This window comes from Coprococcus ammoniilyticus (assembly GCF_025567345.1).
GTDB classification, from domain to species: Bacteria; Bacillota; Clostridia; order Lachnospirales; family Lachnospiraceae; genus Coprococcus; species Coprococcus ammoniilyticus.
In genome coordinates, this window is the sequence record NZ_JAOQJS010000005.1 from 1 (window position 1) to 230,686 (window position 230,686).

At 41.6% G+C, this 230,686-nt stretch carries 217 protein-coding genes, 1 pseudogene, 1 riboswitch and 1 other annotated feature (1 of these 220 cut by a window edge); of the genes and pseudogenes, 28 read left to right on the plus strand and 190 right to left on the minus strand.

Annotation, left to right across the window (positions count from 1 at the left end):
• From OCV60_RS08325 to OCV60_RS08370, 10 genes are all read right to left on the minus strand, one after another.
• Positions 1–515 (minus strand): ATP-binding protein (locus OCV60_RS08325; RefSeq protein WP_262530021.1); only part of this gene is annotated, 515 nt, incomplete at its 3' end.
• A 482-nt stretch (positions 516–997) separates the two neighbouring features.
• Positions 998–2,509 (minus strand): hypothetical protein, encoded by a 1,512-nt coding sequence (locus OCV60_RS08330; protein WP_262530022.1) that lies wholly within the window; start codon positions 2,507–2,509, stop codon positions 998–1,000.
• Positions 2,506–3,219, minus strand: a complete 714-nt coding sequence (locus tag OCV60_RS08335) for a TetR/AcrR family transcriptional regulator (RefSeq protein WP_117785876.1) — start codon at positions 3,217–3,219, stop codon at positions 2,506–2,508. The genes OCV60_RS08330 and OCV60_RS08335 overlap by 4 nt, the downstream gene beginning before the upstream one ends.
• A 205-nt stretch (positions 3,220–3,424) precedes the next feature.
• Positions 3,425–3,502, minus strand: a complete 78-nt coding sequence (locus OCV60_RS13195) for a TnpV protein (protein ID WP_317258981.1) — start codon at positions 3,500–3,502, stop codon at positions 3,425–3,427.
• Between the two features lie 177 nt (positions 3,503–3,679).
• The gene (locus tag OCV60_RS08345) at positions 3,680–4,228 is read right to left on the minus strand and encodes an AAA family ATPase (protein ID WP_117785875.1); all 549 of its coding nucleotides are present in this window, start codon (positions 4,226–4,228) and stop codon (positions 3,680–3,682) included.
• 84 nt (positions 4,229–4,312) lie between these two features.
• Positions 4,313–4,753, minus strand: a complete 441-nt coding sequence (locus OCV60_RS08350; RefSeq protein WP_015534084.1) for a hypothetical protein — start codon at positions 4,751–4,753, stop codon at positions 4,313–4,315.
• A gap of 257 nt (positions 4,754–5,010) precedes the next feature.
• Entirely contained in the window at positions 5,011–5,415 is a 405-nt protein-coding gene (locus tag OCV60_RS08355) for a hypothetical protein (protein ID WP_015534085.1), read from the minus strand.
• A gap of 203 nt (positions 5,416–5,618) precedes the next feature.
• Complete coding sequence (locus tag OCV60_RS08360; protein WP_055145659.1) at positions 5,619–6,554, minus strand: hypothetical protein; 936 nt, start codon at positions 6,552–6,554, stop codon at positions 5,619–5,621.
• Positions 6,555–6,684: 130 nt separating this feature from the next.
• Complete coding sequence (locus tag OCV60_RS08365; RefSeq protein WP_015534086.1) at positions 6,685–7,248, minus strand: GNAT family N-acetyltransferase; 564 nt, start codon at positions 7,246–7,248, stop codon at positions 6,685–6,687.
• Between the two features lie 45 nt (positions 7,249–7,293).
• On the minus strand, positions 7,294–7,686 hold the full coding sequence (locus tag OCV60_RS08370) for a cytidine deaminase family protein (protein WP_021944626.1): 393 nt from the start codon (positions 7,684–7,686) through the stop codon (positions 7,294–7,296).
• Positions 7,687–8,511: 825 nt separating this feature from the next.
• Between OCV60_RS08370 and OCV60_RS08375 the strand changes: the two genes are divergently transcribed.
• A complete protein-coding gene (locus OCV60_RS08375) occupies positions 8,512–9,399 on the plus strand; it encodes a DegV family protein (RefSeq protein ID WP_021944624.1) in 888 nt (295 codons plus the stop codon).
• A 1-nt stretch (position 9,400) separates the two neighbouring features.
• On the opposite strand, the gene OCV60_RS08380 is transcribed toward OCV60_RS08375, so the two are convergent.
• The 6 genes from OCV60_RS08380 to OCV60_RS08405 form a co-directional block, all read right to left on the minus strand.
• On the minus strand, positions 9,401–9,910 hold the full coding sequence (locus tag OCV60_RS08380) for a flavin reductase family protein (protein ID WP_021944623.1): 510 nt from the start codon (positions 9,908–9,910) through the stop codon (positions 9,401–9,403).
• Between the two features lie 343 nt (positions 9,911–10,253).
• Positions 10,254–11,252 (minus strand): NAD(+) diphosphatase, encoded by a 999-nt coding sequence (gene nudC / locus OCV60_RS08385; RefSeq protein ID WP_262530023.1) that lies wholly within the window; start codon positions 11,250–11,252, stop codon positions 10,254–10,256.
• A gap of 171 nt (positions 11,253–11,423) precedes the next feature.
• Complete coding sequence (locus tag OCV60_RS08390; protein WP_044945721.1) at positions 11,424–14,066, minus strand: valine--tRNA ligase; 2,643 nt, start codon at positions 14,064–14,066, stop codon at positions 11,424–11,426.
• A 101-nt stretch (positions 14,067–14,167) separates the two neighbouring features.
• Positions 14,168–14,372, minus strand: a binding site (T-box leader).
• Between the two features lie 69 nt (positions 14,373–14,441).
• Positions 14,442–16,499: a hypothetical protein gene (locus tag OCV60_RS08395; RefSeq protein WP_117785859.1), complete on the minus strand. Its 2,058-nt coding sequence runs from the start codon at positions 16,497–16,499 to the stop codon at positions 14,442–14,444.
• Between the two features lie 172 nt (positions 16,500–16,671).
• Entirely contained in the window at positions 16,672–18,348 is a 1,677-nt protein-coding gene (locus OCV60_RS08400) for a glycoside hydrolase family 13 protein (protein WP_117785858.1), read from the minus strand.
• 140 nt (positions 18,349–18,488) lie between these two features.
• A complete protein-coding gene (locus tag OCV60_RS08405) occupies positions 18,489–19,460 on the minus strand; it encodes an AraC family transcriptional regulator (RefSeq protein WP_117785857.1) in 972 nt (323 codons plus the stop codon).
• A 62-nt stretch (positions 19,461–19,522) separates the two neighbouring features.
• Here OCV60_RS08405 and OCV60_RS08410 point away from each other — a divergent pair, with 62 nt between their 5' ends.
• Positions 19,523–20,893, plus strand: coding sequence for a zinc ribbon domain-containing protein (locus OCV60_RS08410; protein WP_262530024.1), 1,371 nt, complete (start codon positions 19,523–19,525; stop codon positions 20,891–20,893).
• Positions 20,894–21,370: 477 nt separating this feature from the next.
• On the opposite strand, the gene OCV60_RS08415 is transcribed toward OCV60_RS08410, so the two are convergent.
• Genes OCV60_RS08415 through OCV60_RS08430 form a run of 4 tightly spaced genes read right to left on the minus strand, consistent with a single transcriptional unit; the run spans position 21,371 to position 28,472 of the window.
• Positions 21,371–22,738: an NAD(P)/FAD-dependent oxidoreductase gene (locus OCV60_RS08415; RefSeq protein WP_118675294.1), complete on the minus strand. Its 1,368-nt coding sequence runs from the start codon at positions 22,736–22,738 to the stop codon at positions 21,371–21,373.
• Between the two features lie 22 nt (positions 22,739–22,760).
• The gene (locus OCV60_RS08420) at positions 22,761–23,597 is read right to left on the minus strand and encodes a hypothetical protein (RefSeq protein WP_118675293.1); all 837 of its coding nucleotides are present in this window, start codon (positions 23,595–23,597) and stop codon (positions 22,761–22,763) included.
• Positions 23,585–24,880, minus strand: a complete 1,296-nt coding sequence (locus tag OCV60_RS08425) for a DUF5716 family protein (protein WP_118675292.1) — start codon at positions 24,878–24,880, stop codon at positions 23,585–23,587. The genes OCV60_RS08420 and OCV60_RS08425 overlap by 13 nt, the downstream gene beginning before the upstream one ends.
• A gap of 25 nt (positions 24,881–24,905) precedes the next feature.
• Complete coding sequence (locus OCV60_RS08430; protein ID WP_262530025.1) at positions 24,906–28,472, minus strand: DUF5717 family protein; 3,567 nt, start codon at positions 28,470–28,472, stop codon at positions 24,906–24,908.
• 158 nt (positions 28,473–28,630) lie between these two features.
• On the opposite strand from OCV60_RS08430, the gene OCV60_RS08435 reads away from it, so the two are divergent.
• The 3 genes from OCV60_RS08435 (at position 28,631) to OCV60_RS08445 (ending at position 31,407) form a co-directional block, all read left to right on the plus strand.
• The gene (locus tag OCV60_RS08435; protein ID WP_262530026.1) at positions 28,631–29,701 is read left to right on the plus strand and encodes a pyridoxal phosphate-dependent aminotransferase; all 1,071 of its coding nucleotides are present in this window, start codon (positions 28,631–28,633) and stop codon (positions 29,699–29,701) included.
• Between the two features lie 42 nt (positions 29,702–29,743).
• Entirely contained in the window at positions 29,744–30,385 is a 642-nt protein-coding gene (locus OCV60_RS08440; protein WP_117785850.1) for a phosphoribosyltransferase, read from the plus strand.
• Between the two features lie 98 nt (positions 30,386–30,483).
• Complete coding sequence (locus OCV60_RS08445) at positions 30,484–31,407, plus strand: hypothetical protein (protein ID WP_117822055.1); 924 nt, start codon at positions 30,484–30,486, stop codon at positions 31,405–31,407.
• A 139-nt stretch (positions 31,408–31,546) separates the two neighbouring features.
• Here OCV60_RS08445 and OCV60_RS08450 read toward each other — a convergent pair whose 3' ends face one another.
• From OCV60_RS08450 to OCV60_RS08495, 10 genes are all read right to left on the minus strand, one after another.
• Positions 31,547–31,936: a HEPN domain-containing protein gene (locus tag OCV60_RS08450; protein ID WP_021943435.1), complete on the minus strand. Its 390-nt coding sequence runs from the start codon at positions 31,934–31,936 to the stop codon at positions 31,547–31,549.
• Positions 31,929–32,255 (minus strand): nucleotidyltransferase family protein, encoded by a 327-nt coding sequence (locus OCV60_RS08455; RefSeq protein ID WP_021943436.1) that lies wholly within the window; start codon positions 32,253–32,255, stop codon positions 31,929–31,931. The genes OCV60_RS08450 and OCV60_RS08455 overlap by 8 nt, the downstream gene beginning before the upstream one ends.
• A gap of 224 nt (positions 32,256–32,479) precedes the next feature.
• Complete coding sequence (locus OCV60_RS08460; RefSeq protein ID WP_021943437.1) at positions 32,480–32,674, minus strand: hypothetical protein; 195 nt, start codon at positions 32,672–32,674, stop codon at positions 32,480–32,482.
• A 57-nt stretch (positions 32,675–32,731) separates the two neighbouring features.
• Positions 32,732–34,330: an ABC transporter substrate-binding protein gene (locus tag OCV60_RS08465; RefSeq protein ID WP_173788501.1), complete on the minus strand. Its 1,599-nt coding sequence runs from the start codon at positions 34,328–34,330 to the stop codon at positions 32,732–32,734.
• Complete coding sequence (locus OCV60_RS08470) at positions 34,323–35,135, minus strand: ABC transporter permease (protein ID WP_173788500.1); 813 nt, start codon at positions 35,133–35,135, stop codon at positions 34,323–34,325. The genes OCV60_RS08465 and OCV60_RS08470 overlap by 8 nt, the downstream gene beginning before the upstream one ends.
• A complete protein-coding gene (locus OCV60_RS08475; protein ID WP_118675287.1) occupies positions 35,135–35,932 on the minus strand; it encodes an ABC transporter permease in 798 nt (265 codons plus the stop codon). The genes OCV60_RS08470 and OCV60_RS08475 overlap by 1 nt, the downstream gene beginning before the upstream one ends.
• A gap of 22 nt (positions 35,933–35,954) precedes the next feature.
• Positions 35,955–37,382 (minus strand): polyamine ABC transporter ATP-binding protein, encoded by a 1,428-nt coding sequence (locus OCV60_RS08480; RefSeq protein ID WP_021943441.1) that lies wholly within the window; start codon positions 37,380–37,382, stop codon positions 35,955–35,957.
• Positions 37,383–37,525: 143 nt separating this feature from the next.
• Positions 37,526–38,224 (minus strand): hypothetical protein, encoded by a 699-nt coding sequence (locus OCV60_RS08485; RefSeq protein ID WP_118675286.1) that lies wholly within the window; start codon positions 38,222–38,224, stop codon positions 37,526–37,528.
• 161 nt (positions 38,225–38,385) lie between these two features.
• Positions 38,386–41,664: a leucine-rich repeat protein gene (locus tag OCV60_RS08490; RefSeq protein ID WP_262530027.1), complete on the minus strand. Its 3,279-nt coding sequence runs from the start codon at positions 41,662–41,664 to the stop codon at positions 38,386–38,388.
• 249 nt (positions 41,665–41,913) lie between these two features.
• Complete coding sequence (locus OCV60_RS08495) at positions 41,914–44,886, minus strand: CDP-glycerol glycerophosphotransferase family protein (RefSeq protein WP_117785845.1); 2,973 nt, start codon at positions 44,884–44,886, stop codon at positions 41,914–41,916.
• 198 nt (positions 44,887–45,084) lie between these two features.
• Between OCV60_RS08495 and OCV60_RS08500 the strand changes: the two genes are divergently transcribed.
• Together OCV60_RS08500 and OCV60_RS08505 are read left to right on the plus strand one after the other, a co-directional pair.
• Entirely contained in the window at positions 45,085–45,750 is a 666-nt protein-coding gene (locus tag OCV60_RS08500) for a TetR/AcrR family transcriptional regulator (protein WP_262530028.1), read from the plus strand.
• 104 nt (positions 45,751–45,854) lie between these two features.
• A complete protein-coding gene (locus OCV60_RS08505; protein WP_021943447.1) occupies positions 45,855–46,460 on the plus strand; it encodes an L-2-amino-thiazoline-4-carboxylic acid hydrolase in 606 nt (201 codons plus the stop codon).
• A 152-nt stretch (positions 46,461–46,612) separates the two neighbouring features.
• Here OCV60_RS08505 and OCV60_RS08510 read toward each other — a convergent pair whose 3' ends face one another.
• The 4 genes from OCV60_RS08510 to OCV60_RS08525 all read right to left on the minus strand — a co-directional run bounded on the left by OCV60_RS08510 (position 46,613) and on the right by OCV60_RS08525 (position 49,056).
• Positions 46,613–46,777, minus strand: coding sequence for a hypothetical protein (locus OCV60_RS08510; protein ID WP_243863340.1), 165 nt, complete (start codon positions 46,775–46,777; stop codon positions 46,613–46,615).
• A gap of 195 nt (positions 46,778–46,972) precedes the next feature.
• The gene (locus OCV60_RS08515; RefSeq protein WP_262530029.1) at positions 46,973–48,001 is read right to left on the minus strand and encodes an Rpn family recombination-promoting nuclease/putative transposase; all 1,029 of its coding nucleotides are present in this window, start codon (positions 47,999–48,001) and stop codon (positions 46,973–46,975) included.
• Between the two features lie 125 nt (positions 48,002–48,126).
• The gene (locus OCV60_RS08520; protein ID WP_147341681.1) at positions 48,127–48,309 is read right to left on the minus strand and encodes a hypothetical protein; all 183 of its coding nucleotides are present in this window, start codon (positions 48,307–48,309) and stop codon (positions 48,127–48,129) included.
• A 504-nt stretch (positions 48,310–48,813) separates the two neighbouring features.
• Positions 48,814–49,056: a mS29 family ribosomal protein gene (locus OCV60_RS08525; RefSeq protein ID WP_243000507.1), complete on the minus strand. Its 243-nt coding sequence runs from the start codon at positions 49,054–49,056 to the stop codon at positions 48,814–48,816.
• 354 nt (positions 49,057–49,410) lie between these two features.
• Here OCV60_RS08525 and OCV60_RS08530 point away from each other — a divergent pair, with 354 nt between their 5' ends.
• Both OCV60_RS08530 and OCV60_RS08535 read left to right on the plus strand, forming a co-directional pair.
• Complete coding sequence (locus tag OCV60_RS08530; RefSeq protein WP_262530030.1) at positions 49,411–50,052, plus strand: PD-(D/E)XK nuclease family transposase; 642 nt, start codon at positions 49,411–49,413, stop codon at positions 50,050–50,052.
• 31 nt (positions 50,053–50,083) lie between these two features.
• Positions 50,084–50,344, plus strand: coding sequence for a hypothetical protein (locus tag OCV60_RS08535; RefSeq protein ID WP_262530031.1), 261 nt, complete (start codon positions 50,084–50,086; stop codon positions 50,342–50,344).
• 186 nt (positions 50,345–50,530) lie between these two features.
• On the opposite strand, the gene OCV60_RS08540 is transcribed toward OCV60_RS08535, so the two are convergent.
• From OCV60_RS08540 to OCV60_RS08625, 18 genes are all read right to left on the minus strand, one after another.
• Positions 50,531–51,196, minus strand: a complete 666-nt coding sequence (locus OCV60_RS08540; RefSeq protein ID WP_021944903.1) for a V-type ATP synthase subunit D — start codon at positions 51,194–51,196, stop codon at positions 50,531–50,533.
• Positions 51,197–51,402: 206 nt separating this feature from the next.
• A complete protein-coding gene (locus OCV60_RS08545; RefSeq protein WP_008402614.1) occupies positions 51,403–52,773 on the minus strand; it encodes a V-type ATP synthase subunit B in 1,371 nt (456 codons plus the stop codon).
• Between the two features lie 4 nt (positions 52,774–52,777).
• Complete coding sequence (locus OCV60_RS08550) at positions 52,778–54,541, minus strand: V-type ATP synthase subunit A (RefSeq protein ID WP_021944904.1); 1,764 nt, start codon at positions 54,539–54,541, stop codon at positions 52,778–52,780.
• 21 nt (positions 54,542–54,562) lie between these two features.
• A complete protein-coding gene (locus OCV60_RS08555; RefSeq protein WP_021944905.1) occupies positions 54,563–54,883 on the minus strand; it encodes a V-type ATP synthase subunit F in 321 nt (106 codons plus the stop codon).
• Positions 54,876–55,847, minus strand: coding sequence for a V0D/AC39 family V-type ATPase subunit (locus OCV60_RS08560; RefSeq protein WP_021944906.1), 972 nt, complete (start codon positions 55,845–55,847; stop codon positions 54,876–54,878). Before OCV60_RS08560 ends, OCV60_RS08555 begins: the two co-directional genes overlap by 8 nt.
• Positions 55,848–55,860: 13 nt before the next feature.
• Positions 55,861–56,454, minus strand: coding sequence for a V-type ATP synthase subunit E (locus tag OCV60_RS08565; RefSeq protein ID WP_021944907.1), 594 nt, complete (start codon positions 56,452–56,454; stop codon positions 55,861–55,863).
• 51 nt (positions 56,455–56,505) lie between these two features.
• The gene (locus OCV60_RS08570; RefSeq protein WP_008402619.1) at positions 56,506–56,979 is read right to left on the minus strand and encodes a V-type ATP synthase subunit K; all 474 of its coding nucleotides are present in this window, start codon (positions 56,977–56,979) and stop codon (positions 56,506–56,508) included.
• 5 nt (positions 56,980–56,984) lie between these two features.
• Positions 56,985–59,033, minus strand: a complete 2,049-nt coding sequence (locus OCV60_RS08575; protein WP_262530032.1) for a V-type ATP synthase subunit I — start codon at positions 59,031–59,033, stop codon at positions 56,985–56,987.
• A 38-nt stretch (positions 59,034–59,071) separates the two neighbouring features.
• On the minus strand, positions 59,072–59,380 hold the full coding sequence (locus OCV60_RS08580; RefSeq protein WP_173788489.1) for a hypothetical protein: 309 nt from the start codon (positions 59,378–59,380) through the stop codon (positions 59,072–59,074).
• A gap of 848 nt (positions 59,381–60,228) precedes the next feature.
• Positions 60,229–60,657, minus strand: a complete 429-nt coding sequence (gene rpiB / locus OCV60_RS08585) for a ribose 5-phosphate isomerase B (RefSeq protein ID WP_021944910.1) — start codon at positions 60,655–60,657, stop codon at positions 60,229–60,231.
• A gap of 162 nt (positions 60,658–60,819) precedes the next feature.
• Complete coding sequence (locus OCV60_RS08590; RefSeq protein ID WP_173788488.1) at positions 60,820–61,863, minus strand: L-threonylcarbamoyladenylate synthase; 1,044 nt, start codon at positions 61,861–61,863, stop codon at positions 60,820–60,822.
• 439 nt (positions 61,864–62,302) lie between these two features.
• Complete coding sequence (locus OCV60_RS08595; RefSeq protein WP_021944912.1) at positions 62,303–63,805, minus strand: sodium:solute symporter family transporter; 1,503 nt, start codon at positions 63,803–63,805, stop codon at positions 62,303–62,305.
• 2 nt (positions 63,806–63,807) lie between these two features.
• Positions 63,808–64,152: a YhdT family protein gene (locus tag OCV60_RS08600; RefSeq protein WP_008402630.1), complete on the minus strand. Its 345-nt coding sequence runs from the start codon at positions 64,150–64,152 to the stop codon at positions 63,808–63,810.
• A 111-nt stretch (positions 64,153–64,263) separates the two neighbouring features.
• Positions 64,264–65,592: a lanthionine synthetase LanC family protein gene (locus OCV60_RS08605; protein ID WP_262530033.1), complete on the minus strand. Its 1,329-nt coding sequence runs from the start codon at positions 65,590–65,592 to the stop codon at positions 64,264–64,266.
• Positions 65,593–65,676: 84 nt separating this feature from the next.
• On the minus strand, positions 65,677–66,666 hold the full coding sequence (locus tag OCV60_RS08610; RefSeq protein WP_262530034.1) for a PLP-dependent cysteine synthase family protein: 990 nt from the start codon (positions 66,664–66,666) through the stop codon (positions 65,677–65,679).
• A gap of 365 nt (positions 66,667–67,031) precedes the next feature.
• A complete protein-coding gene (locus tag OCV60_RS08615; protein ID WP_262530035.1) occupies positions 67,032–68,216 on the minus strand; it encodes a MalY/PatB family protein in 1,185 nt (394 codons plus the stop codon).
• 107 nt (positions 68,217–68,323) lie between these two features.
• Positions 68,324–69,478 carry a trans-sulfuration enzyme family protein gene (locus OCV60_RS08620; protein ID WP_262530036.1) on the minus strand — a complete coding sequence of 385 codons (1,155 nt, stop codon included), beginning with the start codon at positions 69,476–69,478 and terminating at the stop codon, positions 68,324–68,326.
• Positions 69,479–69,671: 193 nt separating this feature from the next.
• Positions 69,672–70,598, minus strand: coding sequence for a LysR family transcriptional regulator (locus OCV60_RS08625; protein ID WP_008402635.1), 927 nt, complete (start codon positions 70,596–70,598; stop codon positions 69,672–69,674).
• Between the two features lie 520 nt (positions 70,599–71,118).
• Between OCV60_RS08625 and OCV60_RS08630 the strand changes: the two genes are divergently transcribed.
• A complete protein-coding gene (locus OCV60_RS08630) occupies positions 71,119–73,734 on the plus strand; it encodes a cation-translocating P-type ATPase (protein ID WP_021944917.1) in 2,616 nt (871 codons plus the stop codon).
• Between the two features lie 87 nt (positions 73,735–73,821).
• Here OCV60_RS08630 and OCV60_RS08635 read toward each other — a convergent pair whose 3' ends face one another.
• On the minus strand, positions 73,822–74,283 hold the full coding sequence (locus OCV60_RS08635; protein ID WP_117785708.1) for an NUDIX hydrolase: 462 nt from the start codon (positions 74,281–74,283) through the stop codon (positions 73,822–73,824).
• Positions 74,284–74,533: 250 nt separating this feature from the next.
• Here OCV60_RS08635 and OCV60_RS08640 point away from each other — a divergent pair, with 250 nt between their 5' ends.
• Entirely contained in the window at positions 74,534–74,980 is a 447-nt protein-coding gene (locus OCV60_RS08640; RefSeq protein ID WP_021944919.1) for a GatB/YqeY domain-containing protein, read from the plus strand.
• A gap of 200 nt (positions 74,981–75,180) precedes the next feature.
• Here OCV60_RS08640 and OCV60_RS08645 read toward each other — a convergent pair whose 3' ends face one another.
• The gene (locus tag OCV60_RS08645) at positions 75,181–77,289 is read right to left on the minus strand and encodes a PTS sugar transporter subunit IIC/EAL domain-containing protein (protein ID WP_262530037.1); all 2,109 of its coding nucleotides are present in this window, start codon (positions 77,287–77,289) and stop codon (positions 75,181–75,183) included.
• 51 nt (positions 77,290–77,340) lie between these two features.
• Positions 77,341–78,999, minus strand: a complete 1,659-nt coding sequence (locus tag OCV60_RS08650) for a putative polysaccharide biosynthesis protein (RefSeq protein ID WP_262530038.1) — start codon at positions 78,997–78,999, stop codon at positions 77,341–77,343.
• Between the two features lie 198 nt (positions 79,000–79,197).
• Between OCV60_RS08650 and OCV60_RS08655 the strand changes: the two genes are divergently transcribed.
• Complete coding sequence (locus OCV60_RS08655; protein WP_021944922.1) at positions 79,198–79,383, plus strand: DUF4250 domain-containing protein; 186 nt, start codon at positions 79,198–79,200, stop codon at positions 79,381–79,383.
• A 162-nt stretch (positions 79,384–79,545) separates the two neighbouring features.
• Here the strand turns inward: OCV60_RS08655 and OCV60_RS08660 are convergent, their stop codons facing one another.
• Complete coding sequence (locus OCV60_RS08660; RefSeq protein WP_117785693.1) at positions 79,546–81,033, minus strand: AI-2E family transporter; 1,488 nt, start codon at positions 81,031–81,033, stop codon at positions 79,546–79,548.
• 331 nt (positions 81,034–81,364) lie between these two features.
• Here OCV60_RS08660 and OCV60_RS08665 point away from each other — a divergent pair, with 331 nt between their 5' ends.
• Together OCV60_RS08665 and OCV60_RS08670 are read left to right on the plus strand one after the other, a co-directional pair.
• Positions 81,365–81,814, plus strand: coding sequence for an NfeD family protein (locus OCV60_RS08665; protein ID WP_008402645.1), 450 nt, complete (start codon positions 81,365–81,367; stop codon positions 81,812–81,814).
• Between the two features lie 54 nt (positions 81,815–81,868).
• Positions 81,869–82,804, plus strand: a complete 936-nt coding sequence (locus OCV60_RS08670) for an SPFH domain-containing protein (protein WP_008402646.1) — start codon at positions 81,869–81,871, stop codon at positions 82,802–82,804.
• 110 nt (positions 82,805–82,914) lie between these two features.
• Here the strand turns inward: OCV60_RS08670 and OCV60_RS08675 are convergent, their stop codons facing one another.
• The 3 genes from OCV60_RS08675 to OCV60_RS08685 form a co-directional block, all read right to left on the minus strand.
• Complete coding sequence (locus OCV60_RS08675; protein ID WP_262530039.1) at positions 82,915–83,757, minus strand: deoxyribonuclease IV; 843 nt, start codon at positions 83,755–83,757, stop codon at positions 82,915–82,917.
• Positions 83,758–83,906: 149 nt separating this feature from the next.
• Positions 83,907–86,198: a hydratase gene (locus OCV60_RS08680; protein ID WP_021944926.1), complete on the minus strand. Its 2,292-nt coding sequence runs from the start codon at positions 86,196–86,198 to the stop codon at positions 83,907–83,909.
• A 120-nt stretch (positions 86,199–86,318) separates the two neighbouring features.
• Positions 86,319–87,500, minus strand: coding sequence for a transglutaminase domain-containing protein (locus OCV60_RS08685; RefSeq protein WP_181983869.1), 1,182 nt, complete (start codon positions 87,498–87,500; stop codon positions 86,319–86,321).
• A 292-nt stretch (positions 87,501–87,792) separates the two neighbouring features.
• Between OCV60_RS08685 and OCV60_RS08690 the strand changes: the two genes are divergently transcribed.
• Genes OCV60_RS08690 through OCV60_RS08705 form a run of 4 tightly spaced genes read left to right on the plus strand, consistent with a single transcriptional unit; the run spans position 87,793 to position 90,802 of the window.
• A complete protein-coding gene (locus OCV60_RS08690) occupies positions 87,793–88,368 on the plus strand; it encodes a 2-oxoacid:acceptor oxidoreductase family protein (protein WP_021944928.1) in 576 nt (191 codons plus the stop codon).
• Entirely contained in the window at positions 88,368–88,670 is a 303-nt protein-coding gene (locus OCV60_RS08695; RefSeq protein ID WP_008402652.1) for a 4Fe-4S binding protein, read from the plus strand. Before OCV60_RS08690 ends, OCV60_RS08695 begins: the two co-directional genes overlap by 1 nt.
• Positions 88,671–89,852 (plus strand): pyruvate ferredoxin oxidoreductase, encoded by a 1,182-nt coding sequence (gene porA / locus OCV60_RS08700; RefSeq protein ID WP_117822085.1) that lies wholly within the window; start codon positions 88,671–88,673, stop codon positions 89,850–89,852.
• A 14-nt stretch (positions 89,853–89,866) separates the two neighbouring features.
• On the plus strand, positions 89,867–90,802 hold the full coding sequence (locus OCV60_RS08705; RefSeq protein ID WP_008402654.1) for a thiamine pyrophosphate-dependent enzyme: 936 nt from the start codon (positions 89,867–89,869) through the stop codon (positions 90,800–90,802).
• Positions 90,803–91,073: 271 nt separating this feature from the next.
• Here OCV60_RS08705 and pnuC read toward each other — a convergent pair whose 3' ends face one another.
• The 6 genes from pnuC to OCV60_RS08735 all read right to left on the minus strand — a co-directional run bounded on the left by pnuC (position 91,074) and on the right by OCV60_RS08735 (position 96,804).
• Positions 91,074–91,754: a nicotinamide riboside transporter PnuC gene (gene pnuC / locus OCV60_RS08710; RefSeq protein ID WP_262530040.1), complete on the minus strand. Its 681-nt coding sequence runs from the start codon at positions 91,752–91,754 to the stop codon at positions 91,074–91,076.
• Between the two features lie 142 nt (positions 91,755–91,896).
• A complete protein-coding gene (locus OCV60_RS08715; protein ID WP_008402657.1) occupies positions 91,897–92,097 on the minus strand; it encodes a cold-shock protein in 201 nt (66 codons plus the stop codon).
• Between the two features lie 135 nt (positions 92,098–92,232).
• On the minus strand, positions 92,233–92,781 hold the full coding sequence (locus OCV60_RS08720; RefSeq protein ID WP_117785689.1) for a GNAT family N-acetyltransferase: 549 nt from the start codon (positions 92,779–92,781) through the stop codon (positions 92,233–92,235).
• 60 nt (positions 92,782–92,841) lie between these two features.
• A complete protein-coding gene (gene glgB / locus OCV60_RS08725) occupies positions 92,842–95,313 on the minus strand; it encodes a 1,4-alpha-glucan branching protein GlgB (RefSeq protein ID WP_262530041.1) in 2,472 nt (823 codons plus the stop codon).
• 18 nt (positions 95,314–95,331) lie between these two features.
• Positions 95,332–96,015: a hypothetical protein gene (locus OCV60_RS08730; RefSeq protein ID WP_021944933.1), complete on the minus strand. Its 684-nt coding sequence runs from the start codon at positions 96,013–96,015 to the stop codon at positions 95,332–95,334.
• 285 nt (positions 96,016–96,300) lie between these two features.
• On the minus strand, positions 96,301–96,804 hold the full coding sequence (locus OCV60_RS08735) for a GNAT family N-acetyltransferase (protein WP_262530042.1): 504 nt from the start codon (positions 96,802–96,804) through the stop codon (positions 96,301–96,303).
• 194 nt (positions 96,805–96,998) lie between these two features.
• On the opposite strand from OCV60_RS08735, the gene OCV60_RS08740 reads away from it, so the two are divergent.
• Positions 96,999–97,283 (plus strand): DUF1294 domain-containing protein, encoded by a 285-nt coding sequence (locus OCV60_RS08740; protein ID WP_117785686.1) that lies wholly within the window; start codon positions 96,999–97,001, stop codon positions 97,281–97,283.
• Here OCV60_RS08740 and aguB read toward each other — a convergent pair whose 3' ends face one another.
• The 4 genes from aguB to OCV60_RS08760 form a co-directional block, all read right to left on the minus strand.
• Positions 97,284–98,138, minus strand: a complete 855-nt coding sequence (gene aguB / locus OCV60_RS08745; protein ID WP_161117538.1) for an N-carbamoylputrescine amidase — start codon at positions 98,136–98,138, stop codon at positions 97,284–97,286. It abuts the gene before it with no gap.
• A 148-nt stretch (positions 98,139–98,286) separates the two neighbouring features.
• Positions 98,287–99,936, minus strand: a complete 1,650-nt coding sequence (locus tag OCV60_RS08750) for an amidohydrolase (RefSeq protein WP_262530043.1) — start codon at positions 99,934–99,936, stop codon at positions 98,287–98,289.
• A 20-nt stretch (positions 99,937–99,956) separates the two neighbouring features.
• The gene (locus tag OCV60_RS08755) at positions 99,957–101,312 is read right to left on the minus strand and encodes a Na+/H+ antiporter NhaC family protein (protein ID WP_117785683.1); all 1,356 of its coding nucleotides are present in this window, start codon (positions 101,310–101,312) and stop codon (positions 99,957–99,959) included.
• Positions 101,313–101,495: 183 nt separating this feature from the next.
• Positions 101,496–102,113 (minus strand): cytidylate kinase-like family protein, encoded by a 618-nt coding sequence (locus OCV60_RS08760; RefSeq protein WP_021944939.1) that lies wholly within the window; start codon positions 102,111–102,113, stop codon positions 101,496–101,498.
• A gap of 242 nt (positions 102,114–102,355) precedes the next feature.
• Between OCV60_RS08760 and OCV60_RS08765 the strand changes: the two genes are divergently transcribed.
• Positions 102,356–103,108 carry a helix-turn-helix transcriptional regulator gene (locus tag OCV60_RS08765; protein ID WP_161117541.1) on the plus strand — a complete coding sequence of 251 codons (753 nt, stop codon included), beginning with the start codon at positions 102,356–102,358 and terminating at the stop codon, positions 103,106–103,108.
• Here the strand turns inward: OCV60_RS08765 and OCV60_RS08770 are convergent.
• From OCV60_RS08770 to OCV60_RS09105, 68 genes are all read right to left on the minus strand, one after another.
• Positions 103,091–104,083: a Gfo/Idh/MocA family protein gene (locus OCV60_RS08770; RefSeq protein ID WP_262530044.1), complete on the minus strand. Its 993-nt coding sequence runs from the start codon at positions 104,081–104,083 to the stop codon at positions 103,091–103,093. The genes OCV60_RS08765 and OCV60_RS08770 overlap by 18 nt on opposite strands.
• 62 nt (positions 104,084–104,145) lie before the next feature.
• Positions 104,146–105,435 carry a dihydroorotase gene (locus tag OCV60_RS08775; RefSeq protein WP_262530045.1) on the minus strand — a complete coding sequence of 430 codons (1,290 nt, stop codon included), beginning with the start codon at positions 105,433–105,435 and terminating at the stop codon, positions 104,146–104,148.
• A gap of 423 nt (positions 105,436–105,858) precedes the next feature.
• Entirely contained in the window at positions 105,859–108,369 is a 2,511-nt protein-coding gene (locus tag OCV60_RS08780; RefSeq protein WP_262530046.1) for an ABC transporter permease, read from the minus strand.
• A gap of 1 nt (position 108,370) precedes the next feature.
• Positions 108,371–109,072 (minus strand): ABC transporter ATP-binding protein, encoded by a 702-nt coding sequence (locus OCV60_RS08785; protein WP_008402679.1) that lies wholly within the window; start codon positions 109,070–109,072, stop codon positions 108,371–108,373.
• Positions 109,073–109,171: 99 nt separating this feature from the next.
• Positions 109,172–109,795, minus strand: coding sequence for a TetR/AcrR family transcriptional regulator (locus OCV60_RS08790; protein WP_021944945.1), 624 nt, complete (start codon positions 109,793–109,795; stop codon positions 109,172–109,174).
• A gap of 619 nt (positions 109,796–110,414) precedes the next feature.
• Complete coding sequence (locus tag OCV60_RS08795) at positions 110,415–112,730, minus strand: hypothetical protein (protein ID WP_117807185.1); 2,316 nt, start codon at positions 112,728–112,730, stop codon at positions 110,415–110,417.
• A 20-nt stretch (positions 112,731–112,750) separates the two neighbouring features.
• Positions 112,751–115,033, minus strand: coding sequence for an efflux RND transporter permease subunit (locus tag OCV60_RS08800; protein WP_021944947.1), 2,283 nt, complete (start codon positions 115,031–115,033; stop codon positions 112,751–112,753).
• Between the two features lie 238 nt (positions 115,034–115,271).
• Positions 115,272–115,835, minus strand: coding sequence for a TetR/AcrR family transcriptional regulator C-terminal domain-containing protein (locus OCV60_RS08805; RefSeq protein ID WP_021944948.1), 564 nt, complete (start codon positions 115,833–115,835; stop codon positions 115,272–115,274).
• Positions 115,836–115,932: 97 nt separating this feature from the next.
• Positions 115,933–118,014: a heavy metal translocating P-type ATPase gene (locus OCV60_RS08810; RefSeq protein ID WP_021944949.1), complete on the minus strand. Its 2,082-nt coding sequence runs from the start codon at positions 118,012–118,014 to the stop codon at positions 115,933–115,935.
• 29 nt (positions 118,015–118,043) lie between these two features.
• Complete coding sequence (locus OCV60_RS08815) at positions 118,044–118,367, minus strand: DUF6110 family protein (protein WP_021944950.1); 324 nt, start codon at positions 118,365–118,367, stop codon at positions 118,044–118,046.
• 132 nt (positions 118,368–118,499) lie between these two features.
• Entirely contained in the window at positions 118,500–119,831 is a 1,332-nt protein-coding gene (locus OCV60_RS08820; protein ID WP_262530047.1) for an MATE family efflux transporter, read from the minus strand.
• Positions 119,815–120,285, minus strand: coding sequence for a MarR family winged helix-turn-helix transcriptional regulator (locus OCV60_RS08825; RefSeq protein ID WP_021944952.1), 471 nt, complete (start codon positions 120,283–120,285; stop codon positions 119,815–119,817). Before OCV60_RS08825 ends, OCV60_RS08820 begins: the two co-directional genes overlap by 17 nt.
• 243 nt (positions 120,286–120,528) lie before the next feature.
• Positions 120,529–121,668, minus strand: a complete 1,140-nt coding sequence (locus OCV60_RS08830; RefSeq protein WP_262530048.1) for a cation diffusion facilitator family transporter — start codon at positions 121,666–121,668, stop codon at positions 120,529–120,531.
• A gap of 128 nt (positions 121,669–121,796) precedes the next feature.
• A riboswitch (NiCo riboswitch) is annotated at positions 121,797–121,891 on the minus strand.
• A 138-nt stretch (positions 121,892–122,029) separates the two neighbouring features.
• Positions 122,030–123,805, minus strand: a complete 1,776-nt coding sequence (gene thrS / locus OCV60_RS08835; RefSeq protein WP_021944954.1) for a threonine--tRNA ligase — start codon at positions 123,803–123,805, stop codon at positions 122,030–122,032.
• Positions 123,806–124,253: 448 nt separating this feature from the next.
• The gene (locus OCV60_RS08840; protein WP_008402696.1) at positions 124,254–125,054 is read right to left on the minus strand and encodes an SDR family NAD(P)-dependent oxidoreductase; all 801 of its coding nucleotides are present in this window, start codon (positions 125,052–125,054) and stop codon (positions 124,254–124,256) included.
• 107 nt (positions 125,055–125,161) lie between these two features.
• Entirely contained in the window at positions 125,162–126,343 is a 1,182-nt protein-coding gene (locus OCV60_RS08845) for a GGDEF domain-containing phosphodiesterase (RefSeq protein ID WP_262530128.1), read from the minus strand.
• 64 nt (positions 126,344–126,407) lie between these two features.
• Complete coding sequence (locus OCV60_RS08850) at positions 126,408–126,728, minus strand: hypothetical protein (RefSeq protein ID WP_262530049.1); 321 nt, start codon at positions 126,726–126,728, stop codon at positions 126,408–126,410.
• A 193-nt stretch (positions 126,729–126,921) separates the two neighbouring features.
• Complete coding sequence (locus OCV60_RS08855; protein ID WP_262530050.1) at positions 126,922–128,010, minus strand: MFS transporter; 1,089 nt, start codon at positions 128,008–128,010, stop codon at positions 126,922–126,924.
• A 257-nt stretch (positions 128,011–128,267) separates the two neighbouring features.
• A complete protein-coding gene (locus tag OCV60_RS08860; protein ID WP_008402701.1) occupies positions 128,268–129,170 on the minus strand; it encodes a sensor histidine kinase in 903 nt (300 codons plus the stop codon).
• A gap of 220 nt (positions 129,171–129,390) precedes the next feature.
• Positions 129,391–130,218, minus strand: coding sequence for a metallophosphoesterase (locus OCV60_RS08865; RefSeq protein ID WP_262530051.1), 828 nt, complete (start codon positions 130,216–130,218; stop codon positions 129,391–129,393).
• Between the two features lie 162 nt (positions 130,219–130,380).
• Positions 130,381–131,160: an amino acid ABC transporter ATP-binding protein gene (locus OCV60_RS08870; protein WP_008402704.1), complete on the minus strand. Its 780-nt coding sequence runs from the start codon at positions 131,158–131,160 to the stop codon at positions 130,381–130,383.
• Positions 131,161–131,172: 12 nt separating this feature from the next.
• Entirely contained in the window at positions 131,173–131,859 is a 687-nt protein-coding gene (locus OCV60_RS08875) for an amino acid ABC transporter permease (RefSeq protein ID WP_008402705.1), read from the minus strand.
• A gap of 52 nt (positions 131,860–131,911) precedes the next feature.
• Positions 131,912–132,703: a transporter substrate-binding domain-containing protein gene (locus OCV60_RS08880; protein WP_262530052.1), complete on the minus strand. Its 792-nt coding sequence runs from the start codon at positions 132,701–132,703 to the stop codon at positions 131,912–131,914.
• A 113-nt stretch (positions 132,704–132,816) separates the two neighbouring features.
• Positions 132,817–134,784, minus strand: coding sequence for a hypothetical protein (locus tag OCV60_RS08885; protein WP_262530053.1), 1,968 nt, complete (start codon positions 134,782–134,784; stop codon positions 132,817–132,819).
• 96 nt (positions 134,785–134,880) lie between these two features.
• Positions 134,881–135,228: a hypothetical protein gene (locus tag OCV60_RS08890; RefSeq protein WP_117785668.1), complete on the minus strand. Its 348-nt coding sequence runs from the start codon at positions 135,226–135,228 to the stop codon at positions 134,881–134,883.
• A gap of 248 nt (positions 135,229–135,476) precedes the next feature.
• Complete coding sequence (locus tag OCV60_RS08895; protein WP_262530054.1) at positions 135,477–137,114, minus strand: PspC-like choline-binding domain-containing protein; 1,638 nt, start codon at positions 137,112–137,114, stop codon at positions 135,477–135,479.
• Between the two features lie 27 nt (positions 137,115–137,141).
• Positions 137,142–137,504, minus strand: a complete 363-nt coding sequence (locus OCV60_RS08900; protein WP_117822099.1) for a hypothetical protein — start codon at positions 137,502–137,504, stop codon at positions 137,142–137,144.
• 6 nt (positions 137,505–137,510) lie between these two features.
• Positions 137,511–137,825 carry a hypothetical protein gene (locus OCV60_RS08905; protein WP_117822100.1) on the minus strand — a complete coding sequence of 105 codons (315 nt, stop codon included), beginning with the start codon at positions 137,823–137,825 and terminating at the stop codon, positions 137,511–137,513.
• A 72-nt stretch (positions 137,826–137,897) separates the two neighbouring features.
• On the minus strand, positions 137,898–138,305 hold the full coding sequence (locus OCV60_RS08910) for a hypothetical protein (protein WP_147340233.1): 408 nt from the start codon (positions 138,303–138,305) through the stop codon (positions 137,898–137,900).
• A 458-nt stretch (positions 138,306–138,763) separates the two neighbouring features.
• Positions 138,764–139,162 carry a 30S ribosomal protein S9 gene (rpsI, locus tag OCV60_RS08915; RefSeq protein WP_008402708.1) on the minus strand — a complete coding sequence of 133 codons (399 nt, stop codon included), beginning with the start codon at positions 139,160–139,162 and terminating at the stop codon, positions 138,764–138,766.
• 17 nt (positions 139,163–139,179) lie between these two features.
• Positions 139,180–139,614, minus strand: coding sequence for a 50S ribosomal protein L13 (gene rplM / locus OCV60_RS08920; protein ID WP_008402709.1), 435 nt, complete (start codon positions 139,612–139,614; stop codon positions 139,180–139,182).
• Between the two features lie 212 nt (positions 139,615–139,826).
• Positions 139,827–140,972, minus strand: coding sequence for a glycoside hydrolase family 3 N-terminal domain-containing protein (locus tag OCV60_RS08925; RefSeq protein ID WP_173783783.1), 1,146 nt, complete (start codon positions 140,970–140,972; stop codon positions 139,827–139,829).
• Complete coding sequence (gene truA / locus OCV60_RS08930) at positions 140,965–141,702, minus strand: tRNA pseudouridine(38-40) synthase TruA (protein WP_118616357.1); 738 nt, start codon at positions 141,700–141,702, stop codon at positions 140,965–140,967. The genes OCV60_RS08925 and truA overlap by 8 nt, the downstream gene beginning before the upstream one ends.
• A gap of 15 nt (positions 141,703–141,717) precedes the next feature.
• The gene (locus OCV60_RS08935; RefSeq protein ID WP_118616355.1) at positions 141,718–142,518 is read right to left on the minus strand and encodes an energy-coupling factor transporter transmembrane component T family protein; all 801 of its coding nucleotides are present in this window, start codon (positions 142,516–142,518) and stop codon (positions 141,718–141,720) included.
• A gap of 107 nt (positions 142,519–142,625) precedes the next feature.
• Positions 142,626–144,554 carry an ABC transporter ATP-binding protein gene (locus OCV60_RS08940; RefSeq protein ID WP_262530055.1) on the minus strand — a complete coding sequence of 643 codons (1,929 nt, stop codon included), beginning with the start codon at positions 144,552–144,554 and terminating at the stop codon, positions 142,626–142,628.
• 70 nt (positions 144,555–144,624) lie between these two features.
• Entirely contained in the window at positions 144,625–145,161 is a 537-nt protein-coding gene (locus OCV60_RS08945) for a bL17 family ribosomal protein (RefSeq protein ID WP_008402714.1), read from the minus strand.
• 72 nt (positions 145,162–145,233) lie between these two features.
• Positions 145,234–146,190 (minus strand): DNA-directed RNA polymerase subunit alpha, encoded by a 957-nt coding sequence (locus OCV60_RS08950; protein ID WP_008402715.1) that lies wholly within the window; start codon positions 146,188–146,190, stop codon positions 145,234–145,236.
• A 129-nt stretch (positions 146,191–146,319) separates the two neighbouring features.
• A complete protein-coding gene (rpsD, locus tag OCV60_RS08955; protein WP_008402717.1) occupies positions 146,320–146,913 on the minus strand; it encodes a 30S ribosomal protein S4 in 594 nt (197 codons plus the stop codon).
• A 19-nt stretch (positions 146,914–146,932) separates the two neighbouring features.
• Positions 146,933–147,328, minus strand: coding sequence for a 30S ribosomal protein S11 (rpsK, locus tag OCV60_RS08960; RefSeq protein ID WP_008402719.1), 396 nt, complete (start codon positions 147,326–147,328; stop codon positions 146,933–146,935).
• A gap of 112 nt (positions 147,329–147,440) precedes the next feature.
• On the minus strand, positions 147,441–147,809 hold the full coding sequence (rpsM, locus tag OCV60_RS08965; RefSeq protein ID WP_021944966.1) for a 30S ribosomal protein S13: 369 nt from the start codon (positions 147,807–147,809) through the stop codon (positions 147,441–147,443).
• A 245-nt stretch (positions 147,810–148,054) separates the two neighbouring features.
• Positions 148,055–148,168, minus strand: coding sequence for a 50S ribosomal protein L36 (gene rpmJ, locus OCV60_RS08970; protein WP_015533797.1), 114 nt, complete (start codon positions 148,166–148,168; stop codon positions 148,055–148,057).
• A 179-nt stretch (positions 148,169–148,347) separates the two neighbouring features.
• Entirely contained in the window at positions 148,348–148,566 is a 219-nt protein-coding gene (gene infA / locus OCV60_RS08975) for a translation initiation factor IF-1 (RefSeq protein ID WP_008402721.1), read from the minus strand.
• A gap of 49 nt (positions 148,567–148,615) precedes the next feature.
• Positions 148,616–149,383, minus strand: a complete 768-nt coding sequence (gene map / locus OCV60_RS08980; RefSeq protein WP_021944967.1) for a type I methionyl aminopeptidase — start codon at positions 149,381–149,383, stop codon at positions 148,616–148,618.
• A gap of 1 nt (position 149,384) precedes the next feature.
• Positions 149,385–150,029 (minus strand): adenylate kinase, encoded by a 645-nt coding sequence (locus tag OCV60_RS08985; RefSeq protein ID WP_118674722.1) that lies wholly within the window; start codon positions 150,027–150,029, stop codon positions 149,385–149,387.
• A gap of 170 nt (positions 150,030–150,199) precedes the next feature.
• Positions 150,200–151,513, minus strand: coding sequence for a preprotein translocase subunit SecY (gene secY, locus OCV60_RS08990; protein WP_173788463.1), 1,314 nt, complete (start codon positions 151,511–151,513; stop codon positions 150,200–150,202).
• A gap of 2 nt (positions 151,514–151,515) precedes the next feature.
• Positions 151,516–151,956 carry a 50S ribosomal protein L15 gene (rplO, locus tag OCV60_RS08995; RefSeq protein ID WP_021944970.1) on the minus strand — a complete coding sequence of 147 codons (441 nt, stop codon included), beginning with the start codon at positions 151,954–151,956 and terminating at the stop codon, positions 151,516–151,518.
• Between the two features lie 24 nt (positions 151,957–151,980).
• Entirely contained in the window at positions 151,981–152,163 is a 183-nt protein-coding gene (gene rpmD / locus OCV60_RS09000) for a 50S ribosomal protein L30 (protein ID WP_008402727.1), read from the minus strand.
• A gap of 14 nt (positions 152,164–152,177) precedes the next feature.
• Positions 152,178–152,687: a 30S ribosomal protein S5 gene (gene rpsE, locus OCV60_RS09005; RefSeq protein ID WP_008402728.1), complete on the minus strand. Its 510-nt coding sequence runs from the start codon at positions 152,685–152,687 to the stop codon at positions 152,178–152,180.
• A 19-nt stretch (positions 152,688–152,706) separates the two neighbouring features.
• Positions 152,707–153,075, minus strand: coding sequence for a 50S ribosomal protein L18 (gene rplR / locus OCV60_RS09010; RefSeq protein ID WP_008402729.1), 369 nt, complete (start codon positions 153,073–153,075; stop codon positions 152,707–152,709).
• Between the two features lie 17 nt (positions 153,076–153,092).
• Complete coding sequence (rplF, locus tag OCV60_RS09015; RefSeq protein ID WP_021944971.1) at positions 153,093–153,632, minus strand: 50S ribosomal protein L6; 540 nt, start codon at positions 153,630–153,632, stop codon at positions 153,093–153,095.
• A 173-nt stretch (positions 153,633–153,805) separates the two neighbouring features.
• Positions 153,806–154,207, minus strand: coding sequence for a 30S ribosomal protein S8 (gene rpsH / locus OCV60_RS09020; RefSeq protein ID WP_262530056.1), 402 nt, complete (start codon positions 154,205–154,207; stop codon positions 153,806–153,808).
• 24 nt (positions 154,208–154,231) lie between these two features.
• Positions 154,232–154,417: a type Z 30S ribosomal protein S14 gene (locus OCV60_RS09025; RefSeq protein ID WP_008402734.1), complete on the minus strand. Its 186-nt coding sequence runs from the start codon at positions 154,415–154,417 to the stop codon at positions 154,232–154,234.
• 20 nt (positions 154,418–154,437) lie between these two features.
• Entirely contained in the window at positions 154,438–154,977 is a 540-nt protein-coding gene (gene rplE, locus OCV60_RS09030) for a 50S ribosomal protein L5 (protein WP_008402736.1), read from the minus strand.
• A gap of 20 nt (positions 154,978–154,997) precedes the next feature.
• Positions 154,998–155,315, minus strand: coding sequence for a 50S ribosomal protein L24 (gene rplX, locus OCV60_RS09035; RefSeq protein WP_021944973.1), 318 nt, complete (start codon positions 155,313–155,315; stop codon positions 154,998–155,000).
• Positions 155,316–155,328: 13 nt separating this feature from the next.
• Complete coding sequence (gene rplN / locus OCV60_RS09040) at positions 155,329–155,697, minus strand: 50S ribosomal protein L14 (protein ID WP_021944974.1); 369 nt, start codon at positions 155,695–155,697, stop codon at positions 155,329–155,331.
• A gap of 13 nt (positions 155,698–155,710) precedes the next feature.
• The gene (rpsQ, locus tag OCV60_RS09045; RefSeq protein ID WP_173783815.1) at positions 155,711–155,968 is read right to left on the minus strand and encodes a 30S ribosomal protein S17; all 258 of its coding nucleotides are present in this window, start codon (positions 155,966–155,968) and stop codon (positions 155,711–155,713) included.
• Positions 155,969–155,989: 21 nt separating this feature from the next.
• The gene (rpmC, locus tag OCV60_RS09050) at positions 155,990–156,175 is read right to left on the minus strand and encodes a 50S ribosomal protein L29 (protein ID WP_173783816.1); all 186 of its coding nucleotides are present in this window, start codon (positions 156,173–156,175) and stop codon (positions 155,990–155,992) included.
• Between the two features lie 7 nt (positions 156,176–156,182).
• Positions 156,183–156,620 (minus strand): 50S ribosomal protein L16, encoded by a 438-nt coding sequence (rplP, locus tag OCV60_RS09055; RefSeq protein ID WP_008402742.1) that lies wholly within the window; start codon positions 156,618–156,620, stop codon positions 156,183–156,185.
• Positions 156,620–157,285, minus strand: a complete 666-nt coding sequence (gene rpsC / locus OCV60_RS09060) for a 30S ribosomal protein S3 (protein ID WP_021944975.1) — start codon at positions 157,283–157,285, stop codon at positions 156,620–156,622. Before rpsC ends, rplP begins: the two co-directional genes overlap by 1 nt.
• 10 nt (positions 157,286–157,295) lie before the next feature.
• The gene (gene rplV, locus OCV60_RS09065; protein WP_021944976.1) at positions 157,296–157,682 is read right to left on the minus strand and encodes a 50S ribosomal protein L22; all 387 of its coding nucleotides are present in this window, start codon (positions 157,680–157,682) and stop codon (positions 157,296–157,298) included.
• Between the two features lie 31 nt (positions 157,683–157,713).
• Positions 157,714–157,992, minus strand: coding sequence for a 30S ribosomal protein S19 (rpsS, locus tag OCV60_RS09070; protein WP_021944977.1), 279 nt, complete (start codon positions 157,990–157,992; stop codon positions 157,714–157,716).
• Between the two features lie 19 nt (positions 157,993–158,011).
• Positions 158,012–158,857, minus strand: coding sequence for a 50S ribosomal protein L2 (rplB, locus tag OCV60_RS09075; protein WP_021944978.1), 846 nt, complete (start codon positions 158,855–158,857; stop codon positions 158,012–158,014).
• Positions 158,858–158,921: 64 nt separating this feature from the next.
• Entirely contained in the window at positions 158,922–159,221 is a 300-nt protein-coding gene (gene rplW / locus OCV60_RS09080; protein WP_021944979.1) for a 50S ribosomal protein L23, read from the minus strand.
• A complete protein-coding gene (gene rplD / locus OCV60_RS09085) occupies positions 159,221–159,841 on the minus strand; it encodes a 50S ribosomal protein L4 (protein ID WP_021944980.1) in 621 nt (206 codons plus the stop codon). The genes rplW and rplD overlap by 1 nt, the downstream gene beginning before the upstream one ends.
• Positions 159,842–159,863: 22 nt before the next feature.
• Entirely contained in the window at positions 159,864–160,547 is a 684-nt protein-coding gene (gene rplC, locus OCV60_RS09090) for a 50S ribosomal protein L3 (RefSeq protein ID WP_008402751.1), read from the minus strand.
• A 156-nt stretch (positions 160,548–160,703) separates the two neighbouring features.
• Positions 160,704–161,015, minus strand: coding sequence for a 30S ribosomal protein S10 (gene rpsJ / locus OCV60_RS09095; protein WP_021944981.1), 312 nt, complete (start codon positions 161,013–161,015; stop codon positions 160,704–160,706).
• Positions 161,016–161,403: 388 nt separating this feature from the next.
• A complete protein-coding gene (locus tag OCV60_RS09100; protein ID WP_117785657.1) occupies positions 161,404–162,279 on the minus strand; it encodes an OST-HTH/LOTUS domain-containing protein in 876 nt (291 codons plus the stop codon).
• A complete protein-coding gene (locus OCV60_RS09105) occupies positions 162,276–163,424 on the minus strand; it encodes a class I SAM-dependent methyltransferase (RefSeq protein ID WP_262530057.1) in 1,149 nt (382 codons plus the stop codon). Before OCV60_RS09105 ends, OCV60_RS09100 begins: the two co-directional genes overlap by 4 nt.
• Before the next feature lie 321 nt (positions 163,425–163,745).
• Here OCV60_RS09105 and OCV60_RS09110 point away from each other — a divergent pair, with 321 nt between their 5' ends.
• Entirely contained in the window at positions 163,746–164,609 is an 864-nt protein-coding gene (locus OCV60_RS09110) for a class I SAM-dependent methyltransferase (protein WP_118484434.1), read from the plus strand.
• Positions 164,610–164,679: 70 nt separating this feature from the next.
• Here OCV60_RS09110 and OCV60_RS09115 read toward each other — a convergent pair whose 3' ends face one another.
• The 12 genes from OCV60_RS09115 to OCV60_RS09170 all read right to left on the minus strand — a co-directional run bounded on the left by OCV60_RS09115 (position 164,680) and on the right by OCV60_RS09170 (position 177,670).
• A complete protein-coding gene (locus OCV60_RS09115; RefSeq protein ID WP_117785654.1) occupies positions 164,680–166,038 on the minus strand; it encodes a citrate/2-methylcitrate synthase in 1,359 nt (452 codons plus the stop codon).
• 72 nt (positions 166,039–166,110) lie between these two features.
• On the minus strand, positions 166,111–166,734 hold the full coding sequence (locus OCV60_RS09120; protein ID WP_044946130.1) for a metallophosphoesterase family protein: 624 nt from the start codon (positions 166,732–166,734) through the stop codon (positions 166,111–166,113).
• Positions 166,735–166,849: 115 nt separating this feature from the next.
• Positions 166,850–168,796 carry a BMP family ABC transporter substrate-binding protein gene (locus tag OCV60_RS09125; RefSeq protein WP_117785653.1) on the minus strand — a complete coding sequence of 649 codons (1,947 nt, stop codon included), beginning with the start codon at positions 168,794–168,796 and terminating at the stop codon, positions 166,850–166,852.
• 350 nt (positions 168,797–169,146) lie between these two features.
• Positions 169,147–170,529, minus strand: coding sequence for a sensor histidine kinase (locus OCV60_RS09130; RefSeq protein ID WP_118484433.1), 1,383 nt, complete (start codon positions 170,527–170,529; stop codon positions 169,147–169,149).
• Between the two features lie 57 nt (positions 170,530–170,586).
• Positions 170,587–171,261: a response regulator transcription factor gene (locus tag OCV60_RS09135; protein WP_021944989.1), complete on the minus strand. Its 675-nt coding sequence runs from the start codon at positions 171,259–171,261 to the stop codon at positions 170,587–170,589.
• Between the two features lie 96 nt (positions 171,262–171,357).
• The gene (locus OCV60_RS09140) at positions 171,358–173,124 is read right to left on the minus strand and encodes a Na/Pi cotransporter family protein (RefSeq protein WP_262530058.1); all 1,767 of its coding nucleotides are present in this window, start codon (positions 173,122–173,124) and stop codon (positions 171,358–171,360) included.
• A 143-nt stretch (positions 173,125–173,267) separates the two neighbouring features.
• A complete protein-coding gene (locus tag OCV60_RS09145; protein WP_021944991.1) occupies positions 173,268–173,558 on the minus strand; it encodes a hypothetical protein in 291 nt (96 codons plus the stop codon).
• 36 nt (positions 173,559–173,594) lie between these two features.
• Positions 173,595–174,245: a phosphate signaling complex protein PhoU gene (gene phoU, locus OCV60_RS09150; RefSeq protein WP_021944992.1), complete on the minus strand. Its 651-nt coding sequence runs from the start codon at positions 174,243–174,245 to the stop codon at positions 173,595–173,597.
• A gap of 14 nt (positions 174,246–174,259) precedes the next feature.
• A complete protein-coding gene (pstB, locus tag OCV60_RS09155) occupies positions 174,260–175,015 on the minus strand; it encodes a phosphate ABC transporter ATP-binding protein PstB (RefSeq protein WP_117785649.1) in 756 nt (251 codons plus the stop codon).
• Between the two features lie 27 nt (positions 175,016–175,042).
• Entirely contained in the window at positions 175,043–175,906 is an 864-nt protein-coding gene (gene pstA, locus OCV60_RS09160; protein WP_008402765.1) for a phosphate ABC transporter permease PstA, read from the minus strand.
• Complete coding sequence (pstC, locus tag OCV60_RS09165) at positions 175,907–176,758, minus strand: phosphate ABC transporter permease subunit PstC (RefSeq protein ID WP_021944993.1); 852 nt, start codon at positions 176,756–176,758, stop codon at positions 175,907–175,909. It lies immediately after the preceding gene.
• A 15-nt stretch (positions 176,759–176,773) separates the two neighbouring features.
• Positions 176,774–177,670, minus strand: coding sequence for a substrate-binding domain-containing protein (locus OCV60_RS09170; RefSeq protein ID WP_021944994.1), 897 nt, complete (start codon positions 177,668–177,670; stop codon positions 176,774–176,776).
• Positions 177,671–177,976: 306 nt separating this feature from the next.
• On the opposite strand from OCV60_RS09170, the gene tsaA reads away from it, so the two are divergent.
• Complete coding sequence (gene tsaA, locus OCV60_RS09175; RefSeq protein WP_243863339.1) at positions 177,977–178,648, plus strand: tRNA (N6-threonylcarbamoyladenosine(37)-N6)-methyltransferase TrmO; 672 nt, start codon at positions 177,977–177,979, stop codon at positions 178,646–178,648.
• 225 nt (positions 178,649–178,873) lie between these two features.
• On the opposite strand, the gene OCV60_RS09180 is transcribed toward tsaA, so the two are convergent.
• The 6 genes from OCV60_RS09180 to OCV60_RS09205 all read right to left on the minus strand — a co-directional run bounded on the left by OCV60_RS09180 (position 178,874) and on the right by OCV60_RS09205 (position 185,256).
• Positions 178,874–179,209, minus strand: a complete 336-nt coding sequence (locus OCV60_RS09180) for a cupin domain-containing protein (RefSeq protein ID WP_021944996.1) — start codon at positions 179,207–179,209, stop codon at positions 178,874–178,876.
• A gap of 46 nt (positions 179,210–179,255) precedes the next feature.
• Complete coding sequence (gene pdxR / locus OCV60_RS09185; RefSeq protein WP_008402771.1) at positions 179,256–180,656, minus strand: MocR-like pyridoxine biosynthesis transcription factor PdxR; 1,401 nt, start codon at positions 180,654–180,656, stop codon at positions 179,256–179,258.
• Between the two features lie 430 nt (positions 180,657–181,086).
• Positions 181,087–181,650: a pyridoxal 5'-phosphate synthase glutaminase subunit PdxT gene (pdxT, locus tag OCV60_RS09190; protein WP_117785645.1), complete on the minus strand. Its 564-nt coding sequence runs from the start codon at positions 181,648–181,650 to the stop codon at positions 181,087–181,089.
• Positions 181,651–181,725: 75 nt separating this feature from the next.
• Positions 181,726–182,601 carry a pyridoxal 5'-phosphate synthase lyase subunit PdxS gene (gene pdxS, locus OCV60_RS09195; protein ID WP_021944999.1) on the minus strand — a complete coding sequence of 292 codons (876 nt, stop codon included), beginning with the start codon at positions 182,599–182,601 and terminating at the stop codon, positions 181,726–181,728.
• Between the two features lie 440 nt (positions 182,602–183,041).
• Positions 183,042–183,956 (minus strand): quinolinate synthase NadA, encoded by a 915-nt coding sequence (nadA, locus tag OCV60_RS09200; RefSeq protein WP_021945000.1) that lies wholly within the window; start codon positions 183,954–183,956, stop codon positions 183,042–183,044.
• A 94-nt stretch (positions 183,957–184,050) separates the two neighbouring features.
• Positions 184,051–185,256 (minus strand): 2-hydroxyacyl-CoA dehydratase, encoded by a 1,206-nt coding sequence (locus OCV60_RS09205; RefSeq protein WP_262530059.1) that lies wholly within the window; start codon positions 185,254–185,256, stop codon positions 184,051–184,053.
• 230 nt (positions 185,257–185,486) lie between these two features.
• Between OCV60_RS09205 and OCV60_RS09210 the strand changes: the two genes are divergently transcribed.
• Positions 185,487–186,239, plus strand: coding sequence for a putative ABC transporter permease (locus OCV60_RS09210; RefSeq protein WP_021945002.1), 753 nt, complete (start codon positions 185,487–185,489; stop codon positions 186,237–186,239).
• Positions 186,240–186,441: 202 nt separating this feature from the next.
• Here OCV60_RS09210 and OCV60_RS09215 read toward each other — a convergent pair whose 3' ends face one another.
• From OCV60_RS09215 to malQ, 23 genes and pseudogenes are all read right to left on the minus strand, one after another.
• On the minus strand, positions 186,442–187,377 hold the full coding sequence (locus tag OCV60_RS09215) for a DMT family transporter (RefSeq protein ID WP_262530060.1): 936 nt from the start codon (positions 187,375–187,377) through the stop codon (positions 186,442–186,444).
• Between the two features lie 43 nt (positions 187,378–187,420).
• Positions 187,421–188,578, minus strand: coding sequence for a PP-loop family protein (locus OCV60_RS09220; RefSeq protein WP_118616369.1), 1,158 nt, complete (start codon positions 188,576–188,578; stop codon positions 187,421–187,423).
• 83 nt (positions 188,579–188,661) lie between these two features.
• Positions 188,662–190,065 carry a hypothetical protein gene (locus OCV60_RS09225; RefSeq protein ID WP_118674738.1) on the minus strand — a complete coding sequence of 468 codons (1,404 nt, stop codon included), beginning with the start codon at positions 190,063–190,065 and terminating at the stop codon, positions 188,662–188,664.
• A complete protein-coding gene (locus tag OCV60_RS09230) occupies positions 190,062–190,727 on the minus strand; it encodes an ABC transporter ATP-binding protein (protein ID WP_182428073.1) in 666 nt (221 codons plus the stop codon). Before OCV60_RS09230 ends, OCV60_RS09225 begins: the two co-directional genes overlap by 4 nt.
• 2 nt (positions 190,728–190,729) lie before the next feature.
• Entirely contained in the window at positions 190,730–192,007 is a 1,278-nt protein-coding gene (locus OCV60_RS09235) for an ABC transporter permease (protein ID WP_262530061.1), read from the minus strand.
• Between the two features lie 2 nt (positions 192,008–192,009).
• Entirely contained in the window at positions 192,010–193,191 is a 1,182-nt protein-coding gene (locus OCV60_RS09240; protein ID WP_147353881.1) for an FtsX-like permease family protein, read from the minus strand.
• A 37-nt stretch (positions 193,192–193,228) separates the two neighbouring features.
• Positions 193,229–193,408 (minus strand): prevent-host-death family protein, encoded by a 180-nt coding sequence (locus tag OCV60_RS09245; protein WP_021945009.1) that lies wholly within the window; start codon positions 193,406–193,408, stop codon positions 193,229–193,231.
• Positions 193,371–194,177: a tRNA threonylcarbamoyladenosine dehydratase gene (locus OCV60_RS09250; protein ID WP_021945010.1), complete on the minus strand. Its 807-nt coding sequence runs from the start codon at positions 194,175–194,177 to the stop codon at positions 193,371–193,373. Before OCV60_RS09250 ends, OCV60_RS09245 begins: the two co-directional genes overlap by 38 nt.
• A gap of 146 nt (positions 194,178–194,323) precedes the next feature.
• A complete protein-coding gene (locus tag OCV60_RS09255) occupies positions 194,324–195,565 on the minus strand; it encodes a leucine-rich repeat domain-containing protein (protein WP_021945011.1) in 1,242 nt (413 codons plus the stop codon).
• Positions 195,566–195,851: 286 nt separating this feature from the next.
• Positions 195,852–196,832: an Rpn family recombination-promoting nuclease/putative transposase gene (locus tag OCV60_RS09260; protein WP_262530062.1), complete on the minus strand. Its 981-nt coding sequence runs from the start codon at positions 196,830–196,832 to the stop codon at positions 195,852–195,854.
• A gap of 209 nt (positions 196,833–197,041) precedes the next feature.
• Positions 197,042–197,455 carry an EamA family transporter gene (locus OCV60_RS09265; protein ID WP_262530063.1) on the minus strand — a complete coding sequence of 138 codons (414 nt, stop codon included), beginning with the start codon at positions 197,453–197,455 and terminating at the stop codon, positions 197,042–197,044.
• 62 nt (positions 197,456–197,517) lie between these two features.
• The gene (locus OCV60_RS09270; protein WP_262530064.1) at positions 197,518–198,852 is read right to left on the minus strand and encodes an MATE family efflux transporter; all 1,335 of its coding nucleotides are present in this window, start codon (positions 198,850–198,852) and stop codon (positions 197,518–197,520) included.
• A 156-nt stretch (positions 198,853–199,008) separates the two neighbouring features.
• On the minus strand, positions 199,009–199,536 hold the full coding sequence (locus tag OCV60_RS09275; RefSeq protein WP_021943348.1) for a nitroreductase: 528 nt from the start codon (positions 199,534–199,536) through the stop codon (positions 199,009–199,011).
• A gap of 205 nt (positions 199,537–199,741) precedes the next feature.
• Positions 199,742–200,722: a diaminopimelate dehydrogenase gene (locus OCV60_RS09280; protein WP_173788895.1), complete on the minus strand. Its 981-nt coding sequence runs from the start codon at positions 200,720–200,722 to the stop codon at positions 199,742–199,744.
• A gap of 109 nt (positions 200,723–200,831) precedes the next feature.
• Positions 200,832–201,428, minus strand: coding sequence for a sugar O-acetyltransferase (locus OCV60_RS09285; RefSeq protein ID WP_008399796.1), 597 nt, complete (start codon positions 201,426–201,428; stop codon positions 200,832–200,834).
• A 36-nt stretch (positions 201,429–201,464) separates the two neighbouring features.
• Positions 201,465–203,165 (minus strand): type 2 periplasmic-binding domain-containing protein, encoded by a 1,701-nt coding sequence (locus OCV60_RS09290; protein ID WP_243863388.1) that lies wholly within the window; start codon positions 203,163–203,165, stop codon positions 201,465–201,467.
• Between the two features lie 50 nt (positions 203,166–203,215).
• Positions 203,216–204,091, minus strand: coding sequence for a sugar ABC transporter permease (locus OCV60_RS09295; protein WP_021943344.1), 876 nt, complete (start codon positions 204,089–204,091; stop codon positions 203,216–203,218).
• The gene (locus OCV60_RS09300; protein ID WP_021943343.1) at positions 204,091–205,476 is read right to left on the minus strand and encodes a carbohydrate ABC transporter permease; all 1,386 of its coding nucleotides are present in this window, start codon (positions 205,474–205,476) and stop codon (positions 204,091–204,093) included. Before OCV60_RS09300 ends, OCV60_RS09295 begins: the two co-directional genes overlap by 1 nt.
• Before the next feature lie 112 nt (positions 205,477–205,588).
• Positions 205,589–206,896: an extracellular solute-binding protein gene (locus OCV60_RS09305; protein ID WP_021943342.1), complete on the minus strand. Its 1,308-nt coding sequence runs from the start codon at positions 206,894–206,896 to the stop codon at positions 205,589–205,591.
• 136 nt (positions 206,897–207,032) lie between these two features.
• Positions 207,033–208,775: a sensor histidine kinase gene (locus OCV60_RS09310; RefSeq protein ID WP_262530065.1), complete on the minus strand. Its 1,743-nt coding sequence runs from the start codon at positions 208,773–208,775 to the stop codon at positions 207,033–207,035.
• On the minus strand, positions 208,768–210,285 hold the full coding sequence (locus tag OCV60_RS09315; RefSeq protein WP_118674758.1) for a response regulator: 1,518 nt from the start codon (positions 210,283–210,285) through the stop codon (positions 208,768–208,770). The genes OCV60_RS09310 and OCV60_RS09315 overlap by 8 nt, the downstream gene beginning before the upstream one ends.
• A gap of 51 nt (positions 210,286–210,336) precedes the next feature.
• The gene (locus OCV60_RS13055; RefSeq protein WP_334307888.1) at positions 210,337–212,589 is read right to left on the minus strand and encodes a glycogen/starch/alpha-glucan phosphorylase; all 2,253 of its coding nucleotides are present in this window, start codon (positions 212,587–212,589) and stop codon (positions 210,337–210,339) included.
• Positions 212,590–212,682: 93 nt separating this feature from the next.
• Positions 212,683–214,104 (minus strand): annotated as a pseudogene (gene malQ, locus OCV60_RS13060) (4-alpha-glucanotransferase); the annotation flags it as partial.
• Between the two features lie 238 nt (positions 214,105–214,342).
• Between malQ and OCV60_RS09330 the strand changes: the two are divergent.
• Positions 214,343–215,224, plus strand: a complete 882-nt coding sequence (locus OCV60_RS09330; protein ID WP_262530066.1) for an AraC family transcriptional regulator — start codon at positions 214,343–214,345, stop codon at positions 215,222–215,224.
• Positions 215,225–215,237: 13 nt separating this feature from the next.
• Here the strand turns inward: OCV60_RS09330 and OCV60_RS09335 are convergent, their stop codons facing one another.
• Genes OCV60_RS09335 through OCV60_RS09355 form a run of 5 tightly spaced genes read right to left on the minus strand, consistent with a single transcriptional unit; the run spans position 215,238 to position 218,962 of the window.
• The gene (locus OCV60_RS09335) at positions 215,238–216,071 is read right to left on the minus strand and encodes a hypothetical protein (RefSeq protein WP_262530067.1); all 834 of its coding nucleotides are present in this window, start codon (positions 216,069–216,071) and stop codon (positions 215,238–215,240) included.
• The gene (locus tag OCV60_RS09340) at positions 216,061–216,708 is read right to left on the minus strand and encodes an ATP-binding cassette domain-containing protein (protein WP_118674766.1); all 648 of its coding nucleotides are present in this window, start codon (positions 216,706–216,708) and stop codon (positions 216,061–216,063) included. Before OCV60_RS09340 ends, OCV60_RS09335 begins: the two co-directional genes overlap by 11 nt.
• Positions 216,705–217,586: a hypothetical protein gene (locus OCV60_RS09345; RefSeq protein WP_118674768.1), complete on the minus strand. Its 882-nt coding sequence runs from the start codon at positions 217,584–217,586 to the stop codon at positions 216,705–216,707. Before OCV60_RS09345 ends, OCV60_RS09340 begins: the two co-directional genes overlap by 4 nt.
• A complete protein-coding gene (locus tag OCV60_RS09350; protein ID WP_262530068.1) occupies positions 217,583–218,158 on the minus strand; it encodes a hypothetical protein in 576 nt (191 codons plus the stop codon). The genes OCV60_RS09345 and OCV60_RS09350 overlap by 4 nt, the downstream gene beginning before the upstream one ends.
• A 24-nt stretch (positions 218,159–218,182) precedes the next feature.
• A complete protein-coding gene (locus OCV60_RS09355; protein ID WP_118674772.1) occupies positions 218,183–218,962 on the minus strand; it encodes a hypothetical protein in 780 nt (259 codons plus the stop codon).
• 150 nt (positions 218,963–219,112) lie between these two features.
• Here OCV60_RS09355 and OCV60_RS09360 point away from each other — a divergent pair, with 150 nt between their 5' ends.
• Together OCV60_RS09360 and OCV60_RS09365 are read left to right on the plus strand one after the other, a co-directional pair.
• Positions 219,113–219,484, plus strand: coding sequence for a PadR family transcriptional regulator (locus tag OCV60_RS09360; protein ID WP_117785606.1), 372 nt, complete (start codon positions 219,113–219,115; stop codon positions 219,482–219,484).
• Positions 219,456–219,923, plus strand: a complete 468-nt coding sequence (locus OCV60_RS09365; RefSeq protein WP_262530069.1) for a DUF6120 family protein — start codon at positions 219,456–219,458, stop codon at positions 219,921–219,923. Before OCV60_RS09360 ends, OCV60_RS09365 begins: the two co-directional genes overlap by 29 nt.
• 114 nt (positions 219,924–220,037) lie before the next feature.
• Here the strand turns inward: OCV60_RS09365 and OCV60_RS09370 are convergent, their stop codons facing one another.
• The 4 genes from OCV60_RS09370 to OCV60_RS09385 form a co-directional block, all read right to left on the minus strand.
• The gene (locus tag OCV60_RS09370; protein ID WP_262530070.1) at positions 220,038–221,069 is read right to left on the minus strand and encodes a sensor histidine kinase; all 1,032 of its coding nucleotides are present in this window, start codon (positions 221,067–221,069) and stop codon (positions 220,038–220,040) included.
• A gap of 2 nt (positions 221,070–221,071) precedes the next feature.
• On the minus strand, positions 221,072–221,752 hold the full coding sequence (locus tag OCV60_RS09375) for a response regulator transcription factor (RefSeq protein ID WP_262530071.1): 681 nt from the start codon (positions 221,750–221,752) through the stop codon (positions 221,072–221,074).
• A 64-nt stretch (positions 221,753–221,816) separates the two neighbouring features.
• Positions 221,817–223,904, minus strand: a complete 2,088-nt coding sequence (locus OCV60_RS09380) for an ABC transporter permease (protein WP_262530072.1) — start codon at positions 223,902–223,904, stop codon at positions 221,817–221,819.
• Positions 223,894–224,667: an ABC transporter ATP-binding protein gene (locus OCV60_RS09385; protein ID WP_021943327.1), complete on the minus strand. Its 774-nt coding sequence runs from the start codon at positions 224,665–224,667 to the stop codon at positions 223,894–223,896. The genes OCV60_RS09380 and OCV60_RS09385 overlap by 11 nt, the downstream gene beginning before the upstream one ends.
• A gap of 371 nt (positions 224,668–225,038) precedes the next feature.
• Here OCV60_RS09385 and hcp point away from each other — a divergent pair, with 371 nt between their 5' ends.
• On the plus strand, positions 225,039–226,793 hold the full coding sequence (hcp, locus tag OCV60_RS09390; RefSeq protein WP_416810456.1) for a hydroxylamine reductase: 1,755 nt from the start codon (positions 225,039–225,041) through the stop codon (positions 226,791–226,793).
• A 69-nt stretch (positions 226,794–226,862) separates the two neighbouring features.
• Here hcp and OCV60_RS09395 read toward each other — a convergent pair whose 3' ends face one another.
• Positions 226,863–227,462 carry a zinc-ribbon domain-containing protein gene (locus tag OCV60_RS09395; protein ID WP_021943325.1) on the minus strand — a complete coding sequence of 200 codons (600 nt, stop codon included), beginning with the start codon at positions 227,460–227,462 and terminating at the stop codon, positions 226,863–226,865.
• 404 nt (positions 227,463–227,866) lie between these two features.
• On the opposite strand from OCV60_RS09395, the gene OCV60_RS09400 reads away from it, so the two are divergent.
• A complete protein-coding gene (locus OCV60_RS09400) occupies positions 227,867–228,325 on the plus strand; it encodes a DUF2798 domain-containing protein (RefSeq protein WP_021943324.1) in 459 nt (152 codons plus the stop codon).
• A 369-nt stretch (positions 228,326–228,694) separates the two neighbouring features.
• Here OCV60_RS09400 and gtfA read toward each other — a convergent pair whose 3' ends face one another.
• Positions 228,695–230,332: a sucrose phosphorylase gene (gene gtfA, locus OCV60_RS09405; protein WP_262530074.1), complete on the minus strand. Its 1,638-nt coding sequence runs from the start codon at positions 230,330–230,332 to the stop codon at positions 228,695–228,697.
• A 24-nt stretch (positions 230,333–230,356) separates the two neighbouring features.
• Positions 230,357–230,686: the final stretch of a zeta toxin family protein gene (locus tag OCV60_RS09410; RefSeq protein WP_021943322.1), read on the minus strand. The gene runs 498 nt beyond the window's last position; the window shows 330 of its 828 coding nt (coding positions 499–828); its start codon lies off the right edge, out of view; its stop codon occupies positions 230,357–230,359.

Here is a 230,686-nt window from a genome sequence, read left to right on the forward strand (position 1 = left end):
CCGCCATAAGTAATATATTCGTTCCATCCATCATATTTATTTCCATCATAGCAACTCATAAATTCCGAAAAGCTCAAAGGGTACATATGAACCTCATCCCCTCTGCCGCCAAATTCAGTAGCTATATCTCTGGATAAAAACTTTGCATTACTTCCCGTTACAAACACATCGCAATTCTTCTTATCCGCTAAACCGTTAAGCACACTCACAAACTCATCCAGCAACTGCACTTCATCTAAAAGAAAGTAGTATTTTTCAGTATCTTGAAGTTGTTCCTTTGCCCAAGGGTAAAAGATTTTCGGATCTCGATATTCTATATTATCGAATAAATCAAACGCCATTTCAATGATGTGTTTTTCATCCACTCCATTTTCAAGCAAATGATTTTTAAACAGCGTTCGCAATAAATATGATTTTCCACATCTTCTTATTCCTGTTACAATTTTAATCAGACCATTTCCTTCACGATTTATAAGTTGTTCTAAATAGTAATCTCTTTTAATTTCTTTTACCATAGCATTCCCCTTAAAAGATATTTTGGTTATTATATCCCTAAATATCTTTTATTATACCCAACGACTTGATACCATGCAATAGTTTATAAGATATTTTGGTTAATAAATACCTAAATATCTTACAGACATTTTAGCATTTTCATATCATATAAACATAAAAAGGCAGGCAGTCTGTTATATTACCACCTGCTTGTTACCTGCTCTAATATTATTTTTTTATATCATTAGTCCGACAAACAGGAATCTATGAATGAACGTTCTCTCGTTTTTTCTGAATCCAAATGCTAATTATCGTTGAGATTGCTGTCATTACAGCCAGTAATACATAATACAACGGATCTTGATTGATATCTACCACTCCCATCAATGTGTTTGTCCATCCATGTAGGATCATGCAGAACATGACAGCTCTGGTGAAAAGCGCCGTATTGCTACGACGCTTTTGTCTTGCTCGGAAGATGGAGCAAGGGAACGCTATTCAATTATCTGTTGTACTTTTTCTTTCTGCTTACTGCCGTTGTTCCAATTGCTACACAGCCGCTGACAAACAGCAAGGCAAGCCACAAAGCAAGATTGCTTGTGTCACCGGTCTGCGGAGATTTGGAATCGTCCTTCAGCTTCGCCGTTACAGTGTCGGCTTTTTTGATTTCCTTTGTACCGCCCTTGTCGCTGAAATACTTGCCACAGCCTTCGCAGTACCAGTACTCGATATTGCCCTCGGTGGTCTTGGTCGCCGCCTTTGCCGGGAAGTGCTTTAAGTTAGTGTGGTTCTTCGGATCAAGCTCACCGTATTCCGCACCGCAGATCTCGCACTTTGCCTTGTCCTTGCAGGTCGCTTTCCCACCAGTATGCTCAATCAGCTTCTTGCCACAATAATCACACTTGTGATCTTTGTTATCGTCTGCACACTCGCTGATTATATAATCGCAGATATCACATTTGTGGTCTTTGTTTGCATCGATGCAATTCTCCGTTTGCGTGCCTGCAGAGCATCCGTCAACGGTGCAGGTGCGGGTATGGGTGCCGTCTTCGTTGGACGTCCAATCGCCCCAGTTATGGTTCAGCGCATTGCCGGAGAAGAAGGTCGCCTCATCCGCCGTGCCTTCGGAGCTCAGACCGCAGACTGCGCAGGACTTGTAATAGATCGCCTTTCCCGTGCAGGTGGCGGCGGATTTCAGGTACTTTGCATCCACGGTCTCCGCCGTTAAGTCGTGGGGCAGCTTTTCGCCATACTCAGACTTGCATACCTCGCAGACGGCTTTTGCGGTGCAGGTCGCCGTGCCGCCGGTGCAGTTATTAGTCTCGGTGTGCGAGGCATCGCGCTTACAGATTCGGGTGTGGGTCTCTTCATCGCTGTTCTGCGTCCAATCGCCCCAGTTGTGGTCCAGTGCATTGCCGGAGAGGAAGGTCGCCTCATCCGCCGTGCCCTCGGAACTCAGACCGCAGACTGCGCAGGACTTGTAATAGACCGCCTTTTCGGTACAGGTTGCAGCAGACTTCAAATACTGCGCCTCTGCTTTTTCGGCAGTGAAGCTGTGTGCCGCCATCTCGCCGTATTCGCCGCCGCAGACCGTGCAGACAGCCTTGGCGGTGCAGGTCGCCGTGCCGCCGGTGCAGTTATTAGTCTCGGTGTGCGAGGCATCGCGCTTACAGATTCGGGTGTGGGTCTTTTCATCGCTGTTCTGCGTCCAAGTGCTCCAGTCGTGCCCAAGCGGTTCGGAAGATCCGCCGCAAACCGTGCATGTCTTTCCGCTTGTGCAAGTCGCCGTTCCGCTCCATGTGTGTGCCTGCCAGTAATTCCATGTATTATCACACACCGTGCATGTAAGATCGCATCGGTGCCATTTATCATTTGCGTATTGACAAGTCATCCTTACCGTTTGTGCCTGGTCGCATTTAGGACAAAACGCTCTAACCGCCGCATATGCCGTCATAGGCATAACAGCCAGCATCACGCACAGTATGAGCACAACGCTCAAAATTTTCTTATTCATATAGTTTCCTCTCCTTTGTTGTCCATTGACAGCTTAAAGTCATATTTCATTTCCAACATGGCGAACAGCTTATACATTACCTCGGTGGCAATTGCCTTGATATCCAGTGATTGAATAAAGGCAAGCACCTTTGCCTGCTCTGCTTCCGGTACACGATATACTCTCATTGATGCCGTCAAAAAGCGGTTGAGCTTGCGTTCCAATGGAAAATGAATATCACATTTTCTCGCCATATAGCTACGCATCAATCCTGCTGTGCCAATTTCCATCTCGTAAAAGTCGCTCTCGGTATCATCGGGGAAATATTCACCAAAAATCTGCTTCAGCTCTGCTGTGGTATGCAGGTAAATATATTCCGACGTGTCGGGCAGGGAATAGGCTTCAATGTAGATTTCCCGCAGGTTCTCGTTCTGCTCGGTCAGGGTCAGTTGGATCGCCGTTTCCACCGCATAGGCGTAAACCGGTGGCAGCTTGCTGTCTGCAATGCTTCTTGCCACGCCGAACTGTCCGCCGAACATTGTTTCGGTCAATTCCAGCAAAATTCTGTCCTTGGTAGGAAACAGATTCAAATAGCTTCCCCTTGCCACGCCCGCTTCGTCCACAATCTGACCGACAGAGGTGTTTTTATACCCCTGCTCCAAAAAGAGACGCACGCATACGGTCAGTATTTTCCTCTTTGTTTCACTGCTGTTTCTTCGCAAATATATCATCTCTCTTCAAGTGTTTTGGTACGCATACCAATAATATCACAGAAAGTACAAAAAGGCAAGTGGTATTTGAAACTTTACTTCCGTAAATTGTGACATTTCCGCAAACGCTGGCTTCTTCCATTACTCACGGAACTTTATGACTTCTTGAATACTACCCGCAAAGGAAAAGCCGCCGTCTGTTGACAGCGACTTTTCTTACTTAGTATTAACAGTATATAAGCTCACTCGAAACGATTTCCATAGCAGCGCTGCGGATGTTGTTCATTCTTTGTACCCACAGCATTTGATTTTCCGCTTTGAGGCTTCCGTTACACCCTCTTTTTCGGAAAGCTGCTTTACCAGCCGAGAAAACATTGCTTCTGCCCGCTCATTGAGTTCTGCAAGGTAATCTCCGATTGAACAAAATCGCTGCGCGATGGCCTGCCAAGGCTGTGGCGCAGCGATTTTGTTCAACTGGAAGTTATCTCGCTATCCCCTTCCAATTGTTTACAATAATATCTGCGTTCTTTTCAAGATCCGCAGCTCCATCCAATTCAATTTTTACACACGACATATTTTTCATCCATTCTTTCTGTTCTCTCATATTCGGAGAACCATCTCCTTCATAACTTCGATTATCATTCAAAAATCTCATATGGGCTTCATACATATCTCCACCTTCAAGCACTCTTTCACCAAATCGCTCTATTGCTCTTTTATGGACTCTTTCTATTCGAATATCCGGTGAAACATAAAGAAGTACCATCATTTCAAACATCTCATCAAATGCGTAATGGAACGAACTCATCGAACCAGCCATAACAAAATGTTCATATGGAGCAATATCATTGCTCAGTCTGCTAATCTTTTCATCTCGTGTATACATCTGTGTATATGGACTATCTGTATTCTGTTTCCATATATAATCGTCCACATCAAAATATGGATATCCCAATTTCTGTGCAACAATTTTTCCAAGTGTTGTCTTTCCACTTCCGGATGGACCAATTATCATAATTCCGGTTGGCATATTTATACCTCTTTAGTTAGCAATAAATTCAAAGTTTCTGTTCCTCCACAACTTCCGATTTCTCAGTTTCAAAAACTGGAATTTTCACACTTCGTCAACTAATGTTTTTTCTTCTCTATAAAGCAAGGTCACAACAAATGCAATAATTATCAAAATATGTAATACAATATGATATACATCAGGAACATATCTTCCATCCACATTTATTAATTGAATGCATTCTGAAAAATAGGCAATCTTCTTGTCCATTTCTCCCATAAATCCTCTTCCAAATAAAGTATACCATTCATGACTTAAGAACTGAGTGACAAACCACCCTGCCAACCATATCAAATGTATATTCCTTCCAACATTTTTTGTAACTAACATTAAAACGAATGTAATTGTCGGAATAAGCATAAATAGCCATTCTTCCTCAAATGCACCTGTTACCAAGTATTTGTCTCCAATCTTCAATCCTATCATTGAAAGAAAATACCACAGTAAAAGAATTATATTTACAATTATTAAATGTGTTTTTTTCATAAATCATATCTCCTAGACAATTCTTAAACTTCCGATTTATCAACGTGTAACATAATTAAATCATATTAGAAATGGGATAAACTATGTACTTTTCTTCAAAATAATATAGTTATTTTTCCGTATGATACTTATATCCCCTCAATTTCTTTTTTACTCCAATTAATATAAGATAGTCACGATAACAATCACGACAATCCATCCTACCTTTTCCATTTTATGTGAACAAAACAATCTCCACACCATCGGTCTTCTAATGCTCATTTTATCATATACTGTTCAAGCATAGTCGGTGCGATATCCATGGCTACAAAAAACTCTTCTGGCAACGTGCAAAGCTCTTGGCTTATAAAATCTTCCGCATCAATATACTTATGATCATTTTCCGGATCATAACATTTCTCATGATTTGCAAAAATAACTATTCCCTCAAAACTCTTCTCAATCTCATAAACAGCATCTCCCGGTACATCATAATTTAGGATAGTGACATGTAATCTATCCTTTGCATCAAGACTGTCGGCAATATAAAATTCATCACAAAATGGCAACTTATTCTCGACAGCAAAATCAATTGTATGCTGGAGATATTCCCTTAAAATCTCTCTGTCCAGCTTATACTTAAAGCCCGAAAAAAAATTTTTCATTTTATTAAATAAACCCATATATCAAATCTGTCCCTTCATATAATTTGCTCATAATACTGGTTATACACTTAAATAATCTTTATATTCTTTATCTAAAAGTTTCTTAAATTCTTTATAATCATCCCATTTAAATGTAAAGCCACATCTTCTTCACTCAAATCTGTACCTTTTTTATTATATTGTATGCAATATCCCAATTCCATCCTTTGAATATTTCCGTTTCAAAACTCTTCGTCTTCATCGATTTCTTCATCTGGTTGAATCTCACAAACAAATTCAATATTTCTTTTACCGAATACATCTGTCAGATAAGTAATCTCTTCTTCATTCATTGTAAAAAATGACCATTCATTCTCGCTGACAGTTATTTTCTCCTGTTCTGTTGTCGTTACCTCCAAAGTGATAACGTTCATGCTTCCCTTCACTGTTTCAAACAGTCTTGTCAATCGTACCTTTGCCAGATCCAGTGCAGTCAGCTTTCCACCATATACAGATACAAGAAAGTTCTTTGTCAAATATATCCTAAAATCATTAAACCAGAGAGCTTCCGGCTGATTACATTCTTCGTCAATCTGCTCTGCCAATGGATGTCTGTATTTTTTAATCGCACGCACCTGGGTTAATACCATCGAAATTCCAATCAATATTAAGATGCCTCCGATATCCAGATTCACAAAATATCCTTCCTTGAGTATTTTTCCATAGGTAAGCTTCGTCATACATATATAAATAAATTTGTAATTGATATACTCACTTATTATTTTTTTTACGTTCTCGTCAGTCACAACTTTCGTCATGCCTTCCACTCTTGCCGTACCATTCTCTTCAACTCTCTGCTTCAAATCTGCAAACTGTTCCGGTTGCATCCCTACAATATAGCTTTCCTCTGCCGTTGTTACAAGGTAATATCCTTCATATTTATTTTCTGCCAGTTTCTCCGGTACCTGGATAATATCAATATATGCTGTCTGATTCGCAGGATTGGCTTCTTCCTGTAATACCTGTTCAAATGGTCGAACACAATCCATCTTTCTCTTTGTCTGAATCAATCCAAATGCCACCAAAAATATTCCTATCAATAAGAGAATCATTCCGATCGTCCGCCACATTTGATTGAATTTGTATTCTTCTTTTATATGCTTATTCGTATATTTCATGTCATGTATTCTCCTACACTTGATTTTTCTCTCACACATAAATGCTCTAACGCTGTTTTATTATAAAATTGTCTGATTTGTTCCCTACAAACTGAAATTTTCGAGTGTGTCGCTAAATTAGATTTTTTCATCAATTATCATTACTAAAATACTCATTTCTAAGTATGGAATAATAAACTTCATCCACAATACCTTGATTACAGGTTCCCGACTGCCTAATTATTCCTTCTTTTTTCATTCCCATTTTCTGCATTACACTTCCTGAGTTTGGATTACCTGCAGCATGCTTTGCATATACACGTTTGACTTTTACTTCTTCAAAAAAGAATTTTACCAATGCCCTTCCTGCTTCTGCAGTTATACCTTTTCCCCACCATCTGCTTCCAATACCATACCCGAGCTCCACACTTTCTGTTGCCTCATCGAGACTTACTACTGATATATCTCCAACCAGTTCATGCGAATCTTTTAACTCAATTGTCCAAAAATAGAAATCCTGCTTATCATACGATTCTATCCAATCAATTAGTAATTGCTTTGTCTCGTCGACATTTTTATGCGGTTGCCAACTTAAAAACTTTGTTACATCTTTTTCTGTTACCCAGTTTTTAAACATGATTTCTGCATCATCTAATACATGTCGTTTAAGAACTAATCTATCTGTTTCTATTCTAATTGTGCCCTTATGTTCCATACGCATCCTCCATCATCAAGAAAATTCCGATTTGATAAAATGAGATTATATCCACCATTCTGGTGTTAAATCGCCAAGCGTTACTATTCGCTCATTTTCATAATCCATCATTATCTCAATTTTTCGATATTCTTCTGGCATTAGCTGTGTCATAAATTCCCTGCAAGCTCCGCAAGGTGGAATGGCTTTTCCATCTCCATCAATAGCAATTACTCGTTTAATAGCATCCTCACCATTTGTAATCATATTGAAGATAGCATTTCTTTCGGCACATACGCCCAAAGTACACGCTGTATCTACGCACACCCCAACATAAATTTTACCCGATATAGATTCTACCGCAGCAGCAACTCCTCCTGCTTCAATAATTTTCGAAACATCTCGTGGTTTTAATACCTGTTTTGCTGCATCGTATAACTCTTCCCATTTATTATCCATAAATTTCAGTTCTCCTTTATAACTTTCGATTTATCTTTCTACTCAACTACACGCCAACTTCTTTAAAAGATTAACATAATATTTAAGCTCATTCAAGGAACTCAAATAAACACACAAGTGGAATACCTCAAATTAAGTTTGTTTATTTGAAATTGCAATATAACTGCATATAGAAATCAGGAAACTTATACAGTACAAAACAACCGCTCCAAAACTAAACAATACTTCTCCCAAATAAGTTAGTCCTGGCATAAATCCATATCCAGGAAGATTATTATAGTAAATCATCAGTCCTATGGATATAAGCAGCGGAATCAGTTCTGCCGAAAACAATATCCGCCAAAGTTTTTTTGTTTTCTTGCGAATGGTTATCACAAATAATATTATTTGAAATATTAAAATTACTATATATGTAATCAGCAGGAACAGTGCCATTACTATTTTCCTCCGTAAGTTCCGAGTTATATGATAATCCAAGTGAACATTAAATACAAATAAGGCAATAATGCCATAATCTCATTGAATACGAACAGCTTGCTTCCAATTTGAATCTTATACTTTGTTCTCGCTTTCTTATAGAAAAACACGCAGCAAATCGTTGTTGCAATAATATGTATTATTCCAATTATCAAAATCAGCCAATGCAATCTTATATTTTGGAACTTATTATCATATCCAGTCAGATCAAACCATATTACAATGAACCATGCAAGTAAGTCATTTACTAAATACGCAATAATAACAATTTTTTCAAAGAGTATTTTCATCAACACCGGTAATACTAATACAGGAAATATATCGGAAATTGTATTGGAGGTTTTTATCATGAGAAATTTTATCTTATCGTGTGAATCGACAACGGATCTGTCATATTCTTATCTGAATGAACGGGAAATTGCAGTCATTCCTTATACTTACATCATTCATGAACATGTATACGAGGATAACATGGAACGAAATCCGGATCTGATGCCGAAGTATTATAAGATGTTGGAAAAAGGGCTGTTGCCTACAACCTCCCAGATCAACGAAGCTTCCTATTATGATTTCTTTGAAGGACTGATACAGAATGGTGATGTGCTTCATATCACCTTCAGCTCCGCCTTAAGCGGATCGGCAAATAATGCCTATCGTGCGGCGGCAGCAATAAAAAAGAACTATCCGGGAAAGCAGCTGCAGGTCATTGATTCTCTCTGCGGTGCAGGAGGGTATGGATTGTTAACGGACTACGTTGCTGATATGCGGGATGAAGGTCTTTCATTGGCAGCAGCTGCTGACTGGATCATGAAGCATCGTACCTGTATCCATCACCAGTTTTTTACAACCGATCTCACCTTTCTACACCATAGCGGACGGATCAGCGGCGCTGCTTCCCATATCGCATCGATCCTGAACATTCATCCTCTGATCCGGCTGGATCAGAACGGAATGGCAGATGCCTATACAAAAGTCCGTGGCAAGAAGCGCGCCGTAAGAGAGGTGATCTCTGAGATGGAATACTACGCAGAAAACGGGACAGACTACAATGGAAAATGCTTCATCTCCCATGCTGCCTGCCCCGAGCTTGCCTATCTGTTAAAGAACTCCGTCCTACAGACATTTCCGAATGTCACTCATCCGGTACGCATCTTAAATGCCGGTACAATTACCGCATCTCACTGCGGTCCCGGCGCTGCCGGACTGTTCTTTCTCGGACGCGAACGCCCGTATTAATTTAATATTCATCCGGTACAAGTACCTTTTCAATCTCTGCGATATAGTATCTGTGATAATCCTTATCCGGATATACCTTTGCTCCTTCCTCAGGATCAGCAAAGGTAGCAGGATCAATATCTCCTTCGCACATTTTTCTGCAAATGAGTGTAATGCCTGCCTCTTTGATAACCGGAACATCACCACAGAAATCAAGAGTGATCCCTGCTCCTGCAAATTTATCCGCTACATCCTTACCGGATGTTCTTCCGCAATAAGTCAGTGCCTTTCTGTACTCTTCCGGAAGCACACAAACGGAAAATTCCTTCTGTTCATCGATAAACTGCTTTGTATATCTCTGTGGGCGGATATAAATCGTGATAACAGGCTTTGACCAGAACTCACCAAAGGAACCCCAGCTTACTGTCATCGTATTTGCCTTCTCATGATCTCCTGCAGTTACAAGTGCCCACTTTTTGTTGATCATTTCGATCAGATTTCCTTTTAATTCCTCTGCATTGATTTCTTTCATCTTGATAATACCTCACTTTTCTGATTACTCAGTTCCTGAAGTGTTTACTGTAACAGAAATACATCCTGATACAATAATGAGGCACTGATCATTCTCAATGCCTCATTGCAAAATCGTATGGTACACTGGTATTACCAGCTGGTTTTTGGCTCATTATACCATCCGCTTTTGTTTTGTCAACCAACAGCTTTTCAGAAACAAATCGTTTTTTATTACTTTTAAACACAGGTTTTATAATATATGAAATTATTTTCAACCTTATGCTTTTCTTTTTTTATTTTATTTTATTCAGATATCAAATACGATAACTTTATTTTTATTTTTTTATAGTGATCGGTCTGTTTTAATCCTGTGATCGGTCTGTTTTCAGATCAAACACACCCTGTCCATATCGTTTAAACTGCATCATCATCTCATGTGTCAGACTCAGATGTTCTCCATAGTCCGGGATCTGCTCGCGCTCTACCCATTCGCCGCTTGCAAGTTCTTCATGATCGATGGTCAGTTCCGGTTCATGCTCATCTGACTTTTTTCTGTCTGCCTGACAGAAGAATCCCATCAGCAGATTGCTGTCAAATCCCCACGGCTGTGATTTGTAATACCGGATATTCTTAACCGGTATTCCGACTTCCTCCATCACCTCACGCCGAACCGTTTCCTCTACCGTCTCACCTATTTCCGTAAAGCCGGCGATCAGGGCGTATCGTTTATACTCTCTTGCAGCGTAAGTTGTAAGAATGATACGATTGCCATCTGTCACTCCGACAATTACTGCCGGTGCGATCGTTGGGAAGATCAGATGTCCGCAGGACGGACAACGGAGCATCCGTTCTTTCTCATCCGGGAGCACAGGCGTTCCGCAGGCTCCACAATAGCGGTTCATCGAATACCACAGATGCAGATGCCATCCGGTTGCCGCCGCAAGCACTTCTTCCTTTGGCTTGCAGCTTCTGGTCTTATACATGCTCCGGTATTCATAACCCGGAATCTCCAGACGCTCTCCCCAATTTACATCAGTTGCTCCATTCGCTGATCTTTCAACATAATAAGGCTCTGTTGTCCGGACAAGATCCTGCGGCCGATACAGAAAATACTGTCTGTCATCGATCACAAACAGGTATGTCAGATTATCCTGCCATGATGCATCCTGCGTGACCGTATCATTTATTCCTATATAGCTTTTATATTCCGAGACAGTGAGCCAGACCAGCTCATGCTCATCCTCCACCTTTTTGGCAAGGATCAGTTTCTCGGAAAATGCAAGGATCACATCATCATTCTTCGGCGGTTTTCGATATGCATATTCATTATGAAACCGTTTTGGTTCTATATCCTGTATCATCTTCCTATACCAGACAGGCTGTCTGATACGATATGAAAACATCTGTATTATCAGTGCTTTTATATGCGGATCAGCCAGCCTGTTTCTTTCTTTTTGAATTTATACCATGAATCATTTCTGTCGACACTGTCGTTTCGATTCATATATGGACACAGCCTTGCGTCTCTGTTATTACTTCTTTAACTGAGCCAGACGTTCTTCAACCTGGGCTTTCATTTCTGTATATTTTGCAAGCTTGGCTTTTTCTTCTTCTACCTTGGCAGCCGGTGCTTTATCTACAAATTTAGGATTTGCAAGCATACCGGATGCACGCTTGATCTCGCCGGCCAGACGACCGGATTCTTTCTCCAGACGCTCGATCTCTTTGTCGATATCAACCAGCTCTGCAAGCGGAATATAGAGTGCGGCATCATGTATCAGGGTAGATACTGCATTCTCATCAATACCATTCTTGCTATCCTGAATGAATACCTCACTTGCATATCCAAGTGTTGCAAAGAAATTCTTTGATGCTTCAAATATATCACGGATCTCACTCTTAGCAGATACAACATATACAGTTGCTTTCTTGCTTGGCGGTACATTCATACCGGTACGCAGATTACGAATCGCACGAACCGCAGCCTTGATCGTATCAACTGCATTTTCATCCTGCTTGAAGCTCCACTCCTCTTTATATACAGGCCAGTCAGAGATCATGATAGATTCTTCCTCATCCTGAATATTACAGAAAATCTCCTCCGTGATAAACGGCATATATGGATGTAATAATTTCAATGCCCGGATCAGAACTGTCTTTAATGTCCAGAGGGCTGCTGCCTTTGTCTCGTCTGCATCATTGTAAAGTCTTGGCTTAACCATCTCGATATACCAGTCACAGAATTCTTCCCAGATGAAATCGTATACCTTGGAAACTGCGATACCCAACTCGTATTTCTCCATGTTATCTGTCATCTCAACTGCCAGATCATTGACCTTGGATAAGATCCAACGGTCAGCGATCGTAAGATCAGATAATTTTACATTTGAGAAATCAGCCTTTTCCATATTCATCATAATGAATCTGGATGCATTCCAGATCTTATTTGCAAAGTTTCTGGAATTCTCTACACGCTCCCAATAGAAACGCATATCATTTCCCGGTGCATTACCTGTGATCAGTGTCAGACGAAGGGCATCTGCACCATATTTATCAATAACCTCAAGCGGATCGATACCGTTTCCAAGAGACTTACTCATCTTCCGGCCCTGATCGTCACGAACCAGTCCGTGGATCAGAACATGCTTAAATGGGCTCTTTCCTGTCTGCTCCAGTGCGGAGAATACCATACGGATAACCCAGAAGAAGATGATATCGTATCCGGTTACAAGTACGTCAGTCGGATAGAAATATTCATATTCCGGTGTCTTCTTTGGCCAGCCAAGTGTTGAGAATGGCCAGAGTGCGGATGAGAACCATGTATCCAGTGTATCTTCATCCTGTGTCAGATGTGTGCATCCACACTTCGGACATACCGTCGGAACTTCTCTGGAAACGATCGTCTCATGACACTCATCACAGTAATAAGCCGGGATTCTGTGTCCCCACCAAAGCTGACGGGAGATACACCAGTCGCGGATATTTTCAAGCCAGTGGATGTATGTCTTATCAAACTGCTCCGGTACAAATTCCAGCTCATCTGTCTTGATCAGATCAAGAGCTGCCTGGCCCATTTCCTTCATACGGACAAACCACTGTGGCTTGATCATTGGCTCTACCGTTGTCTTACATCTGTCATGTGTTCCTACGTTATGTGTGTGTGGTACAACCTTTACAAGAAGACCTTCTTTTTCCAGATCTGCTACCATTGCTTTTCTTGCTTCATAACGATCCATGCCTGCGTATTTGCCGCCCTTCTCGTTGATCGTAGCATCATCGTTTAAAATATTGATTTCTTCCAGATTGTGTCTCTTACCTACTTCGAAGTCGTTCGGATCATGTGCCGGTGTAATCTTTACACAACCTGTTCCGAATTCCATATCTACATATTCATCTGCGATAACAGGGATCTCTCTGTCTGTTAAAGGGAGCTTCAGCATCTTACCGATGATATCCTTATAACGCTCATCCTTTGGATTTACAGCAACCGCCGTATCACCAAGCAGGGTTTCCGGTCTGGTCGTTGCGATCTCTACATATCTTCCTTCTTCTCCAACAATCGGATAATTGATATGCCAGAAATGTCCTTCCTGCTCTACATGCTCTACCTCTGCGTCCGAAATGGATGTCTTACATACAGGACACCAGTTGATGATCCTGGAACCTTTGTAGATATATCCCTTTTCATAGAGATTGACAAATACTTCCTTAACTGCTTCTGAACATCCCTCGTCCATTGTAAAACGCTCTCTGTCCCAGTCAGCAGATGAACCCAGCTTCTTTAACTGGTTTACGATTCTTCCGCCGTATTCTTCTTTCCATTTCCAGGCATGCTGTAAGAAAGCCTCTCTGCCGATCTCCTTCTTATCAATACCTTCTGCCTTTAATTTCTCTGTTACCTTTACCTCTGTAGCGATCGCTGCATGGTCTGTACCCGGCTGCCATAATGCACTGTAGCCCTGCATTCTCTTGAAACGAATGAGGATATCCTGCATCGTATTGTCCAGGGCATGACCCATATGAAGCTGTCCGGTTACATTTGGAGGCGGCATAACGATCGTAAATGGTTTCTTACTGCGATCTACCTCTGCATGAAAATATTTCTTATCTTCCCATTTTCTGTACAGCCTGTCTTCTATATCGGCCGGATTGTATGTCTTTTCCAGTTCTTTCATCTGTTCCATCCTTTCTGTTTTTATAGCATCTTTAGTGGAGCGTTTTTCCTTTACAGAATCAATCTTCTTACATAGAAAAAGCCCTTTGAAACATCTCTGTTCCAAAGGGCGTATCTTACGCGTTACCACCTTAATTTATCACTCATCTTATTCTGTAACGGGAACGACCCGGCGCATCCTACTGAACATTTCGGATGTGCTGCTCCAAAGCTACCTTCCCACAAATTTCCTCGAAAGACCTTTCAGCCTGTGGATCTTCCTCTCTGGCAGTTCTTTTATGGTACTCCTCTTTTTCCTTGCATTTATGCTGTTAAACTAAATCTCATAGTACAACAGAAGTCTTTCCAGTGTCAAGCGGTTTTAAACGTAATCTTGCTATTTTTCATACATCAATACTCTTTCCCACGGCATAAGTGTCGCTCCATCATCCTCTGGGAAACATGCACTCATCTGATCCGATATCACCTTTAACTTTTTCCGTATTCTTTCATAGCTAAAGAATCCATTATCATTCTGCTGATCCGTCATGGCATATTCAAATACTCTCGCACGGTCTTCATTTGGAAAGCTTTTTGAGTAGGTGTCAATAAATGCAATCTCTGACGCATCACCGGATGAAAATGCAACATAGGTATTGTCATAGCTATTTTCATTTGCAATATAATCGTAATCATAATCGAATCCATCCGGGTTGCACTCCGACCAAATTCCTTCATCAAACCAACAGCCGGTGTAATTCATATGGTTCTCGATCGCATGGAAGATCTCGTGGTGGATCGTGCTGATATAGGAGGACTGATCATTGATATCAATAACCAGAAATGTGTCATTCTCCAGAGTATTCTGAACTCCGGCAGCTGTTGTAAGTGCTGTTTCATCTGTTCCTATGATCGCACCTGCCAGATAGATCTTTAATATGCTTCCATATCCATCATCCAGATTTTTCAACATCCGATCCGGATATTTCTTCAACTCATTCTTCAGGACTTCCAGTGACTGCGCGGTCAGAAGTGCATTGTCTGATGCCTCATACCGGTAGATATCCTTGCTGCACTCCGTCACTTCATCAAATATATGTACCTCTACACCATTTTGATCTCCGATATCCTTTGCCTGCTGCCGCAGCTCCTGCTTCAACTCATCGGACGGATGATCCAGATAACTCCATGGATAACGGTAGACTCTGGAATCACCGGAAATGCTGCGCGCATCGTTCAGATCCCATATGTATACTTCCGGTGTGAGTCCGCTCGTTGAAAATGCAAAGAAGTTGTATGTATCTATATAAGTACCTTGATCGATATAAATATAATTTGTTTCATCAAACGGAAATGTTACTGCAAGTCTGCTTTCACATTTACCGGTATCCACATTATAGATCCGGAACTGCAGCTTCTGTGTATTCGTCTCCTGCGACTGGCTGGCACTGCCATACATAGCCAGACCATGTTCTACATCGCAGCCAACCTGAAAATCACCTGTATTATCCGGGAACAAAATTCCCGGTTCTTCCCCGGAAGTTTCTCCATACACCTGATAGACCTGACCATCCGCATATACCGATGCGTAGTACTTATCCCCACTTCCTTCAAATTGCACGATATCATAATCACCGGTTTCTTTTATATCTTCACCGGTCACACTATAACATCTGACGTCCACACGTTCTGCCGTATTATCATATGCCGACACCACCAGATACTCCGGTTCTTCCGCATATCCTAGCAGCGTTATATCTTTTCCTTCTCCTGAATATGCCGGACACACCTCTGACTCTTCCCCCGACCGCAGATCATATTCATAGATCTGTCCATCCTCTGCATTTGTATAGAAGAAACCGGTAAGATCCTTTGACATCAGATAACTGTCCGGTGTCCCCTTTTCGATCGGCATAACAGTCTCCTGATCCAACAATGCTCCATACCGGATCAGCTCTTTATTGCCTTTATCATAGAGAACCACCTCATCGGTTCCATTTGAAAATACATCTGACGCATATGTATTCTTCGGGCAGCTTACAACCACTTTCTGCCTGAGTTCCGCCAGATCATATAGTGCCAGATAACCATCTTCTCCTACGCCATACTGGATTCCAAGTGCATCCCCAAAAGCAAACATCTTATTGATGTAAATATTATCTTCCTCTACTTTCATATCCAGTTGATACAGATTCGTATATCCGGATACCTTTGCCTGCTTGTAGCATTCCCCCGAGACGATCGATTTCCACTCTTCCTCTCTGGTCGGTTCTTCGGTTGTCGTCTGTGAGCCATCTGCCCTGTCAGTATTTTCTTCTGTCAGATACCCGGAGGTTGTTCCCCCATTCTTATCCCCACCTGCCACCTGACAGCCTGTTATCTGTCCAAGTGCCATGCTGATAACCAGCACTCCTGCCAGCCATCTGCCGATACCTTTCCTGTAATTCTTTCTCATATATGCACCCCATTTCTATGCCATTATAATACCCCTAATTTATTTCCACTTTTTAACAGAATATCATATATTAATTTCCTTGTAACTAATAAAAACCATCAAAATGATGGTTTTTAAGCACTGTTTCGCCATCATTTTAATGGTTTTATATGTTGATCAATTATTCAAAGCATTATCCCAGGATCACTGCCTGCCCGGAGCTTAACCGTATACGGTTGCCATTTAAGCATACGTCATTCTTATTATCTAACAAAACATGAAGCTTCGGCTGCTCATTTGTAGTCAGCAGATCAACCGTGATATCTTCTCTACTGTAATTCGTTATAATGTAAACGGTCTGGTCTTCCGTCTTTCTTGCATATGCAAATATTCCATCCTTCTCCACAAACATTGGAACGACCTTGCCATAGGTAAATACTTCTTTGTAGTCCTCGGACTTACGAAGTGCGATCAGCTTCTGGTAATAGTACCATACTGAATCTTCCCTGCCAAGCTGTTCTTTTACATTGATCTCTTTATAATTTGGATTTACAAAGAGCCATGGTGTTCCGGTTGTAAATCCTGCCTGTGCAGAATCATCCCACTGCATTGGTGTTCTGGCATTATCCCTGCTGTTCTCATAGCAGGCTTCCATCGCTTCTTCTACCGTGCAGCCAGCATCGATTGCAACTGCATATTCATTCTTTGTACTAATATCATTGTAATCATCGATCGAAGCCATATGACAGTTACGCATACCAATCTCCTGTCCCTGATAAATAAACGGAATACCACGCAGCATAACACTGATCGTTCCCAGTAATTTGATTCCGTCTTCATTCTGAAGGTAATCCGGCAGATAACGGCTCGCACCTCTCGGCTCGTCGTGATTCTCTATAATATTTGCAAGGAAGCCAACATCTTCACATTCCTTCTGTGCATGGAAGATCACCTTTTTCAGATCATCAAATCCGACCTTCTTCGCATCGTACCAGCCATGATCGCCAAAGGTCATCTCATGCGCTGAGAAATCAAACATCGTTGAAAAATGTCCGTCGTCACCGATAAATTCTTCCAACTCATCCTTCTTCATATTGAATACTTCAGCAACTGTAAACGCATCGTACTTTTCAAATGTATGCTTCTTCAAATCCTCTAACAGTTCACCAACGCCATCGACGCCCTCAACCATACGGAAGATTCCTGTCATGCCATCCGGTCCGTCCGGCTCATAATCCGGAAAACTCAGATCTTTCTTGATATTGATGATCGCATCGATACGGAAGCCTGCAACGCCCTTATCCAGCCACCAGTTGATCATGGTATATAATTCATTTAATACCTCTGGATTGTTCCAGTTCAGATCCGGCTGTTCCTTTGCAAACATATGAAGATAATAATAGTCCGTTCCTTCTACTTTCTCCCATGCGCTTCCACCAAAATAAGACCGGTAATTGCTTGGCGGATTGCCGTCTTTTCCCTTACGGAAATAAAAATAATCGCCATATTTACCCTCCGGATCTTTTAATGCTTTCTGGAACCATTCATGCTGGTCAGAACAGTGATTAATAACAAGATCCATAATGATATACATATCCCGCTTCTTCGCTTCTGCTAACAGCTCATCGAATTCTTCCATCGTTCCAAAGATCTCATCGATCTTATAATAATCTGAAATATCATAACCCTGATCGACAAATGGAGACTGATAGATCGGAGATAACCAGATAATATCGATTCCCAGACTTTTCAGATAATCTAAATGATCGATCACGCCACGAAGATCACCGATTCCATCTCCATTTGTATCCTGAAAGCTCTTTGGATATATCTGATATGCTACTTTACCATGCCACCATTTTCTTTTCATTATAAAAACCTCCTGTGTTCCTTTTATACTGTCTGTATCTGTTCCACCATCGGATACAGATACTCGTTCTTTTTACACTTTAATTACAGTATACGGAATACATAGAGGTTTTCTATCTTTAAATTGACTATTTTATTGTACTATTTTGACTTTTTGCGATATTCAGAAGGTGTCATGTCCTTCTCCTTTTTAAAGCGTCTGATAAAATATCCGATATTGTCAAATCCACAGGCAGATGCAATATCTATGATCTTATCCTCTGTCTCTGCAAGTGCCGTTGCCGCTTTCTCCACACGGATCATATTGATATATTCTGTGATCGTCTTCCCGATATTCTTCTTAAAATATCGGCAAAAATACTGTTCATTCATATTGACCAGCTCCGCCAGTTCGGACAAGCGGATCGGTGAACCGTAATGCTCCCCGATATACTGCAGCACCTTCTTCAGATTCTCTACCGTTCCGGATTCTTCCCTGTCTTCCCTGACCTGTCTTGTAAACAGGTCATACTTATATGCAACTGCGATCAATTCTAACATCTTTGCCTTGATATTCAAATAGAGCATATTTTTCTGTAGATTCTGTTTCGGTTCTCCTGCCACGTTCTCACGCGTTATTGAAGAATCCAGATGCTGCACTTTCTTCGTATCATGTTCTTTCATCTGCCTAAGCACCTGTTCAATCTCTTTATAACAGGCACTCAATTCCTCAAATGCCGCATCCCCGCTCTGGCACAGAACCGGCATCCGAAGCTTTCCTTCTGCAAGTGGGCCAAGCACCTTCGCCTCCGCCGCATCATACCGTTCAAAGCACAGGATATCAAGAGGGAACACAACCGCACTTTCTATACCATCCTTTTCCAGGATCAGTGCATGCAGTTCTTCCGGATGGATGCACATAAATGCCGGTGCATGAACCTGATACTCTTTTGTATTTATCCATACCGGGAAATCACCTTTTTGAAAATAGATCCATTCCATTTCCTCATGCCAATGCGGAACCACATGCCACTCATTTTCTCCGTTCCATTCGTACAAAGCAACCGGATACTGCACCGTTCCATGTGTTCTATTCTCTTTTAACGATGTATTTGCCATTTCCTGCTTTTTCATGCTTTGGTCCTTTCTTATTTTATGCTAGACATCTTCTATATTCCATTATACACTTCTCCTATATGGGGACAAATGGTTTTATATCGTACATTGCATTTATTTTCCTTGGAATCGGTATCGTACTGATCATAATTGCCGTTATATTACTGATACGCTATATAAAACAGGTGACCGCATTTAAGAAATACAAACCTGCATGGGAAAAACACAAAAGCATTTATGATGATTTTGCCATAGAACTGAATCACTGGTATGATTCCGGACTTCTGCCAAAGAGCTGTGACGGCGATACCTCCTACGCCCTCCGTCTGCAAAGAGAACGACTGGGTCGCAAAGGAATCCGCATGATCCACTACACGGCACCTGCCAAAGAGACTCCCGGAACCACATATTTTTCAAGAAACACCGCATGGTATACCGTTGACCTGATGAATGAACATATCATCAGACGACTGCGGTTTGAGAATTCATCCGGCATCATATATGACCGGGATTCCGATGATACGATGTATGAATCTGTTGTCCACACACCAAATGAAGCCGAGCTTCATCATATGACAATGACCTGCCCGAACTGCGGTGCCGTAAATCCGGTTTCCGCTCTGACACAGGGCTGCCCTTATTGCAATACCGTATTTCAGGTCAAGGATCTGTTTCCACGTATCACGAATACCTATTTTATCCGAAATAATGCTTCCATGAAAAATGTAAACAAACGAGGCTCCACCATATGGATTACTATGCTGGTTGTATTTCTATTTACTTTTATTTCCTTTCTTTCAGACCGGGAGAATCCGATTCCTGCCAGCCTGATCATGTCCTATTTTGTCACACTGATCTTCGGCGGCATCACCGGACTTATGCTTTCATCCGTTCTTTTGATCATTAAGCAGTTCAATCGTGACGGTCGAAAACGTATTCCATTCTGGTCTTATGTGACAGCAAAGGGAAAGATCTCACGAGCATTTGCGCCTTATGATCCTGTTTTTTCTTTTGAGAAATTTGAAGGCCAGATCATCGCCCTGATCCGCATGACCGTTCTGGCAGATCACCCGGAAAACCTTGCTTTCTATCGTGGTTCTTCTTTTGATCCATATTTTCAGGATATCATCGAGATGACCTACATGCAGGCTTTAACTGTCAATAATATCCACATGGAGGGAAGTGAGCTGTGCCTGAATCTTCGTACCTGGTGGATAAATTACAGTGAACATGATGGCGCCATAAACCGTCGGGGCGACTGTATCGACATCACCCTCCGGAGAAATACCGCCTACATAGAACCGCCCGGTTTCTCCATTACTTCCGTCCACTGCCCTGCCTGTGGCGCAAGCTTCGATACTGTACGCCAGCGCAACTGCCCTTACTGTGGCAACGAATATCATATGGAGAATGCAGGATTTATTATTGAAAAGCTGGCGCTTGTTCCATGATAGAGCCTGCCACATAATACACATTTGCATGTAAAGACTCATGATATTTTCTGCCCACCGCATATTGCCCGATCCGTAAATGCGGGTGCCTATCTGAGTCCGAAGGACGAGTTGGCACAGGAGCATTTACGAATCAGGCATGTGCAGAGAATAGACAATCTGGCACGTCATTATAGGGGGATTCATATTATATATGAAGAATGCGTCATACTGTGAAAAAAAGCTGGAGATTTTCTTAAGAACATCGGCTGTTATATAATTCAATCCCCTTGATAAAGACATTCATGATTTTTCGTTGCGAACTGCACATTGCCAGTAAATGCGGGTGCCTGTCTGAGCCCGAAGGGCGAGTTGGCACAGGAGCATTTACGGATCAGGCATATGCAGTGAGCAGAAAATATCATGAGCCTTTACAAGGGGATTCGTATTATATAGCAGCCGATGTCTGAAAATCTTCGGCTTTTTATCATTATGCCATTACTCGCCAAGGATGTGACGGGCTACATAGATACCACTGGCGGAGGCATGGGACAACGAATGCGTTACGCCACTGCCATCTCCGATCACATATAAGCCCTTGTGGCAGCTTTCCAGATTCTCATCCAACTCCACTTCCATGTTGTAGAACTTAACCTCCACACCATATAACAGAGTATCATCATTTGCTGTTCCCGGTGCTACCTTATCCAGTGCATAGATCATTTCCATGATTCCATCTAAGATACGCTTTGGAAGGACAAGACTCAGATCACCCGGTGTTGCCGTTAAGGTCGGTGTTACCAGCCCTTCTTCAATACGCTTCACGGTACTTCTTCTGCCTCGGACTAGGTCGCCAAACCGCTGTACAATGACACCACCGCCTAGCATGTTTGATAATCTTGCGATACTTTCACCATATCCGTTACTGTCCTTAAATGGCTCTGAGAAATGCTTGGAAACCAGAAGTGCAAAGTTTGTATTCTCTGTCTTCTTCTCATCACCCTCATAGCTGTGTCCGTTTACAGTGATGATACCATTCGTATTCTCATTTACCACAATTCCATTTGGATTCATACAGAAGGTTCTGACATTATCTTCGAATTTCTCTGTACGATATACAATCTTGCTTTCATATAATTCATCCGTCAGATGTGAGAAGATAACTGCCGGAAGCTCCACACGGACTCCGATATCGACACGGTTGGATTTTGTAGGAATCTCAAGCTCCTTACATACCTTTTCCATCCATTTGCTTCCGCTTCGTCCAACGGATACGATACATTTCTCACAGTCGAATTCACCCTTATCACAGATGATACGATAACCACCATCAATGACCTGTACTGTATCAACCGGTGTATCAAAATAAAAGTCCATATGATCCTTCATCTGATCATACAGATTCTGAAGAACAACATAGTTGATATCAGTTCCCAGATGGCGAACCGACGCATCTAAAAGCTTCAGCTTGTTCTGAAGACATAGCTTCTTGAACTTCGTTCCGGCGGTTGAATAAAGCTTTGTTCCATCGCCGCCATTTTCCATATTAATCTCATCTACATACTTCATCAGGTCAACAGCTTTCTGCTTACCGATATATTCATACAGTGTTCCACCAAAATCATTTGTGATATTGTATTTTCCATCTGAGAATGCACCTGCTCCGCCAAATCCACACATGATCGAGCAATGCTTACAGTTAATACAATTCTTGATCTTATCGCCATCAATCGGACATTTTCTCTTTTTTAAAGTATATCCTTCTTCGAATACAGCGATCTTACACTCCGGTTTCTTCTTCATCAGTTCATATGCCGCAAAGATTCCTCCCGGTCCTGCACCGATAATAATCACATCATACTTCATACACAACTTTACCTTTCATTTATCAGACAAGCTGATCCCTGAATTCGTCTTTTAATTCCGACAGAATCGTATCCATACGCCTGTCATAATCTTCAATATGTCCATGAAGTCGGTTATAAACCGCTTTCTGGACTTTATTGTAGATTGGAAGCTCCCGCACATCTTCTTTAGAATCTCCGACTTCACTCATCAGATCCTCTAAAAAGTTCGCAGGAAGTCCTCGTTTCTTAATCTCTTTTTCAAGTGTCGCAGTATCCACTGTAACTGCCAGCACACAGAAATATTCGATCATGGATTCCTCATTCTTATTTAACGAATATGCCTTAATAAAATAGCTCTTTGCTTCATCAAGCTGAAGATTTCCGGCCAGAGCAACTGCTTTATTATGATATACATTTCCGAGGAATTCATCCTCCTGTTTTTCTTTTTCCAGATAGCAGATGACCTCATCATAGATCGCACCCGCTTTTATATAATGCTTATACCGCAGATATCCATCCGCCCGCAGCTTCTCGACTTCGTATGATTTTAACGTACGAAGCTTCTGGCATTCCGCCATAAACTGCCGTACTTCTTCACTGCTGTAATATCCGCCATACACAAGAATCTCCACCATGATATCCTGAACAAATGCATGCTTGTCAAGTAATGTATCGATCTTATCCGCAAGCTCTGTGAGATCAAGTTCTCTTCTGATCCATGCCGACAAGCTCGCCGTCACATCTTCTTCCCCAACCAGCACCATATTATTATACAGATAGTAACACAATTCCTCGTAGGAATATACAGATACCTTGGTATTCAGGAACGTATATGGATTCTGTGCAGTTTTTGTATTACATACAATTATTTTTCCCATTTCAGGTCAAATTCCTTCCTATATATCTTATTTGTGGTCGGGAACATCGTTCCAAATCCTTCATCCCTGATAACAACCGCTCCCTTTTCCGCACTGTAGAATTCCGCTTCCAGTGAGATCTTAGTCGTCTTCGGCGGACGCTTCGGCAGTCCGTGGATCTCGATATGCTCCTTATCATAATCTCCTGTCAATATGTTGCGATAGATCAGCTCCACCTGATTTGATTCGTCCGGAAAGATATATAATTTTCCCTTTGTGTGGAACCATTCCTGTCCTCCTCTGGTGATCGGCACAAATGTCTTGCTGTCATCATTTAAACTGATACCTATATCAAAGCCAACTGTATATTCCGACCGGATCAGATAACGATCAAGTACCTTGCTGTGCCGATCGCCAAATGCCCGGTAGCAGGCTCCCTTTGTATAGATATTCTGACCGACAAATACCCGTCTTCCCTGACAGAGGATCGTCGCCGACTCCTTCAGCCAGTTATCCGCAAAGCCTATTCCGGTCAGGAACACCGAGGACACATAAGTCTCTGCCAGAAGCTCCTGACAGATCACTGCGAACTGCTCATCCAGCTCCTCATCGTCCTTCTTAAACGCTGAAAATGTCAAGCGGTCTTTCAGGTTTTGATGAAATACATCCACAATCTCCGGTGATTTGTTATGCGTAATATCGAATCTGTAATAATCAAGCCCGCTGCTGTTAAAATCAAACAACACCACACTGTTATTTCTTAACGACTCCGGCTGATTAAAGATGTAATAAATTCCACTATCTATATGGCTTGTGATCTCAAACTGTTCATCACTTAAATGAAGCGCTCTCTGTAACTCCTGCACTGCCTTAATGATATGAATATCGGCATCTGCGATCGTTACTACCAGCCGCCTGATCTCATAGCTTTCAAACTGTTTTGTAAATTCCCGGATATGAAGCAGCAGCATTTTGACCAGAAGGTCTTTTGCTTTATAACTTGTTCCATAGATCTCCGTGTCCTCGTTGATGATCGTCTTCTGGTAAATACGATCAACCACCACGCCATCTTCCTTGAACCGTTTCCCTGCAGCCACCGCTCCGACACTCCAACCGGATTCATCCTTTGCTCCGGTTCCGTCTTTATATTTATCTGTATAAAACATAATATTTGGAAGCAGATATGTATCTTTGGAATCACTGTGACAGATTGATTCCGGTACTCCTTCATCCAGCTTATAATAACTTAACTGTGTATACTCCGGACTCAGATCCAATCCCAGATATAATGGATGTTCCGTCATGTTATCTCCTCCTGTTTCTGCTGTCTTATAATAATATCAGATTCTCCTCAAAGAAATGTGTGTTATTCAGATAGGTATCCATCGCCTGGATCAGCTCCTGATCATTTCTTGTCTCCTGACTGATCAGCATACTGTTGATCAGCTCAAATCGATTACTGTTCTTCTTATGACATGTTGTATTCTTTAAAATATCACTCTCAACGATGGATGAATTACCGCTCTCCGCACCATCAATGGAATATAACAGCGTCTCTCCGTGGAACACAACAAATTCCTTGATATAAATTCCCGGTATGATCTCATTCATTCGCTCCGATTTGTAATGTGCCATACTGTTGCTTTCCTGTCCGAAGCTGTAGCTTACCCAGATCTGTCTGCCGCTCTCACCCTTAAAGATCAGATAGGTCTTAAACTTCATATCATCCGGCAACGTTACAAAGGATGCAAATTCTTTAAAGAGCGGCAGGATCTTACTGCTGTCTATAAAATGACGAACTGTATTCCGGATCCATTCCTTCTGTTCTGCCGAGAACCGTCCACCGCAGCCTGCAAAATAAGAGAGCAGCGCCATCTCTGAAATCTCATCTGTAATGTTCTTCTTCGCCACCTCTTTATACAGACATTCCATGATATCCGCAGGAATCTTCAGATCCTTGATAATATACTGGTATGCACAGAACCGTAAAAATGCCTTGACTACCATGCCCCTGCTTCTGCCTGCGTAATAAAGCGCAAAGATATCAAAGATTGCCTCTGTATAAGCATCCGCAAACATCATCTGTGCCAAGATATTCTCTGCAAGCATATCAATATCACGATAATTTGTGTTAACTGCCTTAAACAGCTCTGCCATTTCCTCTAACGAGCCATTATAGTTATTGATCAGGAATGCCAGAACCTTCTGTGTCGCATATCCTCTCCGATACAGATACACACAGATAGATAATAATATCCTGTCATCATCATACCTCTTATCGGATATTCCGAATTCTGCGATCCGTATCAGTTCATCCACATCCACATCTACATATCCAAACCGATGGATTCCATTAAATGCCTGCTCATACATCCGTAAAGAAATGTAATATGTAATGATCCGGGAAGCGTCCTCCACTTCCACATAATCCAGATCAATTCGCGACAGATATTTATATAAAATGTCCGCATCATAATTCTCATGATAATACTCAACCATATGGCGGAGTGCTCTCTGCCGGATCAGATAACTGATATTCGGGCAGTTAGAGATATCACGCGCCAGATTGATCTCGGATGCATCCTTATATGAGAAGCTGTCTATATCGTTATACTCAAATAATAACAGGCGGTAATCCTTCGGATTATACTCTTTACAGATATCCAGATAATTTTCTTCTCCAACAACCGGCTCAAGCCGGTATGGTACCGTATTGATATATCTGCAGCCCCGACTGTCAAGTAATGTAATGATAGCGGATTCTGACACGATCTCTACATAAGCTTCTCCGTCAATCACATCCACCTGTTCACTCTTTTCCAGTTCCTCATGTGTTACAACCACTGATACAATATTCTTATTCCGACATGTCAGCTTCTGCTTGAATATGATATTAATTAACTTTGATGCAAATTCCGGTTTCACACTCTCCGGCTCCAGAAATTCTTCATAGATAACCGTCAGATCATCACTCACTTCTCCGTCAATGATCTTCTTCTCCATGAAGTTCTCGATTGCCGGAATATACTCATGGAACACATTCATATTCTGTGCCTTATTCATTATGACATTTGCATAGAGATATGCCAGCTCTTCATCATCTAACGTATTCTTGTAATTGAAATAACGGAGAATGGATTCCGGTATCGGCTGATACGTCTTCTTATCCATGCTCTTTAAGAAGCCCTCATACAAACCAACATATTTAATTCCTGCATTTGCCGCATCCTGATAATATACATGATACTCTTTATCACATTTTTTAAATCTGAGAAGGATTTCACATATCGTATCCAAGGTCATACGGTCATGTTTTGCTGCATAGATATTCTCCAGCATCTTGAATGCGTGAATATCAAAGAGCTTCATTCTTGCAGCCGTCTTTACGAATTCCATAATGACATCTTCGGATACAAATTCATGCCGCATACCCCATCGGATAGCTGAGATCTCAAGCGGTGCGATCCGTTTCATCATAAGCGGCTGCTTATTGAACATATCACATATTTCAAAGTAAATAACCGGGCTGTTTACACCCTCATTATATAATTTCCGGATATCCTCATAAAGGTTCCATTTATCCTCTGTATAACTGTAATCCACAAATAACAGCAGCCAGAAATAAAACAGCTTGTCCTTCTCCTGTTCCAGTCGTCCGCGGACAAGTCTTGCCGTGCTGTCGATCATGTCCTTATCCTTTGTCAGAAGTGATTTCAGATAACTGTAATAACACTTCTCCATGCTGCCTGCCTCGTTCAGATCGGCATCTGCATCGATACGGACAAATTCCTGTTTTACATATTCTGTCTTGCCCTCTAACAGCTTCATATGAAGCAGTCCCAGCCGATAGATGTTATCCTCCGGTCTGTATTTGACCAGTGTTTCCAGTGCCTCTGTCGAACGTTTCGTGTAATCAGCAAGTGCCATCTTATCCGTACGGAAATCAATGTATGCTTTTGCCAGTGCCTCATGACCTTTCTTGATCATGAAATTCACATGACGATTCTTCGGCTCGGTTCTCTGAACCTCCGGCTTCTTGATGCTGACCTTTACACTGATATTCTGCAGGGTATTATTAAAATGGATATAACCTGCCGATACCCCTTCCGGGATCTTCGTCGGATCGATCAGGAAGTTCAGCTCATAATTATTTCCAGTGAAATCCTGACCTGTGATCCGGGTTGCTTCCGGGATCAGGAAATCGCTGTCTGATGTAATATAGGTATGGGTATAACCCCAGGTGTTCTTATTTACGGAGATCGTTGCACGAACCAGCTCATCCGGCATCTCGATCAACAGCTCACGCTGCTTTGCTGTCAGTGTAAGCACACGTTTCTTATGGGTATATACAAGGAATTCTTCCATTGCCTGATTGATGGATAACGATTTCTTCAGGCTCTCATAGACTCCCTTAATGATCGCGTCATCCCCTAAAAAGGTACGCACGAATTCCGGGCTGTCAAAGATCTGAACTGCTACATCCCAGTGCTCCTCTGCGAAGGTCGCGAACTGGAACAGGTCCTCGATCCGTTTGTCTTCTACCAGAACATAAGGCGGAACAACCTCTACGCTGTACGGGATCTTATATTCTCCACCATCCGTTATGATGTTGATATGTCCTTTAAAGCTCTTGCCTTCTTCGATTCCGCGGGCATCAAAAGAAAAGGCAACCGTATTCCGTCTGCCTACAAATGTATGACTCTTGAAATCGAACAGGTATCTGCTGTCATATACCATCAATTTGATCGGTACATCATTCTTTGACACCACCTTAAAGGTTCCCTGAAATATGGAGCCGGCTTCCACAGCCAGTTCCAGCTTTGCAATGGAAATATCAATATCCGGTCTTTCTACATTGAATTCTCCTCTGGCGTACTGTTCTACGATCCCTTTCATCTGGTTCTCCTTGCTTTCGTAATCATTTTATTAAAACTCATGTATTTTTCTTGTAATTAAATCCCCGAATCGGTATAATTATATAAAAACATATATTTTGATTATAGCAAAATAAATAGTTTTTTGAAACATTATATATGGAAAAAGAGGAATTTTTTATGGGAAAAAGTACGTCACATCTTTCTGGGAGCAATCTGCTCTCCCAGAATGAATCTGTAAGATTTGACCTGAACATGAATCCGCTCGGGGTTCCGGATTCTGTCAAAAATGTCATTCTTAACAGTATCGAAGATCTGAAGCGTTACCCGGATGGCTCATATACAAGATTAAAAGACAGTATTGCAGGCTATTCTGGTGCGGATCCGGACGATATCATTGTCGGAAGCTGCTCATATGAATTTATCAAACTCCTGATCGAATTCAACAGTCCAAAACATGCTGTCCTTCTTTCACCGGGAGCACAAAATTATGAGAAGCTCCTAAAAATGAACGGCTGTGATATCACATATTATCAGTTATCCGAAGAGGAAAATTATGAACTGGATATTGCGGATTTCATCTCTACGTTAAATGAGTCCATTGATATGGCATTTATCTCGAATCCAAATGGAACAACGTCACAGGTTATCGACCGCGAATCTCTGGAATTCATTGCAAAGATCTGCGCAGGAAATGATATTGCACTGGTCGTTGATGAGGAGTATATGGATTTCGTTCAGGATAAGGATGATTGCACCGCTATTCCGCTGGTTAAGGAATATGACAATCTCTACGTTCTCAGAAACACAAGTAAATTCTTTGCAGTACCCGGTCTTCGATTAGCCTATGCGATCACATCTAATCCGGTTTTTAAAAAGACAATGTCAATCGCCGGTTTTCCTTATGCGATCAACGCACTTGCCGAGGCAGCCGGCATTGATATGTTCAAGGATGCTTCCTACATAAGTAAGACCCAGACACTGATGAAGACGGAACGGAATCTCGTCTATTCTGCACTGGCAAGCCGCAAGACGATTAAGCTCTATAAGCCGGATGCAAATTTTATTCTGGTTAAATTATTAAAGACCGATATTACTGCTCAGACAGTTGTGGAACATTGCCAGAGTAAGGGATTGTATATCAGAAGCTGTGCCGACATCACAGGATTGGATAATTCTTATATCCGCTTCTGCTTCATGAATCCGGAACAGAATGATCTGGTCGTTAACACTATTTTAGAGGTTGTATAATAAATTATATATGTTATTTAAATGAAAGGGTGGTACATACATATGAAACATGAACCAATGAAATTAACATCTTCTTACAATAATCAGTTATATATCAAAGTGATGAACGGTCACTTTGCTACAAACCATTCTCATATCAACCAGTATATCGATATGACAACCTTGAAGGTCAGAGGCACTATGGCTGCTGCCGCTGCCAAATCCATGGGAACCGAATATATGGCATCAACCATTGTTGACACGATCGTCTGCATGGACGGAACTGAAGTGATCGGTGCTTATCTGGCAGAAACCTTAAGTCAGAACGGTATCACTTCCATGAACCAGCACAAATCCATCTACGTTGTTACACCTGAGGTTCACAGCTCCGGCCAGTTGATCTTCCGTGACAACCTCCAGCCAATGATCGAAGGCAAGCATGTGCTTCTTCTGATCGCATCTGCTACAACCGGTAAAACGATCAAAAAGAGCCTGGAATGTATCAAATACTATGGAGGTTCTATCGCAGGTATCTCTGCTATCTTCTCTGTTGCAACAGAGGTTGACGGCTATCCGGTACATGCACTGTTTACCGAAAAGGATCTTCCTGATTACAAGACCTATCCTCATGATCAGTGTCCAATGTGTCAGGCCGGAAACCGCATTGAAGCTATTGTAAACAGCTATGGTTATTCTGAATTATAATAGAACTATTCCAAAAAGAAGTCTGGGAGAAATTTCTCCCAGGCTTCTATTTTATACGCATACAAAATAAAAATATTTTCAGAAAGGATAAACTATATATGGCTACCACTTCTCTTAACCCAAATCTAACATTGATAGAATCAGCCCTTTCAAAAGATGATATCATGAAAATTAATTTATATTATAAAGATGGTACTTTTTACAACGAACGAGAAGGTACTCCTTCTGATATAATTAAAGATATAGACATAAATAATTTTTATTTTGTTCCCACAGAATTTGGAAATTATATTCCTACATATGCAACTTTCGAGCATTTTGGACGAAAATTTGGTTCTTATGGTTCACCCAATTTTAATATAAAAGCATATATGTGTTTGCAAATAAGATATTTCCATATTACAAACTATTTAAAAGACAATGAACATTACAATACCTTCAATGGATATCACGCATGGAAAGAATATATTGAATCTTTAATTAATGACAGAAGTCAAAAAGACTTTCCTACATACAATACCGAATTAACGAGAATAACAGAACAATATAATTTTAAAGAAATCTACAATCTCAGTGAATGTCAAAAGAAACTTGGTATTTTTATCCTAGCACTAGATGAACAAAAAGTCATCCAAATAGGTTATGCCGATTCTTACAAATATGATTTATGTAAAACAATTCAAAAAGAAATACGAAAATTTAATATGCGCAGTACCGGTATAGCCTTATATAATGCAAAGGATATAACACGTATATTTATCTTAGATGCACATACATTTTTTAATGAAGATACAATAAAACTCACAAAAACTGAAATGCATTCCGTCAAAAGAGAATTTATACGTATGCAACTTGCAGAAGACGATACCTATGAAGATGATTATTTGGATAATAATGAATTATATCGTTCACTACTAAAAGATGCCTTAATTAACAAAACACATGAGCAACGTACATATTTAATTCGCGAAAAAAAATTCCAAATAATTAGTACTATAAAAGAAGATATTTTACTATCATAATTTTTCATTTTTTACTCATGAAAGTTTGATAAAATAACTATTATAAATGCTCACTCTAACAATTATTTTTTATCTTTCTTATTCGTACTACTATTCAAAATAAAGGGACTGCTGCACAGTCCCTTTTATCCATTATTTATTACTTATCCAAATATTTTTTTACCTCCCCAATAACCAGCTCCGCTGTCTGAAACTGTTCTTCCGCTTTTTCTCGTGACGCAATATAGAAATCATCATAATCACTTTTTTCACGTACTCTTTGTAACGTTCCAAGCTTTCTTCCAATTTCACGCGGAAATATTTCTTTAGCCACATATTCTTTATTAAAGTATCCCATAACATCTTTATGACGCTTAAAATCAACTGTACTCAACGCCAATATAGCTTTTACTGCATAAAATGCAGCATAGTAAGAACGATTAATCGAATCCTTATACAAACCCTCTTTTAAACAATGTGCTGCTACTTTTAAACTATCTTCAGCTTCGGCAATTCGATAATTACTTAAATTCTTTTGTCTCTCATCCAATTACTATCCCCTCCTTCTCTACATTATCAAAGAATGGCAACGCCCCCAACCAATATTTATAATGTTCCTCATTTTCCAGAACTGGATTAATCACAATGCCTGATTCCAGTTCTAATTCAAAAGCAAGATCAAAAATTTTGTTCTCGACTTGTTCTATTTCTTCTTTTGAAAAGGGGGTTAATATCATAACATCAATATCTGAATTTTCCTTATAATCACCACGAGCATAAGAACCATAGACAATAAGCTTAGATAAATTATTTTCCAATATTTTTTTAGCACCCTGTGCAAAGGTCATTAAAACTTCCTGTCTTGTCATAAAATTTTCCTCCTGTTCCTGATTATTTTTATTCATATATTATGTAGTTATAATAACATTTTTTATTTATTAATACCATTTAAATCTATTATAATTTCAAAATCCCTCAAATATCACTGAAAAAATTATTTCATCTTATTATTCATGCTTTGGACGGCTTTCATTCGTCCATTTCTTCGGGTTCGTGTCATCCGGTATCAGTCTGACCGGAATAGCACGTAAAACTAGCAGCCACTGACGGATGATGAAATGGCTTTCTTATCTGCTCTGGACAGAAAGGAACCGCTGATCGGCAAACCGGAAACACCGGAGCTGGTTGAATTTTCATTGACCTGGTAATCCCCACAAAAAAGAGGAACCCTTCTTGTTCCACCTACAAAAGCCAGACATAAAATCTGACGATTGTATGGTTGGAACATAAAGGATTCCTCTTTTTTATTCTATAAACTCCCGGCTGATCGCCGAAATCACATCACTTAGCTGTGGTAATGAGAACGTTTATAATGTACGATCAGCCCTGCTGCCGCAAGGATCAGTATCACCACGATTGCCCACACCTGCGGCGTTACATCCTTAATGTTATAGCAACGGACATTGATCCACATCTGATTGATCTGTTTGCTGGCATCTACATCGAAATACTGCATGATCGCACTTCGCTCGATCGCCGCTTCGTCCGGATACTGGGCATAGAGCTGACGTCTTGTCTGCTCCTCCGGAGCAGTTATGATGTAATCAGGATCCGAATTATCACCACTGAAGAAATAACCAAGCGGATATTCTGCTGTATCTTCTTCTCCATCTTCCGCACCATAATTCCAGTTCAGATAATCAAATACTGTATTATCATCTTCACCTCCTGCAATAACAGAAGTATATCCGATGTAGTACATATTTCTGACTGCATTGTCCGGTCTTGAAAGAAAGTTCACAAAGCTTTCTGCTACCTGTTGTTTTCTGGCATCTTCATCGATACCATCCTTTAACATCACCCAGCCATCAAACCAGAGATTGGTAGATTCCTTCGGCACGGCGAAATCAAGATAAAGATCATCTTCTTCTGCCTGATCCATCGCATAAACCGCATCACCGGACCACTGATAATTTGCAAGCACCTTACCGGATACCATATCTGCCTTACCACTGTCTGTCTCAAAGGAATATACATTGTCCTTCATATCCTGAAGCAGATCCTGCACTTCCTGTATCGTTTCCGGGCTGACATCATTCATTACCCGAAGCAGATCATCATGATAAGTATCTGCATTTATGAATTTCTCTGATGTCAATTCGTCCTGCTTCAAAATGCCAAGTGCCGCAAAATAAGAATCACGCACATTATCCTTGATCGTAACCTGACGTGCAAACTTCGGATTATTCAGGATATTCCATGTACCTGCTTCTTCCTCTGTTATCTTCTCCGGATTATATAAGATACCGGTTACACCCCACATATATCCGGCTGCATATTTGCTCCAGCTCTCACCATTGATCTCATTTTCATCAAAGGTCTGTCTGATATATGGAGATACTCCCTTTGCATAATAATTTTCCTCTATACTCGTGTCATAAAACGAATCCGAAAACGGAACTACTTTTTCTTCTGCCATCAACTTCATGATCATGTAGTCGGATGGACAGACCAGATCGTATTTATCACCAAGGGTAAGCATGTTATAAAGGTCTTCATTTGTTCCAAAGCAGGAATATTCCACCTTTACCTTCTGACCATATGTCTCATAGTACCAGTTCTCAAAATCTGTCACCATGGAATTCTCACCGAAGATCTCGGTTCCATCTTCCAGGTCGATCACTTCGTCCTCATCCCATTCTCCAAGGTCGATATATTCTTCCCAGTTGGATACACGAAGCACGATCGTATCATCCGATTTCTGTACATTAGCAGCATCTGTCTTTGCTGCATCACTCCCTGTATTATCTGATGCTGCAGACGCTTCTGCCTGATCCTGCGTTTTATCATCTGCCTCCGCATGTACCAGATAAGCCGCAGGCGTAAGCATCATAAGTCCGGCACAGAAGCCGGCAAATCCTTTGAATAACTTCTTCTTATTCATATCTGCCACCTGCCTTTCCGGCTCTCGCCTTTGCCTTTGATGTCATATTCATTCCAACAACGATCAGTATAACGATCACGAAGATCACTGTTGATAACGCCCATAAAGCAGTCTTGATCTCTGTCTGAGAACCCTTGGTCGCATTTACGACATAAGTACTGATCGTATCAAATGTAGCCGGCTTTGTATAACTCGCAATGAAATAATCATCTAATGACAAAGTTATTGCCAGTGCAAATCCTGAAATCACACCCGGTAAGATCTGTGGAAGGACTACTTTTATCAGCGCAGTAAATGGTGATGCACCCAGATCCATCGCAGCCTCATACAAGCTTCCATCCATCTGCTTTAGCTTAGGTACAACTGACAGATAAACAAATGGTGCAGACAGCACGACATGTCCGACTACCAGCGGCACATAGGATTCTTTGCTGACACCAAATACCACGATCAGCAGGATACAGATTGAAAAACCGGTTACAACATCTGCATTTACAACCGGAACCTGATTCATCGCAGATACGATCCCCGATGCAAGTTTCTTGGAATAAAATGCACCGACCGCACCCAATGTTCCAAGCAGAGTGGCAATCAACGCAGATCCAACCGCAAGAAGAACCGTACCCCAGATCATATCTGCAAGCTCAGGCTTGGTAAATAATGTAACATAATTCTGAACGGAAAATCCGTGTATTGTTCCGATATTTGCCGAATCCGTAAAACTATAAACTGCAAGGATCAGAATCGGCAGATAGAGGATCACCAACATCAATATAATAAAAGCAACCCGAAATCCTTTTTTCATTATAACAATGCACCTCCTCTGTTCTTGTCTTCTCCCTCATATTTATTTGTAAAGAGAGTAAAGATTAATATGATCAACAGAAGCACCAGTGCGATCATGGATCCATTGTGCCAATCGTATGCAGCAAAATAGCTGCCTATCAGGCTACCCATAACATAAGTGCTGTTATACAACATATCCAATACAACATAGTTCGTCATAGACGGAAGGAATACCATCACGATACCACTGATGATACCCGGAACAGATAATGGAAGCGTCACCTTTAAAAATGTCTGAACAGAACTTGCACCCAGATCATTTGCTGCTTCTAACAGACTATTATCTAACTTCATCAATGTTGTATAGATCGGCAGGATCATAAATGGAAGAAAATCATATACCATACCGATCACGGAATTCAAAAACGGATAATATGCCAGATTATGCTCGATCAACGTCAGGACTTCCTTTAAAGCAGTCAGTCTTAACGTAAAATTGATCCACATCGGAAGAACGAAGATCATAACAATGATCGACTTTTTCTTCCATTCACTTCTGGCAAGTATATAGGCGATCGGGTACGCCAGCAACAAAGCTGCTGCAGTCGATACACAGGCGATCGCAAAGCTGTAGGCAAGGGTTCCGATCGTGTTCGGACTGGTGAAGAATCCTGTCAGGTTCTCCAGCGAAAACTGTCCCTCCCCATTTGTAAATGCATAATATATAATGACTATAAGCGGTGCAACCACAAAGCATATCAGGAACAATGCATATGGCACACACAGTTGTTTTCTGGAAAAACGTAATGTACTCATCTCTGTCTCCTTTTGCTTTCGGTTATTTCTTAAGTTCAAAGTGGATCTTATCCTTTGGAATCACAAGGCTGACAAAGTCATCCATATTCCAGAGATATTCATCGTGAACAATGAAGTCTTCCTCATTCTCCGTACGGACTACATAGCTGTAGTGGTCTCCTTTATAGATCAGGTTAATGATATGACCGGATATGATACCTTCCTCCTGATCATCACTCATCGTAATATCATCCGGCTTGATCGTTAAGATCACCTTGAGCCGCTCATGATCGATGACATCTCCGGACGCATCCATTAATACACCATCCTCATAATGAGACGATGGAACGATCTTACTCAGATCACACTCAAGCTCACCATCTAAGAATTCCAGCTTATAATATTTGTCAACTCCTGTCTCGATGCGGTTCAGTGCTTTCTCCGCAGGCATAACATGAATGCCATCCGGCTCTACGTTAAGTCCAACCATGTCGCCCACCTTTGCAGACTTTGTGGACTGTATCACGATCTCATTTTTACCGGACTGTACTGTGATCTCATAATGAACACCCTTGAATACCACAGAGATAACCGTTCCTTTTACTGCTCCCTGCTCCGGCGACACGATCAGTATATCCTCCGGACGCACTACGACATCCACCTGTGTTCCATGCTCTACATCATCCAGGCATTCGAATTCCGCACCACAAAAACGAACCTTTAATTTGCCTGTCATGATACCATTAAAAATGTTGCTTTCTCCGATAAAGTCCGCAACGAATGCATTCTTCGGCTCATTGTAAATATCCTCCGGCGTACCAATCTGCTGGATACGTCCTTCTGACATTACAACGATCTTATCTGACATTGTAAGCGCTTCTTCCTGATCATGGGTTACATAGATAAAGGTAATTCCAAGTCTCTCGTGCATTTCCTTTAATTCGAGCTGCATCTCTTTTCTCATTTTCAGATCCAGCGCACCGAGCGGCTCATCAAGCAACAGAATCTCCGGCTCATTTACCAGTGAACGTGCAATTGCAATTCTCTGCTGCTGTCCACCGGACAATGTCTGAACGCGTCTATCTTCAAACCCTTCAAGATCTACCATCTCAAGAGCTTTTTTTACTTTCTTTTCAATCTCAGCCTTTGGAAGCTTTTTCAGCTTCAGGCCAAATGCGATATTGTCATAAATATTTAAATGTGGAAACAATGCGTATCTCTGAAATACCGTATTGATCGGGCGCTTATTTGGCGGCAACTTACTGATGTCCTTACCATTTAATAAAATCTCCCCCTCTGTCGGCATCTCAAAACCGGCTATCATTCGAAGTGTGGTCGTCTTACCACAACCGGACGGCCCTAAAAAGGTTACAAACTCTCCACGCTGCACCTCCAGATTAAAGTCATCCACAGCCGTAAAGTTATCATCAAAATTTTTTGTGATATGCTTTAACTCGATAATGTTTTCCAATTATTTATACACTCTCCTTTTCAAGTTATTTATAATTTTTATCATTAGACAAAAATCAACTAATTCTAACATATCCGGGAGAAAATTAATATATATTTCGTGTTATTTTTCTTAGGTTTTGTATAGATTTTTCATACGGATTTTTATTGTGTAAGTACCGAAGCATACAGTCTGACCAGATCTGTCTTATCACCGAATTGAAGATGAACCGAACCGTAACCCGTCTCCTGAATCCGGACATTTTTATTTGCTGCAAGATCGCTCAGATGCACGTTGGAATTCAGCCGTCCATACCAGCCTTCCGGAGTCTGCGTAAGCCCTGTGACTGGAAGCTCAGCCAGCAATTTCTCTAATAATGGGTCCTTCCCTGACGGCTGCAAAGAAATATCAGCTTCAACGCTCACCACCTCATCAATATTCAGATCATCATAGAATGTATGAATCCGGTCAACTGCTTCTATATTATCCGTATGAAAGATCAGATAACTCTGACCGGTATTAGAATCAACAAGGAAAGTGATTCTCCAGAGCTCACTTTCCCCGTTGCTTTGAAATGTTGTTATATACTCATCCTGTCCGGTGACTGTCAGTTCACCGGAAGTTAGGCAAAAATATTCAGCCGTATTTAACAGAAGATTTTTTATTGCTGTCGGCGTCAGATGAGAATGAGCCACCTGGTACACGCCCCATGCACTCACATCCGCATCGATCTGCATCTGTGCATCTGCCTCCTGCACTCCGGCAAATACTTCTTCAATGTCCATTTTCTTATTTATAAAAAATTGCAATGCTGCTGCGATCCAGACAAGCAGCACCATGTAAATCTTCGCCGATCTTTTCATGTACACATCCACCACCCTTTTTCTATATTCTGGACAATATCATATATTTTTATGCTCAGCGAAATATTTTTACATTACAGGTCATTCCTTTCTTATAAAAGAAAATGCTGTCAGACATATAAATGCCTGACAGCTCATCGACTACAGAAATCTCCAGCTCTCTATTTTATCTTCATCTTCTTTGTAATTCCCTTTTTTAACAGGAACTTCTTATATACCATCTTCTTTCCTTTCGGGACCTTGATCGTTGCTTTTGTATAGATCTTTGAAAATGCTTTAGAGCCAACAGTCGATGCTGTTAACTTTGTTGACTTGATCGTAATGGTCTTCAGATTTGTGCATCCATAAAAAGCATAATTTCCAATCTTGGATACATTTGCACCGATCGTTACTTTTTTCAGCTTCTTTCTGTTTACAAAGGCACGGGATGCGATCGCCGTTACCTGATATGTTTTCTTTCCAATCTTCACAGTCTTAGGAATTGAAAGTGATGTGATGGTATTTGAAGTAACTCCGCCAAAGGCAACCGTCTTTGATGATGTGATCTTATAAATCATCTTATCCTTGATATAGATATCACCCTTCCGGTATCCACTCTTCTGTCCATTATCAAATGACTCTGTCTTGTCGGTTTTGAAGGTCTTTACGTTCCTGGCTTTTTTCTGTACCTTGGATAACTGATATGGATTGATCTCGACAAATACCGGTGAATCGTTATTGGTTACATACCATATAACCGTACCGGATTTGGTTACAACCGGCTCACACATCGCAAGTGCCAGTGGAGAAGAACAGATCTCCGAGGTTTTATTTCCACTTTCATCCAGCAGCACCATCTTCGTTGTATAAGTATTCTTCACTGTATTCTTTTCTTCCCATAATAACAGGAACTGTGTTCCCGACAATTTTACAAGCTTTGGATTCATAACCGTGATCTTATCCTTCGCTGTATAGTTCGTGATCCACTTTGCACCTGTCTGCAAATGTGTCTTCGATCCTGCATTCACATAGATATTTCTTACAGAGGTCTTTTCGTTCTTGATGCCTGTTCCGGTCAGAATATAGTTATTGGTTCCAAGCTTCAGATCATTTAATGTATAACCGGTATAGTTATATCCTGTGTCTCCCGGAATCGCAATAACCGTTCCATACATGGACGGATCCTTTACCTGATCTCCGACTTTCGTTGCTGTAAGCGCAATACCCCTTGGATAAGCATCTCCCAGATCTGCACGATAAATGTACTTACCATCTGTTTCAATCTGCTGTGCAAATGAATGGCTGACATAACCCTCTGACAGATTCATAACATCATAATACGAATCTGCCAGCTTCATATTGCTCTCTTTTACTACAAAGGTACAGTTTGCCTGATGATGATATCCGTCGCTGCTGGCAAACATCGTATGACAGGTGTGTATATATAATTTACCTGCTGTTTCTGTCATTGAAAGTCCACCTGCATCAAATGGCATATATGTATTTGCTCCCTTGATCCGGCAGGCTCCGATCCGCTTCCAGTTTTTATCATACTTTACAACACGGATAACTTCCTTTGTCTTGCTCTCCTTTGTATTTGACTGTCCAAATACAAGATAGTTGTATTTCTCTCCATTATAATATCCGCCAAATAACGGGAGTTCGCATTTGATCTTTTTCCGGCTCTTTAACCGATAAGAAGAATCATAAACCTCGCGAACTACCAAACCTCTGATATACTCTACACGCTCAAAGGTTCCATCGGATCTTGCATTCAGATAAGCGGTCTGTACATTTCCATATGTATATCCACTGTTTGTACTCAGATGCATGGTTGCTGATGCTGTACCGACTGCTCCGGTCGATTTATAAGTTTTACTGCTCTTTGATAAAGTCGAATCTGTTACCTTGATCGTGATCGTCTTCTTCACATTGATCGGATCTGCCTTGATCGTGATCGTTGCCGTTCCCTTTTTCCATGCATTTAAATTGCCATTCTTATCGACACTTACGATCTTTGGATCTGAACTTTTATAAGTATAGTCCAGAGCAAAGCCACCATTTGTACTGCAGACGGCTGTTCCCGATGCTCCTACCTTCATACTGGCCGGTGCACTCACACGGAAGGTTGTCGGATATGTCCAGTCAAATGTTTCCAGATAATAATTGTCATTCTTTTTCTCTACTACTACACAGGTGGATTTGTCCATGAAAAATGTATAGACCGGGTACTTTGTCTGTAACCGTATCTTCTCTTTTTGCTTTGCTATGTCGTATTCTGTTAATACCGTCTCATCTGTTTTTACGATCAGAGACTTTGCTGTGCTGTTTAATGCACATCTTGGTCCGATGCTTGTAAGGTCAATATATCCATCGCTGTAATATGAATCAGCTGTGTAAAACGCCATCTTCAATGCTTTTTTATTTGCAATGTTGATTGGTGATACGGATACACTGCTATCAATCAGGTTAATACTTGTAGAGCTCTGGGTTACATCATTTATATCATACTGATTCGAATCTATCAGTACACAGATGTTCCCATTAAATGTAGACAGAGATACCAGATACCTGTCATTTAACATCCGGATCGGAGCCTTATGTGCAAACCATCCATCCTGGTAGAGATACATCATATTCTCTCCCTTGATCGTGATAGAATTATCGCTGTTTACCTTGCCAGCCTTCAGACTTGCCATGCTGTGATCATATCCCCAATATCTCCAGTTCTCTGATCCTCGGTAATAAAAATTACCATTCGTTTTATCAAAGCCTGCAAATTCATATATCTCACTTCCACATTTGGTCGTACTCAATAATTTTCCTTCGGAATTGAACAGATACAATTTATCTTCATTGGTCGCAATATAATATCTTCCATATGAATCGACTCCAAATGTAGATATAGGATTTGCCCAGTTCGCACCAATATCCAATGTTTCAAATGCCTGCTTATTTACTGTTCCTGTCTTAAAATTATAATTTGTGATCTCTAAATCACATGTACAATCATAAGAACCTGTATTTTCGTTATTCGTATATGATACATCCGTTTTCGCAAAATATATGGCATTATCATCCATATAAGACTCTTCAACCCCACGTTCACTTGTATATACCGTCGTATATGTATTCTTGGAAATATCATAGAATACGATCTCGTATGTCCTGTAATTTCCATAAACCTCACCTACTGTATGGACAAAATAAATTCCATTCTTCTCCGGTGAATACATCATATCATTGTAGGAGGTCGTCTCCCCAACCTTATCCGCATTCAGCTTTACCGCCTTTACAGCCGATAGCTCCGCTTCTGTCTGGTCTGATTCAGATACTGTCTGTGTCTGCAATACAGCCTTTGCAGAATCTTCCTTTGCCTGTACCATAGCCGGACTTCCGATCAGTCCAACACAAGCGGCAATTCCAGCTAATGCCACAGTTAATTTCTTCCATTTTTTCATAGTCACTCGCTCCTTTTCATTTATATGATCTGTCTTCCTCTATTCATCTCCGCAGATATTAAACATATTTTATCATGGCATTTACGCTCTGCACAATCACTAATCTACAGATGCTGTAAAATTTTCTCTTCCTTTCCATATCGTGGCAGCAAAAAAACAGGCAACCACCAGATCTTCGCAGATATGCATTCACTCTTTATCATGCATATCCAGACTGATAACCGCCTGTTTTTATTAATTTGTATTTCGTTAATATCTTTCAGGAAGAACATATTTCTCCTGATAGTCGATCATTTCTTTGTAAATTCTCTCGCAGTTATTGTGATCTCTGTAGTAGAAGAAATCATCCGCACGCTTTACATATTCCGGCTTCATCTTGCAGTCATTCTGCATATACTCGATCAAAGTATCGATCAGCTCATCATTATCATGACAGATCTCACCAAATGCCATCGTATCATAATGGAAGGTTCCTTCCTCGTAATGCTGTGGAATATCCTTATGATGCAGATATACCAATGGCTTTCTCATATAAGCAAAATCGAACTGAATACCTGAGAAGTCCGTTACCATCAGGCTGGATTCACAGAACATATCTTCATAGCTCATATCACCAACTGCAGGAACAATATCTACAAAATCATTCTTATCAAAATCTTCCACCTGAGAACTTACGATCGGATGTAAAACATATTTGATCCGATATCCGTATTTCTCTGCTGCTTCGATCAGACGCTTATCATTAATAAGTGCATTGAATACCTTAAAGTATTCGGATTCTTTAAACAGTGGATTGTAATCACGCTGCTCACTCTCACTGGTACGCACCGGCATTGCTGCCTGCATTCTCCAGGTCGGGCTGATCATAATCTGTTTCTTTGCCCGATCCTTCAAGCCATCATAACGTGGTACACCGGTCAGCCTCAATGCATCATAGCCAACATAATCATATACCGGTCGTGACAGGTTCTCGATCTCATACTTGGATGCACAGAAATAAAGTCTGAGATTGTCTCGCAGACGGTTCTGTGCGATCGCGATCTTCTGGATCGACATACCATGCTGAACACAGCAGACATGAAAATGCGGAAGATCACGGATAAATGCGGAATTCTTCAGCTTATATCCGTTAAACGCATACACAGTTGAATTCGATATCACCATCATATCTGCATATAAGAATACCAGTCTGTGCTTTAAGGAATCACGCACCAACGGCTTGTAGCCTTCCTTCTTCAGGCGTTTATAATCGGTACTCTTCTTATCAACCAGATAATAATGCTTAATATCCTTGCTGTTTTGTGCACTGGCATATTTATACAGGTACTCAGATGAATCCCCGCCCTTGTAAATCTTATCAATATACATCCAGATCGGCTTTCTGGTCATAAATGGACGACAGATAAAGTACAGCATTCTGAATATCGCATACTTTCTTGTCCAGTTATCCTTCTTAAACATATCCTTCAGTAACTTAAGCTCTTTTACAAATTTCTGTGACTTGCTAACCTTACGGATCACCATACTTCTCCGCTCAGATGTCATCATATACTCTCTGTTATCTCCAAAGAACCAGTGGCTGTTTGTAAAGGCTCCACATACCCGACTGAAATGGGATGGGAAACGAAGTGTGATTGCCTCGATCTGCGTTCCGAATTTCGCCTCACAGGATATTGCTGTTTCATTTTTCTTTGCGACCGGAATACTCAGATGGAAAGAATGCCTCTTACAGATAGCTGCTCCAAATGCCTTTGTCAGACCATATCGTCCGTTATATTCGATCTTATATTTGACATTGTTATATTTGAAATAAATCTCGTCCGCCATGGAGTACAGGATCGGATGAACCGTTCCATCGATCTCCAGCTTACCATCTCTGTAATTGATGAACAGGATGTTAGTGCTTAAGCTCATAACTGAATTAAACAGGGTATCCCCGATTCCATAATAGATCTTTCCTGCAAGGAAAAATCGCTGAAACCTATAATCCTGTCCATTTCGTAAGATACCATACACCCATTTCATCGTATCACCTGTGATACATGCCGCTATCTTATTCCGGTTCAGCATGATACTCTCTTCAATCAATCCAAGTGCCTTACCTATCAGTTCCAGATATTCCTCGCCATGGCCTTCCTCGATCACATGCTTGTTCCGATTGTCCATGTTGCCTTCAAATCTGGCATGTATGGAATACATGAAATTATACTGGATAAATACCGGTATCCTTCCATATTTTTCTTTCATTTCTGTTAAGAACGGCATCCAGAATTCTGTAATAGAATCAAAATACCACTCCTGCATATACAATCCACGATAAAATGTAATATCATGTTCCTCATATTCGTATGCTGTATATTCCACACCCGGAAGATATACAACCTTCATTTCTTCTGCCATCAAACGAAGGAAGAAATCACGTTCTATTTCCAATCCCAGTGATGTATTGACATTATGTTGTTTTAAAATATCCGTTTTTAAAATTGTTCCTGCAAAAGTAAATGGATAACAGTCGTATTTATTCTTCAGATCGATCACATAAAATGCTTTTAATTCCTTTTTACTGTCTGTAACTTTTAAGAAATTACGAAATGCACCTTTCGTTGCATTTGCAAATGTTTTTGCGATCATATATACATGATATCCCGGGCAGATTGTAATTCCATTTGTAAGGATCTCTGCCAGATTCTCTGAGATCACATCTCCGGCTTCTATAAATACACAGTAATCTCCCTCTGCTTTCTCTGCCATCTGATGATATGCTTCTGCCGGTGCAGTATATGCGGTATCGTCAATTGTTACCGTAAATGCAGGATTACCGATCCTGGTGATCACATTATTATACCAGTCTTTATCTGCTGTTACCTGACTGGTATTCAGCACAAACTGAACCGAATACTCTGCCATCTGCGCATCCGAAACTACAGTCTCTGATTTCTTTTCTTCTTTTTCTTTCTCAGCCTCAGCATGCTTCTTCTTTTCACCCATGCTGATCTTTTCCTGAGAAATATCATCCGCCGACAGATCACTGTCGCCAATATCAGTACTGCTTCCTTCTGCAGATGCCATACTGCCTTCCCCTGCTGCATTTGCAAATTCTTCACCGATCCGGACTTTATTATTCTTACCAAGCCCATATGCCGCCATCTTTTCAAATACTTCAATGGTCGCCTTGTTTAATTCTTCTTCGTCCGTTAAACAACACAAAATGGATAATTTCATCGTCCATCTCCCTCACAACTACTTTACTTTCTTCTATATAGTATCATTCATTTCTAGCATTTTACATACAGAAATTATTTTACCTAACTTTCTTCTATAACGCAAGTAATTGTTTTAATCTTATATTCATTATTTTCTTGATTTCATTTATGATCTGTGCTATAAAGTAAACAGTGTTTACCATTTGAACAAAAAGGAGTGAGAACAATCCGAGAAAGTACAAAAGCAACCAGAACGGCAATCCTTACGAGTGCCAAAGATATCTTTCTGACATATGGATATCAGGAAGCTTCCATGCGCAGGATCGCAGCCAAAGCCGGAATCACCCCCGGAGCGATCTATAAACACTTTTCCGGCAAAGAAGATATGTTTGAAGAAATCTTTGCGGAAAGCGAAAATAAGCTTATGCTGCTTTCCGAATCTATGTTGCATGCAGATTTTACTTCCATGACAGATGATCAGTTACTTCAGGTCTTATATTCCGGGATATCCATCCGCACCTTTGAGTTGTTAGAGGATGACATGCAGTTATTTCACATGCTCTTAAAAAATGACTCCGGTACATACCTGAGCCGTTTTCGTAAAATCTACATTGAACAATGCACCGGATTTGCAATGCAGTATTATTCCGAATTATACAAACGAGGACTTGCATCAAATCAATTATCAGAAAAAACAGTCTATATTCTCTCATCCTCTGAGTTCTCGATGGTCTGTGAAATAATCGCAGATGATTCCTGCAAAAACGGGATCACACCTGAGTGCAAACAGGCATTTTTAGAAGCAATGAACATTCTGCTTCATGGACTGGAAGCAGCACTTGGAATAAAAAAACAGGAGGAACCAAAACATGGAAAAAATTAAGATTGAAAAAGGAACCGTACAGGAAACATTATTAATTCCTCTATATGGAAGAAAAAGTGCCAGATCATCGAATTGGAATTTGATTAATATGGAGGCAGCTTAAAATGGAATATGGATTTACGCAGAAATTATTTGGATATTTTTATCACAGCTCCTGTATGAAGCAGGCAGCAAAACAGAAATTGAATATTAATAAAAAAGCAATAAAGCAGGAATATGTATCGATTATGAAAAATGCGAAGGACATTGGCAAATCCAGACTTATGAGTTCCTATTGCATGGGAGCATATTTTATCGCCTTAAACCGTAAAACCCCACTGTCACCGGAAGCCTGCTATGAACTGTACAAGGACGGCTTATCTTCCAACAAGCTGTTTCATATAGCGGTCGGAAATGCCAACAGCTATCTTGATAAAAAGAAGATGCCGGACAGACTGAAATGGTCAGCAGATTCCCATTTACACAGATATGAAAACGACTGGGTTGTTGATATTATCGAAGGAACTCCACAGGATGATTTTGAACTTGGTTATGATTATCATACCTGTGGTATCTGTAATCTGTGCCGGGATGAAGACTGCTTTGAACTGGCAAAATATCTGTGCCGCATGGACTATGTTCTTGCAGACATGATGCAGATGAAGCTCATCCGGACAAAGACGATCGCCGAAGGTGCAGATTCTTGCGATTTCCGATATGGACGAAAATGATCTCATACGACCGGCAACATTCAAATACAAAAAATTAATACACTCCGGAAGAACACAAAACTGCCGCCAGTTAAATGACTGGCGGCAGTTTTTACACTTCCTTCTACTTGCACTCTACTTTTTTCTGTGAGCGCTACACATCTAATTCCAGATTATTTAATCTTGACTGCTTTTACAGCACTCCATTTTCCATACACCCGGTTTCCGGTAGAATCCTTCTTAAATGCACGAACCTTAACGTAGTATTTCTTTTTAGATTTTAATCCGGTTAATGTCTTGGATAATTTCTTTGTTACTTTTTTCTTTGCTCCACTCATATTTTTCTTAGTAGAATAACAAATCTGATATCCATATGCATCTTGACTCCAATAGTGTACAAATTCTTTTTAACTTTTTAGATAAATTGTCTAATTTCCTGATACCTGTAATAAAGCATAAAAGTCCAGATACAGCATTTCTGACATATCTGGACTTCTACTAAAATATACATGTTACCTGTCCTGCTTGTGTCTTTAGTCTATAATTGCCTTAATTTCCGATTCGCTCATATCGGTTACATCCATGATCTGTTCTAAGGTGTAGCCTTTCTTATGCATTTTCAGGATAATATCAACTCTTTCTTCCGATCTTCCTTCAGACCTTCCAATGACCTTACCTCGTGCTTCGCCTATTTTTTCGCCTTCTGCCCTGCCAGCAGCTTTGCCAGCGACTTCGCCCTTCGCATATCCCATTTCTTCTACACCTTCACTTAGATTACACATGATCTTCACCTCGTCTCTGATACCGTGTCTGTCTACTGGTATGTCATACTCTTGTTTCATCAGCTTCAATTTTTGTTCTGCCGTCATTGTCTGCGACAATAGCGTTCCAAGTAAGCGATGCAGTTCATATCTTTCTTCCTTAGGCGGTATCTCCTTTGCCAATCCGATCATCACGATGTTAGGAATATCCAGATTGCCTTTCCAGTCCTGTTCGCCAAGTAAATCATCTTTTACCATATGAATATGACTCAGACTGTTCTCTTTCATATTCATACAGATCCAGATGGAATACATCTGTTTGATCTCGTTATAGTCAGAACCTGTAAATTCCCGCTCTTTCTGGGATGACACCAGTCTTGCCGTATAGAAGATTGCCCGATTTAAGATAAAATACTTTGTCGGTTCATTCTTCTGGGCTTCCAGATTAATGATCATTTTCGCCAGTCCATCTCGCATCCGCACATAGAAGATAATATCAAAATATATCTTTCCCTCATCAATTTCGGAACTTTCTGTATTCAGTCCGACAATCCGTTCACCGGTTCTGGCATCCACCGTTTCTTTGTTCGTTAATCCCAGTTCAACCGGAACCTGGCTGATATATGGTTCACCTTCAATCAAAGAAGCGACCGTATCTGCATCCATACCTTTAAATTCTTCTACTACCCTGATCAGTATATGCGCCAGTATGATCTTCTGTCCAAGCAGGCGCTTGGCACTGGCATCATACTGTGCTTTCTGATCAGTTGCCTTGGAGGAATATACAATTTCGTTATCCATGTTCTATCTCCTTTCTTAATACTGATAGAACAGAATAACATGCATATTTTAGCTTTGTATATTGCCTCCGTCTCTCCAAGTTTGATTGTAACGGATATTGGAAAGGAAAACAAGTTTATAATTATTTACCGTAAAATCTTACAAATGATCAGACCGATACCACATACGGTTATTCCAACTGCGATCACTACATCTTTGTTATCTCCAACAATGTTCACATACTTTGCTTTGCCCGGACGATAAATGATCTCCACCGGATCATTCCGGTTTAACTTTTTGTTTCCGCCATTTGCAGCTCGTAATTTCATATCCTGTCCATTATACTGAAACTGCACAACCGGAAAATCAACACCATTTTCATTGACAAAGTCAGTAATCGTTCCCGGAAGCTTTTTCCCCTGCCGGTCAACGATGACCTTGATCAGACACAGGATACCTCCAATAAATTCTCTGTTACACGCAAAGAATTCATTTCTTTCATATTATCGTGCGAACAAAAGAGGTACAAGTTGAAAATGTTTATTTCTTTATAGAAGTTATATCAATCTATCTAATATTACAAATGCGTTAATACATATTCCCCAAATTCAGGTAATGAAAAGAAAACATACCCATGTTCCTCGCAATCAATAATGCCCCTTTTCTTTAACCTGTCTCGATAAGGATTAAACTCATTTGTTTTTAATGAAAGCTTATCTCGTATCTCCTTTATTTTACCGGATTCTGTTTTTGCAATACCATAACAGATCTTCCTGTCTTTGTTCGATAACTCCGACCAGATCTTGTCATACACATATTCACTCAGATACTGTCTATATCAAAAAAGGATTTGCTTTTTCTATTGATATACCGATTCCAAGTACAGATAAATCAATCTTGGCTTTTATAAATAAATCTTTTAATTCCTTTTGATCATATAGTTTTGCAGCAAAACTATACAGCAGATCACGTTCCGGATTCATCTCAATAACGATCCATTCTTTTTCTTTTCGGAAATGCTTTGAAATATCCGTCAGCATAACTTTCTTTCCACTGCCTCGTCCCCCTGTAATCATATAAATCTGCTGAAAACAGTTCTATAATTTCATTTGTCTGTACTAATCTGGACACTGATTCTAAAGGACTTCTTCCGAAAACTAATAAAAACGGATTTTGCATGTTGCACCTCCTTTTTTTACTGTTCTTTACTCTTTTTTACTGTTTTGTCAAGTTAAACGCAACAAAAAACTGTCTGTTATAGATTCATATGTTTCTATCTATAACAGGCAGGGGATTTAAAAATTTATCTTCTTATTATTTTATCTTCCACGTCTTTATATATCCGATGGATTTCTTTTTCAACTGTTTCTTTAAAGCTGTCTTTATGTTGTCGACAAAACAGGCGCCGGATATTACGAGGAATTAAATTTATGTACAATGAAAATGAAAAAAGAAACATTGCTGTCTCACAGAAAGGCAATGCTATACAGCCTGCCGCATTAAACATCCATCAGCTTTTCCCATCCCGAACCAAAGAGGAATGTCTGGTAGAATTGAAAAAGAATCCACCCCTTTACCGGACATATCTGAACTGGCCTGACAAATGGAAATCAAACTTTCTGGAATTTATGGAAGGTAAGAAAAGCCTGCCATTGACCTATGATCCATTTTTCAAAAAGCTGTTCAACCCAGATATATACCCGGAACGGTTATCACGACTGATTAGCAGTATCATCGGCACAAAAGTAACCGTAAAATGTATCCTGTCAAATGAGGACAGCATGCTGCCATCAACTTCTCTCCTGCTTCTGGATATCATTGTTCAGTTAGAAGATGGTTCGATCGCAAATGTGGAGATCCAGAAGATTCCATACACCTTTCCCGGTGAGCGGATGTCCTGCTACTCTGCTGATCTATTGCTCCGCCAGTACACCAGAGTAAAAGGGGAAAAGGGAAGTACATTCACCTATCAGGATCTGAAAACCGTTTATACAATCGTGATGTTTGAAAACAGTCCAAAAGAATGTAAAGATCCCGAATTATCCGATATCTATCTGCATGGATATGTCTGAGTATCTGTATCACCCGGAGGAGGTTGTTACCATGTTTTCTGAAGCATTACGAAAATTGGATGAGAATACAGTCAACTACATGATCGATGAATTGAAAAAAGAACGAGATGAAGCGATTGCTGCTTTATCTGAGAAAGATGTTGCTCTGTCTGAAAAGGATGTTGCTCCGTCTGAAAAGGACGCTGCTCTGTCTGAAAAGGATGCTGCCCTAGCCGAAAGAGATGCCACAGTATGTGAAATGAGTGCAGAAATCGCGATTTTAAAGGCTCAACTTGCTGAACGAAACAAATAAAATCTTATTTATATATAACAACAAGCAGAAAACTCCTGATATTATACTTGTTATGTAGCAAACCTATCCGAGTGCCGGTTCTTAGGCAGCGTCCCTTGCTGCCTTACGTACCGTTGCACCGAGGATAGAGCGCAAGCGTTTTGCGTAATAACAATGTATAATATCAGGAGTTTTCGTCCGTCTGCATCACTCAAATTGATGCTCTTTATAGTGATGGGCTTCCTCCAGCATCATATCCTTGACCTTCATGAGTCGCACCTGCGTGCTTCGCTCATTCTCATCAAGCTTCATACTGATATATCGGATGCCCTCCTTTGTCTCAGGAATAATAACATGCTCCAGTGCATTTACACGCCGTCTGGTCTTCTCAATCTCCGATGCCAGAAGCTGACAGGATTTTTCGATTTCTGCCAGTTTCAGCATATCCGGGAGGATGTCAGCAAGTGATTTTACTGCATCATCCAGATCACCGGAAGTAAATGCAAAACCGTAAGAATAGATATCATTCTCATCTGCACTTTTTGTTGTATATTCAAATACCGGAATATCTACACTCATAACATTTCGATCCTTGCAGGTAAGCTGGACTTCCTGTTTCGGTGCCATCAGTGCCGTATGAAGGATCTGTTCAGACATGCCGGCTTTTGCTATGACAAAATTCGTATTGGCGGCTTTGATACCGGCCTCAACCTTCTCACGAAGTGCCATATTCTCTCTTGCCATATCAAGGAACTGCCGCATCAGCTCATCTCGTTTATCTTTTAACAGCTTATGGCCTCTGGTTGCCGTAACAAGCTTCTTCTTTAAACGGGTCAGTTCCATTCTGGTAGGATTTACCTGTGTAGCTGCCATTTTTGCCTCCTTATAAAGGGTTTATAGACTGTGAAGCGCTCCACCTCGCCTGTCGGCTCGTAGCGCTCTTCCGTTTATTAACTCGAAGCGCTCCACCTCGCCTGTCGGCTCGGTGGGTTCTGTCGAACCATGCTCGCATCCTTGCAAATCGTCTGTTATGAGCAAGCTCAAGCATCCCATTTGCAAGTCTACTCACGCGCTTCTCGTTACTTTCCATAATACATATCTAACCACTTGTCATCGATACGTTTCAGTTCTGCACGAGGCAGGATCGATAACAGCTTCCAGCCGATGTTTAATGTTTCTTCGATACTTCTGTCTGTCTCATAACCCTGAGATACATATTCCTTTTCAAATGCTTCTGCAAACTTTGCATATAAAATATCGATATCCGACAATGCAGATTCACCAAGGATCGTCATAAGTTCCTTTGCATCCTTACCACGGGAATATGCAGCAAATAACTGGTTCATGGTGCTGGAATGATCTCCTCTTGTCTTTCCTTCACCGGTACCCTTATCCTTCAGACGTGACAGAGATGGAAGTACATCGATTGGTGGTGTTACACCCTTTCTGTAAAGCTCACGGCTTAAGATGATCTGTCCCTCTGTGATATATCCTGTTAAGTCAGGGATTGGATGTGTCTTATCATCCTCAGGCATGGTAAGGATTGGGATCATTGTGATACTACCATTCTTGCCACGCTGTCTTCCTGCTCTTTCATATAATGTTGCAAGGTCTGTATACATGTATCCGGGATATCCACGACGACCCGGAACCTCTTTTCGGGCTGCGGATACTTCTCGTAATGCATCTGCATAGTTTGTGATATCCGTCAGGATAACCAGTACATGCATGTTCTTTTCAAATGCAAGATATTCCGCAGCGGTCAGTGCCATACGAGGTGTAGCGATACGCTCAACCGCAGGGTCATTTGCAAGGTTGATAAACAGTACGGTTCTGTCGATCGCGCCTGTCTCCTTGAAGCTCTCCGTGAAGAAGTTTGCTTCTTCGAAGGTGATACCCATAGCAGCAAATACTACGGCGAATGGTTCATCTGTTCCACGCACCTTAGCCTGTCTTGCGATCTGGGCTGCTAACTTCGAATGTGGAAGTCCCGATGCTGAGAAGATCGGCAGCTTCTGTCCTCTTACCAGTGTATTTAATCCATCAATAGCAGAGATACCTGTCTGGATAAATTCCGACGGATAATTTCTTGCTGCCGGATTCATTGGCAGACCGTTGATATCTCTTCTCTCCTCCGGAAGGATATCCGGTCCTTTATCGATTGGTCTTCCCAGTCCGTCAAATACACGGCCAAGCATATCTTCTGATACGCCAAGTTCCATACTTCGTCCAAGGAATCTTACTTTGCTGTTTGAAAGGTTGATACCTGTTGAATTCTCAAATAACTGTACCAGTGCATCTTCACCATTGATCTCAAGAACCTTGCATCTTCTGACTTCGCCACTTGCAAGCTCGATTTCACCAAGTTCATCATAGGTAACATTTTCTACACCATGTACCAACATCAGAGGTCCTGCAACTTCCTGTATGGTTCTATATTCTTTTGGCATATGCTTAGTCCTCCTTTGCTATGGCTGCTTCCAGTTCCTGATGAAGTGCCTTTATGATCTTGTCATATTCTGCTTCCACATCTTCCGGATGTGTATATTTGAAACGTCCGATCTTCTCACGAACCTCCATATTCAGAATATTCTTTATAGTTGCACCACGCTTCAAGGCTTCTGATGATTCCTCATAGAATGCCAGCACAAGTTCCATCATGCGGAACTGCTTATCCAGTGGTGTGTAAGTGTCGATCTCATGAAATGAGTTCTGATGCAGGAAGTCCTCACGGATGGATCTGGCTGCTTCCATCTTCAGACGGTCGCCTGCAGATAAGGCATCCATACCAACCATCTTAACGATCTCATCCAGCTCTGCTTCTTCCTGTAATAATGTCATAAGCTTCTGACGGTCTTCCATCCAATGCTCGTTGACATTTTCCTCAAACCATTTTCCCATGTTATCTACATACAGCGAATAACTGGTCAGCCAGTTGATCGCCGGGAAATGTCTCTTATAAGCCAGTGCAGAATCCAGTCCCCAGAATACCTTAACGATACGGAGGGTTGCCTGCGATACCGGCTCTGAAATATCACCACCGGGAGGTGATACGGCTCCGATTACGGATAAGGCTCCGGTTCTTCCTTCCGAACCAAGTGTCTTAACCATACCGGCACGCTCATAGAACTGTGCCAGACGGCTTCCTAGATATGCAGGATAACCTTCCTCACCGGGCATCTCCTGTAAACGTCCTGACATTTCTCGAAGTGCTTCTGCCCATCTGGAAGTAGAGTCAGCCATCAGCGCAACGGAATATCCCATATCACGGAAATATTCTGCGATCGTAATACCGGTGTAAATAGAAGCCTCTCTGGCTGCAACCGGCATATCCGATGTATTTGCGATCAGAACGGTTCTCTCCATCAGGGAGTATCCTGTCTTCGGATCCTTCAGTTCCGGAAACTCGTTTAATACGTCTGTCATCTCGTTTCCACGTTCACCACATCCGATGTATACAACGATATCGGCTTCTGCCCATTTTGCAAGCTGATGCTGGATAACGGTCTTTCCACTACCGAATGGTCCGGGAACTGCTGCTACACCACCCTTTGCGATCGGGAAGAATGCATCGACAACTCGCTGTCCTGTGATAAGCGGCATAACCGGCGGAATCTTCTCTGCATAAGGACGACCCTTACGAACCGGCCATTTCTGCATCAGTGTCAGTTCCTTATCACCCTTTGCTGTCTCGATCACACATACAGTTTCTTCTACTGTGAAATCTCCGCTCTTGATCTCTTTTACAGTTCCTTCTATACCATATGGAACCATGATCTTCTGAGTTACGACAACTGTCTCCTGTACGGTTCCGATCACATCTCCGGTCTCTACCTTGTCCCCTGCCTTAACGCATGGAACAAATGGCCATTTGATATCTCTCTTTAATGATGGAACTTCAACGCCTCGCTGCAAATTATTTCCACAGATTTTCATGATATCATCCAGAGGTCTCTGGATACCATCATAGATACTGCTGATCAGTCCGGGTCCAAGTTCTACGGACAGCGGCATTCCGGTTGACTCTACCGGTGCACCCGGTCCAAGTCCTGATGTCTCTTCGTAAACCTGAACAGATGCCTGATCTCCATGCATCTCTATGATCTCGCCGATCAGTCGGCTCTCACTTACTCTGACAACGTCATACATATTCGCGTCACGCATTCCCTCTGCGATAACAAGAGGTCCTGCAACTTTTTTTATCTTACCTGTTGCCACGTTTTCTGGTCACGCTCCTTCCTAGTTTCCACTGAACAGAATGTCCGAACCGACTGCCTGTTCTACGGATTTCTTTACTCCATTTATACCTGCAGATGTATTACCGGAAACTCCTGGGATCAGGATGATCGCCGGAAGCATCTGCGTCTTATATCTCTCTATCTCTTTCTTGATCTGCTCTGCCATGCTCTCTGTTACATAGATAACGGCATATCCACTTTCTGCCAGTCTTCTGAGCTGTGTACTGCCCTGTTCTGCATCGGATACCGGGAAGGTCTCAAGTCCCAGAGTCGCAAAGCCATAGATGCTGTCATATTCACCTAATACTGCAATTCTATACATACATTTCCCTTACCCTTTCCCTGATTGCATCATCCGGCAGATGATTTAACTTTCCGGTCAGGATGATCCTGACTGTCTTGATCTCATTCTGCCTTGCAAGTACATAAGCAACAAGTGGTCCGATCGTAAATGAATTATATTTCTGCGGCCGGATCGCCTCTATGATCCGGTTATCGCACCAGCGTTCAAATGCGGATGAACTGTCTGATAATGCCGCAGCTCCACCGGAATACGGTGTTTCTTCCAGATATTTGATCACATCCGGCATACCGGAAAGTGCTGCCCGCATCAGCCGTTCCACATTGAGCGTCTGACATTCCTCCATCGCACGTCTCATAAAATCCAGTCCTTTTTCTGTCTTTACAGAACGGACTGCGATCTTGATATTTGCAACTGCCACAACTGTCTCTGCATATTCTTTTAATAATGCATCTCCATTCTTCTCCGCTGCCGCAAGCATTGCCCGCATGGCTGCCCGGTCAATGATAACATCACACATCTGACCATCTCCGGTATGCACCAGACACTCATATGCCTCTAATGCGCATTCCCGCATAGATTCCGGCAATGACCGGAAATCTTTATCTTTAATGATCTCGACTAATGCTTCACCCGAAACAGATGCATTGTCATAAAATATATTTGCCTGAACTTCTCCGTCTACAACGGTTTTGATCGCTGCCTTCAAATTATGGAAACTATCCTGGATCAACAATACGTCAAATACTGTCTGATCGGATACCATCTCCTTGACCAGTGTCCATGTTTTTTCCAGTTCCCTGTTCAAAATGGTCTCTGCATCCTGCACTCCGGCTTCTGTATCACCCCAGCCTTTTTCACCTAAGAACTGAAGGCAGTCCGCATATGTTTTCTGGGCAATCAACTGCTCAATCACAGCCTGTGAAAACAGGGACATCTCAAGTGCCCGGATCCTGGCAACAGCATATATATATTTGTCTGCCATTTTTCTACCTCCCTTATGTGAATAACAGGGAATTTAATTTGTCTGCCATTTCTTCTTTCTGCGCATGGAACATGGCAGCTAATGAACAATTCTCCTCGATACCGCCATAGATCAGGATAAATCCTCCGTCTATATCACTGGCTTTATCTGCGAGCGTCAAATCTCCTCCATGTGCTTTTGCTATCTCTGATACCCGTTTTGCAAATCCTGCCGGAAGCCGCTCCATATCTTTGGCTGAGAAGCTGATCTGTCCACTCTTCGGCTGTACTGCATTTCCGATCATACGCTCCATCATATGGAAATATCTGTCAACTTCCATATCGATCATTCCGTTATAGGCTTTACCTATCACTTCATTGATGATCTCCTGCTTTGCCTTTAAGACTGTCTGGCGTTTCTTCAGGTCAGCAGAGGATTTTGCCCTTGCCATTCCGTCCGCTTTTACATGGCTGACCTTTTCAGCCGAACCCGCCTTGATCTTATCTGCTTCCACCTTTGCATCTTCTATAATCTGATCTGCCTTTTTCTGTGCATCTTCAAGGATCATATCGGATTGAGTGTTTGCTTCTTCCAGAATCTGTTCAACGATCTTCTCTAATCCTGTCATACAAATCCTCCTGTACTACTTGTTCAATCATGTTTCAAATCTGTGCCTGTTTTATACCGGTACACCGTTAATTGCAAGAATTGATACGAGCAGAGCAAGGATCGCATATGTCTCTACCATTGCAGGGAAAAGCATTGCTTTACCGAACTGATCCGGCTTCTTTGCTACGATACCAACTGCTGATACAGCGGTTTTGCCCTGATGCATAGCGGATACAAGGCCAACTAATGCGATTGGAAGACATGCTGCAAGGATCAGTAATCCGGTCGCTGTTGAAAGTTCTGCAGGAGCACCATTTAAAATACCGATCTTTGATAAAGCGATGAATCCTACCAGCAGTCCATAGATACCCTGTGTACCGGGAAGAAGCTGGATGATAAGAACCTTCGCGAATTTGCTTGGATCTTCACTTACTACACCTGATGCAGCCTGACCTGCGATACCTACACCGTAAGCAGATCCCATACCTGCCAAAATAACTGCTAATGCAGCTCCTGTTAAAGCTAAAACTGTACCCATTGTCATATTGATTATTCCTCCTTAATTTCCGGTTTACAGGTTTTCATGCCTGCATTCCCTATATCTACATATTTTGTATTTTCTTTAAATGGATGGAACGCTTCTCCGCCACCCTCATAAAACTTACCAAAGAATTCTACATACTGAAGTCGGCATGTATGGACATAAGCACCTAACATATTGATCGCAAGGTTAAATGTATGTCCGATGATGAATACCAGAATGAATACGATCGCGCCCAATATTCCATCTCCTACCATACTTCCCATCTGATTGATAACCTGTGCGATAACACCGGTTGCAAGTCCCAGTGCAAGCAGTCTGGAATAAGATAACAGATCAGACAGCCAGCCTGTGATATTGTAAATATCATACAAACCAAGTGCCAGTCGGAGCACCGGATTCTTATGACTTCTGCCGGACATCACAACGATGATCGCTGCACCTAAGATCGTAATGACATAGCTGAAGGTCTTAAGTCCATCTGAAAAATGGAAGCTTACCTGTGCGATCGATGCAAATAAACTGGTTGGCATCAGCATCAGTACCAGACCGATGATGAGCAGATACCAGGATATAACATCTGAGAAGAAGCCTACAAAATCTTTCTTCTTTAAACACATATAACCTTTTAACGCCAGACCGCCGAACAGATGGATCAATCCAAATAACAGGGAGAAGATCAGCATCTTCATCGGATTGTCAAGCGGTGCAAACCATACCGGTGCGATCGTGATCTCATGATGGAAGAAGGTTCGTGATACGACTGCTACCACATCTCCAAAATATCCTCCAAACAAGATACCCCATATCAATGTCGATATACCGCAATATTCAAATAATGTCAGTGACTTCTTCATGCCATCTCCCATCTTCGGGAACTTCCGAAGCAGGATAAAACATGCAAGGAATATAATAAGTCCATATGCCGCATCCGATAACATCAATCCGAAAAAGAATACATAGAATAAACTCATCGGTGTCGTCGGATCCATCTCGCCTCTGGCAGGAAGTCCATAGGATTCCAGGATTCCTTCTGCCGATGCAAATGGCATCTTATTACTTAACTGTACCGGTGCCGGTTCATCCTCAGGTATCTCGCCGGTCTCCACCATCAGCACGAAATTCTGATTCAGTTCTTCTTTTACCTTTTCCTCATCCCGTTCCAGCACATAACCGGTTATGATAAATGTACTGTTCGACTGAAGCAAGGTTCCAAGCACCTGATATTTCTCAGTTCTGATCTTGTAATAATCGGATAAGGTCTTAAGTGCCTGCCTGTTTTCTGCAAATCCGGCAATCTGTTTTTTCAGATCCTCGATCTCATCCTCATACCCCTCTATCGTGAGTCGGTATTTCTTGATCTTATTCTCCGGTGTCCGTTTTGAAAAATACGACATCCGGGTAAATCCTTCTGCCCTTAAGGCTTCCTCCAGTCTTTCCGTCTCTGTTTTCAAACATACCACAAATATACATGTCTGATCTTTATCAGAAGATATCACCGTGATCTCATGAGCTGATAACTCCGGCTGCCTTTTTGCAACCAGGTCTTCTATCATATTCTCTGTAAGACCAGGTCCTAAGCTTCCCATGATCACATCTGTATGTTCGGTTCCGGTCGTATTGATCGGAACATCCATATTGATCCATGGTTTCAGTCCATCGATCGCAAGCTGACATTTTGCAATCTCTGCTTTGCAGTTTCCAATCTTCTTATCCTTTTCCCGGATCTTCTGCACGATCATATTATAATCATGCCGATTCTCAACAATATCTTTATATACAGAATCGTCTACATCAGCTTTGCCTGCAAGTGCCTGCAGCATCGATGTCTTTTCCGGTGCATATCTGCCAAGGATCTCTAAAGCTTCGTCGGTATTCTGGACTCGTTTTTCATATTTGGAACGCTGACTGGTTGTGTTGATCTTCTTAAATACATCCGTCTCATCCCCACCGGCCCGGATCTCCAAAGCTCCCATGGACTGGAGTTTCTCCAATATGGCTTTTCTGTCTTTCTTCATGGCGCATATGTCAATCTTTTTTATAGCCAATACCGCCATAATGATTACCTCCCTTCTGCATCCTGATATTCAAGCATTTACAATAGCTGCTTGATCACAAGCTCTACGGCTTCACCCTCTCGCTCGGATGCACGTTTTTTTAAGGAAGCAATCTCGTCGGATGCTTCTTTCAAAGCTTCTTCTGCAAGATCAGTTTCCAGTTTCTTCTGGTCGACCGCGATAGCCGCCAGATCTGTTTTAGAACCTGCATTTGCATCTACGATCATCGCATTTGCCTTTTCCTTTGCTTCCGCCTGAATTGCTTCTGCTTTTTTACCGGCTTCTTTTACGATCTCGGCTGCCTCTGCTTCTGCATCTTCTAATGTCTTCATGGCTTCCTGTAGCATAATTTCTCCCTCCGTAATTATTAATCTCGGCATGAAATGCCGCTCTGTTAATATTTTATTATGTTAGTGTGCTCTTTTCAAGCAATATTTATTTTCTTTTATAGATTTTTCATCAAAAGGTCATGAAATTTTACCGGTTTTTAAGGCATTTTTGACAAACAATACAAACTGTCAAATTTAGTTTAACCATTTTTCACGTCATTTTGCACAATTTTAAGGTAAAAATACAAAGACCGGATGAGGGCATCTATATCTTTATTTCGCAGAACACTCTTGCTCTGTTTTACACGTAGCGGTTCTAAGCTCACTGCTTACGCAGTTCACTAAGTACCGACGTGTAAAAATGTCTGCTACATAAAATATAGATGCCCTCATCCGGTCTTTTGTATTTTTATTCTACCACATTACCAGTATCAACTCGCCTGTCGGCTCAAACAAGCACTCACATTTGCTGGTATATGCAGTTCATATCGAAATCCTCGATAATGTCTTCTGACTGCGGTCTTATTATATGGTTGTTGTTATTTTACATACATTAAATATCAATGCAAAAAACATCATCTATCAGGGCAGGATATATATACCTTTATTTCGCAGAACACTTTCGTTCTGTTTCACACGTAACGGTTCTAAGCTCACTGCTTACACAGTTCACTAAGTACCGACGTGTGAAAAGGTCTGCTACATAAAGTATATACATTCCACCCTGATAGATGATGTTTTTCTTACTACTTATAATCTTCTATAAATTACATATTCCTTATCCGCAAATGTTCCAGTGCCAACTCGCCTGTCGGCTCAAACAAGCACTCACAATTGCTGGTATATGCAGTTTATAGTATTTTTCTTTACTCTTCAATCATCTTGATTCTTCTGATATGACGTTCGTCATTTGAGAATGGTGTGTCAAGGAAGGTGTCAACGATCTTGAGTGCCAGTCCCGGTCCGGTTACACGGGCACCCATTGCAAGGATATTTGCATCGTTGTGCTCTCTTGTTGCCTGTGCACTGAAGCAATCACCACAGAGTGCTGCACGGATTCCCGGTACTTTATTTGCTGTAATGGAGATTCCAATTCCTGTTCCGCAGATCAGAATTCCTCGCTCACATTCTCCGTCTGCTACTGCATGTGCAACTTTCTTTGCATATACCGGATAATCAACGGATTCCTCGCTGTAGCATCCGTAATTCTTGTATTCCAGTCCTCTTTCTTCCAGATGCTTGATCACATCCTGCATTAATCCGTATCCACCGTGGTCACATCCAAGTGCTATCATATTCTTTGTCCTGCCTTTCTTGTTTTCAAAATCTTTTCGGGTGGTTGTCACCCAACCCGTTTTTTCTATGTTAACTTTTTTCATTATATCGTGAGCATAGCTCACTCAATGCATTCCGCAAAATCAGCATCCTTGCGAGCAAATAATTTTGCGCTCATTACATCACACCGATATGATTCTATGTCCTGCCGCCTTGATCAGCCGGTTCATGATCGCATATCCCATATCACCTTCCCGGAAGGATTCACTGTAAATATAGTCTGCACCGATATCATCACACAGCCGAAGCAGCCGGTACAGGGATGAAGATACTGTAATCTCATTCTTCTTGCTTCCTGCATCAAGGACATTTTCACAGGAATATAAATCCGTATTTTCTGTATCACACAGAACTGCCGTCTTATATCCCTCTGCCTGCTTACAAGCAACCAACTCTGCAATCTTTGCGGCAACCTTTTCCCGCTCACCCTCTACGATCGTGAGTTTTCCCTTCGGTGCATAATGTGTGTATTTCATACCCGGGGCTTTTGGTCTGACCTTCATATCCACGCTTTCCAGTGCCGGATCGATCATGACATCTCCTAAGATATTCTTAATCATATCCGCTGAGATATAACCCGGACGTAAAATTGTCGGACGATCGCCTGTCACATCTACGATCGTGGACTCAATTCCGATTCCAACCGGTCCGCCATCTAAGATCATATCGATCCTGCCGGACAGATCTTCCTCTACATGTGCTGCTGTTGTCGGTGATGGTCTTCCGGACAGATTTGCACTCGGTGCTGCAATATACACGCCTGAATCTTTGATCAGCTTCATAGCTGCCGGATGTGATGGCATACGGATCGCTACCGTTTCCAAACCGCCGGTTGTCTCATGCGGTACAATGTCTTTCTTTTTGAAAATGATCGTCAGCGGCCCCGGCCAGAACGCTTCCATCAGCATCTGTGCCTGTGTGGATACCTCTGCCGCCAACTCCCATACACTTGCCGTATCAGCAATATGTACGATCAACGGATTATCCGATGGTCTTCCCTTGGCACTGTAAATTTTTTCGGATGCCTTTGGATTTAACGCATCTCCACCTAGTCCATATACGGTTTCTGTTGGAAATGCAACCAGTCCACCACTTTTTAATATATCCGAAGCCTTCCGGAATAATTCTTCGTTTTCCAAATCAGCTTTCGCTACTATGGTTTTCATTTTAATTACCAGCCTTACCTGTATAGTCAGGCACATCGCCTGCCAGTCTCATTTTAGCCTTATCCCCTCACAGTGTCAACCTGTGAAAAAGAGCTTCCCGAATCATGGGTATAATCTCTATATTCTCACACTTATACCCTCTATTATATGCTACCATTGGGTATCGCACCTGTTTTTTCGTCTTCATACCAAATTTATTTAGCTTCGTCGGGTATTTTCCCCCAACATTCTTCCTAATACCCGCATCAGACTTGTCCTTGTGGGTATCGTACACTTATTTTCCATTCCATACCCTCATCTAACCAGACACCTCGGGTATCATACTTACTCATCCACTACCATACCCAGAAATCAAGCATCATCAAGCGATAAATCACATATACAAACGCAAATATAGCCTGTCTGGCTGTAGACTAGACAGGCTATATATATCTTAACTTTATTCGGCAACTGAAGCTTCCGCCGGATACTCCTTGCCAAACCATGTGGCGATCACGCGGTATGGGCACTTCGGTGTTGCAAGGCTGACAACCACCATGATGATCGTGGAGATCAGACAGGCAACGATACAGGAATTGAAACCAAGTGAGATTGGCAGAACGCCCATATCGATCAGGAGATATAAGCCAATACCACTGATGATACCTGCGATCGCGCCATACTCATTTGCCCGCTTCCAGAACAGTCCGAGAAGCAAAGTATGAAGAAATGCTACTGTCATACCACCGGTAGCATAAGTAATCAATGAAGCCAGAAGTTCCGGTGGATCACATGCAAATAAGAATACGACAAGAGCAACAACGATAACACTGATAACATTTAACTTCTTTAATGTCTCCTGCTTTGCATCTTTATTGAACAGGTCCTTGTACAGATCACTGACGATCGTTCCTGCAAGAGATACGATCATTCCACCAACAGATGACTGAACCGCACCACATACACCGGCGAGAACCAGACCTGCTGCCCATGCAGGCATTACACTTACTGCAAGTGTCGGAATACCAAGGTCAGGAGTTGCAAGGCTTCCTTCCGGGAACATATATTTGATCGTGAAGCACAGACCATTTAAGCCAATGAGCCAGATTGCAACTACAACCGCACCAACCTTGATCGCACGATGCAGAGTCTGTGTATCCTTATAAGTAAGCGTTGTCATTGTTACATGAGGCATTGTACAGGTTGTGATACCCCATAAGAATGCAAACGAAAGAACCGTCTTTACACTTGCAGGTACGAACCAGTCCGGATTACTCTTAACTAATGACTGGATCGTCTCTGTATAGCTGGGATCTGTTCCGTTGATGCCCATAATAAATAAGATAATAACGGAAACTGTCATGATAATTCCCTGAAAAACGATCGCAGATGCGATACCTTTAATACCACCTGTGATAGCTGCGATGATAACAAGTACAGTGAAAATAGCAAGTCCGATACGATAATCCTGACCGGTTAAGATCTGGAAAATTCTTCCGCCGCCGGTAATTGTGGATACGGCAAATGCTCCAAGGAAGAACAGGATAACCAGTCCGCAGAGCGCACCAACAATCTTGCTGTTGTTATATCTGTGCATCAGAAGTTCAACAAATGTCTTGGAATCCGTTCTTCTGGCTACGATACCGACACGCTTACCGATCAGTCCAAGTACCATGAAGTTCGTGCACATGGACCAGAAACAGCATACCATCCAGGTCGCACCAAATGTATATGTATAACCCGGTACACCCATGAATACTCCGGCACCGGCAACACCGGCAGATACCATCATGGCAGTTACAAGCACACCACCGCTTCTACCGCCGGTATAGAATTTGCTCAGGTAATCACCTTTTCCATTTGCCATTGCTTTTCTGGTAACAAGACTGTATACCAACTGGAAAATCGTATATGCGGCAAATACAGTAATGATTATAATTCTCTGATTTGTAAATAAGTTCATCTCTATTTGCCCTCCTTATGTTTTCTTTCTTTTAATTTTCCGTTTGGAGTAACATCCATGTCACGATATACAAATGTTACAACCAGAATAACCGCTACTACCATTGCGATCAAAATAATGATCTCATTAAAAATCCACTGTGGAAATCCAAGAATGTATTTGTACTTTGATACATCCTTACCGCCCACCAGATACAGGTTGGCGATCATCAGCACCATAAATACCAGATAGGTTCCAAGCGTGATCCAGAATTCCTTTGTTGTCTGGGTGAAACGCTCATCCGGCTCTATTGATTTCAAATCATAATCCCTGCTGTCAGGATCAATGTTGTTATTTATCTGACTCATCTTATGTGTCTCCTCTCAACGTAAGTTTTTGAATAATTATGAAACGAAAAAATCATTCACCGAGTAAAATAATCACTGTTATTTACGCATATAAAATCTTCAATCGTTTTATCATAGTTTGTTCTTCTCCGGAAATGGATCGTCCAGCATTCTTGTCGCATGGAACTGACCCTTTTCTGCAGAAACAAGCTGCATCAATACAGCTCCGATACCTGCTGCACCATCGAATAAACCGATCGGTGTACTTAATACATCCGGTGCGACACGGTCAAGTGCAAATCTCCATGCACACTCTCTTCCTTCCGTACCGTCTGTGATCGTTGCTCCGTCTGTGATGACCTTACCGCACCTCTTTGCCTGTTCCAGATAAGTCTCATCACCAAATGCAGCCCACAGACCCAGATACATATTTAACAGGCCCGCAGTTCCGCAGCAGATATTGTAAGTATTCCAGTATCCTTCCGTCCGAACCTCAGGTGCGCCTGTATCAATTACACCCTGTGTCAGCATATCGATATACCGCTTATACCGGTCTTCTCCTGTCATCTCATATAATTTATAGAAGAAACGATTTGTTCCCGCCGGGCCATGACAATAGCCAAGATAGAACAGATCCTTACGATCCGGCAAACCATGTGGGATCAGGCTTCCTGCCTTCATCTTAACCGCCTGTGCGATCATGAAATCCGCGATTCCCTTTGTCGCATCCAAGAACTTCTGATCACCGGATGCTTCGTACAGATTCAGCAGTACAAATCCGATTCCTCCGGTTCCCATCGGGAAGTTCGGATCGATATAATCTTCTTTTGCTCCGAAGTAGACAGGATCTACACCCGGATACCAACAGGTTCCGTTTCCAGCATCATGACGCTGCCCGAGGAAATTCTCTCCTGCTTTTGCAGCAAATGCTGTCCAGTCCTCTCTGCCAAATGTTTTTGCTGCATATAAGAAGAACAGAACCGTTCCGGCATCTCCTACGATACCCGGAAATGAAGTCCAGCTATAACCTTTGCCGTTTTTTCCGGGCTTTGCATCTGCCTTTGCAGACTCAATAATATCTGCCACAAATGTTTTATATTTCTCATTTCCGGTTGCCTTATAGAGCTGTATCATGGCAAAGCCTGCTCCGCTCCATCCACTGGAAAATGCGTATTTTGAAAAGTTTCTTTTCAGATCCCGGTCATGATCAAAACGATAACGGATATATGTGGCTGCTTCTTCTGCCTCCTGCAGATAGCTCACATCATTCGTCGCCTGATATAATCCAAGAAGAAATACGATGATTCCGGACGCCCCGGCATACATACAGATTTCATCATAATAAATGGATCTTCCTTCTGCCGCATCCTGCAAAGACCAGTAGATACCTTCCGGTCCCTGTTTCTTCCGGCTGTTTATGAAATTCATGGTTTCTTTCGCATATGTAAGATAGTCTGCCATGTTGTCTCCTTCCTGTTCTATGTTTTATATTATGTATATATGTTCTTGACCTTACCAAACAGAGGACGCTCCCGCTCGTTTCTTTTATTCCCCTGCATACATCTTGGTTGACAGATATTTGAATGCGTTGTCAGCCATGATGATTGCAATATTCTTTCCTGATGCTTCCGGGCGCTCAGCTATGATTGTTGCTGCCTTTAAGGCTGCTGCCGCTGACTGTCCGAGGAATACGCCATCACTCTTTACCAGTCTTCTTCCTGTCTCATATGCATCTTCTGCTACAATATCCAGACATTCATCATATGGGATCTGCTCCGGATTGAAGAATACCGGAACACTCTGTGCCGGAACATCGTTAAATGCAAGTACGCCGTCGATCGTATTTGCTTCCGGATGATTGACATTCTTTCTGGACTGTACTGCCGGCTGTGCGCCGATGATCTTGATACCAGGATTTTTCTCTCTGAAATATCTGGACAGACCAGCCAGTGTTCCACCGGTTCCGACCAGTGCTACCACATAATCAACATTTCCGTCTGTATCCTCCCAGATCTCAGGACCCGTTGTACGGTAATGCGCTTCCGGGTTATCAGGATTTGTTCCTTGATCAATATAGAAGTAACCATGCTCATCTGCATATTTGTTCATGATAACTGTAAGCTTTGCCATGCTTAAACCACCGTTCTGCAGCATCTCCATGAAGCCCGGTACATCGGCTGCCTGAAGCAGCTCTACGCCATATGCCTTTAAGATCAATGTACGTTCTACCGATACTCCTGGCTGAATGACTACTACATATTTATACCCTCTGGAATTTGCAAATGCTGCTGTTGCAATTCCTGTATTTCCACTTGTAAAATCAAGGATCGTTCCGCCCGGCTTCAGTTTACCTGATTTCTCTGCCTCTAAGATCATGTTAAGAGCTGCACGGTCCTTTACGCTTCCTGATGGATTGAAATACTCCAGCTTACCAAGGAGGTGGGCGTTCAGCCCTAACTCTTTTTCATAATTTACGAATTCTACCAATGGGGTATGTCCTACAAGTTCTGTAATTGATGAATGAATATTTGCCATTTTTCTATTTCTCCCTTTTCCTATCTGGTTAGTATGTTTTGTTATCGTTATAAAACCCGGAAGCATCAACCTCCGGGTAAATGTCTGTTTGCAAGTCACCATCCAACTCTGGATAAATGATTTTCTCATCCGGCACATCTTATAGCGTTTCTTTATCATAGTATTAAAGTAGGTTTTGTATGTTATGTGCCTATTATAGTGACAGTTCCATAATTTGTCAACCAGTCAAAATATTTTAACTGGTTATAACCACAGCTTATAACCGAACCAATCTGTAACTCTTATAACAGTTACACCGGCTAACGCTATTACATTGCGATTCACACCTTTGATGTTTTCTGCAAAGCCATCATACTTGCCTGTGGTTATGCTGTGATCACTGCTTTCAGACGGTCAAGCGCCTCCTTGATCGTTGCTCTCGGACATGCCACATTGATACGTTCAAATCCTTCGCCTACCTGCCCAAAGATCGCACCGCTGTCAAGCCACAACTTTGCCTGATTAACGATCAGGTTCTCCCGTTCCTTCTCTGTCATTCCGAGTGCCCTGAAATCCAGCCACAGCAGATAAGTTCCTTCCGGCTCGATCAGCTTGATCTGTGGAAGTTCCTTTTTCAGGTAATCACGCACAAATGCGATATTACTCTCTACATATCTCATCATTGCCTGATACCATGTCTCGCCATGAGTATACGCTGCTTCACAGGCGGTAAGTCCCATTGCATTTAACTGGCTGTAGCCCGCCGCATCCACCTGCTTACGAAATGCTGCGCGCAGAGTTCCATTTGGAATAAAAATATTCGACACCTGAAGTCCTGCCAGATTGAAGGTCTTTGCAGGAGAAGTACAGGTAACGGAGTTCTGTTCGAATTCTTTCTTGATCGTCGCAAATACCGTGTGCTGGTGGTCTCCGAAAACAAAATCCTCATGTATCTCATCACTTACAACCGTAACGCCATGCTTGATACAGATATCACCCATCTTCGTAAGCTCCTCTGCCGTCCATACACGACTGACCGGATTATGCGGACTGCACAACAGGAACAGCACAACATGATTGTCAACGATCTGTTTCTCAAAATCATCAAAATCGATGTGATATTTTCCATCATCCCCAAGTACCAGATCATTGCTCACAAGCTTCCGGTTATTGTCACGGATCACTTCTGAAAACGGATAATAGACCGGCTGCTGGATCAGAACGGCATCCCCTGCCTTGGAATATGCTTTGACCGCCATCGCCAGTGCAAATACAACACCCGGTGTCTTTGTCAGCCAGCTTCGTTCCACCTTCCAGTCATGGTGAGCTTCCATCCATTTGCTGACCGCCTCGAAATAACTCTCTCCGCTCTCCGTATAGCCAAAAATTCCATGCTGTACACGCTCTGTCAACGCATCCAGCACCAGACTCGACGTCTTAAAATCCATATCTGCAACCCAGAGAGGAAGTACATCCGCAGGCTTTCCTCTCCGCTCTGCAAAGTCAAATTTCAAACAGTCTGTATTTCTTCTATCTATTACTTCATCAAAATTCAGGTTTTTTTCTTCCATAATTATCCTCCCGTTATGTCTCAGATCCTATGCTGTAAATATATTTCCATATCAAAATATTTTTCAGGCAAATTACTTTTTCATCATTATTCATATATTACACTGTTTTATTCCCCAAAAGAATCAATTGCCTGTTTCAGATCCGCGATCAGATCCTTCTTATCTTCGATTCCTGCCGACAGACGCAGAACACTGTCTGTAATACCGTTCTTTATACGGATTTCCTCCGGTACATCCGCATGAGTCTGTGTCGTCGGATATGTGATCAAGGTCTCTACGCCGCCGAGACTTTCTGCAAATGGGATCAGCTTTAGGGATTCCAGTATATGGAGTGCCAGCGCCTTGCTCTCCACTTCAAATGTCAACATGCTTCCAAATCCACTCGCCTGGCTCTTACAAACCTCATAATTATTTGTTCCCGGTATTCCCGGATAATAGACATTCTTTACTTTCTTCTCCTGCAACAGGAATTCCACGATCGCCTGTGCATTTTCCTGTGCCTTCTCCATACGGATTGGCAGTGTCTTGATGCCACGAAGCACCAGCCAGCTGTCAAATGGCGCAAGTCCCGCACCTGTCGTCTTTATAATATATCGTAATTTCTCCGAAAGCTCCGGTGTATTTACCACGATGAATCCGGCCAGCGTATCGTTATGTCCGCTTAAGAACTTTGTTCCGCTGTGCAGGATGATATCGGCTCCCAGTTCAAATGGCCGCTGGAAATACGGTGACAGAAATGTATTATCCACGATCAGCAGCAGATTATGTTTCTTTGCAAGTTCCGCCGTCTTGCGGATATCAATAACATTCATCATTGGATTAGTCGGTGTCTCGATATAGATTGCTTTTGTATTTTCTTTGATGTAGTTTTCCGGATCTTCCTCTGCAAAATTGATCCGGCTGAACTCAATACCATTTTTCTGATTAATATGATCAAATAAACGGATACTTCCGCCATACAGATCTGCTTCCGAAATGATATGGTCGCCCGGTTTGAAGATCTCCATCAATGTTGTAATAGCTGCCATGCCGGAAGAAAAAGCGAGAGCATCCAGTCCTCCTTCTAATGATGCAACGATCTTCTCCAACTGTTCTCTGGTTGGATTCTGGAGTCTGCTGTAATCATACCCCGTACTCTGTCCAACTGCCGGATGTGCATACGTTGCTGTCTGATAGATAGGAAAGCTGATCGCTCCCGTTCTGTCGCCTTCAAATTTTTCATGATTTCCATATATACATTTTGTAGCAATTCCTGTATCCATAATAACCGTCATCCTTTCCTGCTGTTTTTTATAGAGATTTATACCATAGTATATCAGTAGGAATAAGATTTCGGTAGTATGTATTTCTGTGAGCTGGTTATAAATACAGCTTATAGCCAACTTGTTGCTTAATTATCATCTTAACTCACTCCTTGCAGGCTCAGACTTCATAACAAAGGAAACGGCTGAGCATTTACTCAGCCGTCTTCTTTACATTTTCCTGTGTTCCGTATTGGGTCAGTATCTCGATATAGCGTCTGCCAAGGGTACTCAGCCGCATGCCTTTTCGTTTGATATAGCCGATCGTCATTTTCTCCTCCGTGTCAAGCGGAATTGCGCGGTAAGCACTGCCGTTTAATTCTTCACAGATAATACCGGAGCACAAGGTATATCCGTTCATACCAACCATCAGATTCAGCATTGTTGCACGGTCATCTGCTTTGATGATCTGCTTGTATTCCAGAGTGCTGAATACTTCTTCTGCATAATAGAACGAATTTCGTTCGCCCTGTTCAAAGGAAAGACAAGGATAATCTTTTAATTCTTCAAATGCGATCTTCTCTTTTCCTGCCAGTGGATGCTCGTTGCTCAGATACACGAATACATCACAGTCAAATAATTCCGTAAATTCCAGTCCGTTTTCTGAGAAGATCTTCTGCAAAGCCTTTCGGTTAAACTCATTTAAATATAAGATTCCAAGCTCACTCCGGTAGTCTCTTACAAACTCGATCACTTCATTTGTCCGTGTCTCATGCACAGCCAGTTCGAAATCATCCAGCCTGATCTCCTTTGCAAGCTCGATAAAGGCTTCTACCGCAAATGAATAGTGCTGCATGGATACACTGAATTTATTCTTTTTCTTTTCGTTATTTATGTATCGATCTTCGATCATCTGATTCAGTTCTACCATCTGTCTGGCATAGCTTAAAAATTCGTCTCCCTCCGCCGTGATCACGATACCACGATTGGTTCGGATAAATAATTCGATATTCAATTCTTCTTCCAGATCCCGTATCGTACTGGAAAGTGCCGGCTGGGATACATACAATTCTGCTGCCGCCTTATTCATGGATTTGGTATCTGCTATCTTTACAGCATAGACAAGCTGTTGTAATGTCATATCTGCGCCTCCCGGTTGCTTCCTTATATGTTTTCTTTTTATACAGGTACTTTATGCTTTAATATACTGTAAGACCTGTGTCCAAACAATTACGCTCATTGTACCACACCTCTTTTTTATTTTCGATATTTTCTGATCGTTTTTATAAGATTCTGTCAAAGCATAGTTCTTCAAATCGAATTTTCCGGTAAAAAAATGGTTAAAACTTTCTAAAAACGGTTGACTAAGCTTTTCATACATGATAAAAATATATCATTCAAAAAGGGAGTAGTTTCATGCTGTGCATGTGCCGATTCTCGTCAGTACGCCTTAAAAGGCCGGGGATCGGATAACCGATATATACGTTAAAACGAGACTTTTTGTGCATATTTTTTGTGCACAAAAAGTCTCGTTTTTTATTATCAATTACAAAAAACAGCATGTACCAATCAGAATTTTTCCGAAATACAAGCAGTATGTTTAAAAAACTACTATTCATTATCTGTCTCAGGAAAAAAAGCAAAAGAAAGGACATGGTCTTATGAAAGAAATCTATCAACTGAACAAAGAAGAATTATTCCGAACCTGCGGTAATCCGGAAGGACTTACCACTACAGATGCTAAAGAGCGACTTCAAACCTATGGTGAAAATACTCTGGTCGAGCAAAAGAAACAAAGTGTTGCTTCTGTCTTTTTTCACCAGTTTGCCGATCTGCTCGTTATCATCCTGATCGCTGCCGCGATCGTCTCTATGGCATCCGGCAACATCGAAAGTACGATTGTTATATTTGCGGTTATTATCATGAATGCGATCCTTGGTACGATCCAATATGTAAAGGCAGAAAAATCTCTTGATTCCTTAAAAGAATTATCTGCACCAAAAGCGAAAGTATTACGTGACGGAATCAAACAGGAGATTGCATCAAAAGACATCGTACCGGGAGACATCCTGCTCTTAGAAGCCGGTGATATGATCGTCGCTGATGGCCGTATCATCGAAAATTTCTCTTTACAGGTAAATGAAAGTTCTCTGACCGGAGAGTCTACAAATGTGGATAAAGACGACTCTGATATCACCGAGGATGTTGCTCTCGGTGACCGCATCAATATGGTATTCTCCGGCAGTCTTGTTACCTATGGTCGTGCAAATGTTCTCGTTACAGCAACCGGAATGCATACAGAAATGGGTAAGATAGCCACCCTTATGAATAATACAAAATCCAAAGCGACCCCACTTCAGATCAGTCTTGATAATTTCAGTAAAAAACTGGCAACGATCATTATGGTGATCAGCCTGATCGTATTCGGTCTCCGCCTGATGCAGGGCGAGAAAATACTGGATTCTCTGATGTTCGCAGTTGCCCTTGCTGTCGCTGCCATTCCGGAGGCTCTCGGTTCGATCGTTACGATCGTTCAGGCAATGGGTACCAGAAAGATGGCTGCCGATCAGGCGATCATCAAAGATCTGAAAGCAGTCGAAAGTCTGGGCTGTGTCTCTGTTATCTGTTCGGATAAAACAGGTACACTGACCCAGAACAAAATGACAGTTCAGCAGCTTTATACCTGTGATACTCTGTTAAATGCCGACCAACTGGATCTCCATATTCCGGCACATCGTTATTTTCTGTACAACTGTATCTTAAACAACGACAGCAGTATCCGGGATGGCAAGGATATCGGGGATCCGACTGAAACCTGTCTCCTTACGATGGCAAGGAAAACGAAACTATTTGATGTCGGTGTAACAGAAGAAGTTCTGCGTGATCTGATGCCGCGTCTGGAAGAGATTCCATTTGACTCCGAACGGAAACTGATGAGCAGCAAATACCTGTTGCACGGCGTACCTACGCTTCTGACAAAAGGTGCAGTCGATGTTCTTCTTACCCGTATGGATTCAATCATCACAGAGGATGGTATCCGTCCGATTACAGAGAACGACCGCAACAGAATTCTGGAACAAAACATGCAATTTTCCAGACAAGGTTTACGGGTTCTGGCACTTGCCTATAAAGAATGTTCCGATTCGGAAGTTCTGACCGCAGCCTCCGAATATGGTTATACTTTTATCGGACTTGTATCCATGATTGATCCGCCAAGAGAAGAATCCATGGCTGCAGTTGCGGATGCTATCTCCGCCGGAATCAAACCGATCATGATAACCGGAGATCATAAAGTAACGGCAACCGCTATTGCCAGACAGATCGGTATCTTCCACGATGGTGATATGGCCGTAACCGGTCAGGAAGTCGACCGTATGACCGATGACGAACTTACAGATGTCCTTCCAAAGATCTCCGTCTATGCCAGAGTTTCACCGGAAAACAAGATCCGTATCGTTGATGCATGGCAGAAGAAAGGTCACATTGTCGCCATGACCGGTGACGGTGTAAACGATGCTCCCGCATTGAAAAAAGCAGATATCGGTGTCGCTATGGGAATCACCGGAACCGAGGTATCAAAGGATGCCTCAGCTATGATCCTTGCAGATGATAATTTTGCAACGATCATAAAAGCTGTCCTGACAGGAAGAAATGTTTACCGTAATATCATGAATGCCATCCTGTTCCTTTTGTCCGGAAACCTCGCAGCCATTCTGGTAGTTCTCTACTGCTCCATCATGGCGCTTGATACCCCATTCCAGCCGGTTCATCTGCTCTTTATCAATCTGCTGACCGATTCACTTCCGGCACTTGCCATCGGTATGGAACCATCCGATAAGAAATTACTTCGTAACAAACCGCGAGATCCAAAAGCAGGAATCTTCAATAAATCCTTCTCGCTCCAGCTTATTTGCTACGGTGTTCTGATCGGTATTGTTACAACCGTCGCCTTTTATCTGGGTGATTCCGTAAATGCCCTGACTGCCAGCACAATGGCATTTGCCACACTGACGCTTGCAAGATTGTTCCACGGATTTACATGCCGCAGCGAATCCTCTATTATAAAGATCGGTATCCGCTCCAACCTCTGGAGTGTCGCCGCTTTCTTCGCCGGTGTCCTGCTGCTTGGCTTTGTCCTGCTCGCACCATTTATGCATGGCTTATTCATGATTGCCGACCTGACAGTTAAAAATGTATTGAGCATTTTAGGGCTTGCATTTATCCCAACCTTTATTATCCAGATCACACGAATAATAAAAGAAGCTGTTCGTAAATAACTGCAGCGTCAAGACTTATGAAATGGTTGTGTTGTGCCTGCAAAAGTCATGACTTATACAAAGTCGAATGCCGGCTGGCGGTTTCTTTTAATAAAACTCCAGTCGGTGTTCCACCAGCTCATCTCCTTCATAGACCAGCCGCAGAGTGAAGAAACGTTGTTCATCTTCTAATAAAAGTTTTAAAAATATGGCATCTCCTGTCCAGGTCGGAAGAGATGGCACGATGCTTTTATCTACCCATTTCAGTTCTCCTTCATTGCAGGCGGTTAAGCTTCCGGTAAAGCCATCTGCTGTAAACAGACACATCAGCTCCGGCTCACAGACATCACTGATAAATGTGATCAGGCCACGGAACTGATAAGAGGTCAGTGTCAGTCCTGTTTCTTCTTTTACTTCCCGAAGCAGGCAGTCTTCCGGTCCTTCTGTTCCTTCCGCATGTCCGCCGACTCCGATCCATTTATTCTTATTAATATCTTTCTCCTTCTTTGTACGATGAAGCATCAGATATTTTCCGTCTTTCTCTATATAACATAATGTTGTCATTTTCATAGTAAGTGACATAGTCTTTCATCTCCTGTTATTTGCCATATTTACCCATATGCGCTCATTATACCTTCCCCCCGGACAAATGCAACCGATAATTCAAATACAGTTGCCATATTGAAATTATCGCTTTTCCGGTGCTATAATAAGGAGCGACAGGTTGTAAACCTGTCCGATCACAATATGTGAAGCAATTACAAAACATCGACAGTTTTGCAATTACCTATATATAACTTTATACGGAGGTATGAATATAATGAGTAAAATTGATGAAGTCAGAAGCGAAATGATGGCCGCTATGAAGGCACATGATAAAGAGAGAAAGGACGCATTATCCGCACTCCTTACAGCCCTGAAAAATAAATTTATAGACAAACGTGCTGATCTGACAGAGGAAGAAGAAAACGAAGTTGTATTAAGAGAAATCAAGCTCGCAAAGGAAACAATCGATACAACACCTGCTGATCGTACCGATATCATAGATGAATGCAAGGCAAGAATCACCGTATTCGAAGAATTCGCACCAAAGATGATGGATGAAGCAGAGATCACTGCTACGATCAAAGAAGTTCTTGCAGGTCTTGGTATCGATGCTCCAACAGCCAAAGACAAGGGTAAGATCATGAAAGAGCTGATGCCTAAGGTTAAAGGCAAAGCTGACGGAAAACTGGTCAACCAGATCCTTACATCTATGATGGCATAAGCATATCAGTCTATAAAATACCAGAAAAAACTCCATGCCGGACGTCTATATATCTTTATTCCGCAGAACACTTTCGTTCGATCCGAAACGTAACGGTACTAAACTCATCACCTACTGGTGATTCGTTAAAGACCGACGTTCCGAACAGGTCTGCTTCATAAAATATATAGACGTCCGGCATGGAGTTTTTAGTTTATATCTCAGCTTTCATGTCCTGACCCTTTGATCCACGACATAAGTTCATCAAGTTTAATCGGCTTGCTGTAGAGATAGCCCTGGAATGCATCACAGCCAAGTTTTTTCAGTTCATCTCTCTGAGCTTCATTCTCTACATATTCAGCAATAATCTTGAATTTCAAAGATCTGCCCAGATAGACGATTGATGCAATGATATCACGATTCGTTTCATTATGAATAACGTCTCTCGTCAGAGATCCATCCAGCTTTACAATGTTAAAATACTTCGTCTGCAAATAAACCAGCGACGTATGTCCCATACCAAAATCATCGATCAGGAATCTGTGACCTTTCGCCTTCAATGCTTCAATCTTTTTCGTTATATCAATGGACGAAGAAAGTGCATCCTGCTCCGTGATCTCAAGTCCGAGCTGTACATTTGGAAACTGGTATTTCTTTACAACATTTTCGATACATGCTTCAATGCCATCCCATTCCAGAGATTCATTTGTAAGATTGACCGACATCTTGAAATCATCCGGTACGATATCCCTTACCTGTGCCAGTGCCGCACCTGCCGTATCAAAGATAAATTTCTCTAACGTACTAAGTACCTTCTTTTCCTTGGCAAGCTGTATGATCAACGGAGGATAGATAAATCCAAATTCCGGATGCTCCCAACGGATCAACGCTTCTGCACCAATGCACCTGCCATCACGGTTCACCTGTGGCTGATACACTAAGAACAATTCTTTCCGTCTGATTGCTTCAACAAGTTCATCTGCCAGGATACGGGCCATATGTCCGATCTCATCTTCACGCTTTGTATATGGTGAGATGGAATTGTTCTGCTCCTCGCGCTGCATCTCCTCCACCAGTCTTTTGACATCACGTTTCAGACGCAGTTCCCGCTGTTCTTCATACATACGAATAAATGGTTTATAAATACACACACCAATTGCCAGACACAGGATCTGCAAAACTGCTCCTGCCCAGGAACCGGTAGCCTGATACCCACTCAGAATAACAGGCGTCGTCCAATCAACTTCACGTATCACATGCGGAACAAGTCCAAAGAACATTGCCGCATAAGTGACCAGATAATTCACCATCGGTACAAGCATAAATGGGATCAGTAGAATAGGATTCAAAATCACAGGAACTCCAAATAAGACAATTTCACTGATATTGAAGACCAAACTCGGTGCTGCCATATATGCAAGATTCCGAACACCCTTCTTTTTCGCAAACAACAGGATCGCAATCACCAGACACAAAACGGCTCCCACTCCTCCCAGAAGTACAAATACATCCTGCATTGTCTTGCTGAAAATTCCGGCTGTTATATCAGAAAAATTCTGCTTGATCACTGTGTCTAACATATTGTGTCCATGAATTCCAAAGAACCATAACGCATGTGTCAGAAAAATAATGACCACTCCTGCTCCCAGTCCATTCTGTAATGGCTTTAACAGGTAATCAAAAAAGCGTTCAACCAATTCCTGAAAACCGCTTACTCCAAATAATACCTGTAACAAAATTCGAAAAAACGCAAAAAATCCAATAATGACAACCGCCGGAGCAATTCCCTCGATTGCTTCAATATAGATACCGTCCGTATTCGTACGCTGATTTTTCACCTTGAAGAAACGACTGCTCTTCATTGTGTAATAGATCTTACCGGAAATAAGCGCAACAAACAGTGCCGTAAATGCATGCATATTGCTTAACGAATGAATGGAAAAATCATCGTACTGGATTCCGAAATACCCTACCAGAGCAGCCAGTGTGATAATTACTAAAATGATAATATTTCCTGTACCTTCATAGATTTCCTGCTTTCTCCGTTTCATAATGGCATAACTGACCGTTGTTGTTACTGCCAGAAAAACAGCAAAGAACTCATTAACACTGGCATATACGAAATTCAGAATTTCCAGTACATGTCCACCACACAATTTCGCTATAAACGTCTGATATGCAGGAATCGGTAGATTGATCAACATCGCCGCCAGGTACCCGACTACAAGAAGCGGGATCATCATGATCATACCCTGTCGGATCGCACCCAGCGCGCAGCTGCTGTCAAGCCGGTCTGCCATACGCATGATCATTTTTTTAAATTTGCTCATCTTTTGTTTTAGTGCAATAATCTGGAAGTTAATTATCACACGTTCCTTTCTCTACTCTCTCACCAGATGTAGTTTTTCTGCAAGCTTCAGGATCAGGGTTCCCTTTGGCATAGCAAGGATTTCTTCCTTCGTATATCCTCCGACTGCCAGAATAGCTGCTGCATAGAAAATAACTGCAAGCAGGATTGCCAGAACAACACTGACTGAATTCATATGGATCAGGTGGTAGAAGATCTGATAACTGCCCCAGGCAACGATTCCCATAAATATCGATGCAACGGCAGGAGCAAGATAGATCTTCTTCACATCAAGCTTCGTAGACATATATTTGGATACAGATATATGATTAAAGATACATGCCAGTAATGAATACAGGATCGTAGCCGCTACCAGACCGAACAGCTTCGCATCTGTAAATTTCAAAATAGCAGCAAGGAATACTAAATGGATCAACAATGCAAGTGTCGCATTCTTCACCGGCTCCATAACCTTTCCGATTCCCTGCAAGATACTGTTTGTAAGTGTTGATAATGAATAAAATACCACAGATATGCAGCCGGTAGTCAACGCCTTAAATACCAGCGGATCCGCACCACGGAACAACAGTGTGATGATCGGTTCTGATAGCACACCGATTCCGACTGCACATGGTATCGTCACCATCATCGTGATACTCATGGACTGATTGTATACATGATTCGTTTCCGCTTTATCCCCCTTGGTAAATGCTCCCGAAATATTTGGTATCAGGGTTGTTCCAACCGCAGATGCGATCGATACCGGAAGATTGATCAGCACCATATACTGACCGGAAAAAATACCGTACAAATTTGCAGATTCAACACGATCTACATTTTTACTGTTTAAGACATTGTAGAAAATCTTCATATCTACGGTGGTCGTAATATTATACACAAATGCAGCAATAATGATCGGTGTTACGATCATTACGATCTGCCGGAATAACTTTCCATATGATTCTACATTCGACGAAACATCAGACTCTACTGTCTCCATAATTTCTTTTCTTCTTCCTGCATATGCGATCAGAATATAAATAATTCCACAAAGAACACCTGCCCCTGTTCCCATTGCACTGCCTGCTGCACCATATTTTGCATGTTCAGAGGTTCCCGGTACAAATGGTCTGGACATCAGATAGGCAGCCAGAACACTGACAACTGCATTTGCAATCTGCTCTATAATCTGTGATATGGAGGTTGGAATCATCGTTTTATATGCCTGAAGATAGCCTCTGTAGATAGCAAGAAAGCCCGACAGAAATATTGTCGGTGCGAGGATCTGTAAGCTTAAAATCGCATTTGGCTGTTCCTTCACCAAAGCCGGTGCAAATGCAAATGTCAGGACAGCCGCCACCAATCCGACAGATACTACATAGATAAAAGCACATTTAAATACCCGTCTCGCATTTCTGTATTCTCCCAGGGCCAGCTTCCCTGAAATGATCTTAGAAACCGCTGTTGGAATGCTGTACGTAGCGATCATCAATATCATGGAATATATTGCATACGCTGTACCATAATATCCATTTCCCTCATCTCCGATAATCTGAAATAACGGTGACCGGTATAAGAGACCGATCACTCGGGATAATATACCTGCACCTGCCAGCACTGCCGCCTGAAAAGCAAAATTTGTCCTCATACCGGACGGCTTCTTTATTTTCTTCTTTTCATTATCATTCTGCATGATTGTTTCTCCTGATTATTTTGTAACTGACTACAAGACGATCAGCTACCATTCTATCTGGTTGCACATATTTCCGGCGTCTGCTATACTAACATCGGAAATGACACACGTTTCCAATACCCTATATATATACCAGTTTTTTATACTTATTACAAATAAAATATGTAAAAGATTTTCATAAAAGGAGGTTTTCCACCTATGGCTAATCCAAATATTCCAAAAGATCCTGTTATGCTCCTCAGCTTTATTAATATGAAGCTTCGTGATTTTTATCCGAGTCTGGATGAATTATGTACGGATCTGGATCTGAATGTAAATGATGTTTCCGAAAAACTGGCATCTGCCGGTTTTAACTACGATGGAAAATTAAATCGATTTATCTGATAAAATGCTTCTAATTCAAAGAAAATAACTATTTTATCCTATTGCAAAAGGAACGCCGGCAAATCTCTAACCGGGTATTTACCCCACAGAAATCTGCCGGCTTATTCTATCACATAAAGCTACACTATATGTGCCCTGTCATTTCTGAATATGCTACGTTTCCTACATTTGATCATCTTTGTCGTCATCACTGCTCTGTTTTTCCGCTTCATGCTTCGTTGCTGCCAACTGATCGTCAGCTTTCTCTGCATGCATCACTTTCTCAATCTGCTGATAAAGCTTCTTCGCATGCCTCTTTGCTTCGCGATCTGCCTTTGCGGCTGCTTTTTCCTCCGGAGTTTTTTTATGAAAACGGATATCCTCCTCTTCCTCTGTCAGATAGATTGGCTTTCCGGTTTCTTCATCGATCCGTTTGATCCGCTCAAATTCCGAGGACACCGATACCATATGCTTCTTTTCCAGCTTGTCGGTACATGTCTTATTGATATACATGTAGATACATGCAAATACCGGAACACCCAGTAACATTCCGTAGAATCCGAAGATACCACCGCCTACGATAACCGCGGTCAGAACCCAGAAGCTGGAAAGTCCCGTTACATCACCAAGGATCTTTGGTCCTAAAATATTTCCATCAAACTGCTGAATACACAGGATCATGATAAGCAATATGATACTCTTGATCGGATCTGCGATCAGAACAATAAACACACATGGGATCGCACCGATGATCGGACCAAAAAACGGAATTACATTTGTCACACCAATGATAACACTGATCAGCAATGCATATGGCATATCTACGATCGTTGTCAAAATAAATGTTATAATCCCGATTATGATCGAATCCACGATCTTACCATTGATAAACTGACTGAATATCTTATTTACACTTGCAAGTCCATCCAGAATGATATTCGCGTTTTTCAGTTTAAACAGTGCATAGACGATTTTCTTGCCTCTGGAAGCCAAATATTCCTTATTCGCCATCACATAGATAGATGCTACAATACCGATCAGGAAATTATAAATGAACTTCAATCCGCCCACAACACCGGAGCTGATATTCAATACAATCTTATCCAGATTCGGAACAACATCTGTATTTACCCATTTCTGTAAGCGGTCATATACAGTGTTTACGACATTCATTACCATTTCTTCGGATTCGCCAAGGTTCTTGAATTTATCATAAATGGTATTGATCGCCTTCATGATATTATTATAGTAATTATCCATATTGGATATAAGAAGATTGATACTGTCGATGACCTGTGGCACTACCATCCAGATCAAACCCGTGAGCAGACCAAGGAACAAAATGATCGTTATAATGATCGATATGGCTCTTGATACATGAAACAGTTTTTTCTTGTCTTTGATCACCCGATCCTGTAAGATCGTATGACACAGGCGATCAAAAAAGATAAGCACCGGATTCAACAAAAAAGCGATCACAAAACCAATTATAATCGGTGCTGCCGCCCCGGTTATCGTATCCAGTACCTTCCGAAAGCCTGTCCACTCCTCCAATATCTTATTAAATACAAGCGCTGCTGCAATTACCAGAAATATGATCGTTCCCGCCTTAAACAGCCGTCTTTTTTTTTCATTTCCCAATTTTGTCTGATAACCTTTCCCTTTCCGCATTCAAAACCCAACATCGGATATGTCGTTTCATTCCATTCCTGTAACAACACATCAATGGATTTATTCTTACATATAATTATAAACAACCTGAAAAAATTATATACTGTTTCAAAAAGTCAAGCAATAGCATTTCCTATTTTTAATAGATTTAACCATGACTTTACCAAATCCAAAATCGTTCAAAAAATGAACCTTAAATAACCCTATATTTTTGAAAAAAGCATTGTCGATATCTGGGTTACATAGTAAAATAGTGACATGTTTAAGGGTTCTTAACAAACCACAAAACTTATTTTGCCTAAGACCGGGGAGGCATAAAGGAGGTGTTCTTATGGAAAATGAATTAATCTGTCAATTAATTATCTGGTCCGTTATCTTTATGGTCTGTATAATTATCGAAATCATTACTCTCGGACTTACAACCATCTGGTTCGCGGGAGGAGCTTTGGTATCTGCGATCTCTGTATTCTTTGGTACATCACTGATCATCCAGATATTGATCTTTGCAGTTATTTCATTAGTTCTTCTGTTTACTACAAGGCCTGTGGCTTTAAAACATTTCAAATTATCCGATATGGAAAAAACAAATGTTGAAAGTCTGGTCGGCAAACAGGTGATCGTATCTGAAACCATTGATAATCTAAAGGCTACCGGGCAGGTAAAAGTAAATGGTCTCGAATGGACCGCACGTGCTGCTGATGAAACTGATATTATTCCCCAGGGAACCGAAGTCACGATCAATGAGGTTTCCGGCGTAAAACTTATTGTCAGCAGAATATAATTTATTTAATTTTACAGATACTATATCTGTCGCCACTTAAAGGAGGTACTTATTATGGATTCACCACTCACATGGCTGGTAATTATCTTAGTATTCATTGCTATCATTATTATCTGCAGCACAATCAAGATCGTCCCACAGGCACATGCTTACGTTATCGAACGTCTGGGAACCTACTGCGGTACATGGTCCGTAGGTCTTCATATGAAAATGCCTATTATCGATAAGATCGCACGTCGTGTTACCTTAAAGGAACAGGTTGTAGACTTCGCTCCACAGCCGGTTATCACGAAAGATAACGTTACAATGAGAATCGATACTGTCGTTTTCTTCCAGATCACAGATCCAAAGCTTTTCTGCTATGGTGTTGAAAATCCGATCATGGCAATCGAAAACCTGACAGCCACTACTCTCCGTAACATTATCGGTGATCTCGAACTTGACCAGACACTGACATCCAGAGAGACGATCAACACAAAGATGCGTGCTACCCTGGACGAAGCAACTGATCCTTGGGGCATCAAGGTAAACCGTGTTGAGCTAAAGAATATTATCCCACCTGCAGCGATTCAGGATGCCATGGAAAAACAGATGAAGGCAGAACGTGAAAGACGTGAACAGATCCTGAAAGCAGAAGGTGAAAAGAAATCTGCAATCCTTATTGCAGAAGGTAACAAACAGTCCGTTATCCTGGAAGCAGAAGCCGAGAAGCAGTCACAGATCCTTCGCGCAGAAGCTAAGAAGGAAGCAACGATCCGTGAAGCTGAAGGTCAGGCACAGGCTATCCTCGCTGTACAGCAGGCAAATGCAGACAGTATCCGTCTCTTAAATGAATCTGCTCCATCTAATCAGGTTCTTACGATCAAGAGTCTGGAAGCATTCGCAAAGGCTGCTGACGGCAAGTCAACCAAGATCATTATTCCATCTGATATTCAGGGTGTTGCAGGACTTGCAACTTCATTATCGGAATTAGTAAAAACAGAGAAATAAGATTGAACTGATTCATTGGTAATATTAAAAACTGCCACTGTCAGAATGAAACCGTTATTGGGTAACCATTCTGATAGTGGCCGTTTTTATTTTATCTGTTATCCTTACAATTACTCCATGCTTTCATCCGCCCAGCTCTTTATCATTGCTATCTCTCTTGCATATCCGGCATCATCATTTGGTGTTTCTAAGATAAACGGTCTGCCTGCAAGCAATGGATGCGTTACGATCCGTTTTAATGCTTCTGCTCCGATCTCACCCTCTCCGATCTTCTGATGTCGGTCTTTGTGTGAATCTCTCACATTCATGCTGTCATTTAGATGAACAGCCTTTAAGCGGTCAAGTCCGATGATCTGATCAAACGTGTGAAGTACACCATCCAGATCTTCCACAAGATCATAGCCACCATCCCATGTATGACAGGTATCAAAGCATACCCCGATCTTATCCTTGCAGTCAACAAGCTCTATGATACGTTCCAGTTCTTTAAAATTTCTTCCGACTTCCGAGCCTTTGCCTGCCATTGTTTCAAGTAATACAACTGTACTCTGAGTCGGTTTGATCGCATGATTTAATGCGTCAGCAATTACCGGTATGGCTTCTTCTGCCCCCTGACCAACATGTGCGCCCGGATGGAAATTATAATAATTTCCCGGAAGATACTCCATCCGCTCCATATCATCCTTTAAGATATTCCATGAGAACTCCCGAATATCCGGTTTTGCTGCACAGACATTCATCGTATATGGTGCATGTGCGACCAGTTTTCCAAAATGATGCTCCTCCATCAGGGAACGTAACCGTTCCGCATCTGCCAGATCGATCTCTTTCGCCTTTCCGCCCCGTGGATTTCTTGTAAAAAATGCAAATGTATTTGCACCAAGTTTTAATGCCGCCTTTCCCATCGCCTCAAAGCCTTTGGAGGACGACAGGTGATTTCCTATATATATCATGTTGTTTCTCTCCTTCTTATAATATAAATATGGCTATGTCATAAGACATAGCCATATTTGTGAAACCACCAGCAGCGGTTTCAACGTTTTTACAACTTCCACTTATAGGTAGGACTCACCTTGTAAGGAAATTATTATATTAGAATACCTTAGTTGTTCTTATAGTAGTTGATCAGGCAGCCATCCATGATGATCTGTCTCTCATCATCGGTCAAGCTTCCAAGCTTCAGGTCTAATTCCTTGAAGTCTTTATTTACCACATATGCCTTGATGATCTCATTCTTATTCTGAACAGCCTCACGGATACCCGGAATAAATACATAATCATCATTATCAAATGCGAAATCTTCCTCCATGATGAATGGAAGCATACCCCAGTTGATCAGGTTGGATCTGTAACGCTTTGTTGCATATTCCTTAGCAATATTTGCCCAGCCGCCAAGTACCTTCTGGCAGGAAGCAGCCTGCTCTCTGGCAGAGCCGTCACCCGGCTTTACAGCAAAGATCGTACTGCCGTAACCGGTATTGGAACCTGTGATCTCACGATCTGCAAATTTTGCTTTGATTTCTTTCATCATAGGCTTCATGGATTCATCTGCCTTGCAGAAGCATCCAAGTTCTTCTCTCTTCTTCTCAACTGCCTGAATTGCCTTTGCACGGCCTACATATTCAGGATCTTTTCTGGATAAAGTGAACTCAGCAAGTCCAAGCGGATTTGAACGATAGGAAGATGTCTCACCAGATGGAATAAGTTCATCTGTAGTTGTTACAGGATCGTTAATAACAGATGCAACCTTTAATAACAGGTTATCTGTCAGTGCGATCATCTCCGGCCAGTCTTTGATATTCGGACCAAACTTGATCTCAACAGATGGATCAGCCTTGCCGACACCATTGTAAACTCGTCTGTCATAAATGCTCTTATCGAAGAAATATTTCTGTCCCTTGTATTCAACATCCAGATCTGTAGCTGCTGTAAGGTATCCCTTGTTAGCTGCTGTCGCTGCGATCGATCGTGCATCCATAAGTGCAACGGATGAGATCTGACCATTCTGAATCTTGGAACCTTCACGGTTCGGGAAGTTTCTGGTTGAATGACGGATTGATAATGCATTATTTGCAGGTGTATCTCCGGCACCAAAGCAAGGACCGCAGAATGCTGTCTTAACGATCGTACCTGTCTCGATCAGGTCAGCCAGTACACCGTTCTTTGCAAGCTCCATATAGATAGGAGTTGATGCAGGGTATACAGATAATGTAAATTCATCTGCACCGATGCTTCTTCCACGGATGATATCCGCTGCCTGACAGATGTTCTCGAATCCACCACCGGCACATCCGGCAATGATTCCCTGTTCTACATATAACTTGCCATCACGGACTTTATCCTTTAATGTGAAGTCAACCTTACCGTCCAGACTAACCAGTGCGCGCTTCTCGCAGTCGTCTAAGATGTCCATCAGGTTTGCATTTAATTCTTCAATTGTATATGTATTGCTTGGATGGAATGGCATAGCGATCATTGGTTTTACCTTTGACAGATCCACATATACAACGCCATCATAGTAAGCAACTGGGCCCGGATTCATTTCCTTGTATGCTTCCGGTCTATAGTGTGTATCATACCACTCCTTGATCTTCTCATCTGTCTTCCAGATAGAGGACAGGCAGGTTGTCTCGGTTGTCATTACATCGATACCGATACGGAAATCAGCAGATAATTTATCAACACCAGGTCCTACGAACTCCATTACCTTATTCTTAACATAACCACACTGGAAGGTTGCACCGATGATCGCAAGAGCAACGTCCTGAGGACCTACTCCCTTTGCAACTTCTCCGTCCAGATAGATTGCTACTACACCGGGCTTAGCTACATCGTAAGTTCTGCATAAGAGCTGCTTTGCAAGCTCTCCGCCGCCTTCGCCGATCGCCATTGTACCGAGCGCACCATAACGGGTATGGCTGTCAGAACCAAGGATCATTGCACCACATTCTGCAAGCATTTCTCTTGCGAACTGATGGATAACAGCCTGATGAGGCGGAACATAGACACCACCGAATTTCTTTGCGCAGGAAAGGCCAAACATGTGATCATCCTCATTGATCGTACCACCAACTGCACATAAGGAGTTATGACAGTTTGTAAGGACATAAGGAATCGGGAATTCTTTCAGTCCTGAAGCTCTTGCTGTCTGGATGATACCTACAAATGTTATATCATGAGAGGTCATCTTATCGAATTTAATCTTAAGATTGTCCATATTGTCAGATGTGTTGTGCTTCTCCAGGATACCGTATGCCATAGTATTCTTTGCAGCTTCTTCCTTGGATGGAGCTGTACCTAACTTCTGTGTAAGGATCGCATTTGCATCGGCATTGTCTTCTACAAGCTCTGTGCCATTTAAAAGATAAGCACCATTGTCAAATAATTTAATCATTCTATTTCCTCCTGATTTGTTGGTGATTCTTTTTCTCATTTTGTCAATCGCTGTTTATTTTAACACAAATCGGCATAGTTGTGAACAACTATGCCGATGAAAGTTTTCATTATTATATTTTTAATCATCCTGCTTCAACCGGAACCCCGAATGAGCACCACTGCTTTTATTCTGTGAAGCACTTTCAGAAAGATCCGCAGTCTGAGGTTGTTCATGATTCATGATAGTCTCATCTACGTTCTCTGCCATCTGTGTTGTATATGGTGCTGTCTGATAGTCCGTGACCGCATTTTCATTCGCCGGAACGGTCGCTTCATCTGTAAATGCACCTGTAACCACCTGCATTCTCTTATGGAGTTCTTCCATTCTCTGCGCTTCCTCCTGTGCTTCCAGACGGGCTTTCTCTAACTTCTTCCGTTTCATCTTCCGGTCAAGCAGCCAGATATATAATGCAAACCCTGCTGCGATCACTCCGATGATCGACCAGATCATGATCGCATTATAATTCGGGAACATTCTATAATATTCCGCTGCCGTCTTTCCTGTCACATCCATAGAAACTTCTGCATCGGAACCGCCATGATCATGTCCCTGCCAGTCCGCATCAGATTTAAGGAAATAATCATATCCGACATTCTGTCCACCAAGATCATCCCATGTCAGATCGATATTATACCAGTGTCCATCCACCTGAACCCGATTCCACAGATGCTCGGATTCCAGTCCATAACCGTATTCACAGGTAACAGGGACTCCGGCCTTTTTCATAATGATATAAAATGCCAGCGCATATCCGTTACATGCCGAATCTCCTCTGTACAGAGTATTACATGCACCACCGGATGAGCGGTTATATTCATTATGTAAGATAATATAATCATGTACCGCTTTCACTTTCTCGTAATCTGACAGCCCCTTTATCTTCCCCGAAATCTGACCGGAACGGATAAATACAAGAAAGCTTTTTAACCGGCTCATATGACTGATCCTTACCGCTACCTTTTCTCCACCTGAATCCGGCGTATATACATAAGAAAATGCATAGAATTCTCCACCTGCATACATATTCTTTTCCATCAGCTTGTCAAGGACCGACTGATAATCCATATACGGTTCCCCTGTTGTCTTTAGCGTAACCGTATTCTTATACCTTGAAGCGGCTGTTGCTACTGCATCATTGATCTCTTCGTATGTTGACAGTCTTCCTGTCGATACCGGCAGCATCTTTAAAACGACACAGTAAACAATAAACAACAGAATGATTCCCTCAATTACGATCTTTACTTTTTTCCCCTTTGACATTTTTCTCTCCTCTTTTTTTACATTCTTGGTGCGATTCATTATACCTCATTTTTCATTATGACGAAATTCTGTTATCTGCACTTTTCCGTCTTTTATTCGTTCAAATTTCTTCTCTTATTTACAAAAAAATTTTTATTTACTTCTTATTTATACATGATATAATAAAAAAGTCTACGTTTTATTAAGAATTTTTTTCAATAAACCTTCTATTTGTCTGAAATAATAGGGGAAATCATTTCTATATTCATTCTGACATATCGATGCGTTTATAGTCACAAGGAGAGATTAAAAAGTGAAAGATACGATTGAGATCAGATGGCATGGCCGGGGCGGCCAGGGTGCCAAAACTGCTGCTCTGCTGCTTGCAGACGTAGCTTTTAAAACAGGAAAATACGTTCAGGGTTTTCCGGAATATGGTCCGGAGCGAATGGGTGCGCCGATCACTGCTTATAACAGAATCAGCAGCGATCCGATCCGCGTTCATTCCAATATCTACACCCCACAGTATGTTGTTGTCGTTGACGAGTCCCTCTTGGAATCCGTGGATGTAACCGCCGGATTAAAAGAAGATGGTGCGATCGTCATTAACACCCCAAAGACACCGGATGAGGTTCGTCCTCATTTAAATGGCTACAAAGGAAAAGTTTATACATTAGATGCCCGGGAGATCTCGATGCAGACACTCGGCAAGAACTTCCCGAATTCTCCTATGCTTGCTGCTATCGTTGCAGTCAGCGGTATCATGGAGCAGGATGATTTCCTTGCAGATATGAGACTTTCCTATCAGCACAAATTTGCAAAGAAGCCTGAGGTTATCGATGGAAATATGAAAGCCCTTGAGCTTGCATTTAAGGAGGTAACCAAGTAATGAGAACAGATATCAGCAGAATACATGAAAAAAGTAAATATACAGAAATCACACCCGGTAACCATGTGTACGGCGGTGGTACTTCCAAAGCATTTAACACAGGTGAATGGAGAACTGCTACTCCCGTCATAGATGAGAGCAAATGTGTACACTGTCTGTTATGTGCACCGGTCTGTCCGGACAGCTGCATCCCGGTCGTAGGCGGCAAACGTCTTGACTTCGATCTGAACCACTGCAAGGGCTGCGGTATCTGTGCTTATCAGTGTAAGTTTGGTGCTATTACGATGAAGGAGGGCAAATAAATGGGTATCAGAGAACGTTTATCAGGAAATGAAGCGGTGTCTTATGCGATCAAGCAGATCAACCCGGATGTCATGCCGGCATTCCCGATCACCCCTTCTACAGAGATTCCACAGTTTGTTTCTACATATATTTCAAACGGTGAGATCGATACAGAGTTTATTCCGGTCGAGAGTGAGCACAGTGCTATGAGTGCTGCGATCGGTGCAAGTGCTGCCGGTTGTCGTGTCTTAACAGCAACCTCTTCCTGCGGTATGGCGCTGATGTGGGAGGAGCTCTATGTTGCAGCTTCCAATCGTCTGCCGATTGCACTGGCTCTTGTAAACAGAGCTTTATCCGGCCCGATCAATATCAACTGCGACCACTCAGACAGTATGGGTGCAAGAGATACCGGATGGATCCAGATCTATGCAGAGAATAATCAGGAAGCTTATGATAATTTCGTACAGGCTTACCGGATCGCAGAACACAAGGATGTCCGTCTTCCGATCATGATCTGTCAGGATGGTTTCATCACCAGCCACGCAGTTGAGAATATCGAACTGTTAGAGGATGACAAGGTAAAAGCATTTGTCGGTGAATACAATCCGGAACAGTACCTGTTGAATCCAAAGATGCCTATGGCAGTCGGTCCATATGCAACTTCTCCATTCTATATGGAATCCAAAATGAATCAGAACGAAGGTATGAAGAATGCCAAGCAGGTGATCCTGGATGTTGCGAATGATTTCGCAAAGATCTCCGGCAGACAGTACGGCTTCTTTGAGGAATATAAATTAGAAGATGCTGATTATGCGATCGTTATGATCGGTTCCGCAGCAGGAACGACAAAAGAAGCAATCGATGCATTGCGCGCACAGGGCAAGAAGGTCGGCTTATTAAAGCTCCGTGTCTTCCGTCCATTCCCCGGTGAAGAAATTGCAAAGGCGCTGACTCATACAAAAGCAGTTGCGATCTTAGACCGTTCCGAAGGCTTCCGTGCAGGCGGCGGTCCTTTATCCGCTGAGATCAAGGAGCACCTGTATGATATCGGAGCTTCTACAAAGGCTGTCAGCTATATCTACGGTCTTGGTGGCAGAGATTATACAACAGTGGAAGCAACCGATGTATTTAACCAGTTAGAGGAAATGATCGAGCAGGGCAAGACCATTCCACAGTATCAGTATATTGGACTTAGAAAGTAAGGAGGTAAGACAAAATGGCATATAATTTTAAAGAAGTAATGAACAAGCCTGAGCGTCTTGCTCCGGGTCATAGAATGTGTGCAGGCTGTGGCGGTACGATCGCAGTTCGTAATGTACTCCGTGCCCTTCATGAGGGTGACAAAGCAGTTATCGGTAACGCTACCGGATGTCTGGAGGTTTCCACCTTCATGTATCCATATACTGCTTATGAAGACAGTTACATTCATAATGCATTTGAAAATGCAGGTGCTACCCTTTCCGGTGTAGAGACTGCTTATCATGTATTAAAGAAAAAGGGTAAATTAGATGAAACATATAAATTCATAACATTTGGCGGTGACGGCGGTACTTATGATATCGGTCTTCAGTCTTTATCCGGTGCTATGGAGCGTGGTCATGACATGGTATATGTCTGCTACGATAATGGTGCTTACATGAATACCGGCATCCAGCGTTCTTCCGCTACTCCGATGTATGCAGATACAACAACCACTCCTGTCGGTTCCCAGTCAAACGGTAAGATGCAGAACCGTAAGGATCTGGCACAGGTTATGGCAGCTCATGATATCCCTTATGTCGGTCAGACTACTCTGCTTGGTAATATGCGTGATATCTATGAGAAATCCGAAAAAGCCATCTATACACCGGGTGCTGCTTTCTTAAATGTTATGGCTCCTTGTCCTCGTGGCTGGCGTTATCCTACCGAACAGATCATGGATATCTGTAAGCTGGCGGTTGAGACCTGCTACTGGCCTTTATTTGAAGTCATCGAAGGCAAATGGATCTTAAGCTATTCTCCTAAGAAGAAGCTTCCGATCGAGGACTTCTTACGGACACAGGGACGTTTCAAGCATTTGTTCAAGCCCGAAAATGAGCATTTACTCGTTCAGTATCAGGAGGAAGTGGATCGCCGTTGGGAGGATCTGCTGTTCCGCTGTTCGAAGAACTAATCACACATACGAAAATAAATCAGTCCTTGGGGTTATACTATACCCCAAGGGCTGATTTATTTTCTGCCTGTCTCACTATTCCATACCTATGAAAAGTTCGTCGCATATAGCGACTCACTAAGAACCGACGCTCCCAAAGGCTTGCTTTATGAATAGTAAAACACACCATAGCGGGGATTCTGTTTTTTATTAGTCGATAACTTCTTCAGCTCCACAGCTACAAACTCTCTTGTGTAAAGTAATAGTACCAACAACCCACTTTTTCTGCATTTTACAGCTGTATACGTTCCCGCCTTTTCCAACTGATATAGCCATACATATCATTGATAAAGAAGATACCGAAATTCACAACGACCGGGATATAGGCAGGATTCTTCATGGATGCCAGCACCCATAAAATGATCAGCACGATATCATTTGCCGCATACCATACTGCATAATACGAGGAACGGAGCATCGTAAGTGCCGCTGCCAGAAAACTGGTTATGATCGATATGGTGCTGAATATAATATTCGGGGTATCGAATACAACTAAAATATAATAAAATACTGCCGTTACGATCACGCCGGATATAATAAGCCCTATGATGTGCTTCCGGTTCAGCTTCTGGATCTTTACGACATTTCCGTTTCCGCCGGACGGATTTCTGAGCCATGTGATCATAGACCAGATCGCCATAGGCATTGTCATGCCAAGATATGTAATCATCTCGCCCCAGTAATGGAACCGGTAGGAAATGATCCCATAAAGGATGCTGAATATCACCATCAGGATCTGTGCCCATACATTTCCCTTTGCTGCAAAGATCAGCGAAGTTACACCCACTAATGCAGCTACCAGAGTCAGCAGATCAAAATCTGTTGTCAGCAGGTTCGATATGCATACGATACAAATAGATCCTAACCAGATGATCCACTCCTTCTTTGTTAATTCTTTTATTGGATTGTTCATGTTTTCTTTCTCCTGTGCCGCTATTCTAATATATAATCATGATTTCCGCAAGAAGCCGAAAAAAATACCCCATGGCGATCATCGGTTCTCAAAATTCTGAGTACCGATGATCTGTCATGAGGTATCTTCATTATGTATCAGCTTACAGCTTTGTTACATTTGCAGCCTGAGGTCCTTTTTCTCCCTCAATTACTTCGAACTCAACTTTATCGCCTTCCTCCAATACTTTGAAACCAGACATATTTAAAGCTGAGAAATGTACAAAAATGTCATCACCATTCTCATCGCTGATAAATCCATATCCCTTTTTTGCATTAAACCATTTTACTGTACCTGTTTTCATTTGAATTTCCTCCTAAAACTTAATACCTGGAAAACTAAAGAGGCACAGAGCTTCTCGCTCTGTGCCTCTTTGCACTTCTCCTGTATTATATTGCTTGGATTATCTTTTTGCAAGTGTTTTTTATAAATTTCTTTTTCATTGACCAAATCTTACATCCGGCATATCCTTCTCGTGCTCGCCGATCATCTTCTCCATCCAGATCATATCGTACCATTCACCAAACTTATAGCCGCTGTTATGAAAACGCCCAACCAGCGTAAAGCCCATTTTTTTATGGAATCTGTAACTGTCATCCGTCAGATGTCCGCTCTCTGCTGCCGGACTTGCGATACAGGCATTCATGTTCAGGATTCCCATTTCCTTCAGTAGTTTTTCCAGATTCTCATATAGGGCTTTGCCAAGCCCCAGCTGCCTGCAGTCTTTTCGGATATATATCGTTGTTTCCACTGACCAGTCATATGCCTTTCTGTCTTTGAAACCTGCTGCATATGCATAGCCTGCGATTTTCCCATCCACGACTGCCTTTATGTATGGATACTTTGCTGAGATCTGCTCGATCCTGTTCCTGAATTCATCTACAGACGGTACTTCATATTCAAATGATATTGCTGTTTCTTCTACATAGGGTGCATAGATTGCGAGAAGCTCCTCCGCATCCGCTATACTTACTTTTTCTATCTTCATGTCTTCTCCTTATGCCTACAAAAAATGCTGAACCGCACAAGTACGATCCAGCATTTTTTATTATTTCTTAGTAGTCTTCTTTGAAACTGCCGCTTTTGTCTGTGCAGGCTTTGTCTTACTTACTGTTTCTTTTGTCTTTGTCGCAGCCGTCTTCTTCTCCGGCTCCTTTTTTACAACTTCCGTCGTCTCTACATCCTTCTTTTCCGTTGCAGTTTTCTTCGCAGCCGTTTTCTTCTCAGCCGCGCGTTTTGCTGCTGCCGCTTTCTTTTCTGCCTCTTTCTTCTTCAGAATATCCTCCGGTGTTACATCGGTGTAATCATATTCCAGAACAACAGTAGAAAGTGGCGGTACTGTTACACTGATCGAATAAGGCATGCGTTCTGTCTTCTTATCGATAGCCTTGATCTTACCACTGTTTAATCTTCCTGCTCCGCCAAACTGTACGTCGTCGGAATTCAGGACTTCTTTATATGTTGTGAAGCAAGGTGCTCCAACTTCATAATTATCATATTCAACCGGCACGAAATTGCAGATAAATAACAACTGCTTACTCGGTGTAGAACCTCGACGGATAAATGAAACCACACCCTTATCCGGATGATCACAGTCGATCCACTCAAAGCCCATCACATCGCTGTCATTTGCATATAACGCATCATTCGCATTGTACAGATTATTTAACGCTTTTACCCAACGCTGTACCCCCTGATTCAACGGATTGTCAAGGACAAACCAGTCAAGACTTCTTGCCTCGCTCCACTCGCGCGGCTGTGCAAATTCCTGACCCATGAATAACAGCTTTTTGCCCGGATGGCCATACATATAACCATATGCCAGACGAAGATTTGCAAATTTCTGAGGTTCGCTTCCCGGCATCTTATTGATCATTGAACATTTCAGATGTACGACCTCATCATGTGAAATGACAAGAACATAATTCTCTGCATATGTATAGGATAAGCTGAAGGTCAGCTTGTTATGGTTAAAGCTTCTGAAATATGGATCCATCTTCATATACTCGAGGAAGTCATTCATCCATCCCATATTCCATTTGAACAGGAAGCCAAGTCCGTTCATGGATGCCGGAGCAGTCACACCGGCCCATGCAGTTGATTCCTCTGCGATCAGGAATGCTCCCGGATTCTTTTCTTCCATAACTGCATTAATATTCTGCAGCAGCTTAATTGCATCCAGGTTCTCATTGCCGCCATTTTCATTTGGAAGCCACTGTCCATCCTGCTTACCATAGTCCAAATATAACATGGATGCAACAGCATCTACCCGTAACGCATCGATATGGAACTTCTCTACCCAGAAAAGTGCATTTGCGATCAGGAAGTTTGCAACCTCTGCTCTGCCATAATCAAAAATATAAGTACCCCAATCCGGATGCTCGCCCCTTCTTGGATCCGGATGCTCATAGAGCGGCATACCATCAAATCTGCCAAGTCCGTGTGCATCCTTCGGGAAATGTGCAGGTACCCAGTCTAAGATGATACCGATTCCCTTACTATGTAAATAGTCAATAAAATACATGAAATCTTCCGGCGATCCGTATCTGGATGTCGGTGCATAATAATTCGTTACCTGATAGCCCCAGGAACCATCAAACGGATACTCTGCGATACCCATGATCTCCACATGTGTATAGCCCATATCCTTTACATAATCCGCAACCATCGGAGCTAACTCTCTATAACTGAAGAAGCCGCTGTCATCGTCTTCAACTTTCTTTCTCCATGAACCGAGATGCATCTCATAGATGGTCATCGGCATCTTCATGCGATCTGTTCTGCTGTAGGTTTTTCTCTTATTTACCCATGCAGTATCCTTCCACTTGTAGGTCGTCAGATCTGCAACAACCGAACCATTGTCCGGACGCATCTGTGCCTGATTTCCGTATGGATCACTCTTATATAAGATCTCATCATAACGGGTCAAAATCTGGTATTTGTATACTGCGCCGGAAAGCACATTTGGAATAAACAGCTCATAGATTCCACCGTTTGGTCGAAGCTGCATCGGATGTAAATTACCATCCCACATATTGAAATCACCGACAACGCTGACTCTCCGCGCGTCCGGAGCCCATACTGCAAAATAGGTTCCCTTTACGCCATCGATCGTCATCGGATGTGCCCCAAATTTATTATAGATCTCGTAGTGCTTGCCTTCTGCAAATAAATAAGAATCAAAATCTGAAATCTGGCTGTCAAATGCATATGGATCTGCTGTCGTAACAGTCGTTCCATCCTCATAAGTTGTCACCAGATTGTATTTTGTTCCGCTAAATTCCTTCTTAGGGAAAAAGATCGCATAAAATCCCTCATCCGTTACCTTCTCCATCGTATGAACTTTTTTACCTGTTCTGGATGTAACCTTCACTTCCACCGCATGTGGACGATAGGCTGTGATGATCTGTCCTTCCCCATATTCATGAATACCCAGCAGATGCTTTGGTGCATTCAGTTTACCTGCGATCAGTTCATCATACAGTACCCAGTTGATCCAATCGTTGATTCTCTTGTTCATATAACCCTCCTGAATATATTAGAATTTGTGTGGCTGTGTCTTTCGCCAGCTTATCAGTCGTACTATGATCGTAATAACAAGTCCGGCAAGTATCACTCCTGTATAGATCAGGAACATCCGAAGTCCCAGATTATCCGGGATCAGCGCGATCAGTCTGTCATCCCCTGAGAAAAATACATCATACCTGCCTTTAAATACCATCTCACGAACGCCATAGAAAATGCCGCTTCCGGATACCGCGAGCAGGATCAGTGATACTATTCCGATCACACTTGCTGCAACGCCGCCCCATACGACACACTCATACATTCGTCTTTTCTTTACTGCCAGAAATCCTATGATAAGCAGGATCACCGACAGGAACATCATTCGTTTCGCCTCATCCTTCACCTTCTTCAACTGTCTAAGCTGCGTCAGGTTATAGTCGCAAAGCTTCACATTTCCCTTATCAAAATCAACATTATTTCCGGTTTCCTTCAGTCCATCCGCAATGATGCTGTACTCCAGCCACGCCTCGAACTCCGTCAGAGCAGTTTCCGAACCATCTGCTCCATCTGTCTCAAATGTTCGTCCGGTCATCTCTGATGTGTACTCTGCCTCACTGATATTCACTCCCTGGAATGAGATAAACACCGCAGACGACACGATCAGCATTACAACTGCGATCGCAAGGATCACCTGAAAAAATCTATATTTAAACATGATTATCTATCCTGATTTCTATTCTAAAGTCTTATTTGACACATCAAATAAATTATATCGTTCTTATTACGCATATTAATTATTTTACCATTTTAATTGACTTGTGTAAAGAAAACATACTGCTTTCTTCATTATATATTTCTGCCACATACTGTCTTAGCTCTTAAATTATATTTTGTTAAACATATTACTTTAATCCGTAAAGACTTGGCAGATAAGATAATTGCAGCATGCTAATATTTTAAATGTTCCGATACAAAACATTTAACTGCATGCTGTAATTATCTAATGTAGCGTTCTCAGGTCAAAGTAATATGGGCAGATGTCCTCATAGTGTCCATCCTTCATGCGAAAACCACCCGGAATCGTTCCAAGCTGCGTAAATCCAAGCCTCTCATAGAGGTGTCTTGCATGCACATTTGTAGCCACCACCGCATTAAACTGCAGCACCAGATAATCATACGCCTTTGCCTGTACCAGACAGTCAGACACCAACTTCTCTCCGATATGAAATCCTCTTACATCCGCATCTACCGCATAGCTGGCATTGCAGATATGACCGCAGCGTCCGACATTATTTGGATGCAGGATATAAAGTCCGAGCACCTTTCCTGTGTCTGTATCCTCTGCCACCGCAGTATAGGTCTGGCCTGCAAAGAATCCCCTGCCTGTCTCCTCTGTCAGGTCATCCTCCTGTGGAAAAGCAACTCCATCATCTACCACACGGTTCCAGATGCGGTTCATCTCCTGTATATCTGAATCTTTATATTCTCTGATCTGTATATTCATCTTTCGTCCTTCTTTCTTATTTTATGCATCATTATAAGCCCGTATCAAACAGGCTTCAAGAATATAAATATAGACAATCCACAAAAATCATCTTAAAATGCATATAATGAAAATCTGCTTGACTGGAAACTGCGAAGGAACGAACTTCTTCTCTGTGAAAGCAGTCTGTACGGATGAAAGGAGTACAACCACATATGTTATTTGAACTGATAAAAGATCATTTATTCTTAAGTACATATATCCTGATCAATCTGATCGTATTTTTCCTGTATGGCATCGACAAATGGAAAGCCATCCACCACAAGTGGCGCATCCCGGAAGCCCACCTGATCCTCGCCGGAGTGTTCGGAATCTTTGGTGCGATTCTTGGTATGCTGTTATTCCGACATAAAATCAGGAAGCCCAAATTCTACATTGGGCTTCCTGCAATCTTCATTCTTGAACTTATGTGTGTGATCTTATACTTGAAATATTTTTAATTAATGGTGCATCAAAGTTCCGTACATCTCCGGTCTGCGGTCACGGAACACGCCCCATTCTCTACGCATCTGTGCGATCGCATCCAGATCAAATTCATGGACAAGCACAGATTCTGTCTCACGGTCTGCCTCCTCCACGATCGTTCCGGTCTGATCTGCGATAAAGGAAGAACCGTAAAATGTCATTGAAGATTCATCGTCCGTCTCGGTTCCGATACGGTTCGATGCGATCACCGGCATGATATTGGCTGCTGCATGTCCCTGCATCGCATGCTGCCAGTGTGACTTGGAATCAACATTTAATGTAGGCTCGCTTCCGATCGCAGTCGGATAGAATAACAGCTCTGCGCCAAGAAGTGCCATGCTTCTGGCAGCCTCCGGAAACCACTGATCCCAGCAGATGCCAACGCCGATATCTGCATATTTTGTCTTCCATACCTTAAATCCGGTATCTCCCGGTGTAAAATAAAACTTCTCCGCATATGGAAGTCCATCCGGGATATGGGTCTTACGATATGTTCCAAGGATCGTTCCATCTGCATCAATGATCGCTATTGTATTAAATGCTGTATTTCCCGCCTTTTCATAAAAACTGATCGGCAGAACAACCTGAAGCTCTTTTGCAACCTCGGTAAATCGTTTTACTGCTGCATTTTCTGAAAGTGGCTTTGCCAGATCAAAATATTCAAATTTCTGCTTCTGACAGAAATACGGAGTTTCAAATAATTCCTGTAACAAGATAATATTTGCACCTTCTGCTGCTGCCTTTCGAACCAGCTTCTCTGCCTTGTCTAACACTTCTTCTCTATTCCAGCTACAGCTCATCTGGGTAGCCGCTACCTTTACCTTTCTCATACTCATATCCTCCTGTTATCAAAATATCTATATACTGTTATCAGAACATCTTATTTCTTTATCCTATATTTTCTGCCATTGATTTCCGGCTTACCTTCTACTTACATCTGCCAAATCTATCTTCCGCCGGTTGTCTGTTTGCAACGGCTTATATTCCACTCGCACCTGCCAGATTGTTCAGTCTGTCATATATCGTCTGTCCCTCAAATATATTCCATACCACTTTGGTATCCGGTATCTTCTCAGGATCGATCGTAAACAGATTCTGATCCAGCACGATGAGATTTGCACATTTGCCTTCTTCGATCGAACCGGTTCGGTCTTCTGCCTGATAGACGTAAGCAGCTCCGTAGGTATATCCTTTTAAGACTGTCGCCATATCAATGGCCTCCCACGGATTCTGACCGGATATTCTTCCGTCTGCATCCTTTCTGGTCACTGCCGCATAGATTGTCTGAAATGGATCTAATCCCACAACCGGGTAATCCGTTCCGACTGCAAATGCCGCTCCTGTATTCGTGATACTTTTCATCGGCCATTCATATCTGCACCGCTTCTTTCCAAGCCGCACGATCTTATCATTATTGGACAGGATCAGATGATATGGCTGCATCGATGCTACGACATCCAGTTCCTTGAATCTCCTGATATCATCGGGATGAATATTTTCGATATGCTCGATCGTATTTCTGAGATCCTTTCTTCCGGTTCTTTTTTCCGCTTCCTCGTACATATCAAGCGCCATGCGCACAGAACCATCTGCGATACAATGAAGTCTGACCTGTATGCCTGCCTCATTTGCCGCAGTGATCTCCTCCTGCATCTTTGCTCTCGGCCAGAGCGGAAGTTTCTCCCCACAGGTATCCGGGCGGTCTGTATATGGCTCTAAGAGCAGTCCAGTATAAGTCTCCGTCACCCCATCAATAAACCCCTTTAAACCGGTGATCTGAAAATGTCTGGAATCTAGTTTTTCCTTCATCTCAAAGAACTTTTCAAATGAGGTATAGCCAAATAACTTCGTGTAGACATATACATTTGCATACAGCCCTTCTTCATCATCCAGCTTTTTCAGCAATTCATATTTCTTATAAGTCTCTTCTGTATAATCTTCTGCAAACATCTCACTTAAGCCTGCAACTCCGTTCTCCGCAAGTACCTGTTTGAAATGTCTGTGTATTTCTATCATTTCTTCATCCGTAAAATCCATGAACTTTTCCATGGCGGGCGCATAGGCTTCCGGTTCGATCAACATTCCGGTAAGCTCTCCATCCGGGTAAGTCTCGATCATGCCATTTGCAAGACTCGGATTCGGTCTGATCCCGGCTTCAGCAAGTGCTGCTGAATTCAGCCACATGCTGTGTGCATCCGCACATTCCAGATATACCGGAGTATCCGGGAAATATGCATCCAGACTTCGTTTGTCCGGCATACGATCCTCCGTCCAGTTCCCGATAAACCATCCAGTTCCGCGGATTCGCTTCTGTCCGGGATGCGCCTTTACATATGCCGCCATCTGCTCCACACATTCCTGTTCCGAATGGCAGGCATCCAACGTGTTGCATACATATTCACTTGCGGCTACCGCTCCGGTAAATATATGGGTATGTGCATCGATAAAGGATGGCATGACAAGCTTGTCACCCATATCGTATATCGGAACATCCGCCGGAACGGCATTTGTCTCATCATATGGCAGGAGCTTCTTTATCCTGTCATCTTTGATCCAGACAGCAAGCGGCTTACAGCTATCCGCCCGACCATCAAATACTGCCCGGCTCTTTATAATATATTCTGCCATATCACATGCCCCCTTTTACTCTAAACTATAAATCCACAGATCAGGAAGCCAACGATTGACAACATAGCTGCGATCATAACATATGGGAGCTGGGATACTGCATGTTCCATATTATCAATGCCTGCACTGTTCGATGACAGAAGCGTTGCATCACAGTAGAAGCATGCATGGCTTCCAAATGCACCACCGGAGATAATTGCTGCCATGATCAGAACCGGGTTTGCGGAGATTGCTGCGCCAAGCGGGAATACGATCGGTGCAACGACTGCACTCATGCCCCAGAAGGATCCGGTTGCAAAACAAAGCGCCGCAACAAGGATAAATGTGATCATCGGGAACAGAGAGCCTGTTAATAATGGCTGTGCAAGATCGATTATATAATCTGTCATGTTAAGCTGTTCTGTTACCTTCTGCAATAAGAACGCAAGTACCAGTAAGGTAAGGGTTGGAAGCATATCCGCAAATCCCTTTACGATCACACCAAAGAATTCATTTACAGCTATAACCTTTCTTGGAAGATACATCAGCATACAACATGCGATCGCAAGAACAACTGCCAGAAGAAGATCACCTGTGATAATGGCGATCGCTACAAGGACTGCCATCGGAATAACGAAATCCCAGATATTTCCGTCTTCTTCATAACCTGCACGGTTTTCATGATTGTACTTTCTGCTGGCATCACTGTAGACCTTGCCGGTCTCCTCTACTCGCTTATATGCTTTCTTCATACCACCAAGCTTTGGCATGATTCCCATACAGAATAAAAATACGATCAATAATATAATGATTGGATAAAAACAAAATGGAATGGCACTTAAGTACGCTTTCATACCGGAGGTGAATCCATATGCCTGTACACTCGGCTGATCAATGAACAGACTTGCATAGAAAACTGCCCATGTTGAAAACGGAAGAAGTACACAGACCGGAGCACCTGTGGAATCCAGCATGAACGCCAGTGTCTCTCTCGGTATCTTACGTTTATCGTAAACACCCTTCATACAGGCACCGATCGATAAAACGTTCAGATAATCATCTACAAAGATCAATATACCAAGTATAAATGTGGTAAGTAATGTCTTTCGCTCTGAATTACATAATTTGGAAACCAGCTTAGAAAAACCATAATTTCCCTTTGCTGTCTGAAGTAAGGCGATCAGGCTGCCGAACAATCCGCATACTACAACGATCCAGACATTTTCCGAAATCGTCTCCTGAAGCATCGTACACCATTGTGTCAGAAATGAACCTTTAAATAAAACTGCCGCGCCGACCAGAGAACCCCCGATCATAAATTCTTCGCAGCGATGTGTCAGTATCGAACCGACAATTACGATCAGCACTATTAACAGTGCCACCAAGCCATGTGTCATAACCATTCTTCCTTTCCGTTTTGTATTTTTCCTTATAAAACAACAAAAAGCGCATCCGCAATGCCTTATAGCATTGCAGATACGCCTTCGTATCAACTGCTTTTAGTTTACAATTTCATTTACTTATTTACAATTATTATATATGATAAGTTTCTACTTAATTTTAATTACGTCTAATCCTTATTAATCACTGATAAACTTCTCACGTACCAGTTCTGCCAGATACTTTGCAGTATTTTCTACACCGAGCAGACTGCTGTTGATCAGGATATCACAATGATTGATGTCTCCCGGCTTATATCCGGCATAATTCATGTGATAGGAATCACGCGCCTCATCAACGGCTACGATCATCTTACGAGCTTCATCGATTTCCAGTCCCATCGAATTCACACAATTCTCAACACGATCCGGGTACGGAGCATAGATGAATATATTCATCACATTGTCCATCTCGCTTAAAATAAAGTCAGAGCAGCGTCCAACGATCACGCATGAGCTTTTCTCTGCAAGAAATCGTATGATATTCTGCTGTGCATCGAAAATATCATCCTGGGTACTGTTCGTGCCACCACCAAGCGGAAGTACCATTCTGGAAAAAGGATTCTTGAAGATCTTCTTTGCACTTTCTTCTTCTTCGTCTACAACAGAAGCGGGAAGCTTCAACTGCTTGGCTGCCTGATCCACGATATCTCTGTCGTAATACTCTATTCCCAGTTGTTCTGCCATCAGTTTTGCGATTGGTCTTCCAAGACTTCCGAACTGTCTCGTAATTGTTATAACATATTTTTTATCCTTCATCCGCAACGCTTCCTTTCTCTAATCTCTTTTTCTTTTTATAGCTTATCTCAATTTCCTACTGTTTTTCAATTATTAATTTGAGGTAAATGCTAATCATTTTCGGTAGTATATACTTGAAAACAAGTATTTTGCAATATATAATTGTATTTATAGAACTTTCGACCGGATGGCTTGCTACGCAAATGAAGCAGTCTTGGCATCTGCCTGAAAATCAACATCATTTCACGCGAAGGAGACCCACAATGGAAAAGAACAACTTTCTGATCTATAACGATATCGTATATACACTGTACCAATGTAAATCCTATGAAGCACTGAGAGATGAATTTCTCCCAAGGCTTCGCCTGCTGATCCCATTTACTTATGCGAGCATTATCTCCGTCAATCCGGAAAACCGAACTGAGATCGTACCGACTCCGGTCTGCTTTCCTGATTATTTCTATGAAGCAGAACTGCTCTACATCGATCATATGAGTGAGGATCATCTGCTCTGGATCAACAATGTACGGGAATCCCAGCTTGTAAGAGAAAGCGATCTGGTAAATGATGATGTCCGTCTGAACTCTTCTCTCTATCAGCACTGTTATCAGAAATTCCATGTCTACGATTCCTTACAGTACAGCATGATCTGCAGTGGAGAATTCTCCGGTATCCTGACGCTGTTTCGGACCAAGATCGATGGGGATTTTACAGACGATGATATGTTCTTCTTCCGTTCTCTTGGCAAGCATATCAACGTAACCTATGAACAGATCCTATATCCGGAAAAAGAGAAAGGCCATACCGCTCTTGCAAACCGTATCCCGGCACTTGCAAAAGGCTATGACCTTACTCCACGAGAGACAGAGATCCTGTCTCTGATCTTTTCATTTGCAAATAACGATGAGATTGCAGCCACTCTCGGGATCAGTGAGAACACGATCCAGAAGCACTTACAGAATATCTTCCGAAAGACCGGAACCTCATCAAAATGGGATCTACTCCGTCTTTCCTGATTCTTCCGGATAGACTAAGCCCCAGTTCTTTCGAAGGTCTGTCATGATGTTCATGACATCTCCGGTAAAAGGCATCTGCATCCGGCTTACATCTCCGGACTGTACCGCTTCTTCCATATCCCGCATCTCATATTCAAGCGCACGCTTTGTTTCACCGGCTTCTACCGGTGTAACTGCTCCGCTTGCAGCATCTACGATAATCGCTTTATCAGCTCTTGGATATTCCATGATCTCGATATACCCTTTTTCACAACTGATCATTGCACGCTTTGGCTGCTTTGAATGCATGGACAGCGTAATAGCTGCCATCTGTTGTTCTTTATTCATCAGGATGATGCTTGCCTGCTCATCCGTCCCTGTCGGCGCGAACCGCACCTGACTCATCACCTGATCCGGTGTCTCTGCCATGAAGCTGCGCATCAGACTGAGTGCATATACTCCGATATCAAGCAATGCACCACCGGCAAGATTGATGTTAAAGAAACGATTATTCATATCATATTCTTTATAGCTTCCAAAGTTCAACTGTATCATCTGAACTTTTCCGAGTTCACCGGATGATACGATCTCCCATAATTTCTTATATAATGGCATATGCCAGATCGTCATGGCTTCCGCCAGTATCACATGATGCTTCTCTGCAATCTGCAATGCCTCATTTAATTCATCACTGTTCAACGTGATCGACTTCTCACACAATACATGCTTGCCGTTTGCAAGTGCCTGTCTCAGGAATTCAATGTGGGTATTATGCGGCGTTGTAATATAGATAATGTCGATCTCCGGATCTGTAAACATCTCATGAAAATCATCATATACCTTTGTTACATGATATTTCTCCGCAAATGCAACTGCCTTCTCATGGGTACGGTTTCCTACCGCATATAAGGATTTACCCATCTGTTCCAGTGCCTGTGCCATTTCATTTGCAATTACACCTGTACCAAGTACTGCCCATCTTAATTCTTTTGCCATTTCTTCTTTCTCCTGTACAAAAAAATGTATGATTCCCTGTATGTACCCGTATCCCCTGTGTTCTAGTTCTCTGCTACGATCTTACCGTTGCAGATCGTGTAATGAAGCTTTCCCGGAAGTGTCCAACCAAAAAACGGTGAATTCGAGGCTTTGGAATGAAAATGTTCAACGGTCCATTCTTCATTTTCTCCAAATATCACAATATCAGCCGGCGCTCCCGCCTGGATGCTGCCCGGTGTCATCCGGTAGAACTCCATCGGGTTCTTACTCATCAGCTCCATAAGCTTCATAAGTGTGATGTAGCCCGGCTGTACCAGTGAACGGATTCCCAGTGCCAGTGATGTCTCAAGGCCTGTGATTCCACTCGGTGCCTGTGCCATCGGACGTGCCTTTTCTTCTGCACTGTGCGGTGCATGATCGGTTACGATCATATCGATCGTGCCGTCCTGAATACCTTCAATGATCTTCAACCGGTCCGCTTCTTCTCTGACCGGTGGGTTCATTCTTGCCATTGTTCCATAGGTCAGAACTGCATCCTCTGTCAGTGTAAAATGATGTGGTGTTGCTTCTGCATGAACATCCGCACCAAGCTTCTTTGCCAGCCTTACTAACTCAACGGAATTTCCGGAACTGATATGCTGAATACAGACAGATGCTCCTGTATGAAGGGCAAGGATACAGTCTCTTGCGACCATGACATCCTCTGCTGTTCTGGAAGCCCCACCATAGCCAAGCTGCTCGGATACGGCTCCCATATTCACACCTGCACCTTTTACAAATGCAGGATCTTCTTCATGCAGACTAATCGGCAGATCAAGCGCTTTCGCACGAAACATTGCCTCCGTTAAGACTTCTTCATCCATGATCGGGATACCATCATCTGTAAATCCGGCAGCACCATGTTCTGCCAGCAGTTCCATATCTACAAGTTCTTTTCCCTTCAGATCCTTTGTAACGGTCGCCGTCTGGATCACATGGATCCCGGTCGTTTCCCCTTTTCTCTGAATATACTCAAGTGTCTCTACATTATCAACTGCCGGCTTCGTATTTGCCATACAGATAACCGTCGTAAATCCGCCATAAGCGGCAGCCTCTGCTCCGGTCTCGATGTCCTCTTTATAAGTAAAGCCCGGATCTCTGAAATGTACATGTGTATCGACCAGCCCCGGTGCAACCACCAGACCTTCCGCATCAATCACGCAAACATCATCTGTACCATACTTTTCCCTGCATGCTTCCGGATCTATCTGCTGTTCCACTTCTGTGATCACCTCACCATCAACCAGCACATCCAGCTTCCGATCTGTATTTGTCACAGGATCAACGACCCTGCCGTTCTTTATTAATAACATGCAATATCCTCCTGATATATACTATCCGCAGGCATGTGCCTACGAGGTCAGTTTACCACATCCTGTCTTTTGATGACAACAGGCATTTCCGGTTCTTACCTCGTAACTGGCATTACTTCCACAAAACAAAACCCCTGCATGAGACACTCGCGAAGTTTTTCGTTATGCGAAACACATTGCCAGCGTCTGCGGGTGCTTGTTTGAGCTATAATACTGGGCGAAAAAGAATAATTGCGAACTTCTCAGCTTAAATTATGAATGAGCTCGTTGAATTACCGAGACAGGGGCATTTGAGGTCGCCGGTCCTTAGATGGCGCATATGCGGCATCTTAGTACCGCTGCAGACCGAAACGAGCGAAAGCGTCCCCTGCTTGGTAATATCAAGCGAGCTCATTCACATTAAAACTTATATGTTCGCAATTACTACTCTCTGTTCTTCAGCACTTCAGCAGGCACCATCTTGCGGATTCTGCGGATCAGCAGATGGTTGATGATGAAGTACAGGATCAGGATACCTGCGAAGATGGCAAGGTACATCCAGAATGGGAAGGACTTGTCGATACCGCAGGCAATATTCGGAACAAAGGCAGGCTCATAAGCCACATCCATGATCCATTTGGTCAGTGGAATCGAAATCAATGCTCCTATCGTTATGATATAGAAATTACCATCCAGATACATCTTCTTCACTTCCTTATTCCGGTATCCGAAGATCTTAATCAACGCAATGTTGAAAGAAGACCGATCTATCATAACCTTCATCATCAGATACATAACAACAATGAAGATCAGAACAGATACTCCTCCAATTGTAAGGATCATTCCCTGCATTATATCCGAGAAGATACCGGCAGCCTTCTTCACATCGGTCTTTGTCGTTGTTGCATATAATCTTCCGGTCTCGACATCGAGTGCATGGTCGGAAAATACAACATTGAAATAATCCTCCGGTTCGTCGAATAACTCAAGCGCCTTGTCATATGGCATAAATACCATAAAGGATGGAGCATACTGCGCAACAGATGCGATCTCAAATGCATAGATCTTATCTGCTTCATCATCCTTTAGTGTCAGAGTATCACCAACATCCAGACCGTATTTGTAAGCGATCGAAGAACTGATCGCAACCTTACTGGATGAATCTGACAGATTCACATCAAAGAACGGATTATTCTCTGTCAGTCCCATAACTGTTATGTCAAAGTTGTAACCGTAAATTTTCTTTTTCAGTGTCTTTGCATATGCCTCATATCCACCTTCCGGAACTTCCTCTGTCGGATATTTGTAGGTATACATATACTCATACTTTGTATCATTTACATAATCACGATTTACATTCGCACAGTAAGTATATATCTCCAGTGACATCATCGCCAGCAGAAGACTTACAAACATTCCAAATACTACCGTAAATCCGGTACGGCTCTCACGAAGCATCTGGCGGATCTTGAACAGATTCATGAAGCTCATATTTCCAAGCTTTATATCCTTACCATTACCAACCTTCTGCTCATTCCTGATCATTGTAAGAACCGGCTTCGACAGCCTCTTTCGGATAACCAGTGAATTAACGATTATAGAAATAACCGGTGGAACCACGATTCCATAAATGAACAGATATGGCATATAGATAACATCCAGATCCGGAAGGGAATAATAGTTGTAGCAGTCCTGCATCTGGATTGGCACACCAAGGCTTGAATATCCAAGCAGTGTTCCGATCAGACCTGAAACAAATGTGATCACAGTCGGGAGTGTTACATAATGTGCCATCAGATTCTTTCTCTTTACCCCAAGTGCATATAACGCACCGATAACGGCACTTTCCTGATCGATCGAATGTACAACGAACACTGATAATACATAAGAGATCAGGATCAACAGGATCGCACCTGCGATCGTACCAACGCTCCGGTATAATTCCTGATCACCGGAAGCCGCCTGAATTCTCGCATTATCCCCTGCCTTTACAAAAGTCATAAGGTTCTGTGCATCCTCTGAGAAGATGTCATCGATCATATCATCTGTCTCATCCTTTAACTCCTGAATACCATCCAGCAGTTCATTGGAACCATCTTCAGCTTCTTTTGTTCCGTCTGTATATTCTATAATTCCATCTTCAAATGCCTTAAGCTCCTTTAACTCTTTTGCTCCATCTAACAGCTCCTGAATACCATCTGTCAGATCGTCCTTCTTTCCCATCGTACGATCCCAGTATTCCTGAAAAAACGGATCTTCTACATCTCCGGATGTAAATTCCAGCTTCTCCAGGCGGTCTTTTAATTCATCATCCGTCATAGCACCATTTAACCGGTATGCATAATAATATTCCTCTGACTTTATACTTTTTTCTTCCGCACGAAGTGTATCGTATACATCAGCTGCAACAAATCCTGTACCAAAATGCAGGCAGTCGCATCCGGTATCTCCCAGAGATTTTAATACGTTATCATAATCCGGTGTTGTACCGATTCCGGTAACGGTAAATTCCCGTCCGCCAAATGTAATCACATCACCTGCTGATATATCATTCTTCTCTGCAAACTGGCGTTCTACCACCAGCTCATTTTCCTTTTCTGCAAGTGTACCCTTTACCAGATCGATCTTATTGATCTCATCTCTGTTTGCAAAGATACGGAGCGTATGATCCTCGTCAATCTCATAGTCCATATAGAACTGTGGCTCGATCGCCACACCATCAGCTTCCAGATCTTCCATTTCTTCATTCTTCATCGGTACGAACAGTGAAAAATCTCCATCCTCAACACACTGTCTGCTGTCAGCATTCTTACTTCCGCGAATGATCGTCTCTGCCGCACCGACCAGACTGACTACCAGATACATGGTAAGTATGATCAGAAGGGACAATGCCAGATATCTTGGAAGGTTGCTTTTGAAATCTCTCCAAATCCTTTTTCTCAATACTTTCTGCATCTTATAAATCCTCCAATTCTGCTGCCGGTACCTTTGTCTCATTGTAATAATCTTTCCTGATCTGACCATCCTTTACGATCACGACCTGATCGACCATATTCTTAATGGAATTATTATGCGTTACGATCAGCATTGTCGTTCCATAGGTCGCATTGATCTTCTCCAGAAGGATCAGGATATCCCTTGATGTCTTGGAATCGAGTGCTCCAGTCGGTTCATCACATAAGAGCAGCTTCGGATTTTTGATCAGTGCTCTTGCGATCGCACATCTCTGCTGCTGACCACCTGACAACTGTGCCGGAAACTTATTCTGATGCTCTGTCAGTCCCAGTATCTCAAGCAGCTCATCCATATTAAGCGGCTGATCTGTCAGATATTCACAGACCTGTATATTCTCCCGCACGGTAAGGTTCGGTACCAGATTATAGAACTGGAAGATAAATCCCAGATAATCTCTTCGGTAGTCAGATAATTCATCTGCTTTCATGCCTGCGATCTCGGTTCCGTCTACCTTGATCGAACCGGATTCGATCGTATCCAGTCCACCGATACAGTTCAATAACGTAGACTTACCGGAACCACTGGTTCCCTGAATGACACACATATCGCCCTGCTTTACCTGAAGGGATACTCCCTTTAAAACCTGTATGTAGCTTCCACCTTCTCCATAACTTTTTTTTACATCTGATACCTCTAAATACATACTCGCTTCCTCCTGTTATTTTTTTGCTTACATAACACCGTTATGTTGTTATCATTTTTTTAGCTATGCAAAATAAAATTTCACATAGCTTTTTGTTATCTATTCATCTCTCTGAAACAGTGCATACCATCCGGCAAGCAGATATTTCAATATGTCTCCCAGATGGGCAACTGCTTTTTCTTCATCGGATTCATGTGTCAGCAGATGGACAAATGCATCGATCTGCATATGTGCCATCCAGTGTATCGTATAATCATCCGGTGCAGCAACTCCACACACCTTTGCCTGTGCGTCTGCCAGCATCCGGTAATTCTTCTCTGTAAATGCCACAAATTCATCAATACATCCTGCAAGACTTGATCCCTGACTCTTTGTCAGCAGAAGCTGTACCCGGTCATAATTCTGATACAGTTCATGAATGATCCGCCGGGATGCATAGATGTCATCGCTGAAATCATCCTTCCCCTCCTGAAGCTCGCCTTTTACCTCCTGCAACTCCTGCTGCATATGTGCTTCCATCATCGTACGGATACTTCCAAGCACCGGTGCCACCAGTGAAGCAAATATATCATCTTTATCTTTAAAGAAGAAATATAATGCACCGGTCGTCACACCTGCATTCTTACAGATATTACGGAGGGATGCACCCTGATAGCCCTTCTCCATAAATTCATGCTCTGCACTTGCAAGCAGCTTTTCTTTTGTCTCCCGATCGTCCTTCATCTCATCTCACCACCAATTTAATCCTGCTCTAACATATGAACGCCCATTCACATAACATCGTTATGTTACATCTAAACTGTATATATGTCAACCCCTTTTTTATATAATAGCCTCTGTATTTCCGGCTAAACATTAAATCTGCCTGACGCCTTTCCATGCTGCAACAGGCATTTCCGGTTCATATAACATAATTGCCGTTGCTTCCGTATAATAAAACCTCTACATGACGACATTCACGCAGTTTTTCGTTATGCGAAACACATTGCCAACACCTGCGGGTGCTTGTTTGAGCTCGAAGAGCGAGTTAGCACGGAGCAGGTGTGAATCAGGCATGTGTTTCAAATAGAAAAACAAGTGCGTCTCATGTAGAGATTTTATCAAGAGGAAGTAATCGGCATATTCAGAATATAAAACCGGAAATGCACTTAGTACACATTAAAAGGGCTCCGGCATATATTCAAGGATTGATTCATTGAAAAACATGCGAAACCGGAGCCCCTATGTCAAACTATATTCTTTTTTCCTACTTCGGATGTCCTAACAAGGTATCCTTTTGTCTTAAATCGTAAACAAAATCCAACCAATGCTTTTTATAGGGCAAACGATTTTCATTTATTAATTATTTGCTGATTGAATCGGTCTTGATGATAAACTTAACACTACCCTTCATATCATCTGAGATTCCACCGAAGGATTCATAAGCTTCACCGGCCTTGATGACCTTATCGCACTTTTCTGACAGAGAATCCAGATCCTTTTCTGCGTCATTTACTGCATCAACGATCTTATCTGTACCATCTGATAACTGCTTACTGCCATCCTTTAAGTCACCACTTGCATCTGTCAGCTTTGATGCGCCATCCTTTAATGTGCCTGCGCCTTCTTTCAGAGTATTTGCACCCTTTGTAAGGCTGCCTGCACCACCATTCAACTTAACCATACCATTATACAGATCAGAAGTGCCTGTATATACCTTGCCAAGACCTGTGTTCAGTGCTGATGCACCAGTTGCCAGAGCGTCTACACTCTTCTTCAGAGTTGTGATCTGTCCGGAGAATGAACTCAGCTTGCCAAGTACCAGATTCGCACCATAGGAAAGACCATCCTGATATGCTGTTGCATATCCTGACTTATAACCTTCTACATAAGCTGTACCATATCCTGACTTATAAGCTGTACCATATGCACTGCCATAACCTGCTGTGAAAGCATTGGTATATGCTGTACCGTATGCTGTGCTGTAGCCGGATGTATAAGCTGTGCCATAAGCTGTACCGTAACCGGATTTGTAACCGGAACCATAAGCTGTACCATATCCTGACTTATAAGCTGCTCCATATACATCACCATATGCAGTTGCAAATGCTCCCTGTAATGCAGCAAGTGTTGCATCATCCGGCTGGGAACCTGTCATCTGTGTATAAGCAGATACAAATTCCTGGAAATAAGTTGCAAACTGACCAGATGCTTCGGATGCTACTGTTGATGATGAAGGTGCTGCTGCCTGTGCCTCTGCTGCTACCGTAGAAGCGGAAGGTGCTGCTGCCTGTGCTTCTGCTGCAACTGTATCAGCGGAAGGCGCTGCTGCCTGTGCTTCTTTTACAACGGATTCCTTAGAAGGTGCTGCTGCTTTACCATTCTTCTGTGCCTCTGCTGTTACAGCATCCTTATCAACACCATCTGCGATCTTATCCTTGTTTGCTGTCAGGTTATTTGTAATATTTTCTGTGATCGTGCTCTTGATTGCTTTCTTTTCTTTATCACTTAATTCTGTCTTGGTTGGAAGTTCGATTCCCTTTACAGCTTTGTTTAATGTTGCAAGTCCGTCGCTGATCTGCTTGGAACCGGATAAGATACCATTTTCACCTTCAAATGCTGCTTTTAATGTACCAGCACCTGTTGTTGCAGAATCAACACCCTGTGCCAGAGTTAAGGAACCCTGATATAAGCTGTCTGCGCCATCCTTTACCTGACCAACACCATCGGATACGGAAGATACACCATCTGTATATTCTGTAATTCCTTCAACGAGGGAATTCATACCATCGCTGTATGTGTCGATCAGTTCGTTGATATCAGATTCAGCATCCTTCAGATCCTTGTTATCGCTGTCCTTGGATAAGAATCCGGTAGAAGCAACTGTCATTGTCATGTCCAGAGAGAAATCTGTACAGTCTGCTGTAACCTCGAAGTAATCCGGAATCTCAACATCTAATTTCTGCAGATCCAGGCTGTCCTGAAGACCAGGCATACCCATACCAACAACGATACTGTTGTTTCCATCATTTACAACCTGACCATTCTCAACCTTGATATTTGAGAATTTGTCATTGGATAAGATCATACCGGTTGCCATCAGGAAAGGAGTATATACATCTCCACTCTTTGAATTATTGACATATTCAAATCTCATCTTTACCTTGCCACTCTTGCCTGCCAGCTGATCCGGTGTGATCTCCTGATCATCCAGATAATAAGTAACCTTAACTTCTACAGGAACCTGCTCCTCTGACTTGCCCTGATAATAAATGGAATTGCCATCTGCCTTCCATACAAGTTCTCCATTATTCTCTGTAAATGTCTCATCGCCTTTTACATTCTCGATATCAGTCAGGTTACTGCTATCCTTAATGGTTGCCTCACCATCTGTGTTCTTTAACCACTCACTGACGATAACGTCCTGCTTATTACCTGCTGCATCAGCAATAACGTAAACGGTTTCATCTTTATCACTGTCTGTATTCTCGGAAAGTCCGACAGAATTCTCAAGTACATCTGACAATTCTTCATCGCTCTTACTCATGATCTCCGGATTCTCTAATGTCTGTACATCTCCTGTTGCTGTACTGCCACAGCCTGTAACGGATAACATCATTGCACCACTCAGAGCGATCGCCATAAATCTTTTTCTTGCTTTCATATTTTTATAACTCATACTAATTACCTCCTAATTTACTACTGCCGGTCAGCAGGACCATTGGAATCATTATTTACATCTATATATTTATCATCGTCACTGTAACTGTCATCAAAATCATAGTTATCAAAGTTTCCGGATTTCTTCTTTGCAAATGGTCTGTCTTCATTCAGGAAATCATCATCATCTGCCGTTTTCTGTTCCGAAGCCGGATCAACATTTCCCGCTCCGGCATAAGCTACTTTCTGTTTGCCGGTAATACCCTTGAATCCGATTGTTGTATGGATGATCAGCTTATCGAATAACATCAACGCTGCAGGAAGCAGGAAGATGACGACAAACATACTGATGATAGCTCCTCTTGCCATCAACGTACATAAAGAACTGATCATATCGATCTCTGAGTAACAGCCAACACCGAAGGTTGCGGCAAAGAAGCTTAATGCGCTTACGATAATGGAAATCATAGATGTCTGAAGTGCAACTGTAACTGCTTCTTTCTTAGCAAGGCCATTACTTCTCTCTCTCTTATATCTTGTTGTCATCAGGATCGCATAGTCAACGGTAGAACCAAGCTGGATCGTACCGATAACGATGGATGCGATGAATGGTAATGTTGTATTTGTAAATGCAGGAATACCCATATTGATAAAGATTGCAAATTCGATTACACATACCAGAATGATCGGAAGTGATACGGATTTGAAGACGAATAATATGATCAGCAGGATAACACCGATGGATACGGTACTTACTGTGTTAAAATCCTTATCTGTGATCTCGATCAGATCCTTTGTACAAGGAGCTTCACCGATCAGCATACCCTTACTGTCATATTTGTGAAGAATCGTATTGATCTCATCACACTGTGTATTTACTTCATCACTTGCTACTTTGTATTCTGACATGACTAACATCAGCTTCCATTCGCCATTGTCAAGCTTGGATTTCAAATCCTGTGGAATCATACTCTGTGGAATCATAGGACCAACTACAGATTCCAGACCAAGTACAGTCTTAACACCCTTGACAGTCTTAATTTCTGAAATAACTTTATTAATACTCTTTTCATCCAGATTGCTGTCAAGCAGGATCATATGTGTAGAGTTCATATTGAATTCTTCTTCCAGCTTCTGGTTTGCCTGAATACTTGGAAGATCCTCCGGTAATGAGCTGTCGAGGTTATAGTAAACATCTGTATGTGTATAACCATATAACGCAGGAACCAGAAGGATCAGGAATAAGATATGGAAGATCCAGTACTTATTCACGATAAATTTGCTAAGCTTATCAAACTTAGGAAGTAAAGATCTGTGACAGGTCTTTTCAATCGGCTTATCAAAGATCAGGATCATGGATGGGAGTACGGTTACACAACAGATAACACCGATAACGACACCCTTTGCCATAACGATACCAAGGTCAAGGCCTAAGGTAAAGGTCATGAAGCACAGTGCAACGAAACCTGCTACTGTTGTGATCGAACTACCGATAACAGATGAGAAGGTGGAAGCGATCGCATCTGCCATAGCTTCTTTATTCTCTTTGCCATTTACTTTTTTCTCTTCCTGATAACTGTGCCACAGGAAGATCGAGTAGTCCATCGTTACACCCAACTGCAGGACTGCGGTAAGTGCCTGTGTTATGTAAGAGATCTCTCCTTTAAATACATTTGTTCCCAAGTTATATACAATCGCCATACCGATACTTAATAAGAAAAAGATCGGTACGAGGAAGGAATCCATAGTCAGTGATAATACGATCAGCGATAAGATAACTGCTATGGTTACATAGATTGGAACCTCTTTATCACACAGATCCTTGGTATCCGTAACAACGGCTGACATTCCGCTGATGAAACACTGCTTACTTGCAAGCTTTCTGATCTGAGTGATCGCTTCCATTGTCTCATCGGAAGACATTGTTGTTTTAAAGATAATTGCCATCATCGTACAATCATCATTACGATATGCCTCTCTGATATCTTTCGGTAAAATCTCATCCGGAATAGAAATATCCATAATCGAGTCATACCAGATTACAGAATCAACATTGTCTACCTGTTCCATTTGTTTTTTTAATTTGACGACATCTTTATCGTCCATCCCTTCTACCAGGCACAGGGAGAAAGCACCCGTTCCGAAATCATCCGCCAGAATGTCCTGACCTTTCATGGTTTCGATATCCTTTGGTAAATATGAAAGTACATCATAGTTTACTCTGGTTTTCAAGAAACCAATCGCTGCCGGGATCAAAAGCAGGATACTGATAATTAAGATCGGTACACGAAGCTTTACAATCGCCTTTCCAAATTTGTTCATAGAATCAATCCTTTCGTTAATACAAAAAATGAACGGAAACCTTTTTCTTGTTTCCGTTCATAGAATATGATTATTTTGTTTGTTTGTAATTATACAAGATTTTAGGGTTGACAATTTTTTTGACATTTATCCGGAAATGTCAAAACGAATTCTAAAATAAGTATAAAAAAAGCCTGAATACCTGATAAATTCTATCATTTTCTGTACTGTCTGTACACCAAGGTCTGCCCGGCTTCTGCTACTGTCTGTCATGATCGGATATATAGACTGCCTGCTTACACTTCTCAAGCATCTCCCTCATATAATCAGCCAGCTTCTCCGGTGCCATCTTCATGCCACCCTTTGCCCATTCAACGATAATCCCACAGATCCCATATGCGAAGAACCGGGCAAATATACCACGTTCCTCGTTTTTCAGATGAGATTTCTCGTCTAACTTATCAATTGCCTCTTCAAAGGTCTGTTCTGCAACCTCAAGCATATACTGGATAATATAATCCTCTGCATGTTTGATCGTGTTAATATAGAACTTTTTCTCCTCCTGCATCTGTGTGAGGATCGCGCCTAATTTCTCATCCCAGTTCTCTAAGGATATGTCCTCCATATTAGGAGCAAATAATTCATTAAAATAGATCCAGACCAACAGTTCGTATTTATCTTGAAAATGATAGTAAAATGTCTGTCTCTTGATTCCGCATCGGTCTGCAATATCACTGATCGATATTTTGTCATATGGTTTCTCTTTGGTCAGTTCTTTTGCACTTAATGCAATCGCTTTCTTTGTAAGATTTGATTCCGGCATATTCGTATAACTCTTTCTATATAATAATATCCCCATATGTCTAAAATGCAGATTTTCTTCCGCACCTGAAACACATGGAGATAGTATAGCACATCTATTATAACTCGGGCAACATGTCTTTCATGCTGTTTAATCCGATCATCAAGGTTGATGTATTATGCAGAAGTGCAGATGTTGTCGGTGCGATCACACCCGCAACTCCAAGCACGATCAGCCCGGTATTAAACCCTACGATAAAACGATAATTTCTGTGAATCCGTTTCATAAGAAGATTTGCAAGTATCTTCAATGTCACAATCTCATCCAGACTGTCCGCATCGATCGTAATATCTGCGACCTCTCTGGCAATCTCCGCACCATCACTGATCGCGATGCCTGCATCTGCTGCTGAAAGTGCCGGTGAATCATTGATACCATCACCGATCATGATAACCTTTCTGCCTGCTGCCTTCTCTCGATCTACAAATGCAGCCTTATCCTCCGGCAGTACCTCTGAATAATATTCATCGACACCGACATGCTCTGCGATCGCCTTTGCAGTCCGTTCACAATCACCGGTCATCATAACGACCTTGGAGATTCCAACCGACTTTAACCGTTCTACAATATCTGCAGATTCTTCCCTTAACGGATCCTCAATCAGGATTGCTGCCGCAAGCTCGTTATCGATCGCCAGATAGAGGTGGGAATATTCCGCCGGAAGATTCTCAAATACTTCTTCCATCCCCTCCGGTATCGTACATTTTTCGTCCTCAAATACAAAATGATAACTGCCGATGATCGCCTTGGAATCCCCAATTGTTGTCGAGATTCCATGCGCTACGATATATTTTACTTCTGAATGCATCTCTTCATGATCCAGATTTTTTCGTTTTGCCGCATCCACTACGGCTTTTGCGATTGAATGTGGAAAATGCTCTTCCAGACAGGCAGCGATACGAAGCAATTCGTTTTCACTTGTTCCGTTAAAGGAAACGACTCCCGCAACTGTAGGCTGTGCCTTTGTCAGTGTTCCGGTCTTATCAAATACGATCGTATCCGCTTCTGCTACCGCTTCCAGATACTTTCCGCCTTTGACTGTAATCTTACGGTTTCCTGCCTCACGGATCGCCGATAATACCGATACAGGCATAGCAAGCTTCAATGCACAGGAATAATCAACCATCAGGATCGCAAGGGCTTTTGTTACATTTCTTGTAAGCAGATAGGTAAGTATCGTACCACCTAAGCTGTACGGCACCAAACGGTCTGCCAGATGCTCTGCCTTGCCCTCCAGATTGGATTTCAGTTTCTCAGACTCATCGATCATCTGCGCAATCTTCTCATATCGGCTGGAACCGGATACCTCTTTTACTTCTATTATGAGCGAGCCTTCTTCTACCACTGTTCCGGCATATACGACATTTCCTGCCGTACGTCTGACGGATACGGATTCTCCGGTAAGTGATGCCTGATTCACCATTGCTTCACCATCACAGACAGTTCCGTCAAACGGAATGATCGTTCCGACATTGACAACGACATGATCTCCTTTTGCAATCGTATCAGAATCAACCAATATCTCGTTATTCTCTGTCTTTAACCACACTTTTCCGACATTTAATGACATCGTACGTGCCAGGTCATCGACCGACTTCTTATGTGTCCACTCCTCAAGCAGTTCACCGATTCCGAGCAGGAACATGATCGAACCTGCAGTCTTCATATCCCCTCGTAAGACAGATACTCCAATGGATGTTGCATCCAGCACCGGAACTTCGATCTTGCCCTTTGTCAGAGTCTTAACGCCTTTCCAGATATACTTAACAGACATCAGACCTGTATAAGCTGCTGATATCGGATATGGCAGAAGCCACTTTCTTGCATAATGGAAGATAATCTTATCGATCAGCTTCTCCTGATACATCGCATTCGTCTCTCTGCCGCTTCGTTCCAGATAACCATTTGGGACTTTTACATCTTCATAATGAAATCTGCGAAGTCTGTCGATAATGATATCCGGATTTCCCGTATAACAGATCACTGCATCCGCCGTCCGGTCATACACCTTTGCCGAGCTGACCGGTTCAAAAGACTCCAGATAATATAAAAGAATATCAGCTTCTTCATATGACATATGATTCTGACACATATGCACACGCAGTCTGCCCTTCATCTTATCTTTTATTATGAATTTCAATTCAGCTCATCCTCTTATCTAAATTTTTCTTATGCCTCTACTGCTTCTGTATTTTCTGCTGCAGCTTCACATGCGCACTCAGCAGTTTCTTCTGCTGTCTCTGCAGGAATATCTTCTACAACGACATCTTCTTCTGCTTCACGATCTGCATTGATCTGCTTAGCGCCCTGGTAAATGTCATCTACATTTTCCTGAATGGTTGTAGCTGTGTTCATAACACACTTCTTTGCACGAAGAGCCGCTGCTGTACAGTTTGTGTAAACCTTCTTTGCATCCTTGCTTGATAATACCTTGATACCTGCCGTACCAAACAATAAACCTGCTGCAAATATTCCAACTTTCTTAATATCCATGATAATTTACCTCCTGATTGTATTAATATATTTTGAAGCACATTATAGCATCATTTCTTTTTTTTGCATGTATATTATCATTTTATTCACATATTTTTTACATCTGATCATTCGCAAACATGTACACTTGTTCTACTCGTGAACTATCATCTTATGTTGTCTGTAAAACCTTCGATAAAACATAAATCCTACTATAGTAGTGATTACCTCTGTAATCGGGAAAGTCAGCCAGAAATACACAAATCCGAATCTGGAAAACAGATATCCAAGCGGTACAAATAAGAACACCGTTCTCATAATGGTTAGAAATGAACTCTTAAAGGCTTCGCCGGTTGCCTGCAAAAAGACCGGATAAATCTGCGCACCTACCATCGGTATAAAGCTGATCCCAATAAATCGGAATCCCTGCACTCCGATACGGATAACTTCGCTGTCCTTCGTAAACACAGAAAGCATAGGTTCCGGAATAAATTCAAAGCATAACGTTCCGATGAACATCAATGCAATTCCCCATATAAAGGCAACCGTCATCGTATGTTTACAACGATCAATACTCTTTGCCGCATAGTTATAGCTAATGATGGGTACAATGCAGGTCTGAAGAGCACCCAGTGGTATAAAGAAAAATGTCTGCCATTTGTAATACAATCCAAGTGCTGTCACTGCCTCATCGGAAAATCCTGCAAGGATCATATTTAATCCAAATATGTAAAATGTATACGTTGCCTGCATGATGATATTCGGAATTCCAAGCGCATAGATCCTGCGGATATCCTCTGGATATTTGCAAAGAGACGGCGAACGATGAAATTCCTTCTTCATAACAAGAAGTGCCGCTACAACCTGTCCTGTGATCGTTGCAAATGCAGCTCCTGCTATTCCAAGCTTTGGTATACCAAAAAGCCCAAAGATCAAAATCGGATCTAACACAATATTCGTGATAGCTCCTGTGATCTGTGCGATCATCGGTGTCTTCATATCTCCGTTTGCCTGAAGTACCTTTGTCCATATGCTCTCTGTAAACAATCCAATGCTGCCCACGCACACAATCCTTCCGTAGGTAATTACATCAGCAATTACTGTATCCGAATTTGTCTGCAACCGTGCATATGCAGGCATCAACAGATAACAGCTTACTGCAAATAAGATCCACATAATGATCGCCAGACTAAAGCCGATGCCTGCTACCTCATCCGCCTTCTTATACCTCTTTATTCCCAGAAAATGTGCAATATTTGTATTGATTCCAACACCGGTTCCAACTGCCAGTGCGATCATCAGAAGCTGAACAGGATAAATGATCGATAACGCCGTCAGACCGCTCTCTGAGTATTTCCCGACAAATAAACTGTCTACTATATTATAAAGAGCCTGTATCAACTGTGCCAGCATGACAGGCGGTGCGATTTTAAAAAAGATCTTATTGATCTTTTCTGTGCCGTAAAAACTACTGTTTGTTTCCATCTCTGCTGCCTCCTGCCTCCTGCTCTACACAAGAAGCCAATATTTCCTGGTATTCCTTCATAAGCTCTGTCAGCATCTGCATCTTCTCATAGCCAAATCGTTTTACAGATGCTTCTTCTATAGAAGCTAGCGAACAGAAAAATATCTCTGCATATTTCCTGCCCTTCTCTGTCAATACAAATGCTTTTTCCCGTCCTTCTCCTTTTTCCGGTTCCAGAATCAGATAGCCCTGTTCACGCATCCTTGAAATTACATTATGTATCGTCTGACGCGGAAGCAGATAATTGTCACATACCTGTTTTTGAGTGCAGTATCCGTTCTCGCGTATCGTATAAAGTACCAGCATCTCATTATAATTAATGTTGTGTCTGCGAGACCAGTCTGCATACACTCCACGCAGCTTTATGATACTGTGATTGGATGCATTTATAATCTGCAAAGTCTTTCGATCCATATTATTATCTTCCTCTCTTTCATAATCCCAAATGGGATTATAACAGAAATAAAAGCACTGTCAATCCATATTTTCTGAATCGCGTACAATAATTCTGTACCTTTATTTAAAATCAGATTATGGCATACCAAAACTGCCGGCAGATTTTTATCTGCCGGCAGCCGTCTATTTCAGAAGTTCTCTTAATACCTCTTGTTCCCTGTCTTCCAATATTCCCCCAGTGTAAACTATTCTGTTAATGTACTACGCCCTGTCCTCAAGGTCAAACGTAATTTTTATCAAATATGTCTCTTTGTTTTCTTCTTGCAACCGTTCCGTTAGTTCCCGTACGATATTCTTTTCCTGCCCCTGCCATTCCGATGGAACAACCATATCAAAAACAAGTTCTTTCTTTCCACCATGAGTGTGTACGCGGAAATCATGGATTGTTATTTCTGCATCTATTTGCTGCAGGATAGTAAGTACCTGATGATGCATCTGATCAAGCTCTGCATCGTCCGTAATAACCGGATCATAATGAATGACCATATGCACACCAAATCGGTTCAGACATTCCCGTTCGATGCGGTCAATCTCATCATGACACACCATTGGATCGATCTTCTTATCGATCTCTACATGAATACTTGCATACTGTCTGCCCGGTCCATAATCATGTACCAACAGGTCATGGCAGCCAAGTACCAATGGGCAGCTGCTTATATATCCAATAAGCTGTTCCCGCAAACCGGTATTTGCACCTTCTCCAAGAAGCGGAGAGATTGTATCCTTTGCAAGCGAAATTCCACTTACAATGATAAAAACAGATACCAGCCCACCCATAAGGCCATCTATTTTCCATCCGCTGATATGTTCTACAACTGTTGCGGCAAGAACTGCAGCTGTTGTCAGCACATCATTTCTGCTGTCTGCGGCTGCAGCAAATAAGGTATTTGACTGAATCTTATCTCCCATCTTACGATAAAAGAACATCATCCAGAGTTTTACCAGGATCGAACCGATCAGCACAATGATCATCAGCATGGAAAATTCGATTGATGCCGGATGGAGCAGCTTGAGTACCGATGTCTTTGCCAATTCAAATCCGATCACAAGGATCATAGCAGCCACAACCAGACTTGCCAGATATTCAAATCTCGCATGTCCGTATGGATGTTCTTTGTCTGCCGGCTTCTCTGCCAGCTTAAATCCGAGTAATGTTACAATGGAGCTTGCTGCATCTGACAGATTGTTCAATCCATCTGCAGTAATTGATGTAGATGCGGCCAACTTTCCGATCACAAGCTTGCTGCCTGCCAACAGCAGGTTACACAATACCCCTATGAAACCGGTCATCTTACCGACCGCTGCCCTTTTCTTAGAATCCTGATTTTCTTGTGCCATAATAGTTACCTCCGCATATATAAGATAACTTTATGCAACGCAATTAATAATCTTTCCATCAGATTTATAGAATTATCTCCGACCGGCTGTAGCCGGAATAATAAAAAACCTGCGGAACAAATAGTAACTACTGTCCCGCAGATCATAAATTCATTCTTTATCTGCTGCCACCCTGTGTGGCCCGGCCCTGTGGTCATCCCACCGCCTGCTCAGTTTGTACTGTAGATTGATATGCAGTGCAAAAAGTATTGATACATTATAGCATGCGGTTACCCATACATCAAGTGCCGGTTTCTGATATTTTAAAGGATCTGCCACCGGAAATCTGTTTCCGGCGGCTTATCCTTATTTGTACTCTGTATTACTTGGATGCGGCAGGATTTAACTTCTTGGTCTTGATCTCATCCTGAAGCATTGCAAGGAACTCATCCATAGGAACAGTTGTTGTCTTCTGCTCACCATGAAGTCTGTAGCTGACAGTCTTATCATTTACCTCATTCTTACCAAGGATGATCAGATACGGAACCTTCTCAACCTGGGCAGCTCTTACACGATAGCCAAGCTTCTCTGCACGTTCATCGATCTCAACACGGATGTTGTTGTCATCTAAGAAATCATACAGCTCATGTGCATATGCATTTAATTCCTCATCCTCATTCTTTACAGGAAGGATTCTGGCCTGTACCGGTGCTAACCAAAGTGGCAGATTTCCTTTTGTCTCCTCCAGAATGTATGCCATGAAACGATCTAAGGAACCAAGGATTGCTCTGTGAAGAACGACAGGAGTCTTCTTTGTACCATCCTTATCAATATATGTCAGGTTGAATTTTGCAGGAAGACAGAAGTCAAGCTGGCATGTAGATAATGTATATTCATTTCCGATCGCCGGCTTAACATTTACATCAAGCTTTGGACCATAGAATGCTGCTTCACCGATCTCTTCTGTGTATTCGATACCGATATCATCCAACACTTTACGGAGTGCGTCCTCCGCTGTATTCCACATCTCATCGTCATCATGATATTTCACCTTATCCTCAGGATCTCTTAAGGACAGAACACAACGATAATCTGTGATATTGAAATCCTTATAGGTGTCGAAGATCAAGTCAACAACCTGCTTGAATTCAGATTCAATCTGCTCCGGTGTTACAAACAGATGGGCATCGTTCTGACAGAAATGCCTGCCTCTCTCGATTCCTTTTAAAGTACCACTGGCTTCGAAACGGAAATCATGTGCGATCTCGCCGATACGAATCGGAAGATCTTTATAGGAATGCATTTTGTTTGCATAGATCATCATATGATGCGGGCAGTTCATTGGACGAAGCACGAAAGACTCACCCTCAACTTCCATTGCAGGGAACATATTGTCTTTGTAATGATCCCAGTGACCGGATGTCTTATAAAGATTTACCGTACCAACACAAGGAGTCATAACATGACGGTAGCCAAGCTTTCTTTCCTTGTTCTTGATATAATTTTCAAGCTCCTGCCATACGATATAACCCTTTGGAAGGAACATAGGAAGTCCACGTCCAACCAGATCATCTGACATGAACAGATTCATCTCTTTACCGATCTTTCTGTGGTCACGGTCTTTTGCTTCCTCTAATAACTTCAGATGTTCTTCCAGTTCTTCTGCTGTAGGGAAGCATACACCATAGATTCTCTGCATTACATGGTTCTTGGCATCACCCTTCCAGTATACACCGGAATATTTTACTAACTTGAAGTTCTTACATAATTTTGTGTTATCAACGTGTGGTCCGCGACAGAGATCTGTGAAATCTCCCTGATCGTAAACTGTAATATTTCCATCCTCTAAGCCTTCGATCAGATCCAGCTTGTAGAAATCATCCTTGAACATTTCAAGTGCTTCTGCCTTTGTAACTTCACGTCTGTAAATCTTCTTGCCCTCTTTACAGATCTTCTTCATTTCTTTTTCGATAGCTGCGATCACATCATCGTTTACAACATCATCGCCAAGGTCGATATCATAATAGAAACCTTCTTTTACAACCGGTCCAACCCAGAACTTTGCATGTGGATACAAATGCTTTACGGCCTGTGCCATAACATGGGCGCAGGAATGATTGAGAGTATTTAATCTCTCGTCTGCTTTAAAATCTACCATTTTCTTGTTTCCTTTCTTTTACCTGAACTGACATCCCACCCGATGGTACAATGTCCGATAATTATTTGTACAGGAATCCTTCTGTTTCTTTGTCTATTGCACAAAAAACGCCCCTGTACAGACGTTTTTTCATCTATACAAGGGGCGATTATAATTCTTATATCGCGGTTCCACCCTTTTTATTTCCTGTGGAAATATCTCATTCATGACGATAACGGAATCACCGGACCGGATTAGGGCCGCTCAGAGCTGGTCTTCCTGAATGACTCCTCTAAGATACTTCCACCAAATGTATCTCTCTCTGTAGATTCTTCGTTCAGTACTGTTCTCATCAACACGTTATTCAAAGTATATTTCAACTGTTCCGCACTGTCAAGTAGCTTTTTCCGGTTTTATTATCATTTTTTTCTTATTGAATGATCTAAAGATTTTCCGTTAATACCTAAGACTATGGTCTCTGTCCAAGTCCGCCTTCCAGAGTGATCGTCTCTCCTGTCATATATTTGAAATCAGGGGATGCAAGCTGTACACATACACGTCCGATCTCAAGCTCTGAATCACCGAAATGACCCATCGGAGGTGTATGAACATTCTTGTCAAATGCATCCGGATATGCATTCTTGAACTGCTCTAACTGTGCTGTCCATGCAAGCGGGCAGATGATATTTACATTTACGCCATCCTTTGCCCATTCTGTTGCTGCAACTCTTGTAAGTCCACGAATTCCTTCTTTTGCTGCTGCATACGCACACTGTCCAAAGTTACCGAACAGACCTGCGCCGGATGCGAAGTTGATAACGGATCCCTTGCTCTCTTTCAGATATGGATAGCACGCTTTCATATAATAAAAGGTTGCATACAGTCCGGAATATAATGCCAGATTAAACTGATCTGTTGTATGGTCAGCAAGCGGAACACCGGATGCCGATGCCTGTGCATTATTAACCAATACATCGATACTGCCAAATGTATCGATCGTCTGCTTTACAACATTTGCAACGACTGCCTCATTATCCGCACCGGCAGATACATCTGCTGCAACAGCCAGAACCTTTATACCATATAAGCGTTCCAGTTCTTCCTTTGCATCTTCCAACTTCTTCACATTTCGTCCTGTGATCACGACATTTGCGCCTTCTTTTGCATATGCTGTAGCGATACCGTAACCGATCGAACCACATCTGCCATCACTTAATACGGCACGTCCTCCACCTGTGACAATAACTGTTTTACCTGTTAAAAATCCCATTTTCTGTTTTCTCCTTATATTATTTGAAATCCGATACCTTCAGACTGCTTTCCGGCCTTATACAAATGTCCCAGTCCGTTTGTATCATATATAATGCTCATTATCTTCTATATCTTTCGATCATATCCTCCCACTGACAGCCTGCTTTCAAATGCACTCTGTTCTAATGGTTTATCATACAGATAGCCCTGTGCATGGTTACAGCCAAGTTCCAGAAGAAATCTTGCCTGCTCCTCCGTCTCAACTCCCTCGGTTATGACATTCAGATTCAACTGTCTTGCCATCTGAATGATACTCTTAATAATGATCTGATCCTGTGTTGAAAATGCCTCATGATTGATAAATGACCGATCAATCTTAATCTCGTTTACCGGGAAATCCCGAAGAACACTCAAGGTCGAACAGCCTGTACCAAAGTCGTCAATCGATGTCGCAATGCCTGCTTCTGACATATTTCTGATAAAGTCATACAGATCCTTCTGTTCACTCGCTTCTGTCGTCTCTGTTACTTCTATGATGATATACTTTGGATCAATATCATACTCTTTTATGATCCTTATAATTCGTTCCGCCAACATCCGTGGATCATGCCCAACCCCGGAAATATCATTTCTCGATATATTCACAGATATCGGAACAAGCTTATACCCTTTCTCAATCCATTCATTTATAGCCTCACATACCCGCTTCAGGATATACAGATCCAGATGAATGATAAATCCATTCCTCTCCATGGTCGGAATAAACCGAAATGGTTGTATCACTTCTCCGTTACGAATCCATCTTGCAAGTGCCTCTGTACCTACGATCTGACCTGTCCGGATATCAACCTTCGGCTGATAATACACCTGAAATTCCCGTTTCTCCAACGCCTCAGGAAGCATCTGTTCCATCCGCTGAACATCTACTGTTTCTTCCAGCATCTTGTCCGTTAAAAACGCATACGGGAGCTTGTGCTGTCTGGCATAACTGACGGCAATCGACAAACCATTCATAATATTTCTGGGATCTCTGTCCTTTGCCGTTATCTCATAGGCACCTGCCGCTGCCGCTATATATACCGGAACGACCCGTCCCATATACTTTGCTGTTACCTCAACCTTTTCCAGAAGATGAAGGAACTCTGCCGTTCTGCTTTTCTTGACCAGCGCCATGAAATTATCTCCGCCCAGATGCGCCAGTGTCTCGTCCTCTGCCAGCCATTTTCTGACAGCGACTGCATAACGCTTGATCATCAGATCACCTTCTGCACCACCATACTTATAGCTGAGCAGTCCAAAGCTTTTCAGGTTAAAATAAAAGCCGTTGTAATGACAGAAGGAGCAGAGCTATATCTTCTTTTTCTTCCTCGCTTCATTCTACATTTTCATATGGGAATGCCGTAAGCTCACAATATCCGTTTTCTACCGCTTGAAATGTCTTCTGATATTTGCCTTTCTCGGAATACAAACCATCCCCGGCATAGAATACATCATGACGATCTTCAGCCTGTACAGATTTGATATTTGCCTCAATGTGCAAATGTCCCGCTACCCTGCCGATCTTAAGCCGCTCAGCCAGAGGTTCGATCGCCTTTTTGAATCCATCAAATGAATTCTCAAACTGTAATAATTCCTGTACATACAGTTCTATATCTTTTTTCTTAATTCTCTCTCTGATATCATCCACTGTCACGGGTGATCCTCCCTCTCATCTTTACTACTCTATACTCCGAAAATTATTATTTTACATACAAACAATCATGTGTTTATTATAACATGCTTTTCTCTTTTATGGGAAAAAAGATAGTTTTTTGATAGATTTTGAACAGGTTGGAAATCACATGACAGGCGTTATTTCTTATATGACAAATATACAGGTGTTACAATTACCACCATGAAAATAGAATACCTGTAAGCGGTGACAACACGATCATGATCATGGAAAATGTAAAAGATTCCATAGAGATCAATGTTGCCCTCTGTTCCGAAGGGAACATATTCTGAAGTATCGTATTTGTTCTTACCTGTAATGCATCATCACTAAATGCCGCAATAAATCCACCTAATGTCATAATCACATAATTACCAGAATGTTCCACTGCTATACCAAGAAGAACAAGGAATCCGGTTAATACAAATACTGTTCTGTACCGTAAACGATCACACAACAGAATCACCCTTGCTCCAAGGATTCCTCCAAGTTCCATAATAAAGAGTGCCATTCCAAGCAAGGCATTTGGGATTCCACTCTCCGGCAGCTTAGCCTGTAAGAAAAATAACAGTAAAATATCCCCTGCTCCTACCAGCGAATTTACCAACATCAAAACTATTGCTCTCCTTGCATCCTTTAGAAACTGAATACTTTCCCACCAGCAGTCAACCAATGCACGGACAATTGTATTTGCCTTATGATCCCTGTGTTCTCTATGTTCCCATATTCTATTTAAAACAAATATCTGAATCAGACACATTAAAATATCCGTTCCATATGCGGCTCTATAACCAATGTATAACGCAAATCCTGCACACAAAGTTGATATTCCATTACACAAACGGTATATACTCAACTGATCTGATTCATATTTTGCATAATAGGATTCTTCTCCATAGATTTTTAAAGAATCATATGCTAAAGCATCTCCCGATCCTGATGAAAAATTGTAACTCATCGCATGAAGTGCAATAGACAGACATATCGTAAACAAATTCCCTGATGCGATCATAACAACATTTGCAATCATTCGTAAAATACTGCTCACAATCAACATATTTTTTCTTCCAAATACATCCGCAAATATTCCTGACGGTATCTCAAAAATAATGCTGGTTACATGAAAGACCGTTTCCACAAAACCTATTTCGACCAAACTATATCCTCTGGCAGCCAATATTGCCACCCAAGCCCCTGTTAAAGATAAATTTCCAAGGACGGATGATGTGTATAAATATCCTATTTGTTTTCTAATTGTGTTCATAAAAAAATCTCCTTATCTATTTTTCTTAAATGGATAAGGAGATAGTGTACTTTTTTATTACGTTTTATATCATTGTTCTGATATATGACTTGTTCTAAAAAAAGGCGCACTATCCCCGTAAGGAACACATGTATAACCTTTTTTCAGTTGTAGATTTGTCATTTTCCAGAACATAATCTTAATCCTTTCAATATCAACTCATAGAATTGTACGGTTAGGATAGCATATCCTGCCTTCATTTGCAAGGGTATAAAAACTCACTTTATTCGCAGCATTACCGAAAACTGCTTATCTTTTACCTCTGCTGAAACCACATGCCCCAGCTTATCGGCCAGGCATTTTACAACATATAAACCAAGTCCTGCGCCTTCCTCCCGGCGGGAATTGCCACGGTAGAAGGCGTCAAATACATGGTCGATATCGATCTCATTGTCAGCCTCTATGTCATTCGTGAATGTAATGGATACTCCGTCCGCATCCTGTTGTAAGCAGACGCTGATTCTGGTATCCGCATATTTTCTGGCATTAGAAAAGAAATTTGTAAATATCCGGTTCAGCACTTTCTCGTTGCTCTGAACCCAGACTACACTTTCCGGTATGTCAAATGCTGCCTGAATCCCGGACTCCTGAATCCATTCATACTGCTCCAGCACAAGTGCTGTCAAAGTTCTTGCCACATCTATATTCCTGATGTCAATGGCTTCATCCTTTGCCTCTGCATAAGATACCTCAAAAAATGCATCCGACAACACACGGAGATACTCTGTCTTTGCGATCGCGATATCCAGATATTCCATATCCCGGTCGTCTATGCGTCCACCTTTTTTCATCAACTGCAGATATCCTTTTACTGCTGTAAGGGGTGTTCTGAAATCATGAGAAATGCCTGCGATCACATTTTTCAGTCTGGTTCTGTCCTGCTCCAGCGCACGGTTTCTCTCCTTGATCTGATCCGAATAATCATTTAACGCTTTTGCAAGAGCTACGATGTCACGATCAAAATATTCCACATGGATCTCCTGATCCACTCCTCCATGCAAGCGTTTCTGAAGCTTGGCTGCAAATATCCGCATCTGTCTTTTATATTGTATCAAACGTATAAAAAGGACTGCTGCCAGTAAAAGCAACAGTCCTGAAATTATGATATACCATTTATCCATGTATACAAATTCTCCTCAGGCTATCAAAGATCCAACACCCTAATTGAACCATCTTTTCTTATAGCTATTATATGATAACACATATGATTTCTATGTATTCCCGGTCGTCATATTTCTTTATCTTTGTCCGGTTTCCGCCATATATTCACAGATGAGATGATTGATCTCTCTGTCATCTTCAATCACAAGTAGCTTTGGCATATTGTTTCTCCATAAATCGTTAGTTTTTACATCTAAGCTCTACGCACACAACCTCCGGATAATTGAACAGGCGAACCGGAATTATGCTGTTGCCAAGTCCCCTGCTGACTATCATTTCTGTATCTGCGCGGTTATATTTTCCTGATGTGTATTCCGGTAAAAATCCCTGATCGGGTGCAACGATCCCCCCGACAAATGGAAGTCTGATCTGTCCTCCATGTGCATGTCCGGTCAAGACAAGATCAGCTCCGGCATTTGCATAGTTCTGAAGGTACTGTGGCTCATGCGCAAGTACGATGGATAATTCATTTTTCTGCTCCTGAAGCAGATTCTTTAATGTCTCATCACTCAAATGCTGATCATCTAACCCGATCAACATGAAAGAGGAATCCCCTTTCTCAATGCAGACGGCTTCATCATCCAGATCATATGCTCCGGCAGCAAGGATCCCCTGCATCATCTGTTCATTTTCCGATGGATCAAGCCAATATTCATGGTTGCCGGTCACATAATATACCGGTGCGATCTTCACTGCTTCTTTCACAAATGCTACCGCACGTTCTACATTTGTATGATTGGAGTCCACCAGATCCCCGGTAATAACGATGATATCCGGCGAACAGCTTCGTATGGTTTCTAACAGCTTCTTATTCTCTTTTCCAAATGCAGCATTGTGCAGATCCGATATCTGTACGATCCGGTATCCATCGAGATCCGCACCAAGCTTTTCTGATTCATATGTATATGTAGTGATTACCAGATGCTTATTCTGATACAGACAAAACGGAATCAAAATAATGATTATAAGCATCAGAATCAGGATCTTTTTGTGTGGTATTTTTTTCATTTTCATCTATTCACGGTCACAAATAACCGCTCCCATCTTTTATCTATCGTCTTTACCCTGCGATACTTCCTGCCTGTAATATTTTGATACAAAAAATAACGCACGACAAATCTTATTCCTCTTATAGGATATAAAATCATTTGTCGTGCGTCAAATAAATAATTATGAATATGATGACAAGAACTGCTTCGTACGTTCCTGTTCCGGATTGTCAAATACCTCTTCCGGTCTGCCCTGCTCAAGTATATATCCATCATCCATGAATATAACCTGACTTGCCACGTCTCTTGCAAATGCCATCTCATGAGTGACAATTATCATCGTTGTCTTTTTCTCTGCAAGATTTCTGAGAACCTTCAGCACTTCGCCGGTAAGCTCAGGATCAAGAGCTGATGTCGGCTCATCAAAACACAAGATATCCGGTTGCATAGCAAGTGCTCTTGCGATCGCAACTCGCTGACACTGACCGCCTGATAACTGATGTGGATAATTGTTCATCCGGTCTCCCAGTCCCATCTGACGCAGAAGATCTTCGCCCTGTACTCTTATCTCATCCAGTATGTTCTTTTTATTTGCCTTATAGTCCGGTCTTTCCTTTGCCAGAAGCTCTCTTGCCAGCATAACATTCTGAAGTGCTGTATACTGTGGAAACAGATTAAATGACTGAAACACCAGTCCAAAGTGCAACCGCTTCTTCCGAACCTCTGACTCCTTAAGTGTCTCCGGCTTATCCGTATCGAGAAGGATCTCATTATTTACACGGATAATTCCGTTATCCGGCATTTCAAGGAAATTCAGGCAGCGAAGCAATGTAGTTTTACCGCTTCCTGATGATCCTATGATCGACAGAACCTCTCCCTGCTCTAATGAGAAGCTGATATCCTTAAGTACATCGGTCTTACCAAACTTCTTTTTTATATGTTCAACCTCTAATATCGCCATACAGCTCCTCCTCTATCTGAAGAAATCCAGTTTCTTCTCTAATTTTCCAAGTAAAACAGTAAGTACACCATTCCAGATCAGATAATAGAATGCGCAGAAGAACAATGGCCATATCGCACCTGAGATTCCCTGTGAACCTTTCATGAACGCCTGTCCTGCCCAGATAATCTCCTGCAACGCAATGATACGTGCAAGTGATGTATCCTTAACCAGCGTAATGATCTCGTTGGACATTGCAGGTACGATCTTCTTTATCATCTGAAGAAGCTTAACCTTGAAGAATATCTGTCTTGGAGTCATACCAAGCACCAGACCTGCTTCCTCCTGTCCAACAGGAATTCCCTGAATTCCTCCACGATATATCTCTGAAAAATAGCAGGCATAATTCACGATAAACGATACCGATGCTGCCACAAATCTTCCGCCTTCGCCACCACCCCAAATCGGGTTATGGAATACAAGTCCCGGAAAATAATAGATAATAAGCATCTGGATCATCAGAGGTGTGCCTCGAACGATCCACACGATAAATTTCATAAGATAGCTAAGTGGCTTAAACTTTGACATAGAGCCAAATGCTATCAAAAGTCCCAATGGAAATGCACCAAGCAAGGTCACAAAGAACAATTTTAAAGTTTGAATAAATCCTGTATTAAGCGCCCCAAGTACAATTGGGAGCTGTTCAAAAAACAAATCCATAATAATTTTCTCTCTAAGTAATAATCAAAATAACCGTCTTATAGTCTGTTAATTACTTTGTAAGTGCTGCCTGTACCTTGTACTTCTCTGCACATTTCTCCATAGATCCATCAGCCTTGCTGTCTTTGAAAAACTTGTTAAGCTCTGCTGCAAGATCAGAATCTTTTCTGAAACCTACACCATATTCCTCACTGTTAAGTCCTACTGTATATGTAAGATTTGCATAGCCTGTGCCTTCTCCTACCATAGCTGCTGCCATAAGGGAATCGATAATTGCTGCATCAGATGTTCCTGCTGCAACTTCCATAAGTGCATCTGACTGTGCCTTAACTGCTGTATAATTAAGTCCAAGTTCCTTTGCCTGACCTTCTCCGGCACTTCCTGCTTCTACAGCAAATGTAAGTTCCTTAATGCTGTCTACTGTCTGGTACTGATCTGCCTTGTCCTGTGGCACTATTACTACCTGTGCATTGTTGCAGTATGCATCAGAACATGCCATTGAGCTTGTAACCTCGTCTATAAGTGTCATACCGTTCCATACACAGTCGATTGTCTTACCATCAAGCTCCATGATCTTGTTGTCCCAGTCTATCTCTACGAATTCTGCTTTCACGCCGATGCTCTCAGCAAATGCGGATGCCATGTCTGCATCAAATCCAATCCAGTTACCTGAGTCGTCTTTGTAATCCATTGGTGCGAAATCTGTAACACCAACAACAAGAGTTCCCTTTTCCTTTACATATTCCAGATCACTCTTTGAGTCATTTGATGAATCCTTCTTTCCACAGCCAACCATAGAAAGTCCCATTACTGCTACTAAAACCAGTGCTACTAACTTTTTCATGATTATTTCCTCCTGAATATAATTAAAAAGATATATGCCTGCCCCTTCCGGGCGCAACACGATAACATAGTAACAGTTTATCATAATAAAGTCAAACGTAATCTTGTGGTTTATTATGGTAGCAGTATTATTTCTTTAATTGGTAGCAATTCTTTTTGTATTTCCTTATTTTCATCTTCTGTAAATAATAAGCTATTATATATATTTGCTTTACCACGTAATAAACTTCGTAAAATCATATAACTACATAAGCCAAAATTATTTCTTATGCCTTTATCACCTAATTCCTTAAATTCATGATACATAACAGAATCAAAATTAACAAAAAGAGATTTACACAACCACTTAATAAATTTCGGATATATAAAATGCGAAACATAGGACTCCTCTATCTTTTTAATTATTTCATCTATATATCTATCATCATTAAGCTCACCTAAGATATTCTTATATATCAACTTATTTATCTTCTCTCCCCAAATCTTATATGCGCTAACTGACATATAATCTTTTCCAGATCTTTCTGCATAAGCTAAACCAAAGATTAAAGCGACAACGACATCATTATTATTAAGTAAAGATAATAACCAGCTAAGCTGAAAATCTGAAATATTATTGCCACTCATAATTTCTTTATAACTGCATTTTTTAGCTTCATTTATAATATATTTATATTGATCACAATAATTTGATTTTAATATATTACAAAACTCCTTTGTAAAGTTATTATTTCTATTCTCACATTTCAAGATATAATCAAATATGTATTCAAACACCTTTGAAATATAATTCTTCAAATCATGACGAAGATTAAGGGTATTAAAAATTATATATATATCATTATTAAAATTTAATTCTTCATACATTTCTTTCTTCTTACACATTTCAATTAAAACAGCAATTATGCGAGATATACATATATTTCCTACCATTTTACTATCCCTAAATATCATTTCATTTGAGCAATCATCTTCAAATAAATCCTTATAAATCTTTTTAATATCTTCATCTTCGATCTTGTTTATAAATTTATCCTCTAAATCAGTAACTCCTATTAAATCATTGTTAATAATTTTACATATTGCTAAAAATGAATACTTATAATACGATGACTGTTTTATACTATTCCATTTTTTTACATAGTAACTTTTTAATTTTTTTAAATATTTTTTGAGTGAACGAACTTTTATTTTTTTTATATAGGGATTTTTAATTTTACAAATTGACTTAATAAGATCATCAATTTTTATAAATATTTCATCTACACAATCGTTTTCTGCGTTAAAGACATGGTTTAAATATTCATTAAACTCATCTTGTGTATCTGTTACCTCGTTAGCTCTCCTAAATATATATCTCATTAGGTTATATACATTTATCTGGTTATAAAAATTATAAAACCGTTCAACACTATTATTTAATGCGTTTTTAAAATAATTTCTGTATTCTTTTTCGACTTCTAACTCTATTATATTTTTTGTCATCTCATTCCTAGCAGCATAAAAATTACTTAATCTAAATTTATTTTTAGTAATATCAATGGATTCAATCAGAATTGCGGCAAAATAAATACACACTACAACAATAATAGACACCCAAATACAATATAAATTATTTTCCTTCTTCTTGATAAAATCAATAAAATTATTCAATATCGTATATTCATAATGATAGTTGGTTGCTATTCTTAAACATGATATTATGAATATAAGCCAAAGAAATAATTTAATATTCATTTCATATAATCTTTTTATCCAAAAATTATTGTACAAATTTCTTTTTAAGTTATATCCAAAATAAAATTTTTCCTTATTATTAGATTCTACTGTCACACTTTGTAAAAAAGATACAATAAATGTCAATACAGTAACCATCCCTGCCGAAAAAAGAAACATATCTTTTCCGCTTAATTTATGTATATTTGTTTTTTCTAATAAAACATATAAAACTACTATAAAAATACATGAAATGTTTTTTATTGGATGTAACACAATATCAATAAAAAACATAATTAGTTGCCCCAGTCTATAAATAAGGTCGCAAAGCACATTTTTAATTTTTTCTTTTATATTTCTTAACATAAATAATCCTCCTTTATATGACATATATTATCATTTCTTGTTCATTGTTTAAATAAATTATGTGTTTGTATAAGAAAATAATCTAACCCTTTATTTCTAATAATCACCCCCTTTACAACAAAAATTGTCCACCTTTCGCCGATATCGTACAATAAAAGAATTGTAAGCCTTACCATCACAGGATAATACAAATGCGCCTACTTCATCTTTGCAGGAAGCATCTTTGTATACCTCATATACAATACCTGTTACATCTTCTCCTTTCTTATCAGATTCCGGCAGTTTTGCTTCGATCTTGACATATCCTGTCTGATCAGCATCTCCCGGTGTTGCAATTTCAGCAGCCGATGATGAACCAAAGCTGCTTGGAATGACTGTCACTACCATAAGTGCAGCCATGATTGTGGATATGATTCTTTTCCACTGTCTTTTCATTTTGAACATCTTTCAGTCCTCCTTTGAAAATAATATTTTTATTTATAAAAAAAGGACGAGTGTCAAAGCACCATATCTGGAAGAATCTTTATCATTCCTCCGGCAGCTATGACCATCGTCCTTGTTATATTCAATTTTGTGCAATAAAAAACCTCCACATTTCTGTAGAGGTCTTATATCGTTCTATTGAACTGATTCTATCATATCACACCTGAAATCCCATTTCCAGGTTTTCTTGGTTTTCTTGGTTCTGGAAATTACTTATACGATACTCCAGCAGTAACCTTATCCTGCTCATTTCCATTAATGTCAACAAGCACTCCACTTTTGTTTGGTGTGTAAATTAACTCTCCATTCTTATTAACTACATGCTCTGTCATGATATCCCCACATTCAGTACATTTATATGTTTGATCCCACTCTGACCATTCTTTTTCTACTACTTCTTCTACGTCTGCATAGACTGCATCGTGATGCTCATAGCGTAAAAGTTTCTTTATGAGATGATTTCCACCATGATTATTGGCTTTGTGATGCTCTAGTAATTCCTCATAAGTCTCGTATGCGCATTCCTGATCGTCAATTCCCCTTCTACTACAAGAATTACATACATACCAAGGTTCTTCACTATAAATTGGTTCATCGTAAGCATCTCGGATCTTCTTGTTGACTGTCTTGGTAACTGCAGCATGTTCTTTATAATTGGTCTTAACCGGTGACAAACTACTGTTCATAACCACCTTCCACTTACATACATGAGACTGCTGCTCTTGATTGCCATTCGTACCAGAATTCTGTTCTCCATCATTACCGGATCCATCACTATTATCGGAACCATTTTCAGTTACCTTTGTACATTTTCCCGATGCGTCAACCGTATACTTTACTCCATTGACTGTAACTGTTCCATTCTTCTTGATATTGCCGTTATTTGTAACGTAATAGGTTTGCTTATTGCTACCAGATCCAACCTTATAAGCTCCTTTTGTGGTAACTGGTTCGTTTGTGTCCGATCTAACAATTTTGTTGCCGGATTTTTTTAATGTCACTCTCTTTCCATCTTTATTAAATACATTTATATATCCACCTACTGTAACAGTCGTTTTGATCTGCACCTTGCCGTTCTTTACAAATACAGACCCATTCCAACCATTTTTCATAAGCTTATCGGATACCTTACCTACGGATGTGATCTCATAAGTTCCCTTTGCTGTTTCCTTATAAAGAACCGAGCCTTTTGTTCCTACATAGTATCCCCTTGGATTCGTTATACTGGACAACTTAGCACCCGAAACACGTTTCCAACCTGTTTTACGCACGATCTTATCTTCTGACACATAAAATGCTTTCTTTCCGATGGTAATAATCTTTCCATTATACTTTTCTAGGGACTGTTTCTTAAACTGACCATTACTCCACTTCTGATAATTTCCACCGGTAATTTTAAGAGATACTACACCATTACTATTTACATAGTACGCATACTTACCGGCTATCTTTTTCCATCCAGTTTTTTTCTCAATGTTCCCATTTTTATTCACATAAAAAGCTTTACCTTTGATGGTCTTTGTACTATTCTTCTTCACTGGCTGCTTCTTAAACTGACCATCACTCCACTTATAATATTTTCCTTTAGTGATCTTTACAGTAACATTACTTTTCGATCCAACATAGTAAGTGTATTTTCCGGCAACTTTCTTCCAGCCAGTCTTTTTATCCATTTTTCCGGATGCATTCACATAATAATATTTTCCATCAACTTTCTTGATCGTGTTGGTTGTTGCATATATTTCTGCATTCGTTGCTGCGGATACTGTCATACCGGAAAACATAGACAGGATCATACATGCAGCTATTAACAAAACAACTAATCTTTTACCCTTATTCTTCATCATAGTAACCACCCCTTTTTCTTACCTACTCTATCTACTTCTATGCTTTGGTTTCATTTTTTGTGTCAGCTCCTGCTTAGCGAATCTTCCTGGCGTTCCATCATACTCAAATTGCTTTGACAGGGAATGTACCTTGAATACATCCGCTTGATGAATCTCCCGGAAGCACTTTGTCAGATATGGATACTCCCATATCAAATCATTTAACAAATGCATAACCTGTGTTGTGCTTAACGGCTTTTTACTCATATAGACACTACCTTCTATATGCTCCCATCCTTCCTTTTCCAGGAATTTTCGAACATCTAAATATGCTTTGATGTAATTATTCTTTCCAAGTATAGCCTTTGCAACCTTTGTGTCAATATCAAATGATAATTGTTTTCTCCTCATATTCCACTACCCTACATATCGTCTTTCATGCTGACGAATCCATGATCTGGATTCCTCTATACAGTTCTCTTTCTCTCCGTCTACATCAAGTGTCCATTCATCCAGATAATCTAGATAATGTACATCTTTTCTTGTAATTTTAGGAATATACATGCCGATTACACACAAGGCATCCTCTCCATCTTTCACAAAGAATCCCGGCTCCGGCTCTGCGATCTCATATTTTTTAGCATGATCCCGCATTGGGGCAAGCATTTCATCCTCGGTCTTTCCTGCCTGTTTTAACTTATCTTGGTTAAATACAAATCGTAATGTTACCATCTATTCTCCTTTCCGGCTTTTTTATTTGCATATATGCTCACTTCACAATATGATCCATGGTATACTTTTATCTCACTCATTTCTATCATCCTCCCGGATCTTGTCGATCGCTGCTTTAATACTTAGTGTATGCAATGGATCAAACTCATCTAGTATCTTACAGACATCATACTTTTGCATGATTTCTTTACCAGAAATGCCATACAAAAAATGCCAGTAAGTTATTAGATATCCAAACCAATACGCATCATCTTCATATAATGGACTATCTGCGTCTTTCGCCGGTAAATTATCCTGGTATTCTTTTTCAAATGTTCTTAAAATATAAGATTTCGCCTGCGAACATAATGTCTCGTCAAAATCAAATACCGCCTGGCAGGTATTTGAAAAGCACCATTTCTTTATAAACTGATAACGATTATATTTTCTATCATGCATTGCAATCGAAAATACCTGACCAATCTTTTCTATTAATTTCAATTCAAAAATTCCATTATTCATCACCCTATGCCATTAAAGATATCTAATTGCCTACAGACTACCTGTTCAATAGTAATTCACTTTTACCATTTTTTATAAACAATCCTTCCATACCAGTTAATATGCAAAACACACTATAAGCTATTATGATATCTATTCTATCATAGTTCACACAAAAAAACACTCCAGAACACAAATTCCAAAGTGTGTAATATACTTTTCTAAAGTGTCATATTCTGCTTTGAATTGTAAGTCTTCTGGTCAAAGTCCAAGCCGGAATTACGAAAGAATATAAAAAAGCGTCTTGCACAAGACACCTTGTAGAGTGTTACTAGTGTGTTACTAGTAATTAATTTCTGATGTGTTTCAGGGGTGTTTCTGCTCCTATACAAAATAAAGAAAACCCGCAGAAATACTTGATTCCTGCAGGTTCTTGAAATATTGAATATAATTGTTCCTTATCTCTTTGAGAACTGTGGAGCACGACGAGCTGCCTTTAAGCCGTACTTCTTTCTTTCCTTCATACGAGGATCTCTTGTAAGGTATCCGGCCTTCTTGAGGATTGGTCTGTATTCTTCTGAATCAGCCTCAAGTAATGCTCTTGAAATACCATGTCTGATAGCACCGGCCTGACCTGTGAATCCGCCGCCCTTTACGTTAACCATAACGTCGAACTTACCATCTGTACCTGTAGCAACTAATGGCTGCTTAACGATAACTTTCAGTGTATCAAGTCCGAAGTACTCGTCCATATCTTTCTTGTTGATTGTGATCTTACCAGTACCTGGAGCGATATAAACTCTGGCGATACTGCTTTTTCTTCTTCCTGTTCCATAGAACTTAGTTGTTTTAGCCATTGATGATATCCTCCTTCTTAGTACTTAATCTCTAAAACTTCTGGCTTCTGAGCCTGCTGCTTATGATCAGGTCCAGCGTATACATAAAGCTTTGTAATCATATCTCTTCCAAGTGGTCCCTTTGGAAGCATTCCCTTAACTGCTAAACGGATAACATCCTCTGGCTTCTTAGCCATCTTCTCTTTTAATGTAGTCTCTTTCATTCCGCCTACATAATCTGAGTGGTTGTAGTAGATCTTCTGATCCATCTTCTTACCGGTAACCTTGATCTTGTCTGCGTTTACTACTATTACATAATCACCTGTATCGATATGTGGTGTAAATGTTGGCTTGTTCTTTCCTCTTAAAATGCTTGCTATCTCTGATGATAAGCGTCCTAAAGTATGTCCTGTAGCGTCAACTACATACCACTTTCTTTCTATTGTTGATGGGCTTGCCATAAAGCTCTTCATCGTGGTACCTCCTAAATTATTTTCTAAAATATTAATATGGTATATCCTCAAATACGTTGTTTACCGGGGCATTGGTTCACACCGTATCTTTAAACTTCACACATTTGGACATTATACAATACTCATCCGTGTGTGTCAATAAACTTTCTTTATTTTTTCAGGCGTTTTTCTTTATTTTTCAGCATTCATCTGCCATTTCGCATTCAAATATGCTATCTATGTCTGACCGCAAATCTTCCGTTCATACCACGGCGGTATTTCATCATGAGAATTCTTTTGACAGATGCATTGATCCGTTTTTTCGATATCCGCTTTGTCTTGTAAGCCCGAAGCAATGCCTGATATGTTTCTTTATAATGCTCCGTGCAGAGAAGATCGTCTCCTGCCTGAACTGCTCTGACAGCACTCTCACCCTCACTTCCGGTAAAGCTCCGTACTCCTGCCATCGACAACGAATCCGTAACGATCACACCTTTAAATCCCATTGTATTTCTAATGTATTTGTTTACCTTCGGTGATATAGATGCCGGATTTTTAGAATCAAAACAATGTACAATATTATGGCTTACCATGATCATATCACATCCCGACCGGATTCCCGCCTGAAATGGCTTCAGATCCCGGTTCTTGAAGCTACTATAGCTCCGATAATCATGGATCAGGTTTGTATGCGTATCCCCATTATTTCCATAGCCCGGAAAATGTTTTAATGAGCTGATCATATCCTCTTGTTTCATGTTATTCACCACAAGATTGATATATCTGGAAGTATCCGCTGCATTTGTAGAAAAGCTTCTATTGTAAATAAAGTTACTCGAATCATATGCAACATCGGCAACCGGTGCAAGATTCGTATTGATTCCAAGCTTTTTCAGAAACTTCGCTTTATCCTTCGTATCCTTTACTATACCATTCCATCCGCCTGCAGAAAATACTGTCCTCGGCGAAGCATATGGTGTGGATCGGAACTGACGGTATCTGGATGCTCTTACTACAGCTCCGCCTTCTTCATCCACTGCGATCAACATCGGAATCTTTGACGCTTTCTGAATTCCATAGATCCGATTTCTAAGTTTCTCCGGTGTACTGTTTTCAAAATCTTCCCCAAACAAAACATATCCGCCAAACTGATATTGTTTCTGGATATTTGCAGCATTTTTAGCAGGAGCCTTCACCAGGATCATCTGGGCTATTTTCTCCTCCCAGCTCATTTCCTTCATCCTGTCAGCTACACGTTGTTTTATATATTTGTCATTATCTTCATAATATCCGGCATGTACATCTGTGCCTGTGTCCATACATATAACAGTCAGACATAAAAGCACACTCATACATATACAAACGATTCTTTTATTCATATCGGATCTCCACCAGTGTCAAGCCTTTCGCTACTGCTGTCGGTCCTGCCTTGCTTCGGTCTCTCGCTTCCAGGATCTCCTTCACCTGCTCCGGCTCCATCAGCCCGGTTCCGACCTGCATCAAAGTTCCTGCAATGATCCTTACCATGTTATATAAGAAGCCATTTCCCGTGATCCTGATATGAACCATGTCATCCGCTTTCGTCACATTTACCGCATAGATCGTCCGAACCGTCGTCTGCACCTGTGCACCTGCAGAACAGAAGCTCTTAAAATCATGTTCACCAACCAGATACGCCGCCGCCTGATTCATCCGCTCTATATCCATCGGATAGTAGCAAAATGCCGCATATAACCGTTTTGTCGGCAGTTCAAACCGCCGGTTCAATATATTATATTCATAGGTTTTTACTGTATCTGCATACCTTGGATGAAAGTCTGCATCCACCTCGCAGGATTCCTGAATCCGTATATCCTCCGGAAGCCGCTGATTTAACGCAAATGAAAACTTATCCCCCGGTATCCGGGATTCAGTGTCAAATACTGCCACATTTCCACAGGCATGTACACCAGCATCCGTCCTGCTGGCTCCGATCACCTTGATATCTTCCTGCACCAGCTCGCTGATCGTCCGATTCAGCACTTCCTCTATCGTTATTCCGTTGTCCTGTACCTGCCAGCCATGATAGTTCGTACCATCATAGGCTACTACTAATTTTACTCGTTTCATTTTCCCGGTTTCCTGTTATAAAAATATCTTCATCAAGATCAATCCTACCACATATACCACCAGCAGACCATATGCAAATGCATCTTTTTTACTATATCTCAACGGTTTCATGCTGGTACGGCATTCGCTTCCGTGATAACATCTGGCGTCCATCGCATATGCCAGATCGGTTGCACGTCGGATCGCAGATGCAAATAACGGAATAAATATCTGGGTATAACTTCGTATCCGTTTGAAAATATTTCCATTTTCAAAATCGGCTCCACGCGAAAGCTGTGCTTTCATAATTTTGTCCAGTTCTTCCATCAGAATCGGAATAAATCGAAGCGTGATTGAAAGCATCAATGCCATATCCGATACCGGAACACGAAAGATCTTCAGAAATCCAAACAACTTCTCCAACCCTGCCGTAAGTGCCAATGGAAGCGTTGTATATGTCATGATCGATGAACCAATGATCAGATATACGAAACGAAATACTACAATTCCTGTTGTCTTTAAGCTGCCGGTCGTGATATGAAATCTCCAGATACTGACCAGAACCCTTCCATCACCGTTAAACAGACTGAAAAATGCTGTAAATAATATAAACGCCCAAACAACCTTAAGTCCCCGGCAGATAAAAGAAAGTGGAACACGACTTAATGCCACATACACAATAAGAAATGCTGTTGCAGCAAGAAAAGTCCACAAATCCCTGCACCAGAAGATCGTAACCGCATATACAATCGTGAGCACCAGTTTTGTTCTGGCATCCAGCTCGTGAATCGGTGATCTGGTATTATAATATTGTCCGATCGTAATGTCTCTTACCATGCTTCTTTCCTCTATGTTATCTGATAACTATCCACTTTCTTATGCTACGTTCATGTTTTGAAATGTCACCATTCATCTCTATAGCTTCATTAATTTTATATCTCTTCTTATATATTCTTTAGCTCGCTAAGCTCGTCGATCACGCCCGCCATGCTTCTTGCTGTGAGCCTGATCTCCGGCAACAATGCCTCCCGGAATATCGCCATTTCCGGCATCTCTAAGCCCAGTTTTTCTACCATCTCCGGCGTTCCAAATGCCTGCTCTACTGCTCCATCATAGACCAGCTTTCCCTGTCCCATAACCAGTATACGATCTGCAATCTCATACACATCCTTCATGTCGTGTGATACAAAGATTACAGTTATATTCCGTTCTTCATGTAATCTGCGGATCAGTGCAAATAATTCCCGTTTGGATTTCGGATCCATGCCGGCAACCGGCTCATCGAGAATAAGAATCTCCGGCTTATATGCAAGGATTCCTGCAAGTGCTACACGCTTCTTCTGTCCGCCTGAAAGGTCAAACGGAGAATATTCAAAATATTCCTCTGATATATTCACAAGTGCCAATGCTTCCCTTGCCGCCTGTTCTGCTTCTGCTTTCGACATCCCGAAGTTCAATGTGCCATACATTACATCCGCTAACACCGTACTTTCAAATAACTGATACTCCGGATACTGAAACACAAATCCAATCTTCTTCCGCAATTCTTTCAGATTCTTCGTCTTTCCTACATCAATTCCATCAACCTTAAGTGTTCCCCCCATCGGACGGTAAATACCATTTAACATATATAACAGCGTACTTTTCCCGGAACCGGTCTGTCCTGCCACCGCAAGGATCTCTCCTTTTCTGATCTGAAATGACACCTGCTCTACCGCAGGAACCAGTACCGCACCATCCTTATAAGAATACTCCAGATTATCAGCCTCGACCAAGATATCTTTTTTTATCCCGGCATCCAATAACATACCATTGTGTTCTTCTCTATCCATGTTATTTCTATTATCAAGGATATCCTCATGTATTCCATCCTCATTTTTACTTGATGGTATATCTTTCTGCGCCGAATTAAAATGTTCTGCTACTTCTTGTCTGTTTACAAAAGATTTTCCATCACACAAACATGCCTTTATCCTGTCCGCAGCATCCTGTACCGACAAGAGCCCCTCTTTTCTATCAACCAACGCACTTTTTACGTCTTCATCCAAATCTTTGACAAATTTCTTATCATCGGAATAATCTACTTTCAACTCATGCAACAGCTTATATGGCAATAAACTGTCAAGACCAAGCTGCTCTAACTTCTCTACCTGTGGATAAATCTCATATGGTGCGCCAATCAACTCTACATTTCCATCATCCATTACATAGATCTGATCTGCCCGAACCGTTTCCTCCATTCGATGTGTGATCATAATGACCGTGATGCCAAACTCCCGGTTCAAATGATATAAGGTATCAAGTATCTGTCTGCTTCCCACAGGATCGAGCATGGCAGTTGCTTCATCCATAACGATACATTCCGGTGACATGGCCATCACAGATGCGATTGCCAGTCTTTGCTTCTGTCCACCGCTTAGATGTGATACATTTCGTTCCAGATATGCCTCCATCCCTGTCAATCGAAGTACTTCGTTGATTCGCTCCCATATCTTCTCTGCCTGGAAGCCCAGATTTTCCAAACCAAATCCTACATCTTCCGCAACCGTATTTCCTACCATTTGGTTGTCCGGATTCTGAAAGATCATCCCGACTGCACGACGGATGGCCAGCAGATCACCTTCCCGGCTCGCATCTAATACATCAGAATCTCCCTGTATCCATACCGTTCCCTGATTTGGTGCATATAAGCCATTCAGGTGTCTGGCAAATGTTGACTTTCCCGAACCGTTACGTCCAAGAACGGCAATGATCTGTCCCTTATGGGCATCAAAATCCATATCCTTCACAGCCCATTTTTCACCTGTAACATTTCCATCCTTGTCCTTGATATTAAATTTATGTCCAAGCTTTCTCACCTGAATAAAACTCATGTACACGCTCCTAGAAATAAAAAAGCTGCCAAATACACATACATGTACCTGACAGCCCTTATGTTTATAATTATACTAACTCAAGAATAACTTCCATTGCAGCATCGCCCTTACGCTGACCGATCTTGATGATTCTTGTGTAACCACCCTTACGTCCTGCGTACTTTGTACCGTACTCATCGAATAACTTACTTGTTAAATCAACTTTCTTTGTACCGGCTTTCTTTCCGGCAGCATCTGTAGGAACTTCAACAACCGGATATAATACCTTAAGCATTTCTCTTCTTGCATGAAGTCTTGAAGGCTGATCCTTCTTGATGGTCTTTTCTACTTCATCATATACAGTAACTTTCTTACCATCAACAACTTCCTTCACTCTCTTACCATCTTTATCTTTCTTAGCAACCTTAGCGGTAACGGTAACTTCATCATAGTTATCCTTTTCCTTAACTGCTAATGTGATAAGCTTCTCTGCAATCTTAACAACTTCCTTAGCTCTAGCTTCTGTTGTTCTGATCTTACCATGGTATAATAACTGTGTTACCTGGTTACGAAGTAATGCATTTCTCTGTGCGCTTGCTTTTCCAAGTTTTCTATACATTGCCATTTTTATTTATCCTCCTTACCCTTGCGGGTCTTCACTGTGCTTACTATTATTCGGCTTGAGTGGTAAAAAGTATTATTCCTCACTGTCATTCAGTGATAAGCCTAATTCTTTCAGCTTAGCTAATACTTCATCTAATGACTTACGACCGAGGTTACGAACTTTCATCATATCCTCCGGAGTCTTATTGATCAATTCTTCAACTGTATTGATACCGGCTCTCTTTAAGCAGTTGTATGAACGAACTGATAATTCAAGCTCATCAATATTCATTTCCAGAACCTTTTCCTTCTCATCTGTTACGCTCTCAACCATTACATCAACGGATTTTGCGTTCTCAGACAGATCAACGAACAGGTTCAAATGTTCTACAAGGACTCTTGCAGCGAGGCTGACAGCCTCATCCGGTGCGATAGCACCATTTGTAAATACATCAAGTGTCAGCTTATCATAATCTGTAACCTGACCAACACGAGTATTCTGAACTGTAAGATTAACTCTCTCAACCGGTGTATATATAGAATCAATAGCGATGACATCAATCGGTGCATCTGCTTCTTTATTCTTATCAGAACCAACGTAGCCTCTGCCGTTGCCGATGGTGAGTTCCATCTCAAGTCTTGCATCCGGGCCACTAAGATTTGCAATTACAAGATCAGGATTGATGATCTCGATATCGCCGTCTACATGAATATCGGATGCTCTGACAACACAGTCACCAGCTACATCGATATAAGCCTGCTTCGGCTCATTTGTTAATGAATTGTTCTTTATTACTAAAGACTTGATATTCATAACGATCTCAGTTACATCTTCCTTTACTCCGGGAATAGAACTGAACTCATGCAAAACACCTTTAATCTTAACGTGTGTTACTGCTGTACCAGGTAATGAAGAAAGCATAATTCTTCTTAATGAATTACCAAGGGTTGTACCATAGCCTCTCTCTAAAGGCTCTACTACAAACTTACCATACTTGTTATCATCTGAAATCTCAACTATCTCAATTTTTGGTTTCTCAAACTCAAACATTTAAGCCCCTCCTTTATGGGTAATTAACTGGTATACTCCAACTTTGCAAATATCATAAATATATTCTGCATCCAGACATCCACACGGGTAAATCCCGGATGGATGTACGGATGATCATATTTATTCTTATTACTTGGAATATAACTCGACAATAAGGGTCTCGTTTACAGGAACATCGATCTGCTCTCTGTTTGGCTTCTCAACTACTTCTCCACAAAGGTTTTCTCTGTCAGCGGTTAACCAACCTGGAACTAAATGTCCTTCTGTTGCAGCAATGATATCCTTATATCTCTGTAAGGATTTGCTCTTCTCTCTAATCTCGATCTTGTCTCCGGCCTTTACCTGGTATGAAGGAATGTTAACACTCTTTCCATTAACAAGTACATGCTTGTGATCTACAATCTGTCTTGCTTCTCTTCTTGTTCTTGCAAAACCTAATCTGAAGATAACATTATCAAGTCTTAACTCAAGTAATGTCATAAGGTTAGGACCTGTTAAGCCCTTCTGCTGCTCTGCCTTAGCGTAAAGGTTACGGAAAGGCTTCTCTAATACACCGTAAATGAACTTAGCCTTCTGCTTTTCACGAAGCTGTAAACCATACTCACTTACTTTTCTGTTTGCTCTTGTTGATTTTCTATTTGATTTCTTGTCAATTCCGAGATACATTGGCTCCATGCCTAAAGATCTGCATCTCTTAAGAACTGGGGTTCTATCTACTGCCATCTTACTCTGTACCTCCTAATTAGACTCTTCTTCTCTTTGGTGGACGACAACCATTATGTGGAACTGGTGTAACGTCTTTGATACTTACAACATCGATACCGCAAGCTGCGAGAGCACGGATAGCTGCTTCTCTACCTGAGCCTGGGCCTTTTACCATAACATCAACAGTCTTTAATCCGTAAGGAGCAGCAGCCTTTGCAGCTGTCTCAGCAGCCATCTGAGCAGCATATGGTGTTGACTTCTTAGAACCCTTGAATCCTAAACCGCCAGCACTTGCCCATGAAAGTGCATTACCTTCAGCGTCTGTTAATGTAACGATTGTATTATTGAAAGATGACTGAATATGAGCCTGTCCGTGCTGAACACTCTTTCTGACACGCTTCTTAGCCACTTTTTTAGTAACTTGCTTAGCCATTAACTCTTAAACCTCCTATGGTTTTCCAAATTTATACAAATGTACTTTATCTTCTGCCCGGTGCAGAAGATCTCTTATCTTCTACTATATATAAGAACAAATGAAAACAGTATTATTTCTTCTTGTTTGCTACTGTCTTCTTAGGTCCCTTACGTGTTCTTGCGTTTGTCTTTGTCTTCTGTCCACGAACAGGAAGTCCCTGTCTATGACGCTTACCACGGTAGCATGCAATTTCCTGTAAACGCTTGATGTTAAGCGCTACTTCTCTACGTAAATCTCCTTCAACAGTCTGTGTTGCATTGATTACTTCGCTGATTCTTCTTACTTCATCATCAGTTAAATCATTACAACGTGTGTCAGGATTAACATTTGCTTCCTTAAGGATACGCTGTGAAGATGTCAAACCTATACCATATACATAAGTAAGACCAATCTCAACACGCTTGTCTCTTGGTAAATCAACACCTGAAATACGAGCCATTCTAATTAACCTCCGTAAAAATTCTTCTGTCCGGCATATCGGATCTCGACATATCTCAACATAAAAATGCTGAGGTGAAATGCATATGTTTCCATCTCGCTGCCTGTTTTTTTATTTTTACTAGCATATAATGATTATGCTACAGCCGCTTTTAAAATTTACAACACATCCGTGTGTGTTGATACTTAAAAAACAAGATATCATATGGATGGGCTATCATCCGGATACCCAGTTTCTTTTTTTGATTAACCCTGACGCTGTTTGTGCTTTGGATTCTCGCAGATAACTCTAACGATACCCTTTCTCTTGATAACTTTGCACTTATCGCATATAGGTTTTACTGATGCTCTAACCTTCATTAGAAAATCTCCTTTCAAAAAAAGTCCGCTACGAATAAGCATTCTATCATTTTTCACAATAGAATGCAAGTCCCATTTTCTATTTTTTTCATATTAATGGGATTATTATGATAAATCACATCCTATAAAGGGAATATCTTTACAGGATATTCATTACATACCTCTTTATATAGAAGAATTTATTTATCTCTCCAAACAATTCTTCCCTTTGTCAGGTCGTATGGTGATAATTCAATTGTTACCTTATCACCCGGAAGGATCTTGATATAATTCATTCTGAGCTTACCACTAATGTGTGCTAAAACCTTATGACCATTCTCGATCTCTACCTGAAACATTGCATTTGGTAACTTCTCGATTACTGTTCCTTCTACTTCAATTACGTCTGCCTTTGACATTTTTAATCCTCCTTAAAATCCTTGAGATTTTGAATTCATTTTTTATTTTCTATAATTCCAATCCTTCTGCCTGCGACAAGATGATCGGTTTGTCCTCTGTAATAAGGATCGTGTTCTCATAGTGTGCTGCATTGGAACCATCCACGGTTACGACAGTCCAGTCATCATCCAGCCAGTCTACTTCATAATCACCTGCTGTTATCATCGGTTCGATTGCGATCGTCATTCCCGGTTTCAGCTTTGGTCCTTTTTTGATCGTTTCAAAATTCGGTATTTCCGGATCCTCATGAAGATTTGCTCCAACACCATGTCCAACCAGATCTTCTACGATTCCATATCCAAATTTTAAAACATACTGCTCTACAGCCCTTCCGATATCTCGAATATGATTTCCCGGAACAGCAACCTTCATTGCTTCGAAAAAGCTCTGCTTTGTAACTGCAATCAGATGCTCATTTTCCGGTGAAATCTTTCCTACTCCATAAGTTCTTGCTGCATCGGAGTGATATCCTTCATAGATAACGCCTGCATCAAGACTTACTATGTCGCCCTCTTTCAGAAATCTTGTCTTTGATGGTATACCATGAACAACTTCCTCATTCACGGATACACAGATAGATGCCGGATAACCGTTATAATTCAGGAAGGAAGGAATACAGCCATAGCTTCTGATCACTTCTTCACCAAGTTTATCGATCTCATAGGTTGTGATTCCCGGTTTGATCGCCTTCTTCAGCTCCTCATGTGTGAGAGCCAGAATTCTGCCGGCTTCTTTCATCAATTCAATTTCTCTCTCAGATTTTATAGATATTGCCATTTTATTCACCTAAAATCTTAACGATTGCTGCAAATACATCATTCATATCCATTGTTCCATCAACTTCTTTCAGGATTCCTTTCTTAGCATAGAAATCGATCAATGGCTGTGTCTGCTCATGATATACTTTCAGTCTGTTTAATACTGTTTCCGGCTGATCGTCATCTCTTAAGATAAGATCGGATGAACATACATCACATTTGCCTTCCACTTTTGTAGGGTTATATACAATATGATATGTTGCACCACAGCCAACGCATGCACGTCTTCCGGACATTCTGCGAACGATATTCTCATCCGGTACTTCTACGTTGATCGCATAGTCTACAGAATCACCGATTGCTGATAATGCTTTGTCAAGTGCCTCTGCCTGTGGAATAGTTCTTGGAAATCCATCAAGGATATATCCCTTTGCGCAGTCGGCTGCTTTGAATCTGTCAATTACCAGATCTACAACTAATTCATCCGGAACAAGAAGTCCCTTATCCATATATTCTTTTGCCTTTGCTCCGAGTTCTGTTCCGTTCTTGATGTTTGCTCTGAAAATATCTCCTGTTGAGATATGTGGTACTCCGTACTTCTCAGCAATCATTTTAGCCTGTGTACCTTTGCCTGCGCCTGGCGCACCTAACATAATTATCTTCATATATAACCTCCATTTTTTATTTTCCTGCGGGATACGTTCATTGCAATCCCTTCTGTTATCAGCCGTCCTCCAAATGAACAAGCCATAGATACTTATACTATAATACACGAATAGGAAGTGCACAAGTGTACACTCCCATTTTTCGTGTTTTTTATATCTGTATCTTACAATTAATCTAATAAGAATCCCTGATAATGTCTTACTAACATCTGTGATTCCAGACTCTTCATGGTTTCAATTACAACACCAACTACGATGATGATGGATGTTCCACCGAATGAAACATTTACACTGAAAAATCCGTTGAAGAACATAGGAATCATCGCAACGATCAAAAGACCAACTGCTCCGATAAATATAATATAGTTCAGTATTTTATTTAAATAGTCCTGGGTTGGCTTACCTGGTCGAATACCCGGTACAAAACCACCGCTCTTCTTCATGTTATTTGCAATCTCCATTGGATTGAAGGTAATTGCTGTATAGAAATACGCGAAGAAGAATACCAGTAAGATATATACTGCCAATCCAAGGAATCCCCAAGGATAGTTCGGATTAAACCAGTATGACTGGCTCATTCCCTGAAGGATCTTAGCACCGACACCGGATGGACTCTTTCCAAATAAACTCGTTATAATAGAAGGAATCGCCATCAGTGAAGAAGCGAAGATTACAGGAATAACGCCTGCTGTATTTACCTTAAGTGGAATGTTGGAGGACTGACCTCCCATCTGCTTTCTACCCTGAACTTTCTTTGCATACTGTACAGGAATCTTTCTTTCAGCTCCCTGAAGCATACATACAAGAATGGTTACACATACAACAATTGCAACAACCAGAAGTGCGATCAGACACATTCTGACTGCATCTTTGCCTTTGATGAACTGTGTGTAAATATTCTTGAAATCATTTGGCATGGTTGATACGATGTTGATCAACAGGATAATGGAAATACCATTTCCCACACCACGATCTGTTACACGTTCGCCAAGCCACATTACAAATGCACTACCACCTGTAAGGATAACGATCATCGAAAGCACTGTCCAGAAATTGTAGCTGTCCATGAATCCTTTTCTTCCGAAATTGATCGCAAGACCTGCACTTTCCAGAATTGCGAGACCGATCGTTAAAAAACGGGTAATTGCTGTAATTTTCTTTCTTCCGTCTTCACCATCTTTCTGCATTTCTTCCAGAGCTGGAATTGCTATGGTAAGAAGCTGGATGATAATGGAAGATGTAATATATGGTGTTACGTTCAATGCAAATATTGACATCTGATCGAACGATCCTCCGGTGAATGAGCTAAACAGATTGAAGGAATCTCCAAGTGCGTTACTTAGATATTCTTTAATCGCTGCTGCTCGGATTCCCGGTACAGTAATCAGGCTTCCCAGCCTGACTACTATGAGAACAAAGAATGTGTATAATAATTTCTGTCTTAATTCCTTTACTTTGAATGCATTGATAAAGGTTTTAAACATTATTAGATCACCTCTGCTTTTCCGCCAAGAGCTTCAATCTTCTCGACTGCTGACTTTGAAAAAGCATTTGCCTTAACTGTAAGCTTCTTTGTTAACTCTCCATTTCCAAGAATCTTAACTCCATCACGTGGGTTCTTTACGATACCGCATTCAACAAGTGTATCTACTGTAACCTCTGCTCCATCCTCGAAACGATCAAGAACTGAAACATTGATTGCAACGATATCTTTGTGATTGATACATGTAAATCCTCTCTTAGGGATTCTTCTATATAAAGGCATCTGTCCGCCTTCAAATCCTGGTCTAGGTGATCCTGAACGTGCCTTCTGACCCTTATGGCCCTTACCTGCAGTCTTACCATTTCCTGAACCATGACCACGGCCTACTCTGAAATTAGTACTATGCTTAGAACCTTCTGCTGGCTTTAATGTTGATAAATTCACGACCTGCACCTCCTTCAAATATAATTAAATCTCTTCTACCTTTACTAAATAACTAACCTGCTTAACCATACCAAGAGTTGCAGCATTGTTAGGAAGTTCAACTGACTTGTTTACCTTCTTAAGACCTAATGCTTCTACAGTTCTCTTATGCTTTGGTACGCATCCGATTGGTGATTTTACTAAAGTAACTTTTAACTTATCTGCCATCTTATAATACCTCCTTAGTTAAGTATCTCATCAACAGATTTTCCACGAAGTCTTGCGATCTCTTCCGGAGTCTTGATCTCTGAAAGACCTTTGATTGTTGCAAGAACTACGTTCTGTTTGTTGTTTGATCCTAAGGATTTTGTACGGATATTCTTGTATCCAGCAAGCTCAAGTACGTTACGAGCAGGACCACCGGCGATAATACCAGTACCTTCTGGAGCTGACTTAAGCAATACTGTTGCACTACCAAATTCTCCGTTCCAATCATATGGGATACTTCCGTTTTCATTTACAGGAACTGTAACAAGGTGCTTAGCTGCATCTTCCTTACCCTTACGGATAGCTTCAGGAATTTCTACAGCCTTACCAACGCCTACGCCTACATGACCGTTTTTGTCACCAACAACTACAAGACATGCAAATCTAGAATTACGTCCGCCCTTAACAACCTTAGTTACACGTTTGATATCTACTACTTTATCTTCTAATTCTAATTTACTAGCATCAATTATTTCACGCTTCATATGTTGTTCTTCCTCCTTCTTAGAATTCTAGACCAGCTTCTCTTGCTGCATCTGCTAATGCCTGAACCTTACCCTGGTAGATGAATCCTCCTCTGTCAAATACAACAGTCTTGATTCCCTTTTCCAGTGCTCTTTCAGCAACAACTTTACCAACGTATGCTGCTGCATCTACATTATCTGTCTGCTCAAGTGCTTCCTTGATTGACTTCTCTACTGTTGATGCTGCTACAATTGTGTTTCCAACTGAATCATCAATAATCTGAGCGTACATATGATTATTACTTCTGAAAACTGCTAAACGTGGTCTATCTGCTGTTCCAGCTAAATGATTACGAACACGCATATGCTTCTTAATACGAACTTCGCTTCTTGATTCTTTATTAACCATCTTATCTCACTCCTTTATTATTTCTTACCAGTCTTACCAACTTTACGTCTGATAGTCTCGTCAACATACTTGATACCTTTGCCCTTGTAAGGTTCCGGTGCTCTCTTTTCTCTGATCTCTGCTGCATACTGACCAACTTTTTCCTTGTCAATACCAACAACTGAAATCTTGTTACCATCAACCTTTACTTCGATACCTTCTGGGTCAACCATCTCAACTGGATGTGAATAACCAAGAGCAAGAACTAATTTATTGCCCTGCTTCTGAGCTCTATAACCTACACCGTTTACTTCCAGATCCTTAACATAACCCTCTGTAACACCAATGATCATGTTGTGGATAAGTGTTCTGGTAAGTCCGTGTAAAGACTTCATCTTCTTTAAATCATTAGGTCTTGAAACTGTGATTACATCAGCTTCTAACTTAATATCCATTTCTGCTGGGAGAACTCTCTCAAGTGTTCCCTTTGGTCCTTTAACAGTCACTTTATTATTTTCTGCGATATCTACAGTCACTCCTGCAGGTACAGCGATAGGCATTCTTCCGATACGTGACATTTCGCCTTCCTCCTTAAAATTTATATTATTTGTATTTGTGCTGCATGGAGTGTATCCATGCAGGCTTTAACCTCCGGTATTTTTCAGGAAATGATGCCGGAGGGATTGTTTTATCAGCTTTCGCACTAACTTCGCACGGCGCTTTCAGCTTGTGCTCACTAAGTGCTCAATGCCTACCAAACAAATGCTAATACTTCGCCACCAACATTCTGCTTTCTTGCTTCCTTGTCAGTAAGTACACCTTTGTTTGTTGAAATAATTGCAGTTCCGAGTCCACCAAGTACTCTTGGAAGCTCATCCTTGCTTGCATATACACGAAGACCTGGCTTAGAGATTCTCTTAAGGCCTGTGATGATCTTCTCGTTCTTATCTGCACCATACTTCAATGTAATTTTGATTGTCTCAAACTTACCATCTTCGATAACGTCTACTGCCTGAACATATCCTTCTGATAAAAGGATGTCAGCAATAGCCTTTTTCATCTTTGAAGCAGGGATTTCTACTGTATCATGTTTTGCTGTGTTAGCATTACGAATTCTTGTAAGCATATCTGCTATTGGATCGCTCATTGACATAATGTTTCTTCCTCCTTCTATCTCTTACCAGCTTGATTTCTTAACGCCAGGGATCTGTCCCTTGTATGCTAATTCACGGAAGCAGATTCTACAGATTCCGTATTTCTTTAATACTGAGTGTGGACGTCCACAAATCTTGCAACGTGTATATTCTCTTGATGAGAACTTCTGTTTACGCTGCTGTTTAACTTTCATTGCTGTCTTAGCCATAACGAATCTTCCTCCTTTAATTATTTGCTGTAAGGCATACCAAATAATGTTAACAGTTCGCGACCTTCTTCGTCTGTCTCTGCTGTTGTAACAAAGATGATATCCATACCTCTGACTTTATCAATCTTATCGTACTCGATTTCTGGGAAAATGAGCTGTTCCTTGATTCCTAAAGCATAGTTACCTCTGCCATCGAAACCGTTAGGGTTAACACCTCTAAAGTCACGTACACGAGGAAGTGCAAGGTTTACAAGACGATCTAAGAACTCATACATCTTCTCGCCACGAAGTGTTACTTTACATCCGATAGGCATTCCTTCTCTTAACTTGAAGTTAGCAACTGACTTTCTCGCACGTGTAACAACTGCCTTCTGACCGGCGATTGTTTCAAGATCCTTGATAGCTGCGTCTAAAACTTTAGCATTTTCTCTTGCTTCACCAACGCCCATGTTAATAACGATCTTATCAAGCTTTGGGATCTGCATTACATTTTTATATCCAAATTTTTCAGTCATGGCGCTTTTAATTTCAGCGTCATACTTTTCTCTAAGTCTACTCAACTAAGACGACCTCCTTCCAATTAATCTATCTTCTCTGTTTTGCCATCTACTTTAGCAACACGGACTTTATCTTTACCTGTTCCTTCAAAACCAACTCTTACCGGCTTGCCTTTGTAAAGATACATTACATTGGAGATGTCCATTGGAGCTTCCATTTCGATAATTCCGCCTGCCTGGTTAGCCATGCTTGGCTTGCTGTGCTTAAATACTTTATTTACGCCTTCAACGACTACAGTACCGTTCTTCTTGTCAACATGAAGGACCTTGCCTTCTTTGCCTTTATCCTTGCCGGCAATAACCTGTACCATATCATCTTTCTTAATCTTTAATGTTGCCATGGTCTACACCTCCTTATAATACTTCAGGTGCAAGTGAGACAATCTTCATGAACTTCTTGTCTCTTAACTCTCTTGCAACTGGTCCAAAGATACGTGTTCCTCTTGGATTTAAATCGTCTTTTATAATAACTGCTGCGTTCTCATCAAACTTGATGTATGAACCATCCTTACGACGAGCGCCCTTCTTTGATCTTACTACTACGGCCTTAACAACATCACCTTTTTTAACAACTCCGCCTGGTGTTGCGTCTTTAACTGAGGCAACGATGACATCGCCGATATTTGCATATCTTCTTACTGAGCCGCCTAAAACTCTGATGCAAAGGAGCTCTTTGGCACCAGTATTATCAGCAACTTTAAGTCTTGTTTCCTGCTGAACCATTTTATTTGCCTCCTTATTTAGCCTTCTCTATAATCTCAACAAGTCTCCATCTCTTATCCTTTGATAAAGGTCTTGTCTCCATAACTCTTACTCTATCGCCAATATTGCACTCATTCTTCTCATCATGAGCCTTTAACTTGTAAGTTCTCTTTACGATCTTTCCATAAAGAGGATGCTTAACATTATCTACGATAGAAACAACGATTGTCTTGTCCATCTTGTCACTTGTAACGATACCTACACGTGTTTTTCTCAGATTTCTTTCCACAATATATTCCTCCTTCTAAGATAATTAAGCATTAGCCTTCTGGGCTATAACTGTCTGTATTCTTGCAATATTCTTTCTTACATCTTTGATTCTGCTTGTGTTCTCTAACTGATTTGTAGCATTCTGGAATCTTAAGTTAAATAATTCCTTCTTTGCAGCTACTAATTCGTTCTGAAGCTCATCAACAGATTTAGCATTTAATTCGTTCATATAGTCCTTAGTTTTCACTGCCTGCTACCTCCTCTAATTCTTCTTTTGAAACGATCTTACACTTAAGTGGAAGCTTGTGCATAGCAAGTCTTAAAGCTTCTTTTGCTACTTCTTCAGGTACGTCTGCAATCTCAAACATAACTCTGCCTGGCTTAACAACTGCTACCCAGTACTCAAGTGCTCCCTTACCTGAACCCATACGAGTTTCAGCCGGCTTAGCTGTAACTGGCTTATCAGGGAAGATCTTGATAAATACTTTACCACTACGCTTCATATATCTTGTCATCGCAATACGGGCTGCTTCGATCTGGTTTGACTTGATCCATGCAGGCTCAAGTGCTACTAAACCATACTGACCGTTTGTAATCTTATTGCCTCTAAGTGCCTTACCAGCCATAGTTCCTCTGAACTGCTTACGACGCTTTACTCTCTTAGGCATTAACATTATTTATCCGCTCCTTCCTTCTTTCCTTTTACAGGAAGTACTTCACCATGGTAAACCCATGTCTTAACACCAACTTTACCAAATGTTGTGTCTGCTTCAGCAAAACCATAATCAATGTCAGCACGAAGTGTCTGAAGAGGAATTGTTCCCTGGCTGTAGAACTCTGTTCTAGCCATATCAGCACCACCAAGACGTCCTGAACATGAAGCCTTGATACCAAGCGCTCCGGCTTTCATTGTTCTGCTCATGCATGACTTCATTGCTTTTCTGAATGAGATACGATTCTCAAGCTGTGCTGCAATGTTCTCAGCTACTAACTGTGCGTCTGCATCCGGCTTCTTGATTTCTTTTACATCGATGAACAGCTTCTTATCTGTAAGCTTCTGTGCATCTGCTTTGATCTTTTCGATTCCAGCTCCGCCCTTACCGATGATAACACCAGGCTTAGCTGTATATAATGCAACCTTTACTCTGTCTGCAGCTCTCTCGATCTCGATCTTTGAGATATTTGCATTGTAAAGTGTCTTCTTTAAATAAGTTCTGATTTTATGATCTTCTACAAGGTTGTTAGAAAATTCATCATTCTTTGTGTCAGCATACCATCTTGAATCCCAATCTTTGATAACGCCGACTCTTAAACCATGAGGATTAACTTTCTGTCCCATTATTTACCTCCTATCTCTCGTCAAGCACGATTGTGATGTGACTTGTTCTCTTCTCGATTCTATATGCTCTACCCTGGGCTCTTGGATGAACTCTCTTCATTGTAGGTCCCTTGTTAGCGTAGCACTCTGCTACATAAAGGTCCTCTGCCTTAAGTCCATTGTTGTTTTCAGCATTTGCGATTGCTGACTTTAACAGCTTCTCTATAACACTTGAACCATATCTTGGGTTGTATGTCAGAATACCAAGTGCAGTCTGAACATCCTTACCTCTGATGGCATCTAATACGAAACAAGCCTTTGTTACTGACACTCTTGCATATGATACCTTAGCTGATGGTCTGGTATCTTTATTCTCATTTCTGAGTCTCTTATCATGGGATCTATGTCCTTTAGCCATGATTTAGTCCTCCTTTCAAATATTCCAAATATTATCTTCTACCCTTCTTTTCGTCTTTACCATGACCTCTGTAGGTTCTGGTAACTACGAACTCACCAAGCTTATGTCCAACCATGTCTTCTGTAACATATACAGGTACATGCTTTCTTCCATCATGAACTGCGATTGTATGACCTACGAATGATGGGAAAATTGTTGAACGTCTTGACCAGGTCTTAACAACTTCTTTGCTATTGCTTGCATTCATAGCATCTATCTTCTTGAGTAAATGCTCATCTGCGAATGGTCCTTTTTTTAATGAACGAGCCATTGTCATACCTCCTTATTAACTATTTAATGCTCTTGCCGTCTCTTCTTCTTACGATCATCTTATTAGACTGCTTGTTCTTCTTTCTTGTCTTTAATCCCATTGCTGGCTTACCCCATGGAGTTGAAGGGCCTGAACGACCGATTGGTGCTCTACCTTCACCACCACCATGTGGATGGTCATTAGGGTTCATAACAGAACCACGAACTGTTGGTCTAATACCCATGTGACGTTTACGTCCGGCTTTACCAATGTTAACAAGGCCATGCTCAATGTTTCCTACCTGACCGATTGTTGCACGGCAGATGATTGGAACCATTCTCATTTCGCCTGAAGGAAGTCTTAATGTTGCATACTTTCCTTCCTTAGCCATAAGCTGTGCTGAGTTACCTGCTGAACGAACAAGCTGTCCGCCCTTACCTGGGTATAACTCGATGTTGTGTACTAATGTACCAACTGGAATATTCTGAAGTGGGAGGCAGTTACCAACTTTGATCTCTGCTTCAGCACCACTCATAAGAACATCTCCTACTGCTAACTTATAAGGAGCAAGGATGTATCTCTTCTCGCCATCAGCGTAGAACAGAAGTGCAATGTTTGCTGATCTGTTTGGATCATATTCGATTGCATTAACTGTTGCTGGAATTCCATCCTTATCGTTTCTCTTGAAATCTATAATTCTGTATTTACGTTTCTCACCACCACCGTGATGTCTAACTGTGATCTTTCCCTGATTATTACGACCAGCTGTCTTGCTCATTGATACAACGAGTGATTTCTCAGGTGTTGATTTTGTGATCTCTGAAAAATCAAGGCCAGTCATATTTCTTCTGGAAGGTGTATATGGGTTATATGTCTTAATTCCCATTTTTGTTCTCCTTTCGGTTCAATTTATTGTCACGCTTTTTTGCGTATAAATCTGTTTCGTTATTTTACAGTCCTTCGAAAATTTCGATCTCTTTGCTTGCTTCTGTAAGTTTAACGATTGCTTTCTTGTACTTGTCTGTTCTTCCAAGTGTTACGCCACGTCTCTTAACCTTACCGTCATTGTTCATGGTGTTAACCTTAGCAACTTCTGTTCCTTCGAACATCTTCTCTACAGCTTCTTTGATCTGAGACTTTGTTGCTTCCGGGTGTACAAGAAATGTGTACTTCTTCTCTGCCATTGCATTCATACTTTTCTCTGTGATTACAGGCTTAAGTATAACGTCATAATATTTGATGTCTGCCATTATGCGTACACCTCCTCAATTGCTGCTACAGCATCCTTTGTAAGAACAAGCTTATCATACTTAAGAATGTCATATACACTCAGTGAGTTTGTAGCTGTTGTCTTAACTGTTGGAATGTTGTTTGCTGAAAGAACAACCTTGTCGTTCTTGTCCTTTGTTACTACTAATGACTTAGGAGCTTTAAGATTTGCAAGGATCTTTGCGAATACACTTGTCTTAACCTCTTCTAATTCAATCTTGTCAACTACAACAAGTTTATCTTCTGCAAGCTTTGCTGAAAGTGCTGACTTCATAGCAAGCTGCTTTTCTTTCTTATTCATCTTAACTGAATAATCTCTTGGCTTTGGTGCAAATACAACTCCGCCACCTGTCCACTGTGGAGATCTTGTTGAACCCTGTCTTGCATGACCTGTTCCTTTCTGTCTCCATGGCTTTCTTCCACCACCTGATACTTCAGAACGAGTCTTTGCGCTCTGTGTACCCTGACGGCTATTTGCCAGCTGGCCAACTACAGCCAGATGCATTAAATGTTCATTTATCTCTACACCGAATATAGAATCATTGAGTTCTAATGTCTCAACTTCTTTTCCTTCGATGTCATAAACCTTAACTGATGCCATTTTCGTTCCTCCTTCCTAAAGACTACTTGCCAGTCTTTACTGTATCCTTAATCATTACTAATGATTTCTTTGGTCCCGGAACTGCGCCCTTTACCAAAATAACATCATTTTCTACATCTATCTTAACTACCTCAAGGTTCTGGATTGTAACTCTTACGCTACCCATATGTCCAGGCATCTTCTTACCTTTGAATACTCTACCTGGTGTAGTAGCTGAACCGTTTGAACCTGCATGTCTGTGATACTTGGAACCATGTCCTGAAGGACCTGACTTTAAGCCGTGTCTCTTAAGACCGCCTGCATATCCCTTACCTTTTGTCTTTGCTGTGACGTCAATCTTGTCTCCTTCAGCAAATACATCGGCTTTGATCTCTGCACCAAGTTCGTACTGAGCACAGTCATCAAGTCTGAACTCTCTGTAGAAAGTCTTAGGTGTTGTGTTTGCTTTCTTTGCATGTCCAACTTCTGCCTTACCAGCACCATGTGGGTTTCTGATTACTTTCTTTCCTGATACATCTTTTGTTGTGATTCTTTCTTTCTTTTCGCCGAATCCTACCTGAATTGCATCATAACCGTCATTCTCAACTGTTTTTACCTGGGTTACAACACATGGACCAGCCTGTAAAACTGTTACCGGCACTAAAACGCCGTTTTCGTCGAAGATCTGAGTCATTCCGACTTTTGTTGCTAAAATAGCTTTCTTCATTTTAAGTTTTCCTCCTAATTTAATTCACAGCGGATTGTCTTGACAATCATACTAAATTACATCCTTCGGATGCATTAGGTTACTGCTTGTGCACTGTTTCGTGCTATGTTTGTTTTTTTGTGATTTGATTAGTTCACTTCTAATTTTTGTGGCTGATTATTTCATCTTTACGTCGATGTATACGCCAGCTGATAAATCGATCTTCTGTAATGCATCAATTGTCTTCTGTGTTGGTGCAATCACGTCGATTAATCTCTTATGAGTTCTCTGCTCGAACTGTTCTCTTGAATCTTTGTACTTATGAACAGCTCTGAGGATTGTAATCTTCTCAACCTTTGTAGGCATTGGAACCGGTCCGCTGACTTTAGCTCCTGTCTTTTTAACAGTATCGATGATCTGTCCAGCAGCCTGATCGATAAGTTTGTGGTCGTACGCCTTCAATGTGATTCTCATAATCTGTTTTGCCATAAAAAAAGCCGCCTCCTTTTCGCACTTTTTAATAGTACAACAAGTGGTGACTGTACACTCTCCCGTGTGTATCCTGAATTAAATCAGAATCAACACGTCGTTTCTATCCTTTTGATAGACAGTTATTGGTACAGTGACTTGTCGTCAGTAATTCTTTATTGACATTCGCTCCACGAAAAACCTGTATCTATACGATACAGCAACCTCCGTTTCAACGCTATCATGTCACAGCACGTTTGATTATATAACACGTTTTTGCGGAATGCAAGCATTTTTTCTATATTTTTTAAGAAATTTTTTATTATATTTCCCTGCATTTTTTCATCCGTCATACTGTTATATTTTATCTGTTTCTTCTATATATAATGCACAATAGAAACGTTATCGCTTATTTCAGCTTAAAGCTCTGCTTCAGCTTCACGCCCCTGTTATTATATATTTCCAGTTTCGGGAAACTTAAAAGAAAAGCGATATCCGATGCGTAACCATAATTTCTGGTATCAAATCGTTCGAATTCTTCTGATAATGCATCAAACAGCTCCTGCATATCATCTATCTTGTTATTCCGTTCTGACAGATACGATGTGATAAAGTGTTCTACGTTTTCCCGGTCATCGATCATCTCGAGATAATACTGCTCTCCAGCTTTATAGAATTGAATATCTTTTCCATTTTTCAGGATTAGTTCTTCCATGCTGGTATATCCATAGTTTCTAGTATCGAATTCTGTGTGCAGCTTTGTGAGCTTATATATCAATCCTGCCAGTTCTGTACAGATACCCGAAGCTCTTTCTTCTATTATAATGCGGTAGACATCAGATACAATCTCTGATAATGGTGTCAGACACTGTTCCGGTTCATAGCCCTGCAAAATATCTATATAACAGAAGCGATTACATCTGCGGATAAACGATTCGCTGTGTGCGTTACTGCCAAATACCCGAATATTCTTGCCCTGCTCCTGTGCCTTTACAACTGCCGCCAGGATCGTATCATCATCGGTCACAATATCGATTCCTCCGACCTGCCGGTCAAATGCATGGGCAACCAATTCTGTTATAAAAGTGCAGCCGGCATGATTTCCCCTTTCTTCTGCTCCCATCACGCGAAATCCCTGCTTCTGCAGTTCTTCTTTCGAAGCTTTTGAAACATAGCCGCATGCCAGACGGTCGATCAGATCATCCTGAATCATGATCTCTCTGCATACAAGCGGTGCATAAACGGTATCCACTGTATTACAATCATATATTAAAATCCGCTTCATGAATGGCTCCTTTCTTCCGTCAGCACAAGCTGCATCAGGGTCTGGTGAATGCCAAAGATCCGGCACAACCGTTCCGCTTCTGCTTTTGCCCGCTCCCGTTTCTCCTCTGATACCGGTTTCTTCACTGCCCGGATCAGAATATTTTTAGGTGAATGTTCAATATCAATAAATTCCAACAGATCTGTCTTATATCCACAATATTCCAGCATACATCCACGGATCGCATCAGTCATCAATGCCGCTGTCCGTTCCTTGATGATTCCGTACTTGGTCAGTGCCGACAACTCCTCCGACCGGATCTGTTTATTTAACTCATGCTGGCAGCACGGAACAGATAAGATGTATGTCGTGTTCCAGCAGATCGCATTATAGAGCGCATAGTCAGTTGCCGTATCACAGGCATGCAAGGTCACTACCATATCCACCTTACGGTCTGTCCGGTATCCATTAATATCACCGATTTTAAACTTCAGATCTGTATATCCGCATTTTTCTGCCAGCTTATTACAGTTCTTTATTACCTGTTCTTTCAGATCAAGCCCTGTGATATGTGCCGTCATATGACGGATCTCTACTATATAATAATATAAGAAGAAAGTCAGATAGGATTTGCCGCATCCAAAATCAATAATGTTGATCTCATCGCCTTTATAAGTCTTTAACACATCATCGACCATCTCGATAAAGCGGTTGATCTGACGGAACTTATCATACATGGAGGAAACTACTTTTCCCTCTTTGGTAAATATTCCAAGCTCCCGGAATGCAGGAATATCCATTCCCTCATCCAGAATATATTTCTTCTTGCGATTATTACCGCCGACCAATATCGTCTTATTCTCCGCCTGTCTGCGGCTGACTGCCAGATTTCCTTTTTTGCCTGCTTTTACATCATAATCTGTCGTCAGAGAAAATGCATTCATCTGCTTAAACTCTGCCGGAAAATGCATCGCAATATGCTCTGCCAGCCTTCCTTCTTCGATATTCTCATGAAAGACCTGCGTCTGTGTATATTTCTCAAGCTGGTATGCATTTCTGCCCTTTAATACCTTCCGGGCAAATATGATCTTCTTGTATTCTCCCTTTCCATTGCTCAGTACGACCTTATGTGGATGTGTCTCCACGATCTCTTTTATAATATCCATATATTTCTCCATGTTTTCTGTCTTGTATCTGCTTATCATTTTGTGAAACACAGCTCATGAAATGTTCTTCACATAATTAACATTCTCACGAGCAAATAATTTGGCATTCATTACATCCCAAATTATCTATTGTAATTATATATTTTCGTTTTGCTCTACTGCTGTGATTTTATCACCCCGGCAGATATCGGTCAATTTGTTTTCCTTATATGCCGATTTCATTTTCTTTCTATGCAGATTTCATCGTTGACTTGAAAATGACTGCACCTTATAATATAGTAGTTTTATATAAATATTTCAAACGAAACGAGGATATCGATTATGTGGACAGCCGATCACTGGCAGGATTATGAAGTAATAGATTGTTCAGATGGAGAAAAACTGGAACGATGGGGCAAATACATTCTCCTTCGTCCTGATCCACAGGTTCTGTGGTCAACTCCAAAAACAGATAAACGCTGGAAGCAGCTAAATGGTCACTACCACCGCAGCAATAAGGGCGGCGGTGAATGGGAGTTCTTTAACCTTCCGCAGCAATGGTCGATTCATTATAAAGATCTGACCTTTAACCTAAAACCATTCAGCTTCAAACACACCGGTCTGTTTCCGGAACAGGCAGCCAACTGGGACTGGTTCTCTGACCTGATCCGCTCATCGAAAAAGAAAGAGATCAAGGTATTAAACCTTTTCGCTTACACCGGCGGTGCAACCTGTGCGGCAGCAAAAGCAGGTGCGGCAGTTACTCATGTTGATGCTTCTAAGGGCATGGTTACATGGGCAAAGGAAAATGCAGTCTCATCCGGACTCGGAGATGCTCCGATCCGCTGGATCGTTGATGACTGTGTAAAATTCGTAGAACGTGAGATCCGCCGCGGCAATCACTATGATGCGATCATTATGGACCCACCATCCTACGGCAGAGGGCCAAAGGGCGAGATCTGGAAGATCGAAGAAAAGATACATCCGTTTATCAAGCTGTGCAGCGAGCTGCTCTGCGATGATCCGCTTTTCTTCCTGGTCAATTCCTATACGACCGGACTTGCACCAGCCGTTCTTACCTATATGATAGCAACCGAGGTACAGTCTAAATTCGGCGGTCATGTTATCTCCGACGAAGTAGGACTTCCGGTTACAGGCTCCGGTCTGGTACTGCCATGCGGTGCTGCCGGAAGATGGAGTAAATAAACAAATACGGGACAATTATTATCTTTGTGAAGCAAACCTAATAATTGTCCCGTATTTATTTTATATAGTCCTACCAGTTTCTCTCGTCCATATCCAGATATGTCTTATGCGTTCCGACATATTTGTAAGCCGGACGGATGATCTTACCGGCATTTACCAGCTCTTCTATTCTATGTGCGCTCCAGCCTGCGATTCTTGCGATCGCGAAGATCGGAGTAAACAGTTCGATCGGTATATCAAGCATACGATATACAAATCCACTGTAGAAATCGACATTTGCAGAGATAACGGAGTTTCGCTTCTTTGCAAGAAGCTCCATAGAGATCCGTTCAATATCCGTGTACAGCTTGAACTCCTCCTGCATACCCTTTTCTTCTGCAAGTCTTCCGGCATAACGCTTCAGGATCTTGGCTCTTGGATCGGACACCGTATAAACAGCATGTCCCATACCATAGATCAGACCGCTATGATCAAAGCCCTTCTTATCAAGCAGTCCCTGAAGATATTCACGGATCGCCGCTTCATCGCTCCAGTCTTTTACATGAGCCTTCAAGTCATCCATCATCTGCTGAACCTTCAGGTTCGCACCACCATGCTTCGGTCCTTTTAAAGAACCGAGAGAACCGGCAACGGTTGAATAGGTATCAGTTCCGGTTGATGATATAACATGTGTTGTAAATGTGGAGTTGTTACCACCACCATGCTCTGAATGAAGCACCAGACAGATATCCAGTACCTGCGCTTCAAGCTCAGTATACTTCTTATCCGCACGGATCAGGCGGAGGAAATTCTCTGCTGTCGAAAGGCCCGGCTTCGGATTGTGAATGATAAGACTCTTATCCTGATAATAATGCTTATAGCCCTGATAGCCATATGCAGCGATCAGCGGAAACTGTGCAATCAGTTCCATACTTTGACGAAGGACATTTCGAATGCTGATGTCATCCGGGCAGTCATCATATGAATATAAAGTAAGCACACATCGCTGTAAGACATTCATCATATTCTTACTTGGTGCTTTTAAGATCACATCACGAGCAAACTTTCTTGGGAGCTCCCGGAACGTCTCCATCAATTCCTTAAATTTATTAAACTGAGTTCTGGTCGGCAGTTCACCGAATAAAAGCAGGTAGATTGTCTCCTCAAAGCCGAACTTGCTTCCGTGGAATCCACGTTCCAGATCTTCGATATTATATCCCTGAATATAGAGTCTTCCGTCTGAAGGAACCAGTTCACCATCCTGAACCGCAAAACCGGATACATCTGAAATCTCTGTCAGACCTGTTAAGACACCTTTTCCATTTGAATCACGAAGGCCTCTCTTAACATCATATGTAACATAGAGGTTCTGATCGATCGTACCTGAATCATTGCAATAACCAACCAGTTCATCTAAAATTTTCTCGTACTCTGCACTTCCCTTTTCCAAACCTCTATCTCCTTTCGAATATAGTATTTAAGCCAAGCTTAAGTTTATCAAACTTTCGCCTGGCTTGCAAGACTATTTCGCTGCCTGTAAGGCAGTCTCATCTATTTCTATAATATATTTTTCAAATGCATTTATGATCGTGGTATCCAGGTATCTGGATTCCCGTACAAAATCCCTGCCATAATTACTATGCACATGACCATGTACCAGATACTGCGGATGATAGTCTTCGATCATTGTCCGGAAGCACTTGAAACCGGTATGACAAAGATCCTCGGAATCATTGATCCGGTACGCAGGGGCATGCGTGATCATAATATCAAATCCACGATGTTTTCTTATCTGCCGACCCAGCTTACGAATGCGCTTCTCCATTGCTTTCTCGGTATACTGATGCGGTGCACCATTGTACTGATACTCCATACAGCCTCCAAGACCCAGGATCCGTATTCCTTTATATACATAGATTCGATCGTCAATGCAGATACAGCCATCCGGTGGTGTGTCTGCATAACAGGTATCGTGGTTTCCATATACATACAGAACCGGGGCATGTGTAAATGTCGCAAGGAACGACAGATACTGCGGTGCCAGGTCGCCGCAGGAAATGATCAAGTCAATTCCTTCTAATTTTTTCTTATCAAAATAATCCCATAGGTATTTTGATTCTGCATCCGCCAGAACAAGAATCTTCATATCCGTATCTCCGTGTTTTCTTTTCTTTTCTACGAAACTGTACCCCGCCTGTTTCCATAAAGAAAACCCGCTCATCTACATTCGTACTCTGGATCACAAGACCCGCATAGCCTTATTATACTATGTCTGTAGTTTTTTTCAATTCCAGATTTTCCGGCGTATTAACTCCCTGGAAAGCAACAACATCTCTGGCATCTTCTACCAGCTCATCCAGAGTCGGGATCGAACCAACAACAATATCTGCCAACCAATCCATCTTCATGATCTCCTCAGGGCTCATTTCACCATCTTCATCATCACGAACCACTCCATTCTGTGAATAGAGCTTGCCGTAGAATGGACTTACCGTACCATCCTTGATCAATCGCTTCATCAGATTTACCAGTCTCGCCGTTCCAACCGGAAGATGGTTCGAACAGATCACATCGATCACTCCGGCAGACATGCCCCACCAGTAATTCAGAACCTTTACTTTCTCGTTCTTTTCTTCCAGCTTCCAGTTACCATCCAGAATCAACTGAACGATCTTCTCATAGAATACACGCCAGTTGTAAAATGGCATCGCAAGATTCGATATCTCGTTCCCATCGCAGGAATACAGACCGAATTCACGGGAGGCCGTAAGCGGTGTGATCATATCCTTATCGGATACATAGGAGATGCCCAGTTCCTTAAACCGTTTCTTCGGATCGGAGCCTTTGACCTTTGACCACTCCAGATAGATTTTCGCTCTTGGATTCACAAACTTTGCTCCCATCGCAAATGCGTTGATGTTCGCCGTCGTTCCATAGATCGGATAATCAGCTACATAGCCGATCCTGCCATCCTCACAGAGTGAACCTGCGATAATACCGGTTATAAACTTCGCCTCATACATTCTCGCATAATACGTTCTGACATGGCTGGTCGATACATTTAACGAGCAGTTTAATATCTTCAATTCCGGATATTTAATCGCAGCCTTTAATGACTCCGGAAGCATCTCCGGGCCGGTTGTAAATACAACATCGAATTTGTCCTGTGCGATCTGCTCCAGGCATTCTGCAAGCTTCGTATTATCATCCATATTCGAAAAAGTATGTGTCTCAACCCGATCCTTGAATTTACCTTCTACGCCCATTCTTCCAAGATCATGGCTGTAAATCCATACAGAATTCTCAGGCTCTTTATCATAAACAAATGCAATCTTAAGCTTCTTCGGTACCGGCGTGATACTGAACAGCTTCTTCTTTGACTCTACCGGTTCCAGCTTCGGAACGATCGTCATGTTCTTCTTCTGTGCACTTAATACGATCTCGTCCCAGACCTTTTCCAGATTTTCCTTTACCTCATCATAAGACATATCCTGTAATGCCTTGTATCCATATACATTTAAAAATACAAGCATAGCATCATCTACCGTGATCGGAAGACTGTCACTGCCGTTTTTCTGCCTGTATGCTGTATCAAATGCCAGATGTGCCGAATTCAGGTTCATACGATCATCATCCGTAAATCCACCATCCGGTGTCAATCCTATATATTCTCTTAATTTGTCATATCCGCCAAGCTGTGTGAACCATATATAGTTGATTCCTGTCTGCTTATGGAAATCTACAAATTCATAATAAATCTTGTTTTCCAGCTCATCTGTCCGCTTCGGCAGCTTTCTGATTACCATCGCAGGGACAGAATCCGCACCGAAATATTTCAGTACGCTGACACGCTTATTTCCCTCTATGACATAGAATTTATTCATATATTCATATACTTTGATCGGGTCATGGATTCCTTCTTCTATATGAGAGTCACAGAGAGATGACCATTTATTTCCGAATTCAGAATTCGCATCTAATATAGGCATGAAGTTACTTGCAAATGCTGTAGTACGGCCTTTTGTCGCTGTACCTACAACCCGATCGAGAGAAATATGCTGTAAACCAAGATTTACTTCGCCTGCAATATCGGAATTCGTGATCAGTTCATCCAGTACCGGCAGATATGGATATTCATTTTTAGAAAGTGCAGCCTGATATCTCTTTTCACCAAGCTTCTGCGCTTTTACATAATCATTTAATGACATGTTAAAAACCTCCTATCTGTGTCTAAATCAACCTGTTTAACTCATTGTTCCATCATTTTTTCCGTTCACTATATATATACAACAAAAACCGAAAATTACCAGTGGCAAATCGTATTTTCATCTTTTTCACGCCTTAAAATTTCTTATTCCGGTAAAGTTTTGTATATTTTTAATAAAATTAATTGTGCATTTCTTACATTTTTACCTTGAAATTTAAAATAGCGTGTGTTAATATAATATCAGAATAGTAAATAACATACAATCTTGAATTTTAAATCGGTGTGTGTGAATACTTATAAATCAAAGGAGCCTGTTTCCTAACTTCTTACAGGCTCCTTTTCCTTATCTTTTTATCTGCTCTGAAAGGTAATCGTTATCTCTGTTCCCACATTCGGTTCACTTGTTATATCAAGCTTCGCATCATGCTGCGCTACGATGTGTTTTACGATCGCAAGTCCAAGACCGGTTCCTCCGGTTGACTTCGACCGACTCTTATCGACCCGATAGAATCTCTGGAACACCAGTCCCAGATGCTCCTCAGGTATTCCGATACCGGTATCCTTCACCTTCATGACAACTGAATGATCTTTCTCATAAGAATACACAGTTACTTCTACAGTTCCATCCGGTTTATTATATCGGATCGCATTATCGGTCAGATTATATACCAGTTCTTCCATCATCATCTTATTACCCATAATATAGCTTGGCTGACCGGAGAACTTCAATGTAACATTATGTTTTTCTGCCGATAGCATCAGCATATCCACATTCGATCTTGCAACCGCACACAGGTCGATTCGTTCCATAGATGGTGCATTCTCTGTTACATCAAGCTCTGACAGACGAATAATGTCATTGATGAGGGTAAGCAACCGATTTGAATTACGATGGATCTCTGTAGCAAATCGTCTGACATCACCATCTGCCGCCATTCCGTTTTCAATCAGCTCAGAATAACCGGAGATTGCTGTCAGAGGTGTCTTTAACTCATGAGATACATTTGCCGTAAATTCCTGTCGCATCTGTGCATTCTCCATAATATCATTATGCTGTTCCCTGATTGTATCAATCAATGGACGAATCTCCTTATAGGCGTTAATATCGTCAACATGATCCAGATCCTTTGCCATCTGTCCGATCGGACAGACGATACTCTTTGTCAGATATCGGGATATCAGAACCACGATAATTACAAGCACCAGCATAATAACCGTCATACTTGGAAGTCCCTTCAAAAAAACACTGACAATGCTGCTTGTCTCCTTTGATACACGAAGTACACAACCATTTGAAAGCCGGATCGCATAGTAGAAAGTACTCATATTGAGCGTCTGGGAAAGACGGGTATCCTCGCCTTCTCCTTTCTCAAATGCCTCCTCAATCTCCGGTCTGTCGTTGTGTTTTCCCATGGTCTCCGGATCTGCCATATTATCATACTTAACCGTTCCATCCGGTGCAACTAATGTAATACGCAATTCTGTATTCTTAATCCTTACATTGCGGAGCTCACTGATATCATCAAATAATCCTGCACTCTTCAAGGTCTGTGTGTAATTTTCCAGATCGCGCATGATCTCCTTTTTAAACAGATCATAATAAACCGTTGTCGAAAGTATCATCGTACACAATATCGCAATCAGCGTCAATGCTATAAAGCGACTGTTGATCTTGCTGGATAATCGTTTGTCTTTTCTGACCTTCTTATCCTTTTTATCTTTCTGTTCTTCCATAAAAACCTGTTCTTTCTGTTATAAGATTCTTCTGTTATAAAATTTTCCTGCTTCTTCTTATTCCATCTTATATCCGACATTACGAACTGTCTTGATCATATTCCCTGCATCTCCCAGTTTCTGGCGCAGAGTCTTGATGTGCATATCAAGAGTCCTGGATTCACCTTCGTAATCCGTTCCCCACACATCCATCATGATCACTTCTCTCCGAAGTACAATTCCGGCGTTGATCATTAACAACTTTAACAATTCAAATTCCTTAAAGGTCAACTCACACGGAATATCATTCACATGCACGATACGCTTCTCGGAATCAAGGGTTACGTTCTTCAGTCGAAGAATCTGATCCTCCTGAATACTCTTGCTTCTGCGAAGCAATGCTTTAACTCTGGATATAAGCTCCATTACGCCGAATGGCTTTGTCAGATAATCATCTGCTCCGATATCCAACCCCTTTACCTTATCAAGTTCTGTTGTCTTTGCCGTCACAAGAATGATCGGCACACGCACAGTCTCCGGACGTTCTCTTAATTTTCTGACAATCTCCAGTCCATCCTGATCCGGTAACATGATATCCAGTAGGATCAGATCCGGAATCTTCTCTGTCATTCTGGAAAAGAAGCTCTTTGCATTTGCAAATCCTTCTGTTACATATCCCGTGTTCTTTAAGGCAAACATTTCTATTTCCTGAATGTTCATATCATCTTCTACAATATAAATCAATGCCTGCATCTGCCGTTCCTCCTGTCTCTGTTCTTTCTTATCTATAATAATATATTTCTAATATATGGTCAAAGTAATTTACGCTTTATGATATCGTATACTTTACTATAAACTGTACTTTTCCTTATACATGCTGTACATTGCCTGAAACTCTACATTTGATTCCTGTTTGACCCGGTTCAGATACTCATGCGTATCAAAGCTGTCTGTCTTAACCTGAAGCAGTGATGCTGCCACATTTGAACAGTGATCTGCCACACGTTCATAATTATTCAGAAGATTTTCAAGAGCGATACCAAGCTCGATCGTACATTTTCCCTTCTGCAGACGTTTGATATGCTGCTTTTTGATCGTAGCATTCAGCCCATTAATTACTTCCTCCAATGGTTCAATCCTCTTTGCTATTTTCATATCATCTTCATTCAGTGCTTTACAGGTCATGCTCATAATCTCATAAACTGCATTTGAATACAGATTTAATTCTGCCATTGCTTTATCTGAGAATACCATTTCTTCCTTGTGCATCTTAGCATAAATTTCTGCGATCGCTAATGCATGGTCGGAGATACGCTCCAGATCTCCGATACAATGAAGCCCATTGGATACACGTTTGCTGTCTTCCTCTGCCAGTTCTTTTCCGCTGACCTTCGCCAGATACGTTCCGAGTTCATCTTCGTATTTGTCTACGATATCTTCCAAAGCCTCAACACGTTGCCACTTCTCATCCGAATAATCCTTCATCAACTCTAATGAATCGTATAACGCTTCAGCTGAATACCCTGCCATCTGATTCATAACATCCATGCTCTGTGTAACGGCAAACGCCGGTTGCTCCAGGAATCTGGCATCCAGATGCTTTAACGGTACAAGCTCCGCAATCTCCTCAACAGGTTCTTCTTTCTCACGGATCGTAAGAGTTGCCAGCTTCTCAAGACCCTTTCCAAACGGAAGTAATACAATTGTTGTCAGAATATTAAATATACTGTGGATCACTGCAATGCCAGCCGGAGTTGCCATATCCTGTAATACACCGAAATTTACAAATGCATTGATTGAATAGAATACGATCATAAAGAGAATGGTTCCGATCAGATTAAAGTAAAGATGTACAAAAGCTGCACGTTTCGCATTTTTCTTTGCTCCGATACTGGATAATAATGCCGTTACACAAGTACCGATATTCTGTCCCATTATAATAGGAAGTGCCGTTCCATATGTAACTGCTCCTGTCATGCAAAGTGCCTGTAAGATACCAACCGATGCCGATGAGCTCTGGATGATTGCTGTAAATAATGTTCCTACGATCATTCCGAGTACAGGATTTGAGAACATTAAAAGCACATTTGCAAATTCAGGAACATCTGCAAGAGGAGCAACCGCACCGCTCATTGCATCCATTCCGTACATAAGGATCGTAAATCCCAAAAAGATCATGCCAATATCATGTTTTTTCTCATTCTTGGAAAACATCAGAAATGCAATACCGATAACCGCTAGGATCGGAGAAAATGAGGATGGCTTTAACATCTGGATCCAGATACTGTCTCCCTGAATTCCTGACAAACTTAAGATCCAGGAAGTAACTGTCGTACCGATATTGGCACCCATGATAATGCCGACCGCCTGACGCAGTTTCATAATCCCGGAATTTACAAAGCCAACAACCATAACGGTTGTAGCCGATGATGACTGAATAACCGCTGTTACAGCCGCTCCAAGCAGCACCCCTTTGATCGGCGTTGAAGTCAGCTTTTCAAGGATACGTTCCATCTTACCGCCCGCCGCACGGGTCAGGCCGTCTCCCATTACGTTCATACCAAATAAAAACAATGCAAGTCCGCCAAACAGTGCAAGTACATCAAAAATACTCATAAAAAAATTCCTTCCTTTTTACATAAATTAGACATTTGTACCTTCGCACATCATCGTATAACAGGTATGTAAAAAGGAAAGGATTCCTACGTAAAGTCTGTGTAAAATTTTAAAATTTATTTTACATTTTACGCTGAATGCGTTTAATATTCTTCCTGGCTCTGTTCAAGATACGTTCTGTCAGGACCATCGTTTTGTAAAATACATACGGTACCGCCAATCAGTCCTACCAGACAAATACCATATCCTGCCGATACCAAAATGCTCTCTGCCATACTCCATGATGACATAAGCCCGATTTCTTTCAACGTGACAGCTACAACCACAGCGATCACGCCCCAGACGATACTGTTCAATAACAAAAACATTTTTATCAGGTGCTGTTTACTTTTTCCTTTACCGGCATCTGCTGTCATATTCCATATACGTCTCATGACAATCACCTCCTGATCCTGTATCCTATAAGACTCTTAATTTCCGGAAATATGTTCTCCTGTTATATAATATATGACCCATTCTGAAATATTCGTTGCATGATCGCCAATCCGCTCCAGATATTTTGCAACCATCAAAAGATCGGTTTCCTGTTCCCCTGCATCTGCATTCCTGTGGATCAGATTGATCAATTCACTCTTCACTTTTATAAACAGATCATCTACCACATCATCCTGGGCAATAACTTTTCTTGCTTTTGTAAGATCAAGATTCACATATGCTTCTATACTGTCAACCAACATGACCATGCTTTCTTTTGCCATTGCCTTAATATGTTCCAATTCTTTTACATAAGGTTTGCCTGCCATCTGGATCGTCAGTTCAGAAATATCTGCTGCATGATCACCGATACGTTCCATATCCGTTACCATTTTGAGCGCAGATGAAACCTGACGAAGATCTGTTGCAACCGGCTGCTCCATTAAAAGAAGTTTAAAACACAGACTCTCAATATCCTTTTCCTGCTGATCGATCTGATCATCCCTGTGGATAACCTCCTGTGCCAGATCAACATCCTGATTTACAAGTGCTTTGATCGCCTTTTCGATCACACCCTCGATCATGGATCCCATCTCAACCATTTCATCATTGAGTTTTTTCAACTGTCTGTCATAATTTGTCCTCATTATCTTTACTCCTTTTAACCAAATCTTCCTGTGATATAATCCTCAGTTCTCTTATCCTGTGGTTTCGAGAACATCTTCTCGGTATCATCAAATTCGATCACCTGACCCAGTAAGAAGAATGCTGTCTTGTCTGCAATACGGGTTGCCTGCTGCATATTATGTGTAACCATGATAATCGTATAATCATGTTTCAGCTCCATAGCAAGATCTTCGATCTTTGACGTAGAAATCGGATCAAGCGCTGATGTCGGTTCATCCATCAGTAAGACCTCCGGTTCAACCGCAAGTGCTCTGGCGATACAAAGTCTCTGCTGCTGTCCGCCGGAAAGACCCAGTGCCGATTTCTTCAGTCTGTCTTTTAATTCATCCCATATTGCCGCCTGTTTGAGAGATCGTTCTACGATCTCATCCAGTTTTTCTTTACTATGAATACCATGTGTCCTTGGACCATATGCTATATTGTCATATACACTCATTGGGAAAGGATTCGGATTCTGAAACACCATTCCAACCCGTTTTCTTAACAGATTTACATCCATTCCGTCAAATATATCTTCACCATCTAACTTCACATCACCCGTGATGTTACAACCTTCCACCAGATCATTCATACGGTTTAAACATTTTAAAAATGTTGATTTACCGCATCCGGAAGGTCCGATAAATGCTGTAATCTGTTTTTCCGGTATTTCCATATTTACATCTTTCAACGCATGAAATTTACCATAGTGAAGATTCAGATTTTTTACATCAAATTTTATATTGCTCATCGATTTATCTCCGTTTATATCTATCTGTTATCTGTCTTTTTCTGTTTTCGCCGACATTTTCTTTGCAATTGCATCGGATGCGAAATTAATCAATACTACGAATACAAGAAGAACAACGGCTGTTGCATATGCCTGATCCGTATGAAGTCCCTCTTTGGAAAGAAGATACATATGTACGGACAAGGTTCGTGTGGAAGAAAATAAATTCTTCGCTATTCTCGGCACACTGCCTGCCGTATAGATCAACGCTGCTGTCTCCCCGACAATTCGCCCGGTTGCAAGGATAACACCGGATAAAATACCCGGAACAGCACTCGGTAAAACAACCTTAAATACTGTACGAAGTTTTCCTGCACCAAGTCCAAAGCTTCCTTCTCTGTATGACTTTGGAACAGCCAGCAAGGCTTCTTCTGTTGTTCTCATGATAACCGGAAGCACCATGATCGCCAGTGTAAACGCACCGGACAGCAGGGACAATCCCCATCCAAGCTTTGTCATAAATAAGATCATTCCGAACAAACCATATACAATAGATGGAATACCTGTCAGTGTCTCTGCAGTGATACGTACAATTCCAACCAGCTTATTTCCTGATTTTGCATACTCCACCAGATAAATAGCTGCGAAGATACCGATCGGTCCCGCAATCAGCAGTGACAGTAATGTCATAAACAACGTATTAACCAATGCCGGAAGCATCGAGCAATTATCCGATGTATATTCCAGCTTGAACAGATCCGGTGTCAGATTCGGAATTCCTTTTGCAAGAATATAGATCAAAATAAAAGCAATACAAACCAACGTCAAAGCTGCTGCCAGATAAACAAGTATCCGAAGGATCAGTGAGCCGGGACGTCTTTTATATTCCGCAAGTAAATTTCTTTTTCCCATTTAGTTCACCGTCTTTCTTTTTAAAATTGAAAACAGCAGGTTAATGATCAGAATGAATACAAACAATACAACACCTGTTGCGATCAGAGCCTCTCTGTGAAGATCCTGGGCATAACCCATTTCCATTACGATATTTGCAGTCATGGTTCTAACACCCTTCATCAATCCTTTCGGCATATGGACCTGATTTCCCGCCACCATGATAACAGCCATTGTCTCACCGATCGCACGACCAACGCCCAAGATGATCGCTGCCATGATACCGGATCTTGCAGCCGGTACTACGGTAAGAAATACACTTCTTTCATGTGTCGCTCCAAGTGCTAATGCACCCTGATAATATTTATCCGGGACTGCACTGATCGAAGTTTCAGATACACTGATGATCGTCGGAAGTATCATGATGCCAAGCAGTACAGATGCGGTAAGCATTGTATTTCCGTTCACTCCGAAAATCTGTCTGACTGCCGGAACAAGTACACACATTCCAAAAAATCCGTATACAACCGATGGGATTCCTGCCATCAGATTGATAAATGGTTTAATGACCTTATATGCTTTTGGTGGGCAGAACTTTGATAAAAATATCGCTGTCAGAAGTCCGATCGGAACGCCGATCACGATTGCCCCGGCCGTAACGTAGATACTACCAAGAATAAACGGAAGGATTCCAAAATAATCATTGGTCGGTCTCCAGACTTTGCCAAAGAGGAAATCTGTCAGACCGATTTCCTTCATGGCAGGAATACCACTTGCAAATAAGAACACACAGATCAATAAAACCGCTGCTATCGATACAAATGCCGCTAACAGGAATACGATATGCATGAATATTTCTTTAAACTTTTGCATAGAGGACACTCCTTACTATTTGACATCTGCCCAGGTTGCTGCTTCTCCTGTAAAGATTGATTTTACCTGATCGGTAGTTAAATCAGTTGCAGGGTTATTCTTATTTACAATAACTGCGATACCATCCATTGCGATTACAGTAGCTGTAAGTCCTTCACCTGTCTCGCTATCCTTCAGTTCTCTGGATGCCATACCGATATCACATGTACCATCTGCCGCTGCTGTAATACCTGTTGTTGAATCAGATTCCTGAAGCTCGATATCCGCACCACTGTTCACTGCCTTATATGCCTCTGTTAATTTCTCCATAACAGGAGTTACAGATGATGATCCGGCAATTACGATTTTACCGGTTGCTCCTGAAGACTTAAATGCTCCTGAATTTGCAATCTCGATGTAACCATTGCTTGATACGATCTTCTGTCCATCTTCACTCATAATATAGTTGATAAAATCCTGTGCTACATCACTTACCTGACCCTTTGTTACAATGTTGAATGGTCTTGATAATGTGTATGTACCGTTGTTGATATTATCTGCTGTTGCTTCAACGCCGCCGATCTTAACTGCCTTTACGGTATCATTTAATGCTCCAAGTGAGATATAACCAATCGAATAATCGTCTCCTGCAACTGTTGTGAGAACTACTTCTGTACTGTTTGCTGTAATCGCGCTCGTAGTTGTCTTATCAACTTTATTTCCATCTGCGTCCTTTTCTTCTACACCGGTCAGTTCCACAAATGCTCCTCTTGTACCTGAGCCTTCCTCTCTGGATACAACTGAGATCTCCTGTGATGTATCAAAACTTCCGCTCTTGGAATCTGAACCACCTTTACTTCCACATCCTGCAAGGCATCCTGCCGCAAGTGCTGCACTTAATGTTAACGCTAAAATCTTATTTCCTTTTTTCATTTTAATTTTCCTCCAATTGACTCTTTGGACTCAGAATCGTTCATCTTTCTGATCCATTCAAAATTATGTAAATTGCGAAACCGGATCGCGCGCCCTTTTCCGGATCGCAGAATTATCATACGGCATCTATGTAAAATACATCACCATCTCAAAGTAAAGTGAAAGTAAAAACTTTGTGTAAACGGGAGAAATGTAAAATTATGAAGAAACGCACTTTATGAGTTTCTATGGAAAATAAAAAATATTCATGTTACTATGAACAGCAGATACAATTTCGTTTTACGAAAGGATAAAGAAAAGAACGATATGAATATCATCGGACATGTATATACAGATTTTCAGGAAAAATTTGGAATTCCCAGACAGAGCGGTCTGGTGGATGAACTGACCGGAACGGTCGTTTTTCTGCCGGAATACAGGCAGCCGGAAGCCTTCCGGGGGCTGGAGGATTTCTCCCACATCTGGATCCTGTGGGAATTCCATAAAGCCAAACGGGAGAACTGGAGTGCAACAGTAAAGCCGCCAAAACTTGGCGGCAATAAAAGAATGGGCGTATTCGCGACCAGATCGCCGTTCCGCCCAAATAATATAGGTCTGTCTTCTGTAAAATTGACAGGAATTGAATATACCGATGACTATGGTCCGATCCTGCATATCTCCGGTGTCGATCTGTTAAACGGTACTCCTGTATATGATATCAAACCTTATATTCCATATACAGACTGCCACCCGGATGCCACCAGTGGTTTTACCGAACACATTCATACGGAAAAGCTGGATGTCATCTTTCCGCCGGAGCTTCTTGCAATGATTCCGGAAGCCAAGCGTCCTGCCCTGATTGGCATTCTTGCAGAAGATCCGCGTCCCGGCTACCAGCACGATCCCGACCGCAGATATGGCGTCGCCTTCGCAGGCTTCGACGTGCGCTTCCACATCAACGGCAACGTCCTCACAGTGTGTGAGGTGGTGGCTGTATGATAACCGAACGATAAGAGACAGGGGCAGAGGATATATATCTTTATTCCGCAGAACACTTTCGTTCTATTCTCACGTAGCGGTACTAGGCTCACTGCTTATGCAGTTCACCAAGGACCGACGTTCGAACAGGTCTGCTTCATAAAATATATATCCTCTGCCCCTGTCTCTTATCTGTTTATATACTAACATTAGCAATCATATAAACCTTAGGAGTATGTTTGACGCTCAGTGCTCGTGTTCAGGTACAACGGCGAAGAATATAAGGTCTTCGGTGCCTTCATTTGACAGGCTGTGGGTTGCTCCCTGCGGACAATAATGGCAGTCGCCCGGATACAGCTTCTCTTTGGTGTCCTCATACTCCATCGTTCCGACACCGGAAAGTACATAAATAATTTCACTGTTTCCCTCATGTGTATGTGTTCCGATCGATGAACCAGGCACAAGTCTGCCCTTCATGATCTTGTTATTCATATCCTGAAACATATGCACATGGAATGTTCCTTCTCCCCCTTTAAAATTCTCGATCGCTGATTCTGCGATTGTATCAAACGATATCTTCATATGATTCCTCCTTATATGGTTCCTTATATTAACATCCGCACACTCTTTATTCGATACTTTCAATCAATCTTCTGACTGCTTCTTCTATATGCTCCGGCATGATACCGGAATAATTAATAACCAGTGTATGATATCTGGCATTTTCGGTATTTCTATAATACTGGCTGAGAAATGAAATGTGAATATCTCTTGCTTCGGCATTATTCCGCAACCGCTCATCACTGTAATTCGTATCAATCTCCAACAGGAAATGCAGCCCTGAATTCTCTTCGCGAATACGAATCTTGTCCGGATTCATATATTTTTTAATGCAGGCAAGCACCAGATCCCGCTGTTCTCTGTAATAATTACGCATGCGGTTGATGTGTTTTTCCAGACAACCATCGGTGATAAATCTTGCAAGTGTATATTGCTCGATATTTGACACCGTACATGCATAAAAGCTGAGCATCTCATCATATCGCCGCATCAAACTCTCCGGGAGAACCATATAACTGATACGGATCGTAGAGGAAAGGCTCTTGGAAAATGTGTTGATATAGATGACCTTTTCGCCCACATCGATACTTTCAAGTGTAGGTACCGGCTTGCCAACCAGTCGAAATTCACTGTCATATTCATCTTCGATGATATAGCGGTTGTCCTTTCTGGATGCCCAAGATAACAATTCATATCTCCTGCTGACAGGTGTTACCAGTCCGGTCGGAAAATGATGCGCCGGCGAAATATGAAGTACATCTGCGCCAGATTCTTCCAGAGCCTCCATATTGATCCCATTTTCATCCATTGCCACAAATTTGCAGCATACATTCTGCGCCTGATAGATCCTCGATATCTTCTGATACCCCGGATCTTCGACCGCATAACATTTGTCATAGCCAAGCAGCTGAATGATAAGACCATAGAGATATTCTGTTCCGGCTCCTATGATGACCTGCTCCGGCTTCACATCCATACCACGGAACTGATACAGATAGCCTGCTACCGCGCTTCGCAGCTCATAGACACCCTTGGACGGTGATCGGGACATCAGCTCTTTGCTGTTTTCCGCCATCACTTCTTTTAAAAGCTTTGACCAGATGCTAAATGGAAACGCATCCTCTACCGTTGAGTTACTGGCAAAATCCGCAAAATATGTTTTCTTTTCTTTCGGCTTTTCAAATTGCTTCGCCGGTCGCTCCGGCAACGGCTTCATCAGATCTGCCGAAATGTCCGTAACATAATAACCGCTTTTCGGAATCGAATATATATATCCTTCGGCAACCAACTGACTGTATGCATTTTCCACGGTGATCGTGCTGACATTCAGATTTTTTGCAAGCAGACGCTTCGATGGCAAACGTTCCCCTGCTACAAGCTTCTTAGACAAAATATCTGTTTTGATCTGCTTGTACAGATATTCATATAACGTATCTGTTCCTCGATTTTCCAGTGCATATGTCAGCATAGTAAGCCGCCCTTCACATTATTCCTGCCGGCATCCCAACCCACCTTGCGATACCATAGTTATAAAATATTATATGTGGGAAGAAAGCATTATGCAAGTTTTTTACACTCTATAGATAAACAAAAACTCTATGGCATCCCGCCCTGTGCCTGTCCTTATAGAAATGCCGTGCTGCGTTTTCTACTCACTGCACATGTTAAATTCGTAAATACTCCTGTGCTAACTCGCCTTCGGCTCAAACAAGCACCCGTATTTACTAACAATGTGCAGTTCATAACGAAATCCTCGCAATGGCATTTCTATAAGGACAGGCGCAGGGCGGGATATCACATAGTTCTTATATATGAACAATAAAAAACGGTATTTATTATCGTACAGTCAACCTGCTCAATAATAAATACCGTTATCTTATTGTTTGCTTTTACAGTCTTTATTTGATCATGTCTAAGAACATCTGATGGATACGGGTATCATCGGAAAGCTCCGGATGGAATGCCAGTGCGATCTGGTTCTGATATTTTACCGCTACAATGTGACCATCTACCTCGGCTAATACCTCAACACCCGGCTTTACACTCTCGATATATGGTGCACGGATAAATTCCATCGGATATACTCCAAGACCTTTGATCTCGCCATCATAATGAAAGCTTCCAAGCTGTCTGCCATATGCATTTCTCTTTACGCAGACCGGAAGGGTCGCAAAATGACGTTTATCATCATTGGACAGTTCTTCTGCAAGAAGGATCAGTCCCGCACAGGTTGCAAGAACCGGCATGCCCTGTTCGATCTTTTCTTTTAATGCATCATACATATCAAGCTCTTTTAACAGCTTACCCTGAACAGTGCTTTCGCCACCCGGCAAAACGATACCGGCAAAATCCTGTTCCAGATCACTTTTCTGTCTGAGTTCTATTGTTTCTGCTCCAAGGCTCTCTAACATTTTCTCGTGTTCGATAAATGCGCCCTGAACCGCTAATACTGCTATCTTCATCGTGTCTGTTCATCCTTTCGCTTATGTCGATCATCCATCATTACGATATCCGCATCTATTTGTCTGTCTGATATTTTACTTACCACGCTCAGCCATAAGGAGTTCGATCTCGCTCTCATTGATACCAACCATAGCTTCACCAAGATCCTCTGATAATTCAGCGATCAGTTTTGCATCTGTGAAGTTTGTAACAGCCTTAACGATGGCATTTGCACGCTTCTCCGGATTTCCTGACTTGAAGATACCGGATCCAACGAATACGCCTTCAGCACCAAGCTGCATCATAAGAGCTGCGTCTGCCGGTGTAGCAACACCGCCTGCTGCGAAGTTTACAACCGGAAGGCGCTTGTGCTCATGTACATATAATACAAGGTCATATGGAACCTGAAGAACCTTTGCTGCATCATATAATTCATCTTCACGCATAGAAGAAATACGTGCGATCTCGCTGTTCATCATTCTCATATGTCTTACAGCCTGAACAACATCACCTGTACCGGGTTCACCCTTTGTACGGATCATGGATGCACCTTCATTGATTCTACGAAGTGCCTCGCCGAGATCCTTAGCACCACATACAAATGGTACTTTGAACTTTGTCTTGTCGATGTGATATACATCATCAGCAGGTGAAAGAACTTCACTCTCATCAATGTAATCGATCTCGATTGCTTCAAGAAGCTGAGCTTCTACAAAATGTCCGATACGGCACTTTGCCATAACAGGGATAGATACTGCATCCTGAATACCTTTGATCATCTTAGGATCACTCATTCTTGATACACCACCTGCTGCTCTGATGTCAGCAGGAATACGCTCCAGTGCCATAACTGCACAAGCACCTGCTGCCTCTGCGATCTTTGCCTGCTCCGGTGTTGTTACATCCATGATAACGCCACCCTTTAACATCTGTGCCAATTCTTTGTTTAATTCATACTGTCTGTTTGCCATAATCGTAACTCCTTTTTTCATTTGATGTGTGTATTTATCTGTAACATATTCATCCTTGAATATCACTACTCAAAATCACGAACAGATTCACTACAAACCTGCTAGGATTTATTATAAAATTATCTGACCATGTTGAAATATTCAATTTCAAACTTTTTCTTATATCCAAACTGACCATATCAATATGTCACATATGCAAATACCAGATATCAGATTATGTAAACTGACCTCTCGGACAGATCACCGTATTGTATAATAAACAAAATAGCAGGAAAATGTTGCGAAAACGCCTGCGTTTCGATGATTTTGTGCCGGGATGGAGGACACAACGATTTTATCGTGTCCGAAATCCCGTGCATATAAAAACCAATCGAAGCAAAGTAAGTTTCGCATTTTTCCTGCTATTTCTGTTTATATGAAATACAGTGATCGTCCGGCTTCTAGCCAAGGCGCAGCATCGCATCGATGCTCTTTCTGGCTTTCTGCATTGTCTCCTCTGTAAGGGTAATGCTCTCGCCCTCACCATTTACCACGCAGTTATAGACATCACCAAGTGTCGTCATCTTCATGTTGTGGCATACACAATCCTTAGACAATGCATAGAAACGCTTCTCCGGGTGTGCAAGCTGAAGGTGTGACACGATACTATTCTCCGTACCGATAATGAATTCTTTTGCATCACTCTTTGCTGCATAATCCATAATTCCGGTTGTACTTCCGGCATAGTCTGCAAGCTCCGTTACTTCCTTTAAACATTCCGGATGTACCAGAAGTAATGCATTTGGATGAGCTGTTTTTGCTTTCTCTACATCTTTTACGGTTACTCTGACATGTGTCGGACAGCCGCCCGATACCAGCTTAATATTCTTTTCCGGTACCTGCTTCTTTACCCATGAACCGAGATTACAGTCAGGAATAAATAAAATATCCTTTTCCGGCATATTCTTCACGATCTTTACTGCGGAAGAAGAAGTAACACAGACATCACTTAATGTCTTTACTTCCGTTGTAGTATTCACATATGCTACAACTGTATAACCCGGATTCTTCTCTCGAAGTGCTGCCAGCAGATCATAGTCGATCTGGTCTGCCATCGGGCATCCGGCATCCGGCTCCGGCAGATATACGGTCTTTTCCGGTGATAACAGTTTTACAGTCTCTGCCATAAAACGCACGCCACACATGATCATAGTCTTTTGAGGTGCTTCTGCTGCTCTCTGTGCAAGACCGAAGGAATCTCCTACATAGTCAGCCACTTCCCAGATATCGTGGCTCTGGTAGGCATGTGCAAGGATACAAATATCCTTTTCCTTCTTTATTCTCATTATTTCATCCTGCATCTCTTTTATATTCATGACAATTTTCTCCTTTGTCTGTTATGTTTTCATTTTTTGTTAAAGAATGCACAGTAAGTATACCGCATATTGAGAAAGATTACCATCTATTCTGTTAAATATGCATATCCACCAACATTCTGACACGGTTATAAACATTCAACTTTGAAGAACCGGAATCTACATCAGCACTCACAATACGCCCTTCCGGAAGCTTTTGCTGAATGGAAGGATACAATCCCCTCCCACAGATATGATTTGGCATACATCCAAACGGTTGAACTGCCAATACCTTTTTGCAGTCATGCAGAATATGTCCTACCATCTCTGCACCGATCAGCCAGCCATCACCGGTTCTATATGTCCAGTTTACATAACCATCAGCCTCTTTTTTCATTATTTGAAATTCTTCCATCGAATAAAATCCATACTGCCGCATTGCTGCAATCATGGATCTCTGAAGACTTCCGAACAGTTTTAACCCAATACGATAAGCCACCTGTTCTATTTTGCTTACATCCGATAAATGCGAATCTATATAATACATCGCGTACCAGGATAATCCATTTGTATGGGATTCGCAATTATTCTTTTCGAGAAAACGGATCATATCCCAGTTTCCCAAATGACAATACTTTATATAAATCTCTCCGACGATCCCTATTCGTTGCTTTCTTGGCTTCACCAGTTCAATTTTTGAAAAATCCGCCGCAATCCTTATAAAATTCTGTTTCATTCTTGAAATTGTCAGATGTTTTCCTTCCCGAAGATCGCATGCAAGAATCCTGACCCATTTCTTCCATTTCTTTTGTGCCTCACCTTTATGCACTTCATTTGGTCTGACCTGATTTAGTAAAAGCATCAGAATATCACCATAAAACAATCCAAATAACGCACGCCAGACCATATCAGGTTCCAGCTTCATCTGCTCCCCCTTCTCCAATCCCTGAATGTTTAACGACAATACCTGAGCCTGCGGAAATCCTGCTTTCCGAACAGCCGCCTTTAACACATGCAGATAATTTGAACCACGACATGCATCTCCGGCAGTCGGCATTAATAATTTTGTACGGTTCAGATCATATTTCCCTGATTGAAGAGCTGCTATCATCTGTCCTGCATTTAAGATGATCGGATAACACATATCGTTATTGACATATTTTAATCCAATATCCGTTATATCTTTTTCATTTTTTAAAATCACCGGATGATAATTTTTTGAATAAAACGCATATTTTAACAATGGAAAATGTGCATCTAACATTGCTGGAATCAACAGGATACATTTCTCCCGATCCGCATTTTCTCTGACCTTATACATATCTCCCTATCCCCCATTTTCTAAAATGCAGATATAAGCTTTCTCACTATCTGCAATGCCTCATATACCTGATCTGAGAGTACCACATTTTGCCATACTTTTTCAATACAAACAACTTGAGAAAGCATTTAATTTATTGACTTTATGACCGCGATATGTCACAATTTGTATCAATGAAAAAAAGAGTCATAATTCTATGGAAAAATATAAATCAGAAAGGTTGAAATATTATGAATAAAGCTCTTGTATTATTGTTTTTATTTTTTATCGGAAGTCTGATCGGATGGGTGATTGAATTGTTCTTCCGCAGATTCTGTTCTCCAAATGGTCGAACAACAAAGAAATGGGTAAATCCCGGCTTTCTGGTCGGTCCTTACCTTCCGCTATATGGATCAGGACTATGCGTCTTGTATATGTTAGCATCTATTAACCTGTCATTTCTGGATGAACATCCAATCATTGAGAAGATTGTTTTATTTGTATTTATGGCGATCGCTATGACCGTGATCGAATACATCACCGGATTGATCTTCATTAAGGGAATGAATGTAAAACTCTGGGACTACACAGACCGATGGGGCAATATTCAGGGAATCATCTGTCCACTGTTTTCATTCTTCTGGGCAGTTCTCGGCGCGATCTACTACCTGCTGATCCATCCACATGTTTTATCAGCACTTGACTGGTTATCCAGAAATCTTGCATTTTCATTCTTTATCGGATTCTTCTACGGCGTGTTCCTGATTGATATCGTTTACTCCTTCAACCTGATCGTAAAGATCCGTCAGTTGGCTACTGAATACGAGATCGTCGTTAAAATCGATGAACTCAAACAGCATCTGCTGGAAGAAGCCGAGCTCCGCAAGGAAAAATCTCATTTCTTCCTTGCTATGAAAAATGCACGACCGCTCCGTGAGATATTTGAGGATTCGTTAGAGAAATATTCCATTAAGAAGATTCTGAAAGAAAAGAAGAAGAAATAATATATTGATTTTATCTAAAAAATATGTGCGCTGGCTTATCACTATATCTTTATTGCGCAGAACACTCTCGTTCTATTTTCACGTGGCGGTACTAAACTCGTCACCTATTGGTGACTCGTTAAGGACCGACGTTCAAATAGGTCTGCTCCATAAAATATAGTGATAAGTTGGCGCGCATATTTTTAATGCTACTAAAATTGTTTTATGCTTCTTTCTTCGCCCCCACAGGAATCTGTGCGAAGATAATCGCAATAAAGATCAACAGGCAGCCAAGGAGCTGGCGGGCGGTCAACACCTCACCAAGGATCACCCAGCCGGCAAGTACTGAAAATACAGATTCCAGACTCATGATCATAGATGCCAGCGTCGGATTCAGTCCATTCTGTGCAATAATCTGCAAGGTATAAGCAACACCGCTCGACATCACACCGGCATACAGAATTGCAACCCATGCATCCCATGACTGTAACTGTGGAAGCCATGCTGCTATTCCTGCTGCCGAATGTCCCATCTCTGAAAAGAACATCGGGAACGCACTGAGTACCCCAGCAACCAGGAACTGGATACAGGACATCCGTACACCATCAACCAATGGTGAAAAATGATCGATCACCAGAATATGTATAGCAAACAAAAATGCACAGAGCAATACAAAGAGATCACTGTTCTGAAATGATAGCGAACCCGCTGTCATACATAAAAGATAAAGTCCTACAATCGTGATCACCATTCCAAGCCAGATATTCCAACCACATTTTTTCTTTAAAAACAAACCAAGGATCGGAACCAGCAGAATATAGCAAGCCGTCAGAAAACCGGCCTTGCCTGCCGGAGTGCCATAATACAGACCAAGCTGCTGTGCAGAGCTTGCAAAGAACAATGCCATTCCGCAGCACAGTCCACCGATCCATAACTTTCTCCGTTCTGCGACTGTCTTTGGCTTTTTATTATTTGGATTAATTTTATCAAGCAACCTGATCACCGGAAACAACACTACACTTCCAACCAGACTTCGTATACAATTAAAAGAAAACGGTCCCAGTGCCTGTCCGCCTTTACTCTGTGCCACAAAGGCGGTCCCCCAGATAAATGCCGTAAGAACTAACAGGAATGAATTTCTGATTTGTCTGCTTTTCATTTGTATTCCCTCTTCCTATCTTGTTTATTGTCAAATAGTTACATTATTCCTTTGCTTCATTTTCTGTACAGATATTTTCCCTGTCATATGCATCCAGAAAATGATGCTTCTCTCCATGCTGCTTCCATGCAACAACCGTGTCCAGATTTACATTTTCCACACTCTTGAAAATATTACCTTCCACATAAGGATTTACCTGCTTCAAGGTCTGTATCAGCTCCTTGATCTCAACACGCTTCGAACGATTCTCGTTATTACAAGTCGTACAGGTATCCGTGAATTTGCATGCACACTGGATAAAATGCAGACCATTATAGTCCCTCCATGCCTTGATATCATCCTCACGCACCAGATATAACGGTCGGATCAGTTCCATCCCTTCAAAATTCGTGCTGTGAAGCTTCGGCATCATCGTCTGTACCTGTGCACCATACAGCATACCCATCAATATGGTTTCAATTACATCATCATAGTGATGACCAAGTGCAATCTTATTACAGCCAAGCTCCTGTGCAAAATGATACAGATGTCCTCGTCTCATTCGTGCACACAGATAACATGGCGACTTCTCAACCGTAAACACAGATTCAAATATATCCGATTCAAATATCGTAATCGGGATATTCAGACTTTTTGCATTTTCTTCTATAACCTTCCGGTTCGCCTCACTGTAACCGGGATCCATAACCAGAAACTTAACTTCAAATTCAAATTTGTTATGCAGCTTCAATTCCTGAAAACATTTCGCCATCAGCATAGAATCCTTACCACCGGAAATGCAGACCGCGATCTTATCTCCCGGCTTCACCAGCTCATATGTGTTGATCGCCTTGGTGAACTTTGACCAAATGCTTTTCTTGAATTTCTTCCTCAGACTCAGTTCTACATCCTTTGCTTTATTCTGCTCCTCCGGTTTGCTCATAACATCCAACAGCCATGCAGCATAACCGCCTTCCAGACTCTCCGCCTGATATCCTTTTTCTTTCAAATGCTCCGCTACATCGATGCTAACTACGCCTCTCGCACAGAAAATAACAAGCAGCTTGTCCTTATCCACCTCGCTGCTTGTCTCTATTTCTTCCGCAGGAACCGCAATCGCATCCGGCACTGCCCCATGAGAAATCTCAATGGCATCCCGGATATCGATCAACCGATAACTGTCTTTATCTCGATTCTTTAATTCCGCTATTGTAATGCTCATATGCACGCTGCCTTTCTTCCTAGTGCACCAATAATCTTTCATATATATTTAACCTACACTAAAATACCAAGCAATTATATGACCTAAAAAGTTACTTTGTCAATGCAATTATGGAAAACAGCTACTCTTGAAGAATATAAACGAAAACAGCTCTGTTTTAGATAGTCAATATATTCTCCTGTTTCAGCGTCAATTACCAGCAGCGAATCAGGAAGATAAAAATAATCATATGTATAACAGGTATCCAAATCCTCATAATACGCCACGAGCCAAACAGGTTTGTACTCAAACGTCCCTAATTTTTCCCCCTCCACAAGCATATAATCAAGCTCCATAAAATTAAATGCCGCTGGTTTATCAATTCCTGGATATGCTGCATAAAATGCCTCATATTGTTCTGCGAATTTCGGTTCTATATCTTCAAAATCCATTAATGTTACTGCTTTTTCTCCTGCCTGCACCCCTGCAATATAAAGTTCCGCATTCATCACACCATTATCGTCAACACAAACAGTAAATAATTCAGATGTGCAGAACGGATATGGCGCAAACAACTCCGTTTCAGCTATATATGCCCCTCTATTGCCTGCAGCTCTGGTAAACTGAAAACAATAGCCATTAAAATCAATTGGTCTTGCACTTTCAAACGTACTATAACCAAGCGGTCCTTCTTCTAAAATCTCTACATCCGTAATTCCACATGCTTCCAAAAACAACAAGGCTTCATCACGCGCACAATCCATATCTTTTGCACATCTGTTTTCCACTGTATTCTCTAAGTCAACAATACATTCTGTTACATCTCCCAGATGATTTTCCAATGTGATCGTATCATCCGTCTTCATTCCGTAATATGTATATAAACCCGCAGTTCCCAGATAATTCTCCAGTGTAATTCCTGTAATACAATCATTTTCTTCTTTAAATGTCAAAAGGAATAAATTATCTCCGATATATCCAACATATTTCTGTCCCTCATAATTCTGTATCAATGCTCGTTTATCTGATGCACCTGCCTCACAGGCAATAATATTTTCTATTTCTTGATCGCAGGAAACTGCCTGTGATGTTTGTCCCTGATCCAAATAATATTCTCGAATTTTCTCCTGATATATATGTATGGTTTCCAGATCCTCTCTGCACAGATTCTTATAATCATTTTCCAAACGGTTCTCAAAAATTCCTTTCTCTTCCTCAAACACAGCTTCAACAATCTCCTGTTTTTGTTTTGCAGCATTCGGAATCTGCTTATATTCATATATTCTAAAATCAGAATCTGGTATATATTCAACGCCCTCTACCGCAAGCTTAACTGTATTCTTATTTACTTTCCATTCTTCCATATAACTATCCGGAATATGCAGACTATTTGCCGTATCCCCTACATATGATATATTCTTCTCTTTTGCACTTTCACAAGCAGTTAATCCCCCAAAGCACAATAATATAGATATCATGAGCGTGACTTTCCCAAAATTTTTTCTCACTTTGCTTCCTCCAATATTTGTCCATCTGCAAGACGTATCATACGATCCGCCCGACTTCCTATCTCTTGATCATGTGTTATCACAATCAATGTCTTTCCTCGTTTATTCAACATTTCTAACAACTCCATAATCGCGATTCCCATTTCATGATCTAATGCGCCTGTCGGTTCATCTGCAAGGATCAAATCTCCCCCTGCCACCATCAATCTTGCAATCGCACAACGCTGCTGTTCCCCACCTGAAATCCTGGTTACCTTTTTGTCTGCTAAATCCCTGATTCCTGTAAATTCTAACATTTCATTCACCAGTTTTTTTCTTTCCCTACCGGAATATCTGCCTGCCAGTAATGGCAGTTCTACATTTTCAAATACCGTATAAGATTTCATTAAGGCATAATTCTGAAATACAAATCCCACATGTTTACGACGAAATTCGTGAAGCTTATCTCCCTTCATCTCATGAACAGCAATATCATTATAATAGTATTCACCGCTTGTCAGATAATCCATAGTCCCAATAATATTTAATAATGTACTTTTCCCTGATCCGGATTGTCCCATGATCGATATGTATTCCCCATCCTGGACATCCAGTGATACATCCTTAAGCGCCGGAAGCTCCCGATGCTCATATATTTTTGTAACATTTCGAAGTTTTATCATCACTATTCTCCTTCTTTTCCTAACAAATCAATCGGTGAACACTTATAAATCATAAATACCGGGCAAATTGTTGATAATGCAACAAATAGTATGCTTATCTCTCCAAGGATAGGAACCACTCGCTTCCAGTATATACTTCTGTAAGAAAATACCATTAACTGATCAGGCTCTATTATATGAATAAACAACCACCATACAAGAAATAATGAACAGCCATAGGCTAGAAGAAACTTAAGAATATTCTCCCATAGGATCATCCAGGTTATATTTTTCATTGAAAATCCCGCCGTCAGCATAATTCCATACTCTCTTCGTCTCCGCAAAAAATCAAGTATCTGTATACATAAAAGTACAATACAAAATGTGAGTCCCACCAGAATTAACATCTGAATAATATTATAATTAATCTTCCGACTCATTTCTTCTCCATTTTCTATTGCTTTACCAATATCAATCACTTTTATATCTTTATATCCAGCCTTTGCCAGCTTTTGCATAAGACTTCTCTTTATCTTTACATAAGAGTGTCCTTGTTTTATAGAAAAATAGAAATCCGAATGATTACAAAATATCTCTCCCGGGCAGGCTAACACTTCATAATCCAACGGAATTGTTCCTGTAACATCTGAAAAATCCAGCATTTCCATTTGTGAAACCGGAAAACTTTGTCCCTTTTCTAATATCCCGGCAACTACATATGTATATGACTGATCTCCCACTTCGCCAATATATTTTGTTCCAACTTCTATCTTGTCCTTATATGCAGATCCCAGATATAAATACATGCCATCTTCCATCGGTTTTAATTCTTCGATTAGGATTCCTTCGTCTAATTTCATCTTCCATATATTCTGAATGGTTGCATCTATTTCAATATAATATAAGCCATCTTTTCCATCTTCATCATCGATTGCCTGAAAACTATGGCCTATCTGAATATTTTTCAATTTCTCCAATGCCGGATCGGTATTTATATATCCTGTTTGCCACGCACAGGTTACAGCTTCCACTCCATCCACTGATTTTATTATATCCATTGCCGGGTCAGACTGTAATTCACTATCCAGTTCATCCAAAAAACGGATTTCACACAAGGTATCTATATTCCTGATTCCTGATTCTTGCAAAGAACGTCTGATATTGGTTGACATACTATAAACACTGATCAGCACAGCAATCAAAAGCAATAACACCATTGCCAACACAATATTACCACCCAGTTGCAAAACATGAGACATAACATTATCTGCTGCTAATCGTATTATATTTCGTTTTCTCATACTTAATTCCTAACCTCCTTTGCAGGCACCAGGTGTCTTAACAGCTTGCAGATTGGAAAAAGTAATACCAGCAACAAAATACCAATCATAAATATAAAATACCACAAAATATATGTATTCCAGACAAACGTCATCTTCTTTTCCATTGCAAGACAATAGAAAATCTGTAAACATCCTGCAACAATAATAGAAATTCCCATTAATATCCCGATTCGTACCAACTGCCACTCTATGATTCGTCTATCTGTTATTCCAACCGTTTTCATGATTGCAAAATCTCTTTTCTGTCGTGCATACCATACTCTTGCAATCATTATGCAATTTATAATACCCACTATGTACAGTAATATCAGAATAGCTGCTTTTAATTTATAAACGATATACACATCTGTCTGACTCTCATAATGATCCAGCAGCTGTGCATAATAATTATCTGATTGTCCAAATATCTCTATCAATTCATCAGCCTGCTCTGCAACCGGAACACTCTTATCCATAAGCTGGATTGTCATTCCCGGATAAGAAGATGAAGTATAGGTCATTCCATCGGCTATCCGGTTCAAAAATACATCTGATTCCGATGTCCAGTTTTCTAACGAGCCAAACGCAATAATCATTTTATCTGAATCATTTCCAAATGATTCCAGATACCCAGTCACCTGACAATCAATTCCATCTAATGACAAGCATTCCGTTCCATCTTTTGAAACTGTTACTGAATCCTTCCATCCATGTCCTACTACAAGATAAATGTTATCCGAATTCCATTCCTCCATTGTTGGATATCTGCCACTTTCAAGCAATCTGTTCCAGTTTCCATGATATGCCACTGCAATCTGCACTTCATCCGCATCTTCCTCACAACTGCCAATCGAAAACTCATCTCCTCTGATTACAGCATCACAACTAACATCGCTTATACGCTCCAGAATTGCTTTTGTACTTCGAACCGCCATCTCCTGTATTTGTCGATATTCTTCTATATCATTCAATTTATATTCCGTTGCTCCTGTGGTAGAGTAGATATTAATATAAGCGTTATACTTTGAAATACCATCCTGACTTTCATATTTTTGAATCCAATTACTCATAATCTGATATCCATTCAAAATTGTACTCAAGGACAGACTCATACCTACTAAAAAAAGTATAAATGTCAGCTTATCTTTTGTAATTTTATACATATCATCTTCTCCTGTAATCTGTGTTTCATTCATATCACTATAAAACAAAAACAAGCAACTTGTCCTTATCCACCTCGCTGCTTGTCTCTATGTCTTCTGCCGAAACCATGACCGCATCCGGCACTGCCCCATGAGAAATCTCAATGGCATCCCGGATATCGATCAACCGATAACTGTCTTTATCTCGATTCTTTAATTCCGCTATTGTAATGCTCATATGCACGCTGCCTTTCTTCTTTGCACAAATCTTTTACCACTTCACCTGCAATGATCAGTCCTGCTACAGATGGTACAAACGCCACACTGCCCGGAATATCTCTCCGCTCTGTACATTTGTGCTGTGCTCCCGGAGGGCAGATACACTGTGTTCTGCAGCTGATCGACATATCCTCAAGTGGTCTTACCGGCTGTTCTTCCGAATATACAACCTTTAACTTTTTCACGCCACGCTTCTTAAGTTCCCGACGCATAACCTTTGCAAGCGGACATACCTTTGTCTTATAAATATCTGCTACCTGAAACATACTGCCATCCAGCTTGTTTCCTGCGCCCATACTGCTAATGATCGGCACTCCTTTTTTCTGTGACTGGAGCACCAGCTCAATCTTAGCCGTAACCGTATCTACTGCATCTACAACATAATCATAGGAGTCAAATGGAAATTCATCTGCATTTCCCGGCAGGAAAAAGCATTTGTGCATTTCGACCTTAGCATCCGGATTTATGTCTAGAATCCGTTCTTTCATAACATCTGTTTTATATTTCCCCACAGACTTTCTGGTGGCAATAATCTGGCGGTTCAGATTTGTCAGGCATACCTTGTCATCGTCGATCAGATCAAAGGAACCGACACCGCTTCGTGCCAATGCTTCACATACATATCCGCCAACGCCTCCAACGCCGAATACCGCTACTTTTGAATTTGCCAATTTGTCCATTGCTTCTTTACCAAGCAATAATTCTGTCCGGGAAAACTGTGTTAACATGTCTATCTCTCCTAAATAACCTACTAAAATGCTAGGCAAAATTATAGGACCTGAAAAGGTTCTTTGTCAATGATTTTCTGGCAAAAAGGACCGGTATTATACCACTCTGCATAATACCGGTCCTGCTTACATTAACTATTTTCTAATTATTTAATCTTCCACGTCTTTACGTATCCGACGGATTTCTTTTTCAGCTGTTTCTTTAAAGCTGTCTTTGCTTTCTTTGTGCCTTTCACAGTAATGGTTGCTTTCTTATTAATGCCCTTGAACGCACTCTTACGGATAGTCGTAAGATTTCCTGCTGTGACTGTGATCTTTTTCAGATTCTTGCAACCGGCGAATGCTTCATTGCCTATCTTCGTTATACCCCTTCCGATCGTGATATTTGTCAGATTTTTGTTACCCTTGAATGCTTGGCTCGCAACCGCTGTTACTTTATAGGTAACACCACCCACCTTTACAGTAGATGGTATGGTAAGTTTTTTCGCTTTCTTGTTTGTGATCTTCATAACAGCAACAGTTGGATTCTTCTTTGAAGATGAAGTTACCTTTACTTTAATCTTCTTAGAAGGAACTGTAAGAATTGTACCTTTCTTAGCAGGCTTTGGCATTAATTTAACTGGTATATTATTCTCCTTTGCATATTTATATGCTGCGGAATTTTTATTGCAAATAACTGTAGTATTTTGGTTAAAAACTGTCCACCAATATCCACTCTCATTCTCACCCTTTTTAAATACGTCAATTTCAATAACACTATCTGGTATAACAACCGATTTTAATTTCGGACAGCTAAAAAAAACTCCCTTACCGATACTTGTTACACTATCCGGTACCGTTATGCTGGTTAAATTGCTGCACATAGCAAATGTTTTACTGGAGATTCTTGTTATCCCCTCCGGCAATACTACTTTTTTTAATTTATCACATGAAAAAAAAGCCTCGCATCCTATACTTCTTACATTTTCAGGTATGGTGATACTCGTTAGATCAGTAGTTGCAAATCCATAGCTTCCTATACACGTTAAGCTATTTGGTAACGTTATACTGGTCAGATTTAAGCAAAGATCAAATGCAAAATCTCCTATACTTGTTACTCCCTCCGGTATTGTTATGCTGGTTAAACTGCTACAATTCCAAAATGCAGAATCTCCTATACTTATTACCTCTGTCCCATTAATCTTATCCGGGATTACAACCTTTTTCTTATCACCTTTATACTTGGTAATAGTAATTCCATCCTTAGCTTCTTCATATGTAAAATCACCATATGTCTTTGACTCTTCCGCCTGTGCTGTCATACCGCCCCCGCCACACAGCAACACACATAAAATCAATCCCAAGCCCGCATAGATCAGGCTTCTTATCTTCTTTTGCATCATTTTCATTCATCTCTCCTTTTCTCTTACGCTCCTTGTTTTTATAAGTTACATTGCTTTTTCCCATTTTTAGAAACAGTGCTAGGTACAAATAAACACAATTTTATCTGTATCTGACACTTTTTGTTTGATGTCTCTAAAAAAGCATAAACATTATAAAAAAAAAAAATAACTGTCAATAGTTCACAAAATATTTCTTAATTATTTAAATTTCGACAAAAAAATCCAGATACAACATCTCTGCCATATCCGGACTTCTACTAAAATATACATGTTATCTGTTCTGCTTATGTCTTTATCCTATAATTGCCTTAATTTCCGCTTTGCTCATATCGGTTACATCCATGATCTGCTCTAAGGAATAGCCTTTCTTATGCATTTTCAGGATAATCTCCGATTTTCCTCGGGCTTCGCCTATTATTTCACCTTTGACTATGCCCGCGGCTTCGCCCCTTACATATCCCATCTCTTCTACGCCTTCACTCAGATTACACATGACTTTCACCTCGTCTCTGATACCGTGTCTGTCTACCGGTATGTCATACTCCTGTTTCATCAGCTTCAATTTCTGTTCTGCCGTCATTGTCTGCGACAATAGCGTTCCAAGTAATCGATGCAGTTCATATTGTTCTTCCTTAGGCGGAATCTCCTTTGCCAATCCGATCATTACGATGTTTAAAATATCCAGATTGCCTTTCCAGTCCTGTTCCTCCACCAGATCATCTTTCACCATATGGATATGACTCAGACTGTTCCTCTCCATATTCATACAGATCCAGATCGAATATACCTGTTTGATCTCGTTATAGTCAGAACCGATAAATTCCCGCTCTTTCTGGGATGACACCAGCCTTGCCGTATAGAAGATTGCCCGATTTAAGATATGATACTTTGTCGGTTCATTTTTCTGTGCTTCCAGATTGATGATCATTTTCGCCAGTCCATCCCGCATCCGTACATAGAAGATAATATCAAAATATATCTTTCCCTCATCAATCTCTGAATTCTCAGTATTCAACCCGACAATCCGTTCACCGGTTCTGGCATCCACCGTTTCTTTGTTCGTTAGTCCCGGTTCAACCGGAACCTGGCTGATATATGGTTCACCTTCAATCAAAGAAGCGACCGTATCTGCATCCATACCTTTAAATTCATCGACTACCCTGATCAGTATATGCGCCAGTATGATCTTCTGTCCAAGCAGGCGCTTGGCGCTGGCATCATACTGTGCTTTCTGATCAGTAGCCTTGGAGGAATATACAATTTCGTTATCCATGTCCCATCTCCTTTCCCGATAGAACAGAATAACATGCATATTTTAGCTTTGTATATTGCCTCCGTCTCTCCAAGTTTGATTGTAATGGATATCCGAACGGAAAACAAGTTTATCCATAAAAAAATCCGGATACAGCATTTCTGCCATATCCGGACTTCTACTAAAATATACACCTTATCTGTGCCGTCTGCGCTCTTATCTTAATCTATTTATAACACCATCATCAAAGTTCCCAGTCCGATCAGTACACAGCCAATGATCGACTTCATCGTGAATTCTTCGTGCAGGAATACAAATGCAAGAATCAATGTAATAACGACACTTAATTTATCGATTGGTACTACCTTGGATGCATTTCCCATCTGAAGTGCTTTATAATAACACAACCACGATGCTCCGGTTGCAAGTCCTGATAAAATCAGGAACAACCAGCTTTTCTTCCCGATCGCGCCGATTCCGGACTGTGTATGTGTCAGAAACACCATACCCCATGACATCACAAGCACAACTGCTGTTCGGATCGCTGTTGCAAGATTCGAATTTACTCCGTCAATACCTACCTTTGCAAGAATTGATGTCAATGCCGCAAATACAGACGACAACAATGCAAATACAAACCACATATAAATCCTTCTTTCTTCTTTTATTATCTTCTTTTTCATGCAACTGTGCAATCTATGAAATCTTAACTTTTTCTCTTAACTGCCTGTCGGTAAATGAAAAGTGCGGCAACTGCTGTTATCAGTTCTGCTACCCAGAACGCATTCCAGACACCGACAACACCAAAGATACGACTGAGTACAAATGCAGCCGGAATGATGACAACCACATAGCGAAGCAGGGAGATCATCAATGATGGCGTACCCTTGCCAAGTCCCTCTAATGCACCGGATGAAGTCACGGATACCGAAGAAACAATAAATCCGGCACAGATGATCCGAAGTGCCGTCACGCCCTCCGTGATCGTTACCTGATTATCCGAGAACATTCCGATCAATTTAGCCGGGAAGATCAGACAGATCACTGTTCCAAATACCATGATCAGACCAATGATCGTAAGTGTAATATTATAAATGCTACGGACACGCTTATGCTCTCCCGCTCCGTAATTATAGCTAATTACCGGACGCATACCCTGGATCATGCCGTTTGCAGGAAGATATAAAAATGTCTGCAATTTATAATAGATTCCAAGGATCACAACATAGATCTGTGAATAGGTGCTTAATATCGCATTCAGTGCAGTCGTAAGCAGGGACGGAAGTGCCATATTAAGAATAGCCGGAATACCAATCGCATACAACTTCCCTGTCAGATAATCCTCCGTATGCAGATATCGTCTGCCGATCTTTACGGATATTGGACGGAACACATAGACAAACAGATAGATCAACAGGGTAAACACCTGTCCAAGTCCGGTTGCAAGTGCAGCACCCCGGATTCCCATTTTCGGAAATGGTCCGATACCGAAGATCAATAGGGGATCTAATACAATGTTCATCAGGCATCCACCGCCAAGTCCGACCATTGTAACAACCATTCTTCCAACTGCCTGATAGATCTTCTCAAATGACAGATCAATGGAAATAATAACAGAAAATGCAAATACGATCATCGAATACTGAATTCCCATCTGAACAACTGTCTCATTCGATGTGAACATCCGCAGAAATCCCGGCATGATCCGAATACAGACTACTGTCATGATCACACCATGAACAACAGAAAGAAGAGTACCCTTTGACGCTGCTGCATTTGCCTTGTCCGGTTCCTTTGCGCCGAGATAGAACGCGATCACCGCATTGATTCCCACGCCAAAACCGATGGCTACCGCATTTACAAAATTCTGGATCGGAAAGACAAGCGACAGAGCTGTCATCGCATCCTCGCTGATCTTCGCTACAAAAAAGCTGTCCACAATGTTGTACAGAGAATTGACCAACATCGATAATATCATCGGAAGTGCCATTGACAAAAGCAGCGGCAGCACCGGTCGTTCTTTCATAAATTCTTCGTTCATACATTTCTCCCTCTCTACATAAAAACGCCACACAGTTATAAATGGTTTCACTTATAGCTGTGTGGCGAAAAGATGACTTATTTATTATCCGGAAAAATCCACTCCATTCGTTTTCGTGGGTATTCTACCATATTTTTTCAGAATGTCAATAACTGCTTAGCGAATATAGTATACTCTGTTATCCTTTCTTGGAATAACATCAGGATACGCTCCATCCGTAAATCCAAGTGCGCAATGTCCGACACCGATATAGTCGCCGGTAATTCCAAGGCCTTCAAGGATCTGCTTTCCTTCTTCGCTTTCGAATTCTTCTTTTGCACGGTGGATCCAGCAGCTTCCGATTCCAAGATCATGTGCGGCAAGCATCAGATTTCCCATCGTCAGGCTTCCGTCATAGACAGCAGTCGGACAGGATGCATCTGCCAGTACGATCAATATAACAGGTGCTCCGTAAAATGGATCAAAGCCTTCCTCCCAGCCACCGATCATACGGTTCATCTCCATGATCTTATCCCGCATCTCTTTATTTGTTACCGCAATAATGATCGGAGACTGCAAGCCTCTGCCGTTTGCAGCAAATGTTCCTGCTTCAATGATCTGATCCAGAACATCCGCCGGAACCATATCCGGTTTGAATTTCCGGATGCTTCTTCTCGTCTTCATCTCATCCAAAACAACGCTCATCTTAAAATCCTCCTTATTACAAGTACTGGCACAATTCATAAGATGGTGTCAAGCATGTTGCCTTTACCAATCAGGGAACGCTTCCGCTCGTTTCGTCCTGCAACGGTACTAAGATGCCGCCTTTGCGCCATCAAGTACCGGCGGACTCAAATGCCCCTGTATTGGTAAATCAACATGCTTATACACCATCTAATAAATTATGCAATTACAACAAGCTCTTGCGGAGTTCTGCTCCGTCTTTTGCGCTCAGGTACGCCGGTGCTATATCGAACACGGTCTTACATCCGCTCTGTCCTTCTTTGTACAGACGGTATGCTGCTCTTGCATAAGCCACGATGACACAGGATGTGAATTCCGGGTTGGAATCCAGCTTCAGGCTGTATTCGATCACATGATTATTTTCCAGATTCCAGCCGGTCTTACCGGAACGGATCACAAATCCACCATGAGGAATTCCACTGTGGTTTGCCTTTAATTCTTCTTCACTGATAAAGTGAACCGTCGTATCATAATCGGCAAAATAGTTTGGCATGTTCTTGATCGTTTCTTCAACTTTTACAGGATCGGCACCGTCCTCTAATACAACAAAGCACTCTCTTGTGTGCTTTTGTCTGGTTGTAAGTTCTGGATTCTCACCATTTCTGACTGCTTCCAGTGCTGCTTCTACAGGGATCGTATACTGCTTGCCATCCTTAACACCCTCTACACGACGGATCGCATCGGAATGTCCCTGGCTGACACCTTTTCCCCAGAATGTATAATCACGGCCTTCCGGTAAGATCGCATTTGCATACATACGGTTTAAAGAGAACATACCCGGATCCCAGCCTACTGAGATGATGCCGACATGACCATTCTTCTTTGCGGCAGCATCTACATTTGCAAAATGCTCCGGAATTCTTGCATGTGTATCGAAGCTGTCTATAACATTGAACATCTCTGCATACTTTGGTGTCTGCTCCGGCAGATCGGTAGCACTGCCGCCGCAGAGGATCATGACATCGATCTTATCCTTCCACTGCTCCACATCATTTACAGAACAAACAGTTGCTCCCTCTGTTAATATCGATACTGTCTCCGGTGCACGTCTGGTAAATACCGCTGCTAGCTCCATATCCGGATTCTGCTTGATCGCACACTCAACACCCCGTCCAAGATTTCCATATCCTAAAATACCTATTTTCATGTTTCATACTCCTTTGCAAAATTACTTTTCTTTCAGTTTAATGATTCAAAAAGAGCCTGTCAACTTTTTCATTGACAGACTCCCATTTCATTTTCTCAACAATATAATTCTACTTTAAACGGTCTTCCTCCGTGATCTCGCGAATGACTCTGCATGGATTTCCGGCAGCCAATACTCCCGATGGGATATCTCTCGTAACCACGCTACCGGCTCCGATCACAGAACCGCTGCCGATCGTTACACCGCCACATACTGTTACATTTCCTGCCAGCCAACAGTTATCTCCGATCGTGATCGGCTTCGCATATTCCCGGTCTGTATACACGCCGTCTTCCCTCTTATAAATGTTACGCTCCTGAAAACGAAACGGATGCATCGGTGTCAGCAGAGAAACATTCGGTCCCATAAATACATTGCAGCCGATCTTAACAGGTGCACAGTCCAGACAGGTAAAATTAAAGTTCGCATAACTGTTCTCGCCTATCTCGGTAAAGCAGCCGTAATCGAACTGAACCGGTCCCTGAAGATATACATTCTTACCCTTATTCGGAATCAGCTCTGCCAGGATCTTCTCGCGTTTCTCATCCGTCTCAAAGCAGTCATTATACTCTTTACTCAACCGATGCGCATTCTGTCTTAATCGTATTAATTCATCATCAGATGGATCATAAACGGATCCTGCTATCATTTTTTCTCTTTCTGTCATCTTAATATGCCTCCGTATAAAAACATCGGAAACTTCTTATTCTATCTCAGCCCGTACCTCTTTTGTGATCGTTTCACCGCCATTCTGATACCAGTTCTCGACAAAACGATCAAATTCATCGAGTGAACTCTCACCGGTTACAATCTTCAGATAAGTGTCACTTTCCAGATTCTCAAGGCTCCACCAGTCTGTAACCATCGTTTCCGTTTCTCCAAAATATAACGACTCTACTTTGTTCGTCCTTCCATCGTTTAAGATCTTACAGGCTGTGATACGGGAAGTATACGCCGCCCAATCTTCCGCACTGGCATTCTCCGCATCCTTCAGATAGGATTCGCATGCCTCATAATAGGAATATTCCAGTACGTTCAGATCATCTGCGGATTTGTCCCCCGCAAATACATGATTTAGTTCTCCATAGCAGATCTGCAAAGCATTGTTGTAATCTACATTGATCGCAAACGGTCTGGCGGTAGGGTCTACATTTTCTTTATAATAATCGACAATCTCCTGATTGTCTCTGTCATTATACCGCAAATAGTCAAATAATACACTAACAATCTTACATGCAATCTCCGGATATTCATAACCCTTACGCACTACAATATACTTACCGGAAGGATTCTGTGTATGATAACTGGTAAGTCCGGATTCCTCTGTTGCGATCAGATAAGGCTGCCACTCGGCATCTTTATTCTGTTCCACTGCCTGCATCAGCGGGTTATTCGGTGCCCACCAGGGGCCAAAGAAAGAACCGCATTGACCATCCACGATCAGCTCGATCAGGTTACTGCTCGTCCGCATCAGAAAATCCTGATCCAGAATTCCCTCTTTATACAACTCATGGATATGGGCAAGTGCCTCTTTCGCCTCCGGCTGAACCGAACCGTAGACAACATTGCCGTCCTCATCATAAATCCACTGTTTCGGAAATGCACCATATGCAGCAAATATAATATCTAATGTGTATTCGCTGCTATAACCACAACCGCCGCAGAGACTGGTATCACATACAAGCCCTACGGTATTTCCTGCCCCATTATGTCCGGGATCTTTTTCTTTAAATTGTCTTATGATCTCTTCTACATCCGAGAGTGTTCTCGGTGCGGACAGCCCAAGTGCATCCATCCAATCCTTACGAAGCCAGATCAGATTCGGTCCGTCTGAGATATTCGTTTCCGGTATCGCCATGATCTTCCCGCCAAAGGTTACAACATCAAGGATATCCCGACCATAGCTTCCATATATATTCTTGATCGTATCGCTCATACAGTTATTATAGCTGTCTGTCAGATCTGCGATCATATCATTATCCACCAGATACTGAAGCTCATCCAGATCCTCCACGATCATCACATCCGGAAGATCATTCTGTGCGATCACCATGGTCACACTATCGGTATATTGCTCATCCATAGCCTCAAACACATCCTGATTTTGAACATTTAGCCTTTCATTCAACAGCCTTGTATAAGCATTATTTTCATACGTCTCGCCATCCGGGAGATTGGAATTATTTGCTCCGGACAGCTTACCCAGTGTGTAGGTAAGCTGTTCCGGATATTTTCCGTAAGGTGTCGTGCGGGCTGTATATAACGCAGCTTCATATTCTTCTTTTGTCTCTGTATTCTCCCGGGTGGAGGGGGTAGCCCCGGAATCACCGCATCCACATAAGATCAATAAATTTATAATCAGCACACATGAAATAATCTTTTTTAAATACGAACCTGTAATCATATACATTCCTCTGTTTCAACCAAACTATAAGCAAATAATCATATGATCCCTTAACCTTTTACACCACCGGAGAAGCTCTCACGATAACACTTCTGCATAAACATGAACAGAATGATGATCGGAACTGAGATCAGCACCGCACCGGCTGCAAAGGAATTGAACCACGGATACACATATTCTTTCTCTAACATATTCCAAAGTCCGATAGATACGGTATAGTAATCCTTATTTGCACGGCAGATAACCTTTGCAAATACGAAATCAATCCAAGGAGCAAGAAAGGAATTCAGAACCGTATATACAATGATCGGACGGCTTAACGGAATAATGATCTTAGTAAACGACTGCCATCTGGTTGCTCCGTCCAGATAAGCTGCTTCCTCGATTGACTTCGGAATCGTATCAAAGAAGCCTTTTGCAATATAGAACTGTAAGCCTGCACCACCGGAATAAACCAGGATAAGTGCAACACGGATCAAGGATCCTTCTGACAGTCCGATCGCCTTTAAGATATAATAAACTGCGATCATAGCCATGAATCCCGGGAACATACCAAGGATCAATGCTACATTCATAAATGGGCGTCTCAGTCGGAAACGCATTCTCGACATACAGTATGACATCGCCAATACAAATACTGTAGATATTATACAGGAGAAAATCGCAATAATCAAAGTATTCATGAACATCTTCGGAAAATTCAGGATACCGGTATCTGTAAATAACTTTGTGTAATTGCCAAGAGTATACGCCTTTGGCAGCAATGTAGAAACATACTGTCCTTTTTCTCCACGGAAGCTGATCAGAACGATCCACAGAATCGGGATCACCCAGATCACAGAAAGAATTACCAGTATAATATGAACAACGATATCCGATGGTGTAAGCTTCTGTTTTCCATTTATTTTCTTACCTGTTTTAGTCATTACTGGAATCCCTCCTCGTCTTTATAAGATGTTGTATTATGATAGGTGATCAGAGATACGATCGCAAGAACGATAAATGTCATGATACCGATAACCGCACCCAGATTATAATACTGATTATCAACTGTCAGCTTGTAGAGCCAGGTAACCAGAAGATCGGTCTTTCCTGCTGTCTTTCCAACCGGAATCGGTGCTCCGTTTGACAGAAGATAGATTACATTAAAGTTATTAATATTACCTGCAAAAGTCGTGATCAGATACGGAGCTGTTACAAATAACATATATGGAAGTGTGATCTTAAAGAAGATCTTCACCGGTCCGGCTCCATCCACTTTTGCGGCCTCATAGATATCTTCCGGTATACTTTGTAAGATACCGGTCACCTGCATAATGGTAAACGGAATACCGATCCAGATATTGATCACGATAACCATGATACGGGCAATGGTTGCATTGCTCCAGAACGGAATTGCATTGTCGATGATATGATGATTCAGTAATAAGGTATTTACGATACCATTCTGACTGAAGATCGTACGCATCAAAAGCAGGGATACAAACTGTGGAACGGCTGCGGATAACATGAAGATCGACCTCCACACACTCTTACATCTTGTTCCCTTTCGATTGATGACCATTGCAAGGATCATACCGAAGATATAGTTGGTAAATGTCGCAGCAACCGCCCATACCAGCGTCCATCCGAGAACGGACCAGAATGTACTTCCGACTGCGTCATTAAAATTCAAAATCTTGGCAAAGTTTTTCAGTCCTACCCAGTTAAACAATACCGTATGGGAATCCAGCTTACTGTAATTTGTAAATGCCATACAGATCATGAATACGAGCGGCAGGATCGTAAAGACAACAATCCCGAGTACCGGAAGTGGAAGCAGAAACATATGAAGGTTTTTATCAAATAAACTCTTAATATCATCTGTAAATCCCGGAACTTTCTTCCCTGCATCATGCAGGCACTGTGCACGATATGCGCTCTCGACACTGACTACCCAGAGGCATACAAATGCAAATATGATAAATACCGTGGCTACTCCATATAATAACATCAAAAGGGAATTATCACCCTGTGTATATTCAAATATGCCTTTTGCATCATTCCACACCTTCTCCTGTTCTGCTCCTCCCAGATGGAAGAAATCGGTCAGAAGGGATGCACCGTTTTTTATCATGAAATAAATAAATATGCTTTCAAGTACCAGAAATGATAAACCTTTTACAAACTGTTTTCTGACAATGTTTCCGAATCCCATGATCAGGAACGATAATCTGGTGATCCAGTCACCATTTCTCATGGCCTTGAAAACAGTATATTGATAATCACTTCGTCTTATTTTTTTCTTTTTGCTTACTGTCGCTTCAGCCATCCTGACACCTCCGTCTCAAAGTAAATGTTGCGTTTTTACGTCTCTTTCATAAAATAAAGTGTTCCACCACCCCTGTGGAAATGGAACACTCTATCTTATGATCTGTTTATTTTTACTCTGCTACATCTGTGTTCAATGATGTATTGAATGCTTCTGTCTGCTCAGCAGCATTATCATGTGTAACTTCACCGTTTAAGAGTGCCTTACCAAAATTCTCTGCCGGTGTCCAGAAGTTACTCATCTTAGGTACAAATGGCTGGATCATAGATGTATTGTTGAAGGTATCGTTCTGAGCTGTTACTAATGCATCATTCTTTACCGTATCACTCTCTAAAAGATTTGTGTTACAAGGAACAATGCTTCTTGCTTCATAATGTGACTGCTGTGATTCTTCGTTACCAAGGTACAGGGCAAGTGCTACTGCTACCTGTGGATATTCACAGTTTGGATTTACACCGATTGCCTTTGAACCGGCAAATGAAAGTAACTGCTTATCAGATCCGCCGATCTTGGCTGTAGGCATAGCTGCGATTCCAAGATCATCACCAAGTGCATCATGTAATGCCTTATAATCCCATGAACCGGAAAACATAGCTGCGATAGATCCATCTGTCATACCGGAAATACCGACACCGGATTCATCATTTACAAAATTCTTATTCGCTACAAGATCTACAAGGTAATCTGTAACAGCCTTTCCATTGTCTCCGCCAAAGTTGATTCCTGCGTCGTTATCTGTACCATCACCGAATAATGTACATCCGTTTGCAAGATAGAATGCTGCATCATACCAGCTGTTTGTAAGAGGAAAAGCAACTTTTCCTTTTTCAAGCATTGTATCAAGGCTCTTTACATCGCTGTCTGAATATACTTTCTTGTTATAGTATAAAAACCATGTATTTGTTGTAAACGGAACACCATAGATTCCGCCATCTACTGTGATAGAATCCACAACTGCCTGTGAGTTTGTTGACTTTACATAGTCTGCTGTGCTTCCGCCTAACTCCGAGATTGCATTTGCATCGATCAGTGTCTGTAACTGGTCGTTTGCGAACATATATACATCTGCTGATGCGGATACATCCTGTGTTACGGTCTTTCCTGCATCTGCCTCGCTGCATGTACCGTATTCAAATGAAAGATCCCAGTTTGGATGTTCCTTATTAAATGCTTCACATCTTCCCTGAAGCCATTCACCATAATCCGGTGACTGATCCTCGGCAGGTCCCCATACTGTAATTGTTGCTTTAATGTTTTCCTCTTCTGCAGATGCATCAGTACTCTCTCCTGATGTTGCCTCTGCATTTGATGCTGTTGTGGAATCCTTGGATGTATCATCCTTCTTATCTCCACATCCTGCGAGTAATGACATGCACATAGCTCCTGCCAGTGCAATCGCTGCATACTTTCTTAACTTCATAACCGTTCCTCCTTTAAATAAGTCATGTTTTTTGTTTGTTTTTTAATACTTTTGCAGTACCTTTACCTTATGACATTATTATAAAAAGGAACCGTTTCATCGTATATATCAATAATTTCAGAAACATGTTGGTTTTTTATGAATGTTTGATTTCTGCATGCAGTTCTTTTGGAAAATGGATCGTGACGGTCGTTCCCCTGCCAACTTCACTGTCGATACAAACCGCATATTCCGCGCCATAATACAGTTTGATACGTTCATTGACATTTCGCACACCATAGCCCTTTGAATCGGCAGTCAGTATCAGCTCCGCCTGTTCTTTGGTCATACCGACACCATTATCGGATACCGCAAACCGGATATCTTTATCGTCCTCTTTTCCACTGATGCGGATCTCTCCTCTGCCATCCTGTTTCAGATCTATGCCATGATGGATCGCATTCTCAAGAATCGGCTGCAAGATCAGATTTAAAGTCTCATATTTTAAAATAGAATCATCGATATCATAGATGACATCGAAGCTGTCATCATGCATCGTAAGCTGGATATCCAGATATGCTTTGATGTTCGCGATCTCATCCCGGACAAGCAGGATATTCTTTCCCTTATTTAACGCTGTCCGGTAAAAGGTGGACAACGACAACGTGATACGGCTGATATCCTCCTGGTCTGCCTCTAATGCTTTCCAGTTAATGATAGACAGTGAATTATACAGGAAATGCGGATTGATCTGCGCCTGTAACGCCCGCATCTCATATTCCTTTTCTTTGATCTTGCTTCGGTATACTTCATTGATCGTTGCATCCAGACGCTTCGTCATACTGTTATAACCATTGATCAGATCACCGATCTCATCCGTACTGTCATTCTCAATCTCCATACCAAGATTTCCGGTTTCCAGATTGCGCATTTTCTTCTGAAGCTTACTGATACGTTTCGTTATGAACTCGGAAATTATACGGATACATGCGATTGCTGCCATCAGACTGACCAGGATTGCGGCAGCAGCAATTATTAAGATTGGCTGAACCGAAGAAATGATCAGCCGATCCGGCTTATAGATCCAGATCTTCCAACCGGATGCCTTCGACTCCCGCTTAATAAACTGATAACCGGAATTCTTCTGCCCTACTGTTGCAAAGAACTGTTCCTCTGATAATTCATACGGCTGTTTTTCTACTGTAAATACACTCTTTTTAAAGATGCAGTTACCTTCTGCATCCTCTATCACAACGCCATAATTATCAAATACTGTTTCGTTATTAAACGGCTGGAATACGCTGTCATAATCTACCCCTACATAGAGCAGACCTTTTGCCTTTTTCTGCTCCAGCATGGCCATGCGGTTTAACGAATAAGCAGTCTTATCCTTCGCATTCACGATCCAGTGGATCTGGTTATCACCGACCATCCCATAATTTTCTTCTTCATTTTCAAGTGTCGTAATAGGGGCGATCGTACTGCCGTGCTTCACCTGACAGGCATCCGTGTAGATCGTTACCTGCTTTACATCATCATGAAAATACATAATAGAAGAAAGCAGGGGATCTATGACACTTGCCACCTGCTCATAATTCTGATATGTACTCTGATCTGAGCTTAAGATCTTCGCGATCGACTGATTATAGGATATATAATTAGAAAGATTGTTATAAATCTCTAACTCATTATCAAGCGCATCCGTCGTCTGTGTCAGATACGATTCCAGGATCATTGTCTCACGATCCCACAGGATCTTCTTCATCTCATGGTAGGTGATCGTCAGCGTGATCATGATCGGCAAAAGCCCGGCAAGTATATAAATGACCAACAGCTTGCCGGATAATCGCAGATTCTGGAACCCTCTTTTTATCCTTTTATCCATCCGTTTTTTATGCATCCGCCTGTCCTCCGCTCTCTCTGAATTTCTGCGGACTCACGCCAAAGAACTCGCGGAAGCTGGAACAGAAATAAGACACGTTCGGATATCCGCATGCCACACTGATATCTACGATCTTCGTCATGCTGTTCTCTAACATATCCTTTGCCTGTTCCATCCGGTATGCCTTGATGAATTTGCTTAGATTCTGTCCGGTCTCTTTCTTAAATACCGTACTTAGATAGCTCGGTGCAAGATGTACCATATCTGCCAGCATATCGATTCCAAGCTCACTTCCATAGTTCCGGTAAATATACTGCTTCACCAGTTCTACTTCCCGATGTGCTGTCTGTGTCTTCCCTGCAAAACAGGTTTCCAGTCTCCGGATCGCTTCTTCGACAAGCTCCGTCAACACCTGAAAATCTGTCGCCATATATAATTTCTCAATGTCTTTATTTAACTCTGCTTCATCTGTCTCATCGATGCTTCCGTAGATATCCTTCATCAGATTCGAGAACAGGAACTTGATATAGATCTGGGAGTACTCTGTCTTATGTCTGTACTTCTCACAGAATCTCTGAAAATGCTCCCGGAGTGCTTCCACATCCTTCATCTTGATATCCTGTTTCATCTGCTTCATAAAGGTGTCGTCATCGAACTGGATAATACCCGGAGTCTCGCCCTCCATGTTCGGATAAAATACATGGATCTCCGGATGGTAGAATTTGTTCTCCATCAGCACTTCGAGTTCTTCCATCTTATCTGCCACTTCAGACAGATCACCGATATCAGAGGATATCGCTATGTAACAGTCAGCATCATAATCGTCTTTGATGATCTTTACGATCTCATTTGCCTTACGGAGAATATTCATCTCATCCCCTAAGAATAAGATCTCCTGCTGCTGGTTCAGGTTCAGATATTGCAGGATCCCAATCGACTTTAAGTTCTCATTTTCTTTGAAATCCACTCCACGTCTGCCGAAGAAATCATGATTGAATTCCAGCAAAAGCATATTTCTGAATTTACCCAGATCAAGCGATAATCCGCTGTATTCCTGTCTGAGCTTCGTAACATCCGTTCCGTTCAACAGCATATAGAGCGCATGCTCATATAAGAATTCCATGCTCTTATTCTTCAGCTCGTCCGAAGCCTTTGCTTCTTCCAGCTCATTTACGACCTTATTCAGGGTATTCTTGAATTCATTTGGATCGACCGGCTTTAGGATATAATCAATAACACCCAGCCGGATCGCTTTCTTTGCATAGTCGAATTCATTGCATCCGCTGAATATGACTGTGCGCAGCTTTTTCTTTTCCTTCACAACATGGTCGATCAGTTCGATTCCATCCATGAAAGGCATCTTTACATCTGTAAGCAGGATATCAAAATCTTCTTTCTCCAGCTTCTCCAGTGCATCCACACCATTTACCGCTTCTGCAATCTCAAATTCCAGATTCAGTTTTTTTAAGAGAAACCGGATACCATTTCTTTCTATCTTCTCATCATCTACGATCAATATCTTGTACATATCTATCAACGCCTTTCTATGGTGGAAATATATATCTTATTTTAACACATTTTACAGCTTCCAGATATCTTTATTATATTCTGCGATCGTACGATCAGAGGAGAAGAAGCCTGCCTTACTGATATTTACCAGAGTCTTCTCTGCCCAACCCATACGATCTTCATAATCGGCAAGCACCTGTTCCTTTGTCTGAATGTAATCACAGACATCAAGAAGTGTCATAAACCAGTCTTTTACGATCAGCTCGTTATGAAGTCTGGTAAGAGCTTCCTTCTGACCGATCGCAAGCAGCTCATCACTCACGATGAAGTCTACCAGCTTCTTGATCTCCGGCTTCTCATAAAACTCTCTTGCCACATAGTCTGCCTTTGCATAGTGCTCGATCACTTCTTCACTGGATTCACCAAAGAAATAAATATTATCCTCGCCAACCAGCTCTCCGATCTCTACATTTGCACCATCACGGGTTCCCAGAGTAACCGCACCGTTTAACATGAACTTCATATTTCCTGTTCCGGATGCTTCCTTGGATGCCAGTGATATCTGCTCTGAGATATCGCATGCCGGAATAATCTTTGCTGCCTTTGATACATTATAATTCTCGATCATGACAACTTTCAAGTACGGACTTACCTCAGGATCATTATCGATCAGCTCCTGCAAGCAGAGGATCAGATGAATGATGTCCTTTGCGATCGTATAAGCAGGTGCAGCCTTCGCTCCAAATATAACTGTGACCGGAGTCTCAGGCAGGTGTCCCTTCTTGATCTCAAAATATTTGTAGATCACCCAGAGGGCGTTCATCTGCTGACGCTTGTATTCATGCAGTCTCTTGACCTGAATATCAAAGATCGAATTCTCGTTGATGTCGATTCCCTGTGTCTCTTTCAGGTAGTCCTTTAAGACTGCCTTATTGCTCTTCTTGATCGCAAGGATCTCTTCTAATACGTTCTTATCTTTGTAGTAAGAAGCCAGCTCCTGTAACTTATCGGCATCCTTCTTGTAGTCCGGTCCGATCAGCTCTGTGATGTAGGCTGCCAGCTTTTCATTGCAGTATAATAACCATCTTCTGAATGTGATACCATTTGTCTTATTGTTGAATTTCTCAGGATAAATCTCATAAAATGGATGCAGCTCTGAATTCTTCAGGATCTCGGTATGCAGATAAGCAACACCATTTACACTGTGGCTGTAATGCATATCGATATGTGCCATATGCACACGGGAATCTCTATCTATAATATAAACACGCTCATCCTTATAACGGTTTCTGACCTTTTTATCCAGCATACGGATCACAGGCATAAGCTGTGGAACGACCTTCTCCAGATAAGCAACCGGCCATTTCTCCAATGCTTCTGCAAGGATCGTATGATTCGTATAAGCACATACATCGGTTACGATCTCCGTTGCCTCATCAAAGGAGATACCTTCTTCCATCAACAAACGGATCAACTCAGGGATCACCATAGATGGATGTGTGTCATTGATCTGAACGGCAGCGTAATCTGCAAGGTCATGGAGATTCGAACCTTTCTCCTTTGCCTCTGCAAGGATCAGCTGTGCACCATTTGCAACCATGAAATACTGCTGATAGATACGAAGTAAGTTACCGGCTTCGTCACTGTCATCCGGATAAAGACAGAGTGTCAGGTTCTTCTTGATATCTGTCTTATCAAAGCTAATGCCATCCGGCTCCATGATACTCTCATCCACGCTCTCGATATCAAATAAATGCAGTTTATTTGTGCGGTTCTCATAACCTGTCACATCGATGTCATACATTCTGGACTGAACGGTACAGTTTCCGAACCGGATCGTGTTGCTTACATCGGTCTTTGTCAGCCAACTGTCTGCCTCGATCCATGGATTCGCAGTCTCCTTCTGATAGTTATTCTCAAATACCTGCTTGAACAGACCCATATGGTAATTTAATCCGATACCATCTCCCGGAAGTCCGAGTGTCGCCATCGAATCAAGGAAGCAGGCTGCCAATCGTCCGAGTCCGCCATTTCCAAGAGATGGTTCCGGCTCTACTTCTTCGATGTCATAGATGCTCTTACCGTTTTCTGCCAGCACCTGTTTTACTTCATCGAAGATTCCAAGATTGATCAGATTGTTGGATAACAGCTTACCGATCAGGAACTCTGCTGATATATAGTAAACCTTTTTCTTGCCATCCTCTGTAACCTTGTCCTCTGCTAATTCTTTTGTCATATCAAGCAGCGCAAAATAGATCTCCTCATTGCTGCATTCCTTGATCGTCTTATTATATTTTTTCTTACAAATCTCTGTTAACATCATATCCTCCTTACAAAAATATTGCTTCACAGCATTTCTTCCATATACTCTTGCTAATTCCCTTAATCTGTCTCTGATCTCGTCTGTAAATTCACCCTTCTTCATCCGCCAGCGCCAGTTTGTACCGATCGTAGACGGAAGATTCATCCGTGCTTCGTTATCCTTTCCAAGCAGATCCTGCATCTGAACGATAACGGTATCGGCAGGGCTCATATATAATACCTGCATCATCTTCTCCGGGATCTCCTGCTCATCTGCCGCTCCCAGATATTTCATCATAAATGTAAGATTGTCCTTTGATGCATTCTCGATATATCCTTTTAATGTGTCATTATCGTGTGTTCCGATATAGACAACGTAATTCTTTTCGTGATTATGCGGTGCATGTTCATTCTCCGCATTTCCGTCAAATCCAAACTGTAAGATCTTCATTCCCGGATAGCCGGATTCCTTCACCAGCTTCTGTACCTCCGGCACAATGACTCCCAGATCTTCTGCGATCACCTTTGCATTTCCTCTGGCACTGTCGATCGCATCTACCAGCTTCTTTCCCGGGCCCTCCAGATAGAATCCGTTCTTTGGTTCTCCGTCTGCCGGAATGTTGTAATACCGCACAACCCCGATGAAATGATCGATACGGATCACATCATAGAGACTGGCTGATTTACGGATCCGGTTCTTCCACCACGAGAACCCATCCTGCTCCATACGATCCCAGTCATACAAAGGATTGCCCCATTTCTGACCGTAATCGGAGAATGCATCCGGTGGACAACCGGCTACACACACAGGCTGTAGATCATGATCTAACTGAAATTGTTCTGTATTTGCCCATACATCTGCACTGTCCAGTGCTACATAGATTGGAATGTCGCCGATCAAACTGATACCATGACGGTTGGCGTAAGATTTGAGTGTCTTCCACTGCTCATCGAATTTGAACTGAAGGAACATATAGAATCCGATCTCATCGTGTAACTGTTCCCTACACTTACGAAGTGCTGTTTCTTCTCTCTTTAAAACCGGTTCTTCCCAGCTTAACCATTCTTTGTTCTCATGGTCTGCCTTGACCGCCATATAAAGGGCGTAATCCGGAAGCCAGTTTTCATTTTCCGTGAGAAATTCTGCATACTGCTTTGATGTCTCATGCTTCGATCTGCCATATGCTTTTCTCAATACCTCAAACCTTTGTCTGTACAGGCGGGCGTAATCGATGTCATCCAGCTGATCGTACCAGCTATATGCATCTACCTCCTCCTGTGTCAGTAAACCTTCATGAATCAGAATGTCGAAATCGATAAAATAAGGATTACCCGCAAATGCTGAAAATGACTGATACGGACTGTCACCAAAGCTGGTTGGTCCGATCGGAAGCACCTGCCAGTAACGCTGGCCTGCCTCCTTCAACCTGTCAACAAATTCATATGCCTCTTTCCCCAGAGATCCGATTCCATAAGGGGATGGAAGGCTGCTGATCGGCAGGAGGATTCCTGCGCCACGCTCTAACGCTTTCTTCATGTCTGATACCTCTTTATTAAATTTTCTATTGAACAGCTATCCATTCGCCTGCATTTAATAAAGGTAAAGGTAAGGTAAAGGTCGTATATTCGGAATGTCTGTTCTGGTTTGTATTCTAATATCTTTTTCGCGCGATTTCTTGCATAATAAGAGCATTTTATGATACTATTCTATCATTCACAACTTTGAGGTATTCTATCTTACCAAAACAGGTGGACGCGAGGAAAGGAGTATATATATGAACAGTTTAGAATATGAAAATTATATGGAGACCAAGGCGCACGCCGATCCGCTTTTCCCTTACAACACCTATCTGTGCTCGATCCCGCTCGACTTCAATGCCGTTCCACTCCACTGGCATCCATATATGGAGATCATCTATATTAAGAAAGGAAAAGGAAATGTAACGCTGGATTTCACGACGCACTATGTAGAAGAAGGAGATATCATTCTGATCCTGCCGGGAAGGATCCACGGCATCTCTCAGTATGCCTCCTATTCGATGGAATATGAAAATATCATTTTCTCTGTTGATCTGTTCCGATCCAGAAACCACGATACTCTGGACAGTGAGTTTTTCCTGCCTCTGCTCTCCGGTGAATTAAATATAAAGAGTATCTATGACCGTGACGATCCATTATATGAATCCTTGTCCTCCTGCCTGAACCGGATAGATACCCTCTGTGCATCGACTCCAAAGGGATATCAGCTTGCTCTGAAAAGCTGCTATTTTAAATTCTTCTATACCCTGTATACACATGCAGAGCAAAAGGCAGAAACCTCAGACCGAAAGAATCATGCAAAGAATCTGGATCGTACCAAAGCGATCTTGTCTTATATCGACCGAAACTACAAAGAAGCAATATCCATTGCGGACATTGCTTCTTACTGTGGATTCTCTGAATCCCATTTTATGCGTTTTTTTAAGAATACGATGGGTGTATCCTTTACCACCTATCTGTGTGATTTCCGGTTAAATATCGCAGCCAGACTTCTTGTCACAACCGATGACAGCATCCTGTCCATCGCAGAAAGCTGCGGTTTCTTTAACCTGTCCTACTTCAACCGAACCTTCAAGAAGAAATATGGTGTCACACCCGGAGAGTATCGGAAGCGGTAGTAACCCGCTTTCTTTATTCCCTGCCAAATACATCTTTTTTCCGGACAATGATATAGCCGATCACCCACAAAGCAATGATCCAAATGGTCAGATACAATAATCCAAACCTGACAGACAGTGCATCTGCTCCATCACTACTAAAAAAACGGGCGATCATAGCATATCCATGCGGAAGATAACGACTACCATAATAACTGCTTACGACCAACATCATAAATACAACAACCATACCTGCCGAACTGCTGTACTGTACTGTAAGTATCATCTGAAGAAGAGACTGTATGATGCCAACCATTAATGGCAAAACAAGCAGATTCACAAGCATATCTGATGCCCCAACTCCTATAAAATCTGTTCCATATATCATGTTAGCCAATGTTATATGATCCCTGAATGATATCTCTCCGTACCGTGCCCACGCATACGCAAGTGTTCCAAGCCATGCACATGTAAAATACAGCAGATTCACACAAATACACCAAGCACATTTCGAGCACCACCAGATTGAACGCTTCCTGCTCTTAACCATCATATACATACCAAATCCATGCATATCCTGCCGGATATAATCTCCAACACAGAACAGCAGACACAGATACAGCATAAACCACGTCATTGGAACTCCAAATGAACTATCTCCTGTAAACGAAAAAGGGCTTTGTCCCTGAAATAGATTCAACCCATATTCCCATATTGACAGGTTCTGTCCATACCACTGCCAGAAGTACTCGCCGGCCTGATCGACCATACCACAGGCAATCGCACCAATCAGCACAGCCAGAATATATCGTCCAATATATTTTACCAGCCCCTGCCGGATATCATGTTGAAAAAACTTAACGATCATTCTCCGTCTCCTTTATAATCCTTCCCTCTGACATATAGATTTTCTCATCCGCCAGATAATCCATTTCAGATTTATCATGACAGGCAACGATAATGATACGGTTTTCAGCCGAAAGCCCACGAATAATTGCACGGATCTCCTGCACTCCATCTGCATCGATCGCATTGATCGGTTCATCTAACAGGATCAGTTCCGGACTTCCCATGATCGCTGCCGCGATTCCAAGGCGCTGCCGCATACCAAGTGAATACTTGTAAAATTTTTTCTTATCATCCGGATCCAGTCCCACCTGTTCCAGAACCCGGCGTACTTCTGCCTTATCGACATTTTTCTGAAGACCAGCCAGCATCTCCAGATTCTGTTTTCCTGTATAATCATTTAGAAATGATGGATTCTCAATCAACATACCAACACTTTCCGGAAATGAAATATCTTTACCAAGTATCTTATCTTTGATCCGTATAGTTCCGAAACTTGGATAGATCAGGCCTGCCATTAAACGCATCAACATGGTCTTGCCACATCCATTCTTTCCGCATAAACCGTAGATCCTGCCACCGGTGAATGTATAATTAATATCATCCAGCACGGTAGCTCCCTTAATCACCTTTTTTAAATTTGTAATTTCTATTTTCATTCCATTGCTCCAGTTCTTAATACATCTTTTTTATAGTTACTTGCAGCAAACAGCACTATAAGGATCAGAAACGTTCCTGACATTGATAAGAACAGAGAATGCCAGGTAAGCTTCATGCCTTGTTGTGCGGGATTTGGGATCAGACTGATATTATATGCATTTATATCCGGGATCAGATTATGAACTCCATAATACATACAGCAGTTAAACATCAGTGGCAGGATCGTCAATACAAACCCGTTGTTGCAAAACTGTGTGATCGCCAGCGCCATCAGTGCAAATAAACCGCCATAGATAAAATCTATAAAAATATACCATGCTGCATACAACGCCGGTGCTTCATACACAAGATCCCCCAGAAGTGCCCGTCCCGGTACAACCGACTGCAATGCCATTGGGTCTGTTACAATAATCGGCATAAAACAAGCAATCGACAGAAAATTAACAAGCAATGGTATTGCTATCACACATCCTCCACTTACAAATGCAGCTATCCCTCTGGCTGTCAGATACCTGCGTCGTCCACATCGTATGATCATCTGACCGGCATACCCATTGTTCCATTCGGAAAACAACTGGCTTCCATATGGAAGCACTGCCAGAAATGGCAGCAACAGATAGAATAGCTGATTGCAGGGTGACTGCAGCTCTGTTCCTAACCATCCATCCAGAACACCAATCTCATACCAGTATCCATATTCCTTATCCATTTCCCCGGCTTCCGCAACCTCTTCATATTCAGCATTATTCGGAGCATAAGCATATCTGTAAATCCACACTGTATGGTACAGACTGATCAACAATCCAACCACCAGCGCAATATAAAATCCTTTTGTCCGGAACGCTTTCTTTAATTCCAAGCTTACAACCTGTCTCACTGTTCTCCCTCCATTTCTATATCTGTGATCTGTAATCTGTTTTTCACCGGATATGTTCCGAGAACCATCTCATATACCACCTGATTGTTCTCCACCTGCTCCCATTGTTCTTTTGTTAAGACTTCCTTATATATTTCATAAGGAATATAAAGGGTATCTCCCGATACAAATGTTCCATCCGATAATGCCGGATTCAGATCACTGAAAAAGAATGGATCAAATTGATTAAATACATGGAAATACTGAATTGAAGGCATCGTTTCCAACACATTCTGATCCTGAAGCTTCTTCACTGTATATGCCACCATCAATAACTTCGTATTTTCTCCTGTAAGCCACGATTCCTGATAACTCTGATATTCCGGATGTTCTTTGAAATAATCCTCATAATTCCATAGAACAGCGCCTTTGATCTGATAAGTTAATCCTCTGTATGTCAGACTATCTCCCTGTGCGATCACATTCTGTTCCGGCAGTCTGGCATGTGCAGTTACATAACAGATCCGGGCTCCAATTATTAAAAACACAGCAATTGCCAATGCTATACCTGCTATTTTCTTCTTTTTATCCACTTCGTTCTTTTTCCTTTCATAACGCTATGAATCAATCCTGATAAAAATATGCTTTGTATCCTTGTTCACATTAAATGCTGCTCCCATTGTTATATCTGCTCCCGGAATTCCCAGATACCAGGTACACGGATCAAATAACTCAGATGGCTTAACTGACCCATCTTCTCCATAACTAACGCATTGGATCCCTACCTTCACCAGTGCAGATTCTCCCGGCTGAAGTTTAGGTGCTGTCGGATTCTTCGCATCGACAGGATGTTCCGCCGGGTTCGCATAAAATACTTCCGAAAAACTGCCTTTGATTGGATCCGGATCGCCATCCTCAAATCCCAGATCCGGATCATAGGAATATCCATCTGCATTAACCGGTGCCGCGATCAGTTCATTTGGATAATATGCCTGTTTTGAATCACTTTCATTTGTAACTTCAATCTCTGCATAGACGATCATACTTTCGTCCTCTAATTTAATATCAGGATCACTATAATCTTTCCGATAATCTTCACCGGCCTCAAAATCCGCCGGACTGTCATACAGCTTCAACTTCTTCACTTCAAATCCAAAACCACCAAATGACTGCTTGCCATCTTCCATGGTAAAGATATGTTTCTGTTCTGCTGATGCAACATCCTTCTGGATCTGCTGCTGACGTTTCTGTTCTTCCGCTTCCACACTTTCTGAATTTTCCTGTGAAGATGTTTCCTCCTGCATTACATCCTTATGCTTTCTTCTGTAAAAGCCGGCAAAAACAATGCCTGCGATACAGATGATAACAAGAATCACAACTACAAGTTTCTTTTTCATATAAACCTCTCTTTCCTTTTGTTGTCCCATTTTGCTTTATCTATATATTAATAACACGCAATGTGTATATCAATAGTATTTTAGTTTTTCTATACATTTACAAAATAAATGATATATGTTATATTTAAACCCTGAATTTGAGGTGTTGTAATGGATCGAAAAAGCAACTTTCGACGTGGATCCGTCGAACTAATGGTCTTACATCTGTTAAGCTTACGGGATTACTATGGATATGAGCTGACACAGATCATAAGACAGGAAACGAATGGCGTCATTGATATTCCGATTGGTTCATTATACCCGGCATTATACAAATTAATTGATGCCGGATATATCTCTGATCATAAGGAACAAGTGGGAAAAAGAATGATTCGTATATACTATCACTTAGAGGATAGCGGGAAAACACGATTAGATCTTTTGTTACATGATTACTACCAGACCAATCAGGCAATTCAGGACATTTTAAGATTTAATGGAGATGAACAAACAGATGAACACGAAGAAAAAAGGGGAAATTAACAGGTATATGCGCAAAGTGCGCCATCTGTTGCCTACCATGCACAAAGCAGAGCGTAGATTTATCACCAACTTACGCCAGGATATAGAAGAAATGGCTCAGACCAGACCTTCTATATCCTATGAGGCGTTAGTAACTGAATTTGGTGACCCACATGAACTTGTAAACAATTATATTTCTGAAAAAGACATTGATACAATTCGAAAAGAATTACATATTTCACATTATATTAAATCACTTGTTATCACAGGCATTCTTGCGATTTTACTGGTAACCGGATTTAAGATGTTGCTTGCTCATCTGGACTACCTACATGCTCAGGAAAGCCAAATTGCATATGATACCACAGTAATAGAAGAATTGGAAACCTCATCAGCAGAAGAAGCATTAGAACCATCTGATATATATGATGATACAACAGCTAATGAAGAGGAACATTAATCCAACTCTGTCATGTTCCAAAACCGGAACATTATCTTAAATAAATGCAAAAGCAAGGAAACCAAATGAAAATCCCAACTTACAGGATTCCCATTTGGTTTCTTTGCTTTTCTTTTATTCTTCTACCACCGGAAAATATACTTTTATCTCACAGCCGCCTGCAGCTTCATCAGAGGAAACATCCAGTTCCACATTCAGGTCATGTGCCATTTCTTTTGCAAGATAAAGTCCCATACCGGTCGCTTTCTTCCGCCGGTCTCCGGAATCTCCGGTAAAGCCTTTCTCAAATACATACGGAAGATCGCAGGCTTTGATACCCACACCATTATCCCGGACAGACAAAATGATCTGCTCCTGCTCTCTGATACAGGAGATCCAGAGCTGTGTATCCTTTCCTTTGCTGTATTTGATCGAATTACTGATAAACTGTCCGAGCATAAATGCGAAGCCACGTTTATCGGTAAATAATGTGTTCTCCTTTATATCAAGCTGAACCTGTATCTTCTGTTCTTCTAACAGTGGTGTGAAATCCTCCAGCACTTCTTTTACACAGGTTTCCGTATCGACCGACTCAAACCTGTAATCTTTTCTCGCCCCCTTTAAACGGGCATAGTATAACATCTGGTCGATATATCTCTGCATCTGACAGTTGATCCGGTCAAGCTTGCATACCACATCTTCTGATAGCTCGTCTCTGTGATTGTCCAGCATAAATGTCAACAGGGCAAGCGGCGTCTTTACCTCATGCGCCCATGCTTCCACATATTCCTCATAATCATTTAGCTGTAACTTCGTCTGTGCGCATTGATCCATCTGTTCATGTAATATCTGACTGAAGCTTCTGATCTCTGCCTGCAGATTCTCCGCATCATGAAACAGTTGTTCCTCATGATAGGAATCCGGCACTGCAAGGAATTCATCAAATGCTTTCTTCCGTTTTCTCTCTTTCTTTGCCAGATAAAGAACAGCCGTTACAAATACCAGCAGGCTGAACAGAATTACCGATATTGCGATCACCTGAAATGCCTGTGCATCGATCAACCATAACAGCAGGATACTGAGCAGATCAAGCAGTCCGATGATCCCCAGCCAGAATCTATTCTGTTTTATGATCTGTCCGATCTCCTTTATGGATATATGTTCCATCTCTACCTCTCCGATGTCTGTCCGACAAAACGATATCCGACGCCACGCACAGGAATGATCTGCCGTGGCATATCAAGATTTGCCATTGTCTTTTTCAGTCTTGTAAGATTCACCTGTAAGGCATTTTCATCGATGAATTCTGCCGTTCCCCATAAGGCGATACAAAGCTCTTCTTTCGTCACAATATCCGATCCGTGCTCTAAGAATATCTCAAGAATCTTTCCCTGATTCTGCGGCAGGATAACAGACTGGTTATGAATGTATAAAGTATAGGTCTGGCGGTCAAGGAGAAATCCATTTCCTTCCAAAAGGTTATTTCTTCCCTCGTACCGTTTCAACACATTGGATACTCTGGCAAGCAGGCGTTCTTTTCTGCACGGCTTCGTCAGGAATTCATCTGCGCCCAGATCCAAAGAATGCAGTTCATCCTGAAGCTGATCCCTTGATGTCAGAACCAGAACCGGTATGGAGCTTTTCTGCTTCAGTTCCCGGCAGATCTGAAATCCACCCATGCCCGGCAGATTCAGATCGAGCAGCACCAGATCCGGGGATGCCGCAAGAATAGCTGCTGCCGCATTCTCAAAATCCGTGATACCGCTGGTCTGATAGCCCACCTTCTGCAATATAGCTTCCAGTTCTTCCCGCATCATATCTTCATCTTCTACCACTGCTATATGCTTCATATCTACTCCTCATCTATCAGTCAAGGTTTCACGCCATCGCCATTGATCTTCATCTGCTCTGAATCTACTCCTCACGTTCCGGTACCATCAGTGTCAGAAGATACCGGTTGCTTGACCGTTTTACAAATGCCATATAAATGCATTCTACCACACAGAGCAACAAAATCATAGCCGCAGCAAGCAGCATGGCATCCCCGATACTATTTGAGATCATACCGGAAACCAGTGTAAGGACGGCGCGCACACCGAAGATACTGCTGATGCCTGCAACGACAACCGGCATACCAAAGTACCAGTTGATCTGCTTTCTTGCGGAACGGCAGAGCAGTTCATAGGTTGCTCCAAGCCGGATCAGTGTCTTATATCTGCGGCCGGATTTCTGCTGCCCCATCAGGAATTGTACCCCGATCACGGTATTTGCAATGATCAGGAAAATGATCGCCAGATAGATCGTGATATAACTTGCTGCTACGATATAGAACATCCGGCGTCCCATATTTTTCAGATAACTTTCATACTCAATATTTTTTGCTGCAAAATCAATCTGCGCAAGTTTATCATTCATCTGCATGACCGACTGAAGCAGGTTATCTCCCTTGACCTTTGACTGATCCAGCACACCGTTCAGATAGATCGTGCTGTCCCATGTATATTTGTCAAATACTTCATCCGGCACGATCAGGGCAAAGGATAACGTAATTGCCCGATCTGTGACAATCGGTGTGGTCTGTATCTTACCGGTCAGATACATCTTATGATCCAGATATGCTACCTCCGGGCGGTCTGCCAGAATATCATTTATATTCTGATTCATACTATCCGATGTAAATTCCAGACTTTTAAATACTGCCGCCTCATCGTCTGACAATGCAAGAGGTTCTTTCCCTGCAAGTTCGAGTACATGATTATATCCGCTCAAAGAGATCAGATATGGATATGACACATATTCCAGATTGTTAAGCAGAATATCTTTATCCTCTGAATCCGGCAGTTGTTCTACCCGGTTCATAACGGATGACAGATCAAATACATCGTAATCACCATTTGCACCCGGAATAAGATGACCGACCCGCACCTCAAACAGATCGGAGAAATCCTGTTCCAGTCCGTTGTCTGTCAGAAGTTTTTTTACATTTGCCACACCCTGTTCCTGATCTTCTTCGTAATTCTCAAATGTATAATCCATGATATGGATATTTCCCTTTTCATTTCCATAGGAAAATGCGATCACGATTCCTGCACCAAAACAGCAGAGGGCTGCAAGGATCAGAATAGAACTGATCGATAAGGTACTGGATTTTCTTATGACATTTTCCTGCACCTGACGGAAATTAAATACCCGAAGGGCAGCTCTCCCATGGCTGTGTTTTGCCAGACGGTCGATAAAAAACCGCATGCCATAGAATAAGAGCAACATACCGACAAAACCGATCAATATTGTCTCAGACATCTTACGAAGTGTCGTCCATGATCTTCCTCCAATCGCCATGCTGTATGCTACAGCCAGACAGATAATACCGAGAACGAAACTTACCGCATAGACACCAGCCGGGAACTGCTTCTTTGTTCCCTCCGGTGTATCAACTAACAACGCACCGATCTCCTGTCCCGCGATCTTCCCGCTTAAGATCAGGAATGCAACCAGCTTAATCACCAGAAATCCAACAGCAGTGATTATGATTGCCTGAATGGAGAATGTTACCTGATGACCGACGATCCCAAGTCCTACACATTTGGCTGTGATCAGACTGATCAGTTCAGATAATAAAATGGCAATCGGAAGTCCTGTTATAAGGGCTGCCAGACTGCTTCCTATATCTTCTGCAAGAAGCATCCCGAATAGCTTGCTTCTCCTCATTCCCATCATCAGGTAGACGCCAAATTCGTGTCTTCTTCGTTCCAGTTGGAATTTGCTTGCATAGTAGATCAGGAAGAATAAGATCACCAGTGTCATTACAAAAAATGCAGGTATGATCTGGAACAGACGATCTACCGCATCACTCTCCATTTTCTTAAGGAATACCATAACATCCTGTGAAGAAAGTGACAGGATAATATAGAATGCCACGATGGATATTACTAACGAGGAGAAAAATAAACCGTTTTCTTTTCTGTTTCGTTTACTGTTTTTTCGGATCAGTTTAAAGAACATTTGCGCTGCCCCCTCCCAACTGTGCCATGACCTGCAAGATTCTTTCATAGAACTGTTGCTGTGTCTCTGCGAGCAGATCCCGTCTTAATTCATGGAAGATCACGCCATCCTGAATGAACAGGATACGCTTGCAATAGCTTGCTGCATTGGAATCATGCGTTACCATCAAAACAGTTGCCTTCTCATCCCGGTTCAGACCGGCTAATTTCTCCATCAAAGCTTTGGCATTTCTGGAATCAAGTGCTCCGGTTGGTTCATCTGCCAGAATGATACCCGGATTCAGGATCAGCGCTCTGGCTGCTGCCAGTCTCTGCTTCTGTCCGCCTGACATCTGCGATGGGAACTTATCCAGTACCTCGGTGATCTCCAGATATTCCGTTAACTGCTCCAGACGTTTTCCGCCCTCTGCCTCCGATATGTTATGAATCGACAATGGAACCATGATGTTCTCACGTCCGGTCAGATTATCCAGCAGTTCAAAATTCTGGAACAGGTATCCGATCTCCTTGCCACGGTATCCTGCCAGCTTCTTGCCCTTCAACCTCTGGATCTCTGTACCCTTCATCCGGATCTTGCCGCTGTCCGGCTGGATCACTGTTGCGATACAGTTTAATAACGTTGACTTACCGGAACCGCTGCTTCCCATAATTCCTAAAAACTCGCCCGGCATCACCTGAAATGTGATTCCATTCAATGCCTTTGTCTGGTTTGGTTCCTTTCCATAATATTTTTTCAGATCTTCTATCTCTAATAATGCATCCATGCTGCCGCCTCCTTGTACTTTCTTAATTGCTGTTGTCTGACTTCTTGGGGTATCATGGTTTCCTTCGCTCTCTCATACCCGCTGCTGCCCGGCTCCTGTGGGTATCATAATTTATTTCTTAATTTCATACCCACCATATCTGACAATATTTATACTATCAGATATCTTCCTCAAATAACACTTACACTGAATGAAAGGTTTTGCCTGTATAATTCCGGAAACATCCGACGATACTAAATATGTTTAAAAAGATAATTGCAGAATTATTATATATATTGCTCATACATGAACAGCATGACTTACCAACACAGTATATATGCGATTCCGCACTCATCAGTAAAATTCCATCAGGAGGTTATCCCATGTCAAATATGTTTTGTTTTCAGTGCCAGCAGACGGCTGGCAATAAAGCCTGTGTAAATACCGGAGTCTGCGGTAAGCAGCCCTCGACATCCAATCTGCAGGACGAATTGATCTGTGAACTGATACGACTTGCCGAAGCAGCCGAGCTTACAAAGAAATCCTTGCAACAGAAAAAAGAGACAGATCCCAAACTTCTGTCCCGATACCTGAACACCCGAAAATCCGCTGACCGCCTGCTGATCGACGGCTTATTTACGACACTTACAAATGTAAATTTTGATGATAAAGCAATCAAAGATTACATCAAAGAAGTGCAGAAAAACCAGAAGGATATCATGCGCTGTATGCCTACAGACATATGTAGCATATCAGATATCGCATATAAGAACTTCCCGACTACAAATATGAACTTCTCAGATACAAATATGAATTCATCAACAGCAAATATCAATCCTCCGACCTGTGGATTGAAAGATCCACATGATATCCCGGTAATCAGCCTGTGGGATGGTACGGACGATATCGTGTCACTCCGCTCCACGTTATTGTTCGGCTTAAAGGGAATGGCTGCGTATGCGCATCATGCAATGAATCTCGGCTATCAAAATGATAATGTAACAACCTGGTTCTATAAGGGCTTGTGTGAAGTGAACCGCGAACACTCGGTAGAAGAATGGATCGAGCTTATTATGGAATTTGGAAAAGTGAACTATCAGTGCATGGAACTGCTCGATAAGGCAAATACCGAATCCTTCGGCACACCAACGCCGACTAAGGTTCACACCGATATCCGCAAGGGGCCTTTCATTGTTGTATCCGGTCATGATCTCCGCGATCTGGATCTGCTCTTAAAACAGACCGAAGGAACCGGGATCAATGTCTATACACATTGCGAAATGCTTCCGGCTCACGGCTATCCAAAATTAGCCGCCTATAAGCATCTTGCCGGCAACTTCGGAACTGCATGGCAGAGCCAGCAGACGGAATTTGAAAATATTCCTGCGCCCGTCCTCTTTACAACCAACTGCCTGATGCCCCCACGCCCAAGCTATGAGGATCGCATCTACACTACCTCTGTTGTCGGCTATGAAGGAATGGTGCATATCGAGGGAACAAAGGATGGCAAGAAGGATTTTACTCCGATCATCAAGCATGCCCTAAAGCTGGGCGGCTATGAACACGATCACAGCATGAGCGGTATCAATGGCGGACATATCCTGACAACAGGATTTGCACATGGCGCAGTCCTCTCCCATGCAGATAAACTTACAGCCGCCATCAAGAATGGTGATATCAAACACATCTTCTTAGTTGGCGGCTGTGACGGTGCCCATCCGGGCAGAAATTATTATACGGAATTTGTAAAACAGACTCCTATGGATTCTCTCGTTCTGACACTTGCCTGTGGCAAATACCGGTTCAATGATCTCGACCTGGGTGAGATCGATGGAATTCCAAGGATCTTAGATATGGGGCAGTGTAATGATTCTTACAGTGCGATCAAAGTTGCCCTTGCACTGGCAGAAGCTTTTAACTGTGATATCAACGAGCTTCCTCTGACTCTCGTTCTTTCATGGTATGAACAGAAGGCTGTCTGCATCCTTTTAACCCTGCTTGCCCTCGGTGTCAAAAACATCTATCTCGGCCCAACCCTTCCGGCATTCATGACAGAGACCGTTGTCCGTTTTCTGGTTGACACCTACAACCTGCAGCCGATCACGGCTCCTGAGCAGGATATGGATGCGATCCTCGGGCGCGGCTAAATAGTCAGCCGGCATCATCCCATTCCGGCAACAGCTTCATCACACGTTCCGGCAAACATCAGTGCTTTATCACACATTCTGGTAACCACCACAATAAGGGCAGCGGCTGGCATATCCGGTTGCTGCCTTATAAGAAGCACCGCAGTTCGAACATCGGACTGCGATCAGGTGAAGCTGTTCCGGATCGATCGGCTTGTTGTCCATCAGCTCTTCTTCTCTTCTGAGCCGTTCTCCACGGACAGAAGCAGGATCATAACTGTACTTACCATTGTATTCATAGATATCGATCGTCATTCCGATCGGGAACATGGAATCCGCTCCTCCACTGATCGAAGTCGGCAGGATCACTTCCCGCTCGATACCATAATTATCAAAATAATGCACCTTTACATTTAAAGGAAATCTGCCATTTACCATATAAGATGTATTTTTTACATAACCATAAATCTTCGCTGTATACTTTTCACCATGTACACGGATCATTTTCTTGTTATGGAGCATAACAAGGATCGTCACGATAAAACATAATCCAAGTACCACAAACATTAATGGAATTAATATAAATGCCCCGGGCTTACCAAATGCAAATAAAAAGATCAATGTCATAAAAAGCCCTATTCCTGCAAAACCCACTCCGACAATCATACATATCTTCTGTGCACTGTTCATATCCATCTGCCTCCCACATAGTGATCATAACTATGATACTAGCATCTACCCATTTATAAGTCAAACAAATCCATGTATTATTGCGTATACAATTATCTGTTTTCACCTATGATATTCTTTATACCTGCATATGAAATTTTATAAGTTTGAATATGAAATTTTCACTTGCATTTTTACTAAAAGCTTAGTATAATGACCGACGTTGTAAAAATTGAAGAAAAAGCTTTGGTATAAAATTGGAAACGACACAAGTGTGCTCCTGATATTTCACCTCGTTTGCCGACGGATGAGCATATCACTTGATAACGAACAACACATGTGTCTTTTTTGTGCTTATTTTTAAGATATTTGCAGTTTTAGTTCTGCATTTATTCAGATTATTTATCAAAAAGGAGATTTATTTTATGCCAAAAACTTTATTTCAAAACATTGTTTTCACATTAATGATGTCTTTTCTTATGGTCTATGCCATGATCTGCTACAACATTTCCCTAAACACGGGTGGAATGTCAAACTCCGTTTTCTTAGCCGCCTTTCATGAGCTTATCATCATGTGGCCGGTTGCCTTTTTACTTGAATTCCTGTTTGTAGATAAGGCTGCACATGCTCTTGCATTCCGCTTCGTGAAGCCGGATGACCGCCCGATCATCATCACGCTTGCAATTTCTACCATGATCATCTGCATTATGTGTCCTTGCATGAGCCTTGTTGCCACTATTTTATTCAAGCATGCCGGTCGTCAGTTTGCAGCCGTGTGGCTCCAGACCACCTTCTTAAACTTCCCGGTAGCTTTCTTCTGGCAGCTTTTTTACTGCGGTCCATTTATCCGTCTGATCTTCCGCAAGCTTTTTCCAGAGAAATAAGTCTGCATAAACAATGGATTCGATTGATCCGGCAGGCTGGCACTCGAATCCATTATTTATATTATGAAATTAGAGAATCCCCTCCGACAGATGGTTATATGCGTAACGTTTTACCTGTATTTCTTATCTGGTCATCAGACGTTTTCTAACTATGACATTTGCGAAGATTTCGTTGTGAGCTGCATATTGCCAGTAAATACGGGTGCCTGTTCGAGCTCAAAGAGCGAGTTGGCACAGGAGTATTTACGAATCAGGCATATGCAGCAAACAGAAATCATAGCAAGTCATAGTAAAAAACGGCTGACTGCCAGATAGGAAATACAGATAAAGCCCCATATGTATAACCATCTGTCGGAGGGGATTTACACATTACGACTGCCAGACCAGGTTACCGGATGGATCAAGAGCCTGAATCCGGTAGGTATGGGCTTTAAGGTCTGCGGACAGGCGGGCAAGATAACCATCCTTTTTCCAGGTGATATAAATACGGTTATACATCTGGTCTGCCGGTACTTCTGCAAAATGCAAAGCATTTTCTGCCTGAGCGGAGATCTGCGCTGCAGGCTTTGTCCGGATTGTCATTTCCGCATCAAATCCAAATGCTGGAAATTCTTTCCGGAATTTCAACATTTCAAGCTGCTTTTTTACGACCTCCTTTTCAAGTCCTGACTCTATATCTTTTTTTGAAAGATTTGTCCGGTTGATCTCTTTATGTCCACCTGCACCCGCACGCTTCACTGCCTCATAATCATTAGATCCGGCAAACAGATCCAGATACCAGACCTGAGGTTTTCCGGGCATAAATATCTGCAATGCTCTGGCTAATAACAATGCCTGTTCATTTTCGCCAAGTGCATTATAATATGTCGTATTTACCTGATAATACATCTTTTTATTACCGTGAAGATCCTTTACAAAACCACCACGATCCACAAGCAGCCGGATCAGATCTTCAATCCTGTCGTCCGGTAACAATCCGGCAAGATCCAATACCGGTATTCCATCATGGCATCCAAGCATATTCACAGTATGAATATTCTCTTTTATCTGTTCCTTTGCCCACTGCTCCAGGTAAGAGCCATCGCCTCTGTAAAGAGCATCCAGGATCAATCCCGGAAGGAAAAAGTCATATGTCAGATATCCCTTCTCTGCTATCATCTTATACTTTTTCTCTTTATATCCGGCATGAATCTCCGGAAGAAGGCGGATTCCATATGGTTTTGCAAGCTTATGGATCTGTTCAAGGAATTCCCATGTCTCCGGTTCATTTAAGAAATTGGCGCGTCCCGGTGCTTTTGGGGCATATGCAAATGCATCCAAACGGATTATCTTCGCTCCGTAACCTGCCAGTTTTTTTATGGTTTCACGGTAAAAGTCCCAAACCTTTTCTGATTTAATATTGAGATCCATTTGTCCTAAATATCTGGTATGATAATCATCAGTATCCCGAATCTCCTGATAAAACGTATTCCAGTATGGAATCCGACTGCCATCTGCCATTTCCACCATCAACAGAGGTAATCCCGGTTTACGGAAGAACATCGGATCCAGATACTTCTGTTCCGGTTGTATATAGCCGTCTTCTGTCATTTCTCCACAGTTTTCCCAGAATGTATTCCAGTTAATAAAAAAGTCACGATATTCCGATTGACTGCCATTCTCCAACAGATCCTGAAACTGTGGCGACTGTACAGACGCATGGTTTAACACAAAATCCAGCTTCAGATCTATATTCTGTCTGCCCAACCGTAATAGTGCCTTTTCAGAATGAAATGTCTCCTCAAGATCATAGTCGATTACAGAAAAACCACGATCCAGATCAGAATGGTAAATACTCGGTAGTATATACATTGAGGAAAATGCATCTGCAAATCCATCTCTTTCAAATAAATCCGCAACAGCTTCCAGATCTCCGCCAAGACTGTCCGGATACAGATTCAGCATTGGACCATTTTCAATTTTATTTATATCTGTCATAGTTGTTTCTTCTATCTCTGTTTTCCTCATATTCTATAACCTCCTGTTCACTTACTATTCCGTATAAATCCTGCCATGCATATCCTGAATGATATCTGCCCGATCCAGTCCATCATTAATCTTCTTCTGCTCAATTCTTAATACTCTGGCTACAAAGGGACTGTCAATGGCAGTGTCACGATTCCTCTTCTTTCGGTTTTCAAGTGTTTCTTCCGGCGTACTGATCAATACAACAGATACATCCACCCCCTGCAGGTATGCACTGTTTCCATGTGTCCATTCAAGAATCAGAATATCTGTATCTGATACATCCCTGCGATCATACCAGATATCATCCTGGGTTCTTCCCATATGACGTAGCAGCAGTTGTGAAGTCCCTCCATG

Bases quoted from the DNA above. Each gene is read 5' to 3' on its own strand.
- OCV60_RS08330 (WP_262530022.1), bottom strand. From the start codon at position 2,509: ATGAATAAGAAAATTTTGAGCGTTGTGCTCATACTGTGCGTGATGCTG.
- OCV60_RS08335 (WP_117785876.1), bottom strand. From the start codon at position 3,219: ATGATATATTTGCGAAGAAACAGCAGTGAAACAAAGAGGAAAATACTG.
- OCV60_RS13195 (WP_317258981.1), bottom strand. From the start codon at position 3,502: ATGCTGTGGGTACAAAGAATGAACAACATCCGCAGCGCTGCTATGGAA.
- OCV60_RS08345 (WP_117785875.1), bottom strand. From the start codon at position 4,228: ATGCCAACCGGAATTATGATAATTGGTCCATCCGGAAGTGGAAAGACA.
- OCV60_RS08350 (WP_015534084.1), bottom strand. From the start codon at position 4,753: ATGAAAAAAACACATTTAATAATTGTAAATATAATTCTTTTACTGTGG.
- OCV60_RS08355 (WP_015534085.1), bottom strand. From the start codon at position 5,415: ATGGGTTTATTTAATAAAATGAAAAATTTTTTTTCGGGCTTTAAGTAT.
- OCV60_RS08360 (WP_055145659.1), bottom strand. From the start codon at position 6,554: ATGAAATATACGAATAAGCATATAAAAGAAGAATACAAATTCAATCAA.
- OCV60_RS08365 (WP_015534086.1), bottom strand. From the start codon at position 7,248: ATGGAACATAAGGGCACAATTAGAATAGAAACAGATAGATTAGTTCTT.
- OCV60_RS08370 (WP_021944626.1), bottom strand. From the start codon at position 7,686: ATGGATAATAAATGGGAAGAGTTATACGATGCAGCAAAACAGGTATTA.
- OCV60_RS08375 (WP_021944624.1), top strand. From the start codon at position 8,512: ATGAGAAATTTTATCTTATCGTGTGAATCGACAACGGATCTGTCATAT.
- OCV60_RS08380 (WP_021944623.1), bottom strand. From the start codon at position 9,910: ATGAAAGAAATCAATGCAGAGGAATTAAAAGGAAATCTGATCGAAATG.
- nudC (WP_262530023.1), bottom strand. From the start codon at position 11,252: ATGATACAGGATATAGAACCAAAACGGTTTCATAATGAATATGCATAT.
- OCV60_RS08390 (WP_044945721.1), bottom strand. From the start codon at position 14,066: ATGAAAGAACTGGAAAAGACATACAATCCGGCCGATATAGAAGACAGG.
- OCV60_RS08395 (WP_117785859.1), bottom strand. From the start codon at position 16,499: ATGAGAAAGAATTACAGGAAAGGTATCGGCAGATGGCTGGCAGGAGTG.
- OCV60_RS08400 (WP_117785858.1), bottom strand. From the start codon at position 18,348: ATGAAAAGAAAATGGTGGCATGGTAAAGTAGCATATCAGATATATCCA.
- OCV60_RS08405 (WP_117785857.1), bottom strand. From the start codon at position 19,460: ATGAAAAAGCAGGAAATGGCAAATACATCGTTAAAAGAGAATAGAACA.
- OCV60_RS08410 (WP_262530024.1), top strand. From the start codon at position 19,523: ATGGGGACAAATGGTTTTATATCGTACATTGCATTTATTTTCCTTGGA.
- OCV60_RS08415 (WP_118675294.1), bottom strand. From the start codon at position 22,738: ATGAAGTATGATGTGATTATTATCGGTGCAGGACCGGGAGGAATCTTT.
- OCV60_RS08420 (WP_118675293.1), bottom strand. From the start codon at position 23,597: ATGGGAAAAATAATTGTATGTAATACAAAAACTGCACAGAATCCATAT.
- OCV60_RS08425 (WP_118675292.1), bottom strand. From the start codon at position 24,880: ATGACGGAACATCCATTATATCTGGGATTGGATCTGAGTCCGGAGTAT.
- OCV60_RS08430 (WP_262530025.1), bottom strand. From the start codon at position 28,472: ATGAAAGGGATCGTAGAACAGTACGCCAGAGGAGAATTCAATGTAGAA.
- OCV60_RS08435 (WP_262530026.1), top strand. From the start codon at position 28,631: ATGGGAAAAAGTACGTCACATCTTTCTGGGAGCAATCTGCTCTCCCAG.
- OCV60_RS08440 (WP_117785850.1), top strand. From the start codon at position 29,744: ATGAAACATGAACCAATGAAATTAACATCTTCTTACAATAATCAGTTA.
- OCV60_RS08445 (WP_117822055.1), top strand. From the start codon at position 30,484: ATGGCTACCACTTCTCTTAACCCAAATCTAACATTGATAGAATCAGCC.
- OCV60_RS08455 (WP_021943436.1), bottom strand. From the start codon at position 32,255: ATGACAAGACAGGAAGTTTTAATGACCTTTGCACAGGGTGCTAAAAAA.
- OCV60_RS08460 (WP_021943437.1), bottom strand. From the start codon at position 32,674: ATGTTCCAACCATACAATCGTCAGATTTTATGTCTGGCTTTTGTAGGT.
- OCV60_RS08465 (WP_173788501.1), bottom strand. From the start codon at position 34,330: ATGAATAAGAAGAAGTTATTCAAAGGATTTGCCGGCTTCTGTGCCGGA.
- OCV60_RS08470 (WP_173788500.1), bottom strand. From the start codon at position 35,135: ATGAAAAAAGGATTTCGGGTTGCTTTTATTATATTGATGTTGGTGATC.
- OCV60_RS08475 (WP_118675287.1), bottom strand. From the start codon at position 35,932: ATGAGTACATTACGTTTTTCCAGAAAACAACTGTGTGTGCCATATGCA.
- OCV60_RS08485 (WP_118675286.1), bottom strand. From the start codon at position 38,224: ATGAAAAGATCGGCGAAGATTTACATGGTGCTGCTTGTCTGGATCGCA.
- OCV60_RS08490 (WP_262530027.1), bottom strand. From the start codon at position 41,664: ATGAAAAAATGGAAGAAATTAACTGTGGCATTAGCTGGAATTGCCGCT.
- OCV60_RS08495 (WP_117785845.1), bottom strand. From the start codon at position 44,886: ATGAAATTATCCATTTTGTGTTGTTTAACGGACGAAGAAGAATTAAAC.
- OCV60_RS08505 (WP_021943447.1), top strand. From the start codon at position 45,855: ATGGAATATGGATTTACGCAGAAATTATTTGGATATTTTTATCACAGC.
- OCV60_RS08510 (WP_243863340.1), bottom strand. From the start codon at position 46,777: ATGAGTGGAGCAAAGAAAAAAGTAACAAAGAAATTATCCAAGACATTA.
- OCV60_RS08515 (WP_262530029.1), bottom strand. From the start codon at position 48,001: ATGGATAACGAAATTGTATATTCCTCCAAGGCAACTGATCAGAAAGCA.
- OCV60_RS08520 (WP_147341681.1), bottom strand. From the start codon at position 48,309: ATGAAATTACGAGCTGCAAATGGCGGAAACAAAAAGTTAAACCGGAAT.
- OCV60_RS08525 (WP_243000507.1), bottom strand. From the start codon at position 49,056: ATGATTACAGGGGGACGAGGCAGTGGAAAGAAAGTTATGCTGACGGAT.
- OCV60_RS08530 (WP_262530030.1), top strand. From the start codon at position 49,411: ATGTACAATGAAAATGAAAAAAGAAACATTGCTGTCTCACAGAAAGGC.
- OCV60_RS08535 (WP_262530031.1), top strand. From the start codon at position 50,084: ATGTTTTCTGAAGCATTACGAAAATTGGATGAGAATACAGTCAACTAC.
- OCV60_RS08540 (WP_021944903.1), bottom strand. From the start codon at position 51,196: ATGGCAGCTACACAGGTAAATCCTACCAGAATGGAACTGACCCGTTTA.
- OCV60_RS08545 (WP_008402614.1), bottom strand. From the start codon at position 52,773: ATGCCAAAAGAATATAGAACCATACAGGAAGTTGCAGGACCTCTGATG.
- OCV60_RS08555 (WP_021944905.1), bottom strand. From the start codon at position 54,883: ATGTATAGAATTGCAGTATTAGGTGAATATGACAGCATCTATGGCTTT.
- OCV60_RS08560 (WP_021944906.1), bottom strand. From the start codon at position 55,847: ATGGCAGACAAATATATATATGCTGTTGCCAGGATCCGGGCACTTGAG.
- OCV60_RS08565 (WP_021944907.1), bottom strand. From the start codon at position 56,454: ATGACAGGATTAGAGAAGATCGTTGAACAGATTCTGGAAGAAGCAAAC.
- OCV60_RS08570 (WP_008402619.1), bottom strand. From the start codon at position 56,979: ATGACAATGGGTACAGTTTTAGCTTTAACAGGAGCTGCATTAGCAGTT.
- OCV60_RS08575 (WP_262530032.1), bottom strand. From the start codon at position 59,033: ATGGCGGTATTGGCTATAAAAAAGATTGACATATGCGCCATGAAGAAA.
- OCV60_RS08580 (WP_173788489.1), bottom strand. From the start codon at position 59,380: ATGCTACAGGAAGCCATGAAGACATTAGAAGATGCAGAAGCAGAGGCA.
- rpiB (WP_021944910.1), bottom strand. From the start codon at position 60,657: ATGATAGCACTTGGATGTGACCACGGTGGATACGGATTAATGCAGGAT.
- OCV60_RS08590 (WP_173788488.1), bottom strand. From the start codon at position 61,863: ATGAAAACCATAGTAGCGAAAGCTGATTTGGAAAACGAAGAATTATTC.
- OCV60_RS08595 (WP_021944912.1), bottom strand. From the start codon at position 63,805: ATGAACTTATTTACAAATCAGAGAATTATAATCATTACTGTATTTGCC.
- OCV60_RS08600 (WP_008402630.1), bottom strand. From the start codon at position 64,152: ATGAGTCAGATAAATAACAACATTGATCCTGACAGCAGGGATTATGAT.
- OCV60_RS08605 (WP_262530033.1), bottom strand. From the start codon at position 65,592: ATGGCAGACTATCTTACATATGCGAAAGAAACCATGAATTTCATAAAC.
- OCV60_RS08610 (WP_262530034.1), bottom strand. From the start codon at position 66,666: ATGGCAAATATTCATTCATCAATTACAGAACTTGTAGGACATACCCCA.
- OCV60_RS08615 (WP_262530035.1), bottom strand. From the start codon at position 68,216: ATGGAAGAAAAAAACCTGAATTTTGATGAAGTAATAGATAGAAGAAAT.
- OCV60_RS08620 (WP_262530036.1), bottom strand. From the start codon at position 69,478: ATGGATACAGGAATTGCTACAAAATGTATATATGGAAATCATGAAAAA.
- OCV60_RS08625 (WP_008402635.1), bottom strand. From the start codon at position 70,598: ATGACATTACAACAGCTTGTCTATGCTGTAAAGATAGCAGATACCAAA.
- OCV60_RS08630 (WP_021944917.1), top strand. From the start codon at position 71,119: ATGAAAGAAATCTATCAACTGAACAAAGAAGAATTATTCCGAACCTGC.
- OCV60_RS08635 (WP_117785708.1), bottom strand. From the start codon at position 74,283: ATGAAAATGACAACATTATGTTATATAGAGAAAGACGGAAAATATCTG.
- OCV60_RS08640 (WP_021944919.1), top strand. From the start codon at position 74,534: ATGAGTAAAATTGATGAAGTCAGAAGCGAAATGATGGCCGCTATGAAG.
- OCV60_RS08645 (WP_262530037.1), bottom strand. From the start codon at position 77,289: ATGAGCAAATTTAAAAAAATGATCATGCGTATGGCAGACCGGCTTGAC.
- OCV60_RS08650 (WP_262530038.1), bottom strand. From the start codon at position 78,999: ATGCAGAATGATAATGAAAAGAAGAAAATAAAGAAGCCGTCCGGTATG.
- OCV60_RS08655 (WP_021944922.1), top strand. From the start codon at position 79,198: ATGGCTAATCCAAATATTCCAAAAGATCCTGTTATGCTCCTCAGCTTT.
- OCV60_RS08660 (WP_117785693.1), bottom strand. From the start codon at position 81,033: ATGCGGAAAGGGAAAGGTTATCAGACAAAATTGGGAAATGAAAAAAAA.
- OCV60_RS08665 (WP_008402645.1), top strand. From the start codon at position 81,365: ATGGAAAATGAATTAATCTGTCAATTAATTATCTGGTCCGTTATCTTT.
- OCV60_RS08670 (WP_008402646.1), top strand. From the start codon at position 81,869: ATGGATTCACCACTCACATGGCTGGTAATTATCTTAGTATTCATTGCT.
- OCV60_RS08675 (WP_262530039.1), bottom strand. From the start codon at position 83,757: ATGATATATATAGGAAATCACCTGTCGTCCTCCAAAGGCTTTGAGGCG.
- OCV60_RS08680 (WP_021944926.1), bottom strand. From the start codon at position 86,198: ATGATTAAATTATTTGACAATGGTGCTTATCTTTTAAATGGCACAGAG.
- OCV60_RS08685 (WP_181983869.1), bottom strand. From the start codon at position 87,500: ATGTCAAAGGGGAAAAAAGTAAAGATCGTAATTGAGGGAATCATTCTG.
- OCV60_RS08695 (WP_008402652.1), top strand. From the start codon at position 88,368: ATGAGAACAGATATCAGCAGAATACATGAAAAAAGTAAATATACAGAA.
- porA (WP_117822085.1), top strand. From the start codon at position 88,671: ATGGGTATCAGAGAACGTTTATCAGGAAATGAAGCGGTGTCTTATGCG.
- OCV60_RS08705 (WP_008402654.1), top strand. From the start codon at position 89,867: ATGGCATATAATTTTAAAGAAGTAATGAACAAGCCTGAGCGTCTTGCT.
- pnuC (WP_262530040.1), bottom strand. From the start codon at position 91,754: ATGAACAATCCAATAAAAGAATTAACAAAGAAGGAGTGGATCATCTGG.
- OCV60_RS08715 (WP_008402657.1), bottom strand. From the start codon at position 92,097: ATGAAAACAGGTACAGTAAAATGGTTTAATGCAAAAAAGGGATATGGA.
- OCV60_RS08720 (WP_117785689.1), bottom strand. From the start codon at position 92,781: ATGAAGATAGAAAAAGTAAGTATAGCGGATGCGGAGGAGCTTCTCGCA.
- glgB (WP_262530041.1), bottom strand. From the start codon at position 95,313: ATGAACAAGAGAATCAACGATTGGATCAACTGGGTACTGTATGATGAA.
- OCV60_RS08730 (WP_021944933.1), bottom strand. From the start codon at position 96,015: ATGTTTAAATATAGATTTTTTCAGGTGATCCTTGCGATCGCAGTTGTA.
- OCV60_RS08735 (WP_262530042.1), bottom strand. From the start codon at position 96,804: ATGAATATACAGATCAGAGAATATAAAGATTCAGATATACAGGAGATG.
- OCV60_RS08740 (WP_117785686.1), top strand. From the start codon at position 96,999: ATGTTATTTGAACTGATAAAAGATCATTTATTCTTAAGTACATATATC.
- aguB (WP_161117538.1), bottom strand. From the start codon at position 98,138: ATGAGAAAGGTAAAGGTAGCGGCTACCCAGATGAGCTGTAGCTGGAAT.
- OCV60_RS08750 (WP_262530043.1), bottom strand. From the start codon at position 99,936: ATGGCAGAATATATTATAAAGAGCCGGGCAGTATTTGATGGTCGGGCG.
- OCV60_RS08755 (WP_117785683.1), bottom strand. From the start codon at position 101,312: ATGACACATGGCTTGGTGGCACTGTTAATAGTGCTGATCGTAATTGTC.
- OCV60_RS08760 (WP_021944939.1), bottom strand. From the start codon at position 102,113: ATGAAGGATAAAAAATATGTTATAACAATTACGAGACAGTTCGGAAGT.
- OCV60_RS08765 (WP_161117541.1), top strand. From the start codon at position 102,356: ATGGAAAAGAACAACTTTCTGATCTATAACGATATCGTATATACACTG.
- OCV60_RS08770 (WP_262530044.1), bottom strand. From the start codon at position 104,083: ATGGCAAAAGAATTAAGATGGGCAGTACTTGGTACAGGTGTAATTGCA.
- OCV60_RS08775 (WP_262530045.1), bottom strand. From the start codon at position 105,435: ATGTTATTAATAAAGAACGGCAGGGTCGTTGATCCTGTGACAAATACA.
- OCV60_RS08780 (WP_262530046.1), bottom strand. From the start codon at position 108,369: ATGCAGAAAGTATTGAGAAAAAGGATTTGGAGAGATTTCAAAAGCAAC.
- OCV60_RS08785 (WP_008402679.1), bottom strand. From the start codon at position 109,072: ATGTATTTAGAGGTATCAGATGTAAAAAAAAGTTATGGAGAAGGTGGA.
- OCV60_RS08790 (WP_021944945.1), bottom strand. From the start codon at position 109,795: ATGAAGGACGATCGGGAGACAAAAGAAAAGCTGCTTGCAAGTGCAGAG.
- OCV60_RS08795 (WP_117807185.1), bottom strand. From the start codon at position 112,730: ATGAGTTATAAAAATATGAAAGCAAGAAAAAGATTTATGGCGATCGCT.
- OCV60_RS08800 (WP_021944947.1), bottom strand. From the start codon at position 115,033: ATGAACAAATTTGGAAAGGCGATTGTAAAGCTTCGTGTACCGATCTTA.
- OCV60_RS08805 (WP_021944948.1), bottom strand. From the start codon at position 115,835: ATGCCGGAATCAAATCTTACAAAGAAAGCGATTGCATTAAGTGCAAAA.
- OCV60_RS08815 (WP_021944950.1), bottom strand. From the start codon at position 118,367: ATGGATATTAAGAAAGTTGGAATATTTGCAGCAGGTTTATTGTTTGGT.
- OCV60_RS08820 (WP_262530047.1), bottom strand. From the start codon at position 119,831: ATGGAAACAAACAGTAGTTTTTACGGCACAGAAAAGATCAATAAGATC.
- OCV60_RS08825 (WP_021944952.1), bottom strand. From the start codon at position 120,285: ATGGATCGAAAGACTTTGCAGATTATAAATGCATCCAATCACAGTATC.
- OCV60_RS08830 (WP_262530048.1), bottom strand. From the start codon at position 121,668: ATGGCACAAGAAAATCAGGATTCTAAGAAAAGGGCAGCGGTCGGTAAG.
- thrS (WP_021944954.1), bottom strand. From the start codon at position 123,805: ATGGTAGATTTTAAAGCAGACGAGAGATTAAATACTCTCAATCATTCC.
- OCV60_RS08840 (WP_008402696.1), bottom strand. From the start codon at position 125,054: ATGGGATTTTTAACAGGTAAAACAGTTATTGTCACAGGTGGAGGACGT.
- OCV60_RS08855 (WP_262530050.1), bottom strand. From the start codon at position 128,010: ATGAACACAATTAGAAAACAAATAGGATATTTATACACATCATCCGTC.
- OCV60_RS08860 (WP_008402701.1), bottom strand. From the start codon at position 129,170: ATGGATAAATGGTATATCATAATTTCAGGACTGTTGCTTTTACTGGCA.
- OCV60_RS08865 (WP_262530051.1), bottom strand. From the start codon at position 130,218: ATGAAAAAAATACCACACAAAAAGATCCTGATTCTGATGCTTATAATC.
- OCV60_RS08870 (WP_008402704.1), bottom strand. From the start codon at position 131,160: ATGGCGATATTAGAGGTTGAACATATAAAAAAGAAGTTTGGTAAGACC.
- OCV60_RS08875 (WP_008402705.1), bottom strand. From the start codon at position 131,859: ATGGATTTGTTTTTTGAACAGCTCCCAATTGTACTTGGGGCGCTTAAT.
- OCV60_RS08880 (WP_262530052.1), bottom strand. From the start codon at position 132,703: ATGAAAAAGTTAGTAGCACTGGTTTTAGTAGCAGTAATGGGACTTTCT.
- OCV60_RS08885 (WP_262530053.1), bottom strand. From the start codon at position 134,784: ATGTTAAGAAATATAAAAGAAAAAATTAAAAATGTGCTTTGCGACCTT.
- OCV60_RS08890 (WP_117785668.1), bottom strand. From the start codon at position 135,228: ATGTTCAAAATGAAAAGACAGTGGAAAAGAATCATATCCACAATCATG.
- OCV60_RS08895 (WP_262530054.1), bottom strand. From the start codon at position 137,114: ATGATGAAGAATAAGGGTAAAAGATTAGTTGTTTTGTTAATAGCTGCA.
- OCV60_RS08900 (WP_117822099.1), bottom strand. From the start codon at position 137,504: ATGAGGAGAAAACAATTATCATTTGATATTGACACAAAGGTTGCAAAG.
- OCV60_RS08905 (WP_117822100.1), bottom strand. From the start codon at position 137,825: ATGGTAACATTACGATTTGTATTTAACCAAGATAAGTTAAAACAGGCA.
- rpsI (WP_008402708.1), bottom strand. From the start codon at position 139,162: ATGGCTAAAACAACTAAGTTCTATGGAACAGGAAGAAGAAAAAGCAGT.
- rplM (WP_008402709.1), bottom strand. From the start codon at position 139,614: ATGAAGAGCTTTATGGCAAGCCCATCAACAATAGAAAGAAAGTGGTAT.
- OCV60_RS08925 (WP_173783783.1), bottom strand. From the start codon at position 140,972: ATGAATAAAAGAATCGTTTGTATATGTATGAGTGTGCTTTTATGTCTG.
- truA (WP_118616357.1), bottom strand. From the start codon at position 141,702: ATGAAACGAGTAAAATTAGTAGTAGCCTATGATGGTACGAACTATCAT.
- OCV60_RS08935 (WP_118616355.1), bottom strand. From the start codon at position 142,518: ATGGTAAGAGACATTACGATCGGACAATATTATAATACCAGATCACCG.
- OCV60_RS08940 (WP_262530055.1), bottom strand. From the start codon at position 144,554: ATGAGTTTTATTCAGGTGAGAAAGCTTGGACATAAATTTAATATCAAG.
- OCV60_RS08945 (WP_008402714.1), bottom strand. From the start codon at position 145,161: ATGGCAATGTATAGAAAACTTGGAAAAGCAAGCGCACAGAGAAATGCA.
- OCV60_RS08950 (WP_008402715.1), bottom strand. From the start codon at position 146,190: ATGTTTGAGTTTGAGAAACCAAAAATTGAGATAGTTGAGATTTCAGAT.
- rpsD (WP_008402717.1), bottom strand. From the start codon at position 146,913: ATGGCAGTAGATAGAACCCCAGTTCTTAAGAGATGCAGATCTTTAGGC.
- rpsK (WP_008402719.1), bottom strand. From the start codon at position 147,328: ATGGCTAAGCAAGTTACTAAAAAAGTGGCTAAGAAGCGTGTCAGAAAG.
- rpsM (WP_021944966.1), bottom strand. From the start codon at position 147,809: ATGGCTCGTATTTCAGGTGTTGATTTACCAAGAGACAAGCGTGTTGAG.
- rpmJ (WP_015533797.1), bottom strand. From the start codon at position 148,168: ATGAAGGTTAGAGCATCAGTAAAACCTATATGCGATAAGTGCAAAGTT.
- infA (WP_008402721.1), bottom strand. From the start codon at position 148,566: ATGTCAAAGGCAGACGTAATTGAAGTAGAAGGAACAGTAATCGAGAAG.
- map (WP_021944967.1), bottom strand. From the start codon at position 149,383: ATGGCAATATCTATAAAATCTGAGAGAGAAATTGAATTGATGAAAGAA.
- OCV60_RS08985 (WP_118674722.1), bottom strand. From the start codon at position 150,029: ATGAAGATAATTATGTTAGGTGCGCCAGGCGCAGGCAAAGGTACACAG.
- secY (WP_173788463.1), bottom strand. From the start codon at position 151,513: ATGTTTAAAACCTTTATCAATGCATTCAAAGTAAAGGAATTAAGACAG.
- rpmD (WP_008402727.1), bottom strand. From the start codon at position 152,163: ATGGCAGATAAGTTAAAAGTTACTTTAGTAAAATCACCAATCGGATGC.
- rpsE (WP_008402728.1), bottom strand. From the start codon at position 152,687: ATGAAGCGTGAAATAATTGATGCTAGTAAATTAGAATTAGAAGATAAA.
- rplR (WP_008402729.1), bottom strand. From the start codon at position 153,075: ATGGTTAATAAAGAATCAAGAAGCGAAGTTCGTATTAAGAAGCATATG.
- rplF (WP_021944971.1), bottom strand. From the start codon at position 153,632: ATGTCACGTATCGGAAGAATGCCTATCGCTGTACCTGCAGGAGTGACT.
- rpsH (WP_262530056.1), bottom strand. From the start codon at position 154,207: ATGTCAATGAGCGATCCAATAGCAGATATGCTTACAAGAATTCGTAAT.
- OCV60_RS09025 (WP_008402734.1), bottom strand. From the start codon at position 154,417: ATGGCTAAGACAGCAATGAAAGTTAAACAGCAGCGTAAACAGAAGTTC.
- rplX (WP_021944973.1), bottom strand. From the start codon at position 155,315: ATGGCAACATTAAAGATTAAGAAAGATGATATGGTACAGGTTATTGCC.
- rplN (WP_021944974.1), bottom strand. From the start codon at position 155,697: ATGGTTCAGCAGGAAACAAGACTTAAAGTTGCTGATAATACTGGTGCC.
- rpmC (WP_173783816.1), bottom strand. From the start codon at position 156,175: ATGAACGAATTAAATGCTAAATCTGTTGATGAGCTTCAGAACGAATTA.
- rplP (WP_008402742.1), bottom strand. From the start codon at position 156,620: ATGTTAATGCCTAAGAGAGTAAAGCGTCGTAAGCAGTTCAGAGGAACT.
- rpsC (WP_021944975.1), bottom strand. From the start codon at position 157,285: ATGGGACAGAAAGTTAATCCTCATGGTTTAAGAGTCGGCGTTATCAAA.
- rplV (WP_021944976.1), bottom strand. From the start codon at position 157,682: ATGGCTAAAGGACATAGATCCCATGATAAGAGACTCAGAAATGAGAAT.
- rpsS (WP_021944977.1), bottom strand. From the start codon at position 157,992: ATGGCTCGTTCATTAAAAAAAGGACCATTCGCAGATGAGCATTTACTC.
- rplB (WP_021944978.1), bottom strand. From the start codon at position 158,857: ATGGGAATTAAGACATATAACCCATATACACCTTCCAGAAGAAATATG.
- rplW (WP_021944979.1), bottom strand. From the start codon at position 159,221: ATGGCAGACATCAAATATTATGACGTTATACTTAAGCCTGTAATCACA.
- rplD (WP_021944980.1), bottom strand. From the start codon at position 159,841: ATGGCATCAGTTAAGGTTTATGACATCGAAGGAAAAGAAGTTGAGACA.
- rplC (WP_008402751.1), bottom strand. From the start codon at position 160,547: ATGAAGAAAGCTATTTTAGCAACAAAAGTCGGAATGACTCAGATCTTC.
- rpsJ (WP_021944981.1), bottom strand. From the start codon at position 161,015: ATGGCAAAACAGATTATGAGAATCACATTGAAGGCGTACGACCACAAA.
- OCV60_RS09100 (WP_117785657.1), bottom strand. From the start codon at position 162,279: ATGAAGCGGATTTTAATATATGATTGTAATACAGTGGATACCGTTTAT.
- OCV60_RS09105 (WP_262530057.1), bottom strand. From the start codon at position 163,424: ATGGATATTATAAAAGAGATCGTGGAGACACATCCACATAAGGTCGTA.
- OCV60_RS09110 (WP_118484434.1), top strand. From the start codon at position 163,746: ATGTGGACAGCCGATCACTGGCAGGATTATGAAGTAATAGATTGTTCA.
- OCV60_RS09120 (WP_044946130.1), bottom strand. From the start codon at position 166,734: ATGAAGATTCTTGTTCTGGCGGATGCAGAATCAAAATACCTATGGGAT.
- OCV60_RS09125 (WP_117785653.1), bottom strand. From the start codon at position 168,796: ATGTCATTAAATGATTATGTAAAAGCGCAGAAGCTTGGTGAAAAGAGA.
- OCV60_RS09130 (WP_118484433.1), bottom strand. From the start codon at position 170,529: ATGGAAGAACAGAAAGATAAAAAGGATAAGAAGGTCAGAAAAGACAAA.
- OCV60_RS09135 (WP_021944989.1), bottom strand. From the start codon at position 171,261: ATGCAGGCATTGATTTATATTGTAGAAGATGATATGAACATTCAGGAA.
- OCV60_RS09140 (WP_262530058.1), bottom strand. From the start codon at position 173,124: ATGAGTATTTTTGATGTACTTGCACTGTTTGGCGGACTTGCATTGTTT.
- OCV60_RS09145 (WP_021944991.1), bottom strand. From the start codon at position 173,558: ATGAGACGTATATGGAATATGACAGCAGATGCCGGTAAAGGAAAAAGT.
- phoU (WP_021944992.1), bottom strand. From the start codon at position 174,245: ATGAGGACAAATTATGACAGACAGTTGAAAAAACTCAATGATGAAATG.
- pstB (WP_117785649.1), bottom strand. From the start codon at position 175,015: ATGAGCAATATAAAATTTGATGTAAAAAATCTGAATCTTCACTATGGT.
- pstA (WP_008402765.1), bottom strand. From the start codon at position 175,906: ATGGGAAAAAGAAATTTACTTGCGGAATATAAAAGACGTCCCGGCTCA.
- pstC (WP_021944993.1), bottom strand. From the start codon at position 176,758: ATGCAAAAGTTTAAAGAAATATTCATGCATATCGTATTCCTGTTAGCG.
- OCV60_RS09170 (WP_021944994.1), bottom strand. From the start codon at position 177,670: ATGAAAAAAGGAAATAAGATTTTAGCGTTAACATTAAGTGCAGCACTT.
- tsaA (WP_243863339.1), top strand. From the start codon at position 177,977: ATGAATATCATCGGACATGTATATACAGATTTTCAGGAAAAATTTGGA.
- OCV60_RS09180 (WP_021944996.1), bottom strand. From the start codon at position 179,209: ATGAAGATATCGTTTGATACAATCGCAGAATCAGCGATCGAGAATTTT.
- pdxR (WP_008402771.1), bottom strand. From the start codon at position 180,656: ATGCTGACATATGCACTGGAAAATCGAGGAACAGATACGTTATATGAA.
- pdxT (WP_117785645.1), bottom strand. From the start codon at position 181,650: ATGAAGATAGCAGTATTAGCGGTTCAGGGCGCATTTATCGAACACGAG.
- pdxS (WP_021944999.1), bottom strand. From the start codon at position 182,601: ATGGCAAACAGACAGTATGAATTAAACAAAGAATTGGCACAGATGTTA.
- nadA (WP_021945000.1), bottom strand. From the start codon at position 183,956: ATGAATATAAAAGAGATGCAGGATGAAATAATGAGAATAAAGAAGGAA.
- OCV60_RS09205 (WP_262530059.1), bottom strand. From the start codon at position 185,256: ATGTATAAGGTCAGAGAAAATGCGGATCGGGAGAAATGTATCCTGTTG.
- OCV60_RS09210 (WP_021945002.1), top strand. From the start codon at position 185,487: ATGAATAAAGCTCTTGTATTATTGTTTTTATTTTTTATCGGAAGTCTG.
- OCV60_RS09215 (WP_262530060.1), bottom strand. From the start codon at position 187,377: ATGAAAAGCAGACAAATCAGAAATTCATTCCTGTTAGTTCTTACGGCA.
- OCV60_RS09220 (WP_118616369.1), bottom strand. From the start codon at position 188,578: ATGAGCATTACAATAGCGGAATTAAAGAATCGAGATAAAGACAGTTAT.
- OCV60_RS09230 (WP_182428073.1), bottom strand. From the start codon at position 190,727: ATGATAAAACTTCGAAATGTTACAAAAATATATGAGCATCGGGAGCTT.
- OCV60_RS09235 (WP_262530061.1), bottom strand. From the start codon at position 192,007: ATGAGAAAACGAAATATAATACGATTAGCAGCAGATAATGTTATGTCT.
- OCV60_RS09240 (WP_147353881.1), bottom strand. From the start codon at position 193,191: ATGTATAAAATTACAAAAGATAAGCTGACATTTATACTTTTTTTAGTA.
- OCV60_RS09245 (WP_021945009.1), bottom strand. From the start codon at position 193,408: ATGAGCATTACAATAGCGGAATTAAAGAATCGAGATAAAGACAGTTAT.
- OCV60_RS09250 (WP_021945010.1), bottom strand. From the start codon at position 194,177: ATGTTAACACAGTTTTCCCGGACAGAATTATTGCTTGGTAAAGAAGCA.
- OCV60_RS09255 (WP_021945011.1), bottom strand. From the start codon at position 195,565: ATGAAAATGATGCAAAAGAAGATAAGAAGCCTGATCTATGCGGGCTTG.
- OCV60_RS09260 (WP_262530062.1), bottom strand. From the start codon at position 196,832: ATGGATAACGAAATTGTATATTCCTCCAAGGCTACTGATCAGAAAGCA.
- OCV60_RS09265 (WP_262530063.1), bottom strand. From the start codon at position 197,455: ATGTGGTTTGTATTTGCATTGTTGTCGTCTGTATTTGCGGCATTGACA.
- OCV60_RS09270 (WP_262530064.1), bottom strand. From the start codon at position 198,852: ATGAACGAAGAATTTATGAAAGAACGACCGGTGCTGCCGCTGCTTTTG.
- OCV60_RS09275 (WP_021943348.1), bottom strand. From the start codon at position 199,536: ATGAGCGTTGTTTTGGATGAGATGAAGACGAGAAGAAGCATCCGGAAA.
- OCV60_RS09280 (WP_173788895.1), bottom strand. From the start codon at position 200,722: ATGAAAATAGGTATTTTAGGATATGGAAATCTTGGACGGGGTGTTGAG.
- OCV60_RS09285 (WP_008399796.1), bottom strand. From the start codon at position 201,428: ATGACAGAAAGAGAAAAAATGATAGCAGGATCCGTTTATGATCCATCT.
- OCV60_RS09290 (WP_243863388.1), bottom strand. From the start codon at position 203,165: ATGATTACAGGTTCGTATTTAAAAAAGATTATTTCATGTGTGCTGATT.
- OCV60_RS09295 (WP_021943344.1), bottom strand. From the start codon at position 204,091: ATGACTAAAACAGGTAAGAAAATAAATGGAAAACAGAAGCTTACACCA.
- OCV60_RS09300 (WP_021943343.1), bottom strand. From the start codon at position 205,476: ATGGCTGAAGCGACAGTAAGCAAAAAGAAAAAAATAAGACGAAGTGAT.
- OCV60_RS09305 (WP_021943342.1), bottom strand. From the start codon at position 206,896: ATGAAGTTAAGAAAGTATGCAGCGATTGCACTGGCAGGAGCTATGTGC.
- OCV60_RS09310 (WP_262530065.1), bottom strand. From the start codon at position 208,775: ATGCATAAAAAACGGATGGATAAAAGGATAAAAAGAGGGTTCCAGAAT.
- OCV60_RS09315 (WP_118674758.1), bottom strand. From the start codon at position 210,285: ATGTACAAGATATTGATCGTAGATGATGAGAAGATAGAAAGAAATGGT.
- OCV60_RS13055 (WP_334307888.1), bottom strand. From the start codon at position 212,589: ATGATGTTAACAGAGATTTGTAAGAAAAAATATAATAAGACGATCAAG.
- OCV60_RS09330 (WP_262530066.1), top strand. From the start codon at position 214,343: ATGAACAGTTTAGAATATGAAAATTATATGGAGACCAAGGCGCACGCC.
- OCV60_RS09335 (WP_262530067.1), bottom strand. From the start codon at position 216,071: ATGATCGTTAAGTTTTTTCAACATGATATCCGGCAGGGGCTGGTAAAA.
- OCV60_RS09340 (WP_118674766.1), bottom strand. From the start codon at position 216,708: ATGAAAATAGAAATTACAAATTTAAAAAAGGTGATTAAGGGAGCTACC.
- OCV60_RS09355 (WP_118674772.1), bottom strand. From the start codon at position 218,962: ATGAAAAAGAAACTTGTAGTTGTGATTCTTGTTATCATCTGTATCGCA.
- OCV60_RS09360 (WP_117785606.1), top strand. From the start codon at position 219,113: ATGGATCGAAAAAGCAACTTTCGACGTGGATCCGTCGAACTAATGGTC.
- OCV60_RS09365 (WP_262530069.1), top strand. From the start codon at position 219,456: ATGAACACGAAGAAAAAAGGGGAAATTAACAGGTATATGCGCAAAGTG.
- OCV60_RS09370 (WP_262530070.1), bottom strand. From the start codon at position 221,069: ATGGAACATATATCCATAAAGGAGATCGGACAGATCATAAAACAGAAT.
- OCV60_RS09375 (WP_262530071.1), bottom strand. From the start codon at position 221,752: ATGAAGCATATAGCAGTGGTAGAAGATGAAGATATGATGCGGGAAGAA.
- OCV60_RS09380 (WP_262530072.1), bottom strand. From the start codon at position 223,904: ATGTTCTTTAAACTGATCCGAAAAAACAGTAAACGAAACAGAAAAGAA.
- OCV60_RS09385 (WP_021943327.1), bottom strand. From the start codon at position 224,667: ATGGATGCATTATTAGAGATAGAAGATCTGAAAAAATATTATGGAAAG.
- hcp (WP_416810456.1), top strand. From the start codon at position 225,039: ATGTTTTGTTTTCAGTGCCAGCAGACGGCTGGCAATAAAGCCTGTGTA.
- OCV60_RS09395 (WP_021943325.1), bottom strand. From the start codon at position 227,462: ATGAACAGTGCACAGAAGATATGTATGATTGTCGGAGTGGGTTTTGCA.
- OCV60_RS09400 (WP_021943324.1), top strand. From the start codon at position 227,867: ATGCCAAAAACTTTATTTCAAAACATTGTTTTCACATTAATGATGTCT.
- gtfA (WP_262530074.1), bottom strand. From the start codon at position 230,332: ATGAGGAAAACAGAGATAGAAGAAACAACTATGACAGATATAAATAAA.